Annotated in this window: 205 protein-coding genes and 3 tRNA genes (1 of these 208 running past the window's edge); 94 read left to right on the top strand and 114 right to left on the bottom strand. The window is 72.1% G+C overall.

Annotated elements, in window-relative coordinates; genetic code table 11:
• Window positions 1-119: 119 nt before the first annotated feature.
• Window positions 120-1418 carry an NAD(P)/FAD-dependent oxidoreductase gene (locus ASF17_RS03940; protein WP_055795405.1) on the top strand — a complete coding sequence of 433 codons (1299 nt, stop codon included), beginning with the start codon at window positions 120-122 and terminating at the stop codon, window positions 1416-1418.
• Window positions 1419-1511: 93 nt separating this feature from the next.
• Here the strand turns inward: ASF17_RS03940 and ASF17_RS03935 are convergent, their stop codons facing one another.
• The 5 genes from ASF17_RS03935 to ASF17_RS03915 all read right to left on the bottom strand — a co-directional run bounded on the left by ASF17_RS03935 (window position 1512) and on the right by ASF17_RS03915 (window position 7580).
• Entirely contained in the window at window positions 1512-3590 is a 2079-nt protein-coding gene (locus ASF17_RS03935; protein ID WP_055795403.1) for a PTS fructose transporter subunit IIABC, read from the bottom strand.
• 33 nt (window positions 3591-3623) lie between these two features.
• Window positions 3624-4592: a 1-phosphofructokinase family hexose kinase gene (locus ASF17_RS03930; protein ID WP_055795401.1), complete on the bottom strand. Its 969-nt coding sequence runs from the start codon at window positions 4590-4592 to the stop codon at window positions 3624-3626.
• A 29-nt stretch (window positions 4593-4621) separates the two neighbouring features.
• Window positions 4622-5410, bottom strand: a complete 789-nt coding sequence (locus ASF17_RS03925) for a DeoR/GlpR family DNA-binding transcription regulator (RefSeq protein WP_055795398.1) — start codon at window positions 5408-5410, stop codon at window positions 4622-4624.
• Window positions 5411-5561: 151 nt separating this feature from the next.
• Window positions 5562-6761 (bottom strand): Fic family protein, encoded by a 1200-nt coding sequence (locus tag ASF17_RS03920; protein WP_055795397.1) that lies wholly within the window; start codon window positions 6759-6761, stop codon window positions 5562-5564.
• 114 nt (window positions 6762-6875) lie between these two features.
• Window positions 6876-7580: an NADPH-dependent F420 reductase gene (locus ASF17_RS03915; protein WP_055795395.1), complete on the bottom strand. Its 705-nt coding sequence runs from the start codon at window positions 7578-7580 to the stop codon at window positions 6876-6878.
• 103 nt (window positions 7581-7683) lie between these two features.
• Between ASF17_RS03915 and ASF17_RS03910 the strand changes: the two genes are divergently transcribed.
• A complete protein-coding gene (locus ASF17_RS03910; protein WP_055795392.1) occupies window positions 7684-8457 on the top strand; it encodes an SDR family NAD(P)-dependent oxidoreductase in 774 nt (257 codons plus the stop codon).
• A 7-nt stretch (window positions 8458-8464) separates the two neighbouring features.
• Window positions 8465-10291 carry a hypothetical protein gene (locus tag ASF17_RS03905; protein WP_055795389.1) on the top strand — a complete coding sequence of 609 codons (1827 nt, stop codon included), beginning with the start codon at window positions 8465-8467 and terminating at the stop codon, window positions 10289-10291.
• Here ASF17_RS03905 and ASF17_RS03900 read toward each other — a convergent pair.
• The 7 genes from ASF17_RS03900 to ASF17_RS03870 form a co-directional block, all read right to left on the bottom strand.
• Entirely contained in the window at window positions 10270-10680 is a 411-nt protein-coding gene (locus ASF17_RS03900; protein ID WP_055795387.1) for a hypothetical protein, read from the bottom strand. The two genes, ASF17_RS03905 and ASF17_RS03900, sit on opposite strands and share 22 nt — an antisense overlap.
• Window positions 10680-11717: an Asp23/Gls24 family envelope stress response protein gene (locus tag ASF17_RS03895; RefSeq protein WP_055795385.1), complete on the bottom strand. Its 1038-nt coding sequence runs from the start codon at window positions 11715-11717 to the stop codon at window positions 10680-10682. The genes ASF17_RS03900 and ASF17_RS03895 overlap by 1 nt, the downstream gene beginning before the upstream one ends.
• Window positions 11718-11861: 144 nt before the next feature.
• Window positions 11862-12467 carry a hypothetical protein gene (locus tag ASF17_RS03890; protein WP_055795383.1) on the bottom strand — a complete coding sequence of 202 codons (606 nt, stop codon included), beginning with the start codon at window positions 12465-12467 and terminating at the stop codon, window positions 11862-11864.
• Window positions 12464-13042: a DUF6286 domain-containing protein gene (locus tag ASF17_RS03885; protein WP_055795381.1), complete on the bottom strand. Its 579-nt coding sequence runs from the start codon at window positions 13040-13042 to the stop codon at window positions 12464-12466. The genes ASF17_RS03890 and ASF17_RS03885 overlap by 4 nt, the downstream gene beginning before the upstream one ends.
• Window positions 13039-13392: a hypothetical protein gene (locus ASF17_RS03880; protein WP_055795379.1), complete on the bottom strand. Its 354-nt coding sequence runs from the start codon at window positions 13390-13392 to the stop codon at window positions 13039-13041. Before ASF17_RS03880 ends, ASF17_RS03885 begins: the two co-directional genes overlap by 4 nt.
• Window positions 13389-13577 (bottom strand): DUF2273 domain-containing protein, encoded by a 189-nt coding sequence (locus ASF17_RS03875; protein ID WP_055795377.1) that lies wholly within the window; start codon window positions 13575-13577, stop codon window positions 13389-13391. The genes ASF17_RS03880 and ASF17_RS03875 overlap by 4 nt, the downstream gene beginning before the upstream one ends.
• The gene (locus tag ASF17_RS03870; RefSeq protein ID WP_055795375.1) at window positions 13574-14014 is read right to left on the bottom strand and encodes an Asp23/Gls24 family envelope stress response protein; all 441 of its coding nucleotides are present in this window, start codon (window positions 14012-14014) and stop codon (window positions 13574-13576) included. Before ASF17_RS03870 ends, ASF17_RS03875 begins: the two co-directional genes overlap by 4 nt.
• A gap of 252 nt (window positions 14015-14266) precedes the next feature.
• On the opposite strand from ASF17_RS03870, the gene ASF17_RS03865 reads away from it, so the two are divergent.
• From ASF17_RS03865 to ASF17_RS03850, 4 genes are all read left to right on the top strand, one after another.
• A complete protein-coding gene (locus ASF17_RS03865) occupies window positions 14267-14857 on the top strand; it encodes an RNA polymerase sigma factor (RefSeq protein ID WP_326934020.1) in 591 nt (196 codons plus the stop codon).
• Window positions 14854-15447, top strand: coding sequence for an Asp23/Gls24 family envelope stress response protein (locus ASF17_RS03860; protein ID WP_156357278.1), 594 nt, complete (start codon window positions 14854-14856; stop codon window positions 15445-15447). The genes ASF17_RS03865 and ASF17_RS03860 overlap by 4 nt, the downstream gene beginning before the upstream one ends.
• A complete protein-coding gene (locus ASF17_RS03855) occupies window positions 15444-15791 on the top strand; it encodes a hypothetical protein (protein ID WP_055795369.1) in 348 nt (115 codons plus the stop codon). The genes ASF17_RS03860 and ASF17_RS03855 overlap by 4 nt, the downstream gene beginning before the upstream one ends.
• A 72-nt stretch (window positions 15792-15863) precedes the next feature.
• Complete coding sequence (locus ASF17_RS03850) at window positions 15864-16817, top strand: diacylglycerol/lipid kinase family protein (RefSeq protein ID WP_055795367.1); 954 nt, start codon at window positions 15864-15866, stop codon at window positions 16815-16817.
• Window positions 16818-16887: 70 nt separating this feature from the next.
• On the opposite strand, the gene ASF17_RS03845 is transcribed toward ASF17_RS03850, so the two are convergent.
• From ASF17_RS03845 to ASF17_RS03810, 8 genes are all read right to left on the bottom strand, one after another.
• Window positions 16888-17556, bottom strand: coding sequence for a GntR family transcriptional regulator (locus ASF17_RS03845; protein WP_055795365.1), 669 nt, complete (start codon window positions 17554-17556; stop codon window positions 16888-16890).
• A 90-nt stretch (window positions 17557-17646) separates the two neighbouring features.
• Window positions 17647-18690, bottom strand: coding sequence for a 4-hydroxythreonine-4-phosphate dehydrogenase PdxA (locus tag ASF17_RS03840; protein ID WP_082475018.1), 1044 nt, complete (start codon window positions 18688-18690; stop codon window positions 17647-17649).
• Window positions 18687-20429, bottom strand: coding sequence for a dihydroxyacetone kinase family protein (locus ASF17_RS03835; RefSeq protein WP_055795363.1), 1743 nt, complete (start codon window positions 20427-20429; stop codon window positions 18687-18689). The genes ASF17_RS03840 and ASF17_RS03835 overlap by 4 nt, the downstream gene beginning before the upstream one ends.
• Window positions 20426-21424, bottom strand: coding sequence for a sugar phosphate isomerase/epimerase family protein (locus ASF17_RS03830; protein ID WP_055795362.1), 999 nt, complete (start codon window positions 21422-21424; stop codon window positions 20426-20428). The genes ASF17_RS03835 and ASF17_RS03830 overlap by 4 nt, the downstream gene beginning before the upstream one ends.
• Window positions 21421-22959 carry a tripartite tricarboxylate transporter permease gene (locus ASF17_RS03825; RefSeq protein WP_055795361.1) on the bottom strand — a complete coding sequence of 513 codons (1539 nt, stop codon included), beginning with the start codon at window positions 22957-22959 and terminating at the stop codon, window positions 21421-21423. Before ASF17_RS03825 ends, ASF17_RS03830 begins: the two co-directional genes overlap by 4 nt.
• 8 nt (window positions 22960-22967) lie before the next feature.
• Window positions 22968-23585, bottom strand: a complete 618-nt coding sequence (locus tag ASF17_RS03820; protein ID WP_055795359.1) for a tripartite tricarboxylate transporter TctB family protein — start codon at window positions 23583-23585, stop codon at window positions 22968-22970.
• Entirely contained in the window at window positions 23582-24547 is a 966-nt protein-coding gene (locus tag ASF17_RS03815; RefSeq protein ID WP_055795357.1) for a tripartite tricarboxylate transporter substrate binding protein, read from the bottom strand. Before ASF17_RS03815 ends, ASF17_RS03820 begins: the two co-directional genes overlap by 4 nt.
• 167 nt (window positions 24548-24714) lie before the next feature.
• Complete coding sequence (locus ASF17_RS03810) at window positions 24715-25500, bottom strand: SDR family oxidoreductase (protein WP_055795355.1); 786 nt, start codon at window positions 25498-25500, stop codon at window positions 24715-24717.
• Between the two features lie 226 nt (window positions 25501-25726).
• Between ASF17_RS03810 and ASF17_RS03805 the strand changes: the two genes are divergently transcribed.
• Both ASF17_RS03805 and ASF17_RS03800 read left to right on the top strand, forming a co-directional pair.
• A complete protein-coding gene (locus ASF17_RS03805; RefSeq protein ID WP_055795353.1) occupies window positions 25727-26752 on the top strand; it encodes an SDR family NAD(P)-dependent oxidoreductase in 1026 nt (341 codons plus the stop codon).
• A gap of 117 nt (window positions 26753-26869) precedes the next feature.
• A complete protein-coding gene (locus ASF17_RS03800) occupies window positions 26870-27511 on the top strand; it encodes a TetR/AcrR family transcriptional regulator (protein WP_055795351.1) in 642 nt (213 codons plus the stop codon).
• Here ASF17_RS03800 and ASF17_RS03795 read toward each other — a convergent pair.
• Both ASF17_RS03795 and ASF17_RS03790 read right to left on the bottom strand, forming a co-directional pair.
• A complete protein-coding gene (locus tag ASF17_RS03795; RefSeq protein ID WP_055795349.1) occupies window positions 27491-28714 on the bottom strand; it encodes an FAD-binding domain-containing protein in 1224 nt (407 codons plus the stop codon). The two genes, ASF17_RS03800 and ASF17_RS03795, sit on opposite strands and share 21 nt — an antisense overlap.
• 83 nt (window positions 28715-28797) lie before the next feature.
• Window positions 28798-29193 carry a winged helix-turn-helix transcriptional regulator gene (locus tag ASF17_RS03790; RefSeq protein ID WP_055795347.1) on the bottom strand — a complete coding sequence of 132 codons (396 nt, stop codon included), beginning with the start codon at window positions 29191-29193 and terminating at the stop codon, window positions 28798-28800.
• Window positions 29194-29284: 91 nt separating this feature from the next.
• On the opposite strand from ASF17_RS03790, the gene ASF17_RS03785 reads away from it, so the two are divergent.
• Window positions 29285-29935 carry an NAD(P)-dependent oxidoreductase gene (locus ASF17_RS03785; protein WP_055795345.1) on the top strand — a complete coding sequence of 217 codons (651 nt, stop codon included), beginning with the start codon at window positions 29285-29287 and terminating at the stop codon, window positions 29933-29935.
• On the opposite strand, the gene ASF17_RS03780 is transcribed toward ASF17_RS03785, so the two are convergent.
• From ASF17_RS03780 to ASF17_RS03770, 3 genes are all read right to left on the bottom strand, one after another.
• The gene (locus ASF17_RS03780; protein ID WP_156357277.1) at window positions 29932-30516 is read right to left on the bottom strand and encodes a hypothetical protein; all 585 of its coding nucleotides are present in this window, start codon (window positions 30514-30516) and stop codon (window positions 29932-29934) included. The genes ASF17_RS03785 and ASF17_RS03780 overlap by 4 nt on opposite strands.
• A 130-nt stretch (window positions 30517-30646) precedes the next feature.
• Entirely contained in the window at window positions 30647-32089 is a 1443-nt protein-coding gene (locus ASF17_RS03775; RefSeq protein WP_055795340.1) for a sugar porter family MFS transporter, read from the bottom strand.
• 68 nt (window positions 32090-32157) lie between these two features.
• A complete protein-coding gene (locus ASF17_RS03770) occupies window positions 32158-33105 on the bottom strand; it encodes a GlxA family transcriptional regulator (RefSeq protein ID WP_055795338.1) in 948 nt (315 codons plus the stop codon).
• A 133-nt stretch (window positions 33106-33238) separates the two neighbouring features.
• On the opposite strand from ASF17_RS03770, the gene ASF17_RS03765 reads away from it, so the two are divergent.
• The 4 genes from ASF17_RS03765 (at window position 33239) to ASF17_RS03750 (ending at window position 37362) form a co-directional block, all read left to right on the top strand.
• On the top strand, window positions 33239-33877 hold the full coding sequence (locus ASF17_RS03765; RefSeq protein WP_055795336.1) for an isochorismatase family protein: 639 nt from the start codon (window positions 33239-33241) through the stop codon (window positions 33875-33877).
• Between the two features lie 106 nt (window positions 33878-33983).
• Window positions 33984-34871, top strand: coding sequence for a helix-turn-helix transcriptional regulator (locus ASF17_RS03760; protein WP_055795334.1), 888 nt, complete (start codon window positions 33984-33986; stop codon window positions 34869-34871).
• 74 nt (window positions 34872-34945) lie between these two features.
• Window positions 34946-36157, top strand: a complete 1212-nt coding sequence (locus ASF17_RS03755) for an MFS transporter (protein WP_055795332.1) — start codon at window positions 34946-34948, stop codon at window positions 36155-36157.
• Window positions 36158-36315: 158 nt separating this feature from the next.
• Window positions 36316-37362, top strand: a complete 1047-nt coding sequence (locus ASF17_RS03750; RefSeq protein ID WP_055795329.1) for an NAD(P)-dependent alcohol dehydrogenase — start codon at window positions 36316-36318, stop codon at window positions 37360-37362.
• Window positions 37363-37459: 97 nt separating this feature from the next.
• Here ASF17_RS03750 and ykgO read toward each other — a convergent pair whose 3' ends face one another.
• Entirely contained in the window at window positions 37460-37582 is a 123-nt protein-coding gene (ykgO, locus tag ASF17_RS03745; protein ID WP_055795327.1) for a type B 50S ribosomal protein L36, read from the bottom strand.
• Between the two features lie 61 nt (window positions 37583-37643).
• Here ykgO and ASF17_RS03740 point away from each other — a divergent pair, with 61 nt between their 5' ends.
• Entirely contained in the window at window positions 37644-38681 is a 1038-nt protein-coding gene (locus tag ASF17_RS03740) for a GTP-binding protein (protein WP_055795324.1), read from the top strand.
• A 165-nt stretch (window positions 38682-38846) separates the two neighbouring features.
• Window positions 38847-39554, top strand: coding sequence for a GAF and ANTAR domain-containing protein (locus ASF17_RS03735; protein ID WP_055795321.1), 708 nt, complete (start codon window positions 38847-38849; stop codon window positions 39552-39554).
• 76 nt (window positions 39555-39630) lie between these two features.
• Here the strand turns inward: ASF17_RS03735 and ASF17_RS03730 are convergent, their stop codons facing one another.
• Together ASF17_RS03730 and ASF17_RS03725 are read right to left on the bottom strand one after the other, a co-directional pair.
• Complete coding sequence (locus tag ASF17_RS03730; RefSeq protein ID WP_156357276.1) at window positions 39631-41343, bottom strand: ABC1 kinase family protein; 1713 nt, start codon at window positions 41341-41343, stop codon at window positions 39631-39633.
• A 5-nt stretch (window positions 41344-41348) separates the two neighbouring features.
• Complete coding sequence (locus tag ASF17_RS03725) at window positions 41349-41891, bottom strand: PadR family transcriptional regulator (RefSeq protein ID WP_055795320.1); 543 nt, start codon at window positions 41889-41891, stop codon at window positions 41349-41351.
• A 226-nt stretch (window positions 41892-42117) separates the two neighbouring features.
• Between ASF17_RS03725 and ASF17_RS03720 the strand changes: the two genes are divergently transcribed.
• The 6 genes from ASF17_RS03720 to ASF17_RS03695 all read left to right on the top strand — a co-directional run bounded on the left by ASF17_RS03720 (window position 42118) and on the right by ASF17_RS03695 (window position 47313).
• Window positions 42118-42405 (top strand): hypothetical protein, encoded by a 288-nt coding sequence (locus ASF17_RS03720; protein ID WP_055795317.1) that lies wholly within the window; start codon window positions 42118-42120, stop codon window positions 42403-42405.
• A gap of 86 nt (window positions 42406-42491) precedes the next feature.
• A complete protein-coding gene (locus tag ASF17_RS03715) occupies window positions 42492-43823 on the top strand; it encodes a cytochrome P450 (RefSeq protein ID WP_055795316.1) in 1332 nt (443 codons plus the stop codon).
• A gap of 328 nt (window positions 43824-44151) precedes the next feature.
• The gene (locus ASF17_RS03710; RefSeq protein ID WP_055795314.1) at window positions 44152-44433 is read left to right on the top strand and encodes a hypothetical protein; all 282 of its coding nucleotides are present in this window, start codon (window positions 44152-44154) and stop codon (window positions 44431-44433) included.
• 87 nt (window positions 44434-44520) lie between these two features.
• Window positions 44521-45237, top strand: a complete 717-nt coding sequence (locus tag ASF17_RS03705; protein WP_055795311.1) for a GAF and ANTAR domain-containing protein — start codon at window positions 44521-44523, stop codon at window positions 45235-45237.
• Window positions 45230-45943, top strand: coding sequence for a GAF and ANTAR domain-containing protein (locus tag ASF17_RS03700; RefSeq protein WP_055795310.1), 714 nt, complete (start codon window positions 45230-45232; stop codon window positions 45941-45943). Before ASF17_RS03705 ends, ASF17_RS03700 begins: the two co-directional genes overlap by 8 nt.
• A gap of 62 nt (window positions 45944-46005) precedes the next feature.
• Complete coding sequence (locus ASF17_RS03695; protein WP_055795308.1) at window positions 46006-47313, top strand: alpha-amylase family glycosyl hydrolase; 1308 nt, start codon at window positions 46006-46008, stop codon at window positions 47311-47313.
• 65 nt (window positions 47314-47378) lie between these two features.
• On the opposite strand, the gene ASF17_RS03690 is transcribed toward ASF17_RS03695, so the two are convergent.
• The 3 genes from ASF17_RS03690 to ASF17_RS03680 all read right to left on the bottom strand — a co-directional run bounded on the left by ASF17_RS03690 (window position 47379) and on the right by ASF17_RS03680 (window position 49002).
• Window positions 47379-48245 carry an SDR family oxidoreductase gene (locus ASF17_RS03690; RefSeq protein ID WP_055795306.1) on the bottom strand — a complete coding sequence of 289 codons (867 nt, stop codon included), beginning with the start codon at window positions 48243-48245 and terminating at the stop codon, window positions 47379-47381.
• 80 nt (window positions 48246-48325) lie between these two features.
• Complete coding sequence (locus tag ASF17_RS03685) at window positions 48326-48688, bottom strand: DMT family transporter (protein ID WP_055795304.1); 363 nt, start codon at window positions 48686-48688, stop codon at window positions 48326-48328.
• The gene (locus ASF17_RS03680) at window positions 48688-49002 is read right to left on the bottom strand and encodes a DMT family transporter (RefSeq protein ID WP_055795302.1); all 315 of its coding nucleotides are present in this window, start codon (window positions 49000-49002) and stop codon (window positions 48688-48690) included. The genes ASF17_RS03685 and ASF17_RS03680 overlap by 1 nt, the downstream gene beginning before the upstream one ends.
• Window positions 49003-49097: 95 nt before the next feature.
• Between ASF17_RS03680 and ASF17_RS03675 the strand changes: the two genes are divergently transcribed.
• The 3 genes from ASF17_RS03675 (at window position 49098) to ASF17_RS03665 (ending at window position 51586) form a co-directional block, all read left to right on the top strand.
• Complete coding sequence (locus tag ASF17_RS03675; protein ID WP_055795300.1) at window positions 49098-49667, top strand: TetR/AcrR family transcriptional regulator; 570 nt, start codon at window positions 49098-49100, stop codon at window positions 49665-49667.
• A 142-nt stretch (window positions 49668-49809) separates the two neighbouring features.
• Complete coding sequence (locus ASF17_RS03670) at window positions 49810-50850, top strand: permease (protein WP_082475016.1); 1041 nt, start codon at window positions 49810-49812, stop codon at window positions 50848-50850.
• Complete coding sequence (locus ASF17_RS03665) at window positions 50843-51586, top strand: TIGR03943 family putative permease subunit (protein ID WP_055795298.1); 744 nt, start codon at window positions 50843-50845, stop codon at window positions 51584-51586. The genes ASF17_RS03670 and ASF17_RS03665 overlap by 8 nt, the downstream gene beginning before the upstream one ends.
• A gap of 108 nt (window positions 51587-51694) precedes the next feature.
• Here ASF17_RS03665 and ASF17_RS03660 read toward each other — a convergent pair.
• Together ASF17_RS03660 and ASF17_RS03655 are read right to left on the bottom strand one after the other, a co-directional pair.
• Window positions 51695-51767: transfer RNA gene (locus tag ASF17_RS03660), tRNA-Arg, on the bottom strand.
• A 75-nt stretch (window positions 51768-51842) separates the two neighbouring features.
• On the bottom strand, window positions 51843-52127 hold the full coding sequence (locus ASF17_RS03655) for a hypothetical protein (protein ID WP_055795297.1): 285 nt from the start codon (window positions 52125-52127) through the stop codon (window positions 51843-51845).
• A 161-nt stretch (window positions 52128-52288) separates the two neighbouring features.
• Here ASF17_RS03655 and ASF17_RS03650 point away from each other — a divergent pair, with 161 nt between their 5' ends.
• The gene (locus ASF17_RS03650) at window positions 52289-53149 is read left to right on the top strand and encodes a phosphatase PAP2 family protein (RefSeq protein WP_055795294.1); all 861 of its coding nucleotides are present in this window, start codon (window positions 52289-52291) and stop codon (window positions 53147-53149) included.
• Window positions 53150-53286: 137 nt separating this feature from the next.
• Here ASF17_RS03650 and ASF17_RS03645 read toward each other — a convergent pair whose 3' ends face one another.
• Window positions 53287-54480 carry a VIT1/CCC1 transporter family protein gene (locus ASF17_RS03645; protein WP_055795292.1) on the bottom strand — a complete coding sequence of 398 codons (1194 nt, stop codon included), beginning with the start codon at window positions 54478-54480 and terminating at the stop codon, window positions 53287-53289.
• A 186-nt stretch (window positions 54481-54666) separates the two neighbouring features.
• On the opposite strand from ASF17_RS03645, the gene ASF17_RS03640 reads away from it, so the two are divergent.
• On the top strand, window positions 54667-55578 hold the full coding sequence (locus ASF17_RS03640) for a DUF429 domain-containing protein (RefSeq protein ID WP_200913419.1): 912 nt from the start codon (window positions 54667-54669) through the stop codon (window positions 55576-55578).
• On the opposite strand, the gene ASF17_RS03635 is transcribed toward ASF17_RS03640, so the two are convergent.
• Complete coding sequence (locus ASF17_RS03635; RefSeq protein WP_055795290.1) at window positions 55554-55940, bottom strand: YchJ family protein; 387 nt, start codon at window positions 55938-55940, stop codon at window positions 55554-55556. The genes ASF17_RS03640 and ASF17_RS03635 overlap by 25 nt on opposite strands.
• Before the next feature lie 43 nt (window positions 55941-55983).
• Entirely contained in the window at window positions 55984-56397 is a 414-nt protein-coding gene (locus ASF17_RS03630) for a VOC family protein (RefSeq protein WP_055795288.1), read from the bottom strand.
• A 183-nt stretch (window positions 56398-56580) separates the two neighbouring features.
• Here ASF17_RS03630 and ASF17_RS03625 point away from each other — a divergent pair, with 183 nt between their 5' ends.
• The 5 genes from ASF17_RS03625 (at window position 56581) to ASF17_RS03605 (ending at window position 60863) form a co-directional block, all read left to right on the top strand.
• The gene (locus ASF17_RS03625; RefSeq protein WP_055795286.1) at window positions 56581-56976 is read left to right on the top strand and encodes a hypothetical protein; all 396 of its coding nucleotides are present in this window, start codon (window positions 56581-56583) and stop codon (window positions 56974-56976) included.
• A gap of 14 nt (window positions 56977-56990) precedes the next feature.
• Window positions 56991-57866: a metallophosphoesterase gene (locus tag ASF17_RS03620; protein ID WP_055795284.1), complete on the top strand. Its 876-nt coding sequence runs from the start codon at window positions 56991-56993 to the stop codon at window positions 57864-57866.
• Window positions 57867-58142: 276 nt separating this feature from the next.
• On the top strand, window positions 58143-59159 hold the full coding sequence (locus tag ASF17_RS03615; protein WP_055795282.1) for an NAD-dependent epimerase/dehydratase family protein: 1017 nt from the start codon (window positions 58143-58145) through the stop codon (window positions 59157-59159).
• Between the two features lie 301 nt (window positions 59160-59460).
• Window positions 59461-60363: an aminotransferase class IV gene (locus ASF17_RS03610; RefSeq protein WP_235476330.1), complete on the top strand. Its 903-nt coding sequence runs from the start codon at window positions 59461-59463 to the stop codon at window positions 60361-60363.
• A 248-nt stretch (window positions 60364-60611) separates the two neighbouring features.
• Window positions 60612-60863, top strand: coding sequence for a hypothetical protein (locus ASF17_RS03605; RefSeq protein WP_055795277.1), 252 nt, complete (start codon window positions 60612-60614; stop codon window positions 60861-60863).
• Window positions 60864-61952: 1089 nt separating this feature from the next.
• Here ASF17_RS03605 and glgX read toward each other — a convergent pair.
• Together glgX and ASF17_RS03595 are read right to left on the bottom strand one after the other, a co-directional pair.
• Complete coding sequence (glgX, locus tag ASF17_RS03600; RefSeq protein WP_055795275.1) at window positions 61953-64001, bottom strand: glycogen debranching protein GlgX; 2049 nt, start codon at window positions 63999-64001, stop codon at window positions 61953-61955.
• A gap of 247 nt (window positions 64002-64248) precedes the next feature.
• Window positions 64249-66231 carry an APC family permease gene (locus tag ASF17_RS03595; RefSeq protein WP_055795273.1) on the bottom strand — a complete coding sequence of 661 codons (1983 nt, stop codon included), beginning with the start codon at window positions 66229-66231 and terminating at the stop codon, window positions 64249-64251.
• A gap of 251 nt (window positions 66232-66482) precedes the next feature.
• On the opposite strand from ASF17_RS03595, the gene ASF17_RS03590 reads away from it, so the two are divergent.
• On the top strand, window positions 66483-66938 hold the full coding sequence (locus tag ASF17_RS03590) for a hypothetical protein (RefSeq protein ID WP_055795271.1): 456 nt from the start codon (window positions 66483-66485) through the stop codon (window positions 66936-66938).
• Between the two features lie 38 nt (window positions 66939-66976).
• On the opposite strand, the gene ASF17_RS03585 is transcribed toward ASF17_RS03590, so the two are convergent.
• The 7 genes from ASF17_RS03585 to ASF17_RS03555 form a co-directional block, all read right to left on the bottom strand.
• Entirely contained in the window at window positions 66977-67702 is a 726-nt protein-coding gene (locus tag ASF17_RS03585) for a response regulator (RefSeq protein ID WP_055795269.1), read from the bottom strand.
• Complete coding sequence (locus tag ASF17_RS03580) at window positions 67699-70260, bottom strand: sensor histidine kinase (protein WP_055795267.1); 2562 nt, start codon at window positions 70258-70260, stop codon at window positions 67699-67701. Before ASF17_RS03580 ends, ASF17_RS03585 begins: the two co-directional genes overlap by 4 nt.
• Before the next feature lie 110 nt (window positions 70261-70370).
• Window positions 70371-70460: transfer RNA gene (locus ASF17_RS03575), tRNA-Ser, on the bottom strand.
• Between the two features lie 521 nt (window positions 70461-70981).
• Window positions 70982-72688, bottom strand: coding sequence for a glycoside hydrolase family 13 protein (locus ASF17_RS03570; RefSeq protein WP_055795266.1), 1707 nt, complete (start codon window positions 72686-72688; stop codon window positions 70982-70984).
• A gap of 65 nt (window positions 72689-72753) precedes the next feature.
• Window positions 72754-73680 (bottom strand): carbohydrate ABC transporter permease, encoded by a 927-nt coding sequence (locus tag ASF17_RS03565; protein WP_082475013.1) that lies wholly within the window; start codon window positions 73678-73680, stop codon window positions 72754-72756.
• On the bottom strand, window positions 73680-74573 hold the full coding sequence (locus ASF17_RS03560) for a carbohydrate ABC transporter permease (protein ID WP_055795264.1): 894 nt from the start codon (window positions 74571-74573) through the stop codon (window positions 73680-73682). The genes ASF17_RS03565 and ASF17_RS03560 overlap by 1 nt, the downstream gene beginning before the upstream one ends.
• Window positions 74570-75859 carry an ABC transporter substrate-binding protein gene (locus ASF17_RS03555; protein ID WP_200913417.1) on the bottom strand — a complete coding sequence of 430 codons (1290 nt, stop codon included), beginning with the start codon at window positions 75857-75859 and terminating at the stop codon, window positions 74570-74572. Before ASF17_RS03555 ends, ASF17_RS03560 begins: the two co-directional genes overlap by 4 nt.
• Before the next feature lie 140 nt (window positions 75860-75999).
• On the opposite strand from ASF17_RS03555, the gene ASF17_RS03550 reads away from it, so the two are divergent.
• Both ASF17_RS03550 and ASF17_RS03545 read left to right on the top strand, forming a co-directional pair.
• A complete protein-coding gene (locus ASF17_RS03550; RefSeq protein ID WP_055795260.1) occupies window positions 76000-77265 on the top strand; it encodes an ROK family protein in 1266 nt (421 codons plus the stop codon).
• A gap of 142 nt (window positions 77266-77407) precedes the next feature.
• A complete protein-coding gene (locus ASF17_RS03545) occupies window positions 77408-77665 on the top strand; it encodes a hypothetical protein (protein WP_156357274.1) in 258 nt (85 codons plus the stop codon).
• Here the strand turns inward: ASF17_RS03545 and ASF17_RS03540 are convergent.
• Window positions 77656-78849 carry a mannosyltransferase family protein gene (locus ASF17_RS03540; protein ID WP_055795256.1) on the bottom strand — a complete coding sequence of 398 codons (1194 nt, stop codon included), beginning with the start codon at window positions 78847-78849 and terminating at the stop codon, window positions 77656-77658. The two genes, ASF17_RS03545 and ASF17_RS03540, sit on opposite strands and share 10 nt — an antisense overlap.
• Window positions 78850-79087: 238 nt before the next feature.
• Window positions 79088-79651 carry a TetR/AcrR family transcriptional regulator gene (locus ASF17_RS03535; RefSeq protein ID WP_055795254.1) on the bottom strand — a complete coding sequence of 188 codons (564 nt, stop codon included), beginning with the start codon at window positions 79649-79651 and terminating at the stop codon, window positions 79088-79090.
• A gap of 102 nt (window positions 79652-79753) precedes the next feature.
• On the opposite strand from ASF17_RS03535, the gene ASF17_RS03530 reads away from it, so the two are divergent.
• Entirely contained in the window at window positions 79754-81217 is a 1464-nt protein-coding gene (locus ASF17_RS03530; RefSeq protein ID WP_082475012.1) for an MFS transporter, read from the top strand.
• 13 nt (window positions 81218-81230) lie between these two features.
• On the opposite strand, the gene aqpZ is transcribed toward ASF17_RS03530, so the two are convergent.
• The 3 genes from aqpZ to ASF17_RS03515 all read right to left on the bottom strand — a co-directional run bounded on the left by aqpZ (window position 81231) and on the right by ASF17_RS03515 (window position 83013).
• A complete protein-coding gene (aqpZ, locus tag ASF17_RS03525) occupies window positions 81231-82010 on the bottom strand; it encodes an aquaporin Z (RefSeq protein WP_082475011.1) in 780 nt (259 codons plus the stop codon).
• Window positions 82011-82066: 56 nt separating this feature from the next.
• Complete coding sequence (locus ASF17_RS03520) at window positions 82067-82456, bottom strand: phage holin family protein (RefSeq protein WP_055795252.1); 390 nt, start codon at window positions 82454-82456, stop codon at window positions 82067-82069.
• A 119-nt stretch (window positions 82457-82575) separates the two neighbouring features.
• Entirely contained in the window at window positions 82576-83013 is a 438-nt protein-coding gene (locus ASF17_RS03515) for an Asp23/Gls24 family envelope stress response protein (RefSeq protein WP_055795249.1), read from the bottom strand.
• A gap of 238 nt (window positions 83014-83251) precedes the next feature.
• Between ASF17_RS03515 and ASF17_RS03510 the strand changes: the two genes are divergently transcribed.
• Genes ASF17_RS03510 through ASF17_RS03500 form a run of 3 tightly spaced genes read left to right on the top strand, consistent with a single transcriptional unit; the run spans window position 83252 to window position 86194 of the window.
• Complete coding sequence (locus tag ASF17_RS03510) at window positions 83252-83788, top strand: RNA polymerase sigma factor (RefSeq protein ID WP_235476328.1); 537 nt, start codon at window positions 83252-83254, stop codon at window positions 83786-83788.
• Entirely contained in the window at window positions 83778-85073 is a 1296-nt protein-coding gene (locus tag ASF17_RS03505; protein ID WP_156357273.1) for a hypothetical protein, read from the top strand. The genes ASF17_RS03510 and ASF17_RS03505 overlap by 11 nt, the downstream gene beginning before the upstream one ends.
• Window positions 85070-86194, top strand: a complete 1125-nt coding sequence (locus ASF17_RS03500) for an NAD(P)-binding domain-containing protein (protein WP_055795244.1) — start codon at window positions 85070-85072, stop codon at window positions 86192-86194. Before ASF17_RS03505 ends, ASF17_RS03500 begins: the two co-directional genes overlap by 4 nt.
• Window positions 86195-86216: 22 nt before the next feature.
• Here ASF17_RS03500 and ASF17_RS03495 read toward each other — a convergent pair whose 3' ends face one another.
• Window positions 86217-87062: a nitroreductase family protein gene (locus ASF17_RS03495; protein WP_055795243.1), complete on the bottom strand. Its 846-nt coding sequence runs from the start codon at window positions 87060-87062 to the stop codon at window positions 86217-86219.
• Window positions 87062-87460, bottom strand: a complete 399-nt coding sequence (locus ASF17_RS03490) for a hypothetical protein (RefSeq protein WP_055795242.1) — start codon at window positions 87458-87460, stop codon at window positions 87062-87064. The genes ASF17_RS03495 and ASF17_RS03490 overlap by 1 nt, the downstream gene beginning before the upstream one ends.
• A gap of 159 nt (window positions 87461-87619) precedes the next feature.
• Here ASF17_RS03490 and ASF17_RS03485 point away from each other — a divergent pair, with 159 nt between their 5' ends.
• Window positions 87620-88030 (top strand): hypothetical protein, encoded by a 411-nt coding sequence (locus tag ASF17_RS03485; protein WP_055795240.1) that lies wholly within the window; start codon window positions 87620-87622, stop codon window positions 88028-88030.
• Window positions 88031-88085: 55 nt separating this feature from the next.
• On the opposite strand, the gene ASF17_RS03480 is transcribed toward ASF17_RS03485, so the two are convergent.
• Entirely contained in the window at window positions 88086-88961 is an 876-nt protein-coding gene (locus tag ASF17_RS03480; protein WP_055795238.1) for a Rieske 2Fe-2S domain-containing protein, read from the bottom strand.
• A gap of 373 nt (window positions 88962-89334) precedes the next feature.
• On the opposite strand from ASF17_RS03480, the gene ASF17_RS03475 reads away from it, so the two are divergent.
• Together ASF17_RS03475 and ASF17_RS03470 are read left to right on the top strand one after the other, a co-directional pair.
• On the top strand, window positions 89335-91029 hold the full coding sequence (locus ASF17_RS03475; RefSeq protein WP_055795237.1) for a ribonuclease J: 1695 nt from the start codon (window positions 89335-89337) through the stop codon (window positions 91027-91029).
• Between the two features lie 177 nt (window positions 91030-91206).
• Complete coding sequence (locus ASF17_RS03470; RefSeq protein ID WP_055795235.1) at window positions 91207-92088, top strand: manganese catalase family protein; 882 nt, start codon at window positions 91207-91209, stop codon at window positions 92086-92088.
• 208 nt (window positions 92089-92296) lie between these two features.
• Here ASF17_RS03470 and ASF17_RS03465 read toward each other — a convergent pair whose 3' ends face one another.
• From ASF17_RS03465 to ASF17_RS03455, 3 genes are read right to left on the bottom strand one after another with little or no spacing between them, the layout of a single operon-like run.
• Complete coding sequence (locus ASF17_RS03465; RefSeq protein WP_055795232.1) at window positions 92297-92926, bottom strand: DUF3618 domain-containing protein; 630 nt, start codon at window positions 92924-92926, stop codon at window positions 92297-92299.
• A complete protein-coding gene (locus tag ASF17_RS03460; RefSeq protein ID WP_082475010.1) occupies window positions 92923-93360 on the bottom strand; it encodes a phage holin family protein in 438 nt (145 codons plus the stop codon). The genes ASF17_RS03465 and ASF17_RS03460 overlap by 4 nt, the downstream gene beginning before the upstream one ends.
• The gene (locus ASF17_RS03455) at window positions 93357-94355 is read right to left on the bottom strand and encodes a hypothetical protein (protein ID WP_156357272.1); all 999 of its coding nucleotides are present in this window, start codon (window positions 94353-94355) and stop codon (window positions 93357-93359) included. Before ASF17_RS03455 ends, ASF17_RS03460 begins: the two co-directional genes overlap by 4 nt.
• 682 nt (window positions 94356-95037) lie before the next feature.
• On the opposite strand from ASF17_RS03455, the gene ASF17_RS03450 reads away from it, so the two are divergent.
• A complete protein-coding gene (locus ASF17_RS03450) occupies window positions 95038-95367 on the top strand; it encodes a DUF7882 family protein (protein ID WP_055795228.1) in 330 nt (109 codons plus the stop codon).
• Window positions 95368-95405: 38 nt separating this feature from the next.
• Here ASF17_RS03450 and ASF17_RS03445 read toward each other — a convergent pair whose 3' ends face one another.
• Window positions 95406-96107 (bottom strand): esterase/lipase family protein, encoded by a 702-nt coding sequence (locus ASF17_RS03445; RefSeq protein ID WP_200913416.1) that lies wholly within the window; start codon window positions 96105-96107, stop codon window positions 95406-95408.
• Complete coding sequence (locus ASF17_RS03440) at window positions 96104-97063, bottom strand: alpha/beta fold hydrolase (protein ID WP_055795226.1); 960 nt, start codon at window positions 97061-97063, stop codon at window positions 96104-96106. The genes ASF17_RS03445 and ASF17_RS03440 overlap by 4 nt, the downstream gene beginning before the upstream one ends.
• 147 nt (window positions 97064-97210) lie before the next feature.
• Here ASF17_RS03440 and ASF17_RS03435 point away from each other — a divergent pair, with 147 nt between their 5' ends.
• The 3 genes from ASF17_RS03435 to ASF17_RS03425 are packed head-to-tail and all read left to right on the top strand — an operon-like array spanning window position 97211 to window position 101468.
• The gene (locus ASF17_RS03435; RefSeq protein WP_055795224.1) at window positions 97211-99319 is read left to right on the top strand and encodes a serine hydrolase domain-containing protein; all 2109 of its coding nucleotides are present in this window, start codon (window positions 97211-97213) and stop codon (window positions 99317-99319) included.
• Window positions 99319-100752, top strand: coding sequence for a sensor histidine kinase (locus tag ASF17_RS03430; protein ID WP_235476325.1), 1434 nt, complete (start codon window positions 99319-99321; stop codon window positions 100750-100752). The genes ASF17_RS03435 and ASF17_RS03430 overlap by 1 nt, the downstream gene beginning before the upstream one ends.
• Window positions 100749-101468, top strand: a complete 720-nt coding sequence (locus ASF17_RS03425) for a response regulator (RefSeq protein ID WP_055795223.1) — start codon at window positions 100749-100751, stop codon at window positions 101466-101468. The genes ASF17_RS03430 and ASF17_RS03425 overlap by 4 nt, the downstream gene beginning before the upstream one ends.
• A 305-nt stretch (window positions 101469-101773) precedes the next feature.
• Here ASF17_RS03425 and ASF17_RS03420 read toward each other — a convergent pair whose 3' ends face one another.
• The 8 genes from ASF17_RS03420 to serS all read right to left on the bottom strand — a co-directional run bounded on the left by ASF17_RS03420 (window position 101774) and on the right by serS (window position 109007).
• Window positions 101774-102871: a phosphate ABC transporter substrate-binding protein PstS gene (locus ASF17_RS03420; RefSeq protein WP_055795221.1), complete on the bottom strand. Its 1098-nt coding sequence runs from the start codon at window positions 102869-102871 to the stop codon at window positions 101774-101776.
• Between the two features lie 240 nt (window positions 102872-103111).
• Complete coding sequence (locus ASF17_RS03415; RefSeq protein WP_082475007.1) at window positions 103112-104011, bottom strand: SCO1664 family protein; 900 nt, start codon at window positions 104009-104011, stop codon at window positions 103112-103114.
• The gene (locus ASF17_RS03410; protein WP_055795219.1) at window positions 104008-104670 is read right to left on the bottom strand and encodes a DUF3090 domain-containing protein; all 663 of its coding nucleotides are present in this window, start codon (window positions 104668-104670) and stop codon (window positions 104008-104010) included. The genes ASF17_RS03415 and ASF17_RS03410 overlap by 4 nt, the downstream gene beginning before the upstream one ends.
• Window positions 104671-104790: 120 nt before the next feature.
• Entirely contained in the window at window positions 104791-105477 is a 687-nt protein-coding gene (locus ASF17_RS03405; protein WP_200913415.1) for an MSMEG_4193 family putative phosphomutase, read from the bottom strand.
• Window positions 105478-105515: 38 nt separating this feature from the next.
• Window positions 105516-106535 (bottom strand): glycoside hydrolase family 6 protein, encoded by a 1020-nt coding sequence (locus ASF17_RS03400; protein WP_055795217.1) that lies wholly within the window; start codon window positions 106533-106535, stop codon window positions 105516-105518.
• 202 nt (window positions 106536-106737) lie between these two features.
• Window positions 106738-106822: transfer RNA gene (locus ASF17_RS03395), tRNA-Ser, on the bottom strand.
• An 80-nt stretch (window positions 106823-106902) separates the two neighbouring features.
• Complete coding sequence (locus tag ASF17_RS03390; RefSeq protein WP_055795215.1) at window positions 106903-107745, bottom strand: HAD family hydrolase; 843 nt, start codon at window positions 107743-107745, stop codon at window positions 106903-106905.
• A complete protein-coding gene (gene serS / locus ASF17_RS03385) occupies window positions 107742-109007 on the bottom strand; it encodes a serine--tRNA ligase (protein WP_055795210.1) in 1266 nt (421 codons plus the stop codon). Before serS ends, ASF17_RS03390 begins: the two co-directional genes overlap by 4 nt.
• Window positions 109008-109176: 169 nt before the next feature.
• Here serS and ASF17_RS03380 point away from each other — a divergent pair, with 169 nt between their 5' ends.
• On the top strand, window positions 109177-110229 hold the full coding sequence (locus ASF17_RS03380; protein ID WP_082475006.1) for a diacylglycerol/lipid kinase family protein: 1053 nt from the start codon (window positions 109177-109179) through the stop codon (window positions 110227-110229).
• On the opposite strand, the gene pheA is transcribed toward ASF17_RS03380, so the two are convergent.
• Window positions 110226-111185 (bottom strand): prephenate dehydratase, encoded by a 960-nt coding sequence (pheA, locus tag ASF17_RS03375; protein WP_055795208.1) that lies wholly within the window; start codon window positions 111183-111185, stop codon window positions 110226-110228. The two genes, ASF17_RS03380 and pheA, sit on opposite strands and share 4 nt — an antisense overlap.
• A 69-nt stretch (window positions 111186-111254) precedes the next feature.
• Between pheA and pgm the strand changes: the two genes are divergently transcribed.
• Window positions 111255-112874, top strand: coding sequence for a phosphoglucomutase (alpha-D-glucose-1,6-bisphosphate-dependent) (gene pgm, locus ASF17_RS03370; RefSeq protein ID WP_055795207.1), 1620 nt, complete (start codon window positions 111255-111257; stop codon window positions 112872-112874).
• 121 nt (window positions 112875-112995) lie between these two features.
• On the top strand, window positions 112996-114048 hold the full coding sequence (locus ASF17_RS03365; protein WP_055795204.1) for a matrixin family metalloprotease: 1053 nt from the start codon (window positions 112996-112998) through the stop codon (window positions 114046-114048).
• 72 nt (window positions 114049-114120) lie between these two features.
• Here the strand turns inward: ASF17_RS03365 and ASF17_RS03360 are convergent, their stop codons facing one another.
• Complete coding sequence (locus tag ASF17_RS03360) at window positions 114121-114639, bottom strand: hypothetical protein (RefSeq protein ID WP_055795203.1); 519 nt, start codon at window positions 114637-114639, stop codon at window positions 114121-114123.
• Between the two features lie 279 nt (window positions 114640-114918).
• Window positions 114919-115776 carry a M15 family metallopeptidase gene (locus tag ASF17_RS03355; protein WP_055795201.1) on the bottom strand — a complete coding sequence of 286 codons (858 nt, stop codon included), beginning with the start codon at window positions 115774-115776 and terminating at the stop codon, window positions 114919-114921.
• Between the two features lie 354 nt (window positions 115777-116130).
• On the opposite strand from ASF17_RS03355, the gene ASF17_RS03350 reads away from it, so the two are divergent.
• The 3 genes from ASF17_RS03350 (at window position 116131) to ASF17_RS16070 (ending at window position 117222) form a co-directional block, all read left to right on the top strand.
• Window positions 116131-116712, top strand: a complete 582-nt coding sequence (locus ASF17_RS03350; protein ID WP_055795199.1) for a MarR family winged helix-turn-helix transcriptional regulator — start codon at window positions 116131-116133, stop codon at window positions 116710-116712.
• Window positions 116713-116947: 235 nt separating this feature from the next.
• On the top strand, window positions 116948-117097 hold the full coding sequence (locus tag ASF17_RS15475; RefSeq protein ID WP_156357271.1) for a hypothetical protein: 150 nt from the start codon (window positions 116948-116950) through the stop codon (window positions 117095-117097).
• Window positions 117097-117222 (top strand): hypothetical protein, encoded by a 126-nt coding sequence (locus ASF17_RS16070; protein WP_268761053.1) that lies wholly within the window; start codon window positions 117097-117099, stop codon window positions 117220-117222. Before ASF17_RS15475 ends, ASF17_RS16070 begins: the two co-directional genes overlap by 1 nt.
• 29 nt (window positions 117223-117251) lie before the next feature.
• Here ASF17_RS16070 and ASF17_RS03345 read toward each other — a convergent pair whose 3' ends face one another.
• Window positions 117252-118205, bottom strand: coding sequence for a DNA-methyltransferase (locus tag ASF17_RS03345; RefSeq protein ID WP_082475005.1), 954 nt, complete (start codon window positions 118203-118205; stop codon window positions 117252-117254).
• Window positions 118206-118305: 100 nt separating this feature from the next.
• Between ASF17_RS03345 and ASF17_RS03340 the strand changes: the two genes are divergently transcribed.
• Window positions 118306-118590, top strand: coding sequence for a GNAT family N-acetyltransferase (locus tag ASF17_RS03340; protein WP_055795197.1), 285 nt, complete (start codon window positions 118306-118308; stop codon window positions 118588-118590).
• Between the two features lie 47 nt (window positions 118591-118637).
• Here ASF17_RS03340 and ASF17_RS03335 read toward each other — a convergent pair whose 3' ends face one another.
• The 13 genes from ASF17_RS03335 to ASF17_RS03275 form a co-directional block, all read right to left on the bottom strand.
• Window positions 118638-119687: a lipoate--protein ligase family protein gene (locus ASF17_RS03335; RefSeq protein WP_055795195.1), complete on the bottom strand. Its 1050-nt coding sequence runs from the start codon at window positions 119685-119687 to the stop codon at window positions 118638-118640.
• A gap of 10 nt (window positions 119688-119697) precedes the next feature.
• Complete coding sequence (locus ASF17_RS03330) at window positions 119698-120564, bottom strand: alpha/beta hydrolase (RefSeq protein WP_055795193.1); 867 nt, start codon at window positions 120562-120564, stop codon at window positions 119698-119700.
• Window positions 120565-120672: 108 nt separating this feature from the next.
• Window positions 120673-121299 (bottom strand): PepSY domain-containing protein, encoded by a 627-nt coding sequence (locus ASF17_RS03325; RefSeq protein ID WP_156357270.1) that lies wholly within the window; start codon window positions 121297-121299, stop codon window positions 120673-120675.
• A 178-nt stretch (window positions 121300-121477) separates the two neighbouring features.
• Complete coding sequence (locus ASF17_RS03320) at window positions 121478-123016, bottom strand: sensor histidine kinase (protein ID WP_055795189.1); 1539 nt, start codon at window positions 123014-123016, stop codon at window positions 121478-121480.
• Entirely contained in the window at window positions 123009-123686 is a 678-nt protein-coding gene (locus ASF17_RS03315) for a response regulator transcription factor (protein ID WP_055795187.1), read from the bottom strand. Before ASF17_RS03315 ends, ASF17_RS03320 begins: the two co-directional genes overlap by 8 nt.
• A gap of 162 nt (window positions 123687-123848) precedes the next feature.
• The gene (locus tag ASF17_RS03310; protein ID WP_055795185.1) at window positions 123849-124601 is read right to left on the bottom strand and encodes an SDR family NAD(P)-dependent oxidoreductase; all 753 of its coding nucleotides are present in this window, start codon (window positions 124599-124601) and stop codon (window positions 123849-123851) included.
• 778 nt (window positions 124602-125379) lie between these two features.
• A complete protein-coding gene (locus tag ASF17_RS03305) occupies window positions 125380-125952 on the bottom strand; it encodes a helix-turn-helix domain-containing protein (RefSeq protein ID WP_055795626.1) in 573 nt (190 codons plus the stop codon).
• 79 nt (window positions 125953-126031) lie between these two features.
• Window positions 126032-126487, bottom strand: coding sequence for a hypothetical protein (locus ASF17_RS03300; protein WP_055795183.1), 456 nt, complete (start codon window positions 126485-126487; stop codon window positions 126032-126034).
• Window positions 126488-126567: 80 nt separating this feature from the next.
• Window positions 126568-127260 (bottom strand): hypothetical protein, encoded by a 693-nt coding sequence (locus ASF17_RS03295; RefSeq protein WP_055795181.1) that lies wholly within the window; start codon window positions 127258-127260, stop codon window positions 126568-126570.
• 224 nt (window positions 127261-127484) lie between these two features.
• A complete protein-coding gene (locus ASF17_RS03290; RefSeq protein WP_055795178.1) occupies window positions 127485-128816 on the bottom strand; it encodes an ABC transporter substrate-binding protein in 1332 nt (443 codons plus the stop codon).
• 116 nt (window positions 128817-128932) lie between these two features.
• Window positions 128933-129766 (bottom strand): carbohydrate ABC transporter permease, encoded by an 834-nt coding sequence (locus ASF17_RS03285; protein WP_055795624.1) that lies wholly within the window; start codon window positions 129764-129766, stop codon window positions 128933-128935.
• Window positions 129767-129855: 89 nt separating this feature from the next.
• The gene (locus tag ASF17_RS03280; protein WP_082475004.1) at window positions 129856-130818 is read right to left on the bottom strand and encodes a carbohydrate ABC transporter permease; all 963 of its coding nucleotides are present in this window, start codon (window positions 130816-130818) and stop codon (window positions 129856-129858) included.
• The gene (locus ASF17_RS03275; protein WP_055795176.1) at window positions 130815-132857 is read right to left on the bottom strand and encodes a beta-galactosidase; all 2043 of its coding nucleotides are present in this window, start codon (window positions 132855-132857) and stop codon (window positions 130815-130817) included. The genes ASF17_RS03280 and ASF17_RS03275 overlap by 4 nt, the downstream gene beginning before the upstream one ends.
• A 231-nt stretch (window positions 132858-133088) precedes the next feature.
• Between ASF17_RS03275 and ASF17_RS03270 the strand changes: the two genes are divergently transcribed.
• Entirely contained in the window at window positions 133089-134108 is a 1020-nt protein-coding gene (locus tag ASF17_RS03270; protein ID WP_055795174.1) for a LacI family DNA-binding transcriptional regulator, read from the top strand.
• 169 nt (window positions 134109-134277) lie between these two features.
• Here ASF17_RS03270 and phoA read toward each other — a convergent pair whose 3' ends face one another.
• Window positions 134278-136257 carry an alkaline phosphatase gene (phoA, locus tag ASF17_RS03265; RefSeq protein WP_055795172.1) on the bottom strand — a complete coding sequence of 660 codons (1980 nt, stop codon included), beginning with the start codon at window positions 136255-136257 and terminating at the stop codon, window positions 134278-134280.
• 265 nt (window positions 136258-136522) lie between these two features.
• Between phoA and ASF17_RS03260 the strand changes: the two genes are divergently transcribed.
• Entirely contained in the window at window positions 136523-137926 is a 1404-nt protein-coding gene (locus ASF17_RS03260) for an MFS transporter (RefSeq protein WP_082475003.1), read from the top strand.
• Window positions 137927-138112: 186 nt separating this feature from the next.
• Complete coding sequence (locus ASF17_RS03255) at window positions 138113-139414, top strand: PP2C family protein-serine/threonine phosphatase (protein ID WP_082475002.1); 1302 nt, start codon at window positions 138113-138115, stop codon at window positions 139412-139414.
• 102 nt (window positions 139415-139516) lie between these two features.
• Here the strand turns inward: ASF17_RS03255 and ASF17_RS03250 are convergent, their stop codons facing one another.
• Window positions 139517-140383 (bottom strand): hypothetical protein, encoded by an 867-nt coding sequence (locus ASF17_RS03250; RefSeq protein WP_055795168.1) that lies wholly within the window; start codon window positions 140381-140383, stop codon window positions 139517-139519.
• A gap of 240 nt (window positions 140384-140623) precedes the next feature.
• Here ASF17_RS03250 and ASF17_RS03245 point away from each other — a divergent pair, with 240 nt between their 5' ends.
• The 3 genes from ASF17_RS03245 (at window position 140624) to ASF17_RS03235 (ending at window position 143250) form a co-directional block, all read left to right on the top strand.
• Window positions 140624-141289, top strand: coding sequence for a hypothetical protein (locus ASF17_RS03245; protein ID WP_055795164.1), 666 nt, complete (start codon window positions 140624-140626; stop codon window positions 141287-141289).
• A gap of 61 nt (window positions 141290-141350) precedes the next feature.
• Window positions 141351-142256, top strand: a complete 906-nt coding sequence (locus tag ASF17_RS03240) for an endo alpha-1,4 polygalactosaminidase (protein ID WP_082475001.1) — start codon at window positions 141351-141353, stop codon at window positions 142254-142256.
• 88 nt (window positions 142257-142344) lie between these two features.
• Window positions 142345-143250, top strand: a complete 906-nt coding sequence (locus ASF17_RS03235; protein ID WP_055795161.1) for a hypothetical protein — start codon at window positions 142345-142347, stop codon at window positions 143248-143250.
• Here ASF17_RS03235 and ASF17_RS03230 read toward each other — a convergent pair.
• The 3 genes from ASF17_RS03230 to ASF17_RS03220 are packed head-to-tail and all read right to left on the bottom strand — an operon-like array spanning window position 143234 to window position 146777.
• Window positions 143234-144079, bottom strand: a complete 846-nt coding sequence (locus ASF17_RS03230; protein WP_055795159.1) for a transglutaminase family protein — start codon at window positions 144077-144079, stop codon at window positions 143234-143236. The genes ASF17_RS03235 and ASF17_RS03230 overlap by 17 nt on opposite strands.
• Window positions 144076-145005 (bottom strand): alpha-E domain-containing protein, encoded by a 930-nt coding sequence (locus ASF17_RS03225; RefSeq protein WP_055795157.1) that lies wholly within the window; start codon window positions 145003-145005, stop codon window positions 144076-144078. The genes ASF17_RS03230 and ASF17_RS03225 overlap by 4 nt, the downstream gene beginning before the upstream one ends.
• The gene (locus tag ASF17_RS03220; protein ID WP_055795155.1) at window positions 144999-146777 is read right to left on the bottom strand and encodes a circularly permuted type 2 ATP-grasp protein; all 1779 of its coding nucleotides are present in this window, start codon (window positions 146775-146777) and stop codon (window positions 144999-145001) included. The genes ASF17_RS03225 and ASF17_RS03220 overlap by 7 nt, the downstream gene beginning before the upstream one ends.
• 282 nt (window positions 146778-147059) lie before the next feature.
• On the opposite strand from ASF17_RS03220, the gene ASF17_RS03215 reads away from it, so the two are divergent.
• A complete protein-coding gene (locus ASF17_RS03215) occupies window positions 147060-148583 on the top strand; it encodes an LPXTG cell wall anchor domain-containing protein (RefSeq protein WP_156357269.1) in 1524 nt (507 codons plus the stop codon).
• A gap of 97 nt (window positions 148584-148680) precedes the next feature.
• The gene (locus ASF17_RS03210) at window positions 148681-148893 is read left to right on the top strand and encodes a hypothetical protein (RefSeq protein ID WP_055795151.1); all 213 of its coding nucleotides are present in this window, start codon (window positions 148681-148683) and stop codon (window positions 148891-148893) included.
• 116 nt (window positions 148894-149009) lie between these two features.
• Here the strand turns inward: ASF17_RS03210 and ASF17_RS03205 are convergent, their stop codons facing one another.
• Together ASF17_RS03205 and ASF17_RS03200 are read right to left on the bottom strand one after the other, a co-directional pair.
• Window positions 149010-149771, bottom strand: a complete 762-nt coding sequence (locus ASF17_RS03205) for an MBL fold metallo-hydrolase (RefSeq protein WP_235476322.1) — start codon at window positions 149769-149771, stop codon at window positions 149010-149012.
• 3 nt (window positions 149772-149774) lie between these two features.
• Entirely contained in the window at window positions 149775-150116 is a 342-nt protein-coding gene (locus tag ASF17_RS03200) for a hypothetical protein (protein WP_055795149.1), read from the bottom strand.
• Between the two features lie 263 nt (window positions 150117-150379).
• On the opposite strand from ASF17_RS03200, the gene ASF17_RS03195 reads away from it, so the two are divergent.
• Window positions 150380-150703 (top strand): DUF7882 family protein, encoded by a 324-nt coding sequence (locus ASF17_RS03195; protein ID WP_055795147.1) that lies wholly within the window; start codon window positions 150380-150382, stop codon window positions 150701-150703.
• A 130-nt stretch (window positions 150704-150833) separates the two neighbouring features.
• Here the strand turns inward: ASF17_RS03195 and ASF17_RS03190 are convergent, their stop codons facing one another.
• The 6 genes from ASF17_RS03190 to ASF17_RS03165 all read right to left on the bottom strand — a co-directional run bounded on the left by ASF17_RS03190 (window position 150834) and on the right by ASF17_RS03165 (window position 156599).
• Window positions 150834-151121, bottom strand: coding sequence for a hypothetical protein (locus ASF17_RS03190; RefSeq protein WP_055795145.1), 288 nt, complete (start codon window positions 151119-151121; stop codon window positions 150834-150836).
• A 220-nt stretch (window positions 151122-151341) separates the two neighbouring features.
• Window positions 151342-152298 carry an SDR family NAD(P)-dependent oxidoreductase gene (locus ASF17_RS03185; protein ID WP_055795143.1) on the bottom strand — a complete coding sequence of 319 codons (957 nt, stop codon included), beginning with the start codon at window positions 152296-152298 and terminating at the stop codon, window positions 151342-151344.
• Between the two features lie 83 nt (window positions 152299-152381).
• The gene (locus ASF17_RS03180; protein WP_055795141.1) at window positions 152382-152993 is read right to left on the bottom strand and encodes a CDP-alcohol phosphatidyltransferase family protein; all 612 of its coding nucleotides are present in this window, start codon (window positions 152991-152993) and stop codon (window positions 152382-152384) included.
• 132 nt (window positions 152994-153125) lie between these two features.
• On the bottom strand, window positions 153126-154175 hold the full coding sequence (locus ASF17_RS03175) for a septum formation family protein (protein WP_055795139.1): 1050 nt from the start codon (window positions 154173-154175) through the stop codon (window positions 153126-153128).
• Window positions 154176-154410: 235 nt separating this feature from the next.
• Window positions 154411-155496, bottom strand: coding sequence for an alkene reductase (locus ASF17_RS03170; RefSeq protein WP_055795137.1), 1086 nt, complete (start codon window positions 155494-155496; stop codon window positions 154411-154413).
• 245 nt (window positions 155497-155741) lie between these two features.
• Window positions 155742-156599 (bottom strand): NAD(P)-dependent oxidoreductase, encoded by an 858-nt coding sequence (locus ASF17_RS03165; protein ID WP_055795135.1) that lies wholly within the window; start codon window positions 156597-156599, stop codon window positions 155742-155744.
• 601 nt (window positions 156600-157200) lie between these two features.
• Here ASF17_RS03165 and ASF17_RS03155 point away from each other — a divergent pair.
• Window positions 157201-157731: a hypothetical protein gene (locus tag ASF17_RS03155; protein WP_156357268.1), complete on the top strand. Its 531-nt coding sequence runs from the start codon at window positions 157201-157203 to the stop codon at window positions 157729-157731.
• Window positions 157732-157800: 69 nt separating this feature from the next.
• On the opposite strand, the gene recQ is transcribed toward ASF17_RS03155, so the two are convergent.
• The 3 genes from recQ to ASF17_RS03140 all read right to left on the bottom strand — a co-directional run bounded on the left by recQ (window position 157801) and on the right by ASF17_RS03140 (window position 163609).
• Window positions 157801-159957: a DNA helicase RecQ gene (gene recQ, locus ASF17_RS03150; protein WP_055795129.1), complete on the bottom strand. Its 2157-nt coding sequence runs from the start codon at window positions 159955-159957 to the stop codon at window positions 157801-157803.
• Window positions 159958-159966: 9 nt separating this feature from the next.
• Complete coding sequence (locus ASF17_RS03145) at window positions 159967-160932, bottom strand: CPBP family intramembrane glutamic endopeptidase (protein ID WP_055795127.1); 966 nt, start codon at window positions 160930-160932, stop codon at window positions 159967-159969.
• Between the two features lie 127 nt (window positions 160933-161059).
• Window positions 161060-163609: a 5'-nucleotidase C-terminal domain-containing protein gene (locus ASF17_RS03140; RefSeq protein ID WP_055795126.1), complete on the bottom strand. Its 2550-nt coding sequence runs from the start codon at window positions 163607-163609 to the stop codon at window positions 161060-161062.
• A 232-nt stretch (window positions 163610-163841) separates the two neighbouring features.
• Between ASF17_RS03140 and ASF17_RS03135 the strand changes: the two genes are divergently transcribed.
• The 10 genes from ASF17_RS03135 (at window position 163842) to yjfF (ending at window position 174504) form a co-directional block, all read left to right on the top strand.
• Window positions 163842-164813, top strand: coding sequence for a shikimate dehydrogenase (locus ASF17_RS03135; RefSeq protein ID WP_055795124.1), 972 nt, complete (start codon window positions 163842-163844; stop codon window positions 164811-164813).
• Entirely contained in the window at window positions 164810-165583 is a 774-nt protein-coding gene (aroD, locus tag ASF17_RS03130) for a type I 3-dehydroquinate dehydratase (RefSeq protein WP_055795122.1), read from the top strand. Before ASF17_RS03135 ends, aroD begins: the two co-directional genes overlap by 4 nt.
• A gap of 292 nt (window positions 165584-165875) precedes the next feature.
• Window positions 165876-166136: a DUF6458 family protein gene (locus ASF17_RS03125; RefSeq protein WP_055795120.1), complete on the top strand. Its 261-nt coding sequence runs from the start codon at window positions 165876-165878 to the stop codon at window positions 166134-166136.
• A 6-nt stretch (window positions 166137-166142) separates the two neighbouring features.
• On the top strand, window positions 166143-166958 hold the full coding sequence (locus ASF17_RS03120; protein WP_055795119.1) for a hypothetical protein: 816 nt from the start codon (window positions 166143-166145) through the stop codon (window positions 166956-166958).
• Between the two features lie 214 nt (window positions 166959-167172).
• On the top strand, window positions 167173-168657 hold the full coding sequence (locus tag ASF17_RS03115; protein ID WP_055795116.1) for a sugar ABC transporter ATP-binding protein: 1485 nt from the start codon (window positions 167173-167175) through the stop codon (window positions 168655-168657).
• 73 nt (window positions 168658-168730) lie between these two features.
• Complete coding sequence (locus tag ASF17_RS03110) at window positions 168731-169768, top strand: LacI family DNA-binding transcriptional regulator (RefSeq protein ID WP_055795114.1); 1038 nt, start codon at window positions 168731-168733, stop codon at window positions 169766-169768.
• A gap of 123 nt (window positions 169769-169891) precedes the next feature.
• A complete protein-coding gene (locus ASF17_RS03105) occupies window positions 169892-170875 on the top strand; it encodes an ABC transporter substrate-binding protein (RefSeq protein WP_055795112.1) in 984 nt (327 codons plus the stop codon).
• Between the two features lie 28 nt (window positions 170876-170903).
• The gene (locus ASF17_RS03100; protein ID WP_055795109.1) at window positions 170904-172430 is read left to right on the top strand and encodes a sugar ABC transporter ATP-binding protein; all 1527 of its coding nucleotides are present in this window, start codon (window positions 170904-170906) and stop codon (window positions 172428-172430) included.
• Window positions 172427-173452: an ABC transporter permease gene (locus ASF17_RS03095; protein ID WP_200913414.1), complete on the top strand. Its 1026-nt coding sequence runs from the start codon at window positions 172427-172429 to the stop codon at window positions 173450-173452. Before ASF17_RS03100 ends, ASF17_RS03095 begins: the two co-directional genes overlap by 4 nt.
• A complete protein-coding gene (gene yjfF, locus ASF17_RS03090; RefSeq protein ID WP_082474997.1) occupies window positions 173449-174504 on the top strand; it encodes a galactofuranose ABC transporter, permease protein YjfF in 1056 nt (351 codons plus the stop codon). Before ASF17_RS03095 ends, yjfF begins: the two co-directional genes overlap by 4 nt.
• Window positions 174505-174566: 62 nt before the next feature.
• Here yjfF and ASF17_RS03085 read toward each other — a convergent pair whose 3' ends face one another.
• From ASF17_RS03085 to ASF17_RS03075, 3 genes are all read right to left on the bottom strand, one after another.
• Window positions 174567-174896 carry a hypothetical protein gene (locus ASF17_RS03085; protein WP_156357266.1) on the bottom strand — a complete coding sequence of 110 codons (330 nt, stop codon included), beginning with the start codon at window positions 174894-174896 and terminating at the stop codon, window positions 174567-174569.
• Between the two features lie 73 nt (window positions 174897-174969).
• Complete coding sequence (locus ASF17_RS03080) at window positions 174970-178098, bottom strand: AAA family ATPase (RefSeq protein ID WP_055795105.1); 3129 nt, start codon at window positions 178096-178098, stop codon at window positions 174970-174972.
• On the bottom strand, window positions 178095-179261 hold the full coding sequence (locus ASF17_RS03075) for a metallophosphoesterase family protein (RefSeq protein WP_055795103.1): 1167 nt from the start codon (window positions 179259-179261) through the stop codon (window positions 178095-178097). Before ASF17_RS03075 ends, ASF17_RS03080 begins: the two co-directional genes overlap by 4 nt.
• Before the next feature lie 83 nt (window positions 179262-179344).
• Here ASF17_RS03075 and ASF17_RS03070 point away from each other — a divergent pair, with 83 nt between their 5' ends.
• Entirely contained in the window at window positions 179345-180508 is a 1164-nt protein-coding gene (locus tag ASF17_RS03070) for a M20/M25/M40 family metallo-hydrolase (protein WP_200913413.1), read from the top strand.
• 64 nt (window positions 180509-180572) lie between these two features.
• On the opposite strand, the gene ASF17_RS03065 is transcribed toward ASF17_RS03070, so the two are convergent.
• The 3 genes from ASF17_RS03065 to ASF17_RS03055 form a co-directional block, all read right to left on the bottom strand.
• The gene (locus ASF17_RS03065) at window positions 180573-181583 is read right to left on the bottom strand and encodes an acetamidase/formamidase family protein (RefSeq protein ID WP_235476321.1); all 1011 of its coding nucleotides are present in this window, start codon (window positions 181581-181583) and stop codon (window positions 180573-180575) included.
• A complete protein-coding gene (locus tag ASF17_RS03060; RefSeq protein ID WP_055795101.1) occupies window positions 181580-183043 on the bottom strand; it encodes an APC family permease in 1464 nt (487 codons plus the stop codon). Before ASF17_RS03060 ends, ASF17_RS03065 begins: the two co-directional genes overlap by 4 nt.
• Window positions 183044-183174: 131 nt before the next feature.
• Window positions 183175-184080, bottom strand: coding sequence for a proline iminopeptidase-family hydrolase (locus tag ASF17_RS03055; RefSeq protein ID WP_055795099.1), 906 nt, complete (start codon window positions 184078-184080; stop codon window positions 183175-183177).
• Between the two features lie 94 nt (window positions 184081-184174).
• Between ASF17_RS03055 and ASF17_RS03050 the strand changes: the two genes are divergently transcribed.
• Complete coding sequence (locus tag ASF17_RS03050) at window positions 184175-184981, top strand: FadR/GntR family transcriptional regulator (protein ID WP_055795097.1); 807 nt, start codon at window positions 184175-184177, stop codon at window positions 184979-184981.
• Between the two features lie 385 nt (window positions 184982-185366).
• On the opposite strand, the gene ASF17_RS03045 is transcribed toward ASF17_RS03050, so the two are convergent.
• The gene (locus ASF17_RS03045; protein WP_055795096.1) at window positions 185367-186515 is read right to left on the bottom strand and encodes an ROK family transcriptional regulator; all 1149 of its coding nucleotides are present in this window, start codon (window positions 186513-186515) and stop codon (window positions 185367-185369) included.
• Between the two features lie 110 nt (window positions 186516-186625).
• Here ASF17_RS03045 and ASF17_RS03040 point away from each other — a divergent pair, with 110 nt between their 5' ends.
• The 5 genes from ASF17_RS03040 to ASF17_RS03020 all read left to right on the top strand — a co-directional run bounded on the left by ASF17_RS03040 (window position 186626) and on the right by ASF17_RS03020 (window position 196505).
• Entirely contained in the window at window positions 186626-188785 is a 2160-nt protein-coding gene (locus tag ASF17_RS03040; protein ID WP_235476320.1) for an alpha-galactosidase, read from the top strand.
• A 192-nt stretch (window positions 188786-188977) separates the two neighbouring features.
• On the top strand, window positions 188978-190531 hold the full coding sequence (locus ASF17_RS03035; RefSeq protein WP_055795094.1) for a pyridoxal phosphate-dependent decarboxylase family protein: 1554 nt from the start codon (window positions 188978-188980) through the stop codon (window positions 190529-190531).
• Window positions 190528-191967, top strand: a complete 1440-nt coding sequence (locus tag ASF17_RS03030) for a lysine N(6)-hydroxylase/L-ornithine N(5)-oxygenase family protein (protein ID WP_156357265.1) — start codon at window positions 190528-190530, stop codon at window positions 191965-191967. Before ASF17_RS03035 ends, ASF17_RS03030 begins: the two co-directional genes overlap by 4 nt.
• Window positions 191964-194366: a GNAT family N-acetyltransferase gene (locus ASF17_RS03025; RefSeq protein WP_082474996.1), complete on the top strand. Its 2403-nt coding sequence runs from the start codon at window positions 191964-191966 to the stop codon at window positions 194364-194366. Before ASF17_RS03030 ends, ASF17_RS03025 begins: the two co-directional genes overlap by 4 nt.
• Window positions 194367-194444: 78 nt before the next feature.
• Window positions 194445-196505 (top strand): acyltransferase family protein, encoded by a 2061-nt coding sequence (locus tag ASF17_RS03020; protein WP_082474995.1) that lies wholly within the window; start codon window positions 194445-194447, stop codon window positions 196503-196505.
• A gap of 201 nt (window positions 196506-196706) precedes the next feature.
• Here ASF17_RS03020 and ASF17_RS03015 read toward each other — a convergent pair whose 3' ends face one another.
• The 3 genes from ASF17_RS03015 to ASF17_RS03005 form a co-directional block, all read right to left on the bottom strand.
• The gene (locus ASF17_RS03015; protein ID WP_055795090.1) at window positions 196707-197690 is read right to left on the bottom strand and encodes a magnesium and cobalt transport protein CorA; all 984 of its coding nucleotides are present in this window, start codon (window positions 197688-197690) and stop codon (window positions 196707-196709) included.
• A 141-nt stretch (window positions 197691-197831) separates the two neighbouring features.
• Window positions 197832-199370, bottom strand: a complete 1539-nt coding sequence (locus ASF17_RS03010) for a signal peptidase I (RefSeq protein ID WP_055795088.1) — start codon at window positions 199368-199370, stop codon at window positions 197832-197834.
• A gap of 408 nt (window positions 199371-199778) precedes the next feature.
• Window positions 199779-200378, bottom strand: coding sequence for a hypothetical protein (locus ASF17_RS03005; protein WP_055795086.1), 600 nt, complete (start codon window positions 200376-200378; stop codon window positions 199779-199781).
• A 255-nt stretch (window positions 200379-200633) separates the two neighbouring features.
• On the opposite strand from ASF17_RS03005, the gene ASF17_RS03000 reads away from it, so the two are divergent.
• Both ASF17_RS03000 and ASF17_RS02995 read left to right on the top strand, forming a co-directional pair.
• On the top strand, window positions 200634-201137 hold the full coding sequence (locus ASF17_RS03000; protein WP_055795082.1) for a MarR family winged helix-turn-helix transcriptional regulator: 504 nt from the start codon (window positions 200634-200636) through the stop codon (window positions 201135-201137).
• A 59-nt stretch (window positions 201138-201196) separates the two neighbouring features.
• Entirely contained in the window at window positions 201197-201703 is a 507-nt protein-coding gene (locus ASF17_RS02995; RefSeq protein WP_055795080.1) for a mycothiol transferase, read from the top strand.
• 179 nt (window positions 201704-201882) lie between these two features.
• Here the strand turns inward: ASF17_RS02995 and ASF17_RS02990 are convergent, their stop codons facing one another.
• The 3 genes from ASF17_RS02990 to yczR all read right to left on the bottom strand — a co-directional run bounded on the left by ASF17_RS02990 (window position 201883) and on the right by yczR (window position 209118).
• Window positions 201883-203976 carry a DEAD/DEAH box helicase gene (locus ASF17_RS02990; protein WP_055795078.1) on the bottom strand — a complete coding sequence of 698 codons (2094 nt, stop codon included), beginning with the start codon at window positions 203974-203976 and terminating at the stop codon, window positions 201883-201885.
• A 380-nt stretch (window positions 203977-204356) separates the two neighbouring features.
• Window positions 204357-207479: an efflux RND transporter permease subunit gene (locus ASF17_RS02985; protein ID WP_055795076.1), complete on the bottom strand. Its 3123-nt coding sequence runs from the start codon at window positions 207477-207479 to the stop codon at window positions 204357-204359.
• A 166-nt stretch (window positions 207480-207645) separates the two neighbouring features.
• Entirely contained in the window at window positions 207646-209118 is a 1473-nt protein-coding gene (gene yczR, locus ASF17_RS02980; protein ID WP_235476319.1) for a MocR-like transcription factor YczR, read from the bottom strand.
• A 62-nt stretch (window positions 209119-209180) separates the two neighbouring features.
• On the opposite strand from yczR, the gene yczE reads away from it, so the two are divergent.
• Both yczE and ASF17_RS02970 read left to right on the top strand, forming a co-directional pair.
• Window positions 209181-209807 carry a membrane protein YczE gene (yczE, locus tag ASF17_RS02975; protein WP_055795074.1) on the top strand — a complete coding sequence of 209 codons (627 nt, stop codon included), beginning with the start codon at window positions 209181-209183 and terminating at the stop codon, window positions 209805-209807.
• A 145-nt stretch (window positions 209808-209952) separates the two neighbouring features.
• On the top strand, window positions 209953-212214 hold the full coding sequence (locus ASF17_RS02970; protein WP_082474992.1) for an APC family permease: 2262 nt from the start codon (window positions 209953-209955) through the stop codon (window positions 212212-212214).
• A 19-nt stretch (window positions 212215-212233) separates the two neighbouring features.
• Here ASF17_RS02970 and ASF17_RS02965 read toward each other — a convergent pair whose 3' ends face one another.
• Entirely contained in the window at window positions 212234-213223 is a 990-nt protein-coding gene (locus ASF17_RS02965) for a LacI family DNA-binding transcriptional regulator (RefSeq protein WP_055795072.1), read from the bottom strand.
• Between the two features lie 328 nt (window positions 213224-213551).
• Between ASF17_RS02965 and ASF17_RS02960 the strand changes: the two genes are divergently transcribed.
• The 8 genes from ASF17_RS02960 (at window position 213552) to ASF17_RS02925 (ending at window position 226058) form a co-directional block, all read left to right on the top strand.
• Complete coding sequence (locus ASF17_RS02960) at window positions 213552-214814, top strand: sugar ABC transporter substrate-binding protein (protein ID WP_055795070.1); 1263 nt, start codon at window positions 213552-213554, stop codon at window positions 214812-214814.
• A gap of 7 nt (window positions 214815-214821) precedes the next feature.
• On the top strand, window positions 214822-215952 hold the full coding sequence (locus tag ASF17_RS02955) for a carbohydrate ABC transporter permease (protein WP_200913412.1): 1131 nt from the start codon (window positions 214822-214824) through the stop codon (window positions 215950-215952).
• Window positions 215949-216875 (top strand): carbohydrate ABC transporter permease, encoded by a 927-nt coding sequence (locus ASF17_RS02950; protein WP_055795068.1) that lies wholly within the window; start codon window positions 215949-215951, stop codon window positions 216873-216875. The genes ASF17_RS02955 and ASF17_RS02950 overlap by 4 nt, the downstream gene beginning before the upstream one ends.
• Before the next feature lie 61 nt (window positions 216876-216936).
• Complete coding sequence (locus ASF17_RS02945) at window positions 216937-218913, top strand: MGH1-like glycoside hydrolase domain-containing protein (protein ID WP_156357264.1); 1977 nt, start codon at window positions 216937-216939, stop codon at window positions 218911-218913.
• Window positions 218914-219042: 129 nt separating this feature from the next.
• A complete protein-coding gene (locus ASF17_RS02940; RefSeq protein ID WP_082474991.1) occupies window positions 219043-220104 on the top strand; it encodes an LCP family protein in 1062 nt (353 codons plus the stop codon).
• 243 nt (window positions 220105-220347) lie between these two features.
• Window positions 220348-221811 carry a sugar transferase gene (locus tag ASF17_RS02935; protein WP_055795066.1) on the top strand — a complete coding sequence of 488 codons (1464 nt, stop codon included), beginning with the start codon at window positions 220348-220350 and terminating at the stop codon, window positions 221809-221811.
• The gene (locus ASF17_RS02930) at window positions 221812-222951 is read left to right on the top strand and encodes a glycosyltransferase (protein ID WP_055795064.1); all 1140 of its coding nucleotides are present in this window, start codon (window positions 221812-221814) and stop codon (window positions 222949-222951) included.
• A gap of 149 nt (window positions 222952-223100) precedes the next feature.
• Window positions 223101-226058, top strand: coding sequence for a right-handed parallel beta-helix repeat-containing protein (locus tag ASF17_RS02925; RefSeq protein ID WP_082474989.1), 2958 nt, complete (start codon window positions 223101-223103; stop codon window positions 226056-226058).
• Between the two features lie 3 nt (window positions 226059-226061).
• Here ASF17_RS02925 and ASF17_RS02920 read toward each other — a convergent pair whose 3' ends face one another.
• Window positions 226062-226907, bottom strand: a complete 846-nt coding sequence (locus ASF17_RS02920) for a polysaccharide pyruvyl transferase family protein (protein WP_156357263.1) — start codon at window positions 226905-226907, stop codon at window positions 226062-226064.
• A gap of 225 nt (window positions 226908-227132) precedes the next feature.
• On the opposite strand from ASF17_RS02920, the gene ASF17_RS02915 reads away from it, so the two are divergent.
• Together ASF17_RS02915 and ASF17_RS02910 are read left to right on the top strand one after the other, a co-directional pair.
• Window positions 227133-228239, top strand: coding sequence for a glycosyltransferase family 4 protein (locus ASF17_RS02915; protein WP_055795059.1), 1107 nt, complete (start codon window positions 227133-227135; stop codon window positions 228237-228239).
• A protein-coding gene (locus ASF17_RS02910) for a glycosyltransferase family 4 protein (RefSeq protein WP_082474987.1) crosses the window boundary here: on the top strand, window positions 228236-228519 show its 5' end (the start). It continues 886 nt past the right edge of the window; the window shows 284 of its 1170 coding nt (coding positions 1-284); the start codon lies at window positions 228236-228238; its stop codon lies beyond the right edge, outside the window. Before ASF17_RS02915 ends, ASF17_RS02910 begins: the two co-directional genes overlap by 4 nt.

Raw genomic sequence — 228519 nt, 5'->3', positions numbered from 1 at the left:
GAAAGCCTGGGACTTCGGAGGCGCGCCGAGGCGAGTAAGCTCGCGCCTGGCCGCACCAGGGCCGTGAGATCAAGGGTCGATGGGGATCCGCACGCCATCGACACCCGCAGGAGCTCAGCATGAGCGAAGACCACCGCAAGCACGTCGTCATCGTCGGCGGAGGGTTCGCCGGCATCGCCGCCATGCGGGCCCTGCGCAAGGCCGACGTCCGGATCACCCTCATCGACCGGCACGTCTACAACATGTTCCAGCCGCTCATGTACCAGGTGGCGACCGGCGGTCTCAACGCCGGCGACGTCACGTACTTCCTGCGGAGCCTCCGCTCGAAGCAGTCGAACGCCGAGTTCCGTCACGGGCTGCTCACGACCGTCCGCGCCGACGAGCGCATCATCACGCTGCGCGACGGCGAGGAGATCGCCTACGACGCCCTCGTGCTCGCCAACGGCGTCAACACCAGCTACTTCGGCACCAAGGGCGCCTACGAGTACGCGTACTCGATGTACTCGCGATCGCAGGCGCTCCGCATCCGCGACGAGCTCTTCACGCAGCTCGAGAACGCCGCGGCGTCGCAGGGCAGCGGGGAGGTGCGGGTCGTCATCGTCGGCGGAGGCGCGACGGGCGTCGAGATGGCCGGGTCGCTGGCCGAGCTGCGCGATCAGGCCCTGAAGGACGCCTACCCCGAGATCGACGCCTCGAGCATCACGATCACCCTCGTGCACCGCAGCGGGGAGCTGCTCAAGCCGTTCGCCCCGCGCCTGCGTCGCTACGCCGCCAAGGTGCTGCGCAAGCGCGGCGTCGACCTGCGTCTCGACACGGGCGTCGAGGAGGTCCGGCCCGACGGCGTCGTCGCCGCCGACGGCGAGTTCATCCCCGCCGAGCTGGTCGTCTGGGCCACCGGGGTCGCCGCGCACGCCGAGGTCGCCGGCTGGGGCGTGCCCCAGACCCACGGCGGGCGCATCCAGGTCAACGACGATCTCACCGTCAAGGGCCTCGACCGCATCTTCGCCGCAGGCGACATCGCCGCCACCGACGACGCCCTCGCCCAGCTGGCCCAGCCGGCGATCCAGGGCGGCGAGCACATCGGCGAGCAGATCCAGCGCCTGTTCGCCGGCAAGCGGCTCGAGCGCTTCAAGTACCACGACAAGGGCACCATGGCGACGGTCGGGACGAACGCCGCCGTCGTGCAGCTGCCGAACGGCTTCACCATGACCGGCCCGGTCGCCTGGCTGCTGTGGGTCTTCGTGCACATCACGAGCCTGCTGGGCAACGGCAACCGCCTGTCGACCCTCACGCACTTCTTCGTGCGCTACCTCTGGGCCCTGCGGAAGCGGGCCATCCCGATCGTGGGCGACGTGCGCCCGGTGCGCCCGAACGGCGACCGTGCGCCCGAGAAGTGGCAGACGGAGAAGACCGAGTAGCGCCTCCTCGGCCTCCCCGCCACACGATCGACACCCCGCCACCGGATCCGGTGGCGGGGTGTCGACGTCGTGGCGGGTTTGCGGCGGCGGGGCCTACGCGACCACGGGGCTGCGCTGGCCGACGACCGAGCCGGCCTCGGCGGCCTCGGTCGAGGCGTCGACCTCGGCGGGGGTGCCGCGGCGGACGAAGCGCTTGAGCAGCACGAGCGTGAACGCGCTCACCACGGTGCCCGCGACGATCGCGAGAGCCCACATGCCGAGGTTGCCGATGGCGAAGAAGACGAAGAAACCACCGTGCGGGGCCTGCGAGGTGACTCCGGCGGCCATCGAGATGGCTCCGGTCACCGCGCCTCCCACCATGCTGGCCGGGATGACGCGCAGCGGGTCCGCCGCGGCGAACGGGATCGCGCCCTCGGAGATGAACGAGGCGCCCAGCAGCCAGGCCGCCGTGCCGTTCGACCGCTCGACCTGCGTGAAGCCCTTGCGGTACAGCACGGTCGAGGCGAGCGCCATGGCGAGCGGGGGCACCATGCCGGCGCCCATCACCGCGGCCATGATCATCAGCGGAGCGGGGTTGTCGCCGATCGACCCGGCCGAGAGCCCGGCGACGGCGAACGAGTAGGCGACCTTGTTGACCGGTCCGCCGAGGTCGATGCACATCATGAGACCGAGGATGATGCCGAGCACGATGGCCCCGCCGCCGCTCAGACCGTTGAGGAAGTCGGTCAGCGCGACCGTCAGCGCGGCGATGGGGCCGCCGAGCACGAGGACGAGCAGGCCGGACGCGAAGATCGACGCCAGCAGCGGGATGATCACCACGGGCATGAGACCGCGGAGCCAGCGCGGCACGGTGGGCCGGCCGATCCAGTAGGCGGCGAATCCGGCGAGCAGACCGCCGACCAGACCGCCGATGAAGCCGGCGCCCATGAAGACGGCGACGGCACCGGCGACGAAGCCGGGGGCGATGCCGGGTCGGTCGGCGATCGCGTAGGCGATGTACCCGGCCAGGGCGGCCACGAGGAAGCCCGTCGACAGGTTGCCGATCTGGAACGCCGCGGCTCCGAGGAAGTACTGCAGCCCCTCGGGCGGCAGGTTAGTCAGCGAGTAGTCGGTCAGGACGGTCGCGGCGTTGCCGGCGATCTCGTAACCCGACAGCAGGAACCCGAGGGCGAGCAGCAGACCGCCGCCGGCGACGAACGGGATCATGTACGAGACGCCGGTCAGCAGCCAGCGCTTCAGCGACGAGCCGAAGCTCTGCTTGCCCTGGGCCGAGGCCTCGCCCGCCGTCGCCGAGCCCGCGACGCGCGCGGCGTCCGGGTCGGTGGCGGCCGCCAGGGCCTCTCGCACCATCGCGTCGGGCGCGTCGACGCCGCGCTTGACCGGCCCGCGGACGACGGGCTTGCCGGCGAACCGCGACTGGTCGCGCACGTCGACGTCGACGGCGAAGATGACGGCGTCGGCCTCGGCGATGACCGCCGGGTCGAGCGGGGTGACCTTCGCCGAACCCTGCGTCTCGATCTGCAGGTCGGCGCCGAGGCGCTTCGCCGCGGCGACCAGCGCGTCGGCGGCCATGAAGGTGTGGGCGATGCCGGTGGGGCAGGCGGTGACGCCGACCAGCTTCGGGCGGCGGGCGCCGGCGGCTCCGGCGGCTCCGGCGGCCGACGAGGCGCTGGTCGCGCCGCTCGCGGACGTCCCGGTCGCGCCGCGCGTCTCGGCGACCTCGCCGCTGACCTCGTCGTCGACGAGCTTCACGATGTCGGCCGGGGTCTTCGCCGCGCGGAGGGCCGCGGTGAAGTCGTCGCGGATGAGCGCACGGGCGAGCGTCGAGAGCACCGTCATGTGGTCGCTGTCGGCGCCCTCGGGCACGGCGATCATGAAGACGATGTCGGCGTCGCCGTCGGGAGCCCCGAAGGGCACCGTGCGGGCGAGACGCGAGAACGCGAGCGTCGGCTCGGTGACGGACGCCGAGCGCGCATGCGGGATCGCGATGCCGCCGGGCACGCCCGTGCCGACGGAAGCCTCGCGCTTGATGGCGTCGTCGGCGAGCGTGTCGGCCGAGCCGGCGCGCCCCGAGGCCGCGACGCGCGCGGCGAGGGCGCGGATGACGTCGGTCGACGTGCCGCCCAGGTCTTCGTCGAGACCGACGAGGTCGGTGCTGATGAGGGATGACATGGTGTTCTGCTCCTTGGGTGTGGGCGACGCTGCTCAGAGGTGCCCGACGGCCGCGGGGGCCACCGGGACGACGTCGATGTCGTCAGGGAAGGTCTGGTCGAGGGAGGGGACGATGCTGCCGGGCAGGGCCGCCGCGGCGGCTCCCGACGCGACGGCCTGGGCGAGGCGGGCGGGCGCGGGGGCGCCGGCCGTCTCGGCGAGCAGGTAGCCGGACAGCGACGAGTCGCCGGCGCCCACCGTGCTCAGGGCGGTGATGACGGGGGCGGCGGCGAACCACGAGCCCTCGCCGTCGAGGAGGACGGCCCCGGCGCTGCCGAGGGTCAGCAGCACGGTCTCGACGCCGAGCGCGCGGAGCCTGCGGGCGCCCTCGACGGCGGAGGCGGGGTCGGCCTCGTACGCGAGGGGGTCGCCGCCGACGATCTCGGCGAGCTCGTCGGCGTTCGGCTTCACGAGGTCGACGCCGACTCCCGATGCGATGAGCGCCGCGAACGGCTCGCCCGACGAGTCGACCGCGATGCGCGGGGCGTCGTCGCCGTGCGCCGCGCGGACCGCGACGACGACGTCGGCGAGCCAGGTCGTCGGCAGACCGGGCGGCAGCGACCCGGCCAGCACGAGCCACGACGCGAGGGCCGCGTGCTGGACGATCAGGGCCGTCAGCTCGTCGGCGTGCTCGCTGAGGTCGGGGCCGAGCTCGTTGATCTTGGTCGTCGTGCCGCCGGGTTCGGTGACCGTGACGTTCGAGCGGAGTCGCGCGGCGATCGGCAGGTTGACCGTGGGCACGCCGCGCTCGCGCAGGGCGACCAGCACGGGGTCGTCGAGGGCGCCGGGCAGCACGGCGACGGTCTCGGCGCCCGACGCGGCGAGGGCGCGCGAGACGTTCACGCCCTTGCCGCCCGGCTCGTCGGTGGTGCCGGCGGAGCGCTGCACTCCCCCGCGCTGCAGAGGCGCCGCGAGCTCGATGGTGCGGTCGAGCGAGGGGTTGGCGGTGACGGTGAGGATCATGCGTGCTGCTCTCTCGGAGGGTGCGGCGGTCATGCGACGATCACCTCGACGTCGGCCCCGGCGAGCGCGTCGGCGAGGTCGGGCGCGGGGGCCGCGTCGGTGACCACGGTGTCGATCTCGGGGAGGCGCGCGAACCGGACCAGCGCCTCCTCGCCGTGCTTGGTGCGGTCGACCACGGCGACGACGCGGCGACCGGCCCGCACGTAGGCGGCCTTGACGGCGCCTTCGAACTCGTCGGGGGTCGAGAGGCCGAAGCCGGCGCTGACCCCGTTCGCCCCGACGAAGACGATGTCGGGGCGGAGGGCCTGGATCTGGTCGACGGTCGTCGTGCCCACGGCCGCACTGGTCAGCCCGCGGACGCGGCCGCCCAGCAGATGCAGGTCGATGTGCGGGCTGTGCTGCAGCAGCGCGGCGATCGGCACCGCGTTGGTGATGACGGTGAGCACGGTGCCGGGCTCGGCCGGGACCCACGCGGCGAGCCGGGCGGCGACGGCGGCCGTCGTCGTGCCGGCGTCGATGGCGATCGAACCCGTGAACGTCGCCGGGACGAGCCGGGCGGCCGCGGCGGCGACGGCGGTCTTCTCGGGCGAGTGCTGCCCCTCGCGCTCGCTGAGGCTGAGCTCGCGGATGCTGGAGCGCCCCGCGGCGACCGCCCCGCCGTGGACGCGCTGGAGCAGACCCGACTGCTCGAGCTGATCGAGGTCGCGACGGACGGTCTCGGGGGTGACGTCGAACCGGGCGGCGAGATCGGCGACCGAGACGCGGCCGACGGTGCGCAGATCGTCGGCGATCGACTCGTAGCGTTCCGTCGCGTACATCCGGTGACCTCTTCGTCGTCTGCGTGCTGCCTCGACGGGGCTCCCGTCGCGTTGACGAGACTCTACGTCGCGGAACCCACAGAAAACAAGATGAACGAAGAAATACGCAGAATCGACCAGGCGGCGGCTGGAGGGGAATCCGAGCGGGCGCTCAGGGCCGCCCCCTCTTCGCCCGGACGGCGAACGCGTCGAGCGCGACGAGCACGTCGGGCGCCTCGTACAGCCGACCCCGACGGGCGTCGCCGATCGGCTTAAGGATCCCGTCGCCGACGAGACGCTCGATGCCGGCCCGGGCGTTGTTCGTCGCGACCCCGAGCTCGCGGGCGACCGAGGGCACGTCGACCACGGGTTGACGTTGCAGGAGACCGAGCATGCGCCGGCCGACCGAGCCCTGCCGCGCACTCGTCACGTCGTCCCAGTCGAGACGGATCGTCGTGAGGTCCGCGACGAGAGCACGACCGTTGACGACGGCCGACATCGTCGCGTCGACGAAGGCGCGGACGATGGGCTCGACGTCACCCCGCCGATAGGCGCCGAGGGCCGCGAAGTACCCCGCGGTGTCGCGGAGGAGCCCCGCCGAGACGGGCACGGTGACCTGACGCGTGATCCGCAGCCGTCGCAGCATCGAGTGCACGATCGCGCGCCCCGTGCGCCCGTTGCCGTCGGGGAAGGGATGGATCGTCTCGAACTGCGCGTGCGTCAGCGCGACGTGGACCAGCGCGGGGAGATCGGTCCGCCCGGCGAACGCGACGAGATCGGTCATGGCGGCGGGGACGCGGTCGGCGTGCGGGGGGACGAAGTCCGCCGTGTGCGGGCTGCGACCCGTTCCGCCGATCCAGACCTGCTGATCGCGCCAGGAACCCGTGAGATGGGGCTGATCCTCGATCAGCAGGGCGGCGTGCATGCCGATCACGGCGCCCTCGTCGAGATCGTCGGCCAGGGTCAGCGCCGCCTCCATCGCATGCACGTTCGCGACGACCAGGCGGGCGTTCGCACCGGACCTGCGGCCGAGTGCGGCCAGCGCGATCCCTCGCGGCATCGCCGTGAGGTTCTCGATCTCCGAGCTCGAGGCGCTCTCGCTCCGCAGGAGGATCGATGCGAACGGGGCCGTGAACGCACCGACCTCGGCATCGAACCGCGACAGCTCGGCGACCGCGTCCTCCGCATCGACGATGAGATCGGCGGACAGCTGCGGGGGCGCGGTCGCCGAGATCGCGGGCGTCACCGCGGCGTCGTACGGGCCGCGGCTGCGCAGACGCGCTCGACGCGAAGCGGGCGCGTCATCGTCGGACTCCCACGGGCGCGACTCGAATCGCACCTCGGGCCACGACGACACTCGGACCTCGACCATGACCCCACCTTACCCATGGTCATGGTCGTAACCATGGCTAAGGACTCGTCGCCGACACGCTCGCACGCAGGTCGCCCCGGTGTGCGGGCACGGTCGCCGGGTGGGAGGCGCGGATCAGGCGGGCTCGGTCGCCGCGTCCCGGGCTCGGGCGCGGCCCACGGCCAGGCCGCGCTGCGACGACCAGAAGGAGCGGGCGGTCTCGACGAGCTCGGCGGCGCCGACGTTGGCTCCGAAGGCGAGGGAACCCGGCTCGAGGGAGATGCCGTCGGCGAGGCTGGGCAGGGCGACCGGGTCGAAGCCGATGGCGTCGACGAGGGCGGCCACCCGGGCGAGCGCCGCCTCGTCGTCCGCCGCCAGGGCGATGGCCTTGCGCTCGGGGTCGCCCGCCGGCAGCGCGCCCTCGTCGAGGTCGTGATACCCCATGTGGTTGAAGCCCTTCACGACGATCGAGCCCGGCAGGTGACCCTGGACGAGTTCGCTCGTCGACCGGCGGACGTCGGCGAGATCGTCGCGGATGCCGTCGGTCTCCCACCAGTAGTTCATGGCGTCGACGACGATCTTGCCGTCGAGGGCGGCGACGGGCACGGAATCCAGCTTGCCGAGCGGCAGGGCGAGCACGACGATGTCGGCCTCGCGGGCCGCCTCCTCCGACCAGACGGCGCGTGCGCCGGGCGCGATCACGTCGACGATGAGGCCGATGCGGGCGGGGTCGCCCGAGCCGGAGAGCAGCACGGGGTGCCCCGCGGCATGCAGGAGGCGGGCGAGCACGGTGCCGACCTTGCCGGCGCCGAGGATTCCGATGGTCGCGGGTGACGTCATGTGTCGTGCAACCGCGATGCGGCACGCGTCATTCCGGTCGCCTCACCTCGCGTCGCCGTTTCCGGCAGACTGACCGCGACCGTGTACAGAGAGGTGACGGACCATGACCGGACGACTGACAGGCAGGACGGCGCTCGTGACGGGCGCCGCGACCGGCATCGGGGAGTCGGTCGCCCGGCGCTTCGCGGCCGAGGGGGCGCGCGTCGTCTTCGCCGACCGCGACGGCGAGCGCGCCGAGACCGCCGCTCACGACGCCGCCGCGTCGGCGGGCGACGGCGCCGCCCGCAGCATCACCATGGACATCACCGACGAGGAGTCGGTGGGTCGCGCCTTCGCCGATCTCGCGGCGGACGGGTGGGCTCCCGACGTCGTGGTGGCCAACGCCGGCATCCAGCTCTTCGGGCAGGACGCGCCGGCCGCCGACCTCGACCTCGACGTCTGGCGTCGGACCATCGACACGAACCTGACCGGCACGTTCCTCACCGTCAAGCACGCGATCCGTTCGATGCTCGACCACGAGGGCGGCAGCCTGATCCTCACCGGCAGCCCCACGGGTCTCACCGGCGAGGGCGCCGAGTTCACCGCCTACAGCTCGTCGAAGGCCGGCATCCACGGTCTCGCGCGGACGGCCGCCGCGGCGTACGCCGATCGCGGCATCCGCGTCAACACCGTGGTGCCGGGCTACACCGAGACCGGGCTCGTCACGGCGATCAGCGACGACCCGGAGGCACGGGCCGGCATCGTCGGTCGCATCCCGCTGGGTCGTGCGGGCACCCCCGCCGACGTCGAGGGGATCATGGTGTTCCTGGCGAGCGACGACGCCGCGTTCGCGACGGGCAGCCTCTTCGCCGTCGACGGCGGCATGACGGCGCTGTGACCGCGTCGTGAGCGACTGGCGCGACGCGACCCGGCCCGCGCGTCTCGACGCTCACCGCGCCGACGACGCCGCCTGGGGCGAGTCGACGCCGGCGCCCGTCGAGCTGCGGTCGGGCCCGTGGGCGATCGAGCTGCGCGGCGATGAGCTGGCCGACATCCGCTTCGAGGGCGTGGTGGTGCTGCGCGGGGTCCGTGCCGTGGCGCGCGACGCGGACTGGGGCACGGCCCGCGTCGACGGCCCGCCGGTGCATCTCGACGACACGGACGGCGCCGCCCGGCTCGACCTGCGCTTCGCCGGCCGCGACATCGACCTGACCGGCACGCTCGCACTCGCGACCGGCAGCAGCACCGACACCGACACGCTGACGATCGACCTCGCCGCGACCGCGACCCGCGCCTGCCGGGCCAACCGGGTCGGTCTCGTCGTGCTGCACCCGCCGTCGTCCGCCGGCGCCGCGCTCGTCGTCCGTCACCCCGACGGCGGGACGACCTCGACGGCGTTCCCCGTCGACGTCGCCCCGCATCAGCCCGCCCGCGACATCCGCGCCCTGTCGTGGACCGTCGGCGGCCGGGGCGTCGACCTCGGCGTGGACCTCGGCGTCGACGGAGACGTCTTCGAGATGGAGGACCAGCGCAACTGGACCGACGCCTCCTTCAAGACATACAGCCGCCCGCTCAGCCGGCCGTTCCCCTTCGAGATCCCCGAGGGAGGCGCGGTGCGGCAGACCCTGACGCTCCGGGTCTCCCGACGCTCCGTCGCCTCACCCGCTCCCCCGGCCCGCACGTCGTCGATCCGCCTGGCGCCCACGGGTGCGGTGCTCCCCGAGGTGGGGACCTCCGCGGGCGCCGTCGGGACGTCCGCCGCGCCTCCGCCCGGTCCGACCCTCCTCGTCGAGATCGACACGACCGAGCCCGCGTGGCGAGCCGACCTCGCCCGCGCCGCGTCGGAGGCCGGGCCCGTCGCCCTCGACGTCCGCATCGTCGTCGCACCCGGCGACGGGACGGCGATCGGAGCCGTGACGGCGGCCCTGGCCGGGTGCCGGGTGGTGCGTGCGGGGGTCTTCGACTCGGTGACGCAGGTGACGACGCCGACGGCCGCGCGCCTCCTCGGCGACGGACTCGTCGCGGCCGGTCTCGACCCCGAGCGGGTCGGCGGGGCGCGCTCGCACTTCACCGAGCTCAACCGCGGTCGGGAGGGGCTGCCCGACGGGCTGGACTCGTGGACCTTCAGCATCACGCCGCAGATGCACGCGACCGACGTATTCCAGATCGGGGAGTCCGTCGCGATGCAGCGCCTGGTCGCCCGACAGGCCGTCGCGATGGCGCCGAGCGGACGGGTGCACGTCGGGCCGATCACGCTGCGTCCGCGGTTCAACGCCGTGGCGACGTCCGGATCGTCGGGGCGCGGCGGGCCCGAGACCGTCGACCACCGTCAGGGGTCGACGGCGACGGCCGCGTGGGTGGTCGCGAGCGCGGTGGCCCTGGCCGTTCCGGGGGTCGCGAGCCTGTCGTTCTTCGAATCCCTCGGGCCGCGGGGCCTGCGTGACGGGACGGGCGCGGCGACGCCGGCCGCCGAGGTCGTCCAGGCGCTGTCGCGACTCTCGGGAGGGGCGGTGCACGAGCCGACGGACGCCCTGCCCGAGGGCGTCCGTCTGGCCGGTGTCGCCACAGCGGCCGGTCTCCGGCTGATCGCGGCGAACCTCACGTCGTCGGAGGTGAGCCTCCGCGTCGCCGGGCCGGACGGCGACGGGGGCGCGGACCGCCGGGTCGTCGTGCCGGCGTGGGGCTCCGTCATCGACCGAGGAGGCGCGGGTCAGGCCCCGGGGACGTACTGACGGACGAGATCCTGGATGAACGGGACGACGTCCTGCACCTGGTCGACGCCGGCGATCGCCACCGCGACGAGCGGCCACAGCGACACGAGGAGCGTCGACACGACGGCCGCCACGCCGAGGACCCAGGCCAGCGGCCCGTTGCGGACCGTGACGATGAGCGCCAGGAGCACGAGCGCGAGGATGTAGCCGATCGCGATCGCGGCGACGATCCCGCCGACGGGGACGTCGAGCGCGCCGGCGGTGCCGCCGTCGGCCGCCCCGATGAGGGTCAGCACGGGGATGAGCACACCCACCACGATCACGAGGCAGACGATCGTCGACGTGATCAGCGCGGCCCAGACGGCCCGCGGGCGGGGCCGTCGCGCCCCGGCCGATCGACGGCCGAGCATCAGCGGTCCCGGCCGCCCGCGTCGGGGGCGGCGGCTGCGTCGGCCCGGTCGGCCGCGGCGGAGTCCGCCGCCTCACGGGCTGCGGTGGCCTCGTCGTCCGCGTCGTCGTCCGTGGCGAACCAGTCGTCGACGCGGTCCGTCGCGGAGGGGCCGTCCGCCGACGCGGAGTCGGCGGTGTCGTCGGCGGCCGCAGCGGCCGCCTCGGCCGCGTCGGCGGCCGCCTGAGCCGCGTCAGCGGCGGCCTGAGCGGCGTCCGCGGCGGCCTGCGCGGCCGAGGGTGCGACGGCGGCCGTCGTGGTCTCGGCGGCCGGGTCGTCCGTGCGCTCGACGGCGTCGTCGGCGGTGTCGGCCGTGCGCGCGGCTGCGGTGTCGGCGCCCGGGGTGCGCTCGGCGCCGCGGGAGTCGACCGCGTCCGCGATGCCGTCGAGGGCGTCGGCCGCCTTGCCCTTGGCGACGTCGAGAGCACCGGCGGCGGCGTCCTTGGCGTCGTCGAACGCGTCGGCGGCTCCGGTCCTCGCGCGGTCGGCCGTCTCGGTGGCCTCGGCCCCGACCGCCGCGGCGGCCTCCTTCGCCTGGGCCTTCCTCTCGGCGATGGCGCGCTTGCGCTCCTCCGCCTTCTCGGCGTCGGCGGCGGCCTTGGCGGCGTCGGCCTCGTCGAACGGGCCGTGCACGTCGGTCACGACGACGTCGATGGTGACCGGCTCGCCCTCGAGCTGGCCGACGGCGTGCCGCACCTGCGTGCGGATGGTGTCGGCCAGCTCGGTGACGTTGGTCGGGTACTCGGCGACGACGGAGACGTCGACCTTCAGCCCGGTGTCGGTCGTGGCGACCGTCACGCCGGCGGAGTCCGCCGAGCCGAGAGCGGTCCGGACGGCGCCGACGACGCGGGCCGCCCCGCTGCCCAGGCGGTGCACGCCCGTCACGCCGAGGACGGTGAAGGCGATGGTGCGCTCGAGGCGCTGCTCCGGCGTCTCCGGGGCGGACGGACCGGCCGAGTCGAGGTCGATGGGGGTGACGTGGTGGGTGGACTCGGTCATGAGGCCGTCCTTTCATCGTGATGCGGGGTGACGCGGTGTCGTGCGGGTCGGGAGACGGTGATGGCCCTCGTCCTCGGGGGGAGGTCGAGGGCCATCACCGGTGGTGCGGATGCTGCGGCGACCGGGCATCCGGTCGGGACCGGCTCAGTCGAGGCGGGTGGCGGAGGCCATCTGCGTGCGGAGCCCGCCGTTGATCTGGACGACCACGGGCGTCTCGGTGCCGAGCAGCGCATCCCAGCGGGAGACCGCCTGGTCGATGCTGCGACGGATCTCGACGGGCGAGGCGCCCTTGCGGGCGTTCGCCGTGATGCGGAGGACGTTCTCGCCCTTCACCCGGAACGCCGTGACGTCGATCGAGACGATGCCCGCCGTGTCGGCCAGCGCCTCCTCGAGGACCTGCTCGGCGACCTTGGCGTCGATGACGAGACGGCCACCGGTGGGCTCGTTCCGCGACGACCCCTCGTCCACCGTCAGCAGCTCGCCGGTCTGACCGTGCCCCTGACGGAACGCGAACCAGACGAGCAGCAGGATGAGCACCAGCGAGGCTGCGGCGACGACCCAGAGGATCCACACCTGGTCGCCCGAGAGGGCGTCCGAGACGGGACCGGAGGCGTCGGATGCGGCGCCCGAGACGGTGTCGCGGACGTCGGGCCAGAGGGCCCCGACGGCGACGGCGGCGCCGCCGGCGAGCAGCACGAGGCCGATCACGAAGACGAGGAGGCGGTTCAGGGCGCGATTGGTGTTGTTCATGCTCCGACCGTTCCTTTCTTGGACAGGCGCACGGTGTGCTTGAGCGCCGGGCTGAAGTCGTACGCGTCGAGCTCGTCGCGGACGGCCTCGTCGATGCTGCGCACGTCGGTGTTGCGACCGGAGGTGCGGGTCACCTCGATGAGGGCCTTCCGCTTGCCGACGCTGACGCTGACCTGCGAGGGGTCGACGTCGCCGGCGTAGCTGGCCGTGCGGGCGAGCGAACGGGCGATGACCCGGTCGTCGACGACGGCCGCGGTGCGTCCGATCCCTCCGGCACGGCGACCGCGGCGCCCGGGGGCGAGCGACACGATGATGAGGACGAGACCGATCAGGGCCACCACGGCGCCGATGGCCGTGAGCACTCCCACGGCCGCTCCGGCGGCGTCGAGGACCGCACCGGCGGCGTCGGCCGGCGCCACGAGCAGGGGCTGCTGACCGATGGCGGCGAGCACGGACTCCGTGCCGATCCAGGCGAGCACGACGATCAGGATCACCGCGAGGGTGATCGCGATGACGGCCCGCGACGAATGCGTCTCGCGGCGCACGATGCGCCGGTAGAGCGAGCTGCTGCTCATGAGACCCGCTTCCTCTCACGGAGTTCGGCGCCGGTGATCTGGAGGTCGACGCGGTCGATGGACGATCCGGTCAACTGCAGGACGCGGTCGCGGATGGTGCTCTGCGCCGAGGTGAGGCGCTCGAGCAGGGTGCCCGACGAACGGGTGGGGAGCCCCAGCGGAGTGATCCGGATGGGGGTCTTGGCGATCACGCTGAGCGCGCCGTCACGGTCGGCCAGTTCGACCGACACGTCGGACGCGGTGACCTCGAGGGCCTCCGCGGTGACGGCCGACACGACCCGGCGGACGGCACGCGACGTGATCTTGTTCCGGCCGTGGAGGGTCTGGTCGGCCGTCACCGCCGCGGTCACGACGACCGCCGCCCGCGGAGGGCGTCCGCGAGACCACGGACGTCGAGCTTGCCCTCGACGACACGTCCGACGCCGAAGCCGACGGCCATGGCGATCGCGACGAAGATGAAGGCCCAGAACCCGAAGGCCACTGCGGTCAGCGCGAGGACCGCGCCGACGAGCATGCCGGTGGTCGTGGCGGTCACTGGACGCGGCTGTCGTCGGCGTCGTCGTCGTTGTCGTCCGAGGGGATGTACACGTCGGAGACGGTGACGTTGATCTCGGCGACCTCCATGCCGACGACCTGCGAGATGGCCTCGGAGACCGACTTGCGGACCTCGTCGGCTACGCGCTGGAGCTCGACCGGGTACTCGGCGACGATCACGATGTCGGCCGCGACCTGCTTCTCGCCGACCTCGACGGAGACGCCCTGGCTGCGGTCCTGCTGGTTGATCGCGTTGCGGATCGCGCCGATGGCACGGGCCGCGCCGTTGCCGAGGTCGTGGACTCCACGGACCTCGCGGGCGGCGATGCCGGCGACCTTCGAGACGACGCCGTCGGCGATCGTGTTCTTGCCGGCGGTCGAGGCGCCCGAGGTCTTCGCGGCGGCGGAGCCGGTGGTGGCGGGGGTGACGGTGCTCATGGGACTGCTCCTTGATGTCGATGTCGCGGGGCCTGCTGGCAGGTCCTGCGGTGCCCGTGAAGCGGGACACATCATTCAGACGCATCGAGCCCGGCGGAGGTCACGGTCATTCAGACTCCTTTCAGACTCCGCGCTCCGGAGACTCGTTTTGCGGCCCGTCCGACACCCGCGGCCCGGCCCGACAGCCGTTACCGGCCAGCGCCGCGACCCGCCGGACGGCGAGGTGGTATCCACGGAGGGCGCGATCGACCGATCGCCCGATCGGATCGCTGCGAGGAGGACGTCATCACCGCCGACGATCCCCTCCCCGACGCCGGCGACGCGCTCCTCGCCGCTCGCGCACGCGACGGGGACGTCCACGCCTACGAGGTCCTGGCCCGTCGACACGGTCCGCTGATGCGCGTGTACGCCTCGCGCCTCCTCGGCTCCGACCTCGAGTCCGACGACGTCGTGCAGGACGCCTTCCTGACGGCGTGGCGCCGACTGGGCGATCTCGAGAACCCCGCGCAGATCCGCAACTGGATGATGCGCATCGTCAGCAACAAGAGCATCGACCGCCTCAGGGTCCGCCGCGACCACGACGACATCGACCAGCGCGACCCCGAGGCCCCCCGGTCGCAGTCCCCCGATCGCGTCGTCGAGACGCGGTTCCAGATGGACGCGATGTGGTCGGCTCTCGACAAGCTGCCCCTCGACCAGCGACGCTGTTGGCTGCTGCGCGAGACGGCCGAGTACTCGTACGCCGAGATCGCCGAGGCCCTGGGGATGTCGGTCTCGACCGTCCGCGGCTGCATAGCCCGGGCACGCACCTTCCTGATGACGGAGATGGAGGCATGGCGATGACGATCCCCGATGACGCCCTGCCCGATCAGACCGTCGACGGCTACTCCGTCGAACGCCTCAGCGACTACCTCGACAGCGGCCGCACGCCCCGCGACCCCGGCATCGAGGGCTCGGCGGCCTGCCGTCTCTATCTCATCTCGCTCGCCCAGGTGCACGACCTGTCACGCGCCTCCCTCGAGCACGAGGCGACCCGCGAGCCCGATCGCGACGGCCGGTGGATCAGCGGTCTGCTCGAGTCGATCCGACGCGAGGTCGTCGGCGGTCGGGAGATCCCCCTCGGGCACCCCGACGCCGGCATCGACCTGCGCATCACCGAGGCGGCCGCCCGGGGACTCGTCCGTCGGACCGGCGACGCCGACGGCGGGGTCGTGCTCGGAGCCACCACCTTCAGCGGCGACGTGACGACGCCCGGCGCGCCCGTCACCGTCGAGGTCACGGCGGCCGTCCGCTACGGCGACGACATCCGCGGCGTCGCGGACGACCTCCGTGCCCGCATCGTCGAGACCCTGACGCGCCACACCCACCTGACGATCGCCGCCGTCGACATCGTGATCGACGACGTCTTCCTCCCCCGGACGGACGACCCATGACCACCGACGACCGACTGTCGCAGACCCTGACCGACCTGCTGCGACGGGTCGAGGGCGTCATCGACGTCTTCGACGCCCACCCCGCGGTCGAGTCGACCGTGCGCGCCGTCGCCGCCGAGCTCGACTGGGCGGACTCGACGGGACTCGTGCTCGTCGACCGCAGCGAGGGACTCGTCGCCGTGACCGCCCACGTCGCCACCGACCTCGACGGGTCGACGCCCGAGATCCTCGGTCGGGCCGCCGAGGCGCTCCGCACCCGACTCGAGGCGGACGACGGCGGGCAGACGCTGGTGACCGTGACGGCGCATCTGGTCGACCGGCCCGACGCCGATCGCCCCGGCTGAGCCTTCGGGAGCGACCACCGGGCTCCGATCTGCGGTTTCATGGAGGCTCCGTCCCCTCGACAGAGAGTCGTCATGCGCGCAGCCGTGGTCTACAACCCCATCAAGATCGATCTCGACGCCGTCAAGGCGGTCGTCGATCGCGAGCAGACCGCGGCCGGGTGGGACGACACGCTGTGGTTCAGCACGTCGAAGGAGGACCCGGGCCGCGGTGCCGCGCTCGAGGCGCTGGAGGCGGGGGTCGACCTGGTGATCGCCGCCGGCGGCGACGGGACCGTGCGGATCGTGGCCGAGACGATCGCCGACCGCGACGTCGCGTTCGCCCTGCTGCCGTCGGGGACCGGCAACCTGCTCGCCCGCAACATGAACCTCACGCTCGACGACGTCGACAACTCGATCCACACGGCCTTCACCGGCCGGGATCGCGCCATCGACCTCGGGCGCATCGAGATCCGCGCCGCCGACGGGTCGATCCAGAAGCACGCGTTCCTCGTGATGGCGGGCGTCGGCATCGACGCGAAGATGCTCGCCGCGACCGACGAGGACCTCAAGGCCAAGATCGGCTGGCTCGCCTACGTCAAGGCCATCGTCGTCGCGCTGCGCGACGAGAACACCCTCAAGCTCCGGTACCGGTTCGACGACGGCCCGACGAAGCGGATGCACGCGAACACCGTCATCGTCGGCAACTGCGGCACGCTCACCGGCAACATCCTGCTGCTGCCCGACGCGGCCATCGACGACGGCGTCTTCGACGTGATGATGCTGCGCCCCGAGGGCATCGTCCACTGGCTGCAGATCATCGGCAAGGTGCTGATCGAGAACGGGCTGGTCCAGCGCACCCCGCTCAAGCGGATCGTCGGGTCGCGCGAGATCGCGGCCCTGAACTACGTCAAGGCGAAGCAGCTGACCGCGAAGCTGTCGGAGCCCGCGGAGATCGAGCTCGACGGCGACGGCTTCGGCACCGCCATCGGCTTCCGCACGACCGTCGACGCGGGTGCGCTGCGCGTGCGCGTCCCGCGCGAGGACTGACCGGGGCGTTCAGGAGGGGCGGTGCGGGACTCCCCCGCGCCGCGCCTCCTGAACGGGGCCCGCGGTCGGGTCAGTCGAGCGAGCGGATGCGCACGTTGACGACGTGGTCGAGCATCGCGGCCTCGGCGGCCTCGGGCCGACCCGAGGCCAGCGCCGTCCGGATCGCCCGGTGCTCGGCGATGGCGTACTCGGCGTCCGTGACGCCGAGCCCCCCGAACATGCGGAAGCGCTGGGCCTGACCGCCGAGCGACTCGAAGGCGCGGTAGAGGAAAGCGTTGTCGGCCTGCCGCGCGATGAGGTCGTGGAACTGCTCGTCGGCCTGCCAGTACGAGTGGTACTCGTGCACGGTGGGGCCGGTCGGCGAGGTCGCGAGCCGCTCGATCGACTCGTCGAGCCCCGCCAGGAACGCCTCCGTCGCGTGCGCCGCCGCGAGGGCCGCGTTGGCCGGCTCGACGACGGCACGGGCGTGCATCAGATCGCCGAGCTCCTTGGCGGTGAGCAACGGGGCCGCCCGGTAGCCGCGGAGGGCCGCCCGGGTGACGAGCCCCGTGGACTCGAGACGCGCGAGCGCCTCGCGGATGGGGGTCTGGGAGACCTCGAGATCACGAGCGAGCGCGTCGATGTTCATCCAGGTGCCGGGCGGGAGCGTGTTGTCGAACAGACGCGACAGCAGCTCGTCGTAGACGCCGTCGGCGAGAGACACCCGCCGGGGCCGACCGGTCGAGGGCGAGGCTGTCATCGGACCAGTCTGTCACGCAGGGGGTCGTCGGCGGGGGCGACGAGCAGGCGCCCGCCGCCCCGGCCGGGACCGCGCCGCGGGGCCCGGCTCTCAGCCCGCACGGGGGACGGCCCGACGCCCCGCGATCGCGATGGCCACGTCGAGGGCGTTCTGACTCGACGTCACGCTGGCGACCCCGGTGCCCGCGATGTCGAAGGCCGTGCCGTGCGCCGGCGTCGCGATGACGACCGGCAGCCCGCCCTGCACGGTCACGCCGCCGTCGAAGCCCATCAGCTTGATGGCGATCTGACCCTGGTCGTGGTACATCGTGACGATGCCGTCGTAGCGGTCGCGCGAGCCCACGAAGATCGTGTCCGACGGCCACGGCCCGTCGACGGTGATGCCCTCGGCCACGGCCGCCTCGACGCCGGGGCGGATCACGTCGATCTCCTCGCGACCGAAGATGCCGTTCTCGCCGTTGTGCGGGTTGAGCGCGCAGACGCCGAGTCGCGGCGCGGCGACGCCCGAGTCGCGCAGCAGCCCGTGCAGCAGTCGGATCGCGTCGACGACACCGGCGGTCGTCACCCGGGCGGCGACGTCCCGGATGCCGATGTGCGAGGTCACGCGGGCCGTCCACATGCCGGGGATGATGTTGATCTCGCTGGTCACGCCCTCGTAGTGCAGCTCCTTGGCGAACCAGCGCAGCTCGTCCTCCTCGTCCATGCCGCCGAGGTGCAGGCTCGTCTTGTTCAACGGCGTGAAGACGATCGCCCCGATGGCGCCGTCGTTGGCGAGCGCGATGGCCCGCCGCAGCTGGTGCAGCACCCGCTCGCCGGCCTCCCGGCTGACCTGCCGCGCGGGGATCGGCGTCGCGGGGGCCGAGGAGTCGTCGAGCAGGGTCGCGTACCCGGGCCGCGGTTCGTCGCTGAGCGGGATCTCGGCGCCGATGACGGCGGCGGCCGCGTCGAGCTCGCTGCGATCCGCGAGCACGTAGATCTCGGCACGCTCGAGGTTGCGGGGGTCGGCGAGCAGTCGGGCGGCGAGCTCGGGTCCGACCCCGGCGGGGTCGCCGAGGGTCAGCGCGATGCGCGGCCGGACGTCGGGGACGCCCCCGGGGGTCGCGGGCGTCGCGGTCGTGATCGTGGTGTCGGTCATGCTCGGTCCCTTTCAGCGGAACGGTCGTCGGAGGTCGGATCGGCGGCCGTCGCTCGTGCGACGACCCCGGTGATGCGGGCGAACGAGACGGCGCCGGCGTCGGGGTGCCCGACGCTCTTCTCGGCGAGCGGTCGGGCCCGGCCGAGGCGCGGCCGCATCTCGGCCGTCGAGCGGGCGGCGGCCTCGGCGACCTCGGCGGCGCCGGCCCAGGCATCGGCGAGCGGGAGACCCGCCGAGGAGGCGCGGTCCAGCTCGTCGACGGTCGGCGCGAACGCGTCGACGAGCGTCTTGTCGCCCACCTCCGCTCCGCCGAGACGCTGGATCGCGGCGAGCCCGGCGGACGCGGCCCGGGCCGAGGCCCCCGCCGACGACGGATCGCCTTCGGCGGCGAGACTCCCCCCGGCGGCGGTCAGGCAGACGCCCCACAGGGCGCCCGACGTGCCCCCGGCGTTCTCCGCCCAGCCCTCGCCGGCGTCGGCGAGCACCGTCCCGATGCCGGCCCCGCGATCGAGGGCGGCCCGCGCCGCGACGACGGCCGCAGTGATGCCCCGCGACATGCCGATCCCGTGGTCGCCGTCTCCGGCGACGGCGTCCAGGCGCCCGAACTCGTCCTCGGCGGCGAGCACGACGTCGCGCACCTGCTCGAGACCCCGCACGACGCGGGGCGACGCGGCCGCGTGACGCGGATCGTCGGCGGGCGCGGTCGACTCGACCCGCGCCTCCTCGGTCTCCGTGACGGCGTCCTCGACGGATCCGGTCCGGAAGGCGGGAGACGAGGCGGGCGCGGCCCAGAGCCCCTCGAGCTCGTCGTCGACCCAGAAGAGGGTCGCCGAGACGCCGGACATGTCGAGACTCGTGACCAGCTCGCCGACCTCGGGGCGGACGATCGTCAGCCCGGCATCGCCGATCAGGCGCGCGACATGGCCGTACAGCACGAAGAGCTCCTCGTACTTGAAGGTGCCGAGGCCGTTGAGCAGCACGACGACCCGGTCGCCCGCGCCCTCGGGCCGCTCGTCGAGGAGGCGGCCCACGAGCAGCTCGGCCAGCTCGGGGGAGGTCGGCAGATCGGCCTCCGAGATGCCGGGTTCGCCGTGGATGCCGAGGCCGATCGACATGCGCCCGGGCGGGACCTCGAACAGGGGCCGGTCGGCGCCGGGCAGCGTGCAGCCCGAGAAGGCGACGCCGAGCGAGCGGGTGCGGGCGTTCGCACGCCGGCCGAGCTCCTCGACCCGGTCGAGGTCGAACCCCGCCTCGGCCGCGGCGCCGATGATCTTGAAGACGGCCAGGTCGCCGGCGACGCCTCGCCGCTTGGACTCCTCGCCGACCGCGCCGCTGGCGATGTCGTCGGTGACCGCGATCACGCGGACGTCGACGCCCTCGGCCCGCAGCCTCTCGGCCGCCTGGCCGAAGTTCAGCACGTCGCCGGCGTAGTTTCCGAAGGCGAGCACCACTCCCCCGCCGCGCTCGGTGGCCCTCGCGACCCGGTGGACCTGACCGGCCGACGGCGAGGCGAAGATGTTGCCGTACGCTACACCCGCGGCGAGCCCCGTGCCGATCAGACCGGCGAAGGCGGGGTAGTGGCCCGAGCCCCCGCCGATGACGAGCGAGACGCACCCGTCGGCGAGGGGGGCGCGACGGACGATGCCGCCGTCGACCGCCCGCAGCTCGGAGTGGGCGGCGACGAAGCCGGCGAGCGCCTCGTCGGCGAAGGTGGTCGCGTCGTAGTCGAGCACGGTCACGAGACCATCTCCTCGGTGGCGGTGGCGGTGGCAGCCGAGGAGGCGCGGGTCGGCCTCTCGACGGGGGGCGCCTCGGCGGGCAGCACCCGCCGCAGGTAGTCGCGGTTCATCGCCGCGACCCCGAGCCCGTCGCCGCCGTAGTGCTCGCAGACGAAGGTGCCGCGGAACCCGTAGGCGACCGCGTCGCGGACGGCGTGGCGGTAGTTGATGACGCCCAGCTCGAGCGGCGTGGGGACGGCCGTGTAGAGACCGGTCGAGGGATCCTCGTCGCGGGCGTAGTTCTTCACGTGCCAGTAGTTGGCGTGGGGCAGCGTGGCGTGCAGGGTCTCGACCCAGTCGTCGATCGGGCGGTGCAGTCGGACGAGGTTGCCGACGTCGGGGTTGAGGCCGACGTTGTCGAGCCCGACCTCGGTCACGAGCCGCACCGAGCTCGCCGCGGTGCCGAGGTAGGTGTCCTCGTACATCTCGAGGGTCAGCTCGAGCCCGAGGTCGGCGGCGTGCCGGCCCAGCTCGCCGACGCGGTCGACGGCGCGCTGCCAGTTCTCGACGTCGTCGGGCTCGTCGATCTCGCCCTGCGCGGTCCAGAACCAGAGCCGTTCGCGCTGCTCCGCCGTCAGGGGGCGGTGGAAGCCGATGGACAGCACGTCGGCGCCGAGTCGGGCCGCGGCCTCGAGGGTGCGGTGGCTGTAGGCGAGGTTCGCGAGCCCGTCGACCGGGTCGATGATGCTCGAACGGACGACGCAGACGCTGCCGAGCACCACGCCGGCGGCTCGACCCGCGTCGGACAGCTCGTCGAGCCGGCCGGGCGGGAGGTCGCCCACCCGCAGCCAGTTGTCGTTGATCTCGACCCGGTCGAAGCCGGTCTCGCGGATCTGCGTGAAGGCGTCGCTCCAGGTCTCGCCCTCGGCGTCCTGCACGCGCTGCCCCGTTCGGGACACCGCGGGGAACTGCAGCATCGCCGCGGCGATCGGCCAGGTCTCTCGGGTGTGGCTCATGACACGTCCTCGTGCTGTCGGTCGGAAGGGGTGGAGTCGTGGGCGGCGACCGCGGCGGGTCGGCGACGGACGGCGAAGCGGGCGGCGATCTTCGGGCCGACCATGAGGGCGACGGCGAAGAGCAGGATCGTGACGCTGATCGGACTCTGCAGCACGATGCCGAAGCTGCCCTGGCCGAGGGCGGAGGTCTGCACGAGCGCCTTCTCGAACAGCGGGCCGAGCACGAGCCCGAGCACCAGCGGCGCCATGGGGAGGTCGAGCTCCTTCATCAGCCAGCCGACGACCCCGAAGACGAAGACGAGCACCACGCTGAACATGTTGTTGCTCACCGAGTAGGCGCCGACGAAGCTCGTCAGCAGGATGATCGGATAGAGGTAGCCGTAGGGGATCCGCAGCATCTGCGCGAACACCGGCGCGAGCGGCAGGTTGAGCACCAGCAGCATGACGTTGCCGATGAAGAACGAGACGAGCAGCCCCCAGATCAGCGTCGGCTGCGTCTCGAACAGTCGCGGCCCGGGCTGCAGCCCGTAGACCGTGAAGGCGCCGAGCAGCACGGCGGTGGTCCCGCCACCGGGGATGCCGAGGGCCAGCGTCGGCACGAAGTTCGCGTTGGCCGCCGCGTTGTTGGCGCTCTCGGGCGCGGCGACGCCCTCGATCGCGCCCTTGCCGAACAGGGCCTTGCGCGGCGAGACCCGCTTCTCGATGCCGTAGGCCATGAACGACGCGAGGGTCGAGCCGGCGCCGGGCAGGATGCCGAGCACGAAGCCGATCCCGCTGCCGCGGAGGATGGGGCCGGCGCTCTGCTTGAGCTCGCGACGGCTGATGACCATGTCGCGGAACCGCGTGCGGATCGGCGCGTCGGCGCCGAGGCGGATCTGGTGCAGCACCTCGCCCACGGCGAAGAGGCCGATCATGACCTCGACGAACGGGATGCCGCCGAGCAGGTTGACGCTGCCGAACGTGAAGCGCGCGTCGCTGAAGCCGGTGGCGACGCCGACGGTCGAGATGAGCAGGCCGGCGGCCGCCATCATGAGACCGCGCGACAGCGAGCCGCCCGCGAAGCTGACCACGATGATCAGGCCGAGGATCATGATCGCGAGATTCTCGACCGGGCCGAAGTTGAGCGCCAGATCGGCCAGCGGGGGCGCGAGCCACATGAGCAGCGCGAGCGAGATGATCGCCGCGACGAACGAGCCGATGGCGCTGATGGCGAGGGCCGAGCCGGCTTTGCCGTTCTTGGCCATCTGATAGCCGTCGAGCGTGGTGACCACGCTCGCGGCCTCTCCTGGCGTCGAGATCAGCACCGAGGTGATCGTGCCTCCGTACTGGGCGCCGTAGTAGATGCCCGCCAGCATGATGAGCGCCGTGACGGGTTCGAGCGTGAGGGTCAGGGGGATGAGGATGGCCACACCGGTGGTCGAGCCGAGACCGGGCATGAGCCCGATGATCGTGCCGAGCAGCACGCCGATGAAGCACCAGAGCAGGTTCTCGGGCGTGAACGCCGTCGAGAAGCCGAGTGCGAGATTGTCGAGCATGGTCGTCCTTAGATGAGGCCGAGCAGACCCTGCGGCAGCGGAACGCGCAGCAGGGCGACGAAGATGGCGTAGGTGACGCCGCCGGCCACGAGGGCCACGACGACGGACGGCACGAGCGAACGGCGTTCGACGAAGACGGCGATCACGACGAGCATGAGCACGAACGCGATGAGGAACCCGACGAGCTGCACGGCGAGCAGGGTCAGCACGACGATGCCCAGCACGATGCCGAGCATGCGGTTGCGCTGCGACTGCGTGCGGCCGAAGATGTCGACCTCGTCGCCCTCCGCCTCGCGGTGGATCGTCTGCGTGCTCGTCGAGACGGCGCCGGGGTCGGCCGCGTTCTGCTCGGCGAGGTACCCGGCGACGCCGGCGGGAGGCGCGTCGACCGTGTCGAGGATCAGCTCGGCCTGGCTCGGCAGCGCCCGTCGCGGACGGAGCCGCCCGACGATGTCGAGCACGGCGAAGACCGCGACGAGGCCGCCGGCGAGGACCGGCAGGAACCCCGGTCCGATCTCACCGCCCTCGACCGTGACGCCGTAGCCGAGACCGGCCGACACGGCCGAGCCCCCGATCACGGCGAGGACGATGCTCGCGATGAGGCCGCCCCGCTGGGCGCCGGTCATTCGGTGAACACCTTCTCGAGATCGGCCGTGTTGCCCGCCAGGTACTCGGTGAAGTCGTCGCCGTAGACGGCGTTGGCCTGCATGTAGTTGCTCTCGATGTACTGCGTGTAGTCGTCGGTCTCGGCGAAGGCCTCGGCGGCGTCGGTCCAGTACGCCTCGGTCTCGGCCGAGATGCCGCCGGGGGCGATGAAGCCGCGGAACTGCGCGAACGAGACGTCGATGCCCTGCTCGGCCGCCGTGGGGATGTCCGCGAGCTCGTCGTAGGTGTACCGCTCGTCGGCGAAGGCGCAGAGCGCCTTGAGGTCGCCGGCCTCGAGCTGCGCCACGACCTCGGACGGGTTGAGCGACGCGACGTCGACCTGCCCGCCGAGCAGGGCGGTGAGCACCTCGCTGCCGGACTCGAACGGCACCCGGTCGAGCTCGATGCCCTGGTCCTGCTCGACGAGGGTGAAGATGATCTCGTCGAGGCTCGTGGCCCCCGAGACGGCGGCGACGACGCGGTCGTCGTCCGCGGCGTCGATGACGTCGGTGCAGGTGTCGTACGGCGAGTCGGGGGCGACGACCATGAGCGTGAAGTCGTCGCCGAGCTTCATGATCGGCGTGAAGTCCTCGTACGAGAACTCGACGTCCTGAGTGAGCGGGAGGGCGAGCATGGCCGTCTCGGAGGCGAGCAGGGTGTCGGACTTGCCCTGCTGCGCCAGCAGGTACGAGTAGCCGACGGCGCCGGAGCCGCCCTCGCGGTTCTCGACGCTGATGTTCAGACCCGTCCCGGCTTCGAGCCCGGAGGCGATCGCGCGACCCGAGAGGTCGCTGCCGCCGCCGGCGCTGAACGGGACGATCATGCTGATGTTGCCCGACGGGGCGCCGTCGGCGCCCGAGCCCGCACCCGCGGAGCCGCAGGCGGTGAGGGCGAACAGGGCGGTTGCCGCGACCGCGGCAGCGAGGGGGGCTCTTGACTTCATCGTCTCAATCTCCAGTGATTGGTGTCGCCCGGGTGCAGCCACCCGACCGCCGTCAGTATCGCATATCCTATCGGATTCTGGGAAGAGGGAAGATGAGACCGCGGGAACCCGCTCGGACCCCGGCGCGCGCGCTGGGGTCCGAGCGGGTTCGCGGGGTCCGAGCCGCGTCAGTACTTCGCGGACTGCCCGCCGTCGATGGGGACGACGGCCGCGTTGACGTAGGTCGCGTCGTCCGAGAGCAGGAACGCGACGACCGAGGCGATCTCGGGAGCCTCGCCGTAGCGCTTCGTCGGGTTGCCCTGGATGAACTGCTCCGCGGCGCCCTTGGGGTCGTCCGCGTCGATCTGGCGCATGGAGGCCTCGACCATCGGGGTCCAGATGGCGCCGGGCGCGATGGCGTTCACCCGGATGCCGTACCGCCCGTACTCGACCGCCGAGTTGCGCGTCAGTCCGACGACGCCGTGCTTCGCGGCCGCGTAGCCGGACTGGTTGCCGACTCCGCGGATCCCGCCGACGCTGGCGGTGTTGACGACCGCGCCGCCGTCGCCCTGCGCGCGCAGGACTCCGAGCACCTTCTCGAGGCCGAGGAAGACCCCGCGCAGGTTGATCGAGACGACCTTGTCGAACTCGTCGGCCCCGAAGTCCTCGGTGAGGTTCTGCCGCCCCTCGATGCCGGCGTTGTTGAAGAACGCGTCGATGCGACCGAAGCGCTCGAGCGTCGCAGCGACGTAGGCGTCGACGTCGGCCTCGCTCGAGACGTCGGCGACGGCGGTCAGGACCTCCGCGCCGGGGACGGCCTCGAGCACCGCGGCCTCGGAGGCGGCGAGGCCCTTCTCCGAGATGTCGACGAGGGCGAGACGGGCGCCCTCCTGCGCGACGCGGACGGCGGCGGCACGGCCGAGGCCGGACCCTCCGCCGGTGATGAGGACGACCTTGTCGGTGAAACGTTCCATGGGCTCGACTCCGGTTCTCTCGATGACTCGTCGGACCCGACGAGCAGTCGGGCCCGTGGTGCGCCTCGCCGCGCACCGCAGTGCACGCTACACCTGTCGTTTATCGACCCTCAGGCTGGACGCGGAGGCGCTCGTGCGCCTACTGTCACTGAAACGAGACGATTCGTCTCGTAAATGCCCTGACCACGGCCCCTGGGCCGCCGGACCCCGCAGAGAAGAGACGCGCATGACCGAGACCCCCGCACCCCTCACCGGATCGAGCACGATCGCGACCTGGCTCGATCACCCCGAGGGCGGGCCCGCCCTGCGCGCGGCCCTCTCGCAGGGCGGCGCCTTCGACGAGAGCGCCCTGGCCCCCGTCCGCGACCTGCCGCTGCAGCAGCTCGTCTCGCTGAGCCGCGGAACGCTCCCCCAGGAGCTCGTCGACGGCCTCGTGCTGCAGGTCAACGGCGGCGTGATGCCCGACACCGAGGCCTCCGACGCCGGACCGTGGCGCGAGACGATCACGCCGGGCCGCTTCGCGGGCAGGACGGTCGTCGTGACCGGTGCCGCCGGCGGCATCGGCCGGGCCACGGCGTCGCGCGTCGCCCGCGAGGGCGGTCGGGTGATCGCCGTCGACATCACCGCCCCGGGGCTGGAGGCGCTGGTCGCCTCGCTGCCCGGCTCGTCCGTCGAGACCGTGGTCGGCGACATCACCAGCCAGGCCGACATCGACCGCATCGTCGAGGTCGCGGGCGACCGCATCGACGCGCTGGCCAACATCGCCGGCATCAACGACGACTTCTCGCCGCTGCACGAGACGAGCGACGCGATGTGGGAGCGCGTCATCGGCATCAACCTGACCGGCGGCTTCAAGCTGTCGCGGGCGGTCGTGCCGGTCATGCTCGCCGCCGGCCGCGGATCGATCGTCAACGTCGCCTCGGAGGCGGGGCTGCGCGGCAACGCGTCGGGCAACGCGTACACGGTGTCGAAGCACGGCGTGGTCGGGCTGACGAAGTCGGCGGCGTTCATGTACGCGAAGCAGGGCCTGCGCGTCAACGCCGTGGCCCCCGGCGGCGTCGCGACCGGCATCCCGTTCCCGGCGAACGTGTCGGAGGCGGGCTCGGCGCGGCTGCGGCCGTTCCAGGCGGCCATCCCGACGATCGCGACCGCCGAGGAGCTCGCGGCCTCGATCACGTTCCTGCTCAGCGACGACGCGGTCAACATCAACGGCGCGGTGCTCGCCTCCGACGGCGGCTGGTCGGTCCAGTAGCTCCGACGGGCGCTCGTCGGCCCGATGCCACGGGTCGACGGGCGGGGGCCGACGGGCGGGAGCTCGGGAGGCGCGGTGCGCGCGACGCGCGTCGGGTGCGTGCAGGAGGATGACAGCATGAAGACAGCACGCCCCGGTCGGGTCCGCAGCGAGGCCGCGCGCCTGGCGATCCTCGAGGCGACGCGCGACGAGCTCGCCGAGCGCGGCTACGACAGGCTCTCGCTCGACCGGATCGCCGCCGCGGCCGGCGTGGGCAAGGCGACCATCTACCGCTGGTACCCGGGCAAGGGCGCCCTCGTCGCCGAGGGCATGGTCTCGGGGCACCTCCTCCCCCGGGTCGTCGTGCCCGACACCGGCGACGTCCGGGGCGACGTGACGAGCTGGCTGCTCGCGACGGCCGAGTCGTTGACCGACGCCGCCACCGGCGGCCTGATCCGGGCGACGATCGCCGCGACCGCCGAGGACGCCGACGTGGCGCGGCACTACGACGACCACGTCACCTCGGTCGTGCGGGCCGAGCTCGTGACACGGCTCGAGTCGGCGCAGCGCGCCGGGCAGGTCGGCTCCGCGACGCCTCTCGAGGCGCTCGTCGAGACCCTGGTCGGCGTGGTGCTGCTCGGCGTCCTGACCCGCCGGGCCCCCGACGCCTCCGGCCTCGCCGCCACGGTCGCGCTGCTGTTCGAGGGCGCCGGGGTGCCGGGGCCTGGGCCGGCCGCCGACACCGCGCCTCCCCCCGTCTCAGACGGACGGACCGCCTGACGCGAGCCCGGATCGTCGGACGAGGGACGGGATGCTCTCGCGGAACGGGAAGAACCCCCGAGACGCGTGCGGCCACGCCTCGGAGTCCCACCCGCGGCGCACGGTCGCGAGACCGATCCCCTCGGACGCGAGGACGGGACGCAGAGCATCGAGCCGCTCGTGCACCGGGCCGATCGGCGCGTACGGGACGACGACGGTGTCGAGCCGCTCCGTCACCGCCCAGCTCGCGATGGTCGGAGGGCGTGCGTCGGACAGCAGTCGGGCCGCGCGTCCGTCGCCGTCGCGTGCGCGCCCGGCGGCGTCCTCGAGGGCGCCGACCGTGAACGCGGTCACGACCCCCGACGCGCCCCCGGGGGAACGCTCCTCGGCATCGCCCGCGACCGCGGCGGCCACCAGCCGCCCGGCGAGCCCCGGTCGCTCGGCGAGCAGGCTCTCGGGCTCGAGGTCCTCCTCGTGCAGGAGCAGCCCGACCCGTCCCTCGACGGCGCCCACGACGTCGTCCGTCTCGAACGGGGTCCGCGACGGCAGCGGCTCCTCGGTGAGCGCCCGCGCCGTCTCGGCGAGGCCGGTCGGCGAGAAGCGCCCCTCGGTGAACCGGGAGATGTTCTCGGCCGTCGCGAGATACGTCTTGCCCTTCGTCTGCAGACCCGCCACCCAGCGCCACGAGAGCGTGTTGGACGCCGCGTCGCCGTCGAGCAGGTGCCGGTGGAAGAGGTCCGCCCCGAGCTGCCAGGGCAGACCGAGGGTGAAGATCCAGATGCTGGCGAACCACATGCGCGTGTGGTTGTGGAGGTAGCCGGTGTCGATCAGCTCGTGCACCCACGCGTCCAGGGCGTCGATCCCCGTGCGGCCCGCGACGGCCTCCGCGTAGCCCGGAGGGAGGTCGCCGGCGGCGAGCTCGGCGACGTCGCGACGGTACCGGCGCCACACCTCGGCGTTCTGCTCGAGCCAGCCCTTCCAGTAGGTCCGCCAGAAGACCTCCTGCACGAACTTCTCGGCCGCGCCCTGGCTGTGCCGCGAGAGGACGGCGGCGACGACCTCCTGCTCGGTCACGAGGCGATGACGCAGATACGGCGACAGCCCCGAGACGTTGTCGCGGCGGGCACCGAGATCGTGGTTGCGGTCGCGGGCGTAGGCGCCGCCCGCGCGGGGGACGAAGTCGTCGAGCGCCTGGAGGCCGGCGGCTCTGGTCGGGATGATCACCCGCCCATCATGCGATCCGCAAGCGGTGCGCAGCCTGATCGTCCGCAGACGCCCGCGGGAGGGGCGTGGCCGGCCCGCGCCTCCTAGGCGGTCCGCTCGTCGTAGTCGACCCAGGCCTCGCGGACGTCGCCGAAGTGCGCGATCGACCACTCCTCGAGGGCCTTGAGGGGCGCGATGAGCGTGCGACCCGCTGCCGTCAGCTCGTACTCGACCCTCGGGGGCACCTCGGCGAAGACCGTGCGGGTCACGAGACCGTCGCGCTCGAGACCGCGGAGCGTCTGCGTCAGCATCTTCTGCGAGATGCCCGACACCCGCCGTCGGATGTCGGTGAAGCGATGCGGGCCGGAGTCGAGCGTGCCGACGATCAGCACCGTCCAGCGATCGCCGATGCGGTCGAGCACGCGCCGCGTCGGGCAGCCGTCGGCGTAGGGGTCGAGCGCGAGCGACGGATCGACCGGGAGCGAGGGGTCGGTTACCACGAAGTGCCTACTTCCCAATGGTGACTAATGGATCTAGCGTAGCCCTGCGACCCCGGACGGGGAAGCCCACCCGCACCAGAAGGAGAACACCATGAGCACCATCACCGTCGTCGGAGGGACCGGCTACGCCGGCAGCGCCATCGTCCGCGAGGCCGCGAAGCGCGGACACCAGGTCGTCTCGTTCAGCCGCAGCACCCCCGCCGAGGAGGCGCGGGTCGAGGGCGTCCGCTACGAGACCGGTTCGATGCTCGACGCCGAGGCCCGCCTCCGTGCGGTGACAGGCAGCGACGTCGTGGTCTCGTCGCTGTCGCCCCGCGGCGAGCTCGACGGCCGCATCGTCGAGGCCGACCTGGCCCTCGCCGACCTCGCAGCCGAGCACGGCGTGCGCTTCGGCGTCGTCGGCGGCTACAGCTCGCTGCGCCTCGAGGAGGGCGGCCCGCGCATGGCCGAGACCGACCAGCTGCCGCCCGAGTTCGCGAGCGAGGCCAAGCAGATGAACGAGGTGCTCGTGCGCCTCGGCGACGCCCCCGAGGCCCTCGACTGGTTCTTCGTGTCGCCCGCCATGAACTTCGGCGCCTACGCGCCCGGCGAGAGCCGCGGCGAGTACCGCACGGGCGGCGACCTGGCGTTCGCCGACGCCGAGGGCGTCTCGGCCGTCGGCGGGGCCGACTTCGCGCTCGCCATCGTCGACGAGATCGACACGCCGAAGCACCGCCGCGCGCACTTCAGCGTCGCGTACTAGGCCTCACGGCCGCGCGGGCGCGGCGCTGCGCGTGCGGGCTCGGCGGGCGCCGCGGGGGCGGCCGACGCCGCCGCCGGCGCCGCCGGCCCGGCGGCCGCGGGCCCGGGTGCGGGCACCGCGGGCGCGTCGCTCAGCGCACGCTCGGCGGACTCGGCCACGGCGGCGGCGAGCGCGGCGGAGTCCGCGCGCAGCAGCCGGGCCACGCGCGCCCGGGGCAGATCGAGCGCCTCGGCGATGGCGTCGGGGGCGTGACCCCGATCGTGTGCGAGACGCACGGCGCGTCGTCGCAGCGCCCGCGCCTCCTCGGCGGTCGTCTCGGGACGCGAGGCGCGCGCCCACAGGTCCCGCGCCTCCTCGGGGAGCTCGACCACGAGTCGCAGGTCGAGATCGTCGACCGCGACGCCCAGCCACTCGGCGGCGATGTCGCGCGTCTCGATCGTGAGCGGGGCGACACCCACGGAGCCGTGCGAGACCAGCGTGCCGACCACCCGGCCGTCGTCGACCGTCACGACGACCGTCCACGCCGACGGCGCGGAGCGTGTCGCGACGGCGTGCACGGCGCGTCTGCTCGGGGTGGTCATGTCGGGGCTCCTGTCGCGGACGCCGACCGGCTGTCGGACGACGCGCGCGGCCGATGCGTCCCGGTGCACGGCGACGTCGCGCCCTGGCTCCATCAAACGCCCTCCGACGCCCGCCCGCGCCCCGGCGGACTCACTCGGACCGGACCACGGGCACGGATCCGGTGCTGAAGTCCTCTTCGAGCTGCTCGAGCGAGCGCCCCTGCGTCTCGGGCACGCGGGTGATGGCGAAGACCAGGGAGGCGGCGTTCAGCCCGGCGAAGACGAAGAACGTGGTCGAGATGCCGACGGAGGCGACCACGATCGGGAACAGCAGACTGACGACGAAGTTCGTCGACCAGAGCACGAGCGCGGTCAGCCCCATGCCGACGCCGCGCAGCTTCAACGGGAAGATCTCGGAGAGCATCAGCCAGACCAGCGGCCCGATGGTGCCCTGCATGGTTCCCACGAAGCAGATCACGAAGATCAGCACGACGATCGCCCTGCCCAGCCCCTCGGGGATGAGCAGCGACGACAGCCCGATCAGCAGGTGGAACACCGCGACGCCGGCGAACCCGACCGTCAGCATGGCGCGGCGGCCGACCCGGTTGATGATGCGCAGCGCGACGAGCATGGCGACGACCGCGATGACGCCCGCGCCGACGTTGGCGATCAGCGCCCCGTTCTGCGAGAAGCCGGACTGCTGCAGCACCTGCGTGCCGTAGTACATGATCGAGTTGATGCCGGTGAGCTGCTGCGCGACGGCGAGGCCGATGCCGACGCCGAGGATCCGCCGCAGCCACGGCTCCGCCACCAGGTCGGCCAGACGGGCGCCGCGAGCCTCCTCCTCGTGATGGGCGAGGAGGCGCACCTCGTCGAGCTCGGCGACCGCGCGGTCGTCGGCGCGGATCTGCTTCAGCACCGCGAGAGCGTCGTCGTCGCGACCCTGCGCGATCAGCCACCGCGGGCTCTCGGGCACCCGCATCATCCCCAGGAAGAGGGCGATGGCGGGCAGGGCGGCGACCGCCAGCATGAAGCGCCAGACGTCGTCGTGCTCGCCCCAGACGCTGCCGATGACGGCGTTGATCGTGAAGGCCGCCAGCTGGCCGACCACGATCATCAGCTCGTTGCGGCTGACGAGCCCGCCGCGCTGCTCGGTGGGCGCGAGCTCGGCGAGGAACACCGGGACGGTCACCGACGCCCCGCCGACCGCGAGGCCGAGCACGAAGCGGGCGCCCGTGAGGAACTCCCACGACGGCGCCAGGACGCACGCGACGGCCGCGACGAAGAAGAGGACGGCGAGGGCCCTGATGGTCGGCCGCCGCCCGAGGGCATCGGAGACGCGCCCGGTGAAGAAGGCGCCGAGGGCCGCGCCGACGAGGATCGCGGACACCATGACCCCCTCGGTGGTCGGGGTCAGCCCGAGCCCCTCCTCCATCGAGTCGAGGGCGCCGTTGACCACGCCGGTGTCGTAGCCGAAGAGCAGACCGCCGAACGTCGCGATGACGGCGACGAGGCCGAGCCGTCGGGTGTGGGGGCCGGCGACGAGCGCGGGCAGCGGCACACGGGTGGGACTGTCGGGCGGGGTGGTGGGCACGGATCCTCCGTCGGATGGGCGACTCTCCAGTATCCCTGCACGGTGCGCAGCCTTCGCGCACCTCGGCCTCAGGGGCGTGCGTCGAACCGGCGCCGGTACCCCGACGGGGTGCTGCCGAAGGCGCTCGCGAAGTTCTGTCGCAGGGTCACGGGGTTCCCGAATCCGCACGACGCGGCGATCCGATCGATCGAGAGGTCCGACGTCTCGAGCAGGCGCCGGGCCTCGTCGAGGCGACGCGACCGCACCCAGGCGGCCGGGGTGGTGCCCGTCGCGGCCCGGAACGACCGGATGAACGTGCGGCGGCTCATCCGCGCCTGGGCCGCGAGGCGGTCGACTCCGAGCTCGTCGCCCAGGTGCTCGAGCGCCCAGGCCATGGCGACGGCGACGGGGTCGGTCGCGGCGCGCTGCGCCACCGGCCGCTCGATGAACTGCGCCTGGCCCCCTTCGCGATGCGGTGCGACGACGAGGCTCCGCGCGACCCGGTTCGCGGCCTCGGCCCCGAGTCGCGTCCGCACGACGTGCAGGCACGCGTCGATCCCGGAGGCGGTGCCCGCCGAGGTCAGCACGTCGCCGTGATCGAGGTACAGGACGTCGGCCTCGACGGTGATCCCCGGGTGGCGTTCGGCCATGCCCTCGACCGCGTGCCAGTGCGTGACCGCGCTCCGCCCCTCGAGGAGACCGAGATCGGCGACGGCGAGGGCCCCGAGGCAGAGCCCGGCGATGGTGGCCCCGCGCTCGTGGGCCTCGAGCAGCGCGAGGCGGAGCGAGGGTCCGGGCTCGCGCCCGTCGTCGACCCACGAGGGGACGACGACCAGGTCGGCGCCGGTCACTGCCTCGAGCCCGGCGATGCCGCCGAGCGAGTAGCCCTCCGCCGTCGTGACCGAGCCCGGCCGCTCGGAGAACAGGGTCGTCCGCCATGACCCGAGACCCTGACGGGTCACCTCGTCGAACACGATCTGGGGCACCGAGAGATGGAACATCGAGACGCCTTCGAAGGCGTGCACGGCGATCTGCATGGGGCTCCTCCCAGGTGGCCTGAAGTCATCGTATCGCCGCACACGTGCCACTCGTGCGACGGTGGCGCGCGGAGGAGGATCGTCCTCGTCGGCGATCCCGCCCCGACCGTCCGCCCTGAGTGAAGGAGCCCCCATGACCGCACCGAACCGCGCCCTCGTCGTCGTCGACGTCCAGCAGGAGTACTTCGACGGCCCGCTCGAGATCCAGCACCCACCGGTCGACGATTCGCTCGCCCAGGTCACCGCCGCGATCGACGCGGCGACGGCCGCTGGCACCCCCGTCGTCGTGTTCCAGCACACGGCCGGCGAGGGCGCACCCGTCTTCGACCCGACCACCGAGCGCTTCGCCCTGCACCCCGAGATCGAGAAGCGCCGCCAGGCCGGATGGACGTCGATCACGAAGCGCTACAGCTCCGTCTTCGCCGAGACCGGCCTGCTCGACTGGCTGCACGAGAACTCGATCGACACCGTGACCCTCGTCGGCTACATGACGAACAACTGCATCCTCGCCTCGGCCGCCGCAGCCGAGGCCGTCGGCATCACCGCCGAGGTGCTCTCCGACGCGACCGGCGCCATCAGCATCGGCAACGACGCCGGCTTCGTCGACGCCGAGACCGTGCACCGCACGCTCATGGCCCTCCTCGCCTCGAACTTCGCCGCCGTCGCGACGACCGCGGAATGGACGACGGCGCTCTCGACGGGCGCGCCCCTCGTATCGAGCAACCTGCCCGAGTCGGCGACGGCCGGCGCCGCGCGCTTCACCCGGGGCTGACGCGAGGCCGCTCGGGTCGGCTGCTGCACCGGGGGCGAGGTCCCTGCTCCAACAGGGTTCCGGCAGGGCCTGGCTGCGTCCGAGGGGCGACCGTAGGGTCGTGGTCATGGATGAACGAGCCGAGGTCCGCGAGTTCCTCGCGTCACGCCGGGCGCGGCTGTCGCCCGAGCAGGCCGGCGTCGTGAGCGCGGGCGGGCGCCGACGCGTCCCCGGTCTCCGCCGCAACGAGGTCGCCCGACTCGCCGGCGTCAGCGTCGACTACTACACGCGTCTCGAACGCGGCGATCTCGCGGGGGTGTCCGACAGCGTGCTCGACGCGATCTCGCGCGCCCTCGGTCTCGACCAGGCCGAGAACGACCACCTCCACGACCTCGCCCGGGCGTTCACCCCGCCCCGTCGACGCCCGCAGATCACCGGAGAGCCGCGCTTCGCGCAGTCCCCCGTGCAGCACATGCTCGACGCGATGACCGGGGCCGCCGCGATGGTGACGAACACGCGGATGGACCTCGTGGCCGCGAACGCGCTCGGCTTCGCGCTGTACAGCGACATGCACCGGGGCACCCTCCGCCCCGCCAACCACTCGCGGTACATCTTCCTCGACCCGGGCGCGCACGACTTCTACCCCGACTGGGAGCGCGCGGCGAACGTCAACGTCGCGATCCTCCGCCGGGACGCCGGGCGCCACCCGCACGACGCGGGCATCGCCGCCCTCGTCGGCGAGCTCTCGATCCACAGCGACGAGTTCCGCGCCCGCTGGGCCGCCCACGACGTCCGCCGCCACTACACGGGCGCCAAGGAGTTCCGGCACCCGAGCATCGGACTGCTCGAACTGGACTTCCAGGCGATGGAGCTCCAGGACACGCCCGGCCACTCGCTCACCGTCTACACGGCCCGACCGGGCTCGCCCTCCGACGAGGGTCTGCGACTGCTGGCCTCGTGGGCCGCCACCGAGGGCCTCCTCGAGCGCGCCCGCGCGGCCGACAGCTCGACCTGACCCGCGCCTCCCCCGTCATCCGAACCGCCGGGCACGCCCCGGAGGCGCGTCTCTGCGCCCGAAAGGACCTCACGATGGACACCGCGCCCGTCCCCACCCGCTCCCCCCGCGCCTCCTCCCCCGGCGGAGCCCCGGAGCGCCTGCCGGTCGTCTCGCTCGTCGTCCTGGCGACGATGGGTTTCATCCTCGTCGCCATGGAGACGATGCCGGCGGGGCTGCTGCCCGTCATCGCGAACGGCCTCGACACGAGCGAAGGGGCCGTCGGTCTGCTCATCAGCGCCTACGCCCTCGGGACCGTGCTGGCGACCGTTCCGGCCATCACGCTGACCCGTGGGATGCGACGCAAGCCGCTCCTCCTGATCGCGATCACCGGGCTGGTCGTGGCGAACACCGTGACGGCGCTCTCGCCGGTGATCGCGCTCGCCCTGGTGTCGCGGTTCGTCGCCGGCGCCTTCTCGGGCGTGATCTGGGGCATGCTCGCCGCCTACGGCCGCCGCATCAGCCCGCCGAGCCGCGCCGGTCTCTCGCTCGCCGTCGTCTCGGCCGGGGCACCCGTCGGCTTCGCGTTCGGCACGCCGCTCGGCTCGTGGCTCGGCACGACCCTCGACTGGCGCTGGTCGTTCGTCGGGTTGACGCTGCTCGGCGTCGTCGTGCTCTGCCTCGTGGCGATGATCGTGCCCGACGCCGCGCCTGCGCCCGAGGGGGCTCGCCTGTCGCTCGGGCGCGTGTTCCGCATCCCCGGCATCGCGGTGATCCTCGCGGTGATCGCCGCCTGGATGCTGGCGCACAACACGATCTACACCTACGTCTCGCCCTATCTGAGGGCCGGGGGCTCCGGGCTCGGCGTCGATCTCACCCTGCTGATCTACGGAGTGGCGTCGATCGGCGGGATCGTCATCACGGGGGCACTGCTCGACCGGCACCCGCGACCCCTGCTGCACGGCAGCGTCGCGCTCTTCGTGGTCGCCGGCGTGATCCTGCTCGTGGGTCACGAGTCGGTGGCGGCCGTCGTGGTCGCCTCCGTGCTCTGGGGTGTCACGTTCGGCGGCGCGTCGGCTCAGCTGCAGGCGGCTCTGACGACCGTCGGCGGAGACAACGCCGACGTCGCCAACGCGTTCCTGCCAGTGGCCTTCAACGTGGCGATCTTCTTCGCGGGGATCGTCGGCGCCGCCCTGCTGACCGTTGCCGACGGCCTCGTGCTGCCGGTGGTGATGATCGGCTTCGGGGTGGTGGCGTTCGCGCTCACCGTCCTCGGTCGCCGCACCGCGTTCCCTGCGACGCTCTGACCGCGCCTCCTGCAGGCCGTCGCCTCGGGGGGCCCTGTCAGGGCCACCCACGGTCGGCGCGAGAGCGTAACGTCGGAGACGGAGAGCCCGTCGTCGAGCACCGTGTTCCGACCCGCTCCTCATCCCCCGCGAACCGAACCCACCACCCCAGGAGAACCATGCGCACCGTCAACGCCTACGCGGCACCGTCCGCCACCGAGCCCCTCGTCAAGACGACCATCGAGCGCCGCGACGTCGGCCCGAAGGACGTCATGATCGACATCGCCTACGCCGGCATCTGCCACAGCGACATCCACACCGTCCGCGGCGAGTGGGGCGAGATCCAGTACCCGCAGGTCGTCGGCCACGAGATCGTCGGCACCGTCTCGGAGGTCGGCTCCGAGGTCACGAAGCACGAGGTCGGCGACCGGGTCGGCGTCGGCTGCATGGTGAACTCGTGCGGCGAGTGCGAGTACTGCCAGCGCGGCGACGAGCAGTACTGCGCGAAGGGCAACACCGGCACCTACGGCGCGGTCGACCCCGCCGACGGCACCATCACCCAGGGCGGCTACTCGCAGGCCGTCGTCGTCACCGAGGACTTCGTGCTTCGCGTTCCCGAGTCGCTCGACTACGACAAGGTCGCGCCGCTGCTCTGCGCCGGCATCACCCTGTACTCGCCCCTGCACCACTGGGGCGTGACCGAGGGCACCAAGGTCGCCATCGTCGGCATGGGCGGGCTGGGCCACATGGGCGTCAAGATCGCCGCCGCGCTCGGCGCCGAGGTCACCGTGCTGTCGCAGACCACCTCGAAGAAGGACGACTCGCTGCGCTTCGGCGCGAAGGCGCACTACGCGACCAGCGACGAGCAGACCTTCACCGACCTGGCGAACTCGTTCGACATCATCATCAACACCGTCTCGGCCAAGGTCGACATGGGCGCGTACCTCGGCCTGCTGGCCGTCGACGGCACGCTCATCAACGTCGGTGCTCCGTCCGAGCCGCTCGAGGTGCCCGCGTTCGCGCTGATCCCCGCACGTCGCAGCTGGGCCGGCTCCGCCATCGGCGGCATCCGCGAGACGCAGGAGATGCTCGACTTCTGCGCCGAGCACGGCATCGTCCCCGAGACCGAGCTGATCGGCGCCGACGGCATCAACGACGCCTACGAGCGCGTGCTGAAGTCGGACGTCCGCTACCGCTTCGTCATCGACGCGGCCACCTTCGCCTGACCCGTCGCCCGGTCCGGTGCTCCGGAGGCGCCCCTGCTCGTCCGAGCGGGGGCGCCTCCGGCGTTCCCCGGCAGGAGGCGCGGGCAGGGTGGGCGGGTCAGCCCTGGCGCGCCTTCCAGCGCGGGTCCTTCTTGTTGATGACGAAGACGCGGCCGCGGCGGCGGACCACCTGCGACCCGGGGATGGCCTTGAGCGCCTTGAGCGAGTTGCGGACCTTCATGCTGCCTCCAGGAGTCGGTGGGGAGTTGTTAGTGAGAACGGTTATCACTTAGCTTAGGGGCATGACCGACCCGACCCGCGCCTCCTCGTCCCTCCGACACCGGGGTGTCACCATCGTCGCCGGGCAGGGCGCCGGCCCCGTCGATCGCGCCGCCGACATCGTGGCGGGTCCGGCCAGCCTCCGCGTCGCGGTCGGACCCGACACCCACGAGGCCGCGGATTCCGTGCATCGACTGGTGCTCGACCGGGCTCGCGCTGGCGACCGCATCGACGTCGTCGCCACGCTCGAGCCCGGCACCCCGGTGCGACCGACGGCCCTGTTGCTCGGCGCGCTGCTCGACTCCGACCTCGGCCGCCCCAGCGGCGAGTCGCTGCTGCAGCACGTGGTCGCCGTGGTCAGCGCCGTCGACCTCGCCGAACTCGTGCTGGGCGGCGTCGACGACCGGTTCCTCGCCGCCGAGCACGTGATCGACCTCGTCGAGCACGCCACCGTCGTCGCCGTCGCCGACACGTCCGCCGTGCCCGCCGCGGATCTCCGGGTGCTCGAGCGCCTCCTCGCCCGCCTCGCACCCGAGACGCTCGTCGCGTCGACCGCGGCGCTGACGCACGCGTCGCTCTCCGGCCGAGGAGGCGCGGCTCGCCTGGGCGGCGCCGCGGGCTGGATGCAGGCCCTCTCGGATCACACCCCCGACCACCACCACGACGGCGCCATCACCACGTTCGTCTACCGCGACGAGCGCCCGTTCCACCCGGGGCGCCTCGGTCTCGCGCTCGAGCGGACCTTCGCCCCCGGCACCGTCGGCACGGTGCTGCGATCGCGCGGATTCACGCAGTTCGCCACCCGCAGCGACCGCGTCGGGTCGTGGTCGAGCGTCGGGCAGATGCTGAGCCTCGACCCGACCTCGGCGCCGTCCTGGCACCCCGACTCGCCGCACGGCCAGCAGATCGCGTTCTTCGGTCTCGACCTCGACGTGGTGACCATCCGTCGCGATCTCGACACGTGCCTCCTCACCGACGACGAGCTGCTCGGCGACCCCGCCGGGTGGCGCGACTTCGCCGACCCCTTCCCCGTCTGGTCCGAGGAGGGGCACCGGCACTGACGCCGCGGCCGCGCCCCGCACCGCAGCCGAGGAGGCGCCCCTCCGGTCGGCCACGCCCGTCACGACGGTCACGGGACCGGCGTCGTGACTAGGGTCGTTCGCAGGGGCGCCGACATCGGGCACGCACCGATCGCCCGATCACATCCCTCGACGGAGACGCAGACCGTGACCGACAATCCCGCTGACATCGCCCGCCTGTTCGTGGATCTCGTGGCGTCGCTCAGCGCGGAGGGCGGCCTCGTGGACGCCATGGACGTCATCGTCCGGGGGACGACCGAGCACACGCGGGCCGTCGAGGCGGCGGTGATCCTCGCCGCGGATCACGACACGTTCCGCCCCATCGCCTCGACGCGGGAGCGCACCCTCGACGTCGAGGAGGCGCAGATCGGCGCCAGCGGCGGGCCCTGCATCGACAGCATCCGAGACCTCCGGAGCATCGAGGTGCCCGATCTCCGCGAGGCGACCGAGCTCTGGCCGGAGTTCGTCGCCACCGCCGTGGACTCCGGTCTCGGGGCCGCCCTCGCCATGCCCCTGATCGTCGACGGCCGGGCGATCGGCGGACTCAACGTGTTCCTGCGGACCCCCGGCCGCCTCGACGACGACGAGAGGAGCTTCATCGAGGCCATGGCGCAGGTCCTGGCCATCAGCCTGCAGGAGCGCAACGCACTGCGTCGGCAGGAGGCCCTGACGACACAGCTTCAGGGCGCCCTCGACAGCCGGATCGTCATCGAGCAGGCGAAGGGCGCCCTCGCCCAGCGGCACAGCACCAGCGTCGGCCAGGCGTTCATGCTGCTCCGCGACGACGCCCGGACGAACAACCGCACTCTGCAGGAGACCGCGCAGCTCGTCGTCCGCCGCGAGATCCTGCTCTGATCCTGCCCCAGGCGACAGCGGGCCGCGGCACCCCCGGGGTGCGTCGGCCCGTCCGAGCCGGCTCCGGCACGGGTCGTCAGCCCGGCAGGCGTCCGGCAAGCAGGGCGTACAGCCCGGGCACGATCGAGGCGATCATGAGCACGGTGCCGAGTCCGTCGTCGTCCGCCCTCAGCACGGCACCGGCGATCAGCAAGCCGCCGAAGAGCACGGCGGCCAGCACGCGCCTCGCCGTCCGCTCGATCCGGCTCAGCTGACGTTCGATGCGCGGGCTGCCGACCTCGAGGGTGCCGTCCTCCAGCCGCGTGACGAGGTGGTCGAGCCGACCGGGCAGCCGCACCGTGACCTGGGCCGCGTCGAGCGCCCGACGCGCGACGTCCTGCACCGCGTTGCCCCTCTCGTCGCGCACGAGTCTCGCGGCGTAGGGCTCGACCGAGTCCCAGAGGTTGAAGGCCGGGTTTAGGGCGCTGGACACCCCGGAGGTGAGGGTCACCGACCGCAGGACGAGCAGGAAGTCGTCGGGCAGCTGGAACGGCAGCGACCTGATCAGCTCGCCGAACTGGCCGGCGAACTCGCGGTACTCGCGCGGGTCGACCTCTCGCAGCTCGGCGAAGCCCATGCCGCCGAACCGGGCGAAGGTCGCCGACACGGCCCGCTCGAGCTCGCGGGTGTCCGCACTCGGCAGCAGCACCCCGAGGTCGCGCATGGCGTTCACCATGCCGCTGCCGTCGCGCGAGGCGGCGGCGATCAGCAGCTGGCGGAGGCCGTTCCGGGTGCCCGTCGGCACCTCGCCCATCATGCCGAAGTCGATGAAGGTGAGCCGCCAGGGCCGTTCGCCGTCGGCCGCCTCGATCGGGGTGACGAAGATGTTGCCCGGGTGCGGATCGGCGTGGAAGAAGCCGTTCGAGAAGAGCTGGTCGAACATGACGGCCGCGAAGACGGGGGCGACCTCGTCGGGGTCGATGCCGGCGGCGCGGAGGCCCTCGATGTCGGTGATCTTGACGGCCGAGACGTCCTCGAGCACGAGGATCCGTCGGGTGCTGCGCTCCCAGACGACGTCGGGCACGCCGACCCGGTCGTCATCGGCGAAGTCCGCGGCGAACCGCGCCGAGTTGGCCGCCTCGTTGAGGTAGTCGATCTCCTCCAGGCTGGTGCGGGCGAACTCCTCGACGAGCGCGGGGGCGTCGACCCGGTCGGAGACGAGGCGCACGTGACTGAGCCAGCCGCCGACCCTCCGGAGCGCGGCCAGGTCGACGTCGACGATCCGGTCGATGCCCGGACGCTGCACCTTGAGCACGACGTCGACGAGGCCGGTGTCGGCCGAGTCGACGGGTCCGAGCGTGGCGCGATGCGCCTGACCGAGCGACGCGGCCGCGATCGGCTCGGCCGAGACGGACGCGAAGACGCGATCGAGCGGCATCCCCAGCTCGGCCTCGGCGAGCGCCTTGATCTCGGCGAAGGGCACGGGCGTGACCTCGTCCTGCAGACCCTCCAGCTCTTTCGTGATCTCGGGCGGCAGGACGTCGAGGCGCGACGACAGGTACTGCCCCACCTTGATCATCAGACCGCCGAGGTCGAGGGCGAGCACGTGGAAGCCCCGGGCGAAGCGCTGCATCCGACGCGGGCGCGTCCGGTCGGCGATCCAGCGCAGACCGAGGCGGGGCAGCACGAGCTCGAACCACCAGCTCACCGCCAGGTGGCGTGACGCGAACCGCAGGATTCGGCGGTAACGGGCGCGACCGGCACGGTCGTGCACCGGATGATCGGCCTCGTCGGGACGGGGCGACGCCACCCGCGTCAGTCTCGGGCGAGGATCGAGTAGATGCGACGGCGGGCCTCGTCGAGGACCGCCACCGCCTCGTCGACCTGAGCGGAGGTGCCGGTGCGACCGACCTGGGCGGTGGCACGGGCCAGTTCGACCCCGGCCCGGGGCAGCGCGGTGCGTCGGTCGCCCGTCGATCGCTGGGGAGCCCACGGGTCGGAGGCGTCCGCTCCGTCGACGCCGGCGGCGGCCCGCCCGGAGTCGGTCAGCGAGTAGACCTTGCGACCGTCGGTCTCCTCCGCGACGATCAGGCCCTCGTCGGCGAGGAGCTGCAGGGTCGGGTAGACCGAGCCGGCGCTGGGCTTCCAGTCGCCGCCGCTGCGCTCGTCGATCTCGTGGATGACCTGGTAGCCGTGCATCGGCCGCTCGGCGAGGAGGGCGAGGATGGCGGCGCGGACCTCGCCGCGGGGGGCGCGGGCGCCGTCACGGCGATCGAAGGTCGAGCGCAGCTGATCCATCGCCTGCCACATCCCGTCGAGGTCGACGCTGAACGAGCCGGGTGTACGCGAGGTGCTCATGATGATCTCCTGTCGAGGGTCGAGCGATACCCGAACGATATACCCGGGCTCCGAGACGGAGCAGAGCCGACGCCCAGGCTCCCGTTCCGCCCCTATAGGCCACGATCGCGGGGGCCGCAATCCCGTTCAAGAAAATCAAGCTCAGTCATAATCTCGAGGCACGCCCCCGGATGGGGGCCCGAGATCACCGCAGCAGCTCGCCCGCCGCCGACCGAGGGACCGCATCATGACCATCACCGCCAGCGCCATCCGCCCCGTCTCGTCTCTCGCCGACGGCGACATCCGTTTCGACGAGCTCGCCCGCGATCAGTGGCGGGTCGTCGACGCGCGACTCCCCCACGACGACGCCACCGCGGTGCTCGGCTTCGTCTGCGTGGTCGCCGGCCTGCTCGAGGTCACCACGCTCGCCCGCCCGCTCGAGATCGAGTTCTGCGCCGATGAGCGCGCCGCCCGCGCGGTGTTCCTCGACGCGCTCGAGAAGGCGCAGATCCCCTCGGCCCTGCGGGCCGTCTGACGTCACGACACCCGGCCCCTGCCCGTCGCCGGGCCGGATGTCAAGCGCCCTCCGGCGGCGGACCGCGGCTCCCCGTCGCTGGCACCATGACCCGCATGATCCTCCGTGCATTAACAGACGATTCGCTCTCGCTGATGACCCGCGGCTACGGCTTCGGTTCGCGGATCTGGGATCGGGTCGCACCCGACGCCCGGGCGGCGCCCCTCGGCCTGCTGGGCGATGACGCCCTCCTCGTGAGAGGAGCGGAGGCCGTCGAGCTCTTCTCCGACGGCGACGTCATCGCCCGCCACGGCGCGATGCCGGGGATCGTGCAGGGCACGTTGTTCGGCAAGGGCTCGGTGCACAGCCTCGACGGTGACGATCACCGTCATCGCAAGGCCACCTTCGTCGACGTCGCCTACGACGACGCGCAGGTCGCCCGCCTCACGCCCCTGTTCGCGCGGGAATGGCGCGCCGAGCTCGACGAGTGGCTCGCCGGCGGCGAGCGTTCGGCCTACGACGCGGCGGTCGGCGCCTTCGGTCGCGCGGGCATGCGCTGGGCCGGCCTGCCGGGCACCGCGGCCGCCAAGACCCGATGGTCGGCACGACTGGCGCAGATCGTCGACGGCTTCGGGGTGCCCTACTCGCCCGAGTACCTGCTCGCGGCCCTCCACCGGCGCTGGTCGGATCGTCACGCCGAGCGCCTGATCGAGTCGACCCGGGCCGGGCGCCTCACCCCCGACGCGGGCACGGCCCTGTTCGAGTGGACCTGGCATCGCGACCGCGAGGGCCGTCTGCTGCCGGCCCGGCTCGCGGGCATCGAGCTGCAGAACAGCATCCGCCCCCTGATCGCCGTCTCCCGCTTCGTCGCGTTCGCCGCGAAGGAGCTGCACGACCGCCCCGAATGGAGGAGGCGCATCGCCGCCGAGACCGCGGAGCGCGGCTCGCTCGTCGACGGCCCGCTCGCGGTCGCCTTCGCGCAGGAGATCCGACGCACGGCCCCGTTCGTGCCGATGCTGCCGGGGCTCACCCGACGCGACGTCGAATTCGACGGACTCACCGTGCCCGAGGGAGGGCGCCTCGTGCTCGACATCCTCGGCACGGACACCGACCGCGCCTCGTGGGAGCGCGCCGACGAGTTCGACCCCGAGCGCTTCGTCGGAGTCGACGACTACGAGGCCATCGCCGCGTTCATCCCGCACGGCGGTGCCGGGGTCGCCACCGGCCACCGCTGCCCCGGCGAGAAGCTCGCCATCGCGGGGCTGGCCGCCGCCGTGGCGACCCTGAGCGACCCGAGGGTCACCGTGCTCGACACGGGACTCGAGGTGAACCGGCGTCGCCTGCCGACGAAGCCCGCCTCCGGCGGGCGGGTGCGCGCGACCGGCGACGCTCCTCGCTGCCCGGTGCACCTCCCGCGGGGCCACTCCCCGCGCCGCTGAGGGAGAGCGGGCGCGATGTCAACCCCGTGCCCGCGGGCCGCGGCCAGGGCAGGATGGAGTCACTTCCTGATCGAGTCTTCACGGGCACCGCGACGGCCCTCAGGCCGGGCGCGGCAGGGAGTTCGGTGCGGCGCGGCTCGCCGCCGGGTCGCGGCCTCGGGCGTGGGGTCGCGGCCCGCCCCCGCACGCGTCACCCGTTCCGGCCCCGTCCGGGCCGGAAACCATCACCAGCTCTGCACATCCCTGCGGATTCGACCAGGCCCCTCCGTCTCCAGACCTCGGACGCGACGCCCCGAACGACCCACCGCGACCAGACGAACGAGGTCTCATGTCTCTCACCACCCTGCACACCGGCCAGCACAGCGTGGCCCTGGCCCCCACCAGCGATCTCCCCGAGATCAAGCGCCGGATCCTCGCGGCCTCCGAGGGCGAGACGGCCTTCGTCGAACTCGAGACGGCGACCGGCAGCCGGGTGTCCCTCCTCGTCACACCGCTCACCGAGGTCTGGCTCGAGGTCGTCGAGAACCTCGCGCAGGGGTTCGACGAGCCCGATGTCGCCTACCCCGACTTCGACGACCTCGACTGGTCGTTCGGAGGACCACCGAGCTGACCGACCCCCTCGACGCCGACCCCCTCCACGTCGCGGACGCCAGGGCGACGCGACCCGATAGGTTTGGTCTCGACGTGAGGGGGTGGGATGTCCAAGCTCGACGAGGCGGTCCGAGCGATCGCCCTTGCCCCGAACGCCGACGCTCTGTCCCGACCGTTCCTCGACCTCTTCCCCGTGACGGGCGTCTCGGTCGCGACGGTGGGCTCCGTGCTCGGCAACGAGACCCTCACGGCGACCGACGGCACCGCCGAACGGCTCGACGAGCTGCAGTTCGACCTCGGCGAGGGCCCCTGCTGGGACTCGATGCGCTCGGGCTCGCCCGTCATCCTCGCTGACGCCCGCGCGTCGACGCCGGCGGTCTGGCCCCTGTTCGGCGCGGCCCTCCAGAGCCTCGACGTACGGGCGATGTTCGTCTTCCCGGTCCGGGTGGGTCCTCTCGAGCTCGGCGCCATCGACATGTACTCCGACCGGGCGGAGTCACTGCCTGACGAGGCGGTCGACGATGCCCGCCTGCTGGCGCGGGCCGTCAGCCGCGCCGTGCTCAAGAACGGCATCGAGCGACAGGCGCACGATGCCGGAGTCGAGCCCGACCCCGTCGGGTCCCACTCGCGCCGCATCGTGCACCAGGCGACCGGCCGGGTCATCGTCCAGGCCGACGTCTCCGTCGACGACGCGTACCTGCTCATCCAAGGTCACGCGTACTCGACCGGCGCCCGAGTGACGGACGTCGCCGCAGAGATCCTCGACGGACGCCTCTCGTTCTCGGCCACAGAATTCGGAATCGAGGAACACCGCAATGACTAGCTCCGAACGGGAGACCCATCTGGTCGACCTCTTCACCACATTGGCCGACACGCTCGTCGCCGAGTACGACGTCGTCGATCTCCTCCAGACCGTCGTCGAGACGAGCGTCGCGCTCTTCGACGTCGCCGCGACCGGCATCCTCCTCGCCGACGACGACGGCGCCCTCGACATCGTCGCGTCGTCGAGCGAATCGCTCGATCTCGTCGAGGTGCTCGAGGTGGGCGCGCAAGCGGGCCCCTGCCTCGACTGCTACACGAGCGGCAAGCCGGTCATGGTCGCCGACCTCGTCGACGGTCCGCCCCGGTGGCACAGCTACGAATCGATCGCCACGCGACGCGGCTTCCGGTCGTCGTTCGCCATCCCCCTGCGCCTCCGCTCCGAGACGGTCGGCACGCTCACCCTGCTGCGCGACCGGCCGAGCGAGCTGGCTCCGCGCGACCTCCGCGCCGCTCAGGCCCTGGCCGACGTCGCTACGGTGGGCATCCTCCACGAGCGGACAGCCCGCCAGAGCGCTCTCGTCCAGCAGCAGCTGCAGAAGGCGCTGGGCAGTCGCGTCGTCATCGAGCAGGCCAAGGGGGTGCTCTCCGAGTCGCTGTCCGTCAGCACGGACGACGCCTTCGAATCCCTCCGCTCGTACGCCCGCCGTCACAATCTGAAGCTCGCCGACGTGGCCCGCGACGTGGTCTCCCGACGCATCGCGCTCTGATCCGGCCGTCGGTCGGGTGCGCGCCAGGCCGGCGTCCGCCCTCGACCCGTACGGTGTGAGAGGTGAACAGCTCGAAGCACACCATCTGGTGGCACGTCTATCCGCTCGGCTTCGTCGGGGCCGACACGACCGGGGCGGACCGCTCGCCGGCACCGCGCCTCCTCGATCTGGTCCCCTGGCTCGACCATCTGCTGGCGCTCGGCGCCAACGGCCTCGCCCTCGGGCCGGTGTTCGCCTCGTCGACGCACGGTTACGACACGATCGACTGGTTCGCCGTCGACCCGCGCCTCGGCACCGAGGCCGACCTCGTGACGCTCATCGACGCGGCGCACGCGAAGGGCGTCCAGATCATGCTCGACGGGGTCTTCAACCACGTCGGCCCCGAGTTCCCCGACCTGCTCGAGGCGCGACGCGACCCGTCGTCGCCGGCCGCCGCGCTGTTCCGTCGCGACGACGACGGCGGCCTCGCGACCTTCGAGGGCCACGGCGGCCTCATCGCGCTCGACCACGACTCGCCCGAGGTCGCCCGCCGCGTGACCGACGTGCTCACGTACTGGTGCGATCGCGGGGCGGACGCCTGGCGACTCGACGCCGCGTACTCGGTCCCCTCGGCGTTCTGGGCGACCGTGCTGCCGCCGCTGCGCGAACGCCACCCCGACGTGTACGTCGTCGGCGAGGTGCTGCACGGCGACTACGTCGCGGCCGTCGCCGACGGAGCACTCGACAGCGTCACCCAGTACGAGCTGTGGCAGGGGGTCTGGCATGCGCTGAACGACGTCAACCTGCACGAGCTCGAGTGGGCGCTGCAGCGCCACGACGGGTTCCTCGAGCACTTCGTGCCGCTCACGTTCGTCGGCAATCACGACGTGACCCGCATCGCCAGCCAGATCGACGACGACCGTCACCACGATCATGCGGTGGCGCTGCTGCTGACGCTCGGCGGCACGCCCACGATCTACTACGGCGACGAACTGGGGCTCCGGGCCCTGAAGGAGGAGCGGGTCGGCGGCGACGACGCCGTGCGCCCGCCGTTCCCCTCGGCGCCCGTCGACGAGCCGGGGCTCGGGGTGGACGGCGCCGTCCCCGAGGTCCTCGCGCTGCACCAGGAGCTCATCGGCGTGAGACGCCGTCACCCCTGGCTGCACACGGCGCGCAGTCGCACGATCGCGGTCTCGAACGAGACGCTCGTGCTCGAGATCACCGGGGACGGGCCGGACGAGGCGCTCGTCGTTGCGCTGAATCTGGGTGACGACGAGCTGCGCGTGCCCGAGCCGGCGCCGGGCGAGTGGCTCGCCGGGCGCGACGCGGGGCTCGACGGCGACGTGCTCTCGGTCGGGCCGCACGGCTGGGCCGTGGTCGCACGCCGCTGAGGCGCGTCCGGCCGCACCGCGTCCGGCCGCACCGCGAGCGGCGGGGCCGGCCGCACCGGCCCGCCTCAGAGCCCGAAGCCGCCGTCGGACGTCAGCACCTGGCCGACCACCCAGCTGCCGGCCGAGGTGACGAGCCAGCCGATCAGCTCGGCCGGGTCCTCCGGTCGTCCGACTCGGCCGAACGGCGTGCTCGCGAGCTGCTCGGCGAGGTCGTCGAGCGACCGGTCGGTCGTCTCCGGGTCCAGGTAGCCGGTATTCACGGGCCCCGGGTCGATCGTGTTCAGCACGATGCCGAGCTCGAGCAGCTCGGCGGCCACGGTGGGGGTGACCCCGGCGAGCGCCGCCTTGCTCGCGGCGTAGGCGACCTCGCCGCGCATCGCGCCGTGGATCTGCCCGGACGTCATCCAGATGACGTGACCCCGCGCCTCCTCGTAGGGGCCCGTCCCGACGATGCGGTCGCCGGGGCGGCGCGGGGTCTCGACCCGGGGTGCCCGCAGACGGGCGAACGCGGTGGTGAGCAGCAGCGTCGAGCGCGTGTCGACCTCCCAGAACGCGGTGAGGCGCTCGGGGGTCATGTCGAGGATGCTGCCGTCGTCGCCGCTCTTGGCGTGGTTGCAGACGAGCACGTCGAGCGACCCGGTCAGCTCGGTGGCGACGCTCATCACGCGGCCGATGCTCTCCGGGTCGGCGAGGTCGGCGGCGACGTCGGCGAACGAGGCCCCGGGGGTCAGGTGCGCGCGGATCCCGTCGCGGACCGCGTCGAGGTCGTCGCCGCCCCAGGGCAGCTCGAGGTCGTGCGGGCGGTGGTGCTGCACGACGACGCTCGCACCGAGCGCGGCGAGCTTAGTGGCGACGGCGAACCCGATGCCGCGGCGTCGTGAGACGCCGGTGACGAGGGCGGTCTTGCCGTGGAGGGGCAGGGCTGCGGACATGCTGAACCGATCGATCGAGCGCCGAGGAGGCGCGGGGCGGGTACTCGACGGAGGCTCAGCAGCACTGCATGGCCCACACCCTAGCGACCCGTCGGCTCGTCGACCACCTCCGCCGCCGCGGCGGGGCGGGGCCTCAGCAGCTTGAGGCCGACGACGCTGGCGACGATGCCGGCGAGGAACAGCACCCGCAGGGCCGTGACCGCCTCGCCGCCCGTCAGCATGCTGTACGTGACGGTGAACGCCGCGCCGAGTCCGGCCCAGATCGCGTAGGCGGTGCTGATCGGGATGTGGCGGGTGACGTAGGCGAGGGTGAGCATCGAGGCGGCGAGCGCGACGAAGAACACGATCGACGGCGTGAGGACGCTGAGCCCGTCGCTCCGGCCGAGGGCGGTCGCCCAGACGGCCTCGAGCACGGCGCTGACGACGAGCACGATCCACGGCATCAGCTGACCACCTTGAGGCCGATGACGCAGCCGATCAGCAGGGCCAGCAGGATGCCGCGGCCGATCGTGAGGACCTCCTGCTTGCGGACGACGCCGATGACGACCGTCAGCACCGCGCCGATGCCGACCCAGACGGCGTAGGCCGTCCCGACGGGGATGTCGTTCATGGCGAGGGCGAGGCCCACCATGCTCAGGGCGAGCGCGACGACGAACAGCGCCGTCGGCCCCCGCCTCGTGAAGTTCTTCGACGCCCCGAGGGCCGACGCCCAGACGGACTCGAGCACCCCCGAGACGATCAGCAGTGCCCAGGCCATGTGCCGCTCCGTTCGCAAGTGGATAGTCGCACGACCGTACGACCACGAGGCCCATTCTTAGCACGGATCTCGTACGGATGTGCCAAAATGCGGGGATGCCCCGGACGATGGATGTCGACGAACGACGACGAGTGGTGTCGGAGGCGGCCTGGCGGGTGCTCGTCCGCGACGGCCCGGCCGAGATGTCGGTGCGCCGGGTGGCGGCCGAGGCCGGCCTGCCCCCGTCGTCGCTGCGGTACACGTTCCCCACCCAGGCGAGCGTCCGGAGCGCGGCCGTGCACCTCCTGGTCGAACGCGTCCGGCAGCGGGTCGTGCGAGCGGCGGGCGCCGCGCGGGGCGTCGACAGCGCCCGCGCGATCCTGCTCGAGCTGCTGCCGCTGGACGCCGAGCGACGGGACGAGATGGAGGTCACCGTCTCGCTGATGGCCCTCGCCACGGCCGAACCCGCCCTCCGCGAGGCGCACGAGCTGAGTCACCGCGTCGTGCGCGACGTCTGCGCCGAGGCGCTCGCCCATCTCGGCGCCTCGCCGAGCGACGTCGACCTCGATCTGACGCACGCGGTCGTCGACGGCCTGGCGCTGCATCTGCTCGCCTACGATCTCGGGCAGGACGCGTCGTGGGCGATCGCGGCGCTCGACCGGCACCTCGGATCGCTGCGGACGTGAGCCTCGGAGGCGCGGTGCGGCGGTCCCGGCGAGCGCGCCCTCCCCGCCGGCCCCTCATCGACGGCCTGTACTGTCTGCGGAGGCCGACTCACGGGTCGCCGCCCGACAGACGACCCGACGACTCCTGCGAGACTGGGACGACATGACCGATCTCCTCACGAGGGACCGCCCGCGGGTGGCCCGACGCGCGCAGCGCACCGGCCTGCTCGTCGCCGCCGGGGTGCTGGCGCTCGTCTTCGTCGTCCGCGCCCTGACCGGCGACATCGCCCTCGTCGACCTGCCGAACGTCGGCCAGGACCTCGTCACCCTGACCACCAGCGTGCTCATCGAGTCGCTCGGATTCGTCATCCTCGGCCTGCTCATCTCGGTGCTCGTGCAGGTGTGGATCCCCGACCGGTGGATCGTGAAGGTCCTCCCCCGCAACGCGACCGCGCGGCGGATGGTCATCTCGGTCCTCGGGGTGCTGCTCCCGGTCTGCGAGTGCGGCAACGTGCCGCTCTCACGCGGGCTCATCGCCAAGGGGTTCTCGGTGCCCGAAGCGATGACGTTCCTCGTCGCCGCGCCGATCGTCAACCCCGTCACGATCCTCACGACCTTCCAGGTCTTCGGCTTCGACGACGGCATCCTCGTCTCGCGCGTCGTCGGCGGCTTCGTGATCGCGAACCTGATCGGATGGCTGTTCAGCCGGCACCCCGCACCGCAGAGGCTGCTCACCGAGTCGTTCGCCGCCGACTGCGCCGTCCCCGCGAGCGACGCCCACGACCACGACCACGACCACGGTTCGCGGTGGCAGGAGAGCCGCGACGTGATGGCCCGCGAGTCGGCTGCGGTCATGCCCGCGCTGGTGCTCGGGGCGTTCATCGCCGGCCTGGTGCAGGTCGCCGTCCCCCGCAGCGTCCTCGTGACCCTCGGCAGCAACCCCGTCTGGTCGGTCCTCGCCCTGATGGCCCTCGCGTTCGTCATCTCGATCTGCTCGAACATCGACGCGTTCTTCATCCTCCCGTTCGCCTCGACGTTCCTGCCCGGCGGCATCGTCGCCTTCCTGCTCTTCGGTCCCATCGTCGACATCAAGATGCTCGCCATGATGAAGACCACCTTCACGACCACGACGCTCGTCCAGCTCACGACGGTCGTCGCCCTCACGTGCGCCGCGATCGGATTGATGGTGAACTTCTATGCCTGACCTCAAGCGCTACCAGGGCCTCGCCCTCATCGGCGTCATGTCCGCCTCGACCCTGTGGCTGGCCGCCACCGATCAGCTCGAGCTGTACGTCGCCCCCAAGCACGCCGTCTTCGCCGTCATCATGTCGGCGCTCGGACTCGCCGGCGTGCTCTTCAGCGCCATGCGCGTGACGGTGCATCGTCACGGACCCGCCCCGCGCCTCCTCGGTCGGGCCCTGACGGGGGTCGGAGCCGCCGTCGCCGTCGTCGTCACCGGGGCCATGGTGCTGCTGCCGCCGGCGACGCTGACCTCGGCCACGGCCGCTCAGCGCGACGTCAACAGCACCGCCCCGCTGACGAGCAGCACGACCCTCGACGAGCAGTCGGCACCCGACGCCTCGACGGCGAACCTGTCGCTGCTCGACTGGGCTTCGCTGCTGCGGCAGACGAGCGACCCGGCGTTCTACGAGGGCAAGACGGTGCGCGCGACCGGCTTCATCACCCCCGACGCCGACGACCCCGACAACGTCTTCTACGTCTCGCGCTTCTACATCAGCCACTGCGCCATCGACGCCCAGGCCGTCGGGATCCCGGTGCACCTGCCCGACTGGACCAGCACCTACGAGCCCGACCAGTGGGTCGACCTCGAGGGCCGGTTCACGACGAACACCAGCGCGGCCAGCGACCAGCCGACGGCCGTGACCGCCGACTCGATCGAAGCCGTCGCGGAGCCGGACGACCCGTACATCTACCAGTAGGGCCGGCCGAGGCCTCAGGAGACGGGCGGCAGCCCCGCCCGGGGCCACCCCGGCCGAGCCCGCAGACGGAGAAAGGCCCCGCCGACGAGGGCGGGGCCTTTCAGAATGTGCGCCTGGAGGGACTCGAACCCCCAACCTTCTGATCCGTAGTCAGATGCTCTATCCGTTGAGCTACAGGCGCATTTCTCCGGCCGATTGGCCAGAGGAAACACTACACGAGGCAGGGCCTCCCCGCCAATCGGGACGGAGGCGCGGGTTACGGAGCGCGCGGACCCTCGGCGTCGTCGTGCCGCTCGCCGAGCAGTTCGTCGATGTCGTCGGCGTCGGCGGTGCCCGTCCGGTCGCGCATGTCGCCGGTCGCGTCGCGGCCGGTGACCTCCTCGCCGTCGGCCTTCTCCGCCGCGTCGGGCGACGTGCCGCCGTCGGGCGCCCCGCCGTTCTCCGACACCTCGACGGGCTTCTGGTCGTCGCGGTCTCCGAACGTGGAGTCCTCGTCGGTGACCCCGCCCTGCTGCGGCTCGTTGCTGTTCGTCGTGCTCATGGATCCTCCTCGATCGGGTGGTGACCAGTCTTCACCCGGCCGGCCCGCGCCTCCCAGGCTGATCGCAGCGAGCACCGTCGAACCTGGGAGTCCCTCGTCTTTCCGCGGATTCGGTGCCCGGTGGGAGCTTGCGCCCAGCAGTGGTGTTGTTTCATTATCCGGTGACCGCTTCTCCGACCCTCTCCGCGCCCACGGCCGTCCGCCGTTCGGGCGCCACGAGGTGGGTCGTCACGTCGGGCGTCTCGTTCGCCGCCCTCGTCGGCGTCTACTTCGCCGCGGTGCTCACCCCGGCCGGGCAGCAGATAGAAGACAGCATCCTCGCCTCGGTCGAGGGCGACACGCTGCTGCAGTCCGGGGTGGCCCTCGACGCGATCTCACCCACGGCCGTCCTCGCCGTCCTCGCCCTCACCGTCGGGGTCGCGCTGATCCGCCGACGCCCGGGCGCCGCGATCCAGTCGGCCGTGATCATCATCGGCGCGACGGTGACCGCGCAGGTTCTCAAGCAGGTCGTGCCCCGACCCGACCTGACCGGCGAGCTATACAGCAACAGCTTCCCGAGCGGTCACGCCACGATCGCCGTCGCCGGTCTCCTGGCCGTGATGACCGCCTTCGGCCGGCACCTGCGACCGCTCCTGTTCGTCATCGGCACCGCGTTCGCCGCGATCGTCGCCGAGCAGACCGTGGCCTACGGCTGGCACCGGTGCAGCGACGTCGTCGGCTCGTGCGCCGTCGCCCTGCTCTGGCTCGGCATCGTGCGGTTCGCCGCCACCCGCTGGTCGCGGCCCACCACGACCACCGACCAGGTGGGCGTCAAGTCGCACGCGGTGACCTCGAGCATCATCGGTCTCGCGGTGGTCGTCTGCCTGGCGACCTCGGGCGCGGTCTGGGGCATCGGCATCGGCAGCGACATGAGCCTCACCGGCACGACCGGCTACGGCGTGCTCGACGGCGCGCGCCTCGCCGCGGCCGGGGTCGTGCTCGTCACGGCGTGGATCGCCTGGAAGCTCGACCGCCGGGTCTGACCGCGGGGTGGGGTTCGCCGGGTCTGATCGCCGGGTGCGGCCGCTGCCGTCTGGAGGCGCGGGTCGCGACCGGGCAGGAGGCGCGGGTGGTCCCGGTCGCGCGGGTGCGGTCCGGGCGCTGCCGCTCGTTCGAGGGCTCAGGCCCCGCCCGTGCCGAAGAGCAGCCCCAGCGCGTACGTCACGGCGGCGGCTCCGAAGCCGATCGCGAGCTGCCGGAGGGCCCGGCGCAGCGGACTCGCGCCCGAGAGCAGCCCGACGACCGCACCCGTGCCGAGCAGCGCGATGCCGACGAGCACGGCGGCGACCACGACCGCGGTGAGGCCCTCGAGACCGAACAGGTAGGGCAGCACGGCGATGATCGCCCCGGAGGCGAAGAAGCAGAAGCTCGAGCCCGCCGCCCCGAACGCCGTGCCGAGGGACTCGTGGGCGTCGGAGGCCGGGGCCGCCGACGACGCGGCATCCCCCGGCGCCGCTCCCGCGGGCACGTCGCCCTCGGGCGCCGCAGCGTCGGCGGGCAGGGCGGGCGCACCGGTCGCCGGACCGCCGAAGGGCGCCTCGCCCCGGTCGGTCCCGCCGAGCACGGCGCGAGCGCGCGCATCGGCGTCGGCCGCCGTCATCCCCCGAGCGCGGAACACCAGCGCCAGCTCGTTGGCGTCGACGTCGAGGTCGGCGAGCACGCCGCGGGTGGCGGGGTCGGGCGTCGACGCATCGAGCAGTTCGCGCTGCGAGCGCACCGACACGTACTCGCCCGCGCCCATCGAGAGGGCCCCCGCGAGCAGCCCCGAGAGACCGGTCAGCAGCACGACGCGGTTCGGCACCCCGGTCGCGCTGATGCCGAGCACGAGGGCGAGGTTGCTGACGAGCCCGTCGTTGGCTCCGAACACCGCGGCTCGGAACGATCCGGACAGCCTGGTGCGGCCGCGTTCGGCCAGCGCGCGGACGACCTCGCCGTGGATCCGCTCGTCGGCGGCCATCGCCACGGTCGCATCGGCGTCGGTCGCGTACGGCGAGCGGGCCTCGGCGCTCTGCACGAGCGCGAGCACGAAGATCGAGCCGAAGCGGCGGGCGAGGAGACCGAGCACGCGGGTGCGGAGGTCGGTGCGCGCCGGCCGCCCCACCCGGTCTCCGAGCAGCGCGAGCCAGTGCTGGGCGTGACGAGCCTCGGCGTCGGCGAGCGCGAGCAGGATGTCCCGCTCCTCACCGGTGCGGCGGCGGGCGAGATAGCGGTAGGTCGACTCCTCGGCCCGCTCGTCGGCGAGGAACCGGCGCCACCGTCGCAGATCGGCGGGGGTGGGCGCGGCGGCCGCGGGGCCGGTCGGTGTGCTCGACATGCCCCCAGTATCGGTGCTCGCACGCACCCGGCGCAGCGCGAGGCACGGGCACGGGCACGCCGGCGCAGCGCGGAGGCACCGGCACGGGCACGCCGGCGCAACGCGGAGGCACCGGAGCGCCCGCATGCCGTCCGACGGCGGGGCTGCGGCGGGTCGCCGCCGACCCGCACGGGTACCGTCGGGCGTGTGACCTCACCCCGTTTCGTCGGCGTCGACCTCGCCTGGCGCGACTCGTCCCCCGGGCGCCCCGCGAACGAGACGGGCCTCGCCGTCCTCGATGCCGACGGCACGGTGCTCGACGCCGGCTGGGCGCGCGGCGTCGACGAGGTCGTCCGGTGGATCGACGCGTGGGCGACCCCTGGCTCGTCCATCGCGATCGACGCCCCGGTGCTCGTGCCGAACGCGACCGGCATGCGGCCGAGCGAGCGGGAGGTCGGTCGCGCCTACGGTCGCTGGCACGTCGCGGCCAACGCGAGCAGCGCCTCCTTGGCGTGGCTCGGCGGACGCACCCTCGGCGAGCGCCTCGAGACCGCCGGAATGGTCTACGACGACGGGGTCGCTGCCGTGCCGCCCGGCCGCTCGTCGTACTTCGAGTGCTACCCGTACACGACGCTGGTCGGCATGACCGAGCTCGGCTACGAGACCCGCCGGCCGCGCTACAAGAGGCCGGACACGACGCTCCCGCTCGCCGACCGCCGGGCCGCGCGGGCCGTCGTCTGCGACGATCTGATCGCCCGGCTGGCGGCTCTCGACGGGGCCGCCCCTCCGCTGCGCCTCTCGTCCCACCCGGTGTCGCGCCTCCTGATCGACGAGCCCTCGCCCCTCGTCGACCGGGCGTACAAGCACCGCGAGGACCTCCTCGACGCGCTCGTCTGCGCCTGGACGGCGGCGGTCAGGACCCTGACGCCGGAGCGCCTCCAGGTGCTCGGCGCCACGACCGAGCCCGACGAGCGAGGGAGGCGCGCGACGCTCCTCGCGCCGGCTCGCGACTCGCAGCGTCTGGCTCCCCCGCCCCGACCGCTCGTCGCCGCCGCCTCCGCACCGGGCCGCGACTCCGGCCCGTCGTCGTCCCTTCAGGAGACGAGGCCGTCCCGGTAGAGCCAGCGCCGGTCGCGGTCTCGCACGAACCGGCTCGCCTCGTGCTGCACGTGCACCTCGCCGTCCGTCGTCGACCGGGCCTCGAACTCGACGACGCCGGCGTCGTCGAAGGGGCCGCCCTTCTCGGTGCGCACGATGTCGAGCCGGAACCACCGCGTGCCGGGGTCGATGTCGAGATCGGCCGGTCGGGTCGAGGGATGCCAGGTCGCGGCCAGGTAGGCGACGTCGCGCAGCACGTAGGCGGAGTAGCGCGAACGCATCAGCCGCTCGGCGGTGGGTGCGGCGGCACCGGCGTGCAGGGGGCCGCAGCAGTCGCCGTAGACGTCTCCGCTCAGGCAGGGGCAGCGGCTCGCGTCGTCCATGTCGCCATTCTGGCCCGTCGGGCGGGTCCGGTCGACCGCGCGATCAGGCGGCCTCGCCGGAGATGTTGACCATCCAGTGGATGCCGTAGCGGTCGGTCACCATGCCGAAGCTGTCTCCCCACGGAGCCTTCTCGAGGGGGACGCCGACGGTGCCCCCGTCGGACAGCCCCGTGAAGTAGGCGGTCAGCTCGTCGGCGTCGTCGCCGGAGAGCGACAGCGAGATCGCGTTCTCGGACTCGAGCGGGATCTCGTCGGGCCGGTCGGAGGCCATGAGCAGCATGCCGCCCGCGGTCACCAGCTGCCCGTGCATGATGCGATCCCTCTCGGCCGGGCCCCCCATGCCGTACTCGCCGAAGGTGCTGACCGTGAACTCGCCCCCGAGCACGGAGCGGTAGAACTCGAGCGCCTCGCGGGCGGTGTCGCGGAAGGCCAGGTACGGGGTGAGCTGCGTGGGCACGATGTTCCTCCTCGGACGGGCGCCCGGCACGTCGTCGAGCCGGGCGGGGGCGGCGCCTGCGGCAGCCGTAGGGGCATCCTGGCACCGCAGGGTCGGCCGAGGGAAGAGGCGGCCGCCGCTCCCGTCCGGGGGCGACCCGAACTGGGCGTCGTCGGGGTCGGACGCAGGTGGCACAGTGTCACGATGAGCAGTCCGCCCGCTGACGGCTCGCACGCCGTCCACGACTTCGAGCTCGTGTTCGCGCACGTGCGAGCGGTCGTGGGCGACCGGGCCACGAGGCGCACGTCGCCGCGACTCTCGGCACGGATCACGGCCAGGGCCCTGCGCGCGGCCGGGTTCCACCACGTGACCGGCGAACCCCTCGTCGCCGCCGATCTGCGCCGCGACGGCACCCAGTTCTTCGACCGCAGCGAGACCGTGCTGATCGAGGTGCTCGCCCTGCCCCGCTGGTTCTACGGCCTCTACGTCGAGCCCAACACGCCGACGCCCGGGCAGTGGGCCGAGGTCACCGGGATGTTCGACCGGCTCGGCGGCGAACTCGACGCCCGGCTCGCCCCCGCCGACGGCTTCGCGCACTGACCTACGCTCGACCCATGCAGCCACTCGCGCCCGGCGCGCTCCGCCTCGTCCACCTCAGCGACGCCCACCTGACGGGCGACGCCACCCTGCACCAGGGGGTCGTCGACACCACCGCCGCCCTCGACCGGGTGCTGGCCGAGGCGGCGAGGGTCGAGGGGGTGCGGCTGCTGGTGGGCTCGGGCGACCTGTCGGACGACGGGAGCACCGCCTCCTACCGTCTGCTGCGATCCCGGCTCGGCGCCTGGGCGGGCGCCCGGCGTGCGGCCGTGGCGCTCGTGCCCGGCAACCACGATCGGCGCGAGGGCTTCGCCGAGGTGTTCGGCGGTGACCCCGAAGGACCCCTCGACCGCCTCGTCGAGGTCGACGGCTGGCGCATCGTCGGACTCGACACCTCCGTGCCCGGGGCCGGCTACGGCGACCTCCGCCCCGCGCAGCTCGAGATGCTGCGCGAGCTGCTCGCGACGCCCGCCGTGCGCGGCACCGTGCTCGTGCTGCACCACCCTCCGCTGCCCGCGCCGACCGTGCTGCACCGCGCTCTCGCCCTCCGAGCCCCGGAGGCGCTGGCCGAGGTGATCGACGGAACCGACGTCCGCGTCGTCCTCGCCGGGCACTACCACCACCACATCGTCGGCGGCCTCGCCGGCGTGCCCGTCGTCGTGGCCCCCGGAGTCGCCAACGACACCGACGTCTCCGCCGAGGAGGGCACCGAGCGCGCCGTCCGCGGGTCGGGGTTCGTCGTCGTCGACGTCTCGGCCGACGCCCGCGGGGCCGACGGAGTCCGCACCACGGTCGTCCGGGCGCACGACGCGCACGACGGCGACGAGGTCTTCTCGCTCGACCGCGACACGGTGGCGCGGATCGCCGCCGAGGCGGGCCCGCCCGCCGCGTGACGCGAGGTGCGCCCCGAGCGCCGGGCGCGCTGAGTGCTGGGCGCGGGGCGCGCTGGGCGCGGGGCGCGGGGCGCGTTGGGCGCAGGGCGGGCGCAGGGCGGGCGCAGGGCGCAGAGCGCATCGGGCACTCGGGGCGAAGGACCCATCGGGCAGGGCAGGGGCGGCGGCGCCGGGAAGCGGGGTACCCCGCGCGCCGGTCGCTCAGCGGTCGCGCGTACGCTCGCAGCACACGGGGTCGAGCCGCCGCCCCGTTCGGACAACACGGGAGGAACCCGCATGCGCGTGGTCGTCGTCGGAGCAACGGGCAACCTGGGCACGGCCCTCCTCACCCGCCTGCAGGCCGAACCGAGCGTGACGGAACTCGTGGGGATCGCCCGTCGCGGCCCGCGCTCCGCGTCGCCGCCCTACGGCGACGTCACCTGGTACGGCATCGACATCGGCGCGGACGCCGCCCCCGAGCAGCTCGCCGTGGCCTTCGCCGGGGCCGACGCGGTCGTCCACCTCGGCTGGGCACTGCAGCCCAGCCACGATCGCGACGCGATGTACCGGACGAACGTGACCGGCACCTCCCACGTCCTCGATGCGGTCGTGCGCGCCCGCGTGCCTCATGTGCTCGTCGCGAGCTCGGTGGGCGCCTACAGTCGCGGCCCCAAGGGGCGCCGTGTCGACGAGTCGTACAAGACCCGGGGCGTGCGCCGCTCGAGCTACTCGTCGTACAAGGCGACCAACGAGAGCGTGCTCGACCGCTTCTCTCGCCAGCACCCCGACGTCGTCGTCACCCGGATGCGACCGGGGCTCGTGCTCCAGGCGGCGGCCGCACGCGAGATCGTCGGGCTGTTCGCCGGGCGCTGGGTGCCGACGACCTGGCTCAGCCGGTTCCGCCCGCCGTTCCTTCCCCTGTCGCCCCGGTTCGTCGCCCAGATCGTCCACGCCGACGACGTCGCGGACGCCTTCTGGCGCGCAGTCGACCGTCGCGCCGGGGGCGCCTTCAACCTGGCCACGGAGGGTCTCGTCGACCCGTACGTCGTCGCACGTGTGCTCGGCAGCCGAGTCGTCCCGGTGCCGTACCGGGCACTTCGAGCCGTCGTGCTGCTGACCTGGCTGCTGCGGCTGCAGCCGACCGAGCCCGGCTGGCTCGACATCGCCGCGAAGATCCCGACCATGTCGACCGACAAGGCGAGGCGCGAGCTCGGATGGACGCCGACCCGGACCGCCGACGAGACCCTGGGCGAGTTCATCGGCGGACTCGCCACCGGCGCCGAGCACGAGGGGTCGCACCCGCTCAGCGGCTGAGGCCGGCTCGGGCGACCGGCACATGGGCGCTCGTGGTGACCCCCCGCAGACAGCGCCCCTGCGTGTGAAGCTCCGCGCCTGCGGGGTGCCACGAGCCCGTTCGAGCCGGGCGTGTTCCACGTTACGGTGCCAACCTGTGTGCCACCAGCATTCGGTGGCGTGAAAAGTCCAGATCAGAAGGGCTTTTACCTAGAAGCACTAACTAGACGGACTAGGAACGTCGACCGGAGGATCGCCGTGTCGGTGGTGTCGGGCATGCTGGTGTCGAGGGCGCGCTGTCGCCCAGCCGAGGAGACCCGTCGTGACCGCTCAGCCCCCTGCCACCGTCGCCGTAGTCGACCGGCCCATGCGGGGCATGCCCGTCCAGGGCCCGTCCGACGTCGGCTACCGGCTCGTCGACCCCGACCTCGTCACCATCCACGTCACCGACCTCGGCGTCACCCGCGGTGACGGCGTCTTCGAGGGCCTGGGCGTCGTCGACGGGGCGGTGCAGGCGCTCGAGCCGCACCTCCTGCGCCTCGCCCGGTCGGCGGCGATGCTCGACCTGCCCGAACTCGATCTCGACGTCTTCCGTGCCGCGTGCCTCGCGTCGGCGGCCGCGCACGAGCCGGCCCCGTTCCTGCTGCAGAAGCTCGTCGTGACCCGCGGGCTCGAGGGCGGCGACGGCACGCCGACCGCCTGGGTGCGCACCGCCGTGATGGACGACCCGGCGATCGAGCGTCGTGACGGCATCTCGGTGGTCTCACTCGACCGGGGTTACCGACACGACGTCGCCGAGACCTCCCCCTGGCTGCTGCAGGGGGCGAAGACCCTCTCGTACGCCGTGAACAAGAGCGTGCTGCGCGAGGCCGCGCGCCGCGGTGCCGACGACGTCCTCTTCGTCAGCAGTGACGGCTACGCGCTCGAGGGGCCCTCGGCCTCGCTGCTCGCCCGCTTCGGCGACCGCTACACGACCCCGCGCCTCGACCTGGGCATCCTGGCGGGCACCACCCAGGCGGCCGCCTTCGAGGCGCTCGAACGGCAGGGCGTCACGGTCGAGTACGCGCTGCTGACACTCGACCGGGTGCGCGAGGCGGATGCCCTCTGGCTCGTCTCGAGCGGTCGGCAGATCGCCCCCGTGACCACTCTCGACGGGGTCTCCGTGCCCGTCGACGGCGCCGAGACCGAGCGTCTGGGCGAGGCGCTCGTCGGGCGACGGCGCTGAAGACGAAGCGGTCGTGTCCGCAATGCGAACTCCTCTGGGCGGCGACTGGACGCCCCCATCCCCCGATGCGAGAGTGAAAGCGCACTGATTCACGGCAGTGCGACACCAGTTCCCCTCACGGTGACCACAGGGACACCAGAAATGAGATGAACAATGCTCTCTGCAACCGACTCCACCTCGCCGGCCGTTCTCGACCTCGCCGAGACCCAGCCGCTCGACCTCGCCGCCCTCTTCGCGGAAGACGCCGTATGAGCGCCGCGACACTCGCCCGCCTCTCGCACGAGTCGCTCGTCGCCCACATCCGCGCCCGCGTCGATGTGTCGAGCGACAGCTTCTACCGTCGCGAGCCCGGTGTCTCCGCCGTCCGCATCACCGCCTATCCGAAGCGCCGCCGCCTCACCGCCGGCCCGGTCGCCGCGGCCCCGATGACGACGACCGTCGTCGAGCCCACGTACGCCGATTTCCTCCGCGGGTCGCTCGGCCAGCTCGCCTCCGCCTGATCCGCTCCGCCGAGGGCCCGCTCCGCCGTTCGGCGCAGCGGGCCCTCGGCGTCTGCGCCGTCGGCGGCGTGTGCGGCATGTGCGGCCTCATCGGCATCTGCGGCGTCTGCGGCGTCGCCGGCATCCGCGGCGGCGCCAGCTGGCGTCGGCAACTCCTGCCTCATGCACCCGAGCGACGCGCAGCGGGCGCTGAACCAGCTGACCGACGCCCAGTGCAGGAGTTGCCGACACCCTCCCGCGCACGCGATGAGCGCCGACGCGGCGGGCCCACCCCTCCGCGGCGACGCCGGACCTTGCCGAACCGGCCCGGCCCGAGCCGGACTGCGCCGAGCCTTGCCGGGCCGAGCCGCGCCGGGCCGAGCCGTGTCGGGACGGGACGGGCCGTGTCGGCAACTCCTGCTTCCTGCACCCGACCGACGGCGAGCGAGGCCGGACCAGCGGAACCGACGCCGAAATGCAGGAGTTACCGACGCCCGCCCGCGCACACGACGCACCCCCGGGACGGGCCTGGCCTGGCCTGGCGGCAACTCCTGCCTCCTGCACCCGGCCGACGCTGAGCGAGGCCGAACCAGCGAAACCGACGCCGAAATGCAGGAGTTGCCGACGCCCGCCCGCGCACACGACGCACGCCGACGCGCGGACCCACCCCTCTCGGGGCGACGCCGGACCTTGCCGAGCCAACCGGGCCGGGCCGGAACGGGACGGGCCTGGCCTGGTGGCAACTCCTGACTCCTGCACCCAAGCGACGCTCAAGGGGCAGAACCAGCGGAACCGACGCCGATTCACAGGAGTTGGCGACACCCGCCTCAGGCCCACGTTGGGCGATGTCGGCGCATCGCCGCGACCGGCGACAACTCCTGACTCCTGCACCCGAGCGACGGTCCGCGTGGCCGCCCCGGCGGGACCGACGCCGAAGTTCAGGAGTTGCCGACGCCCGGCACGCGGCACTCGGCACTCGGCACTCGGCACTCGGCACTCGGCACGCAGCATGCGGGACGCAGCACGCAGCACGCGGCACGCGGCACGCGCATGGGCGCGCCTGCCCGGGCTCCCGACCGCAAGGGGCCGGGAGGCTCGGGTCGAGACCGCCTACGAGGCGCGGCTCCGCAGCAGCGTGAAGCTCGCGTCACGCACGAGCAGCGTGGTCACGGCGCCCTCGACCCGCTGGTCCGGGTCGCTCGAGACGGCGAGCTCCCACTCGCCGTGCGGTGCGTCGGGCACGTTGAACTCGACGACCGAGGTCGAGCCGTTGACGAGGTAGGCGAACGCGTCGGCGTCCTTGTGGGTGAGCACGAACGTGATCGCCTTGTTCTCGCCCTGCTGCCAGTCGCCCGTCGAGAACGAGTGGTCGTCGGCGCGACGCACCTGGACGTGGTCGTCGCTCTCGACCTCGGGCGCGTAGCGGAACCAGTCTGGGCGCAGCGCCGGGTTCTCACGGCGCAGGGTGATGAGCTCGGTCGTGAACGCGAGGAGTTCGCGGTCGGCTCCGGCCCAGTCGAACCACGAGATCTCGCTGTCCTGGCAGTAGGCGTTGTTGTTGCCGCCCTGCGTCCGGGCCATCTCGTCGCCGCCGAGGATCATCGGCACGCCCGCGCTGACGAGCAGCGTGCCGAGGAAGTTCCGGCGCTGGCGATCGCGGTACTCGTTCACGGCCGGGTCGTCGGTCGGGCCCTCGGCTCCGCCGTTGAACGACTTGTTGTCGCTCTCGCCGTCCTGGCTGTCCTCGCCGTTCTCCTCGTTGTGCTTCTCGGCGTAGCTCGTGAGGTCGGCCAGGGTGAAGCCGTCGTGGGCGGTGACGAAGTTGACGCTCGACAGAGGCGAGCGGCGGTCGGCCTCGTAGACGTCGGGGCTGCCGAGGACGCGGTCGGAGAAGGTCGACAGGACTCCGGGCTCGCCGTTCCAGAACTCGCGCACGTCGTCGCGGAACTTGCCGTTCCACTCCGACCAGTCGGCCGGGAACCCGCCGACCTGGTAGCCGGCGGTGTCCCACGGCTCGGCGATCATCTTGACGCTGCGCAGCACCGGGTCCTGGTGGATCAGCGTCAGGAACGCGCTGTGCTCGCTGGCCTCCCCGCCCTGGCGGGTGAGGGTCGTGGCGAGGTCGAAGCGGAAGCCGTCGACGTGCATCTCGGTCACCCAGTAGCGGAGGCTGTCCATGATGAGGGCGAGCGCCGCCGGGTGGCTGACGTTCAGGCTGTTGCCGGTGCCCGTGGTGTCGAAGTAGTTCGCCTCGTCGCCCTCGACCAGACGGTAGTAGGCGGCGTTGTCGATGCCCTTGAACGAGATGGTCGGGCCCATGTGGTTGCCCTCGGCGGTGTGGTTGTAGACGACGTCCATCCACACCTCGAGGCCTGCGGAGTGCAGGTTCTTGACCATCTGCTTGAACTCGGCGACCTGGCCGCCGCGGGTGCCGGCGGCCTTCGAGGCGTACTCGTCGTGCGGGGCGAAGAAGCCGATGGAGTTGTAGCCCCAGTAGTTGCGGAGCCCCTTCTCCTCGAGGTGGCTGTCCTGCACGAACTGGTGCGTGGGCAGCAGTTCGACCGCCGTGACGCCGAGGTCGGTGAAGTGCTTGATGGCGGCGGGGTGACCCATGCCGGCGTACGTGCCGCGGATCTCCTCGGGCACGTCGGGGTGCTGCTTCGTGAAGCCCTTGACGTGGACCTCGTAGACGACGGTGTCCTCGAGCGGGGTCAGCGGACGTCGGTCGTCGCCCCAGTCGAAGTCGCGGTCGGCGATGACGTTGCGCGGCATGGCGGCGGCGGAGTCGGAGTCGTCACGCGTCTCGGGCTCGTTCATGTCGTGGCCGAAGACGGCCTGACCCCAGTCGAAGACGCCGTCGAGGGCGGTCGCGTACGGGTCGAGCAGCAGCTTGCTCTCGTTGTGACGGAGGCCGTTGGCCGGGTCCCAGGGGCCTGCGACACGGAGGCCGTAGCGGGAGCCGACCCGCGCCTCCTCGACCACGGTGTGGAACACGTGCCCGGTGCGGGAGTCGAGCTCGAAGCGCGTCTCGGCGCCGTCGTCGTCGAAGAGGCAGAACCAGATGCGGTCGGCGGTCTCGGAGTACACGGCGACGTGCGCGCCGCCGTCGGGCAGCGGAGTGACGCCGAGGGGGTAGGGCATGGTGCGGGGATCGGTCATTTCTCTAGATGTACAGCAGCCGCGAGCGCGAGGGCCAAGCTGAGCGCGCCGGCGCCGGCGTACCCCGTCCGCGCCCCAGCCGAGGAGGCGCGGGTCAGGAGGTGCGACTCAGACGCGCAGGCCAGGAGGCGCGGGTCAGGACGCAGGACGCCCAGGCCAGAGGGCGCGGGTCAGGACGCGCGACCGAGGAGGCGCGGCGCAGGACGCAGGTCGCGCGGGTCAGGACTCGCGCCGCAGGACGCGCAGGTCAGCTGACGTGCACGTCCGGCCGGCGCGAGCGGTGCGGCTCGGCCTGGCGCAGCACCTCGCGGGTGACGGGGGCGACCTCGCCCGCCCCCGTCACGAGGAACCGGCCCATGTTCGACAGCGGGCTGCCCTCGGTCCACTCGAAGTAGATGTCGGGCACGACGCCGGTCTCGTCGCGGATCGCGAGCAGCACCGATGCGATCGTGTTCGGCACCGCGCCGCTCGTCACGCGCAGCACGCGGTAGCCGTGCACGACGCAGCCGGTGACGACGAGGTCCTCCTCGAAGTCGGACGAGTCGCCGGGGTGCACCTCCAGGAAGATGACGGGAGAGCGCTGCGGGATCCCGCTGTAGCGGCGTTCGGCGCTGAGCTTCTTCTTGTAGATCTCGGCGACCTCGCGCCCGGGCTCGTGGGCGATGACGCGGATCGAGCCGTACTCGTCGGCGTCCTCGCGCACGTACCCGAGCGAGGTGTCGTCGAACGAGATGGACGTGGCCCGCAGCTGGAACGACCGCCGCACCCGGGAGAACAGCGACACGGCCATGATCCCCACGATGAAGATCGCGGCGATCTTGACGCCGTCGGGGCGTTCGACGACGTTGACGACGGTCGTGTAGACGAAGACCAGGGCGATGGCGCCGAAGCCGATCGTGCGCTTGGGCTGCCGGGCCCGTCGGGCCGAGAGGGTGACCGCGACGGAGGCGCTGGTGATCAGCACGAGCACTCCCGTCGCGTAGGCCCCACCCTGGGCGTCGACGTCGGCGTCGAACACGATCGTGATGATGAACGCGACGACGGTGAAGACGAGCACGAGCGGCCTGACGGCGCGAGCCCACTGCGGCGCCATGCCGTAGCGCGGCAGGTAGCGGGGCACGAGGTTCAGCAGGCCGGCCATGGCCGACGCCCCGGCGAACCAGAGGATGCAGATCGTGCTGACGTCGTAGAGCGTGCCGAAGCCGTCGCCCAGGTACTCGTGCGCGAGGTAGGCCAGCGCGCGGCCGTTCGCCGAGCCTCCCGCCTGAAACTCCGCCTGCGGGATCAGCAGCGTCGTGACGAAGCTCGACAGGATGAGGAACGAGCTCATGATGATGGCGGCGGTCGTCAGCAGGCGGCGGGCGCCCCGGATGCGCCCCGTCGGCCGCTCGTCGGTGTCGGAGGCGTCGCCGGTGATCTGCGGCATGACCGCGACGCCGGTCTCGAAGCCCGACAGGCCGAGGGCGAGCTTCGGGAACACGATCAGGGCGATCCCGACCATGACGACCGGGTTGCCGTGCTGCACCGTGAGTGCCTGCCACCAGTTCCCGATCACGACCGTGTCTTCGGCGACGTGGAAGATCGAGACGGCGATGACGACGAGGTTCAGCGTCAGGAACACCCCGACGAGCACCACGGCGATACCGATCGCCTCTTTGAAGCCTCGGAGGAACACCGCTGCGAGCAGAGCCACGAGGAAGAGCGTGATGGGCACCTCCGCGCCGTGGAACCACGCGGGCGCGAACGGGTTCTCGACCGCGTGAGCCGTCGCGTCGGCCGCCGACAGGGTGATGGTGATCATGAAGTCCGTCGCGGCGAACCCGAGCAGCACGAGTACGAAGAGCTTGCCGCCCCACCATGGCAGCAGTCGCTCGAGCATGGCGATCGACCCCTCACCGCGCGGGCTCTCGCGGGCGACCCGGCGGTAGACGGGCAGGGCGCCGAGCAGGGTGAGCGCGATGAGCACGATGGTCGCCAGCGGCGACAGCAGGCCGGCGGCGACCGCGGCGATCGCCGGCTGGTAGCCGAGCGTCGAGAAGTAGTCGACGCCGGTCAGGCACATGACGCGCCACCACGAATGCGTCTTCTCGACCTTCTCGGCGTGGGGCCCCTGGTGGGCGCCCGAGTTCTCGGTCAGACCGTCGAGCAGCCAGTTCCGGAGGCGCGAGTCACCCGGTCGCGTCGGCTGCGGTTCGAGCGCATCGCCGTCGCGACCGCTTCTCTCAGACACTGTTGACACGGCGGACCTCTCGATCGCGCCCTCGGCGGACGCTCCGTCAGGCTATGCGGGCGAGCGACAGCGCCAGCCCCCAAAAGCGCGAGGAAACCGTAAGGATTCTCGCCCCAGGCCCGAACCTCCCGCTGACATGACACCCGATAGCATGACGCAAGCGCATCTGGAGTCGAGACCTCACCCGGTGGCCGAATTCGACCTTCGTGACGCACCAGCCCCGGCGCCGTCGTCTAGCGGTCGTTGTCGGCATGGCGGCGGCGCTGCCGTTCGCGGGGTGCTCCACCTCGGAGCCTCGCGCAGGGGCCGACTTCTGTCAGCCGTTCGCGGCCGCCTGGCACGACTACGTCGACCGCCGCGGTGGTGCGCGGCCGGCGGATCAGAGGCTCGACGCGTCCGAGGGACGGCACGACGCGCTCGCAGCCCGCGACGCCCTCCGCCAGGACTGGAACGACCTGGTCGGGGGACCGACACGACCGTCCGCCGCCGTCGTCGAGTCCATCCGGACTCTCGACCGCAACCTGGTGACGGCCTGGTCCGGCGGTGGGCTGGGTGTCCGAGCCCAGGCGGACGCCGTCGACTCGTTCAGAAACGGTCTGGATGCCGTGGCGGCGGCGTGTGCACGCGGCGGTGCGACCGTGCAGATCGAGACGATCGAGGTGCCGCTGACCGCTCCGACGACGCCATCGCCGCCTCCGGACGAGTGATGGGTCCTGACGGGGTGCCCAGGAGGGTCGGCGCGGTATCAGCCCTCGACCGCAGCCGGGTCGACCGGCCCGGCGGGCTCATCCGGCTCGAAGCGGTACCCCATGCCGAGCACGGTCACGAGGTACCGGGGCGAGGCCGGCACGGGTTCGAGCTTCTTGCGCAGCTGGGCGAAGTAGAGGCGGAGGTAGCCGGTGTCCTTCGCATGGAAGGGGCCCCAGACCTGGGTGAGGATCGTCTCGCGCGTGATCAGCTTGCCGGGGCTGTGCAGCAGCAGCTCGACGATCTTCCACTCCGTGGGAGTCAGCCGCACGGGCTCGCGCACGGCGCCCCGCTCGACCGTCTTCGCCGACAGGTCGACGCGCACGTCGCCGAACGTCGTCACGGGCTGCTCGTCGTCGGCTCCCGAGGGCAGACGGCGGGTCTGGGCGCGGATGCGCGCCAGCAGCTCCTCCATCGCGAACGGCTTGGTGACGTAGTCGTCGGCGCCGGCGTCGAGCGCCTCGACCTTGTCGGCCGCGTCGGTTCGGCCCGACACCACCAGGATGGGCACCGTCGACCAGCCGCGCAGCCCGGCGATGACCTCGACGCCGTCGAGTCGAGGCATCCCGAGGTCGAGCATCACGAGGTCGGGGTGCTCCGTGGCCGCCAGGTCGAGGGCGGTGCGACCGTCGCCGGCCGTCACGATCTCGTAGCCGCGCGCGCCGAGGGTGACCTTCAGCGCACGCAGGATCTGCGGGTCGTCGTCGGCGATCAGGATCTTCACGGTGCCTCCTCGCCGACCGTAGCCGACGCGACCGACTCGGCACGCGCCTCCGGCGTAGGGATTCCGTGAGGATCGCGATCGACCGCGGCGAGCGAGACGACCATCGTGAGACCGCCCCCGGGGGTGTCGTCGAGCGCGAGCGTGCCGCCCATCGCCTCGACGAACCCCTTGCTCAGCGCGAGTCCGAGACCGAGCCCGGTCGCGTTGTCGGTGTCGCCGAGCCGCTGGAACGCCACCATGATCTCGTCCCGTCGATCGGCGGGCACCCCGGGCCCCCGGTCGACCACGCGGATCTCGACGCGGCCTCCGAACACGCTCGACGAGATCCGCGCCCGCTCCCCCGTCGGCGAGTAGCGCAGGGCGTTGTCGAGCAGGTTCACCAGCACGCGCTGCAGCAGCACGGCGTCGGCCCGGACCGCCGGCACGGCCGTCCGCAGCGAGAGCTCGACGTCGTCGGGTCCGAGACCCAGCTCGTCGAGCGCCCCCATGACGACCTCGTCGACGTCGACGTCGGCGGGGGTGACGGCCAGGGCACCCGCCTGCACGCGGCTGACGTCGAGCAGGTTCGTGACGAGCGTCGAGAGCGAGTCGAGGCTCTCGTGCGCGGTCGACAGCAGCTCGTCGCGGTCGGCGTCGCTCCAGCGCACGTCGCTCTGACGCAGCCCGCTGACGGCCGCGGTCGCCGCCGCGAGGGGCCTACGCAGATCGTGTCCCACCGCGGCGAGCAGCGCGCTGCGCATCCGGTCGACCTCGGCCAGCGGCCCGACCTCGCCGGCCGTGCGGCTGAGGGCGGAGTGCTCGAGGGCGGCCTCGACCTGCGCGGCGACGACGCCGAGCAGACGACGGTCGGCCGCGGTGACGTCGCCCGTCACCTCGAGAGCGGTGCCGTCGCCCACCGGGAGGCGCGTGACCGGGCCGGCCACCGCCTCCTGCCCGGTGCTCTGCAGCTCGCGCTCCCCCGAGCCCGTGTCGGTCACGATGCGGACGCGGCTGAGCCCGAAGGCCTCGCGGGTGCGCGTGATGACGGCCTGCAGGGCTCCCTCGCCGCGGATGACGCTGCCCGCGATGGTCGCGAGCAGCTCGGTCTCGGCGAGCGCCCGGGCGGCGGCCCGCGACCGCCGTGCCGCCTGGTCGACCACCCAGCTGACCAGCGTCGCGTTGACGAGGTAGAGCACGAGTGCCAGCAGATGCAGCGGCTGGGCGATGGTGAGGCTGTAGATCGGGGCGATGAAGTAGACGTCGAGGATGATGCCCGACAGCAGCCCGGCGAACAGCGCCGGCCAGAGACCGCCGGTCACCGCGACGACGAGCACGAGCAGCTGCAGGAGGAGGACGTCGCCGGCGATGCCGTCCTCCGTCCGGTTGTTCGTCAGCAGCCAGGTGAGCAGCGGCCCGCCCGCGAGGGCGAGCACGAAGCCGGCGACGACGCGACGGGGCGAGAGGGCGCCGCCGAGACGAGGCAGGCGCGAACGACCGCCCGCCGCCGAGTGCGTGACGATGTGGACGTCGATGCGACCCGACTCGCGGATCACCGTCGCGCCGATGCCGGGGCCGCTGATGGCGGTGGCGAGCCGGCCGCGTCGGCTGACGCCGATCACGAGCTGCGAGGCGTTCGCGGCCCGAGCGAAGTCGACGAGCGCCCGGGGCACGTCCGAGCCGACGACCTGGTGGTACGTGCCACCGGCCTTCTCGACGAGTGCGCGCTGGGCCGCGAGGGCCCCGGGCTCGCCCTGCGCCAGCCCGTCGGGGCTGCTGACGTGGACGGCGATGAGCTCGCCGCCCGACGACCGGGCGGCGACGCGGGCCGCCCGGCGGATGAGCGTCTCGCCCTCGGGCCCCCCGGTGAGTCCGACGACGATGCGCTCGCGCGCCTCCCAGTGGCTGTCGATGCCGTGCTCGTCGCGGTAGGCCCTCAGGGCGCTGTCGACCTCGTCGGCGAGCCAGAGCAGCGCGAGCTCGCGGAGGGCCGTCAGGTTGCCCAGTCGGAAGTAGTTCGAGAGGGCGGCGTCGATGCGGTCGACGGGGTAGACGTCGCCGGCGGCGAGGCGGTCGCGGAGCGCCTGCGGCGCGAGGTCGACGACCTCCACCTGGTCGGCGTCCCGCAGCACGGCGTCGGGCACGGTCTCGCGCTGACGGGCGCCCGTGATCTCCTCCACGACGTCGCCGAGCGATTCGATGTGCTGCACGTTGACCGTCGACACGACGTCGATGCCCGCGTCGAGGAGCGCCTGCACGTCGTGCCAGCGCTTGGCGTTCGTCGAGCCGGGGGCGTTGGTGTGCGCGAGCTCGTCGACGAGGGCCAGCTGGGGGCGGCGCGCGAGCACGGCCTCGAGATCCATCTCGTCGAGCACGACCCCGCGGTGCGTGCGGATGCTGCGCGGCACGATCTCGAGGTCGCCGATCACGGCGGCGGTGGCCGCCCGCCCGTGCGTCTCGACGACGGCGACGACGACGTCCTTGCCCTCGGCCGCGAGCCGGGCGCCCTCTTCGAGCATCGTGTACGTCTTGCCCACCCCGGGCGCGGCCCCGAGCAGCACCCTCAACCGACCGTGCGTCATGCGGCCAGCATCGCACCTCGGCGCTCACCCCGCGGACGAGCCGACGATGCCTGTCAAAGCGAAGGACCCCGTGAACTGATCTGGCGAGATCACAACTCAACGGGGTCCAGCGGAGCCGGTGGGATTTGAACCCACGGTTCCCACAAAGGGAACTCCACCTTAGCAGGGTGGTGCACTAGGCCGAACTATGCGACGGCTCCATCACGCGTCGCAGAGCGAACGCGCTCGACAAGCATACCCGGAGTCGGGGGCGAAGCGAACCGCGCCTCCTCGGCCATCCCACAGCCCCGGAACGGCGCGGGTCTCACCCGCGACAGGCGGCAGGTTCACCCGACGACCCCCCGCTCGGGGGACACGATCGGGCTTGTCCCCCCATATGCGGACCCATAGAGTACCCCTTGACGCCGGCGACGGCCGAGGCACACCTGATCCGACAGCACGGATCGCGCTCCCCCCGGCGCATGGGTCTCGACCAGCGGACGTCGCCGTGCCCGGTCGCCCCCCGACCTGGGCGACGCCCCCGAAGACGTCGCTCTGCGGGCACTCTCGCCGTCATCGTGGACGGCGCACCGACGCCCTGCGGTGCCGCCCCTGATCCCGGCACCGCAGGGCACTCATACGTGCCGGTTCGGGCCGCCGTGTGGGACCCGGTCGTCCCGGTGAGCTGGTTACTCACCGGGACGGCCCTTGGCCCGAGCGACGCCGAGGAGGCGCGGTGCGACTACGCCCGCAGCCAGACCGCCGTCTCGCCCGGCAGCACCGAGTCGGAGCCGGCCTCGCCGAGCGGACCGCTCGCGACGAGCACCTCGCCGGCGGGCAGCGCCACCGGGGTCGGTCCGAAGTTGCAGACCACGTGCCAGCCGCCGGGGCGGGAGAAGTGCAGCACCTGCGGCTCGGCCCCGGCCACGGCGCCCGTGTCGGCCACCGCCTCCCAGGTCAGGGTCTCGTCGGTCTGCAGCTCGCGTCGCGCCGCGAGCGCCGCGCGATAGAGGGAGAGCGTCGAGGCCGGGTCGTCGTCTTCGGCCTCGACCGAGAAGTCGCCGAACCACGCCGGCTGCGGCAGGTGCGCCGGGCCGGGGCCGAAGCCGAACGACTCGCCCGAGCGCTCCCACGGCAGCGGCACGCGGCAGCCGTCACGACCGACGTCGACGCCCGGGTTGCGGAAGAACGCCGGGTCCTGGCGCTGCGCCTCGGGGATGTCGCCGACCTCGGGCAGCCCGAGCTCCTCGCCCTGGTAGATGTACGCCGAGCCCGGCAGGCCGAGCATGAAGAGCGACGCGGCGCGCGCGCGACGGAGTCCGCGCTCGGCGTCGACCTCGGACGCGTCGCCCCCGGCGAGCAGCCACTCGGCGCCCTGCTTGATCTCACGGCCCGCCAGCGGGGGCAGCCCGTAGCGGGTCGGGTGCCGCACCACGTCGTGGTTTGAGAAGACCCAGGTGGTCGACGACCCGGACTCCTCGGCGGCCTTGAGGTTGAACGTGATGATGTCGTGGAACGACTCGGCGTCGAAGTCCGCCTCGAGCAGGTCGAAGTTGAACGCCTGACCGAGACCCGACGCGCTGGCGTACTTCGCACGACGGGCGGGCTCGACCCAGGCCTCGGCCACGGCCGTGCGGGGCGGGTCGTACGAGTCGAAGACCTCGCGCCAGGTGGCGTAGATCTCGTGCACGGCGTCGCGGTCCCACAGGGGGTGGTCGCCGTCGGCCTTCGGCAGGGCGTCGAGCTCGGCCTTCGAGGGCAGCACCTCGGGCAGGCTCTTCGCGAGACCGTGCGCGACGTCCACGCGGAACCCGTCGACCCCGCGATCCGACCAGAACCGCAGCGTCGTCAGGAAGTCCTCGCGCACCTCGTCGTTGTCCCAGTCCCAGTCGGGCTGCTCGCTCGCGAACGAGTGCAGGTACCACTGACCATCGGCGACGCGCGTCCAGGCCGGGCCGCCGAAGATCGAGGTCCAGTCCGACGGCGGCAGCTCGCCGCTCTCGCCGAGACCGTCTCGGAAGATGTAGCGGGCGCGGGCCGGCGATCCGGCGGGCGCCGCCAGAGCCTCCTGGAACCAGACGTGCCGGTCGGAGGAGTGGTTCGGCACGAGGTCGACGATCACCTTGATGCCCGCGCCGTGCAGCGCCGTGATCATCTCGTCGAACTGGGCGAGCGTGCCGATCTTCGGGTCGACGTCGCGGTAGTCGTCGACGTCGTAGCCGCCGTCGGCGAGGGCCGACGGATAGAACGGGCTGAGCCAGACCGCGTCGACGCCGAGCGTCGTCAGGTACGGCACCTTGGCGGTGATGCCGGGCAGGTCGCCGATCCCGTCGCCGTTCGAGTCGGCGAAGCTGCGGGGGTAGATCTGGTAGACGGCCGCCTGGCGCCACCAGGTCGCGTCGTCGGTCAGCAGCTCGGTCGTGGGTGAGGTCTGGAGCGTGTCGGTCATCGAGGAGCGACGTCCTTTCGAGGGGTGGGGTGATCAGGAGGCGCGGGTCGGGGAACGGGGCGGGTCTACTTGATCGCGCCCTGCGTCACCCCGGCCATCACCCAGCGCTGGGTGACGAGGTAGACGACGATCGCCGGGGCCATCGCCATGAGGTACGAGGCGAAGGCGACGTTGTAGTCGTTGCTGAACTGGGTCTGGAAGATCTGCTGCAGCACCGGGAGCGTCTGCAGCGACGGGTCGGCGGTGATCAGGGACGGCATCGCGAAGTCGTTCCACGATGCCAGGAACGCGAAGATCCCGACCGTCGCGCTCATGGGGGCGAGCAGCGGGAAGACCAGCCGCCAGAAGACCTGCCAGGTGCTCGCGCCGTCGAGGCGCGCGCTCTCTTCGAGCTCTTCAGGCAGCGAGCGGAGGAACGCCGTGAACAGCAGCATCGAGAACGACAGCTGGAACATGATGTGCAGCACCGCGACGCCGCCGGGGTTGTCGAGCCCGACCAGCCCGGTGAGCTTGATCTGCGACAGCGCCACCACGGGGAACGGCAGGAACATCGCCGCGAGGAGGTAGAAGAACGAGTACCGGAAGAGCTTGCGATCCCAGTTGCGCGAGATCGCGTACGACGCCATCGACGCGAGCACCACGGTGCCGATCACCGTGGCCGCGGTCACGAGCGTCGAGATCGCGAACGCCCGCGGGAAGTCGGTCAGCCGCCACGCCGCCGCGAAGTTCGTGAGGTCGAGAGGAGCCGGCAGGCTGAACGCGTTGCCGTCGACCGCCTGCGCGCTCGTCTTGAGCGCCATCGTCACCGTCACGTAGATCGGCACGAGCACGGTGAGCGAGGCGAGGGCGAGCAGCACCGTGACGAGACGGTTGGGTCGCTCCTGACCGACCCGGCCACGACGGCGACGGGTGGGGGCGTCGGCGTCGCGACCCGCGCCTCCGGGGGTCGGCGCGTCGGACAGGGTCGGAGTGACGAGAGCAGTGTCAGCCATCAGACGGCCGCCTTTCCGCGGGTGATCCGGAGTTGCACGAGGGCGATCGCCACGGCGATCAGGAAGAAGATCGTCGCGTTGGCCATCTGGTACGCGTAGTCGCCGCCGGTGAAGCCCGAGAAGATCGTCATCGCGATGCTGCGGGTCGACGTGCCCGGCCCGCCGTTCGTGAGGCCGACGATGATGTCGTACGAGTTCAGGAAGTTCTTGAAGCCGATGATCGTGTTGATGACGATGTACCCGGCGACGAGCGGCAGGGTGATCGACTTCAGCTGCTTCCAGCCCGAGGCGCCGTCGAGAGCGCCGGCCTCGTAGACCTCGCCCGGGATGGCGAGCAGACCGGCGATGTAGATGAGCAGCGTGCTCGGGATCGCCTGCCACGCGGTCACGATGACGATGCCGATCCAGGCGGTGTCGGCGTTCGCCAGGATGCTGTCGCGCAGCGAGTCGATGCCCAGCGCCGCACCGAGGGCCGGCACCGAGTTCGAGAACAGGAAGTTGAAGACGAACGCGATGATGATGCCCGAGATGACCATCGGGATGACGAACACGGCCCGGAGGGCGTTCTTCGCCGAGATCCGCGAGGTCAGCCCGATCGCCAGCAGCAGCGCGATCACGTTGACGGCGAGCACGGTCACGAGGGCGAAGCCCATCGTGAAGCCGTACGAGCCGAGGATCGCCGGGTCGGTCGCCATGGCCACGTAGTTCGTGACCCCGACCATGTCGAAGTCGCCGAATCCGATCGAGTTCGTGAAGCTGAAGAACACGCCCATCGCGGCCGGCAGCGTGATGGCGAGGGTGAACATCGCCAGCGTCGGCAGCAGGAAGAGGTAGAAGACCGGGTCGGTCCGCCTGCCGCGGCGTCGCGGCACTGCCTTGTCGACGGCGCTCATGCGCGGAGCGCCAGACGACGCCAGTCGGCGTCCATCGTGCGGAGCGTGCCTTGGGCGCTCGCCCCCGTGACGATCCCCTGCACGTAGTTCTCGGCGGGGATGGTCAGCGGGATCGCCTTCGAGGCGCCCTGGTAGAAGCGGGCCTCGTCGTAGTAGGTCTGCATGCCGACGATCCGCTCGTCGGTGACCGGCGGCGCGGTGGTCGTCGTGCCGAAGGCGAGGAAGTCGCGGTTGTACGCGTCATGGATGTCGGGCTGCATGAGATAGCTCAGGAACTCTCTGGCCGCGCTCTTCTTGCTCGACGACTCGGGCACCCAGAGCGCGAGGTCGAGGTTGACGCGGACCTTGCGGTCGTCGGGGTCGGCGGTCATGGGCAGGGGGAAGGTGCCGATCCGGGCGTCGGGGTTCGACTTCGAGATCTCGCCGAGCGCCCAGGGACCCTGCATGAGCATCGCGGCCTGACCTTCGGCCATCGCGAGGTTGCCGTCGCCGTAGCCGCGGCTGTTGCGGTTCGGGTTCGAGAGACCCGCGAGCTGGATCATGCGGTCGACCGGCTCGGCGAAGTCCTTCTCGAACGACACCGAGCCCGTCCGTCCGACGGCCGTGCCCTCGGCGTTCATCCGCTCGTAGAAGTCGGCCACGTCGAGCATCCCGCCCGTCGTGTAGTCGAACAGGCCCTGCGCGACCGTCCACGGCTCTTTGAAGGTGCTGTAGATCGGCGTGACCCCGGCGCTCGTGAAGGTCTGGCAGGCCTCGAGGAACTCCTCCCACGTGGTGGGCACCTCGACGCCGCGGTCGGCGAACAGCCGCTGGTCGTAGATGACCGACGCGGCCGTGATCGAGTACGGCAGCACGCTCGTCCGGCCCGGGTAGGTCGCGTACTGGTCGACGAGCTGCTGCACCTCGGGGCGGATCGTCGCCGCCTCGGGCATGTCGCTCAGGTCGCTCAACGCCCCCCGCTCCATGAAGCGGGCCATCTCGAGGTTGTAGGTGAAGGCCGCGATGTCGGGCGGGTTGCCGCGGACGAAGCCGGCCGCGATGCCCGAGGTCGAGTCGTGCACCACGCGGATCGACGACTGCGACGCGTTGAAGCGGTCGACGAGGTCCGAGAAGTAGCCGATCGCCTCGGGCTTGGTCTGGTAGAAGGTGATCTCGGTCCGCCCGCCGGAGCGGACTCCCGAGGGGGCGCAGCCAGCCAGCAGCAGGGCCGCCCCGGCGGCGCCGATGCCGCCGAGGAGAGCGCGGCGGCTGAGGCCGGCTCCCGAGGGCAAGGGGGGTGTGGGCACGTCGTCGTCTCCCGGGTCGCGACCGGGCGTCGCTGCCGGGTCGAGTTGATCAGGTGTCTAGATTTAGACACTAGATCAATTCGGCGCGTGGCACCATGGGGTGTCCCGATCACGGGGCCACCGGAGCCGAGGAGGCGCGCATGACCCCCACGAGACGGGTCGCGTCGTCGAACGGGGTCGCCACCCCCAACGGGGTCACCTCGCCGAGCGTGCTGCGCCGGATGAACGCGACCGAGGTGCTCCGGCACGCCTGGAGCGCCGACGCGCTGACGGCGAGCGATCTCATCGCCTTGACCGGTCTGACGAGGTCGACGGTGATCGGGGTCTGCGACGAGCTCATCGACCGCGGCTGGCTGCGCGTGCTCGCCGACGCCCGCTCGACCGGCGACTACCGCACGGGTCGACCCGCGCGGCGTTACGCGCTCGACGTCCGCGCCGGTCACGTGGTCGGCGTGGACGCCGGTCAGCACCACATGACCGCGGTCGTCGCCGATCTGCGCGGGCACGTGGTCGGCCGCGTGGCGCGGCGGATCGACCCCGCGGGCTCGTCGGGCGACCGCCGACTGGCCGTGTCGCGCCTCGTCGACGACGTCCTGCTCGAGTCGGGCGTCGACCCGGTCGACGTGCTCGCGATCGCCCTCGGGGTGCCGGCCCCGGCGAACGCCGAGGGCCGATCGCCGAACGAGGTCGGCGCCGACTTCTGGACCCACATGAACCCTGACTTCGTCGGACTCTTCGCGGCGCGGGGGTGGATGGTCGTCGTCGAGAACGACGCGAACCTCGCCGCCGTGGCCGAGGCCGCCGCGTCGGCCCCCGCGGCGTCCGCCGGCGACGCGCGCGCCCTCTCGTTCGTGACCCTGCTGGCCGGCGAGCGGTTCGGCGCCGGGTTCGTGCTCGACGGGTCGCTCGTGCGGGGCAGCCGCGGGGCGGCGGGCGAGATGCGCCTCCTCGACCTGGTGCAGGGCGTCGAGTCGGCCGACGGGATCGGCGCCGTGCTGCGCGAGTCCGTGAGACTCGCGCGGTCGTTGCGCACCATCCCCGCAGGGTCGCCGCTGAACGGCCTCCCCGACGACGAGCTCGAGGCCCCCGCGGTGCTGGCGGCGGCCGACGCCGGCGACGCGACCGCCCTGCGACTCGTCGAGCGCGCCGCCGAGCGCCTCGGCCGCGTGTGCGCCGTGCTCAGCGGCATGCTCGACGTCGACCGGATCGTCGTCGCGGGCGCCCTCGCACCGTCGATCGGGCTGCTTCTCGAGCGGACCACCCCCTGGCTGAGCCACTTCACGCACCGCGATGCGCCCGAGGTCGTCGCATCGACCCTCGGCGACCAGGTGGTGACGCTCGGCGCGGTCGAGCGGGCCGTCGCGCACGTCCGCGAGCACGCCTTCGACGTGACCGTCGGCGGGTGACCCCGGCGCTGTCCGCGATGCGAGTGCGGCCGGTCCGATAGCCCCACGGCGTCGCGCGACGCGTCATCGACCGCCTAGCGTGGCCTGGCGCCGTGCCGGATCAGCCGGCGCCCGAGGCGAGAACCGACGAGACGAGCACCGCATGAGGACCACCACCCTGCACATCGACGGGCAGTCGTTCTTCCTCGACCCCGAACTCGACACCGCGAGCCTGCGGGCCGAGATCCTGGCCGGCAGCGAGAACCCGGCCTTCGTCGAGTTCTCCGCCCTCGGTCGCGGCGAGGTGTCGGTCCTCGTCTCGCCGCGGACGTCCGCGCGGTTCGAGATCGCGGACATCCAGCTGGACTTCGGCGACGACGACCCGGAGCACGGCGACGGCGGCGCCCCGGCTCAGGGGTAGCCGACGAACCAGAGCAGCACCACGGCGACGGGCTGCAGGGTGACGCCCGCGGCGAGCAGCGATCTCCGGAGGCGCGGTGACGCGGCGATCGCGGGGTGCCCGAGCAGCGGCGCGACCGGCATGAGCAGCCGCGGCAGACTCTGCTGCGGCAGGAACACCGCCACGAGGTAGAGCACGTACGCGGCCGAGTACGACCACACCTCGACGCCGAGCGCCCGGGTCGACCGCTTCGCGAAGAAGCGGACCGCGAGCGCCAGCACGGCGAGCACGAGCACCGCCCCCGCGACGCCGAGGAACGTCGTCGCCATGACGAACCACGGGGTGAGGGGCACGAAGTGCTGCCGCCCGACGAATCCGACCCACCACGACAGCTCGGTGTCGACGTAGGCCCCGGGGCGCCCGGTGACGGCGTCGGCGATGACCGGCCACGCGAGACCCGCCGCCGCGACGACGAGGCCCGTGACGACGAGTGCGGCCCTCTCGCGCCTCCGGAAGCCCTCCCTCTCGCGGACGAGTCGGACGATCCCGGTCACCGCGAGACCGAGGGCGAGGGCGAGCACCCCGGGGCGGGTGAAGGCGGCGACGACGGCGAACGGCAGCATCAGCAGGTACCGGCGGCGGATCATCATCAGCAGCGCCGCGAACACGAGCATCAGCATCAGGCTCTCGGCGTAGGCGACCTGAAGCACGAAGGCCGTCGGGCCGAAGCAGAAGAGGGCGACGGCCCACATCGCGTTCGGGGCGCCGACCGTCTCGGTGACGATGCGGTGCAGGAGGACGGCGGCACCGCCTCCGGCGATCGTGGCGACGACGAGTCCGATCGCGAAGAACGCGTTGCCCGCCAGGTCGACGCCCAGCACCGTCGCGACGAACCGCACCACGGCCGGGAACACCGGCAGGAACGCCCAGGGGTTGACGGCTACCTCGCCCTGCTCGTCGAGGGGCAGCTCGGTCGGGTAGCCCTGCTGGGCGATCGTCCGATAGAAGCTGGCGTCCCACGAGCCCGAGAACGACGCGAACGACGGGTCGCTCCGCCGACTCGCGAACTCCCACCCCTGCGAGGTCGCCAGGGCGAAGAGCCCCCCGAGCCAGGCGCTCGAGACGAGCCGCGACAGGGCGTAGAGCACCAGCACGACCACCACCGGCGGGGCCGACTTCACCCGGGTCGCGACGGTCTGCAGCACGCAGCGAGCCTAGGGCGTCGGCGCCGGGGTACAGCGGCCCTGAGAAGGTCGTGGGACGAACCGCGAGGCCCCCGGGCGGGGCGCAGGGCGAACGAGGCGGCGTTCGTCGCCCAGAAGGAGGCACCCGATGTCAGGCCCCATTCCCCGAGCCATCATGCAATCAGCCGCCGACATCGGCGCCGACCTCACCGGATGGCGGAAGGTCCTCGGACTGACGGCCGACTGAGCGGTCGCTCGACTACGCGGGGCCGAGGAGGCGCGCCACGACCTCGCGGACGATGGCGCGCTGAGCGTCGAGACCGGGCCCGTCGTGGCGGTCGTGCGGGAGCCCCGGCAGTTGCATCCAGGCCGTGGCGATCGACAGCACGAGAGCGAAGAGGTCGTCGGGCGACCAGTCGACCCGGTCGCCGACCAGACGGTCGAGATGACCGACGGAGGTGCGGCGCACCTCGTCGAGGACGGCGAACGACGACGCCCAGTCGTGCCGCTGCTCGAGCCGGGCCCAGCCGAGCAGCCGGTGGTTCTCGGGATGCGCCACGAGGTGGTCGAAGATCGCGACGGCGAAGTCGGGCGCGGTGGCGAACGGCGGGGCCGCGGCCTCGCCGAGTGCGGCGAACGAGTGGTTCAGCACCGCGGTGAACAGCGCCTCCTTGTCGCCGAAGTGGGCGTACAGGCGCTCTTTGCTGCAGCCGGCCGCGGTGGCGATGCGGTCGACCCGGGCCCCGGCGAGACCGTGCTCGGCGAACTCCGCCGTCGCCGCCGCGAGGATGCGGCGGCGCGTCTCGTCAGCGTCGTAGGCCATGAGATGACCGTAGCCGCTTACGAGCCAACCAACCAGTAGGTAGTATCGATCCGTCCACGACGGCCGCCGCCTCGTCGTGCGGCACCCCAGACCAGGAGAACAGTGACTACCTCACAAGCAACGCCCGCCACCGGCGCGAACCGCACCGCGCCTCCCTCGTCCCGCCGCTGGTGGGTGCTCGTCATCGTCGGGCTCGCCCAGCTCGTCGTCGTGCTCGACGGCACGATCGTCAACATCGCGCTGCCCCAGGCTCAGGCCGAGCTCGGCCTGAGCGACGAGAACCGCCAGTGGGTCGTCACGGCCTACGCCCTCGCCTTCGGCGCCCTGCTGCTGCTCGGCGGACGCATCGCCGACTTCTGGGGACGCAAGCGCACCTTCATCGTCGGCATGATCGGCTTCGGCGCGGCCTCGGCCTTCGGCGGACTCGTCTCGACCGGCGAGCTGCTCGTCACGGCCCGCGCCCTGCAGGGCGTCTTCGCCGCGCTGCTCGCACCGGCCGCCCTCGCCGTCCTCACCACCACCTTCGACCGCGGGCGCGAGCGCAACACCGCCTTCGCCGTCTTCGGCGCCATCTCGGGTGCCGGCGCGGCCGTCGGCCTCGTGCTCGGCGGCGTGCTGACCGAGTTCGTCAGCTGGCGCTGGTGCCTGCTCGTCAACGTGCCGATCGTGATCGTCGCGATCATCGCCGCCGCGCTCGTCGTGCGCGAGAGCAAGGCCGAGGGCGACAACCGCCTCGACGTCGCAGGAACCATCGTCGTCGCGCTCGGACTCGCCTCGCTCGTCTACGGCTTCACGCAGGCCGAAGACGGCTGGGGCTCGGCCGTGGTCATCGGCTTCATCGCACTGGGCGCCGGCCTGCTGGCTCTGTTCGTGCTGATCCAGAAGCGCAGCGACCACCCCCTCCTGCCGCTCGGCGTGCTGACGAACCGGGTGCGCGGCGGGGCGTTCCTCGTGCAGCTGATCGTCGGCAGCGTCATGATCGGCGCCCTCCTCTACCTGACGTTCCACCTGCAGATCGTGCTCGGCTTCGGGCCCCTCGAAGCCGGTCTCGCCACGCTGCCGATGACCCTCGTCATCATGGTGATGGCGCCGATCCTGACGAAGCTGCTGCCGGTCGTCGGCCCGCGCATCCTCATGATCGTCGGCCCGATCGTGGCCGCCGCCGGTCTCTTCTGGCTGTCGTTCATCACGGTCGACGGCGCCTACGCGACGCACGTGCTGCCCGCGCTGATCGTGATGGGCGTCGGCCTCGCCGGCATCTTCGTGCCGATGCAGAACCTCGCCCTCGCCGGCGTCGCCCCGCACGAGGCCGGAGCCGCGAGCGCGACCTCGAACGCGATGATGCAGATCGGCGGCTCGATCGGCCTCGCGGTCTACACGAACCTGTACGCCTCGGCCGTGGCCGGCAGCGACCTGCAGGGACTCGGCACCCTCGTCGACGGCTACCAGGCCGCGTTCGTCGGCGCCGCGATCGCCGCCCTCATCGCCGCTCCGATCAGCTTCTTCATGATCCGCGGCTCGAAGGAGGACCTGCTGCCCTCCGGCCCCGTCGTGCACATGGGCTGAGGCCCGCCCGCGCTCAGCGGCGGCGCAGCAGCAGCGTGGCCCCGCCCGCGATCACGGCGCCCGCGAGCGGCGCCACGATGAACACCCACAGCTGGCCGAGGGCGTCCGGCCCGGCGACGACGGCCGCCGCGATCGAGCGGGCCGGGTTCACCGACGTGTTGCTGACCGGGATGCTGATCAGGTGCACGAGCGTCAGCGTCAGGCCGATCGCGAGCGGGGCGATCGCCTTGTACTCGGACTTCGCGGTGACCGACAGGATGACCCCGACGAACACGGCGGTCAGCACGACCTCCGCGAGGAGCACCGCGCCCAGCCCGAACCCGCCGGGCGACGAGGCGCCGAAGCCGTTCGAGGCGAAGCCCGACTCGCGGGCGGTGTCGAGGTAGCCCGCCGGTCCGCCGGCCGCGACGGCGGCGACCACGCCCGCACCCGCGAGCCCGCCGACGATCTGGGCGATGACGTACCCGGGCACGTGCCTCCACTCGGTCCGGCCCGCGACGGCGAAGCCGAGGGTCACGGCGGGGTTGAAGTGGCCGCCCGAGATGTGGCCGACCGCGTAGATGCCGGCCATGACGCTGAGGCCGAAGGCCAGCGCGACGCCGACGAACCCGACGCCGAGGGTGTTCGCCTCGTCGGGGAAGGACGACGCGTAGACGGCCGTGCCGACGCCGCCGACGACGAGGAGGAACGCGCCGAAAGCCTCGGAGGCGTAGCGCGCGCCTCCCGAGTACGTCTCGGCGCTCCGGGTGCGCTGCTCGGTGGTGGATCGGCTGACGGGCTTTCTGTTCGACATGGGGCTGTGCTCTCGGGTTCGGTGGGGCGGGAGGGGACGAGGAGGCGCGGGTCGGCCTAGTCGCGTCGGGTGAGGTCGCGGACGGTGTCGCGGGGCACCGGCGGCACGCCGCGCTTGAGACCGCGGAGACCCCCCGCGAGCACCAGGGCGGTGACGACGGCGAAGACGGCGGACACGACGAGCGTCGCCGACCAGAGCGGCAGCACGAGCGCGAGGGCCACGACGCCGGCGGCGGCGATCAGGGTCGTGGTGACGAGCGCGAGGACGGCGCCCACGACGACGAGGACGATGCCGGTCCGTGCGTCACGAGCCCGCCCGGTGATCTCGTCGCGGGCCGCGCCGATCTCGGTGCGGACCGCCCGGATGACGGGGTCGATGGCCTTGCTGCCGATCTGGCCGCGGAGGCGGTCGGCGAAGGAGGTCTCGGGGGTGCTGTCGTCGGTCATGGTGGCTCCTGGTTCGAGGGTCTGAGGGGTCTGCGGGCACGCGGACGGCCCCCGCCCAGGGGTGGGCGGGGGCCGTCCGGAGGGTCACCGGCCGTTCGGCCGGAGGGTGTCGCGAGCGACTACTGGACGCGGCTGTCGTCGGCGTCGTCGGCGTCGTCCGAGGGGATGTGCACGTCGGAGATGGTCACGTTGACCTCGGCGACCTCCATGCCGACGACCTGCGTGATCGCCTGCGTGACGGCCTGGCGCACGTCGTCGGCGACCTTCTGCAGCTCGACGGGGTACTCGGCGACGATGACGATGTCGGCCGCGACCTGCTTCTCGCCGACCTCGACCGAGACGCCCTGGCCGCGGTCCTGCTGGTTGATCGCGTTGCGGATCGCGCCGATCGCACGGGCCGCGCCGTTGCCGAGGTCGTGGACCCCGGGCACCTCACGAGCAGCGATCCCCGCGACCTTCGACACGACGCCGTCGACGATGGTGTTCTTGCCGGCCGCGTCGGAGGCGGTGTGCTTGGCGGCGGCGGTCCCGGTGGTGGCGGGGGTGACGTTGCTCATGGTTTCTCCTTGTTTCGTTCCTGACGACTCCGGGGCGAGCGGCCCCGGCGTCGAGTCCGTGAAGCGGACACATCATTCAGACGCATCGAGCCCTGCCCACGTCATGGCCCTTCAGCGAGCTTCCAGACAGATGGCGCGGCGCACTCGTTTCGCGGCCAAACGGGCTCGGCAGGGGGAATTCCGGCCGATTCGGTCAGGATCGGCGTTTACGCGACACTCCTCTAGTGAGGGGGTGGACGTGGATCCGAACACGATGAGCGACGCTGAGTTGATCAAGCGCGCCGCGACCGGCAGCAGGCAGGCGCTGTCGGCGCTGTTCGACCGGTACGCCACGACGGTCACGCGGTACGCGTGGGCTCTGGCGCCGAGTCGCATGGATGTGGAGGAGATCGTGCAGGACACCTTCGTCACGCTCTGGAAGAAGAGCAACGGGATGACCCTGCCGACCGACTCGCTGCTGCCGTGGCTGCTGGTGGTCTGCCGCAACCACGCGGCGAATCAGCGCCGCAAGCTCGCCCTCGCGGCGGCGGATGCGCTGCCCGACGACCTCGTCGCGCCCGACGGAGCCGAGGCGCGCGAGATGCTGCGCTTCGTCCGCGAGGCCATCGACGCCCTCTCGCCCGACGACCGCGCGATCTGCGAGCTCTGTCTGATCGAGGGTCTCTCGTACCGCGAGGCCGCCGACCGTCTCGGCATGACCGTCGGGGCGGTCACCAAACGGGTCTCCCGAACACGCTCGCGACTGCGAAAGGCGGTGACGCACGATGAACACTGAGCCCCCCACCGGTGACGACCTCACCCGCATGCTCGTCTCGATGAAGAAGAACGTCCTCGAGCGGGCCACCGACACGACCCGTCGTCGACCCGGTCGGCGCTTCGGCATCGCCTTCGGACTCGTCGCCCTCATCGGCCTCGGCAGTGCCGGCGGCGCCGTCGCCATGGGCTTCGTGCCCTCGCCCTTCGAGGGCCTCGCGCAGCCCGAGCCGACGGCGGTCGTCTCGACTCCCCCGGCTCCGACGCCCACCGCGACCCCCACGCCCGAGCCGAGCGCGGCTCCGTCCACCCAGCCGGTCGGCGGCACGCCGGAGCCGTACCTGCCGATCGACTGCGCGACCCTCGCGACCGAGTCGTCGCTGACGTCGCTGCTGCGCGCGCCCAATCTGCTGACCGACGACCTCGAGGGGCCCTTCGCCCCGGTGATCGCCGCCGAGGACCAGTTCGGGCTCGACGACTGCAACTGGGACTCCACCAGCGAGACGGCGTACGCGTCGTTCGCCATCACCTCCGCGCCCCGCGATGCCCGGGCGAGCGAGGCCGTCGCCTCCGACCGCGCCGAAGGAGCCGTCGACATCGGGATCGGCGATCAGTCGACCCAGATCTGCACGGAGTATCTCGGCTGCCGCGGGACCGTCCTGGTCGGCGACTACTGGCTCGACTACTACTACGGGCAGTCCGTCGACTTCGGCGAGGACGCGCGGGCGCTTCTCCTGGCGCACCTGGAGCGCATCGCCGACGTGGTCGAGCCCCTCGATCCTCGGGCGCCGTGGGTCGCCACCGACGCCGCCGCCCGTTGGACGAGGACGGGCGACTGCTCGACGATCTCTCTGGCGACACCGCTCAGCGTCCTGTTCTCCGACCCGACGATCGCCGACGGTGCGAGGACGCCCGACTACGAACGGAACGGCCGGCTGCTGACGGCGGCCCGGGACTCGTCCTACTACTGCGAGTGGGCCGTCCCCGAGGCGACGCCTCCGACCGAGATGTCGGCCTCCCCTCCGGCCGTCACCGTGCAGATCGCAGCGGGGGCGCGGTGGGGCTTCGAAGCGCGCGAGGAGTACCTCGCCGGTGAGGCGGCATCCGCGCAGGGGGCCGATGTCACGCCGGTGACGGTCGTCGGAGCCGAGGACGCGACCATCTTCTGCCTCGAAGCGGGCGTGAGCTGCAGCCTCGACGTGCTCGTCGACGACTCCTGGATGCGGGTCTCGTACAACGGCCAGCGGACGATCGGCGAGAAGCCCGTGCTGATCGCCGTCGCCGAGAGCATCATCGCCGCGCGATGACCGCACGGCACGCGACCGTCGTCGTCGTGGGCGGTGGGCAGGCCGGTCTCTCGGCAGCCCACCACCTGCGGCGGCGCGGCTTCACCTCGGCGCTCGACGGCGACGCCGCCAGCAACGGCGGCGACGGCGGCGGCGGCGCCCGCACCCTCGTCGTGCTGGACGCCGAGCAGCACCCCGGAGGCGCGTGGCAGCACCGCTGGGAGTCGCTGCGGATGGCAACGGTGAACGGCATCTTCGACCTGCCCGGCATGCCGCTGCCCCCGGTCGATCCGGCCGAGCCCAGCCGCACGGCCGTGCCCCGCTACTTCGCCGCCTACGAGGCCGCCGACGATCTCGCGATCCTCCGACCGGTGCACGTCGACTCGGTGCGCGCCGTCGACGACGACCCCGACGGCCCGCTGCGTCTCGAGACGTCCGCCGGAGCCTGGGAGGCGCGGGTCGTCGTCAACGCCACCGGCACCTGGAACACGCCCCGCGTCCCCGACCTGCCGGGGCGCGACCTCTTCACCGGCACCCAGCTGCACACCCGCGACTACGTCGCGGCGGAGGCCTTCGTGGGGCAGCGGGTGGCGATCGTCGGCGGCGGGATCTCAGCCGTGCAGCTGCTCGACGAGATCAGCCGGGTCGCGACGACGCTCTGGTACACGCGGCGCGAACCGGTGTTCCTCGACCACGACTTCACGCAGAGCCTCGACGGCGTCGACGTCGAGCGCCGGGTGGCGGTCGACGCCGCGGCGGGCCGCGAGCCGGCGAGCATCGTCTCGTACACCGGTCTCGGCTGGACCTCGTCCGCCGTCGACGCCCGCCGGCGGGGCGTGCTCGTCCGTCGACCGATGTTCACCGCTCTCGGCCCACGACACGTGATCGAGTCCGACGGCTCGAGCACGAGCGTCGACGCCGTCGTGTGGGCGACCGGGTTCCGCGCCGATCTCGGCCACATCGACCCGCTCGGACTCCGCGGCCCCCTCGGCGGCGTGCCGCTCGACGGGACGGCCGCCCGGCTCGACCCCCGCGTGCACCTGATCGGCTACGGCCCGTCGCAGTCGACCGTCGGGGCCAACCGGGCCGGCCGGGCCGCGGTCGCCGCGCTCGTCCGGCGCCTCGACGCCGAACGCGGGTGAGGGGCGGAGGTGACGGGCGGGGTCAGTCGACCCGCGCCTCCTCGGCTCCCCCGCCCGGCGCGGCGACCGGCTGCGGCGGGGCGTCCCAGCCCTCCTGGGCTCGGGTGCAGTCCTCTCGGAAGACGTACTGCGAGATGACCTTGCGCTCGTCGCTGACCCAGTCGATCGCGGGCCGGACCTTCTCGGCGGGCACGTGGCCGATGCGGTAGACGGCCATCAGCTCGAGGTCGTCGGGCACCGCGAGCAGGCGCTCGATCTCGGCCCAGCGCTCGGGCAGCTCCATCGGGAACGAGATGAACTGGATGCCGAGCCCGAGGGGCACGGTCGCGAGCCACACGTTCTCCATCGCGGCCCCCATGCTGAACGTCGAGTAGAACGACGTCAGCGAGTCGGGCCGGAACGACGACCGGTCGAGCATCACGCCGAGCAGCAACGGGGCGCCCGCGACCAGCTTGCGGTTCTCGGCGCCGAGGGTCTGCGGCACGCGCAGCGCGTTCATGAGCAGACGCCCGCGCTTCGTGAAGACCTGGCGGGTGAATGGCCGGAGCGGCGCGGGCAGGCGGTCGAACAGCATGCCGTCGCGGTGCCGCTCCATCTCGGCCGGGCTGAACCGGAAGAAGGGCTTGTACCGGTCGAAGAACGCCCCGCGCGCCATCGACTCGGTCATGCTCTCGCCGCTGATGCGGGCGACGGCCTCGATCGTCTCGCGCGACTCGATCAGCACGAAGCGCCACGGCTGACTGTTCAGCTGACTGGGGGCTCGCCCGGCGAGCTCCATCAGGAGGCGCTGGTCGGCGGCGCTGACCGGCTCGTCGGTGAAATGGCTGTTCATGGTCCGTCGGCGGCGGACGACGTCGAAGAAGTCCATCAGCGCGCCCCCGCCCCGGCCCGCGCCGAGACGGCGTCGCGGTCGAGGACGAGCCACGCGGCGGCGTAGGCCGGTGCGGCCGCGAGCGCCACCCGGGCGTGGGGACCGGTGCGGGCCGAGACCCGGGTCAGGGCGACGAAGGGGACGGCCGAGGCGGCGAGCGCCAGGGCCGCACGACGGCGGCTCGTGGCGAGGGCGGCGACCGCGAGAGCCGTGGTGGCCGCCGTCGTCACGAAGAGGGCGTGGTGCACCCAGCGTGCGCGGTCCGTCCGCAGGAGCCCGCGGCGGACGGCCAGTCCGACGCCGCAGGTGAGCACGTAGGCCGCGGTCGCCGCCCGGAGCGCGAGCCCCGCTCGACGGACGGCCGGTTCGACGACGGGGCGGCGCTCGCTCTGCATGACCCCGATCCAAGCAGCGCCGGTCGAGGCGGACCCGACCGATCGGGGTACAGATCGCCTCAGTTCGCCGACACCTGCCGTCGCTACCGTCGACCGCACGTCGCGCTCGAGACGTCCCGTCGCCGGCAGTCCCGCCGAACCTCCAGGAGGAGCATCACCATGACGAAGTCCATCGCCCTCATGCTCGCCATGATCGTCGGCGGCCACGGCCTGATCGGGCTGTTCATCGAGGGCGAGCACATGCTCGGCATCTTCACCGTCGACATCGCGCTCGACGTCGTCTACCTCGGGTCGGCCGCTCTGCTGCTCGCGGCGGCGCTGCTGCCGGCGTCGGCGCTGACGATCCGCATCCTCGTCGCGATACCCGGTCTCTCGTTCCTCGTCCTGGGGCTCTCCGGCATGGCCGACCCGCACCTCTTCGGAGCGGCGCCGACCGGGCTCACGCTGATGGACGAGGTCGTCTTCTTCGCGCAGGCCGGCGCCTGCGCGGTCGCGGTCCTGCTGAAGAACCCTCACCTGACGCTGTGGCAGGACGACGCGACGGGTCGCGGGATGGTCCACTCGCAGTAGTCGCGGGTCCGTGACGACGTGCCCCGCACCTCCCGAGGAGGCGCGGGGCGCGTCGTCAGCCGGCGTTCGGCAGTCGCGCCTCGAGCACGCCGTCGACCACTCGGGTCGTGAAGGCGGGCTGCGGCGAGGTCGCCGGTCCGTGCACGACCTCGCCGGTCCGGAGCGAGAAGACGCTGTCGTGCCACGGGCAGGTGACGCACGCCTCGCCCCGCTCGGTCGTGAGGGCGCCCTCGGAGAGCGGGCCCGAGAGGTGGCTGCAGGTGTCGGAGAGCACATGCGCCCGATCGCCCCGACGGAGCACCACGACCGGCTGCCCGTCGACCTCGCGGCCGGTGAGCTCGCCGTCGGGCAGCTCGTCGAGAGGAGCGACCTCGTGCCAGCCGGGACTCACCAAGTGCGGGACGTCCTCGGCGTGGTTGGCCCCGACGGCCTGACGGTAGGCGAGGTGCCCGCCGATGAAGCCGCCGAGCCCGACGGCCCCGAGTCCCGTCCAGCCGAGGAGCTTCGCGCTCGTGCTCCGGCCGCGGAGGCGCTGCAGGTACGACGCGCCGTAGAGGGCCGTGGCGACGAGGTTCGCCGCGGAGTGCACGAGACCCACCCGCTTCTGCTGCTCGTGCGACGCCGCCCAGTCGGCGAACCCGGCGAGCGCCGAGGGCGCCACGGCGAGCAGCCCGACGCCGACGAGGGTGCGAGCGGCCCGCTCCTGGCCGGGCATCGCGTCGAGCACGGCGGCGCTGATCCACGAGCCGGTGGGGACGAGCACCAGCACGGGGTGCAGCGGGTGCCCGGCGGGAACCCCGTGCAGCAGGTCGCGCAGGGCCCGGGGGGCGAGCACGGCGTCGACCACGCGCTGCACCCGGGTGACGACGGGGTCGAGGGTCGAGGCGTCCTCGACGGCGGCCAGGGCCTTGACGATCGGCAGTTCTCGCATGTCGGTTCTCCGGTGACGTCGTGTGCGGTCATGATGCCCGGAGCCGGATGACGGCGGAGGGCCTGACGGCCCGACAGTAGGGCGCGGTCGCCGGGCCGGTCCGACCCCGTCGAGCGGGTTGACACCGACGCCCTGAAGGGCTATCCGCCCGCCCGGCCGTCGCGCGCGGTGCCGTCGAGGTCACCAGGCGTGCGAAACTGGTCTTCCGACCGATGACGGCGGCGACGAGGCACGAGCCCGCGACACAGACTTCCGCACCACCCCGAGATCTCTGGCAGCAACTCTCCGATCTCCCCGGCACCACCCGTACGACGACACGCACCTGGTCCAGAGGTGCGGCCAGCACACCCACCTCAGAGACAGAAGATCCTCTATGCAGACCACCAAGCACTCCCTCGACCTGAAGAAGCCGCAGCCGCTGAAGCGCGGGGCCCTGCGGGTCACGCCCCTCGGCGGACTCGGCGACGTCGGCCGCAACATGACCCTCTTCGAGCACAAGGGCAAGCTCGTCGTCGTCGACTGCGGCGTGCTCTTCCCCGAAGAGACCCAGCCCGGCATCGACGTGATCCTGCCCGACTTCACCCCGCTGCGCGACCGCCTGAAGGACGTCGAGGCCATCGTGCTGACGCACGGTCACGAGGACCACATCGGCGGAGTCCCCTACCTGCTCAAAGAGCGCCCCGACATCCCCCTGATCGGGTCGAAGCTCACCCTCGCCTTCATCACGGCGAAGCTGCAGGAGCACAAGATCACGCCGATCACCCACGAGGTCGCCGCCGGCGACCACCACCAGGCCGGCCCCTTCGACCTCGAGTTCGTGGCCGTGAACCACTCCATCCCCGACGGCCTCGCGGTCGCCCTGCGCACGAGCGCCGGGATCGTCCTCCACACGGGCGACTTCAAGATGGACCAGTTCCCGATGGACAAGCGGATCACCGACCTCAACCACTTCGCCCGCCTGGGCGACGAGGGCGTCGACCTCTTCATGACCGACTCCACCAACGCGGAGGTCCCCGGCTTCACGACCGCCGAGAAGGACCTCGGCGCCGCCATCGACCGCGTCTTCCGCGAGGCGCCCAAGCGCATCGTCGTGTCGAGCTTCGCCAGCCACGTCCACCGCATCCAGCAGGTGCTCGACACGGCGCACAAGCACGGCCGCAAGGTCGCCTTCGTGGGTCGCTCGATGGTGCGCAACATGGGCATCGCCTCCGACCTCGGCTACCTCACGATCCCCAAGGGCCTCGTGGTCGACCTCAAGCAGCTGAGCAAGATGGCCGACAACAAGATCGTGCTCATCTGCACCGGCTCGCAGGGCGAGCCGATGGCGGCGCTGTCGCGCATGGCGAACCGAGAGCACATCATCAAGGTCGGCGAGGGCGACACCATCCTCCTCGCCAGCTCGCTGATCCCCGGCAACGAGAACGCCATCTACGGCGTCATCAACGGCCTCATCCGCTGGGGCGCCACCGTCGTGCACAAGGGCAACGCCAAGGTGCACGTCTCGGGTCACGCCAGCGCCGGCGAGCTCACCTACTGCTACAACATCGTCAAGCCGAAGAACGTGCTGCCCGTCCACGGCGAATGGCGCCACCTCACCGCGAACGCCGACCTCGCGATCGCGACGGGCGTGCCGGAGGACCGCGTGCTCGTCGTCGAGGACGGCGTCGTCGTCGACCTCGACCGCGGCCGCGCCAGCATCGCCGGGCGCATCCCCGCCCCCTACGTCTTCGTCGACGGCGCCACGATCGGCATCGCCACCGAGGACGCCTTGAAGGACCGCCTCTCGCTCGCCGAAGAGGGGCACATCACCGTGCTCGGCATCTTCGACGAGGGCACGCAGAAGCTCATCGACCCCGTCGAGTTCATCCCCCGCGGCTTCGTCGAAGAGGCCGGCTGGATGTCGCAGGCCGAAGACGTGGCCACCAAGGCGCTGGCCGAGGCGACCAACCGCGGTCACGTCGACGGGGTCGGCGCCGAGAACGCCATCGCCGACGGCCTCAGCCGGTGGTTCCTGCGTCGGCACCGTCGCACCCCGGTCATCACGACCGTGGTCGTCGACGCCGACTGACCTCGCGCGACCCGCTCTGAGAACGGCCCCGGCTCACGCCGGGGCCGTTCGTCGTCGAGGCGCGGGATTGTCGTCACTGGCGGCTGCGGAGTCAACCCCGTGGGGGCCGATCCATCGTCTTCGGTCGCTCCCCGTGGGGCCGGCAGGAGGGTGGATGCTCTCGACGAAAGGGAAAGAATGTTCTTCCACAAGCAAGAGCTCCAGTACACGGCCACTCCGTCGAAGCCCGACGCCGTCCTGGCCCACAAGATGCAGGAGATCCTCGGCGGCCAGTACGGCGAGATCACGGTGGCGATGCAGTACGGCTTCCAGGCCTGGAACAGCCACCTGCCCGGCAAGTACCGCGACATGATCTTCGGCATCGGCGCCGAGGAGTTCGGCCATGTCGAGATGATCGCCACCATGATCAGCCAGCTCCTGGCCGACGCGCCGGTCGGCGCGACCGAGAAGGCCGTCCAGGACGACCCGGTCATCGCGGCCGTCGTCGGCGGCACGGACATCCAGCACGCCATCGTCGCGGGCGCCGGTGCGCGCCCGGTCGACTCGAACGGCAACCCGTGGTCGGGCAGCTACATCACGGCGTCGGGCAACCTGCTCGCCGACGTGATCGCCAACGCCAACGCCGAGATGCAGGGCCGTCTCCAGGTCGCGCGTCTGTACCACATGACCGAGGACAAGGGCGTCCGGGACATGCTCGGATTCCTTCTCGCACGCGACACCGCTCACCAGAACCAGTGGACCGCCGCCGCCCGCGAGCTCATGGCCGACGGCTACGAGGACCTGCCGGTGCCGAGCAACTTCCCGCAGTCGAACGAGATCCAGACCGAGTCGTACAAGTTCTACAACTTCTCGGACGGCGAGGCGGCGTCGGAGGGCACCTGGGCCAAGGGTCCGACCCCCGACGGCAAGGGCACCTTCACCTACGAGGAGGCACCTGCCGGCGGCCTGCCCTTCCCCGCGCCCACGAAGCCCGACGAGCGTCTCTACGGCACGACCCCCGTGCCGAACATCGTCGAGAAGACCGTCGGCACCGTCAAGGACAAGCTCTCGAAGAGCTGACCCCCACGGTCGACACGAGGCCCCGCCCGACATCCTCGGGCGGGGCCTCGTGTCGTGCTGGGGCCCCACGACGCCAGGAGATGGACACGACGCCGGGAGAACCCCTGGCGTCGTGTCCATCCCCTGGCGCTGTGGGGGGCTGTGTCGAGGACACGACGAGGCCCCGCACCGATCTCCCGGTGCGGGGCCTCGTCGTGTGGTTCGCCGGTCAGGCGCCCTGAACGTTCTCCTTCGACTGCTGAGCACTGTCCTTGACGTCGGCGGCGGCCGAGGTCGTGTCGTCCTTGACGGTCGAGGCGGCGTCCTGAGCGGTCTCCTTGACGGCGGCGAAGGCCTCCTGCGCGGGCTCGCGCAGGTGCTCGGCGGCGTCGTCCGCGGCCGACTTGACGACCGGCGCGGCCTTCTCCTTCGCCGACGAGACGAGCTCCCGCTCCTTGTCCGACGCGGGGATCAGCGACGAGACCAGCCACCCGGCGCCGAAGGCGATCAGGCCGACCGCGAGCGGGTTGCCCTTCGCCTTCTGCACGGCCTGCTGCGGGGCGCCGGTGACGCCGCCCGCGACCGAGCCGCCGGCTCCCCGCACGCTGTCGACGGCCGAGCCGCCGGCGTCGCGGACGCTGTCGACGCCCGAGTGGGCGACGCCCATGACGGACTCCTTGGCGCTCGTGAAGCGCCCCTTGACCTTCTCGGTCTGGCGGTGGGCGATGCTCGACGGGTTCACCTTGTCGGCGAGCGCGTCGACGTCGTAGCCGAGCCCGGCGCGGGTTCGCTCGATGTCGGCGCGGATCTCCTCGGGCGTGCGGGTCGATCCGCTCTCGTTGGTGTCTGCGGTGCTCATGCGTTGCCTCCTGGCTTGACGGTCTCAGGGATCTTCTTGAGGGAGTCGACCGTCGAGGGCGCTCCCGTGATGGTCTTCAGCTGCTTGCGCCCCCGGAGGAACAGCACCAGCGCGACCACGGCGTAGACGACGGCGATGATCAGCGACGACCAGCCGAGGCCGATCAGCGAGCCGAGCGCCCACATCGCGGCGAGCGACAGGAACAGCAGGGCGAACAGCGCCGTCAGACCGGCACCGCCGAACATGCCCGCTCCCTTGCCGGCCTTCTTGGCCGAGTCGGTGAGCTCGGCCTTGGCGAGCTCGACCTCCTGACGGAACAGCGTGGACAGGTCGCCGGTGACGCCGCTCAGCAGTTCGCCGAGCGACGTCGTGGCGGCGGTCTCCTCAGGGGCCGGACGCCCGGTCTCGGGGGCGCCGGCGGACGGGTCGCTCACAGGCGGGGCCCTGCGGCTCCGGGCCAGGTGCCCGGGGTGGCGCTCGGATTGCCGGGCGTCGCGATCACGTCGGGCAGCTCGCCCTCCTCGACGACGTCGTACTCGCCGGCCACGGGACCGGGGTCGCCGACGAGCGGCGTCTGGCCGCCGGTCGAGGCGACGGGCGCGGACGGCGTCGCCGCGCCTCCTGCGCTCCCCGAGGTCGGGGTGCCTGAGTCGGAGTCGCTCTGGTGCTGCTGCTTGGCCTCGGCGGTCAGCGACTTCACGACCCGACCGGCCAGCAGACCGGAGGCTGCGGCGATCGCGATGAAGGTGCCGGGCTTCCGGGCGGCGAACGACTTGACGTCGTCCAGCAGGGTGCCGGCGTCGCGCCCCTCGAGCCACTCGGCGACGCCGTGCGCGCGACCGGAGAGGTTGCGGACGAGCTCGCCCGCCACACCGCTCTCGCCGTTGTCGGCCATGGAGCCGAGGTGGTCGCCCATGGTGCGGAGACCGGCGGCCGCCTTCTCCTGCTGCGCACCGGCCTGCTCCTTGAGCTCGGAGGTCGCCTGGCCGAAGAGCTCCTTGGCCTGACCGGTCGCCTCGGAGGCGACCTTCGAGGCCTGCTCCTTGGCGCTGCCGACCACGTCGGAGGCGGCGCTCCTGGCGTCGCCCGCGACACCGGCCGCCTCCTCCTTGGCCGAGTCCGCCTTGGCCTGGGCCTTCTCCTTGACGCCGCCGTCGGAGCCGCCGTCGCCGGAGGAGCCGTCGCCGGAGCCGCCGACCCCGGCGGACGGCGCGACCACGGGTGCTGCGGTGGCCGAGAAGTCGGCCGCGGTGGCGTCGGGGTCGGTGATGTCGGCGTACGCGCCGACCTCGTCGCCGAGTCCGGTCACGGCGTCGTCGCGGCGGCCGCCGTCGTGCCCTGACGACGTGCCCGTCGGCGGCTGCCCTCCGGCGGTCTGGTCGAAGACGGGTGTGGACGAGTCGCTGTCGTAGCGCTTGTCATCGCTCATGCTGTGCCTCTCGGATCGTCGAGCGACCATCGGGACGACGGCCGCGATCGGGTTGAGATGCTGCAACACTGTCCGCGTCGCGCCCCGAAGGGCCGAACGGAAACGAGTACGCCTCAGGGGGTTGACACCGGCCCGAGCAGGTGCTTTCGACGTCGTCCCGCTCGTCGACGGGCTGCGTCACGAGACGGGCCTCGGCGATCCCCTCCTCAGGAGGCGCGCGCGGGTGAGGAGACCACGCTCGGTCACATCTGCACATCGATTCGCAGCCGGAACCGCGGAGGCGTAGGCGATTCCCCCCGGACCCTGTAGAAAAGGAGCACACCGAACCGACTGCTCTTCGGATGAGCACGGCCGACGGCCCTTCGGGGGGCCGAACGGTGAGGCGGGGTCGTTGCGTAGGGGTACGCACCCCCGCCTGATCCGGCCCTTCGGAGGCCAGCAGTTCGCATACCGGATGCTGTTCCGCGACCTCATCCCTCTCGCTTGCAGCACCGTCCCGCTGTCCCCTACCGTGGGGGCAAGGCCACCCCAGACCTCGGCAGCCGGTACATCACGAGCGTGCGCTCCCCCGGGTCCGCACACCCCGCATCGCGGGCTCGTCCACCACTCCTCGCCCCCACAGGCGAGACGACCGAGTCCCTGATCACCCGTAATCTCGGACCCCACCTCGAGGCGGATCAGCATGGGAACCCTGTTCTACGGAACCGACGGCTACGGCGTCGAGCTCGACGACCGTGCCCTCGCCCACCTGAAGGTCGCGCTGCTCACGCTCCTCCGCGCTCAACAGAGCGTGGCGCTGACGATCGCCCGACCGGTGAGCCAGGGCAGCGGCCGCGACACCATGTGGATCAACCCGACCAGCGATCTCCGGTTCCACTTCAGCGGCAACCGCCCGCCCCGGATCAACGAGTCCTGGGTCAGGGCGATCATCGCCACGGCCAACACTCCGTCGGGCATGCGACTGCCGGCCGAGGACGAGGCCGCGCAGCCGTCCCGCCTGCTGAACGCCTGACCCGACCCCCGACCGACCGGTCGGAGCGCCCCGCCGCCTCAGCCTCGACGGGGTGCCCGCCCGGCGACGGCCAGCACGGTCGCGATCGTGCGGGGCAGGGCCAGGATCCGGAAGTGCCCGCCCGCGGGAAGCCGGACGTTCTCGGCCCCCGGCAGCTCGCTGCCCTCGGGGATGTGCGGATCGAACTCGCCGTAGATCGACACGATCCGCGAGTTGACCTCCGCGTTGCGGGTGAGCAGCAGGGTCGTGGCATCCCGGGGCGAGAACGCCCGCAGGCTCGACAGGGGCAGCCATCGGGCGTAGCGCGATCCCGAGAAGGGCGCGCAGACGGCCACCATGCCGTCGACGCGGCTCTCGGGGTCGAGCATGGCCATCACGTACTTGCCGATCAGACCGCCCTTGCTGTGCGCGACGATCACGACGTCGCGCAGATCGTGCCGCTCGAGGTACTCGGCCACGTCGCGGGCGGCGGCCTCGACGGGTCGGCCGTTCCACCGCAGGGCCGACAGCACGTGCACGGGGTGCCCCTCGGCGTGCACCCGGGCGATCAGCGGGCGGAGGAACGCCCAGGTCTCCCAGATGCCGGGCACGACCAGCACCGCGCGCCCCTCCCCGTCCCGGTACTCCGCCTCGCCCCGCGGCGCGAGCACGGCGCGGACCTGCCAGTGCGCGGCGTAGGCGTAGTCGCGGACCCACCAGATCAGGAGGCGCGCGAGACGGAACGGCGACGGCACGGTCACGGGACCCGCGCCTCCGGGAGTCCTGCGGCGAACGCCGCGACGAGACGGCCGACCTCGTCGGGGTGGGAGTGGATGACGTTGTGCACGGCGCCGGGCACCTCGGCCGACCGGCCGTCGACGGCCTCGGCGAGTCCGCGCACCCAGTCGGCGGGGGCGATCGGGTCGTGCGCGCCCCGGACGACCAGCGTCGGTCGGGTGACCCCGCGGATGCGGTCGGCCGTCTGGTAGCGGAGCATCGAGGCGACCCCGGCGGCATACGAGAGCATCCCGCCGCGGGCGTAGTCGCGGGCCACCATCGCGCCGGTGAGCGGCGGCTCGCCGAGCATGTCGAGGGCCAGCCGTCGCCCCTGACCGGCCGCGCTCGAGGCCGCCGGGTCGACGACCGGGCCGATCAGCACGAGCCCGCGCACGAGCCCCGGACGGCGGAGGGCCACGTCGATGGCGACCTCGGAACCCAGCGAGTGGCCGATCACGACGAGCCGGGCCGCCCCTCCCGCAGCCGAGTCGAGCCGGGGCAGCAGGGCCTCCGCCATCTCGTCGACGCCCAGACGACGACGCGGCCCCGGCGTGCGGCCGAAGCCGGGCAGGTCGACGGCCAGCACCGTGCCGTGCTCGGCGAGCAGCGGCGCGAGACGGCTGAACGACCGGTGCGAGAGGCCGACGCCGTGCACCAGCACGAAGATCGGCGCCTCCGGGGCGGCGTGGGCCTCGGGGCCGGCGCGGAACCACCGGACGCGGGGAGGCGCCGTCGGGGCGGAGGCCACCGTGGGCGCAGCCGCGGGCGATGCGGGGACCGCGGGGTCGAACGCGGGGACGGCGGGGTCGACCGCGGGGTCGAGGGGGTCGACCGCGGGGTCGAGGGGCGGGTCGAGGGTGGGGATGGCGGGCCTCCGGGTCAGGGCGGCAGGGGACCGCGTCGACCCGGAGTGTAGGCGCGTCCGCGGGGACCGGGTCACCCGGCCGCGCCCGCCGCGCCCGGAGGCGCCCGCGGTGTCAGCCGACCCCGGCGGGGTCCTGAGGCCGGCCGCTTGCGACTCAGGTCGTAGACGAGGTCCCGACCTGCGCCTCCTGCGCCGTCGATCGGCACCCGCGAACGTGGAGGCATGACAACGACACCGACCCAGGGGGCGCCGCGCACCGGCCGACGCGCCCCGCGCCTCCTGCCCCGACTCGCCGCCGCGACCGCGGTCGTGGCCCTCGCCCTGCCGCTCGCCGCCTGCGGTTCCGCGAGCGCGGCGCCCACCGAGGCCGCGCCTCCCGCCCCTCCTCGCCAGCAGCCCGGAGGCCACTCCCTCACCGCCGACGACGTCGACACCTGGCTCGACGGCGCGATCGGCTCGGCTCTGCAGACCACGGGCATCCCCGGGGCCACCGTCTCCGTCGTCTCGGACGGCGAGCTGCTGACGGCGAAGGGCTACGGCCTCGCCGACACGGGGACCGAGGGCGGATCCGCCCGTCCCGTGGACCCCGACGACACGCTCTTCCGCATCGGCTCGATCTCGAAGGTCGTGTCGGCCACGGCGATCATGCAGCTCGTCGAGCGGGGCGATCTCGATCTCGACGCCGACGTGCAGCAGTACCTCGACTTCGACCTCGACACCCCGAAGGGCCCGATCACGCTGCGGCATCTGCTGACCCACACGGCCGGCTTCGAGGAGGTGATCGCCGGGCTGATCGGCACCGCCGGCAGCGAGGTGCCGTTGCGCGAGGCCGTCTCGGCCGCACCGCCCGAGCAGGTCTACGAGCCCGGCACCACGCCCGCGTACTCCAACTACGGCGCGACCCTCGCGGGCTACATCGCCGAGCGCGTGTCGGGCGAGCCGTTCGCGGAGCTGCTGCAGCAGAACGTGTTCGAGCCCGCCGGCATGTCGTCGTCGTCGTTCGAGCAGCCCCTGCCCGACGACCTCGACGCCCGCCTCGCGAAGGGCTACCCCGACGACTCGCAGCCCGCGTACCCGACCGAGGTCGTCAACGCCGCACCCGCCGGCGCGATGACCTCGAGCGCCACCGACATGGCCCGCTTCATGCTCGCGCACCTCGGCGACCTGCCGGGCGACGCCGCACTGCTCGGCGACGACGCGCTGGCCGAGATGCACCGCCCCGCGCTCGACGCCGACCAGCTCGGCACGCTCGCCGCCGGGCAGCGCATGGACCTCGGCTTCTTCGACGACAGCACCCCGGGCGTCCCGGCATTCGGGCACGACGGCGACACCCAGGTGTTCCATTCGGCGATGCGGCTGTTCCCCGACCATGACGCCGGCATCTTCGTCTCGCTGAACGGCAGCGGGCGCACGCCGACCGCGTCGCTCGACCTCCGCACGACGGTGCTGCAGGGCTTCGCCGACCGGTATCTGCGCGACGAGGCGGGCGCCCCGAGCCGAGGAGGCGCGGGTGCGGTCGCCTCCGACATGGACGCCTCGGACGCGGAAGCTCCGGACGGGCCCGCCGCCGCCGATCTGGCCGGCACGTACCTCTCGTCGCGGTCGCCCGTGACGAACCCGGGCGCCCTGCTCGCCCTCAGCGGTCAGACGGTCGTCGTGCCGCGGACCGACGGGACCGTCGCCGTCACCCCGAAGCCGCTCGGCGTCACCACCGGGGTCTACGAGAAGATCGAGCCGAACCTGTGGCGCGAGGTCGGCGGTGACGCGCTGCTGGCGACGCGCACCGACTCGGGCGGGGATGCGGACGACGCGACCGTTACCGCGATCTCGTGGGGCGCCTCCTTCACCCTGCTGCGGGCGCAGCCCTGGCAGACGGCGTCGGTCGTCGTGCCGGTCGCGCTCGGCTCGCTCGTCGTCCTGCTCGCGTCGATGATCGTCTGGCCGGCCACGGCCCTGGCGCGAGCCGGAGGCCGCTCGACCCGTCGCGACCCCTCGCGACCCGACGCCGCCCCGCGCCGGAAGGACCGGATGCTGCTGCTGTCGCGACTCGGACAGGCGTCGACCCTGCTCGCCCTCGTCGGCTGGGCGATCGTCGCCGTGCAGGCGATGTCGTTCGCCGAGGTCACGGCCACGACCCTGCGCGTGCTCCAGGTGCTGCAGGTGCTCGGCGTCCTGGCCCTCGTGCCGGCCGCCCTCGTCGCGTGGCGGGCCGTCCGCGACCGTCGAGGCTGGGCCGTCGTCACCGGACGCGTGCTCGTCGTCGCCGCTCTCGCGGCTCTCGCCACCGTGGCGTTCGTGTTCCGCCTCATCGCGCCGAGCGTGAGCTTCTGATGCGCGGGCTGAAGCGCTCCCCCGAGACCACCGGCACCTGGCATGCTCGGACGATGACCTCGCCCGCCTCCGACGCTGCCACCGCGGGCTCCGCCTCGGGGCCCGGTGCAGCAGCGACGCGTCGGATGCTCGCCCGTGTCGGCGTCCGTACGCCGCTCGGTCGCGACGTCGTGCTCGCCGCCGTCTGGGCGGTGGTCACGGTGGCTCTGCTCGGCGCCCTGCTGGCCACGGGCGAGCTCGGGACGGCGCCGTCCGCCTCCCTGGGCGCGTCGGCCCCGCAGCTCGTCGTGATGACCCTGCTGGCTGTCGTCCAGTACGTGCCGCTGGCCCTGCGTCGGGTCCGCCCGGTCGGCGTCCTGCTGGTGATCGCGGTCGTCCAGGCCGCTCTGCTGACGATCCTGCCCTCGGGTGTCGCGCTGTGGACGGCGGCTCCCGTCATCGCCGCCTACACCGTGGCCACCCTGCGACCCACCCGGGTCGCGGTCCGCGCCGTCCTCGCGGCCATCGGCGTCGCGACGATCGGCGCCGTCGTCGGTGCGACCGATCTGATCGTCGAGCGCCTCGACTGGGCGACGACGACCGTGACGCCGCGGGGCGATCTGTTCGGGGACGGCCCGTCGGGCGTCGTCGTCGAGACGCTCGCGCTCGTCTCCACCGCGGTGCTGGTCAACGGGGTCAGCGCGGCCGTGGGCTCGTGGGTGGCCCTCCGGCGCGTGCACGATCACGACGCCCGCGCCCGGGCCGCCGAGTCGGTCGAGCACCAGGCGACGCTCACGCGATCGGCCGTCGCCGCCGAGCGCACCCGCATGGCCCGCGAGCTGCACGACGTGGCCGCGCATCATCTGACCGGTCTCGTCGTCCAGGCCGGGGCGGCCGAACGGCTCGTCGACGGCGACCCCGAACGGGCGAAGGAGTCGCTGCGGAGCGTCCGAGCCCAGGGCCGCGAGACCCTCGACGCCCTGCGGTCGATCGTCGGGATCCTGCGCGAGACGGGTGACGACGCCAGCGGCACCGCACCCGTCCCCGGTCTCGCCGACGTGACCGATCTCGTCGACGCGGCCCGCGCCTCCGGGGCCGTCGTCGAGGTGCACCGGAGCGGCGCCCTGCCGTCTCTGCCCCCGCTCGCCGACGTGACGGCGTTCCGCACCGTGCAGGAGTCCCTCGTGAACGCGCGGAGGCACAGCCCGGGCGCCGTGGTCGAGCTGTCGATCGACGCGACGGTCGACCGGCTGACGGTGGTCGTCGAGAACGACCTGCCCTCGGGCGGTGGCGCCGCGCACACCCCGGGCTACGGCCTGGTCGGCATGCGGGAGCGCGCGGCGCTCGTCGGCGGCGAGCTCGAGGCGGGGGTCGCGCAGGCCGGCCGCTGGCGCGTCGCGCTGTCTCTGCCGGTCGAGGCGGACCCGTCGTCGCCCGCCGGGGGCGGGGCGTGATCCGGGTCGTGCTGGTCGACGACCAGTCGATCGTCCGCACCGGGTTCCGCGTCGTGCTCGAGACCGCCGGTGGGTTCGAGGTCGTCGGCGAGGCCGCTGGCGGGCGCGAGGCGGTCGAGCTGGTGCGTCGGGTGAGCCCGGACGTCGTCGTGATGGACGTCCGCATGCCCGGCGGTGACGGCATCGAGGCGACACGCGCCATCGTCGGGTCTGGGGCTGGGGCTGGGGCTGGGTTTGGGTCCGGTGCGGGCGCCGCGTCGTCTGCTCAGGAGGCGCGGGTCGGGTCCGCCGCGCCTCCCGCGGTCCTCGTCGCCACGACCTTCGACCTCGACGAGTACGTGTTCGGCGCGCTCGAGGCCGGTGCCAGCGGGTTCGTGCTGAAGGATGTCGAGCCCGACGAGTTCGTCGCCGCCGTCCGCAGCCTGGCTGCCGGTCAGGCCGCGATCGACGGTGCCACCACGCGCCGCGTCATCGCGGAGTTCACCCGCCGCCGCCGGTCCACCGCGGTCGAGCCGCCGCCCGGAGTTCTGACCGAGCGAGAGCAGCAGATCGTCCGGCTGCTCGGCGACGGTCTCTCGAACGACGAGATCGGCGCCCGCCTCGTGGTCGAGACGAGCACCGTCAAGTCGCATCTCACCCGCGTCATGACGAAGCTCGGCACCCGCGACCGGCTGCAGACCGTCGTCTGGGCGTTCCGCTCGGGCCTCCTCCCCTGACCCGGCGCCCCCGCCCCGCCGCTTCCCCCGCCACCCACGACGCCACACGCGAACCGCCATCGACTCGACACCCCGCCACCGGATCACGTGGCGGCATGTCGAATACGTGGCGGCGCAGCCGCCGGCCTCCCCCACCACCCGCCACGCACGACCCCACCCCCACCCACCACGCCAGGTCATGGACACGACGCCCGCTTCAACCCTGGCGTCGTGTCCACAACGTGGCGTCGTAGCGCCGCCATGGGCACACGCAGGCGAGGCCGCCGCCCCGGGTGGGGGCGACGGCCTCGTGGGTGCGGCGGGTGCTACTTGATGGTCTCGATGACTCCGGCGACCTCGGTCGACAGCTCGCTCGAGATGGGGGCCGAGCCGGCGGCGTCGGCGGCGACCTGCTGGCCGTCCTCGCTGGTGACGTAGCTGAGGTACGACTTCACGAGCTCGCCCTGGGCCTCGTCCTCGTAGGACTCGCAGGCGATGAGGTAGCTGATCAGCACGATCGGGTAGACGCCCTCGGCGTCGGAGGTGCGGTCGATCGCGATGGCGAGGTCGCCGGCGGTGCGGCCCTCCTCGCGCGGCGAGGCGTCGACGATCGCGGCGGCGGCGTCGGCCGAGTACTCGACGAACTCGTCGCCGACCTTGACCTTGGCGACACCGAGGTCACCGGCGCGCGAGGCGTCGGCGTAGCCGATGGTGCCGGTGCCGTTGGTGACGGCGTCGATCATGCCCGAGGTCAGGTTCGCACCCTCGCCCGAGTCGAGGGGCCAGACGTCGTCGGCCTCGTCGGTCCACACGTCGGGGGCCGTGGCGTGCAGGTAGTCGGTGAAGTTCTCTGTCGTGCCCGAGTCGTCCGAGCGGTGCACGGCGGTGATGGGGGTGCTCGGCAGGTCGGCGTCGGGGTTGTCGGCGACGATCTCGTCGGCGTCCCACGTGGTGATCGAGCCGTTGAAGATGCCGGCGATCGTGGCGGGGGCGAGGTTCAGCTCGTCGACGCCCTCGACGTTGAAGATGACCGCGATGGGCGACACGTAGGCGGGCAGCTCGACGATGTCGGTGTCGGGCGTGCAGCCCGCGAAGGTGCTCGACGAGATCTCGTCGGTCTTGAAGGCCCGGTCGGAGGCCGCGAAGTCGGCGGCGCCGGAGATGAAGCTCTCGCGTCCACCACCCGAGCCCTGGGGGTCGTAGTTGACGGTGACGCCCTCGTTGGCCGTCTGGAACGCGGCGACCCAGGCCTCCTGGGCCGACTGCTGCGACGAGGCGCCGATGCCGGAGATCGAGCCGGACAGGTCGGAGGATGCGCTCTCGGAGGGGCTGGTCGAGCCGCCTTCGTTCGAGGCGCAGGAGGCGAGGAGGACGGTGCCGACGGCGGCGATCGCCAGGACGGTACCAGTGCGCTTGAGTTTCATCGGGTTCCTTCGTGAGGTGCTGACAGCAGGGGAAGCGGGGTGCTCAGAGGAATCTGACCGCCTCTCGTGTCCTGCTCACGACCTCTCCGTGTCCTCCGGGTGAACGGGTGGTCTCGACACGGTCACGATCCCGCCGCGGCGACGGCCCTCACGAGGTGCACCGCATTCCGGGAGGCGCGCTGAAGCCCCGGAGACACCGCCCAGGAGGCGCGACCCGAGCCCCAGGAGGCGCGGCGTCCCTCAGAACAACGGCCAGGGCACCGCCGACGACGCACCCGAGGGCGCGGGGAACCGGCCCTCGCCGATCAGGTGCTCGATCCGCTCGATCGTGGCGACCCGCGCCTCCTCGGTCAGCAGCTCGACGAGCGAGTCGCCGAGGGTTCCGTCCAGGTCGGCGCGCAGCCGGTGCAGGCCGTCGAGCTCCGCGGCGTCGAGCTCGTCGCCGATCCACCCCCAGAGCACCGTGCGGAGCTTGTGCTCGACGTGGAAGGTGAGTCCGTGGTCGACCCCGAGTCGGCGGCCGTCGGGCAGGGCGAGCACGTGGTCGCCCTTGCGATCGGCGTTGTTGACCACGATGTCGAAGACCGCCATGCGGCGGAGCGCCGGGCTGTCCTCGTGGATGAGCGCGACGGGTCGGTCGTCCTCGTCGGAGCCCTCGAGCACCGTGCGCCACCCCGTCTCGGGCACCTCGTCGGTCGGCAGGAGGTCGACGGCGGGGTTCTCGGCGTCGATCTCGCACCAGAGCTGCACCATGCCCGGGCCGTGCGGCCCGTCGCGCAACCAGGTGCGCGGGACGACTCCCCACCCGAGCGCCTCGGAGACGAGGTGGGCGGCGGCCTCTCGCCGGGCCAGGTCGTTGTCGGGGAAGTCCCAGAGCGGTCGTTCGCCCTTCGCGGGCTTGTAGACCACCTCACGGTCGCCGATGAGCCCGACGAACGTCGCGTTCGACGCCGTCGTCAGTCGCGCCGTGAGCTCGAGCTCGCCCCGGTCGAGGTCGACGTCGAGGTCGGGGCCGGGGACGGGTTCCGAGTCGGCACCGAGGCCGCCGGCATCCGCACCGAGACCGACGTCGACGTGATCGCCGCTCTCGGCGCCGTCGTCGGCCCGGGTCTCGGACCCGCCCCCGACGCCGGTGGTCACCAGAGGTCGCCGGCGGGGCAGTCGTGACCCTCGGGGTCCATGGGGTTGCCGCAGCGCGGGCACAGGGGGCGACCGGCGCGGACGACGCCGAGGGTGCGGGTGGCGAAGGCCCGCGCGGTGCCGACGGGGATCCGCACGCGCAGCAGCTCGGCGGGTTCGACGACCTCGGCCAGCATCGCGGCCTCGCCGTCGCCGTCGCCGCGGCCGTCGCCGGGATTCGAGTCGAACGCGAAGCCGTCGAACCCGTCGAGACCCTCGAGGCCGTCGGGTGCGCCCGGGCCGTCGGCCGGATCGTCGTCCTCGATCAGGGGGAACGCCTCGATGACGACCTGCGCGGTCGAGGGATCCCAGCCGAGGCTGATGGCCCCGGTGCGGAACTCGGCGGTGACGGGCTGATCGAGCGGTTCGTCGTCGAGCAGCTCGGCGGGGGTCTCGGTGGGGATCGACACGGGGTTGCCGCGGCCCTCGGCGGCCTTCAGCTCGTCGAGCAGCTCGTCGACCTTCTCGGCGAGCACCGCGGCCTGCTGCTTCTCGATCGCGACGCTGACGACGCGGGCGCCGGCGCGCACCTGCAGGTAGAAGGCCCGTGCGCCGGGCTGACCGACGGTGCCGACGACGAAACGATCGGGCCAGTCGAATCCGTGCACGATGGTTGGCATGCGCTCATCCTACGAGCGCCGTGCTCCGAGCGGCCCCGGAGTCACGGGGCGCGACCCCCTGCAGGAGGCGCGTTGCCGGTCGGTCACGACCCGCCCCTCCTCGAGGAGGCGCGGTGCCGGTCAGGCGTGCCCCGCGCCTCCACCCACGGGTGCGTCGCCCGACGGGGCCGACGCCCGCAGCCACGACAGATCGCCGGAGTCGGTGTTGGTGGCGATGACGTCGGGGCGGTGGGTGCCGTAGCGGACGATCGAGATCGACGCCGGGCCGACCGCGATGCGCTGGAAGAGGTCGAGGTGCATGCCGAGGGCGTCGGCCAGCACCGACTTGATGATGTCGCCGTGGCTGACGGCGACCCAGACGGCGCCGGGCCCGTGCTCGGCCTCGATCTCGGCGTCGCGTCGGCGGATGGCGGCGACGGCGCGCGACTGCATCGTCGCCATGGGCTCGCCCCCGGGGAACACCACGGCCGAGGGCTGCGACTGGACGACCGACCAGAGGGGCTCACGGGCGAGGTCGGCGAGCGAGCGGCCCTGCCAGTCGCCGTAGTCGCACTCGGTGATGGCCTCGTCGAGCGGGCTGTCGAGCGGGCCCTGCTGGGCGTCGATGACGGCCGACGCCGTCTGGCGGCAGCGGTCGAGGGGGCTCGAGACCACGGCGACCACGGGCACGGCGGCGATGCGCTCGGCGGCGCGGAGGGCCTGCTGGCGACCCACCTCGTCGAGGTGGACGCCGGGGGTGCGCCCGGCGAGGAGCCCGCCGGCGTTGGCGGTGGTGCGGCCGTGCCGCACGAAGAGGACTGTGGCCATACCCGTGAGCCTACGGGCGGCCGCCGACGGTCGAGTCGCTACGGGCGGTTGGCCACCAGGGCGGTCGCGTACGACGGGAACCAGGCCCCGGCCGCCGGACCGCCGTTGCACGGACCGTCGCTGGCGCCCGGCGTCTTGATCCACAGCTGGGCGTCGAGCCGACCCGTGCCCTTCGTGCGGTGCGGGTTCACCCCGAGACCGGCGCCGGGCGCGTTGCACCAGGTGCCCTTCCAGCCGCGGCCGTTGCGCGAGACGTCGACGACGTAGCGCGCGCCTCCCACCTTCGACGACACCTTCTCGGCGTAGGCGACCTCGTCGGCCACGGGGTAGTAGTTCGAGACGTTCGTGGCGAAGCCGCGGGCGACTCCGACCCCGGCGGCGACCAGGCGCTTCGCCATGACGTCGGCGGGGACCCAGTTCGAGTTGCCGGCGTCGATGTACGATGGCACGCCCGCGGCGCTGAGGGCCGTGACGGCCTTCTTGATGGTGGCCTCGCGCCCGGCGGCGAGCTCGGGGCAGCTGCTGAGGTGGGCGAGGGCGTCGGGCTCGACGATCACGACGGCCTTGCGCCCTCGGAGGGTGTCGGCGATGCGCTGGTTCCACGTGAGGTACGCGGCCGACGACGCCGCGCCTCCTCCGGAGAACCCGCCGCAGTCGCGGTTGGGGATGTCGTACGTGACGAAGACGGGCGTGGTGCCGGCCTTCTCGGCCTCGGCCAGGTTGTAGCGGAGGACCTCGACGAGCTGCGCGTCGCTGTACCACGAGCCCAGCCAGATGGCGACGGACTGCCCGGCGATGGTGCGGGCGGCGGCGGCGTCACGCGTGCGGCCCTGCTTGGCGAGGGCGTCGGCGGCACGCGAGGCCTCGCTCGAACGCTGCACGTAGAGACCGCCGGCGTAGACGGTCGTGGTCGGCGCGGTCTTGATCGTGGCACGGGTCACCGTGGCGGAGCCTCCCGCGGCGGCCGAGGCCGACGAGGCCGGGGCGATCGCTGCGAGGCCGGCGCTCAACACGAGAGCGCCGACGGCGACGGCGCTCGCGAGGGCGAGACGGGTCATGGGACGGATCCTCAGAAGTGGCGGGCCTCGGGGTGCGAGCTCAGGTGCTCGACGGCCACGTCCAGTGCACCACGTCCGGCCGACCGGGGCAGCCCCTCGTTCTGGTCACGCCGCCGGACCGGGCGCAGCGGTGAGGGGCGCAACGGTGCGACGCGCTGCGGTCGGAGACGCTGCGGTCGGAGACACTGTCAGGCGCCTGATGCGGAGGGCGTGGGATTCGAACCCACGAGACATCTCTGCCCACTTGTTTTCAAGACAAGCTCCATCGGCCGCTCGGACAGCCCTCCCGGCCTGCGCGAGGCGTACCCCGGCGACCGCCGTCGAGTCTAGCGGACGACCCCGATCCGCCCCAGGGGCCTGCCCGGACCTACAGCGTCGCGAGCGCGGTGGCGAGCCCGTCGTCGAGGTCGGTCCCGGTCCGCTCGCTGGCGACCTCGACGACGTCCTCGGGCGCCTGGCCCATGGCGACGCCCCGACCCTCGGCTGAGGCCCAGCGCAGCATGTCGATGTCGTTGCGGCCGTCGCCGGCGGCGAGGACGCGGTCACGCGGCACGTCGAGCCACTCGCGGACCCGCTCGAGGGCCGTGGCCTTCGTCACGCCGTCGGGCGCGATGTCGAGCCAAGCCGTCCACCCGACGTTGTAGTTCACCTTCGAGAGGCCCATGCGCTCGACGACCTCGAGGAACTCCTCCGTGCCGTGATCCGGCGACACGACGACCACGCGGGTCGCGGGCCGTTCGCCCAGCTGCTCGAACTCGACCTTCTCGGCCTGACCGCTCGCCTCGATGACGGGGAAGGTGCCGCAGTAGCGCATGACCCCGTCGCGGTCCTCGACGGCGTACCCGCCCTCCGAGAGGTTCGACCGGATGGTCGTCAGGACATCGGTCGGGTCGAACTCCTCGACGAAGACCTGGCGGTAGCCGGTGGGCGCCGTCTCGTCGCGGCCGAGGGTGATCGCGCCGTTCGCGCACACGACGTACTCGGACACGAGGCCGAGACGCTCGAGCACGGGCAGCGTCATCGAGACCGAGCGACCGGTCGCGATCATCACGCGGTGCCCGTCGCCGGCGAGGCGGCGGATCTCGTCGGAGACGGCGTCGCTGATGGTGCCGGTCTCTTGCATGATCGTGCCGTCGATGTCGAGGCAGACGAGCCACTGCTCGTCTGCGGGCAGGGCCCCGGCGGCCGCGGCGGGCGAGGGGCTCGTCATGCGACGGGCTCGATCACGTCGAGGCCGCCGAGGTAGGGGCGCAGGGCCTCGGGCACGATGACCGACCCGTCGGCCTGCTGGTGGGTCTCGAGGATCGCCACCAGCCAGCGCGTCGTCGCGAGCGTGCCGTTCAGCGTCGCCACCGGGGCCGTCTTGCCGCTCTCGGTGCGGTAGCGGATGTCGAGGCGTCGCGCCTGGAACGTGGTGCAGTTCGACGTGCTGCTGAGCTCGCGGTAGGTGCCCTGCGTCGGAACCCACGCCTCGATGTCGTACTTGCGGGCCGCGCTCGAACCGAGGTCGCCCGCCGCGACGTCGATCACGCGGTAGTGCAGGCCGAGCGCCTGCATCATCTCCTCCTGGAAGGCGACGAGCGCGAGGTGCTCGGCCTCGGCCTGATCGGGGTGCACGTAGGTGAACATCTCGAGCTTGTTGAACTGGTGCACGCGGAGGATGCCCCGGTTGTCGCGACCCGCGGCGCCGGCCTCGCGGCGGTAGCAGGTCGACCAGCCGGCGTAGCGCACGGGACCAGCCTCGACGTCGAGGATCTCGTCGGCGTGGTACCCGGCGAGCGCGACCTCGCTCGTCCCCGTGAGGTAGAGGTCGTCGGCGGGCAGGTGGTAGACCTCGTCGGCGTGCGACCCCAGGAACCCGGTGCCGGCCATGATCTCGGGGCGCACCAGGGTGGGCGTGATCAGCGGGGTGAAGTCGTTCTTCAGGGCGAGGTCGAGGGCCATGTTCATCATGGCGAGCTCGAGACGTGCGCCGATGCCCCGCAGGAAGTAGAACCGCGAGCCCGAGACCTTGGTGCCGCGCTTGATGTCGATGGCACCGAGCCGCTCGCCGAGGTCGGCGTGGTCGAGCGGCTCGAAGTCGAACTCGCGTCGGGTGCCGACCTCGCGCAGCGTGACGAAGTTCTCTTCGCCACCGGCGGGCACCCCGTCGATGATCGGGTTGCCGATCGAGCGGATGGCCCGATCGAACGCGGCGTCGGCCTCGGTGGACTCCGCCTGCGCGGCCTTGACGCGCGCGGCGAGCTCCTGCGCCTGGGCGACGAGGGCCTTCTTCTCGTCTTTGGGCGCCTTCGCGACGGTCTTGCCGAAGGCGTTCTGCTCGGCGCGCAGCGCCTCGAACGCGGCGATGGCGGTGCGTCGGGCGGTGTCGGCGGCGACGGCGGCGTCGACGACCGACTCGGACTCACCCCGAGCACGCTGACTCGTCTTGATGAGGTCGGGGGCGTCGCGCAGCAGCTGGGGATCGATCACCCGCCCATCCTAAAGAAGAAACGCCGCGCCTCCTCGGCGTCCACAGGGGCCGTGACGGTCCACGGCGTCGGCCTGGCCGTCCCTCCCCCGAGGAGGCGCGGGTCGAGACCGTCCACAGCCGCGCGCCCGCCACATGGTCCGTTCGCCGGGCGTCACCTAGGTTTGCTGCATGACGACCTCCTCCTCCCCCGCCGAGAGGCCCTCGTCGACCGAGGCCTCGTCGGCCGCCTCCGATGGCGGGGCGGGTCTCGACGAGACCGCCGTGCGGACGGCCGCGGTCGTCTACAACCCCATCAAGGTCGATCTCAAGACGATCCGCGCGTCGGTGCTGCGGCACGAGCACGACGCCGGGTGGGGTCCGACGCGCTACTACGAGACGACCAAGGAGGATCCGGGCGGCGAGGTCACGGCGCGGGCCCTGGCCGAGGGCGCCTCGATGGTGATCGCGGCCGGCGGCGACGGCACGGTCCGTGCGGTGGCCGAGGCGCTGCGCGGCTCCGACACGTCGCTCGCCCTGCTGCCCTCCGGCACGGGCAACCTGCTCGCGCGCAACCTCTCGCTCACCCTCGATCGTCTCGACGACTCGATCGCGACCGCCTTCACGGGGCGCGACCGCGACATCGACCTCGGCGTCGTCGACATCGAGCGCGAGAACGGCGACCGCGAGACCAAGGTGTTCGTCGTCATGGCGGGTGTCGGGCTCGACGCCAAGATGCTCGCGAACACGAACGACGAGCTGAAGCGACGGGTCGGCTGGCTCGCCTACGTCGATGCCATCGCCCGAGCGCTGCGCGACGACAACAAGATCGACGTGCGGTACCAGCTCGACGGCGGCGAGACGAAGACGATGAGCGCGCACACGATCATCGTCGGCAACTGCGGCCTGCTGCCGGCGAACATCATGCTGCTGCCCGACGCCGCGGTCGACGACGGCATCTTCGACATCGTGGCGCTGCGACCCGAGGGCGTCATCGGCTGGGCGCAGATCTGGATCAAGATCGTGTGGGAGAACGGCGTGCTGCGGCGCAGCCACGTGGGGCGCCGCATCATGGCCGCGAACTCGAGAGAGGTCCGCACCCTGCGCTACAACAAGGGCAGGAAGCTCGTCGTGCGGCTCGACAGCCCGCAGGACTTCGAGATCGACGGCGACTCGGTCGGCAAGGCCGTCGCGCTGCGCGCGGTCGTCGACCCGGGCGCGCTGACGGTGAGGGTCCCGGCCTAGACCGGGTCCACGCCCGACACGAGCCCGCGCAGCCAGTCGCGGGCGTCGACGAAGGCGTCGTCGTCGTAGCGGGGCGACACCTCGACGGGCGTGCCGTCGGCTCGGGGGTACGAGCCCAGGAAGGTCACGTTCGGGCTGAAGCGCTTGAGACCGAGCAGCGCGTCGGCGACGCGCTCGTCGAGGACATGGCCCTCGAGGTCGATCACGAAGCGGTACCGGCCCAGGGCGTCGCCGATGGGGCGCGACTGGATGAGGCTCAGGTTGATGCCGCGCGTCGCGAACTGCTCGAGCATGTCGACGAGGGCACCCGCCCCGTCGACCGGCAGCTCGACGATGAGGCTGGTCTTGTCGGCGCCGGTGGCCGGCGGCACGGGCACGGTGCGGCTGACGAGCACGAAGCGCGTGACGGCGTTGGCGTTGTCGCCGATCCCGGTCGCGAGCACCGTCACGTCGTGGTGGTCGGTGATGCCCGGGGGCGCCACGGCGGCGTCCGCCTCGCCCGGCCCGCGATCCGCGCGGAGCAGGTCGGCGGCCGCCGCGACGTTCGAGCTGGCGGGGATGTGCCCGTGCCCCGGCAGGTTCGCCTCGAGCCAGAGGTGCGTCTGCGCGTAGGCGACCGGGTGCGCGTTGACGACCCGCACCTCCTCCAGCCGGGTGCCCGGACGGGCCACCAGCACGAAGTTCACGCGGACGAGGTACTCGCCCACGATGCGCAGACCCGGGACGGTGGCGAGGGCGTCCTGCGTGGCGCTGACGCCGCCCTCGACGCTGTTCTCGATGGCGATCATCGCGGCGGTGCTGCGCCCGGCGATGACGTCGGCGAGCGCCTCGCCCACGTTGTTCACGCTGCGCCAGACGGCGCCCGCGGCCTCGGGGACCTGCTTCAGCGCGGCCTCGGTGAAGGTGCCGGCCGGGCCCAGGTAGCTGTAGGTCGACGAGGAGGCGGTGGTCGGCATGTCCGAGAGCCTACTGAGGGCTGTGGAGACCCCGCGACGAAGGTCGGCGGCTGGTGCCAGGATGACCTCATGACAGACCGTGCCGGAACCCCCGCCGAAGCCAGCGACCTCATCGACCCCGAGAAGGTCTCGGCCGCGTACTACGAACTCGTGCCCGACGTGTCGGACCCCGAGCAGAAGGTCGTCTTCGGCACCTCGGGTCACCGCGGCTCGTCGCTCGACTCGGCGTTCACCGAGACCCACATCGCCGCGATCACGCAGGCGATCGTCGAGTACCGCGCGGGTCAGGGCATCACCGGCCCGCTGTTCATCGGTCGCGACACGCACATCCTCAGCGGGCCCGCCGAGCGCACCGCCGTCGAGGTGCTCGTGGGCAACGGCGTGCACGTTCTCGCCGACGCCGAGGGCGGCTACGTGCCGACCCCGGCCCTCAGCCACGCGATCCTCGTCTACAACTCCGACCCGGCGCACGCCGACAAGGCCGACGGCATCGTCGTGACCCCGAGTCACAACCCCCCGCGCGACGGCGGCTTCAAGTACAACCCGCCGCACGGCGGTCCCGCCGACAGCGAGGCCACCAACTGGATCGCGACCCGCGCCAACGAGATCATCGCGGCGGGCAACGTCGACGTCCTCCGCGCGGACGGCAGCCCCGGGCGCCACGACTTCCTCCGCGGCTACGTCGGCGACCTGGCGAACATCATCGACATCGAGGCCATCAAGAAGGCGGGCGTCCGCATCGGCGCCGACCCGCTGGGCGGCGCCAGCGTCGCGTACTGGGGTGCCATCCGCGACGTCTACGGCCTCGACCTGACGGTCACCAACCCGGGCGTCGACCCGACCTGGCGCTTCATGACCCTCGACTGGGACGGCAAGATCCGCATGGATCCCTCGAGCCCGTCGGCCATGGCCAGCGTCGTGCACCGCAAAGACGAGTTCGACGTGCTGACCGGCAACGACGCCGACGCCGACCGTCACGGCATCGTCACGCCCGACGGCGGTCTGATGAACCCCAACCACTACCTCGCGGTCGCGATCGACTACCTCTACACGCACCGTCCGCAGTGGCGGGACGACGCCGCGATCGGCAAGACGCTCGTCTCGTCGAGCATCATCGACAAGGTCGCCGAATCGCACGGGCGCCGCCTCTGGGAGGTCCCCGTCGGGTTCAAGTGGTTCGTGCCCGGGCTCGTCGACGGCTCGGTCGGCTTCGGCGGCGAAGAGAGCGCGGGCGCGTCGTTCCTCCGCACCGACGGCACCGTATGGACGACCGACAAAGACGGCATCCTGCTCGCCCTCCTCGCCAGCGAGATCATCGCCGTCACCGGCAAGACGCCCTCGCAGCTCTACGCCGAGCTCGTCGAGAGGTTCGGCGACCCCGTCTACCAGCGGGTCGATGCGGCCGCGTCGAAAGACCAGAAGGCCCGACTCGGCAAGCTCAGCGGCGACGACATCACGGCGACCGAGCTGGCGGGCGATCCGATCATCGCGAAGCTGACCGAGGCCCCCGGCAACGGCGCGTCGGTCGGCGGACTGAAGGTCGTCACCGAGAAGGCCTGGTTCGCGGCCCGCCCCTCGGGCACCGAAGACGTCTACAAGATCTACGCCGAGAGCTTCGACGGACCCGAGCACCTCGCGCGCGTCCAGGCCGAGGCCAAGCAGATCGTCGACGCCGCGCTCGGCGCCTGACCCGGAGGGGGGATAGGCATCGGCCGGACCGGTGCCTATCCTCGTCGCAGGGGGAGGCGCGCGAGCCGTGGCTCACCGCCGACGTCGCGAGGGACGCCCGTCGGATCTGACAGGAGACCCCGTGACGACCTCGACCGAGAACACCCGCACCGACCAGCCCGCGAGCCCGCGCCCCGGAGCCCGCCGGCTGGTGGCGGCCGCGGCCACCCTGCTGCTCGTCGCCACCGCCGGCGTCGTCGGCTCGCAGAGCGCGCAGGCCGCCGGGGCCGTCGCGTGCTCGACGACGGGCACCATCGACGCCAGCCGCACGACCGCCCTCCGGGCCGACTGCGCCTACGACGACCTCGCCGTCGCGGTCGGCCCGGGGCGGACCGTCCCCGTCCCCGCTCCGGGAACCACCCTGGCCATCGGCGTGGTCATGGCCGAGGGCGCCGCCGAACTGCCCGAGGTCACCATCACCCGCGACGCCGAAGGCCGGGTCGCCGTGGCGATCGGTGAGAAGGTCTACGGCGACGAGACCGCCGCCGAGAGCCTCACCGCCGAGACCGCCGAGACCACCACCCCCGCGACGCCGCGGGCCGCCGCAGGCTGCGGGTCGACCACTGCCTGGTCGCAGTCGAGCCCCACCTGGCCCGGCGCCTTCTCGTGGTACATCAACGGCACCTCGCAGCCGCACCCGACCGCTGCGACGTCGGCCGTCCAGTGGGGCGCCTACTCGATGGCGTCGAAGTACACGCGCTGCGGCTACCAGATCAAGACCCGGGCGACGTCGAAGTACGTCGGGACGACGCGGTACGCCGTCGGCGTCTCGACCGCCGGCGGATGCAGCACGAACTCCGACGGACGCAACACGGTCGGCTACAAGTCGCTGCCCTCGGGCGTGCTCGGGGTCACCTGCGTGCTCTACGCGCCGACTCGCGCCATCGAGGCCGACATCGCCTTCACGACCAAGGCGTCGTTCTACGTCTGGTCGGGCACCGGCGCCTGCAAGCCCGGACAGTTCGATCTGCGGACGACGGCCGCCCACGAGTTCGGTCACGCACTCGGTCTCGGCCACACGCAGGCCCGCTCGGCGCAGATCATGCAGCCCAGCGTCGGGTCGTGCGACTTCTCGACGCGCCTGAAGGGCGCCGGCGACGCCGCGGCGATCGCGAAGCTCTACCCGCTGAAGTAGCCGACCACCGACACGTGAGGCGCTGAGGCCCAGGTGTGACTAGCCGCCCGGACTATGCGCTCCCTTCTTGGCTCAGGCCCTGCTCTTCGTTGCATTTATCGTGGTCAGCGGCACCATGATCGGCTTTTCGATCCGAGAAGCCGAACAACTCCTCATGGTGATCGGGGCCTTGATGACGTTGTCTGGTTTCGTCGCCTCAGTGCAGCAGCAGCAGCACCACCGACGTCGCCGCTGAACTCCGGGCGAGGCCGTGCGCCGAGCTCCGTCGAGGTGCACTGGGGAGGGATGAGGGGGCGGAGCCCCTTCGCGTCGCAGCGGAGGGGGGATCCCGGCGCCGGGAACCGGAGGAGCGGGGAGGAGCCCGCTTCGATCAGGCCCTCCCCTCCCCCGGTTCCAGCTCTCGTCCGTGGCGGTCTCGTCGTAGTCGTCGCCCTCGGCGTCGAACGGGTCGAAGTCGCCGGTGTGCTGGGTGTCGTCAGCCGCGGTCCCCCGGATGCTCTCGGCCCGGGCCGCGTTCTGGGCGGCGTCGGCCTCGCCGCCGTCGACGACGATCTCCGCCCGCCTGCCCGGCTCCATGCTGACCCTCATCATCGGGTCAGCATGTCATTCGAGACCGCTGTCTCAAACGGGTGCCAGCGCTACCCGCCCGACCTGAATGTTCTCGAGCAAAGCAGCTGAGATCGGAAGCACTCGCGGCATGGTGCAACCGGTCACGGAAGGCGAATCAGGCCTGGTCTGCTCGCGAGATCGCGCGGTGAACCGCTCCCCCGAGGCTGAGAACGGTAGAACCGAGTCACGCAACCGTACGGTTGCGAGACGCGAACGGCCCTGCGATGAGTCGATCGGCTACGCGCGGGTCTCGACCCGAGGTCAGCCGGCGTAGTCGGGCGCGGCGGGCAGCCCGAAGAACTCCTCGAGGGTCGTCACGCCGGTCTCGTGCATCTCGGTCGCGAGCTCGGGGCCGATGTACCGGAAGTGCCACGGCTCGAACGTGAAGCCCGTCACCGCGACCTTGTCGGCCGGGTACCGCAGCAGGAACCCGAAGCGCCAGGCGTTCGCTGCCAGCCACTCGCCCTGAGGGGTGTCGCCGAAGCAGGCCTGCAGCGCGCAGCTCAGGGGCACGGGGCTGATGTCGAGGGCCAACCCGGTCTGGTGCTCGCTGAACCCCGGTCGGGCGCTCTGAGCGTCCGCCCTCACCTGACCGAGCTGCGCGACCCAGCCGTCGTAGACCTCCACCTGGGTCGCGTACGAGCGGTAGGCGCTCTGCACCTGGAACGCGCCTGCGCCCTCGGCTTCCCCCGCGGCGAACATCTCGACGACGGCGGCAGCCACCTCGGCTCGCAACGTGGGCGGGTTCTGGCTCGCCACGTCGGCGGTCACGAGGTCGCTCGACGCGTAGTCGACGGGGTCGAGGGGGCGCAGCTTGTCGCTGACCACCCAGAGACTCGACGGGTCGTCGATCGATCGGGCCGTCGCGTCGAAGGCGGGCGGCGTCGGGGAGGCGGGGGGCGCCTCCTCGGTCTCCGCCGGTGAGGACTCCGGCCCGGGCTCGGCGGACCCCGCCTGCGGTGACGGCGTCGGCCCGGCCGAGACGGGCGACTCCGACGGGGTGCGGGACGCCGAGGCGTCCGGCGACGCCGACGAGCACGACGCGAGCAGGGCCGCGGCGAGCACCGCCGCGAGGGGGACCACGAAGACGGAGCGGGACGAGGCGAGACGAGGTGACATCGGCCCGAGCCTAGTCATCGGCCCGCCGAGGCTCACCCGGGCCGACCGACCCGGCTCGCGGACGCGCTCGGCGAACGCTCGGCGAACCCCCGCCGGAGCCCGCCGGCAACCTGGTCGTCGCCTCCGTATTCGTCGTCGACGGTCGTGACCACCCTGGCAAGGGGGTAGCGTGTGTCCTGCTGGAGGTGCTAGCCACCTCCCCGGTCGTCTCGCCCCCGGCGTACCCTGCCCGTGAAGCTCACGCGGGAGGCGCGATGACCACACGGGCCGCGTCTCTCGAGAGGCGCGGCCCGTTCTCCGTCTCGGCGGGTTCGGGGTTCGTGCCTCCCACCCGGTGAAGCTAGTCTCTCTAGCATGGCGACGAACACCCCGGCGGCCCTGTACGACGCGACCGGCTACTGGTACACGAGCAGCAGCGAAGAGCGCGGTGTCGAGGTGCTGAACGCCCTCCGCCGCTACCGGGCCGCGGAGTCGGCCATGCGCAAGCGCACCCGCGACTCGATGGGCATGGGCGACACCGACCTGGCCGCGCTGAGATTCCTCGTGCGCGCGTCGCGCCGCGGCGAGGACGTCAACGCGAAGGACCTCGCCACCCACCTCGGCATCACGTCGGCCTCGACGTCGGTCCTGATCACCCGGCTCGTCGGCAGCGGGCACCTGCAGCGCAACCCGCACCCGACCGATCGGCGCGGGGTGCTGCTGACCGTGACGACCGATTCGCACGTCGAGGTGCGGTCGACCCTGTCGGCGATGCACCAGCGCATGATCACGACCGCCGAGGCGATGACGGCCGACGAGCAGGCCGCCGTGGCGTCGTTCCTCGACGCGATGTCCGAGGCGCTCTCGCTCGACGATCACGACGACGCCGACCCCGGTGCGGCGACGCAGGGCGACCCCGCCGAGGAGGCGCGGGTCACCCCCCAGCACGGCTCCTGATCCGGAAAACGCGACCCCCGCGAGACAGGTATCCGCAAGGCGAACCGACTCCCTGAATCGCTAGACAAGCTAAACACCCTCTGCCACGCTCGTGTCACGGCCCCGATTCACGGCGGGGCCACCGTCTCCGGTTCACGGCCGGAGGCGCACGGACCCTCCTCCGGGCGGGCCGTGACCGCATCACGCATCACGTCGGATCGGCAGGCATCGCAGGGATGCCAGAAACGAGCGGAACATGACTGCACTCACGACGACGCCGCAGGGGCGTCGGACCGACTCCCTCGACGCAGGGCACGACTCGACCGTCGCGGTCATCGTCGTCGCCTCGATCGGGATGATCATCAGCCTCGGCGCAGCCGTCGGCACGGCCCTGGGGATGGTCTGATGAACGCCCAGATGCTCCAGTCGCTGACGCACGAGCAGCTCGTCGCGGTCGTCCGAGGCACCGTCTCCGTCGGGGCTTTGCACAACGCAGACCACGCCCGCGAGCTCTCGCAGACCGCCGCCTGATCAGCCGGCCGCAGCAGCCCGCCGGCTGATCATCCGGCCGCCTCGGTGGCGGTCGTCTTCTTCGGGGTCGCGGCGGCCTTCGTCTTCGTCGCCGGGGCGACCCGTCGGCGCGCGGGTCGCGGCTTGACCACGGCGAAGTCCGCCTGCGGGAGGCGTCGGCGCATGACGGCCACCGCCTCCTCGTTGCTGTCGACGAGCACGAACCGGCGACCGAGGGCCTCGGCCACGGCGCCGGTCGTGCCGCTGCCGGCGAAGAAGTCGAGCACCCAGTCGCCCTCGCGACTCGACGCCTGCACCATGCGGCGCAGAACGCCCTCGGGCTTCTGGGTCGGATAGCCCGTCTTCTCGCGGCCCGTCGGCGAGACGATCGTGTGCCACCAGACGTCGGTCGGCAGCTTGCCGCGGGCGACCTTCTCGGGCGTCACCAGCCCGGGCGCCATGTACGGTTCGCGGTCGACCGTCTCGGAGTCGAAGTGGTACCGCGAGGGGTCCTTCACGTAGACGAGGATCGTGTCGTGCTTCGTGGGCCAGCGGTTGCGGCTCTTCGCGCCGTAGTCGTAGGCCCAGATGATCTCGTTGAGGAAGTTGTCGCGCCCGAACAGCACGTCGAGCAGCACCTTGGCGTAGTGGGCCTCACGATAGTCGAGGTGCAGGTACAGGGTGCCGTCGGGCGCCAGCAGACGCCAGGCCTCGGCCAGTCGCGGCTCGAGGAACGACCAGTAGTCGTCGAATCGGTCGTCGTAGCGCATGAGGTCGCCGCGGATGCGCTCGTACGCGACGCCCTTGAAACCGGTCACGGCGGTCACGGAGTCGTCGGCGCTGCGGATCGACGTGGTCGATCGACGCTGCTGCTGGCGACCCGTGTTGAACGGCGGATCGAGGTAGACGACGGTGAAGGCCTCGTCGGGCAGCTTCGCCGTGACGTCGAGGTTGTCGCCCTGGACCACGAGACTCGGGGAGGTGCTGGTCCAGTTCACGGGCATGCCCCCATTCTGTCGGGTGGCGACGGCCGATCGCGCAGGCGACGCCGCGCCTGCTCGCCGTGCCCGGAGCAGCACGGGCCCGCAGGCGTAGCGTGGCGGGATGAGCACCGTCGTCGAGAACCGCCCGGACCAGAACCAGTACGCCCTCGTCGAGGGCGATGCCACCGTCGGCTTCGCCGCCTACGAGATCGTCGGTGACGAGATCCGCTTCACCCACACCGAGATCGAGCCCAGCCGCCGCTCGACCGGGCTCGGCGCGCAGCTCGTGCAGGGAGCCCTCGACGACGTGCGCGAGGGCAGCGAGCGCCGCGTCGTGCCGCTCTGCCCGTTCGTCGCCGACTACATCGACGAGCACGTCGACTACCGCGAGCTCCTCACCCGCTGACCCGCGCATCCTCGGGGGTCAGGGGACGCGACGCAGCCACTCGGGCGTCAGGGGACGCGACGCAGCCACTCGGGCGTGGCGAACTTCGTCGTGACGAGCTGCTCGGCCTGAGCGAGCTCGTCGTCGGTCACGTGCCCGGTCGTCGCGCCGTAGAGCCCGGTGAACGTCTGCTTCAACCGCTCGATGATCTCGGTGCGGGGCAGCCCGGTCTGACTGCGCAGCGGGTCCACCCGCTTCGCGGCGCTCGTGGTGCCCTTGTCGCTCATCTTCTCGCGGCCGATGCGCAGCACCTGCACCATCTTCTCGCCGTCCATGTCGTACGACATCGTGGCGTGGTGCAGCAGGGCGCCGTTGCCGAGGCGCTTCTGCGCGGCACCGCCGATCTTGCCCTTGGCCGAGGTGATGTCGTTCAGCGGCTGGTAGAACGCGTCGATGCCGAGCGACTTGAGCGCCGTGATGACCCACTCGTCGAGGTAGGCGTACGAGTCGGCGAAGCTCATGCCCTGCACGAGCTCGCCCGGTGCGTAGAGCGAGTACGTGACGATCGACTCGGCGTCCATGAACATGGCTCCGCCGCCGCTGATCCGACGGACCACCTCGAAGCCGTGGAGCGCCGCGCTGTCGAGGTCGACCTCGTTCTTCAGCGACTGGAAGCTGCCGATGACGACCGCCGGCTGCTTCCACTCCCAGAACCGGAGGGTGGGGCCGCGGCGACCGGCGCCGACCTCTTCGGTGAGCACCTGGTCGAGGGCGAGGTGCATGTTGGGCGACACCGGCTCGTCGTGGATGATCTGCCACTCGTAGTCGCGCCAGTCGGTGGCCTTCGACAGGCTGCGCCGGACGGCCACCGCGATCGCCTCGGGGCTGAACCCGAGCAGCACGGCGTCGTCGGGCAGACCCCGGCGGATGGCCGCGGCGATCGTCGCGGCGTCCGACTCGACGGGCAGGCCGTTGACCGCCCGGTCAATCGCGTCGAGCGCGGTGTCCGGCTCGAGGAAGAAGTCGCCTGCCAGGCGGAACCCGGTGATGCGGCCGTCGCCGACCTCGAGATCGACGACCACGAGTTTTCCGCCTGGGACCTTGTACTCACCGTGCATGGGTCGCAGCCTAGGCCACTCGGTCGTCGAGCCACCGGACGAGATCGGCGACGACCTCGTCGCGGTTCGTCTCGGCGAATACCTCATGCCGGGCGCCCGTGTACACGATCAGCTCGACGTCGCTGAGGCGGCTGCGCCGCAGGTACGCCGTCGCGAGCCGACGGGCGCTGGCCTCGCCGCCGAGGGTGTCGTCGTCACCGACGAGGATCAGCACGGGCGGGTCGGAGTCGAGGGTGCGCGAGGGGCGCCCGAAGAGCCGCAGGGCGTCGCGGTAGCCGAACAGCTTCGCCACGGTCGCCACCGTCATCAGCGGGTCGGCGACGGCGCGCTCGACGACCGCCGGGTCGCGGCTGAGCCACTCGAACCCCGTGCCGCCCTCGTGCGCGTGCCGCTTGTTGAGGTCGCCGCCGTTCATGCTGCCCGGCATGCGGTACGCCGTGCCGCTGAGCACGACCGCGTCGAAGAGCGAGGCACGGCGGTCGATGATCTTCTGCATCATGAGCGACCCCCACGAGTGCCCGAGGCCGACCAGCGGCAGCCCCGGCTCGTCGGCCCGGATGATGCCCGTCAGCTGGGTGATCGCCTCGATCGTGCCCGCGAGGCCCGAGGGACCCAGCCGGCCGAGCTTCGTGTGATCGCCGCCCCACTGACCGAGACCCGTCTGCCCGTGGCCGAGATGGTCGTCGGCGTAGACGGTGTAGCCGGCGCGGACGAGGTCGTGGGCGAGCGCCTCGTAGCGCAGCGCGTGCTCGGCGACGCCGTGGGCGATCTGCACGACGCCCTTCGGCGAGGCCGCGCGCCACGCGTAGTAGTGGACGGTGACGCCGTGGGCGTCGACGAACGTGTGGTCGCCACGGGCGGGGGTGAACTGGGGCACGGGGTCATCCTGCCAGCAGCGTGCGACACCGCGGGCGAGGCGGGGACGACGGGAGGCGCGGGTCGGCCGGTGAGCCGATCCGCGCCTCCTGGGCTGCGTCGTCGTCGATCAGCTGCGGGGAGCGTCGACGTCGGTGCGGACGACGCCGAAGTCGGCGTCCAGGTCGACGTCGACCTCGGTGCCGTCGTCGAGGCGCACGTCGACCTCGTAGGCGACGCCGGCGTCGTCGCTGCGGTCGGCGTCGGTGACGACGCCGCCGCCGGCCTCCTCGATCGCGGCGGCCGAGGCGCGGTCGTAGTCGGCGCCGGTCAGGTCGGAGTCGTCGCGGTCGTCACCGGCGCTGGGCGCGGCCGTGCCCGTGCCGGACGCGTCGTCGCCCGAGCGGTCGTCGGCGTCGGCGTCGTCGCCACGGTCGTCGCGCCGGTCGGAGCCGTCGCGGTCGTCGCGGTCGTCGACCCGGCTCGAGACGACCTGGCGGTCGCCGTCGAGGAGCACGGTGACCTCGCGGCCGTCGTCGCGGGTGACGTCGACCTCGTAGCCCTCGAGGCCGTCGTCGAGCCGGTCGAGGTCGGTGACGACGCCGCCGCCGACCTCGTCGAGCGCGGCCTGCGAGACGGTCTCGCGGTCGGACGCCGAGACGCGGTCGTCCAGGTTCGAGGCGACGGCGATGCCGCCGCCGGCGAGGACGATGACGGCCGCGGCCGCTCCGGCGATGATCATGGTCTTCTTCTTCACGGTGTCTCCGATCGTGGGGCCCGTCGGGCCGGCTTCCGACGCGGCGGGGGCGCCGGTCGAGCTGATGACATCACTCTGGATCGGCGGCACTGAAGCGACCCTGAAGCCCGCTGAAGGAACCTTCAGGAGGCGCGGGTCGACCCCGGTCGCCGATCGCGCGTCGCGGAGCGGGACCGCGTCAGAGCAGCCCGGACGGGAGGTCGACGACGAAGCGCGCGCCTCCGAGCGGGGAGGAGTCGACGGTGACCGCGCCGCCGTGCACGCGGGCGATCTCGCGCACGATGGCGAGCCCCAGCCCGCTGCCGCCGGAGTCGCGGGCCCGGGCCTCGTCGAGTCGCACGAACCGGTCGAAGACCCTCTCGCGCTCGGCCTCGGGCACGCCCGCGCCGTCGTCGTCGACGGTGAGGACGGCTCGCCCCTGACGCTCGACGAGCCCCACCGAGACTCGGGTCGCCGCATGGCGCGAGGCGTTCGCGAGCAGGTTCCGGACGACCTGCCCGAGCAGGCCCTCGTCGCCTTCGACCCGGGCGGGGCCGACCCCGGTCGCGTCGATGGTCAGGGCGGGCGCCGTGCTCCGCAGGCGAGCGGTCTCGGCGACCACGAGGTCGTCGAGGTCGACGGGGCGACGGGTGACGCCGAGGGCCCCCTCGTCGGCCCGGGCGAGCACCAGCAGGCCCTGCACGAGCGCCGTGAGCCGCGCCTCCTCGGTCATGACCGTGCCGGCGAGCGCGACGCCGTCGATGCTCTCGGGGTGCAGCAGGGCGACCTCGGCGTGCTGGCGGATCGTCGCGAGCGGCGTCTTCAGCTCGTGCGACGCGTCGCCGACGAACCGTCGCTGCGCCGCGGCGGACGACTCGAGACGGGCGAGCATCACGTTCAGCGTGCGGGCCAGGCGCGCCACCTCGTCGGATCCGCCGGGGTCGGCCACGCGACGGTCGAGCTGGGCCGCGGTCACGGCGTCGACCTCGCGGCGCATCGCCTCGACGGGGCGCAGCGCCCGCCCGACGACGAGCCAGGTCGTCACGCCGAGCACCAGCAGGGCGACCGGGATCGCGACCCCGAGGGTCACGAGGCTGGCCGAGGAGGCGGCCCGCGCCTCCTCGAGGGATCGCACGGCGACGACGGTGACGGTCGCCGCCGGGTCCGCCGGCGTGCTCGCGGCGTCGTCGGCGTCCGCGTCGGTCTCGTCGTCGGAGTCGGCGTCGCCGGCGGAGTCGTCGCCGGAGCCCGTCGCCGAACCGCCGCGACCGCTGCTTCCGCTGCCGCTGCTGCCGCTGTCGTCGCTCGCGTCGGCGTCCGGCCGCACGGCCCGCTCCGTCTCGACCACGTACCGGTCGCCGTCGATGCGCGTCGTCGAGTCGAGCGACGCGGGGCCTCCGACGCTGCCGTCGGTGAGGTGCTCGAGCAGGTCGTCGTCGCCGCCGGCGGCGAGCAGCGCGCCGGTGCGGTCGACCACCAGCACGGCGCCGTCGTCGGTGTCGCCGGCCGCCGCGGTCACCGGCGACGTGCCCGCCTCGATCGCCGAGACGACCCGGTCGGCGTCGGCCGTCGCCGACGATCGCGGGACGTCGTCGAGCACGGCCCGCTGCACGAGGGCGAAGACGAGCGTGAAGACGCCCAGGGTGAGGGCCACGGCGAGCACGGCCGCGACGGTGATCCGCAGCCGGAGCGAGGCGCGGTGCCCGGCCCGGGGCGTCGCGCCGGCAGCCTCAGCCACCCTGCGCCTCGAGTCGGTAGCCGGCGCCGCGCATCGTCACGATCGATTCGCGGCCGAACGGGCGGTCGACCTTGTTGCGGAGATGCCGCACGTACACCTCGACGATGTTGGGGTCGCCCTCGAAGTCGTCGTTCCAGACGCCGTCGAGCACCTGCCGCTTGGTGACGACCTGCCCCACGTGCCGCATGAGGAACTCGAGCACGGCGAACTCCCGACTCGTCAGCTCGATCGCGGAGTCGCCCCGGTGGACGCTGCGGGACGCGGGGTCGACGCGCAGGTCGCCGGCCTCCAGCACGACCGGCCGCTCGCGCGCACCGCGTCGGACGAGCGCCCGGAGCCGCGCGAGCAGCACGACGAACGAGAAGGGCTTGGTCAGATAGTCGTCGGCGCCGGTGTCGAGGGCCTCAACCTGGTCCCAGTCGCCGTCTTTGGCCGTCAGCATGATGACGGGGGTCCAGTCGCCGCCCTCGCGCATGGCTCGGCAGACGGCGTAACCGCTCATGCCGGGCAGCATGATGTCGAGCACGACGGCGTCGTACGTGCCCTCGCGCGTGCGCCAGAGCCCGTCGGTGCCCGTGCCGGCCACGTCGACCGCGATGCCCTCGGCCTCGAGCCCCAGCCGCAGCCCCTCGGCGAGGGCGGCCTGGTCTTCGACGACGAGCACGCGCACGAGGGCCTCCTGACGACGCGCCGGGTGCGCGAGAAGCCCATTGTGGCGGGCGGGCGCTGAAGCGCGGCTGAAGCGGTCGCCGGACGTGTCCATGCCCGCCGACCCGCGCCTCCTGGGGAGCACGCGACGGGTCGGCGAGGCGACGGACCGAGGAGGCGCGCTCTAGTGAGCCGAGTAGCCGCCGTCGACGAGGTGGTAGCTGCCCGTGATGAACGACGCCTCGTCGCTCAGGAGGAACAGCACGAGCGCCGACACCTCTCTGTCGGTGCCGAGGCGGCCGGTCGCGTGCTGCGATTCGAGGTGCGCGAGGGCGTCCCCGTCGAGCGACGACCGGACGAGCGGGGTGTCGATGAAGCCGGGGCCGACGGCGTTGGTCCGCACCCCGCGGGCCGAGTACTCGAGCCCGGCGACCTTCGTGAGACCGACGAGGGCGTGCTTGCTGGCGACGTACGCGGCGTTCTGCGCGAGGCCGACCGAGCCGAGCACGGAGCTCATGTTGACGATCGCGCCTCCCCCGGCCTCGACCATGGCGGGCAGCTGGTACCGCAGGCCGTAGAAGACGCCGTCGAGGTCGACGCCGCGGACGCGATCCCAGGCGGCGACGTCGTAGTCGCCGATGTCGGCCGGAGCGGCGCCGATGCCGGCGTTGTTGACCGCGAGGTGCAGGGCGCCGTACGTGGTCTTCGCGAACTCGACCGCCGCCTCCGACTGCTCGGCCTTCGCGGTGTTCTGCTCGAACGCGGCCGCCGTGCCGCCCGCGGCGACGATCTGGTCGACGACGGCCTGCGCGGCGTCGAGCTCGATGTCCGTGACGACGACCGAGGCGCCCTCGGCCGCGAGCGCGCGCGAGATGGCGGCGCCGATGCCGCTTCCGCCGCCCGTGACGAGCGCCGTCCTGTTGTCGAATCGAGCCATGATGCGTACCTTCCGTCGTCGGGGGCCGGCCGTCGGGGCCGGTCGGGCTCGTCGGCGAGCCTGCACGTCGCACGGTACGCTGGCGGGCGCCACACGGCTACACGTGTCGCCCAGCCTCGCTCGTCTCGCCATCACGGCCGATATAGGGTCAGAGACATGCCCCGCTTTCCGGAGTCGCTCCTCATCATCGCCTCCTCGGTGGCGGCGGTCGGCTCCGTCGTCGCCCTGGCCGTCTTCCGAGCCGTCCCCCCCACCGCTCGCCGCCTACAGCTCGCTGGCCTGCGACGAAGACGGCGTCTGCGTCCCACCCGACGGGGCGATGCCCAGCGTCATCGTCGGATCCCTCGCGCCGATCGCCTTCGCGGCGGGGCTGCTCGGGCTCCTCGCGGCGCTCGTCCTGCGCGTCGCCGAGAGCAGGTGGCCGCCGCTCATGTCGACGGGGGCACCCGCTGAGGCCGGCCCCTCCCGAGATCTCGCAGCAGCGTCAGCAGCACCCCGCCGCGCCTCCTCGTCGGACCCGCTCGCCAGGTATCGACCACCGCGCGGCGACGGGTAGAGGGCGGGGCCGTCAGCCCACAGCTATCACGCATCCATGCGTAAGAGCTCGACGGAGAGCACGGCCCCCTCCACCTCCTGGCCTCCAGCAGAGGGCGGGCCCGCCAGCGGCTGATGCGCACCCATGCGTGATAGCCGATCCGAGTGAGCACTCCCCCGCTCAGCCGGCACGGCCGGGCGCACGCACGAGGCCCCGCGCCGCGCCGCAGACATCCGCCGCGCCTCAGGCGCCTCGATGCCCCGGCAGGTGCGCCCGCTCGCCGTCGTGGTCGAAGATCGTCAGCACCTCGACCGGACCCTCGTGCGCCTCGATCACGTGAGGCGTCATCGTCGAGAACTCCGCCGCCTGCCCCTGCCGCACGAGGATCTCGCGCTCACCGAGACGCAGCCGGACCGTGCCGCTCAGCACCGTGAACCACTCGTAGCCGGGGTGCACGCGGGCCTCGCCGACCTCCCGCTCCGAGGTGATGCGCATCTTCGCGATCGTCACGCCCCGACGGTCGCGCTCCCTCGACAGCAGCCAGACGGTCAGCCCGGCGCTCGCCTCGGGCTCGGGGCGGATGACGACGTCGTCGTCGCCCTCGGGCTCGACCAGCTGATCGAGCGTCGTCCCGAGCGCCTGCGCGATCGGCACCAGCTGATCGAGCGCGATGCGGCGATGCCCGGTCTCGATGCGGCTCAGCGTCGACGTCGAGAGGTAGCAGCGCGTCGACAGCGCCTCGAGGGTCCACCCGCGCGCCACCCGCAGCCCGCGGATCCGCTGCCGGACGACCTCGTCGATCATGTCTTGCGTCATGAGCAAGACCCTATGCCCGCGGCGCAGCCCCCGAGAGACGAAGCACCGGAAGCGGGGACCCGAGGAGGCGCGGTGCCGGTCAGTCGGTCGCCGCGCCTCCTCGGGTCGCCCGCGCGATCAGCTCGACGAGCTGCGCCGTCGAGCCGTCGTCGACCGCCGTGTAGGCGAAGGACGTGGCCCAGAGCGACCCCTCGTCGAGCGCCGCCGCATCTTGGAAGCCGACCGTGCTGTACCGCGTGCCGAACTTGCCGCCCGGCTGGAAGAACACGACGATCCTGCCGTCGGGCCCCGCGTACGACGGGAACCCGTACCAGGTCTTCGGCAGCAGATCCGGGGCCTGCTCGAGCACGATCGCGTGCAGGTTCTCGGCGAGCGCACGCTCCGATGGCGTCATGGCGGCGTGGGCGTCGAGCACGTTCTGCAGATCGGCGGCGGCCTTGTCGGCCGCCTTCTGCTGCTTGGCTTCAGCGCGGAGCTCGGCCGCCCGCTGCTTCATCGCCGCCTTCTCGGTCGCGCTGAATCCGTCGGTCGCCATGGTCGCTCCTCGCTCGTGGTGTGGCACACAGTATGCCAGCGAGCGTCTCAGGGGGAAGAGGGCGATCGGGTCGGCGGGGCTCAGCCGCAGAACTCGCTCGGCGGGACCGGGCCGTCGCCCACGCTGATGGTCGAGATCGTCCCGGCGTCCGCGCCCTCGACCGGCTTGCCCACGGTGAAGACGAGCCAGTCGTCGCCGCTCGGCGCCACGCCCCAGTACTCGACCGTGTTGTACTCGCCCGTCCTCTCGAGAGCGGGGTAGGCCGCCTGGGCCTCGGCCAGCGTCGAGTCGAGACCGATCCCCTCGGCCGTCGTGGGCGACGGGCGATCCGCCTCCAGCTGCGAGCCGATGCCGAGACGGACGCTCGTGATCACATCGGAGTCGAACGAGTCGGTGCCGAAGTACACGAACGGGACGGACGGGTCGTCGATGCCGACCACCGGGCATGCCTCCTCACGCGTCGCGACGGGGCCCCCCGCGGCGGCCAGCTCGTCGATCGTCGCCGTGGCGCTGCCGCCGAGCTGGATCGGCCCGAGCCCGGTCGACGACATGACCCACGACGCGGGGTCCGCGAGATCGACGGCCGGGGTCGGCTCGGGAGCCGGAGTCGTGGTCGCCGTCGCGCTCGGCGTCGTGCTCGGGGTCACCTCGACCGACGTCGCCGACGGCGTCGGCGTGACGGGTGTCGTCGTGGACTCGCCCGTGCAGCCGGCGAGGACGAATCCGCCCACGACGACGGTCGTCAGAGCGGTGAGCAGTCGAGAGGTGGTCATGTGCGAGAGGCCTCCTGAGCCTGGATGAGAGACACCTGTCGTCCCCCTGGTCAACACGCTAGACGTGCCGGTCCACCTCGGTCTCATCCCCGCGGATGATGATGCCGAGCGGCAGGATGACGACCCGCGCCTCCTCGGCTCCGGCTCAGGCCCCCGGGCGCACGACGGCGCCCGCGTCGGAGGAGGACTCCCCCGGCGCGGGCGCCGTGTGTGCTGGTGTCGTGCTACTTCGTGACCGCGATCGACTGCGCCTCGAGGGCGGCGATCGTCTTCTCCTGGCCGGACTCGAGAGCGTCGAGCAGGGTGCCGTCACCCGACGCGGCGGTGCCGAAGCCGTCCGAGATGTCGCTGTAGGTCTGCGTCATCGTGGGGCCCCAGGTGAAGGGCTGGATGTTCTCGGCGGCCGTGGCGAAGTCCTCGTAGATGGCCTGGTCGCCGTAGAACTCGACGCCCGAGGTCAGGGCGGGCAGGTCGGCGCCGGTGCTGGAGGCCGGGTACAGGTTGGCCTCCTTGTTGAGGGCCTCGAGCGACTCGGTCGAGGTGTTCAGCCAGACCAGGAACTTCGAGGCCTCGGCGGGGTGCTCGCTGTTCTTGAAGACGACGTTCGACGATCCGCCCCAGGCGGCCGATGCGGTCTCGCCCTCGGTCCACTGCGGCATGGGCGCGACGGCCCAGTCGCCGGCGGTGTCGGGTGCGCCGCTCGAGATGGTGTTGGCGCCCCAGACGGCCGAGACCCAGGTCCAGTCCTGATCGGTGTTGTAGGCGTTGTTCCACTCGTCGGTGAAGCTCGGCAGGGTGGTGACGAGGTCCTTCGAGATGAGGTCCTGCCAGTAGTCGGCGACCTTGGTCGATGCCTCGTCGGTCATGTCGACCGTCCAGGTGCCGTCGCTCGTGTCGAACCACTGGCCGCCGGCCTGCGAGACGAGACCGGCGAACTGGTTCACGTCGCCCTTGGCGAAGTTCGTGATGCTGCCGCCCATCTCCTTGATCTTCACGGCGTCCTCGGCGTACTGCTCCCACGTGGTGGGGACGTCGAGGCCGGCCTTCTCGAAGAGGTCCTTGCGGTAGTAGAGGGCCATGGGGCCCGAGTCCTGGGGGATCGCGTAGACGGAGTCGTCCTCGCCGAAGGTGACCTGGTTCCAGAGACCGTCGGAGTAGTCGGCCTCGGCGTCGGAGACGCCCTCGCACGACGCGATGTTCGCGAGGCCGTCCTGCACGCGGAACGCGGGGAGGGTGTCGTACTCGACCTGCCCGATGTCGGGCGCGTTGCCCGCCTTCAGCTGGTTGAAGAAGTTCTGGTAGGTGCCGCTGTTGCCGTTCGGCACGATCGAGACCTTGACCTGGATGTCGGGGTTCTCCTCGTTCCAGAGCGCCACGACCTTGTCCATGTTGGGGACCCAGGTGGTGAAGTTCAGGGTGACCTTGCCGTCGGAGGCGGCGCACGAGGCGGCGTCGCCGGAGCCGGACGCGCCGTCGCCTCCGGAGCTGCAGCCCGCGAGGGCGATGGTCGAGACGACGGCGGCCGCCGCGATCGTGAGGACACGGGATTTCTTCATGCGATTTCCAATCGAGGTGCGAGACCGGGCTGCCCGGTCTCGGGAGGGAACGACGTCGTTGCCTTGCGGAGTGGAGGTCGAGGAGGTGCGGGTCGGGTGACCCGGGGAGGGATGGCTCACTTGAGACCGCCGGACCCGAGACCGCTGCGCCAGAAGCGCTGCAGGCTGAGGAACGCGATCAGGAGGGGGATGATCGAGACGAACGCGCCGACGAGCACCAGGGTGCGGAGCTCGGGGTACTGGCTCACGTTGGAGTTCCACGTGTAGAGACCGAGGGTCACGGGGAACAGCTCCTGCGAACGCAGCATGACGAGCGGCAGGAAGAAGTTGTTCCAGATCGCGACGAACTGGAACAGGAACACCGTGACGAGCGCCGGCGACATGAGGCGGATCGCCACGGTGAAGAACGTGCGGAGCTCGCTCGACCCGTCGATGCGCGCGGCCTCGACGATCTCGTCGGGGACGCTCGAGGCGGCGTAGATGCGGCTGAGGTAGACGCCGAACGGGCTGACGATGCTCGGCAGGAACACCGCCCAGAACGTGTCGGTCAGCTGCACCTGGCTGAAGATCAGGAACAGCGGCAGCGCGAGGGCCGTCGCCGGGACGAGCACCCCGCCCAGGAAGATGTTGAACAGCGCCTCGCGGCCCCAGAAGCGGTACTTCGCCAGGGCGTAGCCGCACATCGCCGACAGGATGGTGCCGAGACCGCCGGCGACCGTGGCGTAGACGATGCTGTTGAGCATCCACCGCGGGAAGATCCCGTCGTTGTAGGTGAAGAGCTGCCCGATGTTGCCGACGAAGTCCTGCAGCGACGTGGCCGAGAACCAGAGCGCCGGCCCGCTGTTGAAGTTGTCGAGCGTCTTGGTCGACGAGACCAGCAGCCAGAAGATCGGGATCAGGAAGTAGAGCGTGAACGCGCCCATGATGATCATCGCGGCGGAGCGCGACATGACGCTCTCGCGGGGGCCGCGGCCGCGCTTGCGGGCCGGGGTGGTCTTGTCGTCGAACGACTGGGCGGGACGAATGGGCGCGTCGACGGTCACTGGTCGGCCTTCCGCTGGGTCAACCGGAGGAAGCCGATCGAGAGGATGAATGTCGCGACCGCGAGGACGACGCTGAACGCGGCGGCGAGGTTGAAGTTGGGCACCGACGACGTCGAGTAGACGAGCATGTTCGGCGTGAAGGTCGACGAGATGGTCGACGTGAACTGACGGAAGACCAGGGGCTCGGTGAGCAGCTGGAGGGTCCCGATCACCGAGAACACGGCGGTGAGGACGATCGCGGGGATGACCAGCGGGATCTTGATCGCCACGGCGATGCGCCACTGCGACGCCCCGTCGAGTCGGGCGGCCTCGTAGATCTCGGTCGGGATCGCCAGCAGCGACGAGTAGATGATCAGCATGTTGTAGCCGACGAAGACCCATGTCACGACGTTCGCGATGGCCCAGAGGACCGTGCCGCCGTCGAGGAGTCCGACGCTCGAGGTGACCGCCGAGAACGGCGAGAGGCTCGGCGAGTAGAGGTAGCCCCACATGATCGCGGCGATGACGCCGGGCACGGCGTACGGCGCGAAGAACGCGAGTCGGAAGAACCGCTTGCCGCGCAGCAGCGGCGAGTCGAGCAGCAGGGCGAACAAGAGGGCGAGGAACAGCATCACCGGCACCTGGACGACGCCGAACAGGAGCACCCGGAGGATCGACGCCCAGAACTCGCTGCTCTCGAAGACGAGCGCGTACTGCGTCAGACCGCCGAAGACCTGCGTGGGGGCGCCGAAGGTGCCCTCGCGCTCGATCTTCTGCAGCGACTGGTAGACGGCGTAGAGGATGGGCGTGAGGTAGAACGCGGCGAAGAGCAGGCCGAAGGGCACGATGAAGATCGCGATGGCCTTGCGGTAGCGGAAGCCCCGGCGTCGGGTCGGCGCCTCGCGGCGGGGCGAGGGGTCGGACGGGAGCGACGCATCGGTCGTTCGGCGGCCTCGCGGGCGGGCGGGGGTGACGGTCATGATGCCTTCCTGTCCTGGCGGATGATGTGCGAGCCGCCCGCGGCGAGCTCGATGCGCCCCGAGACGTGCTGCTCGGAGACCAGGTCGTAGCCGGCGAAGTCGTGGAGCACGACGTCGTCGGAGTGGTTGAGGACGAACACCCACTCGTGCTGCTCGCCCACGCGGCGCACGACCTCGACGCCGGGGCGACCGGCGACGTCGCTGCGCGCGGCCACCCCGGCCTCGTCGACGACCCGGGCGACGAGGTCGCCGAGCGCAGCCGTGTCGAGCACGGTGGAGACGTACCAGGCGAGCCCGCGACCGTGGGGGTGGCGCGTGACGGCGGGGCGACCGGCGAGGTGACCCGACGCGTAGTCGAGGACGGCCTCGGCGCCGACGAGCTCGACGGGCTCGGACCAGAGACTGCCCGTGGCGCCCGGCAGGCCGCCGGCGAGCTCGACGGTGCCGCCGACCGGCAGCGGGGCGAACTCGTCGACCCGGACGCCGAGCATGTCGCGGAACGCCCCGGGGTAGCCTCCGGCCCGGACGCCGTCGGTCTCGTCGACGATCCCGCTGAAGAAGGTCACGAGGGCCGAGCCGCCGTCGGCGACGAACGCGTCGATCACCGCGGCGTGCTCGTCGCGCACCAGGTAGAGGCTCGGCACGACGACGAGCGAGTGGCCGTCGAGCGGGGCGCCGGGGGCGACGACGTCGACCGTGACGCCGAGATCCCAGAGGGCGCCGTAGAGGCGGTGGACCTGCTCGATGTACGAGAAGTCGGCCGTGGGGTGCGCCTCGAGGTCCGCCGCCCACCAGTTCTCCCAGCTGAAGACCAGCGCGACGTCGGCGACGACGCGCGAGCCGCGCAGCTCGCCGAGGCGCGACGACAGGGCGCCGAGCCGGACCGAGTCCTCCCACATGCGCGACGAGGTGCCGGCGTGGGGCAGCAGGGCCGAGTGGAACTTCTCGGTGCCCTTGACGGAGGCGCGCCACTGGAAGAAGCAGACGCCGTCGGCGCCGCGGGCGACGTGGGAGGCGGTGTTCCGGAGCATCTCGCCCGGTGCCTTCGTGAGGTTGCGGGGCTGCCAGTTGACGGCCCCCGTCGAGTGCTCCATGAGGATCCACGGGGCGCCGCCGGCCAGTCCGCGGGTGGTGTCGGCGGCGAAGGCCAGCTCGACCTCGGGGCGCTCGAGGCGGTGGTCGAGGTAGTGGTCGTTCGCGATGACGGCCATGTCGCCCGCCCAGGTCCAGTAGTCCTGGTTCCTGATGTGCGCGGCGACCATGAAGTTGGTCGTGATCGGCACGGCGCTGAACCGCTCGATGACGCCGGCCTCGGCCCGGTAGTGCTCGAGCAGGGTGTCGGAGCTGAACCGGTGGAAGTCGATCGTCTGCGCCGGGTTGACGAACGACAGGGTCGCCCGCGGGGGCAGCACCTCGGCGAAGGCCGAGTAGCGCTGGCTCCAGAAGGCCGTGCCCCAGGCGGTGTTGAGCGCGTCGACGGTGCCGTAGCGCGCCTCCAGCCAGGCCCGGAACGCGAGGGCCGACTCGTCGCAGTAGCAGAGGGCGTTGTGGCAGCCGAGCTCGTTCGACACGTGCCAGAGGCGCACGGCGGGGTGGCGGCCGTAGCGCTCGGCGGTGGCGCGGACGAGCTCGAGGGCGCGCTCGCGGAATACGGGCGAGCTGGGGCAGTAGGCCTGACGGCCGCCCGGCCAGCGCGTGGTGCCGTCGGCTGCGACGGGCAGCACCTCGGGGTGACGCGTCGTCAGCCACGGGGGCGGCGACGACGTGCCGGTGCCGAGGTTGACCCCGATGCCCGCGGCGTGGAGCAGCTCGATGACGGTGTCGAGGTCGTCGAACCGGAACCGACCGGGCTCGGGCTCGACGTGCGACCAGCCGAAGATGTTGATGGCGACGAGGTTGACCCCGGCCTCGCGCATCAGGGCGACGTCGTCGACCCAGGTCTCGGGCGACCACTGCTCGGGGTTGTAGTCGCAGCCGAAGACGAGACCGTCGAGCCCGAGGTCGAGCGCGGTCTGCTGCGGGAGGGTCTGGGTGAGCACGGGGCCTCGGCTTCGTCGGCGGGCGATCCCCCAGCCGACTCGAGGCCGGAGCCCTTCGTCTGTGAAGGTTCACACATGATGTCTGTGATCGTTCCCACATTCGCCGCTCGGGAACCGCGGCGAGTTTTTCTGGGAAGGTTCACAGAGTAAAACCCAGGCTCTCGCGTTTGTCAACATCACGGCCGCGCGACGACCGCGCCGGGGCGTTCAGGCTCGGCTAAGGTGACTCCCATGTCCGGTCCGAGATCCCCGAGACGCCGGGCCACGATCCACGACGTCGCCGCCGAGGCGGGCATCTCGCGAGGCACCGTGTCCCGCGTGCTGAACAACGAGCCGTACGTCTCGGCGCAGGCGCGCGAGGCCGTCGAGGCGGCCGTGGCGAAGGTCGGCTACGTGCGCAACGCCGCGGCCCGCAACCTCGTCACGCAGCGCTCGCGTGCCATCGCGCTGATCGTCCACGAGCCGCACTCGGTCGTGCTCGACGACCCCAACATCGGCAACATCCTGATCGGCACGAACGCCGTGCTCTCGCAGGCCGACCATCAGCTCGTCACCCTGATGATCGACTCGCAGCGCGACAGCGACCGCGTCATCGAGTACCTCCGCGGCGGTTTCGTCGACGGCGCGATCATCCTCTCGGCCCGCACCGGCGACCCGATCTCCGAGGCCGTCGCCGAGCTGCGTCTTCCGGCGTCGTTCGTCGGCCATCCGCCCGACGCCCCCGACATCCCCTTCATCGGCATCGACAACCGCGCCGCGGCCGAGGCGATCGTCCGTCGGCTGGTCGGCACGGGGCGTCGCCGCATCGGCATGCTCGCCTCGGGGCTCGACCGCGACTCGGGCGAAGACCGACTCGCGGGCTTCCGCACGGCGCTCGGCGAGCTCTTCGACCCCGACCTCGTGGTCCGCAACCCGTTCTACAGCTACACGGCCGGCGTCGACGGCATGTCCGAGCTGCTGCGCCGCGACCCGACGGTCGACGGGGTCTTCGCCGCGTCCGACGCCGTCGCGGCCGGCGCGCTCGACGTGCTGCACCGTCGCGGCATCGACGTGCCCGGCCGGGTCGGGATCGTCGGCTTCGACGACAGCTCATGGGCGCTGCGCTGCACCCCCGCGCTCTCGACGGTGCGTCAGCCCGCGGAGGACCTCGGCCGCCGGGCCGCCCAGCAGGTGCTCGACCAGCTCGGCGGCACCGACCGCCCCGGCGGAGTCCTGCTGCCCACCGACATCATGTGGCGCGACAGCGCCTAGCGGGCACTGCGCGCGACAGCGCCTAGCGGGCACCGCGCGCGACAGCGCCTGGCGGGCACTGCGCGCGACAGCGCCTGGCGGGCACGGCGCGAGACAGCGCGAAGCGGAGGCGACACCGCCGTGTTCGACGGTGTCCCCTTCGCTTCGAGTCCTCGAGATCCGGAGCGGGCTACAGCTGCGGCCCCAGGTCCCCGTTCGCCGAGGCGAGCTGCTGCTGGCGACGACGGCGAGCCACGAGCACGGCGCCCGAGACGACGAGCATCAGGGCGAGCACCAGCGCCGGCAGCGCCTCCGACCCGGTGAAGGCCAGCGGGCCGGAGCCGGCCGTGCCCGCACCGCCGGCGCTGCCGTCGTCTCCGACCGGCACGACGCCGGCCGGGTCGGTGGGCGTCGCCGAGGGGTCGCCGGGCGCCGGGGTCGCCGTCGGAACCGGCGCGACCGCGCCGTCGACGACCGCCACGACCGCGCTCGCGGTGACTCCCGACTGCACGCCGGTCAGGGTGACCGTCGCGTTCCCCGCCTCGGCGGGAGCCGTCGCGGTGAGCGTCACGGTGCCGTCGACCACGTCGGACAGACCGAGGTCGACCGGGTCGGCGCCGTCACCGGCGTCGAGGACGGCCCGCACCTGGCGGTCGCCGTTCAGCCCCGCGCCCGAGACCGTGAAGGAGGTCTCGGGTGAGACCTCGCTCGGGGCCGAGACCGTCGCGGCGGCGCTCAGTCCGTCGAGGTCGCGGTCGAGCTCGAGGGCGTTGCTGATCGTGAAGAAGTTGTCCGTCTGGTCGATGAGGCCGACCACGTTGCCGGCGCCGGGGCCGTAGCCCGCGACCCGCAGCTGCGAACCGGTGTGCTGCTGCGATCCGCCGGCCGCGGCCGTGCCGTAGGCGATCTTCATCGTGGTGCCGTCGACCGTGGTCAGCGCGGTGCTGAGCGTCGCGGGCGGCGTGCTGTCGACGATCTGGCTGGTGTGCGCGTGGTCGGCGGTGACGATGACCATCGTGTCGCCGTCGGCGATGGCGAAGTCGAGCGCGGCCCGCACGGCCTCGTCGAGGTCGAGCACCTCGCCGATCTGGCCGCAGGCGTCGGCGCTGTGGTCGCGCTTGTCGATCGACGCCCCCTCGACCTGCAGGAAGAAGCCCTGGTCGCCGGTGTCGAGCAGATCGATCGACTTCTCGGTGAGCGAGCGCAGCGAGAGGTCGGTCGAGAGGCGCTCGGGGTTCGGCGTGCAGGTCTGCGGCGCGAGGTCGGCCCCGCCGACGGTCGCTGTCGTCGCGGCGAAGCGCGTCGGGAAGTTGCCGTCGGTGAAGGTGCCGAGCACCGGGGCCGCCTGGCCGGCCGCGGCCACGGCGTCGAGGCCCGCGGCGTCGCGGACGATCTGGTATCCGCGGTCGGCCGCCTGGTCGAACAGGGTCTCGCCCTGCCACTGACCGGCGCGGGCGGTCTGCGTGAACGACGCCGCGCCTCCTCCGAGGGTGACGTCGGCACGGGTGCCGATGATCTGCTCGCTGATCGAGCCGAGACCGCCCTGGTCGAGGGCGTCGGCGCCGCACTGGGTCACCGAGTCGGGGCCGTAGCAGCTCCGCGCGGCGACGTGGGCGGCCTGCACGGCCGGCGTCGCGTCCTGCAGCTCCGCCGTCGACACGTTGCCGGTCTTCTTGCCGTTCGCTTTCGCGATCTCGAGCAGGGTGTCCTGCGGGACGCCGTCGATGTCGACCGAGATCGCGTTGTCGTACGTCTTGGTGCCGGTGGCCCAGGCCGAGCCGGTCGCGGCGGAGTCGGGCACGTAGTCGGGCTCGCCCTTGTTCGCACCGTCGCGGTACAGCGAGTACGTCGTGTACTGGCCGGTCAGCGGCAGGGCGTCGATGCCGGGCAGCTGCCCGCCGGCGCCGTAGGCGTAGTTGCGCGCCGAGGTGATCTCGGAGTCGCCCATGCCGTCGCCGATCAGCAGGATGACGTTCTTCGCGGGGCCGGCCTTCACCGAGTCGAGCAGCACCTGCGTGCTGTCGTCGATGCTGCGGGCGGCGCCGCCGTTCTCGGCGACGTCGGACGGCGTCGCCGCGGACGCGACGGCGGGGGCGAGGGCCAGGGAGGCGCTGATCGCCACCGCCCCCGTGATGAGGGCCGCGCGGCGGCGGCGGGTCGTGGGGGTCACTTCGTGCTCCTGCTCCAGGTGATCGACGGTGCGGGTCCACCCCTGATCGGGGGACCCCGTCAGTCGACCGGTCCGTCGTCAACAGCGCGTGTCCGCCCGGTGTCCGACGGGTGTCGGGCCACGGAACGCACTGCGCGCGCCGCAGAGTCGCACGATCCGCACCGACCTCGGCGGCGACGCGGCGGAGCGATTATCGTGGTCACTCGATGACCGACACCGCGCCTCCTCGACCCGGGACGGCCGTCGTGCGTCCGCCGGTCGTGTCGTGAGCACGATGTTCCGCAGCCTGTCGCTGTTCAACTACCGGCTCTGGTTCGCCGGGGCCCTGGTGTCGAACATCGGCACCTGGATGCAGCGCACCGCCCAGGACTGGCTCGTCCTCACCGATCTGACCGACGACGATGCGACGGCGCTCGGCATCACGATGGCGCTGCAGTTCGCCCCGCCCATCCTGATGGTGCCCATCACGGGGCTGATCGCCGACCGGTTCGACCGGAGACGGCTGCTGATGGTGACGCAGCTGAGCATGGGCCTGCTCGGACTCGCCCTCGGTCTGCTCGTGCTGACCGACACGGTCGAGCTCTGGATGGTCTACGTCTTCGCGCTGCTGCTCGGCGTCGCCGCGGCCATCGATGCGCCCGTGCGGCAGAGCTTCGTCTCCGAGCTCGTCCCGCCCGGTCATCTCACCAACGCCGTCAGCCTCAACTCGGCCTCGTTCAACGGCGCCCGCCTGATCGGCCCGGCCGTCGCGGGGGTGCTCATCGCGACGATCGGCACGGGCTGGGTGTTCATCATCAACGCCGGCTCGTTCGCGGCGGTGCTGCTGTCGCTGCGGTTCCTCCGGGTGGCGCAGCTCGAGCTGAAACCGGTCGTCTCGCGCGCGAAGGGCCAGATCAGAGAGGGGTTCCGGTACGTCCGCGAACGCCCCGACCTCGTGGTCGTCTTCGTGATGGTGTTCGTGATCGGCACCTTCGGTCTCAACTTCGCCATCTTCACGTCGACGATGGCGAGCGTCGAGTTCGGCACCGACGCGAGCGGCTTCGGCCTGCTCTCGTCGTGCATCGCCGTCGGCTCGCTGGTCGGCGCCCTGCTCTCGGCACGACGCGAGCAGCCCCGATGGCGCGTGCTGATCGCAGCCGCGCTCGCCTTCGGCGTCACCTGCCTCGTCTCGGCCCTCATGCCGTCGTACTGGAGCTTCGCCGCCGTGCTCGTCACGGTCGGGCTGTCGTCGATCACCCTCATGACGACCGCGAACGCGACCGTGCAGCTGACGACGGCACCGAGGATGCGCGGCCGCGTCATGGCCCTCTACATGGCGGTCTTCACCGGCGGCACGCCGCTCGGCGCACCGGCCGTCGGCTGGATCGCGAACGTGGCCGGCCCCCGCTGGGCCATCGGCGTGGCCGCCGCCTCGGGCTTCGTCGCCGCCGCCGTGGCGATCGTGTGGCTCGTGCGGGGTCGGCATCTGCGCGTGCATCGGGTGCTGCCCGACGACCCGGCGGTGGCGACGGGCGCGCTTCCCGTGGTGGGTGCGGGGCGGTTCCACTACACGCTGCAGCACGACGGCGACGCGGCCGGGCAGACCGCCGCTCGCGAGCGCGCCGCGCGCGAGGAGGCGGCCCGCGATCTCGGCCTGGACGAGGGGACCGCGACGGGTCAGTCGACCTGACCCGCGCCTCCTCGGCCGACGGTTCTGTCGACCCGCGCACTGGGGGCCTGCCGGTCCACCGCTCCCCTCTAGGCTGACCGATGAGGATGTCCCAGCATCTAAACTGGACGGACCTTTCCACCTCTTCGTGCGACGGGTACCACAGGCACGAAACGGACGGTCACCGCCGCCCGCCATGGAGGACGCATGTCGGATCAGAGCACCACCGGGCCTCGATCACGAATTCTCACCAGGGCCATCGAGCGCGTGCCCGCGAAGCGCGTGCCGTTCGTCAAGCAGTCGTTCATCGCCCTGCTGATCGCGCTCTCGGCCGTCCTCAGCGTCACCACCCCCTGGCTGATGGTCACGGACGCCCCCGTGATGTGGGCCGGCGTCGTGCTGGCCGTCGCCGCGTTGGGCTTCGCCGAGCTGATCGCCCGAGGCCACGTGTCCCTGCGATGGGAGCTGCTCATCCCCGGGTCCGGCTTCGTCGCCGTCGGGATGCTCCGTCACGGCACCGGCGACAGCCGCTCGGTCTTCTTGAACATCGTGATCCTCGCCATCGTCTGGATGGCGTCGCGCCCCGGTCGAGGACACGTGGTCTTCGCGATGATCGGCTCGCTGGTCACGCTGCTGATGCCGTTCCTGTTCGACCCGTCGGGCCCGCCGTCGAGCGAGGTCGTGCGGTTGGCGCTGTCGCTGATGGTCTACGGCACCCTCGCGGTCGCCGTGAACGAGCTGGCCCGGCAGGCCGAACTGCGCCTCACCCTGTCGCAGGCCCGGCGTCGCGCCGTGCAGGGCGAGCTCGACCGAGCAGCCGTGGTGCAGCAGTCGCTGCTGCCGCCCGACGCGTCGACGCTGCCCGCCTCCTTCTCGGTGTACGGCGCCTGCGTGCCGGCCCGCACCGTCGGCGGTGACTTCTTCGACTGGTACCCCACCGACGACGGCATCGCCATCACGCTCGGCGACGTCATGGGCAAGGGCGTCGGCGCCGGCATGATCGCCGCCGCCGTGCGCTCGGTCATCCGCAGCTCGGCCGACGAGCCCGACCCCGCGGCCGCCCTGCGGCGCGCCTCGGCCGGAGTCGAGACCGGAGCCGACATCGAGACGCAGTTCACGACGTGCTTCCATGCCCGCATCGGCATGGACGGGGTCATCCACTGGGCCGACGCCGGGCACGGCCTCGCCGTGCTGCGTCGCGCCGACGGCCGGGTCGAGCGTCTGCGCTCGCTGAACCTGCCCATCGGCATCGGCTCCGAGTGGACCACGTTCACCACGCAGGCCCAGGCCGGCGACACGCTCATCTGCGTCAGCGACGGCGTGCTCGACCTCTACGACGACGAGCTGGAGGCGGTCAACCGCTTCGAGGACCTCGTCCGCCGGACGCCGGGCGCGGCCGAGATCGTGCAGTCGATCGCGAACACGGCCGGAGCCGAGGAGCGCCCCGACGACGTCACCGTCATGGCGGCGACGTTCGAGCCGGCGCGCACCAGCCAGCCTCGCGCCTAGCAGGCGGCGCCGGCGACCCGCGCCGCCCGCCGCGACGGACGACCGGCGTCACCCGCCGAGAGGGCGACGCGCGTCGGGGACCGCGGGGGCTCCGACGGAGCTCTACCGGTCGAAGAAGTCGCTGAGCCCGGGGATCTGGAAGTTCGAGCCGAACTCGCTCGCCTGCTCGCCGAGACCGCTGGCCTGCTCGCCCAAGCCGCTCGCCTGCTCGCCGAGGCCGCCGACGAACTCCTCGCCGCTCGCGGCCAGGCCGTCGAGGCCCTCGAATCCGCCGGCGAACTGCTCGAAGTCGACGCCGTTCGCGAGCGCGTCGCCGAGCATCGGCGCGGCCACGGCGCTGAGGGCGGCGCCACCGGCCACGGCGACGGCCAGCCCGCCCAGCGCGCCGATGCCGATGCCCGCTGCGGCGCCGGCGCCGACCTTGCCGCCCGTGCTGCCGAGCACGCGCCTCATGAGTCCAGGGCGGGCGACCTCGCCGCGTGTGGCCGACCGGGCGAGGTCGGCGGGGCTGCTCGAGGCGGGACGGTCCGCCGGCGACTCGGCCGTCAGACGGGCGAGCACCTGCTCGCGCTGCTCGGGCGTCAGGCGCTCGAACGCGTCGCGGTGCACCTGCTCGAGCTGCTGCGGAGGTGCCGTCTGCAGCAGGTAGTCGTACTTCGCGAGGGCCTGACGGTCGGCCGCCGACATCGACGACCCGCCGCGCGAGGGGTTCCCGCCCTGGACCGGGACCCGACGAGGGTCGCCCTGACCCGCCCCGTACTGCTGGCCCTGCCTGCCCTGCACGCCGTACTGACCCTGCTGCCCCTGCCTGCCGTCCCCGCGGTCGTCGCCGGTCACCTTGTCGGAGACCTTGCGCACCATGTCGCGCCAGTCGGTCGAGCCCGAGCCCGACCCCGAGCCGCCGCGGCCCTGGTTCGAGTTGCCGAGCGCGCGGGCGGCCGCGCCGATGAGTCGTGAGAAGTCAGCCATGAGGCGATCGTGTCGGCTCCAGATCGGTAAAGCCCACGCATCGACCGTGCAACCGCCCGGAACGTGCGGGGTGTGCACGAGTCGGCGCGTCACCCGTCGCCGCCCGATCGTTACGCGGCGATCCCGGCCGGGGACTACATTCGCACCAGGAGAGCACGCCTTCGCGCGCCTCCTGAACCGATCCGCGAACGGAGGTGCCCCATGAGTCGAGCGAGCGCTGCGGTCACCGCAGGACTCACCATGACCACCGCCGGCGTGCTGGTCTCGGTCGCCTCCACGTTCCGTCTCGCGCAGATGGGACTCTTCGGCGACGACTACCTCGCGTTCACCGACCTCGACTTCGAGGCGGTCGCGTTCGCGCTGCTCGGTGTCGGTCTCGTCGTCGCCGGTCTCGCCCTCGCGCTCGTCGGGGTCGTCGACCGGACTCTCGGGGCGCTGCCACCCGGCTCCGACGGCACGTTCGACGACGACCCTGCCGAGGAGGCGCGACCCGCCACCTCCGACGCCCCCGTCGCCCCCGCGGACGGCTCGCCCGTCGACGCACCCCCGTCGAGCGTGCTGAGCGGGCCGGGGTCGGCCGACCGCCTCCGGGCACGAGGCGCCGCCCTCGCAACCGGCGCGGCGCCGTTGGCCCGATCGTCGTGGGAGCGCGTGCGCAGCACCGGGCGCACCGCCGGAGACGGCGTGCGGCGCGCCTCCGCCGCCGCCGCCGGGCTCGCGCGAGAGAACTCGCGGGCCCTCGGCGCCGCACGCGAGAGCGCGCGGTCGAACCGGGAGCGTCAGGATCTCGAGCGCGAGCAGGCCTCCGCCGAGGCGCGGGCGAGGTTCCTCGTCGCGCGCGACGCTCCGACCGCGGCGCCGACGTCGACGACCGCCGAGACGCCCACTCGCACGCCTGCGGGCTGACGCGCCGACGCTCACGGCACCTCGACCCTCCGACGGCGAGACGCTGACCTAGGCTCTGACCGTGAAGCAGTCCCCCGTCGTACCCCCTCCCGTCCGATCCGGCCGTCGGCGTCTCGACGCCCGGGGCCGTCGCATCGGGGCGGCCGTGCTGGCGGCCACCGCGCTCGTGCTCGGCGCGACCGCCTGCTCGGCGGGGGCGGGCGACGCGTCGACCCGCGCCTCCTCGTCCGACGCCGCCGACATCGCCCTGCCACCCGCGGGAGCCCGCTTCGACTACCAGCTGGGAGGCGCGTCGCCCGTCCCCGACGGAGCCGCCGTCGTCGCCCGCGACAGCACCGAGGCGCCCGCCGCCGACGCGTACGGCGTCTGCTACGTCAACGGATTCCAGACGCAGCCGGGCGTCGACTGGCCGCGCGACCTGCTCGTCCGTCTGCCCGGCGGCGATCCCCTGGTCGACCCGGGCTGGCCCGACGAGCACCTGCTCGACATCGCGACCGACGTGAACCGCCAGGCCATCGCCGCACGCCAGGCCGAGACGATCACCGCCTGCGCCGATGCCGGCTACCAGGCCGTCGAGTTCGACAACCTCGACTCGTGGACCCGATCGGAGGGCGCCTTCGACGAAGAGGACGCCGTGGCGTTCGCCACCCTGCTCGTCGCCGAGGCGCACGACGCCGGGCTCGCCGCGGCGCAGAAGAACTCCACCGATCTCGCGGCCCGGGGGCGCGACGAGATCGGCTTCGACTTCGCGGTCACCGAGGAGTGCGATCTGTTCGACGAGTGCGAAGCCTTCACCGACGTCTACGGCGGACTCGTCTTCGACATCGAGTACACCGACGACCTGCGGGGCACGGCCGACGAGGTGTGCGCACGCGTCGACGCACTCGACACCGCGCCGTCGACCATCGTGCGGGACCGCGACCTCGTGCCGGCGGACGAGCCGGGCTACTCGTACACCGCCTGCTGACCCGGGCTCGGCGGCGGGATCGGCATCGCCCGCCCGGCGGCCAGGATGGCGGACGGGGGCCGGCACCGCGCCGCTCTAGACTCGCGGGATGAGGCGTCATCTCCGCTGGGTCGTGCCGCTCGCGGCCGGTGCCGCGGGTGTCATCGCGCTCCTCCTGCTCTCGTCAGCCGCCTCCGCCGCGACGGCCGACGGCACGGTCACCGCGATGTCGTTCGCGTCTCCGGCCCTCGCGCTGGCCATCCCCGCGGTCGCCGCCGTCGCGATCGTCCTCACGGTGCGGGGCGCGCTCCGCACCTTCCGGGACTGGCGCCATCGGACCGGCCGCCTCACCGCGGCCGAGCGCGGTGCCGAGCTCGCCCGGGTCGACCGGTGGACCGCGAGCGAGATCGCGTGGCGAGACGCACGGCACCTGCGCGGCAGCCTGCTCGAGCACCGCGTCCCGCCGACGATCGCCGTCTGGGAGGTCGTGCCGCAGCCCGGCGAGGTCTTCTTCCACGACCTCCCCGTCGAGTACGAGCGCTACTACGGGCAGAGCGTCGCGCCCGGCGGCGGTCCGCGCTTCTTCTTCGGCAGCCCCGCGGCGATGCTCGCCGGGCTCGCGGTCTCGACGGTGAGCAGCGCGTCGGCCCGACGGAGCGCCGAGGCGCAGGCCCGTGACCAGTGGCGCGAGCACCAGCACGGGCGACTCGTCGTCTCGAACCAGCGGCTCATCTGCCTGGCCGGCGGGCAGTGGCTGAGCTTCCCCTACTCGGCGATGACGGCCGTCCACCCCGAGATCGCCGACTGGGCCCTGGTGTGCGAGTTCGACGGCCTGAGCGCTCCCCTGCGCCTCCGCGGCGTCGCCGTGCCCCTCGCCGCGGTGATGACCCTGTTCGGCACGCACGGCCTCGACGGCGTGGCGAACCACCCCGGCCTCCGACAGCTCGACGCCGACCTGGCGACGACGGGCACCGGCACCGCCACCGGCGCCCCGCCCCTCACGCCTCCCGGGTGATCTCGACCGTCACGAACAGCGTCGAGTTCGACGACCCCGCGTACACGCCGCGCAACGGCGGCACGTCGCGGTAGTCGCGCCCCTGCCCGACGATGACGTGCCGCTCGCCGATGTCGATCAGGTTGGTCGGGTCGTAGCCGCGCCACGATCCGCAGTAGTACTCGACCCACGCGTGCGACTCGCCCGTGACGGTCTCGCGCAGCTCGGCGGCCGGCTTCGGGTGCAGGTAGCCGCTGACGTACCGTGCGGGGATGCCCACGGCGCGCAACGCGCCCACGGTGATGTGGGCGATGTCCTGGCAGACCCCGGCCCGCGCCTCCCAGGCTTCGGAGGCGGTCGTCTTCACGTTCGTCACCCCGGGCAGGTAGGCGACCGCGTCGCCGAGCTGCTCGCAGATCGCGAGCCCGGCGGCGCGGGGCGACGAGGCCTTCGCCGCGGTCTCGCGGGCCAGGGCGACGAGCTCGGCGGGCGGCCGGGTGAGCGGCGTCTGCTCGAGGTGCTCGACGAACTCGGTGGTCGCCCCCGCGACGGCGGCGAGCTCGGTCCAGTCCATCTCGGAGTCGGGGTGCTCGAGCGGGCGCACCTCGACGAGCGACGTCGCCGTCAGCGAGAGCTCGCGGTGCGGCAGCAGCACCTCGAACGACGACACCCGGGTGCCCCAGTAGTCGATGTACTCGTGCGTGGCCGCGACCGGCTCGATGCGCAGATGCGACGACAGCACGAACTGGCCCTCGGTGTGGGCCGGCAGCATGCGCGCCTCGTTGTAGCTCGCGACGGCCTCGCCCCGGTACGAGAAGCCGGTCCGGTGGCGGATCCGCAGGCGGCTCACGAGCGCTCACCGACCCAGGTGGGCGCCGCGCTGGTGGGGAAGTACCGCTGACGGATCGCCTCGGAGGCGGCGCTCGTCGCCTCCTGCACGACGTCCATCTGACCGGGCAGGTCGTCGAGGATCTGCCCGATGGGCTTGTACTCGAGCTCGCTGCGCATCTGACCGAGGATGCGCACCCCGCTGTCCGAGGCGGCCACCCGGTGGTTCGACGGCTCGACCTCGCGCAGGCAGGCCTCGGCGCGACTGATCGCGAACAGGACGCTGCGGGGGAACAGCCGGTCGAGCAGCAGGAACTCGGCGGCGTTGCGAGCGCTCGGCACCCCCTTGTAGGTGCGCAGGTACGCCTCGTAGGCGCCGCACGAGCGGAGGATGGTCGTCCACGACGGGCCGGACGCCTCGGTGAGCGTGCGCGTCGCCAGCAGCCGGGCGGTCATGTCGGCGCGCTCGATCGACCGGCCGAGGGTGAAGAACTGCCACACCTCGTCGCGGCTGGTGGCCGACTCGATGATGCCGACGGCGAGGGCGCTGCGCTCGCGCACCCACCCGAAGAACTCGTGCACCTTGTCGTCGGCGACCTTGCGCGGCATGCGGGCCCGGGTGGTGTTCAGGCACTCCCAGAGCTCGGTCGAGACGATCTCGCGGGCCCGCCTGGCGTTCTCGCGCGCGGCGCCGAGCGAGTACGCGATCGACGCCGGGTTGTGACGGTCGACGGCGAGCATCGAGAGCACGTCGCCCCGCGTCAGCTCGACGTCGGCGGGGGCCTCGCTGCCCATCACCGCGAGGAGGCTGCGGCAGGCGGTGTCCTCCTCGATCCACGGGTCCTCCAGCAGCAGCTGCAGGTGGACGTCGAGGATGCGCGCGGTGCCGTCCGACCGTTCGATGTACCGGCCGATCCAGAACAGGCTCTCGGCGATGCGGCTCAGCATGACGTTCCTTCCGACGTGGTGACCCCGGGGTCGGGGCGGGGGCCCGCAGGAGGCGCGGCGCGGCCTCGTGGGCCGACCCGCGCCTCCCGGGCCTGTTGCTGCTGCTCCTGGTGCTCCTGCTGCTGCTGCGCCTGCTGGTCGTTGCGCGGGTCGTCCTGAGGGGCGTGATCGGGGCTGTGGTCGCCGTGGTGCGCCGACGCGTCGACGATCGGGATCGACTGGGTCGGGGTCGTCTGCTCGGCGATCAGCGCGCTGACGTCGTGTCCGGCCCAGGCGTTGACGTCGCCGCCGACGATCCAGGTGTCCTTCGAGCCGCCGCCCTGACTGCTGTTGACGACCAGCTGGCCCTCGGGCAGGGCGACCCGGGTGAGCCCGCCGGGCAGCACCCAGACGTCGTCGCCGTCGTGCACGGCGAAGGGCCGCAGGTCGGCGTGCCGGGGGCGGAGTCCCTCGTCGACGAGGGTCGGGATGGTGCTCAGCTGCACGACCGGCTGCGCGATCCAGCCGCGCGGGTCGGCGAGCAGCTGCGACCGCAGCACGTCGAGCTCGCGACGGCTGGCGGCCGGCCCGACGACCAGCCCCTTGCCGCCCGAGCCGTCGACGGGCTTCACGACGAGCTCGTCGAGGCGGTCGAGCACCTCGTCGAGGGCGCCCGGGTCCTCGAGACGCCAGGTGCGGACGTTCGGGAGGAGCGCCTCCTCGCCGAGGTAGTAGCGGATCAGCTCGGGCAGGTACGTGTAGACGAGCTTGTCGTCGGCGACCCCGTTGCCGACCGCGTTCGCGATCGTCACGGTGCCGAGACGAGCCGCCATCAGGAGGCCCGGCGAACCGAGCACGGAGTCGGCCCGGAACTGCAGCGGGTCGAGGAACTCGTCGTCGACCCGGCGGTAGATGACGTCGACCCGCTCGGGGCCGCCGGTCGTCCGCATGAACACCCGGCCGCCCGAGCAGTAGAGATCGCGGCCCTCGACGAGCTCGACGCCCATCAGACGCGCCAGCAGGGTGTGCTCGTAGTACGCCGAGTTGAAGACCCCCGGGGTCAGCACGACGACGGTCGGCTCGTCGACGCCCGACGGCGCGCTCTTCTTCAGGGCCGACAGCAGACGGTTCGGGTAGTCGCCGACCGGGCGCACCCGCATCGAGACGAACAGCTCGGGCAGCGTCTGGGCCATGACGCGGCGGTTCGAGATGACGTAGCTGACGCCGCTCGGCACCCGCACGTTGTCTTCGAGCACGCACCAGGCGCCCGCCTCGTCGCGCACGAGATCGATGCCCGAGACCTGGATGCGCACGCCGTTGGCCGGCTCGATGCCCGCCGCCTGACGATGGAAGTGGCTCGACGAGGTCAGCAGGCTCGCGGGGATGACGCCGTCGGCGACCGCTCGCTGCGCGCCGTAGACGTCGGACAGGAACGCCTCGAGCGCCTTGACCCGCTGCGCGATGCCCGCCTCGACGCCCGACCACTCGTCGTGCTCGACGACCCGCGGCACGGCGTCGAGGGGGAACGGGCGCTCCTCGCCCGCGAAGTCGAACGTGACGCCCTGCGCGAGGTACGAGTCGGCGAGCGCCGCCGTCCGACCGCGCAGGTCGTCCTGCGTCATGCCCTCGAGGGTCGCGTGGATGTCGGCGTAGGCGCGGCGGGCCTGCCCGTCGGTGTCGAACATCTCGTCCCAGGCACGCGGCGCGACCCGCGCGCTCTCGACCACGCGCCTCCTTCTGCCCGTGCCGCCGCCGGTGGCCGTGGCCGCGTAACCGCTGAAGAGGTCGCCCATGGCATGACGGTAGCGAGGCGGTGTTGCGAGGGTGTTTCCGGTGGGCGGCGGGGGTGTTGCGCAGCCGCGCGTCCGTCGTGCGACACCTCTGGTGCGCCGCTCTGATGAGTCCCCCTCATCCGAGCGGACGACTTCGTGTAACGGAACCGCAACAGGTGGTTCGGTCGACGGAGGGACGACGTAGCGTCGAGCACGTCGGCGTCGGGATCACCGGGCCGGCGGTTCTCGCCCTCGGTGGATCCGGGCGGTTCGCAGGGGACGATCCACACGAAGGGCTTCATCATGAACACCACCTGGCAGAAGGCGCTCGCCATCCCGGCGACCGTGTCGATCGCTCTCGGGGGCGCGCTGATCTCGGTCGGCCCCGCTCTGGGCGCCGAGCCCGCCGCCGCACCGACCGCCGAGGCGTCGGAGGGCGCGACTCCCGAGGTCGGGGCTCCCGCCACGGACGCTCCTGTCGAGACGCCCGTCGCCGACGAGCCAGTCGCCGACGAGGCCGTCACCGACGACGCGCCGATCGGCGCCGCCGCCATCGCGGCCGCCCCGGTCGTCACGAGCCCCCGCTCCGGACAGACCGTCGGCGTGACCCCGGAGGACGGCGGCACCGCCACCACCGCGCCGCTCGCCTTCACCGGCACGGCGCAGCCGGGCTCCGTGGTCAAGCTCCGCCTCGACCCGGCCTCCTCGGTCTCGCCCGTCCGCTACGCCGAGGTCCCGGTCGCCGCCGACGGCGCGTGGTCGACGACGCTCACGCTCGCGAACACGACCTGGAAGCTCACCAGCCGTCAGTACGAAGCCGGTGCCGACGGCTCCCCCGTGGGCGCCGCCTCGCCCGAGACGGTGTTCTCGTTCACGCTCGAGACGGCGTTCCGGGCGACGCCCGCCGCCCCGGTCATGATCACGCCGGTCGACGGCGCGCAGATCGAGCCGACCGCGGTCGACGGGGCCGACGGCGACAGCGGGCCCGTCCGGATCGTCATCACCGGCGTCCCGGGGGCGAAGGCCGAGTTCTCGTACCGCGAGATCGGCGGCAACCGCTACCGCACCGCCGTTCCGGAGCCCACGATCCCGGCCTCGGGGACCCTCGTCTACGACGCCGTCATCCCCTCGGGCAAGTGGCGCATCAGCACCCGCCAGTACCTCGTGTCGCCCAGCGGCCTGCAGCTCAGCGAGAAATCGCCCGTCTCGGGCGGTCGGGCGATCGACCTGCGCCCGGTCACGCTGGCCGCGCCGACCATCACGACGCCCCGCGACGGCGGTCGCATCGTGGCGGACGTCGAGTACCCGCAGGACACCTTCCCCGTCCCCGAAGGGCACGTCGGGCTGTACGACCCCGCCGCCGCGTTCGACGTCCAGGGGACCGGCACGCCCGGCGGATGGGTCGAGCTGACCCTCGCCGACGGCCCGGTCATCTCGGCGCGGGTCGACCCCTCGGGCGCCTGGTCGGTGCACAGCGTCGAACGGCCCGGTGAGCTCCGCTACACGGCCCGCGCGGTCACCTACGCCGACGACTCGCGGCCGGTCGACGCCGAGGTGCGCCGCATCTCCCCCACCGTGTCGACCTCGTTCTCCGTCGTCACCGCCGACGGCGAGAGCGCCCCGGGCGTCGACCCCGCCGGCACCGGAGGGGCGCAGGGCACCCCGGCCGGCTCCGGCAGCGGGACCGCGACGGGCACCGGCGCCGGTGGCGACCTGGCCTACACCGGCACCGACGAGGGCACCGCGACGCTCGGCCTGATCGGCGGGCTGCTCGTCGCCCTCGGCCTCGGCGCGCTCGTCGTCGCCCGCCGTCGCCGCTCGGCCTGACCGCCGCCGTCGGCCGCCTCCGGCCCGGGTGGACACGCGCCCAGGCCGGAGGACTACCGTCGTATCGACACCAGATCGCCCACCGGGAGGACCCTCAATGCGTTTCCGTTACCTCGTCATCGCCGTCATCGCGTTCATCGCGTACACCTACGGAGCCAAGGCCGGAAAGGGTCGTTACAAGGAGATCTCGAACTACCTCGGCTCGTTCTGGAACGACCCCAAGGTCAAGAAGGCCCGCAAGGCCGCCAAGAAGGACGTGCTGAAGGCCCGCAAGGCCGCCGTCAAGAAGGCCCACAAGCTCGGCAGCTGACTCACGCCGACGACGAGACCCCCGTGTTCGCACGGGGGTCTCTCTCGTGGGGGCGCCGATCGGCGCCTGCGGCAGCGGCGACCGTCACGGCGGCAGCCGCAGCGCAGCGCAGCGACTCAGTGGGCTCCGCGACGGCGCGCGAGCTCGACCGCGCGGCCCACGCCCTCCCGCCACGGGGCGCCGTGCCCGGGCAGCACGACGCCGGCCCCGGTCGCGACGAGGGCGTCGAGCGAGGCCAGGGCCGCGTCGCTGTCGGCCGTCGCCGCCCCCGCGACGATCTGCGGACCCCGCTCGCCGGTGTAGGGATCGAGGGTCACGAGCGCGTCGCCGACGATGACGGCGTCGCGATCGGGCAGGTGCAGGGCGATGTGCCCGTCGGTGTGACCCGGGGTGGGGATGACGACGGCCCCTGTGGGCAGAGGGGTGTCCGATCCGAGGGGCCGCGTGTCGCGCACGCCGCGCACGGCGAGGGCCCCGGCGAGGGTCATCCGGGCGAGTGCCGGCAGGGCGGCCCTGTGCTCGACCGGGTACCGCCAGCGCGGCCTCTCGTGCCGGTACGCGTAGGGATGGGCCGCGAGACGCGCATCGGCGTCGTGCACCCAGACGGGCAGGCCCCAGCGACGCCGCACCTGCCGAGCGCAGCCGACGTGATCGAAGTGCGCATGCGTGAGCAGCACCCCGTCGACGTCGTCGCGTCCGTGACCGGTCTCGAAGAGGGCCTGCAGGAGGTACGGCCACGCGGCGGGGAGGCCCGCGTCGACGACGAGCACCCGGTCGTCGTGCTCGACGAGGTAGAGGTTCGTGTCGGCGACCTCGAGCCGGTGCACCCCGGCGACGACGTCGCGCTCGAGCACTGCGGAGGGGCGGAGGAGCACCACGGGTCAGCCCGGGAACTCGTCGTAGTCGTCGCGCAGCATCTCGTCGTCGTCGAGCGAGCCGCCGTGCGGGGGCCGGGCGAGTCGCCCGATGCGCTCGCGCATGTGCTCCTCGGCGGCGGTGTTGTCGGGCTCGGGCAGAGTGCTCGTCGTCGTCTCGCTCATGAGCGGGGCCCCCTCGCCGATCAGGAACGTGGCGTCGACCTCGTCGCCGTCGGAGCTGATGGCGCGGATCGAGATCGAGTCGCTCGTGCCGTCCGAGCCGAGCGCCGCGGCGTACTCGAGCAGGAGATCGGCCGTGGCATCGCCGAGGAGGAGGGACTTCTCGGCATACGTGATGTGCTTCATGCGCCCGACGGTAGGCGGAGGGGCGGTTTCGAGCCGACCCTTGACATCAGGGGCGGGGTCAGTCAGCGGGTGGAACGGATGGAGGCCGCGGGCGAGGCGGGCGGCAGATCGCATAGCCGAACCTCAGCCTGCTCCACAACCCCTCCGGGGCAGTTCTGTGCCGGACGGTATCCTTCTGGACGATGGATCCGCTCACGCGGAGGCCGTCGTACAGCGCCTGCCTCCGGGGCCGGCGGGTGCCGATCAGGGAGCGAGGCGATGTCGTGGGAAGCCTGACATACGACCATTCCCTGTCCGTCGAGTTCGACGATCGGGTTCTCGGGCACCTGCAGCTCGTGATCGGTGCGAAGCTGCGCCGCAACGAGTCGTTCTACTTCTCGTGGCGCGACGACCAGCGGGTCGGTGACGGGCGCACCACCATCTGGGTCCACCCCACCATCTCGCTGGTGTTCAAGTACTACGGCAGTCGGATGCCCGCGGTGAACCGGGACTGGCTCATCGCCCTCGAGCAGTCCGCGAACAGCAACGGCGGGCTCCAGATCCTGGAAGAGCCGAACTCGCCGGCCGGGCCGAGGGGCGACCGCTGAGCATGAAGCCGCATCACCCTGCGCTCCGGAGGCACGGACGAGGGGTCGGCCTCGCGGTCACCGGGATCGCCGATGACGGGAGCATCGACCGAGGCGGTCCGCTCGGCGTGGGGTCGAGCCGAGCACGGGCCTAGGCCGGACTGCCGCCGAACGCGTCGAAGTCGAGGTCGTAGTCGGTGCGCGGAGTCTCGTCCTCCCACTCCTGCAGCTCGTCCGACGTGTGCTCCTGCTCTTCGAAGCGCACCGGTGTGTGCGGAGTCATGAGCACGGACACCTTGCCGAGGCCGATGGGTGTGAAGACGATGAAGTCGGCGACCCCGCGGGCCGTCTCGAGGATCTGCTTCTTCAGCGCCTCGATGTCCTCGTCGGGTTCGAGGTAGAACATCTGGCTGTCGATGCGCAGCTTGTTGATCAGCATTGTGCCCTTTGTGGTCGCAGCTTCCGCGACCGACTCTCATCACCGGGGGCTGGAGTGACGAGTGCAGGGTTCACGTGCGACCTGATCAACACTAGGCCCCGTGAGCGCCGACGCGAGCGGCTTGACAACGACGCGGCGATGCGCAGTCCCTCGGCGGGCGGAGGCGCGGTGCGGGCGATCGAGACCCCTCCTCGTCCGCCTCTCCGGTCGGCGTGAGCGGTTAGGCGAGCAGCCCCTCGCTAAGATCCCACAGGCGGTCGGCCTGCTCGGGATCGAGCGCGTAGCCCTTCACGCCACGACCGGGGGCGTCGTCGCGGAACGGCTCCGCCTCGGCGACGTCCTCGAAGTAGCGAGCCCCCACGCCCTCGACGAGCGGGTGCACGGCGGCGAGGACCGAGGTCGCCGCGCCCTGCTCGGTCGTCTTGAACGCCGGGTTCGGGGTGCCGTCGGCGTCGATCCAGCCGCGGTCGATCATCTCCTGCTTCGGCAGGTGACGCTGCAGCGGGGTGATGATGCCGCCGGGGTGGACGGCGTTCGCGAGCACGCCGTCATCCGCCCAGCGAGCCGTGACCCCGACCGCGAAGAGCGAGTTCGCCGTCTTCGACTGCCCGTAAGCCGCCCACGGGTCGTACGCGCGTCGCTCGAACATGACGTCGTCGAACACCACGGGTGACATGTGGTGCCCCGTCGAGCTGAGCGACACGAGCCGTGACGGCGACCCCGAGGCCTCCGCACCCGCGACGAGTGCGCCACGAAGCGCGGTCGCGAGGGCGAAGTGCCCCAGGTGGTTGTTGCTGAACTGCAGCTCCCACCCCTCGGGCGTGCGCGTCTCGGGGGTCGCCATCACGCCGGCGTTGTCGATCAGCACGTCGAGCGGCCCCTGCCAGTCGTCGGCGAAGGCCCGCAGGGTGTCGCGCTTCTGCAGGTCGAGGTAGGCGACCCGGACCTCGCCGGAGTCGGTGGAGCCCGCGATGCCGGCCCGCACCTCCTCGGCCTGCTCCAGGTTGCGGGCGGCGATGGTGACGTCGGCTCCGGCCGAGACCAGGGCCCGGACGGTCTCGACGCCGATCCCCGACGACCCTCCGGTGACGACGACGCGGGTGCCGGTCAGGTCGAGGCCCTCGACGACCTCGCGTGCGGTGGTGCCGGCGGTGAACGGTGTCGTCATGCGAGTCATGGAGGGGACGCTACGCCGTCCCGTCGAGACGCCGGTGAGGGTCGGACGCCGGAGCGCAGGAGGCGCGGGCCGCGCCGACCCGGTCAGTCGCGGGCGCGCAGACGCCGGGTCAGCGCCACGGCGTAGACGACGGCGGCGACGTAGTGCCCGATCAGCCCGATGACGAGCAGGACTCCGGCGACGGTCTCGGTCGTCCGCCCGGCGGACTGCAGCCCGGCGACCCCGTCGACCCGGCCCTGATCCACCAGAGCGACCCCGACGAGCAGCAGCAGCAGACCCGTGAAGATGAACGCGGTGCGGACCTTGCCGATCCAGGTGACGGGGAACGACGCCCCGCCGAACGTGACCAGCGACACGATGCTCAGCAGCACGTCCGGCAGCAGGATCAGCACGAACACCGGCCAGCTGAGCAGCCCGCCGAGCGCGAACGCGGCGACGACCGCGATGACGGTGAGCCGATCGGCGACGGGGTCGAGCCATTTGCCGAGCTCGGAGATCGCGCCCGTCCGGCGAGCGACGAACCCGTCGACGAAGTCGGTCAGGAACACGATCGCGATGACGACCATCGACGACCAGTAGTGCTCGTCGACGATCAGGACGATGAAGACGGGGAGCAGCAGGAGGCGCACCAGGGTGATCGCGTTCGGCACCGTCCGCCACTCGTCCTGGCGGAACAGTCGATCGACGAGCGTCACGCGGCGTCCTCTCGCTCGGGCGTCGACCGGGTGGCGACGTGTTCGGTGAATCGATCCTACGGGGCCGAGCCGCGCCTCCTCGGGGCAGAGCCGCGCCTCCTCCGGGGCCGAGCCGCGCCTCCTCGGGGCGGGTCAGCCGCCGAAACCGCGCAGGCTGCTCGACACGAGGCGGCCCTCGACGTAGACGTAGCAGCTGATGACCCGGTCGCCCGCGCGCCACCCCTCCTCGGTCGGCTGGAGGAAGTCGTACTCGACGACCGAGCTCTCGTAGTCGAGCCCGACGAAGTCCGGGAAGGCCTCGAAGCAGAGCTGGTCGGACGTCTCGGTCAGAGCCTGCTCGCCGGGGAACTCCGTCGCGGCGGCCTCGCTCTCGAAGAACACCTCGTTGTCGTGCGGCACGGTGCACTCGACGCGCTCGACCTCGACGACCACTCCCCCGGTCGTGCCGCTGCCGAACGAGAAGCAGTCGCCGAGCCGGAGCTGGTCGACGGGCGTGCCCGATCCGCTGCCGCCCGCGCCTCCGTCACCCGCGCCTCCGTCCGGCCCGGCCGAGCCGCCGCGGAGACCGCTGCTCGACGCCGCCTCGACGACACCGCGCACCGCCTGGATGAGACCGACCGACGACAGCCCGAGCATGATGATGACGACCACGGCCGCCACGGCGACGAGCGGCCGGCGGCGACGCAACGGGCTCGGCGACCCCTCGGGCGACGGCTGCCAGAGCCCGTCGGGCCCGTACGCCTGATCGCGGGGGATGTACGGGGCGGGGGTCGGCGCGCCGAACGACGACGGCGAGGGGATCGCGGGAGGCGCGGGTCGGCGAGCGAGGACGGCCGGCGCATCCGCCTCATCCGGACCGACGGCCTCGACCCAGCGCCCCACGGAGGCGACGACCGCGTCGACGACCACGGCCTGATCGCTGTGCAGGGGCAGCCCGAGCCGCTCGACCGAGCGTTCGGCCACCGGCGTCACACCGGCCGCGTCGGCCGAGAGGCCGGCGACGAACCACTCGCGCCCGTCGTCGGCGAGGTCGAGGTAGAGCCGGTGCCCGAGCCGCAGCCGCAGGGCCGCGCCGCCGGGCAGGTAGTCGGAGGGGCGCCCGTCGATCTCGACACCGGGCAGAGCCCGCCGGAGCCGGGCCGCCAGCTGGTCGAAGAGCGGCGGCAGGTACGAGTTCGTCACGGTCTTCTCCTCGCGGCGGATGCGGTGCCGCCCGATGATCGTATCCGGCGGCGGTCGGGCGCCTCCGGGGAGCGCGCCCGCCCGAGGACGTCGGTCAGGAGATGCCCTCGCGCGCGAGGCGGAGGGCACTTTCCGACCACTCGATCGAGTGGTCGGAAGATGCCCTCGCACGCGAAGCGGAGAGCACCTTCCGACCAGTCGACCGAGCGGCGGGGGTGCGAGAGGCGCGTCGCGACTAGCGCGTCGCGGACTCGAGCGCGGGGTAGTCCGTGTAGCCCTCGGCGCCCTCGCCGTAGAACGTGGCCGGGTTCGGCTCGTTCAGCTCGGTGCCGCGCTCCCAGCGGGCGACGAGGTCGGGGTTGGCGATGGCGAGGCGTCCCACGGCGATGGCGTCGGCGAAGTCGCTCTCGACCAGATCACGGGCCTCGGCGAGGTCGGTGACCGTGCCGAAGCCGCTGTTGGTGATGACGTTGCCGTCGAACCGGCGGCGCAGGCGCTGCACGAGGTCGCCCCGCGGGTCGGCGTGCAGCACGCTCAGGTAGGCGAGCCCCAGGGGCGCGAGACCGTCGACGAGCGCGTCGTACGTCGCGGTCACGTCGTCGAGGTCGGTCTCGACGACGTCCTGGATGTTGTGCATCGGCGAGATGCGCATGCCGACGCGGCCGGCTCCGATGGCTTCGGCGACCGCGGTGGCGGTGTCGATGGCGATGCGGGCGCGGTTCTCGGGGGTGCCGCCGAACTCGTCGGTGCGGACGTTCGACACGGGCGACAGGAACTCGTGCAGCAGGTAGCCGTTTGCGCTGTGCAGCTCGACGCCGTCGAGACCGGCCTCGAGGACGGCGCGCTTCGAGGCGGTGACGATGTCGGCGATCGCCTGGTGCACCTCCTCGGTGGTGAGGGCGTGGGGCACGGGGAAGTCGCGCTTGCCCTCGGGGGTGCGGACGACGCCGTCGATGGCGACGGCGCTCGGAGCGACGATGCGCTCGGTGCCGGTCACCTCGGGGTGCGAGACGCGACCGCCGTGCATGACCTGCATGACGATGGTGCCGCCCTTGGCGTGCACGGCGTCGGCGATGCGCTTCCAGCCGGCGACCTGCTCGTCGGTGACGATGCCGGGCTGACCCGGGTAGGCCTTGCCCTCCTGCGTCGGCCAGGTCCCCTCGGTCACGATGAGACCCATCGTGGCGCGCTGCGCGTAGTGCTCGACCTGGAGGTCGCTCGGCACGCCGTCGGCGTTCGCGCGCACACGGGTGAGCGGGGCCATCGTGACGCGGTTCGCGAGCACGAGATCGCCGAAGGTGGCGGAGGAGAACAGGTCCACAGGGGAGTCCTTTCGAAGACGGATGTCGTTGCGCGCCGGAGCGCACCCCGAGACGAACCCCCGAGGAGGCGCGCTCATTCCGGCCGCGGACGTCACGTCGGCGTTCCGCAGCGGTCTCACAGGGAGGCGCGGCCCGGCTGGTGGGTGTCGTCGGCCCGGCGGGGCCTCAGCGAGGCGACACGGTCGGCCCGGCGACACCGTCGGCCAGGCGGCACGGCCGGTCGGGCGATACCCGGCGGGCGACCCTAGCTCGCGGTGAATCCTGCTCGGACCGCCGCGATGTCGTCCCCGCCGTGACCGCGTTCGGACGCCGCGGCGAAGACCTCGGCGAGCGCGTCGAGGAGGGTCGGGTCGAGCGACGCGCCGGGGGCTGCTGCCCGCATCAGGTCGACGTCCTTCCGCAGCCCGTCGAGGGCGAACTGCGCCGGGTAGTCGCCCGCGATCATCGACGCGCCCTTGACGTGCGCGTACGGGGTGTCGGACTGCCCGCCCGAGATGGCGTCGAGGAACAGCTGCGGGTCGAGCCCCAGCCCCTCGGCGAGTGCGATCGACTGCGCCGTGGCCGCCGTGACGCTCGCGATCCAGGCGTTCGCCGCGAGCTTGAGCGCGGTGCCCGCGCCCACGCGATCCCCTGCGGTGACGGTCTTCGCGCCCATCGCGTCGAGCACCGGAGCGACCCGTTCGACGAGAGCGGTCGGGCCGGCGGCCAGCATGACCAGCTTGCCGTCGGCGGCGGGCTTCTTCGTGCCGAGCATCATCGCCTCGACCAGGTCGACCCCGAGCTCGTCGGCCCGGGCCACCACCCGGGAGGTCGCCTCGAGACCGATCGTGCTCGCCTGCACCCAGACGGCGGAGGCGGGGCCGGCCTGCGCCGCAGCGTCGAGCACCTCGAGCACGGCGTCGCCGTCGAAGAGCACGAGCAGCACGACGTCGGCCTCCGCGACCGCCTCCTCGGCGGTGTCGACGACGGTGATGCCGTCGGCAGCCAGGGGCTCGGCGCGCTCGCGGGTGCGATTCCAGGCCGTGACCTCATGACCCTCGCGGTGCAGCGAGCGGGCGACTCCCTGACCCATGATCCCCGTGCCGAGTACTGCGACCCTCATCGTGACGTCCGTTCCGCTCGGGGCCGGAGCCCGCCTGATCGTCAGTCGAACCTACGCTCGGAGGGAGACCCGCGCCTCCTGGTGCTGTGGTCGCGCTGGTCGCGCGGGCCCTCCGGGTCGCGCGGGTCGCGCGGGTCGCGAGGGCCCTGCGGGTCGCGCGGGCCCTGCCGAGCGCGCTGGCCCTGCTCGTGGAGCCGACCCGGCTGAGCGTCCTGGCCGGCTGGTCGCCGGCGAGGGCCCGCGATCTGCGGGGCGGGGACGCGGGCGCCGACGCTCCGGGGACACTCGCCTCCCCGGCACGCGCCTCTGGCCGCTGAGTGCGGCTCGATGGGGCGAGCGGCGTCTCATGCGGGTGAGCCGGTCGGGTGATACCTGCGGGTATCAGCTGGGCGAGCGGGCGGGATGCGGGCGACACGGGCGGGTGTCCTCCGCGAGGAGCGTTGTCGCGGTGCACCGTGCCTCCTATGCTCGCCCCGTGGGGATGACACCGAAGAGACGGGCAGCGCGGGGGTCGCGACTGCTGATGGACGGCGCGAGAAGCCAGAGGGCTGAAGCGGGTCCGGGCGCGCCCGGGCACGAGCCGACGAGCCGAGGAGGCGTGGTGCGCGATTCACACGGCGGTCACGACCGGCACGGTGGTCGCGACACGCATGCGCGCTTCGACTCGCACGGACGCCACGACCCGCTCGGCGCACGGACGACGACGGCGGAGTCGCCGGACGCCGCCGTCCCGATGCGACCCGGCCCCGTCCGCCGGGCGGTGTATCTGCTGTCGCCGATCGTGCACGGCCTGTTCGGCGTGCTGGCCGTCGCCGGTGCCGCGGCGATGAGCGAGGCGGACCTCGGGCCGATGGCGGCGACGGTCGCGCGGCTCCTGTATCTGTCGTCGGCGCTGCTGTCGTTCTTCTTGACCGCGCTGATCGTGACCATGCGCCTGCGCGTGCGACGCGGAGGGGCTCTACCCGCCCTGACGATCCCGCTCGTCTACTCGACCAGCCCCTTCACCGGTGCTCTGATGCTGGCAGGGGCCTATGTCTCGCAGCTGAACGGCGGCGCCTTCGCAGGCGGCTGGGCGGCGATGCTGTTGACGACGCTCTCGCTCGTGCTGCTGTCGCGCCGGTCGCGCTCCTAGACCGCCCCGCGTCCGCGCCGCCCCGCGTCCGCGCCGGGCCCGGCCGCGCCGGCGCCGCGGCGGCTCGGCTCAGCGCCAGTCGTCGGGCGGGACGGTCTCGTCGTAGGGGTCGTACGGAGGCTCGTCGTCCGGCGGGACGTCGTCGACGGGGGGCTCGTCGAGCGGCGGCGTGGTCGCGAAACGCGGCGACGCCGCCGACCGCGCACCTCGGGCCGACCCCGTACGCGGAGCGGCCGCCGCTCCGGCGGGCCGCGATGACGCACGAGCCGCTCCCCCGGAGCCCCCGGCGTCACCGCCTCCGGCTTCGGCACCGGCGCCGGCCGCGGCCGCGGCCGCGTCCTCGGGCGTCGCGCCGCCGACGACGTCGAGCACCTGCTGCCCGTACGTGTCGAGCTTCTTCTGACCGACTCCGCTGATGGTCGCGAGCTGATCGAACGAGGTGGGGCGGGTCGACGCGATGCCCCGCAGGGTCGCGTCGCCGAACACCACGTAGGCGGGGACTCCCTGAGCCTTGGCGATGCCCGCCCGCCACTGTCGCAGGCTCTCGAAGAGCGGCTGGTCGGTCGCCGACAGATCGGCGGCGCCGGCCCCGGTGCGCGAGCCGCTCGAACCCCGGGCGCCCGTTCTCGACCGGGCGGCGCGGGGCGCCCGCTCGGGCTCCTTGCGCAACCGCACCGGTCGGCCGCCCGAGAGCACCTCGGCCGCCGCGTCGGTGATCAGCAGCGTGCCGTAGCCGTCGGGAGACACCGTGAGCACACCCTGGGCGAGCAGCTGCCGCACGACGCCCCGCCACTCGATCTCGGTGAGCTCCGAGCCGATGCCGAAGGTCGCGAGCTGCTCGTGTCGGTTCTGCGTGATGCGGGGCGTCGTCTTGCCGAGCAGGATGTCGATGATCTGACCCGCGCCGAACTGCTGGTCGCGCTCGCGCTTCAGGCGGACGATGGTCGAGAGCAGCTTCTGCGCGGGCACGGTGCCGTCGACGGCCTGCGGCGGGTTCAGGCACGTGTCGCAGTTCCGGCACGGAGTGCTGGCCTGACCGAAGTAGCCGAGCAGCTGCACCCGACGGCATTCGACGGTCTCGCAGAGCGCCAGCATGGCGTCGAGGTGGGCGCTGAGCTTCCGTCGGTGCTCGGCGTCGCCCTCGGACTGGTCGATCATGCGCCGCTGCTGCATGACGTCTTGGAGGCCGTAGGCGAGCCACGCGGTCGACGGCAGGCCGTCGCGGCCCGCGCGGCCGGTCTCTTGGTAGTACCCCTCGACCGACTTCGGCAGATCGAGATGCGCCACGAAACGGACGTCGGGCTTGTCGATGCCCATGCCGAAGGCGATGGTCGCGACCATGACGATGCCCTCTTCGCGGAGGAACCGCGACTGGTTGCGGGCCCGCGTGCCGGCGTCGAGACCAGCGTGGTAGGGAAGCGCCGCGATGCCCTGCTTGACGAGGAACTCGGCCGTGCTCTCGACCGACTTGCGCGACAGGCAGTAGACGATCCCGGCGTCGCCGTCGTGCTCGGCGCGGATGAACCGCAGCAGCTGCTGCTGGGGACCGTCTTTGGCCTCGATGCGGTACTGGATGTTCGGCCGGTCGAAGTCGGCGACGAAGTGCGCGGCGTCGTCGAGCTCGAGCCGCGACGAGATCTCGCGGTGGGTGACCTCGGTGGCGGTCGCCGTCAGGGCGATGCGCGGCACGTCGGGCCACCGCTGGTGCAGCACCGAGAGCTCGAGGTAGTCGGGCCGGAAGTCGTGCCCCCACTGCGCCACGCAGTGCGCCTCGTCGATCGCGAACAGTGACAGCCGGCCCCGGTCGAGGAGGTCTTTGGTCGAGTCGAGTCGCAGCCGCTCGGGTGCCAGGTAGAGCATGTCCAGCTCGCCCGCGACGAAGGCCCGCTCGACCTCGCGGCGGGTGTCGGGATCTTGGGTCGAGTTCAGGAACTCGGCCCGCACGCCCACCGCCTCGAGGGCGTCGACCTGGTCTTGCATGAGAGCGATCAACGGCGAGACCACGATGCCCGTGCCCTCGCGCACCAGCGCGGGGACCTGGTAGCACAGCGACTTGCCGCCGCCGGTCGGCATCAGCACGAGGGCGTCGCCCCCGCCGACGACCTGCTCGATGATGGCCGCCTGCTGCCCCCGGAACGCGTCGTACCCGAACACCCGGTGCAGGACCTCGAGCGGTGCGGATGACCCGGGCTGGGCTACGGCGGAGGTGGTGGGAGCGTTGGTCACCAGGCGAGTCTAGGAGGCGCGACCGACAGCCTCACCGGCCCCGCGCCTCCTGGGGAGAGCCGCCCCGGAGAGGCCGTCCGGGGAGGACCGGTCGACCCCCGACCGGCCGAACGCCCGCAGGACGAGCCACAGGTAGACCGGCGTCGTGATGAGCGTCACGATCAGCCCGACGGGGCTGCCGTCGCTCGACAGCGTGCCGGCGAACGGCGCCAGCAGCGCGAAGAGGACGACGTTGTTCAGCACGTGCGCGACGATCGCCGCCTCGAGGCCGCCCGTCCGCCAGGTCAGCCAGGCCGCGGCCACGCCGAAGACGGCCACGTCGGCGAGACCCCAGGGGTTGTACGCGTGGGCGGCCGCGAAGGCGATGGTCGGCACGACGATGGCGACGACGGGCCAGGCGATCCACGAGCCGAGGGCCTGCATGGCGAAGCCGCGGAACGCGAACTCCTCGGCCGTGGCCTGCAGCGGCACGAGCAGCACGATGATGATCAGCGACCAGACGAGCGCGGAGGGCGGTGTCGTCACCGGGCCGGACCCGAGCGACTCGCCGACGAGCAGGGGCGCGACGACGCTGCTCAGCAGCAGGGTCAGCGCCATGAAGACGACGGCGGGCACGATGCATCGGGCGAGCCAGCCCCAGCGCATCCGCCCGGCGACGCTCGACAGGCGACCCGCCCCGCCGAGCCCGGCGAGACGCGTCGCCAGCAGCACGGCGGGCAGCATCGTGGCGATCGATCCGAGGCTGAGCAGCATGACCACCGGCTCGGACGCGTCGAGCGGGTCGGCTCGCAGCGCGCCGAAGACGCGATCGGCCTCGGTCGGGCCCGCGACGGCCGTCAGCACCGCCGAGATGCCGAGCCCCACCGCACCCGAGAACACGAGGTAGAACACGACCGCCATCACCGCCGCGAGCACGGGCTTGTACCAGCGGTAGGTCGGCAGCGCGCGGAACATGCGGTGGTAGGCGACGGTCACGCGTCGAGGGTACGGCTCGCGTCTGACGATCCGGCGGGCGTCCGCGCAGCGGAACGGCCCGTGCCGACACCCCGGGAGGTGCGGCACGGGCCGTGAGGACCGGCGCGGACGCCGAGACCGGTACCCGCTAGAACAGGACGATCACCACGGAGAGACCGCCTGCCGAGCCGTCGAGGGCGGCGTCGCCGCTGTACTCGCTCGTCAGCAGGTGGACGCCGCGGCCGAGTCGGCCGAGGGGGACGGTGGCCCGGCCGTCGGACCCGACCGCGACGGTGCCGACGGTGCGGCCGTTGTCGCGCACGGCGACCGTGCCGGTGGGGGCGACGGCGCCGGTGACGGTGGCCGTGTAGCTCACCGACTGGCGAGACGTCGCGAAGAGCGACGAGGCCCCGCCGCGGATGCGCGACGACAGCTTGTCGACCGTGACCGACGTCGAGCTCGCCGCGGCCTCGGTGCGACCCTCGGCGGTCGCCGTCACGGTGACGGCGATCGAGCGACCGGCGTCGGCCGCCACGAGGCGGTACCGGTCGGAGGTCGCGCCGTCGATGGCCTGGCCGTCACGGGTCCACTGGTAGGCGCGGGTGACGTCGTCGACGTCCCACGCGCCTCCGTCGGTCCGGAGGGTGCGGCCGACGCGGGCGTCGCCCGAGATGCGGGGCGCCGTGACCGACTCGACGGGCAGCGCAGGAGGCGCGGCGATCTCGAGCGGGACGGACACGGTCGTCCCGGTGCCGTCGACTGTGAGCGTCAGCTGGCGGGTGCCGGGCTCGAGCCCCTCGGGCACGGTCACCGCGAGCGTGGCGCGACCCTGCTCGTCGGTCCCGGTGACGACGGTGCCGTCGATGGGGGCCGATCCGACCGTCGTGCCGTCGATCGAGGCCGTGACGGTGCCCGTGGTCGGACCGCCGTTGCTGAACAGGAGCGACGAGAGACCGAGCGACACGGTGTCACCGGCCGCGAAGCCGCCCTCGGGCGCGGCGGTCTTCGTCACGCCGACGGCGCGCTGGGCGAGATCGGGCGAGACGACCGGGTTCGCGGCGAAGTAGTCCACCTGGCTCTGCAGGTCGACCTTGCCGCTGTCGGCCTTCGACGAGGCGCCGTTCAGGGCCGTGAAGTTGTCGCCGCCCGAGGCGAGGAACGAGTTGACCGTGACCTTGTAGCTGGCCGCGGCGTCGAGGGGGCGACCCTCGAACAGGATCTGACCGATGCGCGATCCGGCGGCGGCCGTCGGGTCGTACGTGTAGCTGAGGCCCTTCGAGACGCCGAGCTTGAGGAACGGTCGCGACGAGCCCGCGGGCTGCCACTGCTGCTCGAGCGTCTGCCGGATCTGAGCACCCGTGAGGGTCGACACGACGAGGGTGTTGGCGAAGGGCTGCACGGCGGCGGCCTCCTGGAAGGTCACCCGTCCGTCGGGGTCGACGGCGGCGTCGCCGCTCGAGGCGTAGCGCAGGTCGGCGCGGAGACCACCCGGGTTCATGAACGCGATCTGCGCACCGTTCTCGACCGTCGCGGCGAGCTGGGCGTCCGCGACGAGGTTGCCGAGGGTCGACTCGCCGCCGCGGTTCTCGCTGCCGTCGAGCTGCTTGGCGCGGAGGACGTCGGCCGTGATCGTGCCGATGGGCTTGCGACCCTCGACCGCGGCGACGGCGACCGCGTCGGAGACGATCTTCGCGACGGCGGGGTCGGGTGTCGCCGACTGGTAGAGAGGCACGAGCGAGCCGGTGACCGACGCCTGGTCGGTGACGCTGTCGTAGGTGACCTCGAGGTGGCTGAGGTTCGCGCCGTAGCTGCCCGTCTGGATGATCGGGCGCGGGACGGTGCCGCCGGTGGGCACGATGTTCTCGAAGTCGTAGGTGGCGTGCGTGTGCGCCGAGAGGATGGCGTCGACCTCGGGCGAGACGTTCTTCGCGATGTCGGCGAAGTCGGAGTCGCCGGTCGCGTCGGCCTCGACGGCGGTCGCGTTGCCCTCGTGCACCAGCAGCACGAGCACGTCGGCCTCGCCGTTCTCGGCGTCGTCGACGCCGTCGGTCAGCTCGGCGGCCGCCAGGTTGACCGAGTCGACGATGTCGCCGAACTCGAGCCCCTCGATGCCGGCCGGGCTGACCAGCTCGGGCATCAGCTCGGTGATCGCCCCGATGAACCCGACCTTCACGCCGCCGACCTCTTCGACGTAGTAGGGGTCGTAGACCGGCTCGCCCGTGGCGCTGTCGAGGATGTTCGAGCTGACGTACGGGAAGTCGCTGGCCGGCACGACGCGGTCGTCGAAGTCGGCGCGGCCCTTGTCGAACTCGTGGTTGCCCGGCGTGCTGACGTCGAGGCCCATCGAGTTGAGGGCGTCGAGGGTCGGCTGGTCGTCCTGGATGAACGACGTGAAGGTCGAGGCGCCGATGTTGTCGCCCGACGACACGAAGAGCGTGTTCGGGTTGGCGGCGCGGAACTGGTTCACCTTGCCGGCCATGACCGCGGCCCCGGCCGTCGGGCTGGCCTCCTGCGCGAGACGCCCGTGGAAGTCGTTGATGCCGAGGATGTCGATCGTCGTGGTGGCCGCCTGGGCGGGCACCGCGACGAGCGTGCCGAGACCGAGTGCGGTGACGGTGGCGCCGACGAGGGCGAAGCGGCGGACGCGACGACCGCCTCCCTGGCTGGTGCTCGATGGGGACGGGGGGCTTGTGCGCATGGGCGGTTGTGCTCCTGGTACGTGCGGATCGGGGCCGGCGGCACCCCTGTAGGGGGGTCGTCCCGGCGAGCCTAGGTTTCCGCTGGGTGTTCGGCAAGGATCCGCTGACGAACGTCACGTGTTGTTCACGCGGGCGACCACTGTGAGGGGATCGACGCGGCACGGACTCAGGCCGTGTCGGAGGGTCGAGCTAGGCTGTGGGCGTCCGCCGACAGAGCCCGGAGGTGCCCGCGTGACCCTCGACCGCAGCCGCCTGGCCGTGCTCGGCTCGCCCATCGCGCACTCGCTGTCGCCCGTGCTGCATCGAGCCGCCTACGACGTGCTCGGTCTGCCCTTCTCCTACGACCGGGTCGAGGTCGCGGCGGGGTCGCTGTCATCGTTCGTCGACTCGCTCGACGGCGGTTGGCGCGGGCTCAGTCTCACGATGCCGCTCAAGCGCGAGGTGCTGCCCCTCCTCGACACCGTGTCGCCCCTCGCCCGTCGTCTGGGCGTGGCGAACACCCTCGTCGTCGACGCCGCGGGTCGGCGGCACGGCCACAACACCGACGTCGACGGCATCGTGCGCTCGGTCGCGCTGCTGAACCGGCCCCGGCCATCGACCGTCGTGGTGCTCGGCGGCGGTGCGACCGCGGCCTCCGCCCTCTTCGCCGCCCACCGTCTCGGAGCCCGCACGGCCGTCGTGCTCGTGCGAGACACCGCCCGGGCCGGCGACCTCGAACCGCTCGCAGCGGGGCTCGGCGTCGATCTCACGATCGCACCTCTGTCGTCGCTCGGCGGGCTCGGAGCTCTCGACTTCGTCGTCTCCACCCTCCCCGGAGGCGCGGCGGACGACCTCCCGCTGGTCCCGGCCGACGAGGCGTCCCTGCTGTTCGACGTCGCCTACGAGCCGTGGCCGACGCGGGCCGCGTCCCGCTGGTCCGACGCCGGCGGCACCGTGCTGAACGGGCTCGACATGCTCGTCGAGCAGGCGATCTCGCAGGTCGCGCTCTTCGCCGACGGGGGTGCGGGTGATGCCCGCGCGGGCCTGGACGGCGGCGCGGGGTCCGGCGGCCCCGACGCGGCCGGTGCCGGGCTCGGCGATCCGCTGGTCGACGAACCGGTCGAGGCGGCTCGGGTGCGGGGCGCGATGCGTCGGTCGGTGGGGCTCCCTTCCGAGCCGACCCGCGCCTCCTCGGCTCCCGCCCGGGAAGGCCGCCCGGCATGATCCCCACCCCGCGTCCCGTGACCCTGCGGTCGGTCGTGCTCGGCGACGGCCGGCCGGCCGTCTGCGTGCCGCTGACCGGTCGGACCGAGGAGGCGCTGGTCGCCACCGCCGCCGCCCTCCCCCGCGAGGCGTACGACGTCGTCGAGCTGCGGGTCGACTGGCTGACCGCCGTCGACGACATCGCCCAGGCCATGTCCGCCCTGGTCGCCGTCCGAGGCGCGCTCCCCGACGAGGTGCCCCTCATCGCGACCTTCCGCACGAAGCAGGAGGGCGGCGAGCGCGACATCACCCCCGACGACTACGGGCTGCTGCTGCGCGCCCTGATCGGCACCGGCGCCGCCGATGCCGTCGACGTCGAGATGTTCACCCAGCCCGACGTGCTCGAGTCCGTCGTCGACGCGGCCCGCGCCTCCGGCGTCGTCGTCGTCATGTCGTCGCACGACTTCTCGGCCACGCCGACACGCGACGAGATCGTCTCGCGACTGCTGCTGCAGCAGGAGCTCGGCGCCGACATCGTCAAGCTCGCCGCCATGCCCCGCACGGTCGACGACGTGCTGACGGTGCTCTCGGCCACGAGCGAGTTCCGGGCCGGGGCAGGGCTCGTACCCGCCGTGACCATGTCGATGGGGCCTCTCGGGGCCGTGTCGCGCGTGGTGGGCGAGACCTTCGGGTCGTGCCTGACGTTCGGCACCGTCGGCGACGCGAGCGCCCCCGGTCAGCTCGACGCGGCGGGGTTGCGGGCGGCGCTCGAGCTGCTGCACCGCGGCTGAGGGCGGGTCTCCGAGGGAGCCCGCCCGGGCCCTACCACCGGGAAGACGAGCGACGGTCGTCGCTCAACAAGGGCCGTCGGGAAGGGCTCACCTCGGAGTCAGACGAGGTTATCCCGTCGTGGGGGGTCTGGTCGAGCCCTCGCGCGGGCGTCGCTGAGAGGCGACCCGCCACCCCCAGCTCGGGGCTGCACGCACCACGGGGGCGTCGTCGTGCGTAGCCTGGGCCGGACTGCATCCGGTCGTCCGGGACATCCCCCGGTCGGACCCCCGGATGCGCGACGAAGGAGAACCCATGAGCATCGGCGGCGGAATCGCCTTGATCGTGATCGGCGCGATCCTCGCGTTCGCACTCGACGTGCAGGTGGCTGGCATCGACATCCAGCTGATCGGCTACATCCTCATCGCCGCCGGGGTCCTCGTGACCCTGCTCGGCATCGTGCTGCTGACCCGTCGTCGCCAGGTCACCTCGACCTCGCGCTCGGCGGTCGACCCCACCACGGGTGAGCGCGTGACGCGTCGCTCGACCGAGGACGGCGGCGGCCCGCTCGTCTGAGCGAGCATGCACCGGTCGACCGACGGCCCCGTCTCCCCGCCCTCGCGGCGGTGGAGCGGGGCCGTCGGCGTCGGCACCACCGGTGCCGGGAACTCCGTAGCCGGGACCCCCGGTGCCAGGAGGGGAGGCGGTGGCCTGGCCGTGCTGGCGCTCGCGTCGCTGCTGCTCGCGGGTTGCGCCGCCGAGACCGTCGACCCCTCGCTGGCCGAGCGGGTGCGGCCCGAGGCGATCGCGCGGGCGGACGACGCCCTGGCCTGGCCCGGCTCGGCCTCCGCGCCCCGCGTGACGCTCACCCGCGAGGACACCTGCACCTCCGCCGAGCCGTCCGGGTGGTTCACCGAGCCGAGCGGGACGCGGTGCTCTCAGCAGGGCCGGGTCGTCTACGCGCTGCTCGGCGCCACGACTCCGGACCAGGCGCTCACGGCGGCGGCGAGGGTTCTGCGTGATTCGAACGTGTCGCCCGTGAACCCGTTCGTCGAGGGGGACGCCCCCTCGTCTCTCGGCGATCCGTCGACCGGCGTCGTCACGACGCATCCGGCGTCGAAGGCGTACGGGTCGGACGAGACCACGATCACCCTGGCGACCGCCGAGGAGCTCTCGGACCGCGGATACCCGCGTGCGACGGACGTCGTCGTCGCGTCGACGCCCGGGCTGGAGGGGGACGACCTCACGACCGCGGTCCGCGCCACGGGAGCCGGCTACGTGCTCGAGATCCAGTACGCCGCCGAGTACTTCGACAGTCGGTTCCGCGGGTCGGATCAGGGCCCTCGTGACGGCCCGCGCCCCTGCTTCGGCACGAGCGGGGACTGCCCCGGCGGGTAGCACGCCACCCGCGTCAGGTCGTCGACGCGGACGCCGGCGGGCGAACACGGTTGTGAACGCTAACAACCACGATGCTCCGGTCAGCGGGTGCCACGGCGGTTCACGCTCGTCTCGTGCGGCCCGTGGACGGACCGCCGCTCGAGAGGCGCCGCACCTTCGGTGGTACCTTGTGCCCGATCGACACGAGAGTCCACTCGACGAGGAGGCAGGGACCATGACGTCACCCGTGCTCCAGGCGCGCGACATCCGTCTCTCCTACCCCGGCTCGCTGGCCGTGAAAGGCGTCGACATCAGCCTGCTTCCCGGGGAGGTCCACGCTCTCATCGGCGAGAACGGGGCGGGCAAGTCGACGGTCGCGGCGGTCCTCGGGGGTCTGATCCGCCCCGATTCGGGGGTGCTGCTCCTCGACGACGAGCCCGTCCGTTTCTCCGGTCCGGCCGATGCGCTGAGGGCCGGCATCGGGATGGTGCACCAGGATCCGGCCGTGCTCCCCAACCTGACGGTCGCCGAGAACATCTCGCTCACGACCGACCGGACCCCCTGGGTCAGCCGGCGTCGATCCCGAGCGGACGTCGACGCCGCGCTCGCCGCCATCTCGTGCGACCTCGACCCGGCGACGCTGGTCGAGCACCTGAGCCCGTCGCGACGGCAGCTCGTCGCGGTCGCGCGCGCCGTGCACGCCAGCGCCCGGGTGGTCATCCTCGACGAGCCGACGTCGAGCCTGGGCGCCGACGAGGTCACCGACTTGTTCGGCGCGATCCGCGCCCTCACCGATCGCGGGGTGGCGGTGCTCTTCGTGTCGCACTTCCTCGACCAGGTCTACGAGATCGCCGACCGCCTGACCGTCCTGCGGGACGGCCACCTCGTCGGCTGCTGGGAGACGAGCGACGTCCTCGCCGCCGGGGCCGTGGCGGACGTGATGGGCGCGGGGCACCCCGACTCCGCCTCGACGGATCCGACGCGCCCCGACCTCGACGACGTCGGACCCACCGTCCTCCACGCCCGGGGAGTGGTGTCCGACCGCCTCCCCGACGCTCTGACCCTCTCCGTGCACGCCGGCCAGGTGACCGGCCTGTCCGGGCTGAGGGGCAGCGGGCGCACGACCGCCGCGCGCCTCCTCGGGGGCGTCGACCCCGTCTCGGAGGGCTCCGTCACGACCTCGGGAGGCGCGCTGGTGCGGGCGCCGCGGGATGCGCTGGCCAACGGGGTCGTCTATCTGACGGAGGACCGCCGTCGCGACGGCATCGTCGGAGCCCTGACCGTCCAGGAGAACATCCTGATCAGCGTCCGCGCCGACCAGGGCTGGTGGCGCCGCATGTCCGCTGCGCGAGCCCGGGAGCTCGCGCTGAGCTGGATGGAGTCGCTCGACATCAAGCCGCTCGACCCCGATGCCCGAGCCGACACCCTGAGCGGCGGGAACCAGCAGAAGGTCATGCTCGCCCGCGCCCTGGCCACCGCGCCTCGGGTGCTCCTGCTCGACGAACCGACCCGGGGCGTCGACGTCGGCGGTCGGTTCACCATCCAGCAGATCGTGCGCGAACTGGCCGCGGACGGCATGAGCGTCGTCTACTCGTCCGCCGACATCGACGAGGTCCGGCGGGTCAGCGACCGGATACTCGTGTTCCGAGACCGGCGACTCGTCGGCGATCTGGCCGCCGAGCAGGTGACATCACGCACCCTCCTGACGCTCATGAGCTGACGCTAGCCTGGCGTGACGACAGCCGCGGTCCGACCGGGACGCCGCATCACGCTGGGAATCGGAGAGAGTCGCCGTGAGCGCGAAGAAGAAGAACGTGACGGAGCGCGACTACGCCCCGAACATCTTCGACGTCGCCCGGCTCGCCGGGGTCTCGCACCAGACCGTCTCGCGCGTCGTCAACGACCTCCCGAACGTCCGGGCGTCGACCAAGGACCGCGTCGAGAAGGCGATCGCCGAGCTGGGCTACCGACCGAGCGCCCTCGCACGCGCCCTCGTCACCAGGAGATCCCGCACGCTCGGCCTGCTCGCCGTCGGTCAACCCGACGAGGGCTCCGCCTACGTCACCCGGGACTTCACCGACGCCGCGCGGGCCGCGCAGTACCAGGTGACCGTCGAATCGCGGACGGAGCTCAGCGAGCAGTACCTCCTGGCCGCCTTCGAGCGCTTCCTGTCGCAGAACGTCGAGGCCATCGTCGTCATCAGCGGCGACCGCTCGGTCGCCGCGACGGCCGCGGGGCTCGACGTGAAGGTCCCGATCCTCGTCGTCGACGCCGACCCGCCGCCCGGCGTCGCGTCCGTCGCCCTCGACCAGTACGCCGGCGGCGTGCTCGCAACCCAGCACCTCATCGATCTCGGCCACACGCGGATAGCGCACCTCGCCGGCCCCGCGTGGGCCTCCGACGCCACCGAGAGACGTCGCGGCTTCACCGACACCATGACCCGGGCGGGCCTCGATCCCTCCCTGATCGTGCAGGCCGACTGGTCGGCGGCCGCCGGCTTCCGGACGGCGAGCCACCTGCTCGACACGGCCTCCTGGACGGGTCTCTTCTGCGCCAACGACCATCTCGCCCTCGGCGCGGTCGCGGCGCTCGAGACCCGGGGGATGGGCGTCCCCTGGAGCGTCAGCGTCGTCGGATTCGACGATCTCCCGGACGCCGAGTTCTACCGTCCGGCGCTCACCACGATCCGTCAGGACTTCGCCGCGCTCGGACGACGGGCGCTCGAGGACGCCCTCGTCCTCATCGACGGCGGAGAGCCCTCCGGGCACCGCCTGCCCGTCTCGCTGATCCGCCGCTCCTCGACGCGCGAGCGTCCCCCCGCCCCTCGCTGACGGGCGATCGGATCGGATCTCATTTCGATCACGCACTTGACGCAGCTAATTGTGAACGCTAACAATTAGCCACCGGCTCGGCCGGTCACACCATGGTGGTGTACCCGAACAAGGAGGTTCGACATGAAGAAATCCCTCGCAGCGCGCTCGATCGGAGCAATCGCGATCGTCACGGCCCTCACCGCCTCGCTGGCGGGATGCTCGGCCTCGGGGTCGGACGGCGGATCGACCGACGGTCTCACGCTGGGCTTCTCGCAGGTCGGAGCCGAGAGCGGCTGGCGGACGGCGAACACCGCCTCCGTGCAGGAGTCCGCCAAGACCGCCGGCATCGACCTCAAGTTCTCCGACGCGCAGCAGAAGCAGGAGAACCAGATCAAGGCCATCCGCTCGTTCATCCAGCAGAACGTCGACGTCATCGCCTTCTCGCCCGTCGTCGAGAGCGGTTGGGACACCGTGCTGAAGGAGGCCAAGGCCGCGGGCATCCCCGTCGTGCTGACCGACCGCGCCGTCGACTCGGCCGACGAGACGCTCTACGAGTCGTTCATCGGCTCGGACTTCGTCGAGGAGGGCGAGAAGGCCGGCGACTGGGTCGTCGACGAGTTCGCCGACGCCGACTCGGTGACGATCGCCGAGCTGCAGGGCACCACCGGCTCCGCTCCGGCGGTGGACCGGCAGGAGGGCTTCGCCGACGTGATCGGCGAGGACTCCAAGTTCGAGATCGTCGCCTCGCAGAGCGGTGACTTCACCCGCTCCGGCGGCAAGCAGGTCACCGAGGCGATCCTGAAGTCCAACCCCGACATCGACCTCATCTTCGCCCACAACGACGACATGGCCCTGGGCGCCATCGAGGCCCTGGAGGCGGCGGGCAAGAAGCCCGGGACCGACGTGAAGATCGTCTCGATCGACGCGGTGAAGGACGGCATGACCGCCCTGTCCGAAGGGCAGATCAACTTCATCGTCGAGTGCTCCCCGCTGCTGGGCGACCAGCTGATGGAGACGGTCGAGAAGGTCGCGGCCGGCGAGGAGGTCGAGAAGCGGATCGTGACCGAGGAGACGACGTTCGACCAGGAGCAGGCCACCGCCGCACTGCCCGACCGCAAGTACTGAGCACCCGGAAGAGGCGGAAGGACACCCCATGACGACGACGTCACCCCTGGTCGAGATGCGAGACATCGAGATCGGCTTCCCCGGCGTGAAGGCACTGGACGGTGTGTCCTTCCGCCTCTTCCCCGGCGAGATCCACTCCCTGATGGGAGAGAACGGCGCCGGGAAGTCGACGCTGATCAAGGCGCTCACCGGCGTCTACGGCATCGACGCCGGCACGATCACGGTGCTCGGCGAGCAGACCACCTTCACCGGGCCCGCCGACTCGCAGGCTGCGGGCATCAGCACCGTGTACCAGGAGGTCAACCTGGTCACGAATCTGAGCGTCGCCGAGAATCTGCTGCTCGGACACGAGCCCCGCAGCGGCGGCCGGATCGACTGGTCGGCGATGTCCTCGAAGGCTCGAGCGATCCTCATGGGCCTGAACCTCGACATCGACCCCCGGTCCACCCTCGGGACGCACTCGATCGCCGTCCAGCAGCTGGTCGCCATCGGCCGTGCCGTCGATCTCGACTGCCGCGTCCTCGTGCTCGACGAGCCCACCTCGAGCCTCGACGCCGACGAGGTCGAGGAGCTCTTCCGGGTCATGCGCGACCTCCGTGCGCAAGGCGTCGCGATCCTCTTCGTGTCGCACTTCCTCGACCAGGTCTACGAGGTCTCCGACCGGCTCACGGTCCTCCGGAACGGCGCCCTCGTGGGCGAGCACCTCGTGTCGGATCTTCCGAAGGGCGACCTGATCCGACTCATGATCGGCCGTGAACTCGACACCCTCGATGCGCTCGACGACGCCGTCGACGCGTCCGCGCCTCCTCGATCGACCACCGCCCAGCCGGTGCTGACCGTCGTCGGCGTCGGACGCAGGAACACCCTCGAGGAGACGGATCTCGAGCTGTTCGAGGGCGAGGTCGTCGGTCTCGCCGGGCTGCTCGGCAGCGGCCGCACAGAGCTCGCCCGACTCATGTACGGAGCCGACCGGTCGGACACGGGTGACGTCCGCGTCTCCCGCCAGGATCGGTCCGTCAGCCACCCGCGAGGCGCCCTCACGTCGAAGATCGCGTTCTCGTCCGAGGACCGCAAGCACGAGGGCATCATCGACGACCTCTCCGTCCGCGACAACATCGCCCTCGCCGTCCAGGCGGGCCGTGGCTGGATGCGCCCGATCCCCCGGGCCGAGCTCGACGCGCTGGCCGCGGACTACATCGAACGGCTCAACATCCGCCCGCCCGACCCCGACGCCCTCATCAGGAATCTCAGCGGCGGCAATCAGCAGAAGGTGCTGCTCGCCCGCTGGCTGGCGACATCGCCCGAGATCCTCATCCTCGACGAGCCCACCCGCGGCATCGACATCGGGGCCAAGACCGAGATCCAGAAGCTCGTGACGACGTTGGCGAACGACGGCATGTCCGTCGTCTTCATCTCGGCCGAGCTCGAAGAGGTCCTCCGCATCAGCCACCGAGTCGTGGTCATGAAAGACAGAAGGAAGATCGCCGAGATGCCCAACCGTGACCTGACCGTGGACGACGTCCTGGACGTCATCGCCGCCGGAGGCGTGTCGTGACCGGCCTCGTGCACCGCCGGCTCTTCTGGCCGACCGCCCTGCTGGTCGCCCTGCTCGCGCTGAACATCATCGCGGAACCCGGGTTCGCCTCCGTCCGCCTGCAGGACGGACACCTCTTCGGCAGCATCATCGACGTCCTGAGGAACGGCTCGCCGACCCTGCTCGTCGCCCTCGGGATGACCCTCGTCATCGCGACACGGGGCATCGACCTCTCCGTCGGGGCGGTCGTCGCCATCTCCGGATCGATCGCCTGCACGATCATCGCGGGCTCCCCCGATCCCGGCTCGATCGGAGTCGTCGCCGTCGCCATCCTCACCGCCGTCGCCGTCGCGCTCGTCCTCGGCGGTGTCAACGGGACCCTGGTGAGCATCGTGGGCGTTCAGCCCATCGTCGCCACGCTCATCCTCATGACCGCGGGCCGAGGAATCGCCATGCTGATCACCGAGGGTCAGATCATCAGCGTGTCGTCTCCGGCCTATCAGGTGATCGGCGGCGGGTTCTTCCTCCTGCTGCCGGTCTCGGTCCTCATCGCGGCGGTCATCTTCGCCGGCACCGCCCTCCTGACCCGCAAGACCGCCCTGGGGATGCTGATCGAGTCGGTCGGCATCAACCCCGAGGCCAGCCGCCTCGCCGGCGTCCGCTCCCGCAGCATCATGATGACGGTCTACGTCTTCAGCGCCGTCTGCGCCGCCGTCGCCGGTCTCATGATCAGCTCCAACGTGACGGCCGCCGACGCCAACAACGCCGGCCTCTTCATCGAGCTCGACGCCATCCTGGCCGTCGTGATCGGCGGCACGTCGCTGGCCGGCGGCCGCTTCTCCCTGATCGGGACGCTCCTCGGAGCCCTCGTCATCCAGATGCTGACCACGACGGTCTACAGCGTCGGGATCGCCCCCGAGCTGACGCTCATCTTCAAGGCCCTCGTGGTCGTGGCCGTGTGCCTCCTCCAGTCGCCGGCCCTGTCACGGCGTCTCGCACGCCCCCGCCGCCTCACCCCTCTCACGAAGGAGGTCGTCTCGTGACCGCCACCGTCCCGCACCTCGACTCCCCCGCCCGGCCTCCTCAGCGAGGAGGCGCGGGTCGCCCCGGCCGGACGAGCATCCTCACGAGCCCGTTCCTCGGCAAGTACGCCTCGGTGCTCATCACCGTGGCCCTGCTGGTCACGATGTTCTCCGTGGGGGCGGGCCGCTACGACAACTTCGCGTCGCCTCAGGTGGTGCTGAACCTGTTCGTCGACAACGCGTTCCTGATCGTCCTCGCGGTCGGGATGACCTTCGTCATCCTCACCGGCGGCATCGATCTGAGCGTCGGATCCGTCGTGGCGCTGTCCACGATGATCGCTGCGTCCCTGCTGCAGACGGGGTGGCCGGCCCCCGTCGTGATCGTGCTCGTCATCGCCGCCGCGACCGTCCTCGGCCTGCTCGTCGGGCTGATGATCCACTACTTCGACGTGCAGCCGTTCATCGCGACGCTCGCGGCGATGTTCCTGGCCCGCGGCCTCTGCTACCTCATCAGCCTCAAGTCGATCGCGATCACCGACCCGCTGTTCACCGAGCTGGCCCAGGCGCGCATCCAGCTGGCCCCCCGGATCTCGATCACCCCGGCGGCCCTGATCGCCGTCGCGATCGTCGTGCTCGCCGCGCTCGTCCTGAAGTACACCCGCTTCGGGCGCACCGTGTACGCGATCGGCGGCAACGAGCAGTCGGCGCGGCTCATGGGCCTCCCCGTCGTCCGCACCAAGGTGCTCGTCTACACGGTCAGCGGCCTGTGCAGCGGTATCGCGGGCATCCTGTTCAGCTTCTACACGCTCTCGGGCTACAGCCTGACCGGCATCGGCCTCGAGCTCGACGCCATCGCGGCCGTCGTCATCGGAGGCACGCTGCTGACGGGCGGGACGGGGTTCGTCCTCGGGTCGCTGCTCGGCGTGCTGGTCCTCGGTCTGATCCAGACCGTCATCAGCTTCGAAGGGACCCTCAGCTCGTGGTGGACGAAGATCGTCATCGGAGGACTCCTCCTGATCTTCATCCTCATCCAGCGCCTGCTGACCCGCCGCTCGCGGACCAGCAGCCGCTGAGGCGACCGGACCGACCGCCGCCCCGTTCCGGGCGACGGTCGGTCGGGTCTCGGGTCGGCGACTCAGCTCCGGGGTGTCTGGTCGACCTCAACGGCGACGGAGTAGTCGCCGCCCCCGTCGGCGCTGATCGTCGACACGGAGTCGTAGACCGTGTCGTCGCCTGCGGCCCCGATGTCGCAGTGCACCTCGTCGCCGTCCACGACGCCGATCGCCTCGTCACCGCAGTCGACGACGGGTCGCTGGCCCACGCTCTCCTCGAGCGCGTCCGCGACGACCGTGGCGAACGCGTCCGCCGACACCGTCGGCGTGGCCTCGGCGCTGCAGCCGGCGACACCGACGACCATCGCGGCCGCCGTGATGAAGACTGCGGTCGCGGTCGTGATCCTGCTCATGGTCTGACCCCCTCGGGCGCGACGATCGCCCCCGGCGTCGATCCTCCCACCGGTCGTCAGCCCGCGGCGGTCGTCAGCCCGCGGCCGTCGACCGGAGGGTCGACGATCCGTCGGGCAGGCGACGCACCTCGATGCGGTCGGCGATGCGCTGCTTCAGCTCGTCGACGTGGCTGACGATCCCGACGACGCGGCCCGAGGCCGAGAGCCGACCCAGCTCGGTCATGACGGCGTCGAGCGTGGTCGGGTCGAGCGAGCCGAACCCCTCGTCGACGAACAGCGTGCCGAGCTCGAGCCCGCCGGCCTCGGCCTGGACGACGTCGGCGAGGCCGAGGGCCAGGCTGAGCGACGCGTAGAACGTCTCGCCGCCCGAGAAGCTGCCGGGGTCGCGGGTCGTGTCGGTGGCGTGGTCGCGGATCGCGAGCGACAGGCCGGTCTTGCGCGACCGCGACGTCGCCTCGCGCTCGTCGGACGACTCGAGCTGGTAGCGCCCGCTCGACATCACCGACAGGCGCACGTTGGCCGCGGCGACGACGTCGTCGAAGCGCCGCAGCAGCACGTAGGTGCCGAGCGTGACGCCCTTGACGTTGACGGCCGAGGAGGCGCTGGCCAGGTCGGCCATCCGCACCACCGCCCGGGCCCGCTCCGCCGCCTCGTCGCCCACGGCGGAAGCCCGCGTCAGCGCGTCGAGCGCCGTCGCCGACCGCGTCGCACGTTCCCGAGCGCGCGCCGACCGATCGGCGACCTCGGCCGCCGTGGCCTCCGAGGCGGCGAGATCGGCCGTGGCGGAGGTCTCGCCCGCACGGGCGGCGTCGATCTCAGCGTCGGAGTCGACCTCGGCCACCGCCCCGCCGCCGTCGGTCGCCCCGACCGGCTCGAGCGATGCTGCCCCCAGGGCGACGATCTCGGGTTCCGCGAGCCCGGCGGCGACGACGGCGACCTCGCGCTCGTGCGCTGCGACGACGGCCGCGAGCCGGTCGACCTCGGCACCGGGCAGGGTGGCCGCCGCCACGGCCTCGACGTCGGCGAAGCCGGCCGCTGCGAGCGAGTCGTCGAGGTCGACCCGGCGGCGCTCCACCTCGGCGGAGGCCGGCCGGTGGGCGTCGAGCGCGTCGACGAGTCGCACCGCCGCGCCGTGACGGCGCCGCAGCGCGTCGACCAGCTCGGCCACGCTCGCGGCCCGCCCCGCGAGGTGCCGCTCGACGGCGGCCGCGTCGTCGTCGAGACGCCGACGGTCCGCCTCGGCGCGCTCCCGACCGGTCGCGGCGTCGACACGAGCCTGCGTCAGCTCGGCACGCCGGGCCTCCGTCGCGGTGTCGTGCTGCTCGAGCGCGAGAGCGGCGGCATCGCGCGCGTCGATCGCCCGCCGGGCGGCGTCGACACGGGCCCGGGCGTCGCGCAGCTCGGTCTCGACCCGGGCCCGGGTCACGCCCTCGAGCGCCGCGGCCCGCTCGTCTCGTCGGTCGATCGCCACGGACCGGCGTGCGGCCGCGTCGGCCAGGACGGTCTCGAGCCGGCTGCGCTCGTCGGCGGCCCGGTCGATCGCGTCGTCGTCGGGATGGTCGGCGGTGATGACCGCGGGCGCGGGGTGGTGCTCGGCCCCGCAGACGGGACACGGGTCGCCGTCGACGAGACCAGCGGCGAGCTCGCCCGCCATGCCCGCGATCTTGCGTCGGCGCAGGGCGTCTTCGATGGCGGCGGCGGCGAGTGCCGCGCGGGCCGCCGTGTGCACCTCGCTCGTCGCGTGCTCCGCCTCGGCGTCGAGGCGTTCGAGCTCGTCGAGACGCACGCCCCGGTCGACCGCGGCGAGCACGTCGGCCTCCGCCGGCCCCACGGCGACGACCGCCTCGGTCAGCGTCGTCAGAGCGATCTCGAGGTCGTGGCGGGCGGCCGGCCTCTCGGCCAGGGCGCTCTCGAGTCGGGCCAGGCGCTCGGTCTCGGCGGACACCGCCTCGTCGGCCTCGGCCAGGGCCGCGCGACGACCGGCGAGCGTCGCCTCGAGGCGCGCGGTCTCGGTCGACGATCCGAGCTCGGCGGTCAGGGCGTCGCGGCGGCCGGCCGCGCTCTCGCGATCATCCGACTCGACCAGGTCGGGGTCGAGGTCGTCCGCCCCCCGGGCCGCCCGCACCTGCTCGCCCGTCGCCGCGAGACGCTCGTCGGCCCGGCGCAGGCCCTCGAGGGCGATGGAGACCGAGGAGGCGCGGCGTGCCCGCTCGACGAGGGCCTGCGACGCCCGCACCCCGGTCTCGGCCTCGCGGACCGCTGCCTCGCGTCGCAGCAGGCCGGCACGCCGCTCGAGGGCGCGCACCCGTCGGCGCTGCTCGTCGAGCCGCGCCCGCGCGGTGTCGCGGGCGGCGACCGCTGCCGACCGCCGTCCCTCGAGGTCGTCGGCCTCGTCGGCCAGGGCCGAGACCAGCCCGGCCAGCCCGCCGGGCCCGGTCGGTCCGCCCGGCCGGGACGGCCCCTCCGACCCGCCCCGACCGCCGGCTCCCTCGGCGGCGAGCGCCTCGGCGAACACCTCGTCGTCCGCCCCCGTCGCCTCGCGCAGCCGCCCGAGCGCGAGCTCGACCTCGTGCTCGGCCGCGGCGATCGAGGCACGGGCCGCGACCCGGCGGTCGACGAGCTGGGCCGTGGTCCTCTCGTAGATCTCGGTGCCGAACAGCGACTGCAGCACCTCTTTGCGCTTCTCACCGGTCGACCGGAGGAACGCCGCGAACTCGCCCTGCGGCAGCACGACGGTCTGCACGAACTGCTGGCGGGTGAGGCCCAGGATGCGACCGATCTCGGCACCGGTCTCTTGCGCGCTCGTCGAGATCACGGTGCCCTCGACGGCGTCGGGCGAGGTCAGCAGCACCAGGGTCACGGTCTGGTTCTGAGGGGTCGTGCCCGTGCCCCGGGTCTTCGGTCGACGGTAGGCGGGAGTGCGCCGCACCCGGTGGATGCCCGCCGCCGTCTCGAACACGACCTCGACGAACGGCTCGACGGTGGGTGCGGCGTGGTGACTGCGCAGCCGGTCGGTGCTCGAGGTCGAGCCGGCGAGCCCGCCGTAGAGGGCGAACACCAGGGCGTCGATGATCGTCGACTTGCCCGACCCGGTCGGCCCCTCGAGCAGGAACACCCCCGACGCCCCGAGCGCGGCGAAGTCGATGCTGTGCTCGCCCGCGTACGGCCCGATGGCCCGCAGGGTGAGACGGTGGAGGATCATTCGCTGGACTCCGTCGCGCGGGCCGCCTCGTAGGCGGAGCGGACGATGTCGAGCTCGAGCTCGTCGGCCGGCGCGCCCGAGGCGAAGGCGACGAAGTCGGCGGCGACCTCGACGGGGTCGGTCTCGACCGTCACGGCCCGGAGCGCCGGCGCGTCGACGGCGCCGACGGGGACGTGGTGGATGGCGAGGGCGTGGGGGAACCGCTCGCGGACCCGGGCGTACAGCCGGTCGGGGTGCACGGGGTCGGTGGCCGTGATGCGCGACCACGCCCCGACGTGATCGTCGTACCGACCGTCGAGCAGCCGGTCGATCGTGTCATCGAACTCGACGAGCGGTCGCGGCACGGGGGTCGGCACGGTCTCGACGGTCACGCCGCCGTCGGCCGCGAGCGTCACGAGCGCCGACGACTTGACGTGCCCCCGCTCGCCGAACGAGAACGCGAGCGGCGACCCCGAGTAGCGGATGACGGGCCGGGCGTCGACCGCGCCGACCCGCTGGGCACCGTGCAGATGCCCGAGGGCGACGTAGTCGACGCCGTCGAGCACCCCCGCCGGCACGGAGTCGACCCCGCCGACCCGGATGTCCCTCTCGCTCTCGCTCGCCGCGCCTCCGGAGACGAAGGCGTGGGCGATCACCACCGCACGGGTGCCGGGGCGCCCGGCGAGGTCGGCCCGCACGCGGCGCATGGCCGCGGCCACGACGGCCTCGTGCGATCGCGCGAGCGGGCCGTCGGCGTCGGGCCCCGCGAGGGCGTGCCGCACGGTGTCGGGGTCGAGGTACGGCAGACCGTAGAACGCGACCGGCCCGTCGGGGTCGTCGACGACGACCGGCGTCGCGAGCTCGTCGACCCGGGCGCGGAGGTGCAGCCCCGGTCGCATCAGCTCGGCCGCGAAGCCGAGTCGCACCGCCGAATCGTGGTTGCCCGGTGTGACGACGACGGTCGCCAGCTCGCTCAGCCGCTGCAGGGCCGACCCGAGGAGGCGCACGCTGGGCACCGCGGGCACGGCCCGGTCGTACACGTCGCCGGCCACGACGACCACCTGCACGCCCCGGTCGCGGACGAGCTCGACGAGGTGATCGACGAACGCCGCCTGATGCTCGTGCAGATCGACACCGTGCAGCGTGCGGCCGAGATGCCAGTCGCTCGTGTGCAGGATCAGCACGGGTGTCCTCTCTGCGGTGCCGGTGGGTCGTCGTCACTGTAGCGTCGAGGTCCGACACCGCAGCGCCGGAGGAGAACCGCACCGTGAACCACGAGACCATCGACCCGACCGCCCTCCGCACCGAGGTCGAGGCGCGTCACGAGCGGATGATCGCGGACCTCGTCGCCTACGCGTCGCTCGAGACGCCCTCCGACGACGTCGAGCTGCTGGCGACCGGTCTCGCCTGGATCGAGTCGTGGCTGACGGCGACCGTCGGTCCGGCCGCGGTGCGCCGGGCCCACCTCGTCGAGGGCTACGGCGACTCGGTCACGCTCGAGTACCCGTCGCCGACCGGTTCGTCCGAGTGGGTCACGGCGCTCTGCCACTACGACACGGTGTGGTCCGAGGGCACCCTGGACGACTGGCCCGTCACCATCGACGGCGACGTCATGACCGGCCCCGGCGTCTTCGACATGAAGTCGGGGCTCGTGCAGCTGGGTCACGCCGTCGCGGCGTCCGACCTGCTGGGGCTGCCCCGCCCGGGCGTCCGCATCGTGCTGAACGGCGACGAGGAGGTCGGCAGCATCGCCTCGCGGCCCGTCATCGAGGCGGAGGTGAGCCGTGGAGGCGCGGTGCTGGTCTTCGAGTCCGCCGCCGAGGGGGCGGTCAAGACGGCCCGCAAGGGCGTCGGCATCTACGAGATCGAGACGTTCGGCGTCGAGGTCCACGCGGGTCTGCACCCCCGGTCGGGCGCGAGCGCGATCGACGAGATGGCCCGCATCATCCTGCACCTGCACGGCGCCGCCGACATCGACGCGGGCACCTCGCTGAACGTGGGCATCGTGCAGGGCGGCACCCGGACGAACGTCCGGGCCGGTCACGCCCGCGCCTCGGTCGACGTGCGGGTCACGTCGGCCGCCGAGGTCGCACGCATCGAGCGGGTGCTCGCCGACCTCGCCCCGCACGATCCGCTGGCGCGCGTGCAGGTGACCGGCGGCTGGAATCGTCCGCCGATGGAGCGCACACCGCCCACGGCCGCCCTCTACGAGCGTGCGGCCCGGGTGGCCTCGGGGCTCGGGTTCGAGCTCCGCGAGGTGTCGGTCGGCGGTGCGAGCGACGGCAACTTCGCGGCGGCTCTCGGCTGCGCCGTGCTCGACGGGGTGGGCGGCGTCGGCGGCGGCGCCCACGCCCGCCACGAGTGGATCAGCCTGGCGGGCATGGTCGAGCGCACCGAGTTCGTCGTCGCCCTGTTCGCCGACCTCGCCTGACGCCGCACCCGCGGTGACGGTCGCAGCCGGCGCCCACCGCGGCGCGCGGCGGGCGGCGGGCGCGCTACAGCACGCTCTTCGGCACGCGGTGCAGCGTCACGGCCCCGACCGCGTCGAAGGGGTGCAGCGGGTCGGGAGCACCCGACCCCGTCGGTCCGCCGAGCCGGGAGTGCCCGACGGCGCTGAGCACGGCGTAGGCGTCGCCCCGCGTCCACCCGTGGTCGTCCACCAGGAACGAGAAGGCGTCCTCGTAGCCTCGCCGGATGCTCTCCTGCACGGGGTCGCCGAGTCCGACGAAGATCCAGTCGTCGGCGGTCTCGATGCGCGGGGCGCGCAGCCCCATGCCCTTGACGAGGTCGATCGACACGACCGCCGTGCCCTCGGCCTCGATGGCGACGAACGACGACTCGCCCTCGGCCATGATCGCGTGCACGTCGCCGATCGAGAGGTACGCGCCCTCGACCATGACGGGCAGGTAGACGGTCGAGCCGACGCGGTTCTCGGTGACGTCCATGTTGCCGCCCTGCGCGTACGCGGGCATGATCGTCGAGTTCTCGCCGGTCGCCGGGGCGGTGCCCATGCAGCCGATCATCGGACGGGGCGCGAAGACGTGCCGGTCGGTCACGTGCACCCCCTCGTCGTCGATGGGCACGCGGCGGGTGAACATCTCGTCGCCCATGACGTGCTGCAGCGCGCCCGACCCGGGCAGCGCCACCGACCAGCCGTGCGCCACGAGCCGGATCTCGTGCACCGTCACGGCGAGCGCGTCGCCCGGCTGCGCGCCCTCGACGAACACGGGGCCGGTGACGGGGTTGATCGGCACCGAGAGCTGCGACAGGTCGCGGTGCTCGTGCAGCTCGGCGTAGACGGCGTCGCTGGTCTCGAAGCCGATGCGCTCCCCCGTGCCGGGCGTGATGCGGAGCGCGGGCTCGACGTCGGCGGTGAAGCCGGGTCTTCCGTGCTCCTTGCCCAGGAAGTGGTCCATGCCGTCCACCCGGGCGCCCTCCGAGGAGGCGCGGGTCGCCTCGCCCGCTCCCCCGCCGGAACCCGGGGCGGTCGCCTCCACCCCGCTCACGCGTCGCGGCGTTCGGAGTCGGCGGCCGGGGTGGCGGTGGTGGCGACCGCGGGGTCGTCGGCGCCCTGTCCGAGCGACGGCGCCGCGCCTCCTCGGCTCCGGTAGTAGAGGAACACGCCCGCGCCGAGCACGAGCCAGACGATTCCGCCGATCTTGGCCTCGGGTGCGGCGTTCACGAGCACGTAGCCGATGATGAGGAACCCGATCACGGGCACGACGAGGTGCAGCAGCCAGTTGCGCGACTTCTTCTTGACGATGTAGTGCACGACGACCGACACATGCAGCAGCATGAAGCCGAACAGGGCGCCGAAGTTGACCAGCGACGCGATGAGGTTGATCTGCCCGACGAAGAACAGCACGAGCACCGCCGACAGCGCCGAGACGAGCAGGATGGCGGCCTGCGGCACCTGGCGGCTGTTGATCGTCGACAGGAACTTCGGCAGCTGGCGGTCGCGGCTCATCGAGAAGAGCAGTCGCGACGTGGCGGCCTGAGCGGCCATCGCGTTGGCGATCCCGATGGCGAGCACGTTGACGACCAGGAACGCCGTCGACCAGCCGCTGCTCGACGCCGCCTCGACGAGCGAGAAGAACGCGTTGCCGACCTCGTTCTCGCCGAACGACTCGCGACCGGCCGCGAGGGCGCTGGCGAGCCAGGTCTGCACGACGAAGAGGGTCGCGACGATGACGAGGGCGATGATCATGGCCTTGCCGGCGCCGCCGCGCTTGCCGGTGCTCTCCTCGGACAGCGTCGAGATGCCGTCGAAGCCCAGGAAGCTCAGCACCGCGATCGACAGCGCCGAGGCAATCAGGGGCGCGGTCACCTTGCTGGAGTCCCAGATCGGGTCGGTGGTGAACTCGGCGCCGGGGATCGTGCCGTCGTTCAGCGCGATGACGGCGATGATGACGAAGATCACGACGAAGACGACCTCGATGGCGAGGAACACCCGGTTCATCAGCTTGATCGAGCTGATGCCGAGCAGGTTGATCGCGGTGTTGATCGCGACGAAGATCAGCGCCCACATCCAGCGGGCGCTCCCGGGGAAGATGCCGATCATCGATTCGGCGGCGAAGACGTAGAGCAGCGTCGGCACGAGCAGGTAGTCGAGCAGGATCGCCCAGCCAGCGAAGAACCCGGCGATCGGGTGGATGCCGCGACCGACGTACGAGAACACCGAACCGGCCAGCGGGATCGACTTCGCCATCTGCGCGTAGGCGAGCGCGGTGAAGATCATCGCGACGAGCCCGATCAGGTAGACGAGCGGCACCATGCCCGACGAGGCGTTGTACACCGAGCCGAAGATCGCCCAGGGCGCGATCGGCACCATGAAGATCAGGCCGTAGATGAGCAGGTCGACGGTCGTGACCGACCGCTTCAGCTCCTGCTTGTAGCCGTACTGCTCGAGCTGCTGCTGGTTGCTCAGCTCGCCGCCGGCGGTGCCGGTCGTCGTTCCAGTGGACATGGTGTGCTCTCTCGCTCGGGTGGGGCGGGGTGGGTGGAGCCGGGGAGGTGCGGGTCGGGTCGGTCAGGAGGCGCGGGTCGGGTGGCGCGGGTCGGGTGGCGCGGGTCGGGTGGCGCGGGTCGGTCGCGCGGTCAGGCCGCGTCGTGCGCGGCGAGGAACTCGGCGACGACGGCCCGGAACTCCTCGGGCTGCTCGAGGTGCGAGCAGTGGCTCGCCCCGGCGAAGACGTGCGAGCGCACGTCGGCGATGCCGTCGACGAACGGCTGCCAGGTGGCCGGCGTCGCCTCGTCGTGCTCTCCCGCGACGACGAGCGTCGGGGCGGCGACGCGGGGCAGCCGGTCGATGATGCTCCAGTCGCGCATCGTGCCGATGACGTGGAACTCGTTCGGTCCGTTCATCGTGTGGTAGACCGTCGGCTCGGCCTCCATCTGCTCCTCGCTGTCGACGAAGTCCTGCGGCATGGGGACGATCCGGCAGACGTGACGCTCGTAGAAGACCCGGGTCGCGGCGAGGTACTCGGGGTCCGTCGTGGTGCCGGCGCGCTCGTGACGGCTGAGCGCCTCCTCGGTCTCGGCGGGCAGCTGGGCGCGCAGCTCGGCGGCTCCCTCGACCCAGAGCTCCATCGACGCGGGCGAGTTGCAGATGGCGAGGCTCGCGAGACCGGCGGGCTGGCGGACGCCGATCTCGGCGCCGAGCATGCCGCCCCACGACTGACCGAGCACGTGGAACCGCTCGAGACCGAGGTGCGCGACGACGGCCTCGAACTCGGCGACGAAGAGCGCCGGGGTCCAGGTCTCGGTGGGGGCGTCGGGGCGGTGGCTGCTGCGTCCGCAGCCGAACTGGTCGTAGTGCACGACGGTGCGGCCGGTCTCGTCGGCGAGGGCGGCGAGGTTGCGGAGGTAGTCGTGGGCCATGCCCGGGCCGCCGTGGAGCACGACGAGGGGCAGCGCGCCGGGCGTCGGGTGGTCGGGGGTCGTGACCTGGTACCAGGTGACGCCGTCGCGGAACGGGAGGGTGGAGGAGGTGCTCGTCGACATGCGGGACAGTGTGCGACACGGAAAGGTCTCGCGCCTAGACCTTTGCCGATGACTTAACGTGGGTGTAACAAACGCCGCTCGGGAGGGTCGACGCATGACGCCACACGAGGCCGCCGACGCCGGGTCGGCCGGGGCGCCCGACGGCACCCCCTCCGCCCCCGCCGGAGCCCTCGCGGCGCCCGTCGAGTCGTCGAGCCGCGTCGACGATGTGACCGACCGGCTGGTGACCGCGATCGCGACCGGCGAGTACCTGCCCGGCCAGCGCCTCCCTCCCGAGCGGGACCTCGCCGCCTCGCTGCGGGCCGGGCGCATGACCGTCCGGGCCGCCCTCGCCCGCCTCGTCGAGCAGGGCATGATCGAGACCCAGCGCGGCCGCGGCGGCGGCTCGTTCGTCCGCGAGCAGCACACGACGTCGTCGGACGCGATCGTGCAGCGGACCCTCGGGGCGCGGTGGGCCGACCTCAGCGACACGAGCGACGCGATCGGCCGCCTGCACGGCACGATCGCCGAGGCCGCCGCCGAGAACCGCACGACCGCCGACGCCGAGGTGCTGCGCGAACGGCTCGAGGGCTACCGCCGGGCCGAGTCGGGGCGTGCGTCGCAGCGGGCCGACGAGCTGCTGCACGTCGCGATCGCCGATGCCGCGCACAACGCGACGCTGCGCGGGGTCCTCTTCGACCTGGAGGCGCGGGTCAGCATCGCAGCGCCGGCCCATCTCTGGGGCGGGCCCGACGGCATGCGCGAGATGGAGCTGCGGGCGCTCGGCGACCACGAGGCGCTCGTCGACGCGATCTGCGACGGCCGTTCGACCGAGGCGGCGCGCATCGCGCGCGAGCACGTCAAGATCGACCTCGAGCTGCTCGAACGGGTGCTGCGGAGCGGCGCCGCCGCAGCCGACTGAACGGGGTGCGCGGCGCCGTCGAACGGGTGGGTATGCCCTGCTCGACGGCGACCGCCACGGACGGCGAGGTCCGTCGATCCGGTGGTCACGACCTCGCGGGGGCTCGAGGTGCCGTGCAGATCGTCGGGTGGTCGCCACGCAGGGGGAGGACTCCCGGTTCGGGCCGGTCGTCCGCGTGACTCATTCGCCGTCGTCTGAGAAGGTAGCACTCGATACTCACGGGTATCGAGTCCCCCTTTGTGGGGACTCGCGCAGCGGCCTCGTCCTCGCGCCCATGCCAGCCGGAGGTCCAGGCGAGACCCCGGGAAGCCGCTCACACCCTGCCTCGCGCGCGGGGGTCTCGGCGACTTCCTGGGGCCTGACCCGCGGCGAGCGTGCCGACCGCTCAGCCCGCGAGCGCGCGGAAGCGCGCCTGCACGGCCACCGCGGCCGCGCCCCGCGCCCAGGCGCCGAAGTCGGCGCCTCCGACGAGCACGCGGACCTCGCCCGCCTCGGGGTCGCGGTCGTCGGCGAGCGCCTCGCGCATCCCGGCGGCGGCGAGCGGCACGTCCAGCAGGCCGACGCCCTCGCCCGAGAGCACGACGACGTCGATCATCGCGAAGTTCGCGACGATGGCGAGCAGCCGTCCGAGCGCCCGCCCCGCACCGGCGACGACGTCGGCGGCCACGGGGTCGCCCGCGGCCGCCAGCGCCAGCAGCTCGTCGTATCCGACGTCGCGGCCGAGCGCCTCGCCCGCCGCAGCGCAGAGGCTCGGTGCCGACAGCATCCCCGTCGCGCACCCTCGGTGCCCGTCGGGGCAGACCGGGCCGGTCGCGTCGAGGGGCGCGTGCGCACCCAGCCCGAGCCCGGCATCCGAGGTCACGACCTGCCTCCCGTTCCGGACGAGCCCGTAGCCGACGCCCGCGCCGATCGTCACGACGGCGAAGTCGTCGACGCCCCGGCCGAGGCCGAACCAGTGCTCGGCCTCGACGAGGGCCACGACGTCGTTCTCGACCACGACCGGCAGTCCGAGTCGCTCGCCGAGCAGCGCCCCGAGGTCGACGTCGCGCCACCCGAGGAACGGCGCCCGCGCGACCACGCTCGAACCGGCGACCCGACCCCCGACGGTGACGCCGACCGCCGCTGGCCGCGAGTCAGCGCGGACACCCGCCGAGAGCCGCGAGACGACGGCGACCACCGCCTCCAGCACCTGCTCGACGTCGTGGCCGGGCAGGTCGACGACGACCGAGGCGAGCGGGCGCGCCCGCAGATCGGTCAGCACCCCGAAGGCCTGGTCGCCGGTCAGCTTCACGCCGACGAATCGCTGCGAGTCGACGAGCACGTCGAGCGGCTTCGCGGGGCGTCCGACGACGCGGCCGGGCGTCTCGACGCCCTCGACGAGCAGCCCCCGGTCCAGCAGAGGCCGGCTGAGCCGGGTGAGGCTCGCCGGCGAGAGGCCCAGGCGACGACCGAGCTCGGCCCGCGAGATCGGGCCGTGCACGAGCACGAGCCGGGCGAGCTCCGACGCCGAGTCGAGGGGCGGGCCTGAGGTCATGAGCGCAGCCTAGCCACCGGGGCGAGGCGATCCGTCCCCCCGGCGACGCGCCTCCTCGATCGTCCGGCGGCGACTTGACACCCCCATTCGTTTCGCCGTAGAAATTAGTCATGCGACGACGCGACGACGAGATGACCCCCGCCCGCCACCTCCGCCTCGGCGGCACGAGCGTCGTGATCGACACTCCCGCGCAGGGCCTGCCCGGCATCGTGTACTGGGGGCCCGATCTGGGCGAGGTCTCCGAGGAGGCGCTGGCCGGCCTGGTCACGGCCTCCCGTCCGCAGAGGGTCTCGGGCGGCGTCGACGAGCCCACGCGTCTGACGCTCGTGCCCCTGCAGTCCGACGGCTGGCAGGGGACGCCCGGTCTCGTCGGCAGCCGCGCGGGCTCGGACTTCGCCCCCGCCTTCGAGGTCGACGAGCTCGCCGGCGCCGAAGACGTCGAAGGCGACGGCGCGACCCTCGTCGTCACCGCCGACGACGCCGAGGTCGGGCTGCGCCTCCGCATCGAGCTGCGCCTCGACGTGCACGGACTGCTGCACCAGACGCTCCGCCTCACGAACACCGGCGACGACGTCTACGACCTGCACGAGCTCGCCGCGACGTTCCCCCTGCCGCACACGGCCGGCGAGGTGCTCGACACCACCGGCCGCCACCTGCGCGAGCGCACCCCGCAGCGTCACGCGGTGACCGTCGGCCGATACGACCGCGAGAGCCGTCGGGGGCGTCCGGGGGCCGAGGCCACCCTCGTGCTCGCCGCCGGCACCCCCGGCTTCGGCTTCGAGCGCGGCCTCGTGCACGCCGTCCACCTCGCCTGGAGCGGCAACCACCGCGTCAGCGTCGAGCGGACCATCACGGGCAGCACCCTCACGCGCGCCGCCGAGCTGCTCGGAGCCGGCGAGGTCCGTCTCGCACCGGGCGAGAGCTACGACTCCCCCGCGGCGATCGGCTCGTGGGGCGACGGACTGACCGAGCTCTCGGGTCGGTACCACCGCCTCCTGCGCTCCCGCCCGCAGCACCCGGCGTCGCCTCGACCGGTCACCCTCAACACGTGGGAGGCCGTCTACTTCGACCACGACCTCGCTCGTCTCAGCGCCCTCGCCGAAGCGGGCGCGCGGGTCGGCGCCGAGCGCTTCGTGCTCGACGACGGCTGGTTCCGCGGTCGTCGCGACGACACGTCGGCCCTCGGCGACTGGTACGTCGACGACGAGGTCTGGCCCGACGGCCTCACCCCGATCATCGAGCACGTCACCGGACTCGGCCTGCAGTTCGGGCTGTGGGTCGAGCCCGAGATGGTCAGCCCCGACTCCGACCTGGCCCGCGCGCACCCGGAGTGGATCCTGCGACCCGGCTCGCGCCTCCCGGTCCCGGCGCGTCAGCAGCAGGTGCTCGACCTGTCGAACCCCGCCGTGACCGACTACCTGCTCGAACGACTCGACGCCCTGCTGACCGAGAACGACATCGCCTATCTCAAGTGGGATCACAACCGGGACCTGCTGGAGGCGGGGGCCGGGTCGCCCGCGCACCCGGCGGTCCACGAGAACGTCGTCGCGCTCTACGCCCTGCTCGACGAGCTGCGGCGGAGGCACCCGTCGGTCGAGATCGAGAGCTGCGCCTCGGGCGGCGCGCGCGTCGACCTCGGGATCCTCGACCGGACCGACCGCATCTGGGCCAGCGACTGCATCGACCCGATCGAGCGCCTGACCATCCAGAGGTACACGAACCTCCTCGTGCCCTACGAGCTGACCGGCGCCCACGTCAGCGGACCGCGGTCGCACTCGACCGGTCGGCGTCACGACCTTTCGCTGCGGGCCGGCGTCGCCCTGCCCGGGCACTTCGGCATCGAGTGGGACATCTCGTCGCTCGAGCCCGACGTCGAGGCCGAGCTGACGAGCTGGGTCGCCGCCCACAAGCGCCACCGCGACCTGCTGCACCGGGGCACCGCGGTCTTCGCGGACCTCCCCGACGCGTCGATGGACCTCCGGGGCGTCGTCTCCGCCGACCGGTCGCACGCCCTCTACACGTTCACCCAGGTGTCGGCGAGCGCGAGCTACCCGCCCGGGCCGATGACGTTCCCCGGCCTCGACGACGACCGGACGTACCGCGTCGCCCTGGCCGAGCCGACCGCCGTGCTCGGCGGACCGGGGCAGTCGCCGCTGCCCTGGGCCGTCGATGGGGTCGTCGCTCCGGGCCGCGCCCTCCGCCTCGGCGGGGTGCAGGCCCCGGTGCTGTTCCCGGAGAGCCTCGTGCTGCTCGAGGTCACCGCCCTGTAGGCCGCAGCACCGTGCGCACCCGCGTCGCCCTTTCGGAGGACACCACCTGAACCCCTGATCATGAGGCGTTTTCATCATCGCGCGACACGCCGGGCGACCCGCCCGACGCGCTTGACACTTAGGTGAGCCTTACCTAACCTGGGCGGCGCCGTCAGAGAGCCTGGCGGCGACCACGCACCACCCGGGAGCCCCGTGTCCGATCTGTTGAACGCCTCCACCGCGGAGTCCTACGCCGCCGAGACGACCGCGGTCGTCGATCGCCTCGCCGGCCGGTTCCGCACCACCGGCCAGCCCTTCTCGGGCGAGAGCCGCGCCGAGCTGCAGCGGCTCGTCGACGCCGTCGATCTCGACGCGCCCGGCACCGGGACGACCGACGCCCTCCGCGAGGTCGACGAGCTGTTCGCCGCGAACGCCGTCTGGTTCCACGACGCGGCCTACCAGTCGCACCTCAACTGCCCCGTCGCGCTGCCGGCCGTCGCCGCCGAGGCGGTGCTCGCCGCGATCAACCCGTCGGTCGACACCTACGACCAGTCGACCGTCGGCACGCTGATGGAGCGCCGCCTCGTCGACTGGACAGCCGGTCGCATCGGATTCGACCCCGCCACCCGCGACGGCGTCTTCACCTCGGGGGGCACGCAGTCGAATCTGCACGCCCTCCTGCTCGCCCGCGAGAGCGCCACGTCGAGGGCGCGCGACGAGGGCCGGGCCGAGGAGGCGCGGGTCCGCGACCAGGGCGACCCGGGTCGCCGCCCCCTCCCCCGTGCCACGTCGCTGCACGACCTGCTCGCCCGCATGGTCGTGGTCGCCACCGCCGAGAGCCACTTCAGCGTGCAGAAGGCGACGCGCCTGCTGGGTCTCGGCGACGACGCCGTCGTGACCGTGCCCACGGACGATGCGGGCCGGATGCGCGCCGACGCCCTCGAGGTCGCCCTCGACGCCCTCGTGCAGGCGGGGCATCTGCCGATCGCCGTCGTCGCGACGGCCGGAACCACCGACCGCGGCTGCATCGATCCCCTCGCGGCGATCGGCGCCGTCTGCGATCGCGCCGGCGTCTGGCTGCACGTCGACGCGGCCTACGGCGGCGGCCTGCTCGTCTCGCCGACCCGGCGGCACCTGCTCGACGGCATCGAGCGGGCGCGCTCGGTGACCGTCGACTTCCACAAGACGTTCTTCCAGCCGGTGTCGTCGAGCGCGATCATCGTGCGCGACGGCCGCGACCTCGACCCCGTCGCCTGGCACGCCGACTACCTGAACCCGCTCGCCGACCCCGAGCCGAACCAGGTCGCGAAGTCGCTGCAGACCACGCGCCGCTTCGACGCGCTGAAGCTCTGGGCGACCCTCCGCGCGCTCGGCGCCGACGAGATCGGTCGACTGGTCGACCGCGTCGTCGACCTCGCGGCCGAGGTGCACGCCGTCGTCCGCGACGACGACGACTTCGAGCTGCTCGCCGAGACCCAGCTCAGCACCGTGCTGTTCCGCTGGCAGCCCGGGCACGTCGACGATGCGACGGCCGACCGCCTCGTGCCGCTCGTCCGGCGGGTGCTCTTCGAATCGGGTCGCGCCGTGGTCGCGAAGACGGTCGTCGACGGTCGACCGTGCCTGAAGCTCACACTGCTGAACCCGGAGGCGGTGCTCGCCGACGTGACGGGCGTGCTCGAGCTGATCCGCGCCTCCTCGGCGGCCCTGCTCGAGAGCGACGACCTGGCCGGCGCCACCGCCCCGGCCGGCGAGGGGTCGACCCGATGAGCGCCGCACCCGCGTCCACCCCCGCGACCGCGTCCGCTCCGGCGTCCGCGTCCACCCCCGCACCGGCACCGGCACCGGCGCCCGCACCGGCACCCGACCGCGTCCACGACCTCGTCGGCATCGGGATCGGCCCGTTCGGCCTCGGACTCGCGGCCCTCACCGACCCGGTCGACGACCTCGACGCGGTCTTCGTCGACGCCGCCGACGGGTTCCACTGGCATCCGGGGATGATGATCGAGGGCGCGACGATCCAGGTGCCGTTCCTGGCCGATCTCGTGACGATGGCCGATCCGACGTCGCGCTTCTCGTTCCTGGCGTTCCTCAAGGCGACGGGGCGGCTCTACGCCTTCTACATCCGCGAGAGCTTCTTCCCGCTGCGGGCCGAGTACGACGCCTACTGCCGGTGGGTCGCCGAGCAGCTCGACACCCTGCGCTGGGGCCGACGCGTCACCTCCGTCTCGGAGCTCGGCGACGGCACCCTGCTGGTCGAGGCCGAGCGCACGACCACCGGCGAGCGCGAGGTCTGGCGCACCCGGCACGTCGTGCTCGGCATCGGCACCGAGCCGCACCGACCCGACGCCGTCCGCGACCTCGACGGGCCGGTCGTGCACAGCGCCGACTACCTCGGCGAGCGCGATCGCCTCCGCGGGCTCGACTCGGTCACGATCATCGGCAGCGGGCAGTCCGCCGCCGAGATCTACCGCGATCTGCTCGACACCGCCCGAGCGCGCGACGACCGCACCGGTCACCGCCTCGACTGGGTCACCCGCTCGCCCCGGTTCTTCCCGATGGAGTACACGAAGCTCACGCTCGAGCTGACGAGCCCCGAGTACACCGACCACTTCCATGCGCTGCCGATGGGCGAGCGCGACCGGCTGGGGCGCGAGCAGCGCAGTCTCTACAAGGGCATCAGCGGCGATCTGGTCGACGAGATCCACGAGACGCTCTACCGCCGCACCCTCGACGGGCCGCTCGACACGACCCTGCTGACCGGGACCGAGCTGGTCGGCGCCGTGTGGCGGCCGGACCGCGGGGTGTTCACGCTGACCCTGCGGCACGCGCAGCTCGGCACGGTCGTCGAGCGCGAGACGGCCGCGGTCGTGCTGGCGACCGGGTACTCGGCGCGGGTGCCCGCGTTCCTCGAGCCGCTCGGCGACGTGGTCGCGCGAGACGAGCGGGGCCGTCTCGCCGTGAACCGCGACTACTCGATCGAGCGCCCGCCCGGCGGCGATCCCGCGAGCGCCTCCCACCGCCCGCGCCTGTTCGTGATGAACGCCGAGGAGCACACCCACGGTCTGACCGCCCCCGATCTCGGCTTCGCCGCCTGGCGCGCCTCGAGCATCATCGCGTCGATCACCGGGCGCGAGGTCCATCCCGTCGAGCGCCGCACGGTGTTCCAGAGCTTCGGCCTGCCGGCCGAGGAGGTCGTCCGATGAGCATCCTCACCCCCGAGCCCGGCGTCGCCGAGCCCCGAACCGCCGAGGAGGCGCGGGTCGCGCCGTTCTCGCACCGCACCTCCTGCGGTCCGGTCACCCTCGAGCCCTTCGACCCGGAGCCGTACGCGGTGCCGCTGCGTCGCTGGCTCTCGCACCCGGCGTCGGCGGCGTGGGGCATGAGCGGCGTCAGCGGCGACGACGTGCGCGCCCACGCCGCGGGCATCGCGGCCGACCCGCACCAGAACGCGTGGCTCGGGCGGGTCGACGGCGAGCCGCTGTTCTACGTCGAGACCTACGACCCGGCGCACGTGCTGCTGACCGACGTGCACGACGCCGAACCGGGCGACGTCGGCATGCACCTGCTGGTCGCACCGGCGCCGCCGCCCGAGCAGCGGGTGCCGGGGCTGACCTCGGCGATCATGGCGTCCGTCGTGCGCTTCGTCGTCGAGCGACTCGGCGCCCGGCGTGTGGTGGTCGAACCCGACGTCGAGAACCGCCGCATCGCCGCGAAGAACGACGAGGTCGGGTTCCGCGCCGTCGGCGACGTCGACCTGCCCGACAAGCGGGCGCGGCTGTCGGTGCTGACGCGGCACGACGCCGCGGCCGCGCACCTGGCGCCCGGGCCGATGGGCTGGGCCCACCGGCACCTCGTCGCGAAGTCTCTGTCGGAGTTCTCGCACGAGCGGCTGATCGCCCCGCACGACGAGGGCGACGGGTGGTGGTCGCTGACCGTCGAGGGGGCGGGCGAGCCGCGCGAGGCGAGCCGCGCCTCCTCGGGCCCCGCCCGGTCGGGTCCGCCGACGGTGGTGGTGTACCGGTTCCTGGCCCGGGTGCACGAGCTCGAGCACTGGGTGGTCGACGAGCCGAGCGTCGCCCGCGAGATCGACGGCGCACCCGCCGAGCTCGACGCGCTCGACCTGATCGCCGAGCTGCAGGGCGCCCTCGGGCTGCCCGACGAGCTGATGGCCGTCTACCTCGAGGAGCTCTCGTCGACCCTGGCGAGCGCCGCGGCGAAGCGGCTGCAGGGCGGCCCGACGGCGGAGCGTCTGACGACGGCCGACTTCCAGAGCATCGAGGCGGCGATGACCGAGGGCCACCCGGCGTTCGTCGCCGCGAACGGGCGCATCGGCTTCGGGCTCGACGAGTTCCGCGCCTACGCCCCCGAGACGGCGGCGCCCATCCGGCTCGTCTGGCTCGCCGCCCGCCGTTCGGGCACGCATCTCGCGCTCGGCGACGGCCTCGACGAGCGGACGCTGCTCGACGCCGAGCTCGGCGAGCGCACCCTCGCCCGGTTCGCCGCGACCCTGGCCGCGAAGGGACTCGACCCGGCCGACCACCACTACCTGCCGGTGCATCCGTGGCAGTGGCAGCACCGCATCGCGATCACGTTCTCCGCCGACGTCGGGCGGCGCGACCTCGTGCTGCTCGGCGAGGGCGACGACGACTATCAGGCGCAGCAGTCGATCCGCACGCTGGCGAACCGGTCGCATCCCGAGCGGGCCTACGTGAAGACGGCGCTGGCGATCCAGAACATGGGGTTCCTCCGGGGGCTGTCGCCGGCGTACATGCGGCCGACGCCCGCGATCAACGACTGGGTGCACGAGCTCGTCACCACCGACCCGACCCTGCAGGAGGCGCGGTTCCGGATCCTGAGGGAGCGCGCCTCCGTCGGCTACACCGGCGACGCCTACCACCGCACCCCGACCCCGTCGCCGCAGCGGAAGATGATCGCCGCCCTCTGGCGCGAGAGCCCGGTGCCGCTGACCGCCCCAGGCGAGCGGCTCATGACGATGGCGGGCCTGCTGCACCGCGACGCGGCGGGCGATCTGCTGGCGTCGGCGCTCATCCGGGCGTCGGGGAGGCGCGCCGAGGACTGGGTGCGCTCGTATCTGCACGCGTACCTGCGGCCGGTGGTGCACTGCCTGCGCGCCCACGAGCTCGCGTTCATGCCGCACGGCGAGAACCTCATCCTCGTGCTCGAGGGGCACGTGCCGACGGCGGTGTTCATGAAGGACATCGGCGAGGAGGTCGTGCTGCTCGCACCCCGCGAGGTGCCGCCCCTGGTCGACCGGATCGTGCAGCCCGTCGACGACCGCGAGAAGGCCCTGGCCGTGTTCACCGACGTGTTCGACGGGGTGTTCCGGTACCTCGCGGCGGCGCTGGACGACGACGGCATGCTGCCCGCCCGGGAGTTCTGGCGCCTGGTCGGCGAGTGCGTCGACCGGCACGCCGACGAGCACCCGTCGCTCGCCGACGCGCTCGATCTGCGCGTCGACCGGTTCGACCACTCGTGCCTGAACCGTCTGCAGCTGCGCGACGCCCGGCAGATGGTCGACCTCGCGGCCCAGTCGTCGTCGCTGATCTACGCCGGGACGCTCGCGAACCCGATCGCGCGCTGAGGGGACGGCGCCGATCGGCTCCCTGCGGAGCGTTGCACCGCGGCGCTGATCCGCACCGACGTGCTCTACCCTGTCGTTATGCATATCGACCCGGATGCCTCAGGGGGTCGCCCAGGCGGGGGCGGCGCTCGCTCGACCCACCCTCGACGTGCGGACATCCAAGGGCTCCGGGGGATCGCCGTCACCGCGGTCGTCCTCTACCATGTCCGGGTCCCGGGTCTCTCGGGGGGTTACGTCGGGGTAGACGTCTTCTTCGTCGTGTCGGGGTTCCTGGTCGCGGGCAACCTCCTCCGCGAGCACGCGCGGGCGGGTCGGATCTCGCTGCCCCGGTTCTGGGCCCGGCGGGTGTCGCGGCTCGCCCCGCCGGCCCTGCTCGTCATCGCGGCGACGACGCTCGCGGTCGCGGTCTGGGCGCCTCCGCTGCTCTGGGTCCCCACCCTCCGAGACGCCGTCTCGTCGACGATCGGCGTGGCGAACATCGCGTTCGCCCGACGAGGGACGGACTACCTCAGCACCGACTCCCCCTCGGTCCTCCAGCACTTCTGGTCACTCGGCGTCGAAGAGCAGTTCTACGTGGCGCTCCCGATCGTCATGGTGGTGACGCTCGCGATCGCCGGGCGTCGACGACTGACCGCCGTCGTCGGGGTCGCGACCGCCGCCTCCTTCGTGCTCTGCCTGTGGCTCGTGACCGTGTCGCAGCCGTGGGCGTTCTTCACCCTGCCGAGCCGCGCGTGGGAGCTCGGGGTCGGCGCGCTCCTCGCCTGCCTCGGCACCCGCGCGGCCCTGCCGGCCGGGTGGGTCTCGCGGGCGGGCGGCTGGCTCGGCCTCGGCGGGATCCTCACGGCCGTCGCGTTGTTCGACGAGACGACCGTGTTCCCGGGCGCGGCCACCCTCGTGCCCGTCGTGGGGACCGCCCTGGTCCTCGCCGCCGGATCGCCGCGCGCGATCGCGCCGACCCCCGCCGCCGCGACCGGGCCGTCCGCGTCGACGGCCACCGCCCTCCTGGCACGGCGCCCGCTCACCGCGGTGGGCGACGCCTCGTACCCGCTCTACCTCTGGCACTGGCCGCTGCTGATCGTGTCCGCGGCGGCGCTCGGTCGCGACCTGCGCCCCCTCGAGCTCGTGGGGGCGTGCCTGCTGACCGTCGCCCTCTCGGTCGGCACCCATCTGACGCTCGAGCGTCGGGGCATCCCCCGCCTCGCCCGGTGGCGCCCGCGCACCTCCGTGCTCGGCGGCGTCGTCGCGTCCGCCGGCGTGGTCGCGCTCTCGGCGACCGTCCTCTCGGCCCCGGTCCTGAGCACCGATCGACCGGTGGGCGACCCCACCGTGGCCGAGGTGCTCGCCGGACCGGTCGCGACGCCGTTCGTCCCGCGCGACATGACGCCCACCCTGGCCGACGTCGACGGCTCGCTCCCGGCGCTCTACGACGGCGACTGCCACGTCGACTACGACGTCGACGTCTCGCCGGGCTGCACGTTCGGCGCACCCGGGGGCGCGACCACGGCGCTGGTCGGCGACTCGCACGCTGTGCAGTGGTTCTCTCCTCTCGCAGCACGGGCGACCCGCCTCGGCGACGAGCTCGTCACCCACACGAAGCGGAGCTGCCCGGTCGTCGACCTCGACGTGGAGCACCCGCTCGGCACGGGCGACTTCACCGACTGCCGCGAGTGGGGCGCCGACGTCCTGTCGCGCCTGCAGGCGGACCCCGTCGACACGGTCGTGATCTCGCATGCGGTGAGCGGCTACCGGGACCTCGTCGCCGAGACGGGCGACTTCGACGCCGACTGGGAGGCCGCCCTCGCCCGTTTCATCGACGCGCTGCCCGAGACGAGCCGGGTGATCGTGGTCGGCGACACTCCCCGGTGGCCCGATCCGCCCGCCGTGTGCGTCTCGGCGCACCTCGACGACGTGGGGGCCTGCGCCCTGCCGACGTCGGCCCTCGTCGACCCCGGCGCCGAGGACGCCGACCGTGCGGGCGCCCTCGCCGCCGGAGCCTCGTGGCAGGCGACGACCGACTGGATGTGCACCGACCTGTGCTCGCCCGTCGTCTGGAACCACCTCGCCTACCGCGACACCAACCACCTCACCGACGAGTTCGCGATGCGGCTCGCGCCGCGGCTGGACGCGCTGCTCGACTGACCGCCCCGCTCGACCCCGCCTCGCGTCGTGTCGCCTGGGCTCGCCTGACCTGACCTCGAGTGGTCAGAAGATGCACTCTTTCTCCACCTGGAGAGCATCTTCTGACCACTCGACCCAGCGGATGGGCGGCGAGCGGAGTCGAAGCGGGTGCTGGCGCTGGCGGGCGCCGTCGAGTGACGCGCGGCAGCGCGTCGGGCCCGCCTACAGCCAGCGCTTCCAGCGGAACGCGCCGAACAGCCCGCCGGCGATCGCGACCATCAGCCCCAGCGCGAACGGGTACCCCCACGCCCAGTGCAGCTCGGGCATCACGTCGAAGTTCATGCCGTAGACGGCGCCGACCAGGGTCGGAGCGAACAGGATGGCGGCCCAGGCCGAGATGCGCTTCGTCACCTCGTTGCTGTCCTGCGCGACGAGCGTCGCGTTCAGCGCCAGGGCGTTCTGCAGCACGGCGCGGAACGTGTCGGCCCGGTCGACGACGCGGATGACGTGGTCCTGCACGTCGCGGAGGCGGCGCTCGAGCTCGGTGCCGACCCGGTACTTCTCGCTGCCGCGCAGCAGGCCGTCCAGCATCGCGATGAGCGGGCGCGACGCCTTCTGGAAGTCGGCGACCTCGCCGAACAGCTCGTAGATGCGCCGCGAGACGCCGGGCTCGCCGGCGAACAGCTGCTGCTCGATCTCGTCGATGTCGTTCTCGAGCCCGTCGATCACCGGCTTGTACGCGTCGACGACCGCGTCGAGCAGGGCCCAGAGCATGGCCTGCGGCCCGGCGCCGAGCAGGTCCGGCTTCGAGCGGAGCCGGGCCACGCCCCGACTGACGTGCCGCGCGTCGATGTGCGCGACGTGATTGATGCCGACGAAGAAGTTCTCGCCGACGAACCCGTGGATCTCGCCGAACGCGACCGTCTCCTCGTCGTCGAGGTACACGGCCGGTCGCACGACCACGAAGAGCGTCGCTCCGTACCGCTCGAGCTTGGCGCGCTGGTGGCCCGACCCGGCGTCCTCGACGGCGAGCTCGTGCAGATCGAACTGGCGGGCGAGCGAGGCCAGCTCGTCGGCGTCGGGCTCGGCGAGCACCACCCAGGCCGTGCCGCCCGTGTCGGCGAGGGCCGCATAGGTGTCGTCGAGGGTCTCGGGCGACACGTGCAGGCGGCCGTCGACGTAGACGTCGTTGATCTGAAGGGGCATGGGTCGAGTCTCGCAGGACCGTCGGGGGCCTGCGGACGCCACCGCGTCGCCGACCGGGGAGGAGCGGCTCGAGGACGCGCCGACCAGGGAGGCGCGACTCGAGGAGGCGCGGATCGCCCCCGCGGACCCGCCGAGGCGGTGTCAGTGACCGGCGGTGAAGCGCGCCTGCACGGCGGTGGCGGTCTGGGCCGTGTTGTTGTAGATGGTGCTGTTGTCGACCTGGCCGGCGAGGAAGTTGCTGGTCGGGGTGCCGGTGAAGCCGGCGAGCGGGCCGTAGCCGATGCGCCAGTAGCCGGTCGCGGACTGGGCGGTGCGCGACGTCGAGTCGGTGATGACCGACTTGCCGTCGACGTAGACGACGGTGCCGGCGGTGCTCGACAGGGTGGCGACGACGTGGTGCCAGGCGCCGTCGTTGTACGCACCGGTCGTGGTGAGCGTCTTCACCGACGACGTGGTGGGGCGGACGCCGAAGGCGAGGCGGCCGGCGTTCGTCATGAAGAGGGCGCGGTCGGCGTTGGCGGTCGTGGTGCCGGTCGGCGTGGTCGTGAACGAGGCGAGCGCGCCTCCGCGGGCCGTGGTCGTCTTGAACCAGGTCTCGATGGTGAACGACGCCTGGCCGGTGAGGTTGACGGCGGTCGTGACCTGCCCGGTCGAGCCGTCGAGCTGCAGCGACGGGCTGTCGTTCACGGCGCACGACCCGCTGACGAACGAGGCGCCCGAGGTCAGCGTGCCGACGCGGGCGAAGCTGCTGCCGTCGGTCGTGGTCGTGCCCGAGAGCTCGTTGTACGGGAACCCGAACGAGGTCTCGTTGCTGTACGTCTCTTTGAGGCAGTCGTAGTTGGCGTCGGCGTTGTAGTTCGAGCCGGGGTTCGCCACCGGAGCCGAGTAGGCGGCGCCGGCGCCGCCGCCCACGACGAGCGTGAAGGCGAGACCCGAGGCGACGACCATCAGGCCGAGCACGCCGGCGGAGGCGCGGAGCCGGGCGAGACGACGCTCGCGACGGCGGAGGGCACGGCGGGTGCCCGCCGAGGAGGCGCGGGTCGCGATGCCGGAGGCGACCGACCGGAGCCCGGTGGTGCGGATCGAGCCGACCCGCGCCTCCTTGGCCTCACGGAGCAGGTCGCGGTCGAGACGCGACGCCCCGAGCAGCAGCAGGAGGACGCTGCCCGTGACGATCAGGTGGCCGTACTGGTGGCCGGCCGCCCAGACGAACGGCATGCCGAGGTAGGGCACGCGGAGGAACCCGACGCCCACGACCGCGCTGCGCTCGATCGGGGTGGAGTCGGCCTCGGGGTTGGCGTCGCCCTTCGTGACGATGGAGGTGCCGGTGCCGTTGTCGAGGTAGCGGTGCAGACGCAGGTGGTCGGCGTGGTCGGGATCGTCGAACAGCAGCACCTGGCCCTTGTGGATCGACGACTCGGCGACGGGCTTCGCGACGATGATGTCGCCGGGGCTGATGCGGGGCTCCATGCTGCCGGTCATGACCGTGGTGGGGGTCCAGCCGATGAGGGCGGGACCCGCCGACCAGAGCAGCAGACCGAGCAGCGTGCCGAGCACGGTGCGGGCGAGCGTCGCCAGCAGGAGGCGGACCCAGGGGCCCGACGAGCGAGAGGCGCCCCGCGGGACCGTGATCGACGCTGTCGCCGGCGAGGGCTGCAGCTTCAGGTCGATCGTGGTCACGGGGCGCCTCTTCGGTGTCGGTTCGGGTTGCGGTGGTGCGGGTGGAGCGGTGCGGGTAGCGGTGGTGCTGGAGCGGGTCGTTCCCGGTGGTGGTGCAGCAAGGCGGTTCGGGCCGCCGTGCGGGTGATGCAGCACGGCGGTTCGGGCCGCCGTGCGGGTGATGCAGCACGGCGGTTCGGGCCGCCGTGCGGGTGATGCAGCACGGCGGTTCGGGCCGCCGTGCGGGTGGTGCGGTTCTCCTGCGGCGGTTCGGGCCGCCGCGGAAGGGGTGGTCTCGGCGGTTCGGGCCGCCGTGACCGGTGTGTCGATCCGACTGGTTCGGGGTGTCGGATCGGTTCCCGCCGCCGGCCGGGAGGGGGCAGGGCGTCCGGCGGCGGGAGTCGAGAGGGCTGCGGGTCAGCCCGGAGATCAGCTGTTCTGGGCCTCCCACGTGAGGCCGAGGGCCGCGGTGCCGCCCTGCGTGGTGTTGGGGGCCGAAGGGCTGACCGTGTAGGTGACCTGGTAGGTGCGGGTCTCGGACGCGGTGCCGGTGGGGGCCCAGGTGCCGACGCCGGTGGCGAAGTTGGTCGAGGAGGTGCCGAAGGCGGCGAGCGAACCCGAGTAGAGCGACGCACCCTGGCCGAGGGCGGTGAAGCCGGAGCAGGTGCCGAAGCCGCCGCCCGTGCCCTGGACGACGCTCAGCGTGATGTTCGACGCGAGGTCCTTCGTGGTGGTGGCGTTGGTGCCGTAGAGCTTGACGGTGGAGGCGAGCGACCCGGTCGAGGTGACGGCGATGCAGTTGGTGCCCGTCGAGCCCGGCTTGAGGTTGGCGGCCGTGAAGAGCGCGGTGTTGTTGTCGTCGTCGGTGAGGGCGACGCTGCCGGCCGTCCAGTTGCTCGTGGGGTTGACCGTGGTCGACGAGAAGGCCGAGTACGAGGCCTGCGAGACGACGACGCCGCTGGCGACGAGGGCGGCGGGGATGGCGATCCAGGCGGCGAGGCGGGTCATGCGGGGGGTGGGACGGGACATGGTGTGCTCCAAGTGGTTAGCGGGGGCTGATCAAGACGGGGGTGGGGTACTCGGTGTCGAGTGATTCGCAATCCGAGTAGTTCGTTACCCGAGTTGTTCGTTTCCCAAGTGGTACGACAATCAAGATACTTGCGTATCGAATCGCTCGCAAGCGGAGAGAAGTCCCCAGTGAGGGGGGTATCTTGATGACCGAGATGCTTGTTGAATGAACGAGTGGCGCATGCCGCGACGTACTGCGAGGAGCAGCCTCCCCCGATGACCGATGTCTCGCCCCAGCCCGCCCGCGGTGCGGCTCCGCCCCTCGACCCGCACGGCGAGGTCGACGTGACGGCGGCGATCATCGCCTTCGGACGACTCGAGCAGAGCAACACGGCGGTGATCAAGATCGTCGCCTCGCAGCTCGGTCTCGGCGTCACCGACATCCGCGCCCTCGTGTTCCTGGCCGGTGCCGCCGACGTCACGCCCAAGATGGTGACCGAGCACATCGACCTGTCGACGGGTGCCACCACGAGCCTGATCGATCGTCTCGACGCCGCCGGGTACGTCCGCCGGTCCGACCACCCCACCGACCGGCGCAGCACCGTGCTCGAGCTCGCCCCGCGAGGCGAGAAGGCCATCGCCGACGTGGCGGCGGTGTACCGCGCGGCGTTCCGCGAGGCGGTCGACCCCCACTACCTCGAGTTCTTCGCCATCGCCCTGCACTCGCTCGCCGACTCCCTGCGGGTCCGCGCCGGGAGCGGGCTCGACGAGGTGCTCTGAGCCCACAGCCCGGCGCCGTCCCCCGGACGCCGCCGCGTCGTTCCTCGTAGCCTGGGTCGATGACTCCGTCCGACGTTCTCATCGAGGCCTTCGACCGCCTCCCCGCCATCGCCCGCGACGCCGTCTCCGGTCTGACGGTCGACGACCTGGCCTGGCGACCCGATCCCGAGGCGAACACGATCGCCTGGCTGGTCTGGCACACGGCCCGCGGGCAGGACGTCCAGATCGCCGATCTCGCCGCGAGCGAGCAGGTCTGGACGGCCGACGGCTGGGCCGAGACGTTCGCGCTGCCCTTCGCGCCCGGCGAGATGGGCTACGGGCAGAGCGCCGCCGAGGCCGGCGAGGTCCGGGTCGAGGCCGACCTGCTGATCGGCTACCTCGAGGCCGTGACGCTGCGGACCCGCGGCTACCTCGACGACCTCGACCCCGCGTCGTACGCCGACGTGGTCGACGAGCAGTGGGAGCCGCCGGTCACCGCAGGCGCCCGCCTCGTCAGCATCCTCGGCGACTGCAGCCAGCACATCGGCCAGGCGTCGTACGTGCGCGGCCTGCTCGACCGCCGCTGACCGAGCGTCCGGACGGTCGCTGACCGCGGTTCGGGGTGCTGCGGCGGGTGCCCGTCGTCGTCGGCGGGTCGGCGCCGACCCGCCGCGCATGACGGGAACCCGCCGTACCGGCCTGGGGAACGCAGAAGCCGAGGAGGTGCGGGTACCTGACCCGCGCCTCCTCGGCTCCTGTGCTCCGCCTACGCCTTGGCGGCGGCGAGCTGGTCGATCAGACGGTCGCCGGGGCGCGTCTCGATCATCTCGGCCTCGATCTCGGCGCGGTCGAGCAGCTCCTCCATGCGGCGGCGACGGGGGCGCGTGATCAGCGTCACGACGGTGCCCTGCTTGCCCGCACGACCGGTGCGACCCGAGCGGTGCATGTAGGTCTTGTACTCGTCGGGCATGTCGGCCTGCACGACGAGGGTGATGTCGTCGACGTGGATCCCACGGGCGGCGACGTCGGTCGCGACCAGCACGTTGACGCGACCGCTCGTGAGCATCTGCAGGTTGCGGGTGCGGCGGGCCTGGTTCAGGTCGCCGTGCAGGCTCGTCGACCGGATGCCCGCGTCTTCGAGCTGATCGGCCAGCTGCTCGGCGAATGCGCGGGTGCGGGCGAAGACGAGGGTCTTGCCCTCGCCCGAGGCGAGCTGCTCGATGACGGCCGTCTTGTCGCGCTGCTCGATGACGAGGACGCGGTGGTCGATGGTCGCGCTGGCCTGGTCCTCGCCGGCGACCTCGTGGACGGCCGGGTTCACGAGGAACTCGTCGACGAGCTTCGCGACGCCCTTGTCGAGGGTGGCGCTGAAGAGGAGCTTCTGGGCGCGCGAGCCGTCGCGCTTGACCGGAGCGGTCTCGCGGATGATGCGCTGCACGGGCTCGAGGAACCCGAGGTCGCACATGTGGTCGGCCTCGTCGAGCACCGTGATGACGACCTCGCTGAGGTCGAGTCGACCCTGGTCGATGAGGTCCTCGATGCGGCCGGGGGTGCCGATGATGATGTCGACGCCGCGGTTGATCGCACCGACCTGGCGAGCCTGGGGCACGCCGCCGTAGACCTGCGTGGTGAAGAGGCCGACCGAGCGGGCGATGGGCTGCACGGTGCGGTCGATCTGCATGGCGAGCTCACGCGTCGGGGCGAGGATCAGCGCGCGGGGCTTGCGACCCGGCTTGCGGCCCTTGGCGCCGTTGTTCTCCATGAGCTTCTCGACGAGCGGGGCGCCGAACGCGATGGTCTTGCCCGAGCCCGTGCGGCCGCGGCCGAGCACGTCGCGGCCCTTCAGCACGTCGGGGATCGTCGCCGCCTGGATCGCGAAGGGCGCCTCGGCACCCATCGAGGCGAGCTGACGCTCGATGTTGTCGCCGAGACCCAGGTCGCCGAAGCTGACGCCCTCGACGTCGGCCGCCGTGACGACCTCGGCCTTGAGCTTCTCGAGCTTGACGTCGTCTTCGGGCGAGTAGCCGGCGCCGGCGCGCTTCGGGTAGAAGTCGCTCGGACGCTCGGTGCGCGAGTCGCGATCGGCGCGGTCGAACGAGCGCGGGGCGCGATCGGTGCGGGCCGGGCGGTCGGCGCGGTCGTTGCGGTCGTACGAGCGCGGGGCGCGATCGGTGCGGTCGTCGCGGCCGTACGAGCGCGGGGCGCGATCGTCGCGGTCGAACGAGCGCGGTGCGCGATCGCGGTCGTCACGAGCCGGACGGTCGCTCCGCGTCGGGCGGTCGTACGAACGGGGGGCGCGGTCGTCGCCACGGGCCGGACGGTCGTCGCGGCCGTACGACCGAGGCGCGCGGTCGTCGCGTGCCGGACGGTCGGTGCGCGTCGGGCGGTCGTACGAACGGGGGGCGCGGTCGTCGCCGCGGGGCGGACGGTCGTCGCGGTCGTACGAACGAGGCGCGCGATCGCGGTCGTCGCGGGCCGGGCGGTCGGTGCGGTCGTAGCCGCGCGACGGACGGCCGTCGCGGCCGGCGCGAGCAGCTTCCTTGCCGCCGTCGCGACCCCAGCCGCGGGCGGCGTCGCGTCCGCCGTCACGGCCGCGCTCGCCGTTGCGGGCGTCGTGGTCGCGGGGGGCGAAGCGGCTGTTGCCGGTCTTCTCGCGGGGCTCCCAGTTGGGGCGGCCGGCGCCGGCGCGCGGGGCGTCGCCGCGGCGTTCGGCGCGCGAGTCGGAGTTCCAGCGCTGCTTGCGCTCGGGGGCGCCGGCTTCTTCGGCGCGGTGGCCGCGGTGCTTGGGGCTCTTGGAGCCGTTGCCGCGGGCTCCGCCGGTGCTGCTGGCGCGCGAGGGCGTCTTGTCGTAAGGAGGCATGAGTTTCTTTCCGGGCTTGCGGATGACGCGAAGAAATACCCGGGCAGCCGTTGACCAGGACCGTTCACAATCGTGAATTCATCCCGCCGAGATCCGACGGGAATCCGGCCCACAAGACTTACAAACCCTCATGCGCACCCCCGTCGTGACGAGCGGGCGGTGCAGTCGCGCCACAGGCGCGGTGTCTTGAGCCGACCAGACGACGATACCCGACCCGCGCCTCCGGCAAAAGCCCCCATACACCGCCTCACTCCCGCCCGGCCCGGCCCCGCCCGGCCCGCCAGGCGAAATGCGCCGAGAGGGACGAAACGCGCTGCGGCCGCGAAGCGCTTCGTCCCTTCTCGGCCAGAACCTGCCCCGGCGCCCCGGCCGCGCGCCGCCTACGCGGCGGCGCGCCGCTCCGCACGGCGCTCGCGCGCACCCTCGACCAGGTAGTACAGCACCGGCAGCACGACCAGCGTCAGCACCGTCGACGACACGAGCCCGCCGATGACGACGATCGCGAGCGGCTGCGAGATGAACCCGCCGTGGCCGGTGATGCCGAGCGCCATCGGCAGCAGCGCGAAGATCGTCGCGGTCGCCGTCATGAGGATCGGCCGCAACCGCCGCGACGCGCCCTCGAGCAGGGCCTCGCGCACGCGGAGACCGCGGGTGCGGTACTGGTTCACCAGGTCGATGAGCACGATCGCGTTCGTCACCACGATGCCCACGAGCATCAGCACGCCGATCAGCGAGGCGACGCCGAGCGGGACGCCCGAGGCGATCTGCAGCAGGATCGCACCGGTCGCCGCGAACGGGATCGACACCAGCAGGAGGAACGGCTGCAGCAGGCTGCGGAACGTCGCCACCATGACGATGTACACGATCAGGATCGCGATCAGCACGGCCAGGCCGAGCTGCGAGAACGCGTTCGCCTGGTCGGCCGTGACCCCGCCGATCTCGGTGTCGGCGCCGGCGGGCAGGTCGAGACCGGCGAGCGCGTCGGTCACCTCCGTGCTGGCGGTCGACAGGTCGTCGCCCGACGGGGTGACGGTGACGGTCGCCGTGCGGACGGCGTCGGCGGTCGTGACCGAGGTGGGCCCCGTGGTCTCGTCGATCGTCGCGATCGAGTCGAGGCGAACCGGCCCGGTGGGGCCGGGCACCTCGACGGCGCGGAGCTCGTCGAGGTTCGCCGGGGGCGTCGGAGCGACGGTGTAGACGTCGATCGAGCTGTCGTCGATCTCGATCGAGCCGACCTGCAGCGGCTGCACGGCCTGTGACACGATGGCGCCGACCGCGACCTCGCTGAGGCCGAGCGCCGCCGCGTCGTCGCGGTCGATCTGCACGCCGATGATCGGCTGGGCCGACGCGAGGTTCGAGTTCGCCTCGGCCGTGCCGGGCAGATCGCGCACGGTCGAGAGCACCGTGTCGGTCGCCGACTGCAGCGTCTCGGGGTCGGGCGCCGAGACGTCGATCGAGATGTCGTTGCTCGTGCCGAATCCGCTCGAGGCCGTGACCTCGATGTCGCCCACGTCGCCCAGCCCGTCGAGCCGGTCGCGCACGTCGGCCTGGAGGGCGTCCTGATCGGCGCTCTCGTCGGTGGTGATCGAGTAGGTGACGGTGCTGTCGCCCGTCCCGCCGAAGAAGCTGGCGATCGAGGTGCCGCTCGACCCGATGGTCAGCTGCACGGTCTCGATGCCGTCGACTCCGTCGAGGGCCTCCTCGACCTGGGTGGCCGCGTCGGACTGCGCGTCGAGGCTCGTCGCCGGGGCGAGCGTCTGGGTGACGCTGAACGTGTTCTGCCCGCTCGCGCCCAGGAAGTTCGTCTTCATGAAGGGCACGGCCGCGGCCGTCCCGCCGAGGATCAGCACGGCGACGACGATCGTGACGACGGGCCGACGCAGGGTGCCGCGCAGCACCGGCACGTAGACCCGGCGCAGACGGTCGAGGGGCGCCCCGGCGGAGGGGTCGGAGGCGCGGGTCGTCAGCACCTCGACCGCCTCGGCCCCGGAGGAGGAGCCCGCACCCGCGGCACCCGCGTGCTTGTGCGTCTTCGGCGCCCGCAGGAACCAGTACGCCAGCACGGGCACGATCGTCAGGGCGACGAACAGCGAGGCGACGAGGGCGATGGTGACCGTCAGGGCGAACGGTCGGAACAGCTCGCCGGTGATGTTGCCGACGAACGCGAGCGGCAGGAACACCACGACGGTGGTGACGGTCGAGGCGGTGATGGCGCCGGCGACCTCGCGGACGCCGACGGTGATGGCCTGCAGCCGGTCGGCGCCCGAGGTCAGGTGCCGCTTGATGTTCTCGATGACGACGATGCTGTCGTCGACGACGCGGCCGATCGCGATCGTGAGGGCGCCGAGGGTGAGGATGTTGAGCGTGTAGTCGGCCGCCTGCAGCCCGATGAACGTGATGAGCACGCTGGTGGGGATGCTGATGGCCGTGACGATCGTCGATCGGATCGACAGCAGGAACACCAGGATGACGATCACGGCGAAGACGAGGCCGAGCAGCCCCTCGGTCGCGAGGCTGTCGATCGACTGCTGGATGAACGGCGCCTGGTCGAAGACGACGGTCAGGTCGACGCCGTCGCCGAGGTCGGTGGCGAGGGCGGGGATCGCGTCGCGCACCGTCTCGGAGACGTCGACCGTGTTGGCGTCGAGCGTCTTCGTGACCGCGACCGTGAGGGCGGGCTCGCCGTTGACGCGGCTGATCGAGGTGACCGGCGCCGAGGTCAGCGCCACGTCGGCGACGTCGTCGACGGTGACGGCGGAGCTGCCGCCGAGCAGCGGCAGGGCGGCGACCTGATCGGCGCTCGTGATGCGCTGACCGGCCTGGATCGACAGCGTCTGTCCGTCTTGGGTGATGGTGCCGCCGGGGATCAGCTGCCCGTTGGCGTCGAGGGCGTCCTGGAACGCCTGCGTCGTCAGACCGGCGGCGGCGAGCGCATCGCGGTCGGGGGTGATGGTGACGCGCTGCCCGGCGTCGCCGTAGATGGATGCCTCGCGCACCCCGTCGAGCTTCTGCAGGTCGGGCACGGTCGTGTTCGTCAGCCGGTCGACGAGCTGCTGGGCGTCGGAGTCGTCGTACCCGGTGACGGCGATCTGGATGATCGGCAGGTCGTCGAGGCTGCCGGTGACGACCTGGGTGTCGACGGCGTCGGGCAGGGTCAGCCGGTTGATCGCCGACTGGATCTTCTGCTCGGCGTTATCGAGGTCCGTGCCGTAGGTGAACTCCGCCGAGACGGTGCTGGTCGAGGTGCTCGACGTCGCGGTGGTGCCCTCCAGCCCCGGGATGATCTGCACCGCCTGCTCGATCGGCGTCGAGACGTCGTCGTTGACGACCTCGGGCGTGGCCCCCGGGTACGAGCTGACGATGGCGATCTGCGGGAACTGGACGTTGGGCGCCAGCTCCTGCTTCAGCGACGTGAGAGCGACCCCGCCGAAGACGGCGACGACGATCGTGACGAGGGCGATCAGTGCGCGGTTGCGGAGACTGAAGACGGACAGCAGATGCACGGGACTCCGGTGGTCAAGAGGAGAGAGAGGGAGGCGCGGTGCACGACGTCCACCGCGCCTCCCATTGTCACCACTCTCTCTGGGAACTGGCGGCCCCCTCATACCCGCCTGTGGACGGGATCGACCGAAGCCGAGGAGGTGCGGGGCGGCTCCGACCAGGCGACCCTCAGACCACCTCGGCCAGCAGCGGCGAGGCCGGCGCCTGCACGCCGTCGATGCCGTCCCACGCCGAGCGCAGGGCCGCGAGCGCGCGGTCCGTCTCGGTCTCGCCGTACGAGAACGGCACGCGGAGGAACCGCTCGAACGCGCCGTCGACGCCGAACACGGGCCCGGCCGCGAGCAGCAGGCCCTCGCGGCGCGCGGCGAGGGTCAGCTGCGAGCTGACGGGCGCGCCGAGTCCGACCCAGGTGCTGAGCCCGCCCGCGGGCGACGGGACGTCCCACGAGGGGAACGCGCTGCGGAGGCCGGCGACGACGCGGTCGCGACCTCGTCTCAGGTGCGCGGCCCGCGCCTCCAGCACGGTGTCGAGGTCGGCGAGCAGCTCGGCGACGACGAGCTGCTCGAGCACGGGGGTGCCGAGGTCGCCGGCCGAGCGTGCGCGGACGAGGCGGTCGACGAGCGGCCGGTCGGCGCGGATCCAGCCGATGCGCAGCCCGCCCCAGAGCGACTTGCCGACCGACCCGATCGATACGGCCCGCCCGTACGCCGCCATCGGCAAGGGCCGCCCGGCACCAGCGCCGGCACCAGCACCAGCACCGGCACCGACCCCGTCGATCGCCAGTTCCGCCATCGTCTCGTCGACCACGACGATCGTCCCCTCGGCCGCCGCCGCCTCGAGCACGCGCGCCCGCTGCTCGGCGGGCATCGTGGCGCCGGTCGGGTTGTGGAAGTCGGGCATGAGGTACGCGACCGGCGGGCTCGTGCGGCGGAGCGTCTGCATCAGCGCCGGCTCGTCCCACCCGCCGTCGACGGTGACGCTGACGGGGACGAGTCGCGCCCCGGCGACCCGCAGCGCCTCGAACGCGTGGGGGTAGCCGGGCGCCTCGACGACGGCCCGGTCGCCGCGGCCGACCAGCACGCGGGCGAGCAGGGCGATGGCGTGCTGCGCCCCGAGCGTGACGACGATCTGGTCGGCGCTCGTCTCGAGCCCGCGCCTGCGGTACCGCTCGGCGATGGCCTCGCGCAGCACGGGCCTGCCGATCTGGTCGTAGCCCGAGTCGCCGAGGTACGCGCCGAGCCGGCCGGCCGCGCGCTGGGCCGCCTCGGCGATGCCCTCGGCGGCGGGCAGGGCGGCCTTGGTGAGGTCGAGCAGCCCCTCGGTCGAGGTCGGTCGCGGCAGGGCGATGCGGGTCGGCAGCCGGACGACGCTGCCGCTCCCCCGCACGCTGTCGATGTGACCGCCGTCGCGCAGGGCGGCGTAGGCGGCGGCGACCGTGGTGCGGCTGACGCCGAGGTGCGCGCTGAGGTCGCGTTCGGACGGCAGGCGCGTGCCGACCGGCAGGCGCCCGTCGAGCACGAGGAGCCGGATGCGGTCGGCGAGCGCCAGATACCCGGGAGCCGAGGAGGCGCGCCACGAGTCCAGCAGCACCCCCAGAGCGCGGGCGGAGACGGAGGCGGCACCGGGGTCGATGTGGGTCACGGTGCCACCCTAGGTCGATTGGACTCTTGCCACCAGGCCACATCGACGATTGGATCGCTGTCATGCCCCTGATCCACCGCCTCCTCCGTCTCGCCGTCGGCCTCTTCGCCTACGGCTTCGCCATCGCGCTGATGGTGCGTGCCGGCGTCGGGGTCGCGCCGTGGGACGTCCTGACGCAGGGGCTCTCGAAGCACACGGGGCTCAGCTTCGGGCTCGTGACGTTCCTGACGAGCCTCGTCGTGCTGGTGCTCTGGATCCCGCTCAGGCAGCGGCCGCGCTTCGGCACGGTCGCCAACACGCTGTCGATCGGCCCGGTGGCCGACTTCGGGCTGCACGTCCTGCCGCAGCAGAGCGTCTGGTGGGCGCAGGGGCTGACCTTCGCGGGCGGACTGCTGCTGCTGGCCGTCGCGAGCGGCCTCTACATCGGGGCCGACTTCGGCCCGGGGCCCCGCGACGGCCTCATGCTCGGTCTGCACCGGCGCCTCGGGTGGCGAGTCGGGGTGGCCCGCACGGCGATCGAGGTCACGGTCCTGGCCGCGGGCTGGCTGCTCGGCGGGCAGGTCGGCATCGGCACGGCCGCCGAGGCCCTCCTGATCGGCCCTCTGGTCGCGATCACCCTGCCGCTCTTCGCACGTCGGCGGGCGGCGGCGGCGACGACGGGATCGACGCCGGTGGCCGTCGCGACCTGACCCGCGCCTCCTCGGCTCGGGCCCGCCTCGCTGGCCGTTGCGCGCAGACAGAACGGGACGGTTCGGTGAACCGGCGCGTGACCGGGGAATATCCCGGCCGTCGCCGTGGTTGACAGGCCCTCGGCACGGAGTAGAGTCGCCGCTCGTGACCAACGACACCCGGTCGCCGAAGCGGTGGCTGATCGGCGAACCGCTGCCCTCCGAGAAGCTCGACGGGCAGCTCCTCCCCAAGCACCTCGCCCTGCCGATCTTCGCCAGCGACCCGCTCAGCTCGGTGGCGTACGCCCCGCAGGAGCTGCTGATGATCCTGCTGATCGGCGGTCTCGGGTTCCTGACCCTCGCGCCGTGGGTCGCGGTGGCGGTCGTCGTGCTGCTGCTCGTCGTGGTCGCGTCGTACCGGCAGCTGATCAAGGCCTACCCCTCGGGAGGCGGCGATTACGAGGTCGCGCACCGCAACCTCGGCGAGAAGGCCGGCCTGGTCGTCGCGTCGGCGCTGCTGGTCGACTACGTCATGACCGTGGCCGTCTCGGTCGCGTCGGGCGTCGACAACATCATCTCGGCGGTGCCCGAGCTGGCGCCGATCCGGGTCGAGCTCGCCATCTTCTTCGTCATCGCCCTCGCGGCGGTCAACCTGCGGGGCGTCCGCGAGTCGAGCAAGGCGTTCGCCGTGCCGACCTACCTGTTCGTGTCGAGCGTCTTCGTGATGATCGTCATCGCGCTGGTGCGGACCGCCCTCGGCGACCCGCCCGTGGCCGAGAGCGCCGAGTACACGGTGCAGGCCGATCAGCTGACGCAGGCGGCGTTCATCCTGCTGCTGCTGCGCGCGTTCTCGAGCGGCTGCTCGGCTCTGACCGGCGTCGAGGCGATCGCCAACGGCGTGCCCGCGTTCCGCCGCCCCAAGGTGCAGAACGCCCAGAAGACGCTCGTGCTGATGGGCGGCATCGCGATCGTGCTGTTCGCCGGTCTCGTCGCGGTGGCCCTGATCGCGAAGGTGCACTACGCGGAGGACGCCTGCGATCTGCAGGGCTTCGTCGACTGCGAGGGCACGCCGCAGCGCAGCCTCATCGCGCAGATCGCCGCGTCGGTGTTCGGCGGCGCGTTCTTCGGCATACCCTTCTACGTCATCCAGGCCTGCACGGCGGCGGTGCTGCTGCTCGCGGCGAACACGGCGTTCAACGGGTTCCCGCTGCTCGGGTCGATCCTCGCCCGCGACCAGTACGCGCCCAAGGCGCTGAACACCCGCGGCGACCGGCTGATCTACTCGAACGGCGTGATCGTGCTGGCGCTGGTCGCGTGCGCGATCCTGCTCGTGTACCAGGCGAGCGTGACCGGGCTGATCCAGCTGTACATCATCGGGGTGTTCGTGTCGTTCACGCTCGGGCAGACGGGCATGGTCGTGCACTGGACGCGCATGCTGCGCGAGGGCTGCGCCGACCGCGGCGCCGTGTACCGCGCCCGGGGCATCAACGCGTTCGGCGCGCTGCTGACCGCGTCGGTGCTGATCGTGGTGACGGTGACGAAGTTCACGCACGGCGCCTGGCTGGTGTTCGTCATCATGCCGATCCTGTTCACGCTGATGCTCGGCGTGAACCGCTACTACCGCGACGTGCTGGTCGAGATCGAGCCCGACGCGACGACGCAGTTCGGCTCGCACGGCGACCACGCCATCGTGCTGGTCGGCACGATGCAGAAGCCGGTGCTGAAGGCGCTCGACTACGCCATCGCGGCACGGCACGAGTCGCTCGAGGCGATCCACGTCAGCATCGACGACACCGCCACGGCGCTGCTGCAGCGGCAGTGGGCCGAGCAGAACATCGAGGTGCCGCTGCGCATCGTGCCCTCGCCCTATCGCGACATCAGCATGCCGTTGATCAAGTACATCAAGGCGCATCGCGACGAGCACGGCAGCGAGGTCGTCACCGTCTACACGCCCATCTACATCGTCGGCCACTGGTGGGAGGCGGCGCTGCACAACCACAAGAGCCGTCGCATCCGCCAGCGTCTGATGCTCGTGCACGGGGTGACGATCTCGCTCGTGCCGTGGCTGCTCGACTCGTCGGAGGTGCTCTACGGACGCCGGTCGCGCCCCGTCCCCGGGCAGGACCGCCGTGGCGAGCCCATCCGCCCCGCGGTGCAGCGTCGTCCGCTCGAGCCGGCCGGTCGCCGCTCGGAGTCCGCCGGCGGCGCGCTCGGCGCCGACGCCGGCCCGTCGGGCCGCTCGGGAGCGGCGATCGAAGGAGGCGCGGTGCAGCGCGGCCTGGACGCCCAGCCCGCGAAGCCCGGCCCGAAGCAGACCCCCCGCGCCCCGGGTTCGGCGAAGGGCAACCACGGGGGCGGCGCCGCCGCCCGCAAGGCCCGTTCGGCCGCCCGCAACTCGACCGGCGCGACCCCCCGCAAGAAGAAGTAGAGCGCCCGCGCTCCGGCGCTCAGCGCCAGACCGGCCGCGGCCGGAGCAGCCGGTGCAGCGACTCGTCGCCGGCCCCCGCGTCGCCGTCGAGCAGCAGCTGCAGGGCGGCGGCGGCGACCTCGTCGAGGGGCTGCTCGACGCTCGACAGGCCGAGGGCGGCGGCGACCGGGGTGTCGTCGTAGCCGATCACCGGCACCGATCCGCCGAGCACCGTCGTCGCGCCGAGGGCGAGCGTGTCGCTTGCGCACACCACCGCGTCGATCTCGACGCCCGAGGCCAGCAGCGCCCTGATGGCGTCGGCGCCGAGCGACACCGAGTCCTCGACGCTGAGCGAGAGCGCGTCGATGCGGTCGGCGGACAGCGCGCCCGCGGCGTCGAGGGTCTCGCGCCAGCCGCGCCTCCGGTCGTTGCCGGCGCCGGACTCGGGCGGCCAGCCCAGGAAGGCGACGCGTGACGCCCCGCGGCCGAGCAGCTCGCTGGTCGCCGCGGCGACGCCGTGCCGTCCGTCGACGTCGACCCAGCGGTGGCGGGGGTCGCCCCGGTCGTCGAGCCCCCAGGGTCGCCCGAAGGTGACGAACTCGGCGCCCGCGGCGATGAGCCACTCGGTGCGCGGGTCGTCGAAGAAGGTCGAGGTGAGGATGAACCCGTCGACGTCGGCGCCGTCGAGCAGGCGCTCGAACTGGGCGATCTCGTCGTCCGGCCCTGCCGCCGTGTAGAGCAGGATGCGGTAGCCGCGCGCGTCGGCCTGCTCGGTCACGGCGTGGAGGAACCGGTCGAGCACCGCACCCGAGATCCCGTTCTGCACGGGGTCGAGGCGGATGCCGATGGTCGAGCTCTTGCGGGTCCGCAGCCGACGGGCCGAGGCGTGGGGCCGGTAGCCCAGCTCGGCGATCGCGCGCTCGACCCGTTCGCGCGTGCCGGGCCGCACGACGGCGGGCGAGTTGAGCACGTTCGAGACCGTCTGCCGCGAGACCCCGGCCGACGAGGCCACGTCGCTGACGGTCGGCATCCGGGTCGTCGCCGACCGGGAGCCGAGGAGGCGCGGCGCAGCACCCGGGGCGTCACCCGCACCAGCCACGACGCCTCCCGTCCGGCCCGCCCGACGACCGGCCTGCGGTCACGTTACCTCAGGCCCCGCGCCTCCTCGGCGGTGTCCGGAGTGCGCAGGCGCGCGCCTCCGGTCTTGACACCCGGCGGAGTGCCTGCCTACTGTGACGACACTGATTTGATCGATCAAATTACTGATCGGCAGCACGGCGCGGCGCGAGCCGCACCCGCGGCACCAGCACCACCCGCAGCACCACCCGACCCCGCAACGACGCGACGAGAGGCCCATCATGCGACGACGCACGACCCGACTGGCAGCCACGGCGGCCCTGACCACCATCACCGTCCTCGGGCTCACGGCCTGCGGCGGCTCCGGCTTCAGCGACACCTCGACCGGCGGAGGCGAGGCCGGGGGCGAGCTCACTTCGAGCGACGACGGCCTCAGCGTGCTGATCGCGGCGAGCGGCGACGCCGAGGCGACCTCGGTCACCGACGCCGTCGCCGCGTGGTCGTCCGACTCGGGCACCGACGCCGAGGTCAGCGTGGCCTCCGATCTGCCGCAGCAACTGAGCCAGGGCTTCGCGTCCGGCGAGCCCGCCGACGTCTTCTACCTGTCGACCGAGGCGCTGGCCGGTTTCGCGAGCAACGGCAGCCTGCTGCCCTACGGCGACCGTCTGACGAACCGCGACGACTTCTACCCGGCGCTCGTCGACAACTTCACCGTCGACGACCAGTTCTACTGCGCCCCGAAGGACTTCTCGACCCTCGGCCTCATCATCAACACCGACATGTGGGCCGACGCCGGGCTGACCGACGCCGACGTGCCCACCGACTGGGACTCGCTCGCCGACGTGGCCGCGCAGCTGACCACCGACGACCACGTCGGTCTCGCCTTCAGCCCCGAGTACGCCCGCATCGGCGCGTTCATGGCGCAGGCCGGCGGCACGGTGACGAACGCCGACGGCACCGAGGCGACGCTCGACTCCCCCGAGAACATCGAGGCGCTGACCTACGTCCAGAGCCTGCTGACCAGCGGCGACGCGGCGCTCACGAGCGACCTCGGCGCCGGATGGGGCGGCGAGGCCTTCGGCACCGGTCAGGCCGCGATGACCATCGAGGGCAACTGGATCGGCGGAGCCCTGTCGACCGACTACCCCGACGTCGCATACCAGGTCGCCGAACTCCCGGCGGGCCCCGGCGGGCAGGGCACGCTGCAGTTCACCAACTGCTGGGGCATCGCCGCCGACAGCCCCAACCAGGAGGCGGCGGTCGCGCTGGTCGAGCAGCTCACGAGCACAGACCAGCAGCTGGCCTTCGCCGACGACTTCGGCGTGATGCCGTCGATCGAGTCGGCCGCCGAGCAGTGGAAGACCGACAACCCCGACCAGGCGGCGTTCCTCGACTCGGTCGAGTTCGCGCAGGGGGTTCCGAACCAGGACGGCTCGGCCGCCGTCATCACCGATCTCAACTCGCAGCTGTCGGGCCTGAAGACCGGCGACCCGGCGGCGATCCTCGAGTCCGCGCAGGCGAACTTCGACGCGATCCTCAAGTAGGCCCCTCGTGACCGTCATCGCCACCAGGCCCCCGCGTCGTCGCAGCGCCGCGACGCGGGGCGAGAGCCTCTCGGGCTGGTTGTTCGTCTCGCCGATCCTGATCATCCTGGGTCTGTTCCTGGCCGTCCCGGTCGGGATGGCCCTCTGGGTCAGCGTCTCGGACTGGACGGGTCGCGGGTCGCCCTTCGCGTCGGGCGTCGGCTTCGTCGGTCTCGACAACTACCGCGAGCTGCTCGGCGGCGGCGGTCTCGCCGAGCGCGACTTCGGGCTCAGCCTCCGCAACAACGCCTGGTACGTGCTGCTGGTCGTCCCGATCCAGACCGCGGTGTCGCTGCTGCTGGCCGTGCTGGTGAACCGTCAGGTGCTGCGCGGGCGCGGGTTCTTCCGCACCGCGTTCTACTTCCCGTCGGTGACGAGCTCGGTCGCGATCACGGTGCTGTGGCTGTTCCTCTTCTCGCAGAGCGGCGCGGTCAACAAGCTGCTGTCGTTCGTCGGCATCACCGGCCCGGCGTGGTTCAACGACGCCAGCGGCGTGCTGCACAACCTGCTCGCCCTGGTCGGGGTGCGCGAGGCGCCGGCCGTGCTGGCCGACAACACCGCTCTCGGCATCCCCCTCTGGGAGTGGCTCGCGGGCCCGTCCGTGGCGATGAGCGCGTTCATCCTGATGGCCGTCTTCACGACGAGCGGCACGTTCATGCTGCTGTTCCTGGCGGCGCTGCAGAACCTCGGCGGCGACGTGCAGGAGGCCGCGATGATGGACGGCGCGACCGGCTGGCAGCGCTTCTGGCGCATCACGCTGCCGCAGCTGCGCCCGACGCTGTTCACCGTGCTGACGCTCGGGCTGATCGGCACCTGGCAGGTCTTCGACCAGATCTACACGGGCACGCAGGGCGGCCCGCAGAAGACCACGCTGACCCCGGCCTATCTGTCGTACACCTCGGCCTTCGGCGACCAGGAGTGGGGTCGCGGCGCGGCCATCGCGTTCGTCCTCTTCGTGATCATCGTGGTGCTGACGATCCTGCAGCGCATCGTGCTCCGCGACCGCGCCGTGTCGAAGCGCCGCCTCGCGCTGTACGCCCCGGCGGCCGCGACCGCCGACTCGACCACCGGGACGACCGGGACGGAGGCCCGCCGATGACCACCACGGCACCCCTCTCGGGAGGCGCGGTGACCGCGTCCCCTCTCGCCGCGCCTCCTGCAGGGCCTCGCCCCGCGGGCCGACCCCGGCGCAGCACGGGTCGCGTGGCCGGCACGTCGATCCTCTACGCGGTGCTGATCGTCATCGCGGCGATCTACATCCTGCCGTTCCTCATCAACGTCGCGACGTCGTTCAAGACCGACCCCGAGGCGGCGGCCGACCCGTTGTCGCTGATCCCCGCGACGGCGACGACGGCCGCGTACCGGCAGCTGTTCCTCAACAGCGACTTCCCGACCTGGTTCGCGAACTCGACGATCGTGACGGTGTTCGTCACCGCCGGTCGCGTGTTCTTCAACTCGCTCGCCGGCTACGCGCTGGCGCGGCTCGAGTTCCGGGGGCGCGGGGTCATCTTCGTGCTGCTGATCGGCGTCATGGCGGTGCCGACGGTCGTGCTGCTGATCCCGAAGTTCCTGGTGATCAACCAGCTCGGCATGTACGACTCGTACTCGGGCATGATCGTGCCGCTGCTGACCGACGCCGCGGGCGTGTTCATCATGAAGAACTTCTTCGAGTCGATCCCCCGCAGCGTCGAGGAGCAGGCGCGCATCGACGGCGCGGGAACGTTCCGCGTGTTCTGGTCGATCGTGCTGCCGATGGCGCGACCGGCGCTCGTGACGATCATCATCCTGTCGTTCCAGGGGTCGTGGAACGAGCTCTCGCACTTCATCGTGTCGACGCAGTCGCCCGAGCTGACGACCCTGACGAAGGGCGTGGCGAGTCTCGCATCGGGTCAGCTGAGCCAGGGCTCGCAGTATCCGATCAAGCTCGCGGCGGCGGCGATCATGACGGTTCCCGTCGCGATCGTGTTCTTCGTGTTCCAGCGCCGCATCATGAACGCCAGCGACGGCGCGGTCAAGGAGTGACCCGCCCGCCGCTCGCGGCGCCCAGCCCCCTCGCCCCCTCCCCGATCCCCCGGAGCACCGCATGACCGACACGACCGCCCGGCACCCGGCCGACACCGCCCCCGAGCGCCCGGCCGACGCCGCGCCCGCCGCCACCCCGCACCTCCAGCCCCTGCTCGGGCGCGAGATCGTCGTGCTGCGAGCGCCGGCGCAGGCCTGGTCGGCCGACGACGGCTCGATGACAGCCGGGGTGCACGGCTTCTACCTCGGCGATGTGCGGCTCGTCGCCGAGTCGTCGACGACCGTCGACGGGCTGCGCGCCGAGCACATCGCGACGGTCCCGGTCGACGCCTCGACCGTGCGGTTCGAGTCGCTGCTGCGCGCCGTCGACGACCGCGGCGCCGACCCCGGGGTGCGGATGACCGTCGTCCGCACCGTGTCGTCGGGCGGCGCCGCCGAACAAGTCACCGTGACCTCGCGGCTCGACCGCCCCCTCTCGCTCGTGCTCGAGATCGCGCTGCGGCCCGACGCCTCGGCGCTCGAGCTGGTCAAGTCGGGGCGCGAGGGCGACCGGCCCGAGGGCGTGACGGTCGCCGACGACGCGACCGGCGCCTCCTGGGTGGCCGGCGGCGTCTCGGTCGATCTCGTGTCGACGGGCCGAGGAGGCGCGGTGCGGCGGAGCGACGAGAACGTCGTCCTCCGGTGGCCGCTCGAGATCGCGCCGCGGTCGGCGGTCGAGGTCGGCTTCGACCTGCGAGCCGTCGATCCGGCGGCCGTGGTGGCGGGGGTGCCCGGCGAGGCGGTGTGGGCGCCGTTCGACCCGGCGCCCCGCGACGATCGTCTGGCGCGCTGGCTCGACCGGGCTCGGTCCGATCTCTCGGCGCTGCGGTTGACGACGCCCGACTCGCCCGACGACGTCTTCTACGCCGCCGGGGCGCCCTGGTTCTTCACGCTCTTCGGGCGCGACTCGCTGTGGGCGGCGCGGTTCACGCTGCCCGTCGACCTCGGCATCGCGGCGGGCACGCTGCGGGTGCTCGCGCGACTGCAGGGCACGGAGTCGGTGCCCGACACGGCCGAGCAGCCCGGAAAGATCATGCACGAGCTGCGGCAGCAGACCCTCACCATCCCCGACGAGGGCGTCAGCCTGCCGCCCCTCTACTACGGGACGGTCGACGCGACGCCGCTGTGGGTCTGCCTGCTGCACGACGCGTGGCGCCGGGGTCTCGACGAGGCGGAGGTCGAGGCCCTGCTGCCGAATCTCGAGGCGGCGCTGGCCTGGATGCGCGACTTCGGCGACAGCGACGGCGACGGGCTGCTCGAGTACGTCGACGAGACCGGTCACGGCCTGGCCAACCAGGGCTGGAAGGACTCGGGCGACAGCGTGCAGTGGCGCGACGGCTCGTTGGCCGAGGGGCCGATCGCGCTCTGCGAGGTGCAGGCCTACGCGTACGAGGCGGCGGTGCACGGCGCGGATCTGCTCGACCGCTTCGGCCGGGGCGGGGGTGACGGGTGGCGCCGGTGGGCGGCTGCTCTGCGCGAGCGGTTCCGCACCTCCTTCTGGGTGTCCGACGTCGACGGGGACTTCCCGGCGATCGCGCTCGACGCGGCCAAGCGGCCGGTCGACACGGTCACGAGCAACCTCGGTCATCTGCTCGGCACCGGTCTGCTCGATGAAGCCGAGGAGGCGCGGGTCGCCGCCCGGCTCGTCTCACCCGAGCTGGCGAGCGGCTTCGGCCTCCGCACCCTGTCGAGCGACAGCGACGGCTTCTGGCCCCTGAGCTATCACGGGGGCAGCGTCTGGACCCACGACACCGCCATCGCGGTCTCGGGTCTGGCCCGCGCGGGGTTCGCCGCGGAGGCGCAGCAGCTGGCCGACGGACTGCTCGCCGCGGCGCCGGCGTTCGACTACCGGATGCCCGAGCTGCACTCGGGCGACTCGGCCCGCGACGTGCCCGCGCCGGTGCCGTACCCGGCGTCGTGCCGGCCGCAGGCGTGGTCGGCGGCGGCCGCGGTGGCGGTGTGGGCGGCGACGCACGGGGTCGTGGCGCCGGGCTCGTGAGGCTCGCGGGCCCCTCTCGCAACCTGAACGGGGGTCGGAGTCGCCCCGGGTCGTGCACCTGGTGCAGTTAGGCTCATCGGACGCCAACACCGGGCGGCCCACCGAACGCCGCCCACGGGAGCCCCTCACATGACCGACATCTTCGACTTCGGCCCGGACGAGCAGAACAAGCGCGACGACGACCAGCCCACCCGGCGCGGCCGCAAGAAGCGCCTGTCGCGCCCGGTGAAGACGCTCATGGTCGTGGCGTCGGTGCTGGTCGGGATCCTCGTGATCGTCGGCGTCGCCGGTGGCCTCTATGCGATGAACCTCGCGCGCACGTTCGACGACCGCACCACGACGCTGCCCGAGGCGTTCCCCGAGGAATCGACGCGCCCCACGGCGTCGGCGACCGGCGCGATGAACATCCTGCTGATGGGCTCCGACTCGCGGGGCGACGAGACCGACCTCGACGACGCCTCGTCGAGCGACCAGCGGACCGACACGATGATGCTCATGCACATCGATGCGGACCGCAAGAACGTCTACGTCATGTCGATCATGCGCGACCTGTGGGTGCCGATCCCCGGCCGGGGTGACAACAAGATCAACGCGGCGTTCGCCTACGGCGGGTCGCCGCTGACCGTCCAGACGATCGAGCAGCTGACCGGCGCGCGCATCGATCACGTGGCGATCATCGACTTCGAGGGCTTCGCCGGCATGACCACGGCGATCGGTGGCGTCGACGTCGTGAGCGACAAGGCCTTCACCGCCCGCGGCACGCAGATCCAGGTCGGCACCAACCACCTCGAGGGCCAGGACGCCCTGAACTTCGTGCGCGAGCGGTACTCGTTCACCGACGGCGACTACACCCGGGTCGAGAACCAGCAGCGGTTCCTCCAGGCCGTCGCCGACAAGCTGATCTCGCGCGACACCCTGACGGACCCGGGCGCGATCACGAACTTCGTCGGCTCGGTCTCGGACTACCTGACCGTCGACGACACGCTCGACTCGGGTGCCATCGCCTCGCTCGGAGTGAGCCTGCGCGACGTCAAGAACGAGAACATCAAGTTCTTCACGATCCCGACGGCGGGCACCGGGATGATCGGCGGGCAGTCGGTCGTCCTGCAGGCCGAGGGGCAGATGCCGGGGCTGCGCGACGCACTCGCGAAGGACACCCTCGGCGACTACCTGCCGACGCTGCAGGGGTGAGCGGCAGCTCGATGTCCAGCCGAGCCAGTCCCCTCCGAGGCGACCGAAACTGATACCCGTGAGTATCGATGCGTCTAAGCGACGGTTGATCATTACTATGATCTATCTGGGGTGTCTGACCCGGCCGTCGTGAGCCCGTGACGAGCGACAGGACCTCAGCCCAGCGACCCGAACCATGGGTACTCATCCAAAGACTGCCCGAGGGGGACAGGACTGTTGACGACTGGTGCCTCAGAATCGACCTTGCGCCATGGCCTCGTCGGTGATGCGCCGGCACCCTGGGCCCGGAACTACGCCAGACGACTGACGCTGACCGACACCCTCGTCGTCTTCATCGCGGTAGCCGTCGGCGAGCTCACCTGGTACGCCATCAACATGGGGTCGTTGGCCGATCGCCTCTCGTGGGGCGAGATCGCCACCCGGCACACCGTCGTGAGCATCCTCCTGCTCGGCGCGTGGCTGCTTGTGCTGACTGCCTACGGCACCCGTGACTCCCGCATCATCGGGCAAGGGCCACTCGAGTACAAACGAGTGCTCGAGTCGTCGCTGATGCTCTTCGGGGTCTTCGCCATCGTGGCGATCGTCCTCCGGCTCGATCTCGGGCGCAGCTTCGTGCTGACCTCGTTCCCCGTCGCGGCGATCGGACTCGTGCTGTCTCGGTGGGGCTGGCGCCAATGGCTGGTCGCGCACCGCCGAGTCGGCCAGTACTCGGCGCGGGCGCTCCTCGTCGGGTCACGGCACTCCGTCGAGCACCTGGCGAATCACCTGTCGGGCCAGCCCTCGGCCGGCTACCGCCCGGTCCTGGCCTGCCTGCCTCACGGGACGTCGGGCAGCACGATCGGCACGGCGTCCGTGCCCGTCGCCGGCGGACTGAACGACGTCACCGCCGTCCTCGCCCGCCATCACGTCGACTGCGTCATCGTCACGAGCAGTGACGAGCTGTCACCTCTCGCCGTCCGTCAGCTCGGCTGGTCGCTCGAGGAGTCGGGCACCCAGCTCATCGTGGCCCCGGCCCTGACCGACATCGCGGGCCCGCGGATGCACACGCGGCCCGTCGCCGGCCTCCCCCTGATCCACGTCGAGTCGCCGGTCTTCGCCGGACGCAAGGCCTGGACGAAGACGGTCATCGACCGGGCCGCAGCGGGGCTGGGCATCCTGCTGCTCTCTCCCGTGCTGCTGGCGATCACCATCGCCGTGGCCGCGACCTCGAGCGGGCCGATCATCTTCCGGCAGCAGCGGGTGGGCCTCGGCGGCGAGACGTTCACCATGTTCAAGTTCCGCTCCATGCGGGTCGACGCGGAGGCGCAGCTGGCGCACCTGCAGGCCGAGCAGCGCGATGCCGGCAACCAGGTGCTCTTCAAGATGAAGAACGATCCGCGGGTCACGCGCGTCGGGGCGTTCCTCCGTCGCTACAGCCTCGACGAGCTGCCGCAGCTGTTCAACGTGCTGAACGGCACGATGTCGCTCGTCGGGCCCCGCCCTCCTCTCGATGCCGAGACGAAGGCCTACGAGAAGCACAACTTCCGCCGATTCCTGGTCCGCCCCGGCATCACCGGGCTGTGGCAGGTCAGCGGCCGGAGCGACCTGTCATGGGAGGACTCGGTCCGCCTCGATCTCTACTACGTCGAGAACTGGTCCGTCCTCAACGATCTGATCCTGCTCGGACGCACGGCACGCGCCGTCTTCCGTGGAAGTGGTGCCTACTAAATGACCTCCCGAAAATCCGCTCGTCCGTCCGTCGCCATCATCGGAACCCGCGGCTACCCGAGCTACTACGGGGGGTTCGAGACCGCCGTGCGCAAGCTCGCCCCCTACCTCGTCGAGGAAGGGTGGGACGTCACGGTCTACGGACGTCCGGGGTCGACCCGCGAGGACGATCCCGACATCGATGCACGTGTCACCACGCGCGTGACACGCGGTCTCGAGACGAAGAGCCTCAGCACGCTGACCTATGGCTTGTCGTCCATTCTCGACGCCGCCCGCCGCAAACCCGATGTCGCGCTCATCATGAATGTCGCCAACGGGTTCTGGCTCCCACTGCTCAGGCTGCGGGGTATCCCCACGCTGGTCAACGTCGACGGCATCGAGTGGGAACGAGCCAAGTGGGGCCGTCTCGCCAAGGCGGTGTTCAAGGGGGGAGCCAAGACGACAGCCTGGTGGGCCACCCGTCTCGTCTTCGACGCTCACGAGATCGGCCGTCGCTGGAAGAAGGACTTCGGACGTGACGGCGTCTTCATCCCCTATGGCGGGGACGAGCTGGCCGATCTGCCCGTCGAGCCAGGTTTGACGCACCGTGGCTACGCCCTGGTGGTTGCCCGGTTCGTTCCCGAGAACACGATCAACGAGTTCGTCGAAGCCGCGGCTCGCATCAGCGAGCGGTACGACGTCGTCATCGTGGGCTCCAGCGGCTACGGCGGCGAGATCGACGAGCGCGTCGAGCGGCTCGCTGCCTCCAACGACCGTGTGCGCTGGTTGGGTCATGTCAGTGACGACAACCGCCTCTTCTCGCTCTGGCAGCACGCAGGAGCGTACTTCCACGGCCACAGTGTCGGAGGCACGAATCCGGCGCTCGTGCAGGCCATGATGCTCGGGGCTCCCCTCGTGGCTCGGGACACCGTGTACAACCGAGAGGTAGTCGGCGAGGACGCACGCCTGGTCGCCCCCGACGCAGATGCGATCGCCGAGAGCGTGACGCAACTCCTTTCAAGCCCGCGAGAGCAGGACGACCGGTCGGCTGCCGCTTCCGCGCGGGCACGAGCCGACTATTCCTGGGCTGGGGTGCTCAGGAACTACGCGAGCGCCCTGCGCGACCTCGCTCGCCTTCCGTCCGGTCCCTCACAGGACTGACGAGGAGTCTGCAGCTCGCATTCGGTCACCCCCAGTGTGGGCCAGCCCCTCGCCACGCCGACTTCTAGTGTTTAGATTTAAACCACACATGCCGGGATCACCTGATTCGTTCTGAATCTGTCGGCTTGTGGTCGAGGAAATCGAGGGGCATGTTGTCGAAGAAGTGGATCAGATCAGGCGCCGTCTTTCTCGCAGCAGGGCTGCTGGCAGCCCTGGTGGCCCCGATGGGTGTCACCGCCGCCTCCGCGTCGACCACGTTGACTCAGGGGTCCTACGAGGAGGCTTCGCCCGGGGTGACCTTCGCCGGGTCATGGAAGCCGATGACGAACGCTGCGGATTCGGGCGGCCGCAGCACCTATGCCAACGGGACCGCCTCGTTCTCGTTCACCTTCGTGGGCACCGGCGTCAGCTGGATCGCGAGGACCTCTCCTTCGTCAGGGATCTCGACAGTCGCGATCGACGGCCAGCTCGCAGGGACCGTGGATCGCTACTCTGCCACCACCAAGTTCCAACAGACCGTCTTCTCGAGCAGCACGCTCGGAGCCGGCACGCACACCATGACGGTGCAATTCGACGGCTCGAAGAACGCCGCCGCGACCGGTGCGAGCGCACATCTCGATTCTCTGCGGGTCGAGGAGACGAGTTCAGCGGTCGGCCTGGGCACCATCGAGCAAGATGATCCCGCCGTCTCGTACACGGGCACCTGGTCGACGTCCACCAACGCTCTGGATTCCGGCGGAGACAGTGTCAGCGCATCGACCGCAGCCACCGCGTCCTTGACCTTCAGGGGGACCGACATCACGTGGCTGGGGCGCCGGTCCTCAGCGGCAGGCATCGCGCAGGTCACGATCGACGGTGTCCGGCAGCCGGACGTCGATCGCTACTCCTCGACGAACGACTATCAGCAGGAGCTGTTCCGCAAGTCGGATCTCTCCGATCAGGTGCACACGATCACCATCACGTGGACGAAGACGATGAACTCGGCGTCGCGTGGGACGTCGACTCACCTGGACGCTTTCGTGGTCCGAGGCGAGGAGACCCCGGTGGTCCCGGGCATCTACGAGGAGAAGTCCTCGGCCGTATCGTTCACCGGGCCCTGGTCGACGAGTCCGAGCAGCGGTGATTCAGGGGGGCAGAGCGCCTATTCGAGTTCGAAGTCCTCGGTCAGCTTGACATTCGATGCGACATCGATCGCCTGGATCGGCCGAAGCTCCGCCAGTTCGGGCATCGCTGCCGTCTTCATCGATGGAACGCAGGTCGCTACGGTCGATCGGTACGCGCCGACGATCTCCTATCGGAAGACTCTCTACTCGACCGAGGGGCTGAGCGCTGGGCCGCACACCATCAGAGTCGAATGGTCCGGCAAGCAGAACGCGTCGGCGTCGTCGTCAGCCATGCACTTCGACGCCTTCAGCGTCTCAGACGCCGCGAATGCGTTCGTAGCCCCGCCAGGTGTCGTGGGCGACAACTCGACGGCGATCGTCTACGAGGGCCCGTGGACGACCTCGAACAACTCGGGCGAGCAGGGGGGTCAGAGCCGTTATGCGATGACCGATGCGAAGGCGACTCTCACCTTCTCCGGGACGGGTATCGCGTGGATCGGCCGCAAGAGCCCGGGTTCCGGCATCGCCAAGGTCACCCTCGACGGTGTCGAGCAGACGCCCGTCGATCGTTACTCGGCCGGTACGAGCTATCAGCAGACCCTCTTCCTCAAGCAGGGACTGCCGGCAGGGACCCACAAGATCCAGATCCAGTGGACGGGCAAGAAGAACGCGGCTGCGACTTCCGCTTCCATTCACCTCGATGCCTTCGTCGTCTCGGACCTCTCAGCCACGAAACCCGGCTCTGTCACCCTCGTCCCCGGCGTCGGCACGGCTCCGGCCCTCGGCTCGAAGATCACCTGGGTCAAGCCCGCCACGAAGAGCTCCGACGCCCTGACCTACCGGCTCAACAGGACGGACGCCGCGGGGGTGTCGACCCAGATCGACCTCCCTACCTCCACCACCTACGTGGACAGCGCGCTGGCCGAGACGACAGCATTCGCGTACCGGTTGGCGGCCCGTGATCGATGGGGCTTCACGTCGCAGGCGAGCACGGCCGTGTCCCGCACGACGGGTTCGCTCGGAGTCAACAAGACCCTTGGCACGTCTCGCTGCGCCAGCCCGACGAAGACGGTCACGAACGGTGACCAACTCCAGACAGCCATCAATGCCGCGAAGCCCGGCGACACGATCAAGCTGGCACCGGGAACCTATCGAGGCAAGGTGCGCGCCGCCGGCCTCTACACAGGTTTCACCTTCTCGGGTATCCACGGCACGCAGTCGGCTCCGATCAGCATCTGCGGCGCATCGGACGCGAAGATCGATCTCGGAGACTCGGGCGCCGACTACGCCAGCTTGAACAGCGGTTTCCTCCTCCGGGACTCGAGCTGGATCCGTCTCGAGCGCCTCAACATCGAGCAGGTGCACGCTGGTGTGGAGATGCTGGGCAGCACTCGCGTCGTCATGGACTACCTCAAGGTGAGCGACACCGCCCAAGCCGGCATCTACCTGAGCAAGAACTCGTCCGACAACGTGATCGCGCACACGACGATCACCGCCACCGGGAAGAAGGACCCCCGCTTCGGAGAGGGCATCTACATCGGGAGTTCACTCGGCAACGACACCTGCGAACCCGCTTGCGCTGCCGACCGGAGCGATCGCAACGTGATCGCCTACAACACGATCAGCGGCACGACGGGCGAGGCGATCGAGGCGAAAGAGCAGACGGTCGACGGGACCATCTACAAGAACACTGTGGGAGCGACGCAGGGCACGAACGACATCACGGGCTCGAGCCTTCAGATCAAGGGCAGCCGCTACGTGCTGTACCAGAACTCGATCGCGTCATCGCTGGAGCAGGGAGTCCGTGTCCTGGCCGGGAAATACTCCGACGGTGCGACCTGGGGCGAGAACAACATCGTGACACGCAACAGCATCTCGTTCACGCGGACGACGGCTTCGTCTCTGGCTGTCTACGGATTCGGGTCGAACGGGACGGTCATCAAGTGCTCGAACAATGTCACCCCGACGTCCGTGAAACTCTCACCGGCAGCCTGCCTCAAGTAGGGATCACCTCGCATCGCTTTCCCCGCCCGCCTGCTTCGTCCACAGGTCGGCGGGGAACGCAGCCATGAGGGGCTGCGCATCCCAGGCCTGAAGCGGTGCATAGCTATCGACATCGACTTTCTCGACGTGCGCTAGAGCCGAGTCGAACGAGTCGAACGTCTCGGCATCGAAACGCCCCGTGCCCTCGAAGTAGTCGGCGTATTTGAACGGTGATTCGACCGAAGATCGTACGAGGGCGCACGGAACTCCCATGGCCTCTGCCAGAACGATCGCATGGAGCGAGGAGCCCACGACGCGATCGCTGCTCGCGATGGCCGAGACCACCTCTCGCACCGACCTGCGAGGACTGACGAAGTCAGGATGCGACTTGTACTTACTGGCCTCGTTCATGTTCGGAATGACGCTCAGCGAGCGTCGCTTCTGGACACCAGCCTCCCCGAGGGAAGGAATGAGACGAGGCAGGAGCAGTGCTGGATCGCCGTAGACGGCGGGCACATCGATTCCGAGGGCGTTCTCCAGCCATGCGCGGGTCCGTGGGCCACGGACCGCACGGACGTCCAACCTGCCGAAGAGGTGTTCATCAGGGCGGACCTTTCCGTTGACCCCCGTGCCCCATACCGTGTCGCCGTCTTGAGCGAAGTGCATCACCGAGCCGACGGTCATCAGTTTGTGTCCGGGCGATCGGGCGGGGTTCGCAGCCGAATCGAGCCGACCCAGCCGTGTGATCATCTCTCGGACGACGACGGGCCCGAGGAGATCTCCGAAGTTGTTGTGTCGGGGCCTCAGGTAAGGGAGACGCTTCCTCCGCGGGTTCCATTGGAACGATTCGACCCCAGCGACCTTGACCACGTGTCCTCCAAAGACTGCTCAGCTTTCGCTTGACCATTGAGGCTATCGCTAACGCATTTCGCCTTGTCGCGCCCGCGCCAAGTGATATGTCATCAGAGGTATTCCATCGTCACATAGGGTCACGGCCCGGGCAAGTATAATTATGACGACCAGCAACTAAACGTGGGCCGACATGGTGGCCGCACCACAGATGCACTGTCGATCGGACACCCGGGGGAATCCAACATGAAAGTCCTGTTCGACGCCTTCTGGTTCGTCGCCGGCCCTCCTTCGCAACGACACGTCCTGCGGGACATGATCTCCGCCTGGTCGATCACGTTCCCGCACGACGAGATAGCGCTCCTCGTTCGCTCGAAGCATGAGGCCGCTGCTCGGGCTGAATTGTCAGACGAGGTCCGCGTCTTCGCGACGAAGGCGTACCCTCAGGCCCTCCTCGCATCCCGCAGCCTGGCCCGCGTGGGCACCACCTGGGGCGCTGACGTGGTCGTGGCGCACAATTATGCGCCGCGCTACCGGCGGGGCGTGAGCGCACTCTTTCTCCATGATGTTCTCTTCCTCGAGAATCCCGAGTGGTTCACGGCCGTCGAGCGGGGGTATTTCGGAATCATGCCTCGTCTGGCGCCGCGGGCCGATGTCGTGTTCACCTCGAGCTCGACCGAAGCCGACCGTATCCGACGGCTGACGCGCTCTCGCGAGGTCGTGCCGGTAGGCATAGGTCTCAGCGCGGAGCTGACCGAAGTGCCCCCGGTCCGACCCGAGACGGGTCCGTTGCGAGCCCTGACGGCACACGGTTACGTACTCGCCGTCGGAAGACTCAACATTCGGAAGAACCTGGCGCGGGTCATCGCAGCGTGCCTTGATGGGGATCTGGTCGATGTGGACAACCCACTCGTCATCGTCGGCAGCGGGGACGGAAAAGCCGACGACTTCACGTCGGACGTCTCCCGGGCCGTCGAGGCAGGCATCGTGGTGTTCGCCGGGTTCGTCCAAGACCGTGAGCTGCGCTGGCTCTACGAGAACAGTGCTTGCCTGGTCTTCGCCTCTCTCGGTGAGGGCTTCGGCATGCCCCCCGTCGAGGCTGCTCACTTCGGAACGCCGGTCGTCGTGAGCGATCTGCCTGTGTTCCGGGAGACGGTCGGCGACGTCGCCTTCTTCGTCGATCCCCATTCGGAGTCGAGCATCGCAGCTGGCATCATCGAGGCGATCTCCAGCCGGGAGGGCTCGGGCCGGAAGGACGCGGCGGGAGTGACTCGATATGACTGGACCTCATCCGTGACGCGCATGCGATCAGCCATCGAGAACCGCATACAAGCCCGAAACGAGTCGTCATGACCACTGCACCGGCACCACGACCACCCCTGCGGGTGACGATGGTCGATCACTCAGCCGACCCCGGGGGCGGTCAGCTCGGCTTGCTCCGCTATTTGGAAGACACGCGGGACCTCGACGTCAGCCTCATCCTCTTGACGGGCGGGCCGCTCGTGGATGCGTATCGAGCAACCGGCCACAAGGTGACCGTCCTCGACGAGGCCGGCGCCTTCAGCTTCGCCCGCGCCCCGCTGTTCAGCCGTCGATTCTCATCAGCCGTCCGCGAGCACTCCCCCGACGTGAT

This window comes from Frigoribacterium sp. Leaf263, from assembly GCF_001422285.1.
Classification (GTDB): domain Bacteria; phylum Actinomycetota; class Actinomycetes; order Actinomycetales; family Microbacteriaceae; genus Frigoribacterium.
This window is presented reverse-complemented; position numbering and strand designations above follow the sequence as displayed.

Bases quoted from the DNA above. Each gene is read 5' to 3' on its own strand.
- ASF17_RS03915 (WP_055795395.1), bottom strand. From the start codon at position 7,580: ATGACGTCACCCGCGACCATCGGAATCCTCGGCGCCGGCAAGGTCGGC.
- ASF17_RS03465 (WP_055795232.1), bottom strand. From the start codon at position 92,926: ATGAGCACCGCAGACACCAACGAGAGCGGATCGACCCGCACGCCCGAG.
- ASF17_RS03705 (WP_055795311.1), top strand. From the start codon at position 44,521: ATGTCCAAGCTCGACGAGGCGGTCCGAGCGATCGCCCTTGCCCCGAAC.
- ASF17_RS03615 (WP_055795282.1), top strand. From the start codon at position 58,143: ATGCGCGTGGTCGTCGTCGGAGCAACGGGCAACCTGGGCACGGCCCTC.
- ASF17_RS02915 (WP_055795059.1), top strand. From the start codon at position 227,133: ATGAAAGTCCTGTTCGACGCCTTCTGGTTCGTCGCCGGCCCTCCTTCG.
- ASF17_RS03430 (WP_235476325.1), top strand. From the start codon at position 99,319: ATGCGCGGGCTGAAGCGCTCCCCCGAGACCACCGGCACCTGGCATGCT.
- ASF17_RS03930 (WP_055795401.1), bottom strand. From the start codon at position 4,592: ATGATCCTCACCGTCACCGCCAACCCCTCGCTCGACCGCACCATCGAG.
- ASF17_RS02925 (WP_082474989.1), top strand. From the start codon at position 223,101: ATGTTGTCGAAGAAGTGGATCAGATCAGGCGCCGTCTTTCTCGCAGCA.
- ASF17_RS03935 (WP_055795403.1), bottom strand. From the start codon at position 3,590: ATGTCATCCCTCATCAGCACCGACCTCGTCGGTCTCGACGAAGACCTG.
- ASF17_RS03565 (WP_082475013.1), bottom strand. From the start codon at position 73,680: ATGGCTGACACTGCTCTCGTCACTCCGACCCTGTCCGACGCGCCGACC.
- ASF17_RS03335 (WP_055795195.1), bottom strand. From the start codon at position 119,687: ATGCACGGTGAGTACAAGGTCCCAGGCGGAAAACTCGTGGTCGTCGAT.
- ASF17_RS03720 (WP_055795317.1), top strand. From the start codon at position 42,118: ATGACCATCACCGCCAGCGCCATCCGCCCCGTCTCGTCTCTCGCCGAC.
- ASF17_RS03820 (WP_055795359.1), bottom strand. From the start codon at position 23,585: ATGACCGGCGCCCAGCGGGGCGGCCTCATCGCGAGCATCGTCCTCGCC.
- ASF17_RS03480 (WP_055795238.1), bottom strand. From the start codon at position 88,961: ATGCGAGAACTGCCGATCGTCAAGGCCCTGGCCGCCGTCGAGGACGCC.
- ASF17_RS03025 (WP_082474996.1), top strand. From the start codon at position 191,964: ATGAGCATCCTCACCCCCGAGCCCGGCGTCGCCGAGCCCCGAACCGCC.
- ASF17_RS02995 (WP_055795080.1), top strand. From the start codon at position 201,197: ATGACTCCGTCCGACGTTCTCATCGAGGCCTTCGACCGCCTCCCCGCC.
- ASF17_RS03420 (WP_055795221.1), bottom strand. From the start codon at position 102,871: ATGAAACTCAAGCGCACTGGTACCGTCCTGGCGATCGCCGCCGTCGGC.
- ASF17_RS03355 (WP_055795201.1), bottom strand. From the start codon at position 115,776: ATGTCACCTCGTCTCGCCTCGTCCCGCTCCGTCTTCGTGGTCCCCCTC.
- ASF17_RS03350 (WP_055795199.1), top strand. From the start codon at position 116,131: ATGGCGACGAACACCCCGGCGGCCCTGTACGACGCGACCGGCTACTGG.
- ASF17_RS03360 (WP_055795203.1), bottom strand. From the start codon at position 114,639: ATGATGAGGGTCAGCATGGAGCCGGGCAGGCGGGCGGAGATCGTCGTC.
- ASF17_RS03710 (WP_055795314.1), top strand. From the start codon at position 44,152: ATGTCTCTCACCACCCTGCACACCGGCCAGCACAGCGTGGCCCTGGCC.
- ASF17_RS03515 (WP_055795249.1), bottom strand. From the start codon at position 83,013: ATGAGCAACGTCACCCCCGCCACCACCGGGACCGCCGCCGCCAAGCAC.
- ASF17_RS03225 (WP_055795157.1), bottom strand. From the start codon at position 145,005: ATGCTGAGCCGCATCGCCGAGAGCCTGTTCTGGATCGGCCGGTACATC.
- ASF17_RS03765 (WP_055795336.1), top strand. From the start codon at position 33,239: ATGACCGCACCGAACCGCGCCCTCGTCGTCGTCGACGTCCAGCAGGAG.
- ASF17_RS03920 (WP_055795397.1), bottom strand. From the start codon at position 6,761: ATGGTCGAGGTCCGAGTGTCGTCGTGGCCCGAGGTGCGATTCGAGTCG.
- ASF17_RS03100 (WP_055795109.1), top strand. From the start codon at position 170,904: ATGACGACGACGTCACCCCTGGTCGAGATGCGAGACATCGAGATCGGC.
- ASF17_RS03805 (WP_055795353.1), top strand. From the start codon at position 25,727: ATGACCGAGACCCCCGCACCCCTCACCGGATCGAGCACGATCGCGACC.
- ASF17_RS03005 (WP_055795086.1), bottom strand. From the start codon at position 200,378: ATGTCCCGTCCCACCCCCCGCATGACCCGCCTCGCCGCCTGGATCGCC.
- ASF17_RS03140 (WP_055795126.1), bottom strand. From the start codon at position 163,609: ATGCGCACAAGCCCCCCGTCCCCATCGAGCACCAGCCAGGGAGGCGGT.
- ASF17_RS03165 (WP_055795135.1), bottom strand. From the start codon at position 156,599: ATGAGGGTCGCAGTACTCGGCACGGGGATCATGGGTCAGGGAGTCGCC.
- ASF17_RS03655 (WP_055795297.1), bottom strand. From the start codon at position 52,127: ATGAGCACGACGAACAGCAACGAGCCGCAGCAGGGCGGGGTCACCGAC.
- ASF17_RS03605 (WP_055795277.1), top strand. From the start codon at position 60,612: ATGAGCGCCGCGACACTCGCCCGCCTCTCGCACGAGTCGCTCGTCGCC.
- ASF17_RS02950 (WP_055795068.1), top strand. From the start codon at position 215,949: ATGACCACCACGGCACCCCTCTCGGGAGGCGCGGTGACCGCGTCCCCT.
- ASF17_RS02940 (WP_082474991.1), top strand. From the start codon at position 219,043: ATGACCGACATCTTCGACTTCGGCCCGGACGAGCAGAACAAGCGCGAC.
- ASF17_RS02930 (WP_055795064.1), top strand. From the start codon at position 221,812: ATGACCTCCCGAAAATCCGCTCGTCCGTCCGTCGCCATCATCGGAACC.
- ASF17_RS03015 (WP_055795090.1), bottom strand. From the start codon at position 197,690: ATGCCCCTTCAGATCAACGACGTCTACGTCGACGGCCGCCTGCACGTG.
- ASF17_RS03410 (WP_055795219.1), bottom strand. From the start codon at position 104,670: ATGCCAACCATCGTGCACGGATTCGACTGGCCCGATCGTTTCGTCGTC.
- ASF17_RS03725 (WP_055795320.1), bottom strand. From the start codon at position 41,891: ATGAGCACCTCGCGTACACCCGGCTCGTTCAGCGTCGACCTCGACGGG.
- ASF17_RS03050 (WP_055795097.1), top strand. From the start codon at position 184,175: ATGACGCCACACGAGGCCGCCGACGCCGGGTCGGCCGGGGCGCCCGAC.
- ASF17_RS03215 (WP_156357269.1), top strand. From the start codon at position 147,060: ATGAACACCACCTGGCAGAAGGCGCTCGCCATCCCGGCGACCGTGTCG.
- ASF17_RS03270 (WP_055795174.1), top strand. From the start codon at position 133,089: ATGTCCGGTCCGAGATCCCCGAGACGCCGGGCCACGATCCACGACGTC.
- ASF17_RS02990 (WP_055795078.1), bottom strand. From the start codon at position 203,976: ATGCCTCCTTACGACAAGACGCCCTCGCGCGCCAGCAGCACCGGCGGA.
- ASF17_RS03570 (WP_055795266.1), bottom strand. From the start codon at position 72,688: ATGACCGACACGCTCCAGACCTCACCCACGACCGAGCTGCTGACCGAC.
- ASF17_RS03060 (WP_055795101.1), bottom strand. From the start codon at position 183,043: ATGTCCACTGGAACGACGACCGGCACCGCCGGCGGCGAGCTGAGCAAC.
- ASF17_RS03850 (WP_055795367.1), top strand. From the start codon at position 15,864: ATGCGCGCAGCCGTGGTCTACAACCCCATCAAGATCGATCTCGACGCC.
- ASF17_RS03860 (WP_156357278.1), top strand. From the start codon at position 14,854: ATGACGATCCCCGATGACGCCCTGCCCGATCAGACCGTCGACGGCTAC.
- ASF17_RS03620 (WP_055795284.1), top strand. From the start codon at position 56,991: ATGCAGCCACTCGCGCCCGGCGCGCTCCGCCTCGTCCACCTCAGCGAC.
- ASF17_RS03085 (WP_156357266.1), bottom strand. From the start codon at position 174,896: ATGAGCAGGATCACGACCGCGACCGCAGTCTTCATCACGGCGGCCGCG.
- ASF17_RS03700 (WP_055795310.1), top strand. From the start codon at position 45,230: ATGACTAGCTCCGAACGGGAGACCCATCTGGTCGACCTCTTCACCACA.
- ASF17_RS03125 (WP_055795120.1), top strand. From the start codon at position 165,876: ATGAGCATCGGCGGCGGAATCGCCTTGATCGTGATCGGCGCGATCCTC.
- aqpZ (WP_082475011.1), bottom strand. From the start codon at position 82,010: ATGTCGAACAGAAAGCCCGTCAGCCGATCCACCACCGAGCAGCGCACC.
- ASF17_RS03495 (WP_055795243.1), bottom strand. From the start codon at position 87,062: ATGGACTTCTTCGACGTCGTCCGCCGCCGACGGACCATGAACAGCCAT.
- ASF17_RS03635 (WP_055795290.1), bottom strand. From the start codon at position 55,940: ATGGACGACGCGAGCCGCTGCCCCTGCCTGAGCGGAGACGTCTACGGC.
- ASF17_RS03485 (WP_055795240.1), top strand. From the start codon at position 87,620: ATGACGAAGTCCATCGCCCTCATGCTCGCCATGATCGTCGGCGGCCAC.
- ASF17_RS03840 (WP_082475018.1), bottom strand. From the start codon at position 18,690: ATGACCGACACCACGATCACGACCGCGACGCCCGCGACCCCCGGGGGC.
- ASF17_RS03400 (WP_055795217.1), bottom strand. From the start codon at position 106,535: ATGACCCGTCTCGCCCTCGCGAGCGCCGTCGCCGTCGGCGCTCTCGTG.
- ASF17_RS03280 (WP_082475004.1), bottom strand. From the start codon at position 130,818: ATGACCGTCACCCCCGCCCGCCCGCGAGGCCGCCGAACGACCGATGCG.
- ASF17_RS02960 (WP_055795070.1), top strand. From the start codon at position 213,552: ATGCGACGACGCACGACCCGACTGGCAGCCACGGCGGCCCTGACCACC.
- ASF17_RS03250 (WP_055795168.1), bottom strand. From the start codon at position 140,383: ATGGCTGACTTCTCACGACTCATCGGCGCGGCCGCCCGCGCGCTCGGC.
- ASF17_RS03890 (WP_055795383.1), bottom strand. From the start codon at position 12,467: ATGAACAACACCAATCGCGCCCTGAACCGCCTCCTCGTCTTCGTGATC.
- ASF17_RS03490 (WP_055795242.1), bottom strand. From the start codon at position 87,460: ATGCAGAGCGAGCGCCGCCCCGTCGTCGAACCGGCCGTCCGTCGAGCG.
- ASF17_RS03455 (WP_156357272.1), bottom strand. From the start codon at position 94,355: ATGAGCGATGACAAGCGCTACGACAGCGACTCGTCCACACCCGTCTTC.
- ASF17_RS03895 (WP_055795385.1), bottom strand. From the start codon at position 11,717: ATGACCGAGTCCACCCACCACGTCACCCCCATCGACCTCGACTCGGCC.
- ASF17_RS03120 (WP_055795119.1), top strand. From the start codon at position 166,143: ATGCACCGGTCGACCGACGGCCCCGTCTCCCCGCCCTCGCGGCGGTGG.
- ASF17_RS03255 (WP_082475002.1), top strand. From the start codon at position 138,113: ATGTCGGATCAGAGCACCACCGGGCCTCGATCACGAATTCTCACCAGG.
- ASF17_RS03780 (WP_156357277.1), bottom strand. From the start codon at position 30,516: ATGACCACCCCGAGCAGACGCGCCGTGCACGCCGTCGCGACACGCTCC.
- ASF17_RS03305 (WP_055795626.1), bottom strand. From the start codon at position 125,952: ATGACGCAAGACATGATCGACGAGGTCGTCCGGCAGCGGATCCGCGGG.
- ASF17_RS03185 (WP_055795143.1), bottom strand. From the start codon at position 152,298: ATGACTCGCATGACGACACCGTTCACCGCCGGCACCACCGCACGCGAG.
- ASF17_RS03770 (WP_055795338.1), bottom strand. From the start codon at position 33,105: ATGCAGATCGCCGTGCACGCCTTCGAAGGCGTCTCGATGTTCCATCTC.
- ASF17_RS03040 (WP_235476320.1), top strand. From the start codon at position 186,626: ATGCGACGACGCGACGACGAGATGACCCCCGCCCGCCACCTCCGCCTC.
- pgm (WP_055795207.1), top strand. From the start codon at position 111,255: ATGACAGACCGTGCCGGAACCCCCGCCGAAGCCAGCGACCTCATCGAC.
- ASF17_RS03760 (WP_055795334.1), top strand. From the start codon at position 33,984: ATGGATGAACGAGCCGAGGTCCGCGAGTTCCTCGCGTCACGCCGGGCG.
- ASF17_RS03390 (WP_055795215.1), bottom strand. From the start codon at position 107,745: ATGACGAGCCCCTCGCCCGCCGCGGCCGCCGGGGCCCTGCCCGCAGAC.
- ASF17_RS03580 (WP_055795267.1), bottom strand. From the start codon at position 70,260: ATGACGCACGGTCGGTTGAGGGTGCTGCTCGGGGCCGCGCCCGGGGTG.
- ASF17_RS03845 (WP_055795365.1), bottom strand. From the start codon at position 17,556: ATGACAGCCTCGCCCTCGACCGGTCGGCCCCGGCGGGTGTCTCTCGCC.
- ASF17_RS03870 (WP_055795375.1), bottom strand. From the start codon at position 14,014: ATGAGCACCGTCACCCCCGCCACCACCGGCTCCGCCGCCGCGAAGACC.
- ykgO (WP_055795327.1), bottom strand. From the start codon at position 37,582: ATGAAGGTCCGCAACTCGCTCAAGGCGCTCAAGGCCATCCCCGGGTCG.
- ASF17_RS03740 (WP_055795324.1), top strand. From the start codon at position 37,644: ATGACCGACCCGACCCGCGCCTCCTCGTCCCTCCGACACCGGGGTGTC.
- aroD (WP_055795122.1), top strand. From the start codon at position 164,810: ATGATCCCCACCCCGCGTCCCGTGACCCTGCGGTCGGTCGTGCTCGGC.
- ASF17_RS03715 (WP_055795316.1), top strand. From the start codon at position 42,492: ATGACCCGCATGATCCTCCGTGCATTAACAGACGATTCGCTCTCGCTG.
- glgX (WP_055795275.1), bottom strand. From the start codon at position 64,001: ATGACCGATCCCCGCACCATGCCCTACCCCCTCGGCGTCACTCCGCTG.
- ASF17_RS03285 (WP_055795624.1), bottom strand. From the start codon at position 129,766: ATGTCGCGCTCCGCCGCGATGATCATCATGGGCGCGTTCACGCTCTAC.
- ASF17_RS03220 (WP_055795155.1), bottom strand. From the start codon at position 146,777: ATGGGCGACCTCTTCAGCGGTTACGCGGCCACGGCCACCGGCGGCGGC.
- ASF17_RS03210 (WP_055795151.1), top strand. From the start codon at position 148,681: ATGCGTTTCCGTTACCTCGTCATCGCCGTCATCGCGTTCATCGCGTAC.
- ASF17_RS03115 (WP_055795116.1), top strand. From the start codon at position 167,173: ATGACGTCACCCGTGCTCCAGGCGCGCGACATCCGTCTCTCCTACCCC.
- ASF17_RS03645 (WP_055795292.1), bottom strand. From the start codon at position 54,480: ATGTCGAGCACACCGACCGGCCCCGCGGCCGCCGCGCCCACCCCCGCC.
- ASF17_RS03080 (WP_055795105.1), bottom strand. From the start codon at position 178,098: ATGATCCTCCACCGTCTCACCCTGCGGGCCATCGGGCCGTACGCGGGC.
- ASF17_RS03675 (WP_055795300.1), top strand. From the start codon at position 49,098: ATGCCCCGGACGATGGATGTCGACGAACGACGACGAGTGGTGTCGGAG.
- ASF17_RS03550 (WP_055795260.1), top strand. From the start codon at position 76,000: ATGACCCCCACGAGACGGGTCGCGTCGTCGAACGGGGTCGCCACCCCC.
- ASF17_RS03900 (WP_055795387.1), bottom strand. From the start codon at position 10,680: ATGCTCGGCCGTCGATCGGCCGGGGCGCGACGGCCCCGCCCGCGGGCC.
- ASF17_RS03435 (WP_055795224.1), top strand. From the start codon at position 97,211: ATGACAACGACACCGACCCAGGGGGCGCCGCGCACCGGCCGACGCGCC.
- ASF17_RS03810 (WP_055795355.1), bottom strand. From the start codon at position 25,500: ATGGAACGTTTCACCGACAAGGTCGTCCTCATCACCGGCGGAGGGTCC.
- ASF17_RS03815 (WP_055795357.1), bottom strand. From the start codon at position 24,547: ATGAAGTCAAGAGCCCCCCTCGCTGCCGCGGTCGCGGCAACCGCCCTG.
- ASF17_RS03200 (WP_055795149.1), bottom strand. From the start codon at position 150,116: ATGAAGCACATCACGTATGCCGAGAAGTCCCTCCTCCTCGGCGATGCC.
- ASF17_RS03000 (WP_055795082.1), top strand. From the start codon at position 200,634: ATGACCGATGTCTCGCCCCAGCCCGCCCGCGGTGCGGCTCCGCCCCTC.
- ASF17_RS03825 (WP_055795361.1), bottom strand. From the start codon at position 22,959: ATGCTCGACAATCTCGCACTCGGCTTCTCGACGGCGTTCACGCCCGAG.
- ASF17_RS03405 (WP_200913415.1), bottom strand. From the start codon at position 105,477: ATGGCCACAGTCCTCTTCGTGCGGCACGGCCGCACCACCGCCAACGCC.
- ASF17_RS03855 (WP_055795369.1), top strand. From the start codon at position 15,444: ATGACCACCGACGACCGACTGTCGCAGACCCTGACCGACCTGCTGCGA.
- ASF17_RS03340 (WP_055795197.1), top strand. From the start codon at position 118,306: ATGAGCACCGTCGTCGAGAACCGCCCGGACCAGAACCAGTACGCCCTC.
- ASF17_RS03560 (WP_055795264.1), bottom strand. From the start codon at position 74,573: ATGAGCGCCGTCGACAAGGCAGTGCCGCGACGCCGCGGCAGGCGGACC.
- ASF17_RS16070 (WP_268761053.1), top strand. From the start codon at position 117,097: ATGAACGCCCAGATGCTCCAGTCGCTGACGCACGAGCAGCTCGTCGCG.
- ASF17_RS03345 (WP_082475005.1), bottom strand. From the start codon at position 118,205: ATGCCCGTGAACTGGACCAGCACCTCCCCGAGTCTCGTGGTCCAGGGC.
- ASF17_RS03300 (WP_055795183.1), bottom strand. From the start codon at position 126,487: ATGGCGACCGACGGATTCAGCGCGACCGAGAAGGCGGCGATGAAGCAG.
- ASF17_RS03295 (WP_055795181.1), bottom strand. From the start codon at position 127,260: ATGACCACCTCTCGACTGCTCACCGCTCTGACGACCGTCGTCGTGGGC.
- ASF17_RS02965 (WP_055795072.1), bottom strand. From the start codon at position 213,223: ATGCCGACCGTCAGCGACGTGGCCTCGTCGGCCGGGGTCTCGCGGCAG.
- yczE (WP_055795074.1), top strand. From the start codon at position 209,181: ATGCCCCTGATCCACCGCCTCCTCCGTCTCGCCGTCGGCCTCTTCGCC.
- ASF17_RS03685 (WP_055795304.1), bottom strand. From the start codon at position 48,688: ATGCCGTGGATCGTGCTCGTCGTCAGCGCCGTGCTCGAGGCCGTCTGG.
- ASF17_RS03055 (WP_055795099.1), bottom strand. From the start codon at position 184,080: ATGTCGACGAGCACCTCCTCCACCCTCCCGTTCCGCGACGGCGTCACC.
- ASF17_RS03020 (WP_082474995.1), top strand. From the start codon at position 194,445: ATGCATATCGACCCGGATGCCTCAGGGGGTCGCCCAGGCGGGGGCGGC.
- ASF17_RS03785 (WP_055795345.1), top strand. From the start codon at position 29,285: ATGAGCACCATCACCGTCGTCGGAGGGACCGGCTACGCCGGCAGCGCC.
- ASF17_RS03505 (WP_156357273.1), top strand. From the start codon at position 83,778: ATGAACACTGAGCCCCCCACCGGTGACGACCTCACCCGCATGCTCGTC.
- ASF17_RS03475 (WP_055795237.1), top strand. From the start codon at position 89,335: ATGCAGACCACCAAGCACTCCCTCGACCTGAAGAAGCCGCAGCCGCTG.
- ASF17_RS02945 (WP_156357264.1), top strand. From the start codon at position 216,937: ATGACCGACACGACCGCCCGGCACCCGGCCGACACCGCCCCCGAGCGC.
- ASF17_RS03290 (WP_055795178.1), bottom strand. From the start codon at position 128,816: ATGAAGAAATCCCGTGTCCTCACGATCGCGGCGGCCGCCGTCGTCTCG.
- ASF17_RS03625 (WP_055795286.1), top strand. From the start codon at position 56,581: ATGAGCAGTCCGCCCGCTGACGGCTCGCACGCCGTCCACGACTTCGAG.
- ASF17_RS03750 (WP_055795329.1), top strand. From the start codon at position 36,316: ATGCGCACCGTCAACGCCTACGCGGCACCGTCCGCCACCGAGCCCCTC.
- ASF17_RS03030 (WP_156357265.1), top strand. From the start codon at position 190,528: ATGAGCGCCGCACCCGCGTCCACCCCCGCGACCGCGTCCGCTCCGGCG.
- pheA (WP_055795208.1), bottom strand. From the start codon at position 111,185: ATGCCGACCACCGCCTCCTCGTCGACCTACAGCTACCTGGGCCCGGCC.
- ASF17_RS03470 (WP_055795235.1), top strand. From the start codon at position 91,207: ATGTTCTTCCACAAGCAAGAGCTCCAGTACACGGCCACTCCGTCGAAG.
- ASF17_RS03830 (WP_055795362.1), bottom strand. From the start codon at position 21,424: ATGAGCCACACCCGAGAGACCTGGCCGATCGCCGCGGCGATGCTGCAG.
- ASF17_RS03690 (WP_055795306.1), bottom strand. From the start codon at position 48,245: ATGTCCGCAGCCCTGCCCCTCCACGGCAAGACCGCCCTCGTCACCGGC.
- ASF17_RS03925 (WP_055795398.1), bottom strand. From the start codon at position 5,410: ATGTACGCGACGGAACGCTACGAGTCGATCGCCGACGATCTGCGCACC.
- ASF17_RS03500 (WP_055795244.1), top strand. From the start codon at position 85,070: ATGACCGCACGGCACGCGACCGTCGTCGTCGTGGGCGGTGGGCAGGCC.
- ASF17_RS15475 (WP_156357271.1), top strand. From the start codon at position 116,948: ATGACTGCACTCACGACGACGCCGCAGGGGCGTCGGACCGACTCCCTC.
- ASF17_RS03755 (WP_055795332.1), top strand. From the start codon at position 34,946: ATGGACACCGCGCCCGTCCCCACCCGCTCCCCCCGCGCCTCCTCCCCC.
- ASF17_RS03590 (WP_055795271.1), top strand. From the start codon at position 66,483: ATGGCGGCGGCGCTGCCGTTCGCGGGGTGCTCCACCTCGGAGCCTCGC.
- ASF17_RS03680 (WP_055795302.1), bottom strand. From the start codon at position 49,002: ATGGCCTGGGCACTGCTGATCGTCTCGGGGGTGCTCGAGTCCGTCTGG.
- ASF17_RS03670 (WP_082475016.1), top strand. From the start codon at position 49,810: ATGACCGATCTCCTCACGAGGGACCGCCCGCGGGTGGCCCGACGCGCG.
- ASF17_RS03105 (WP_055795112.1), top strand. From the start codon at position 169,892: ATGAAGAAATCCCTCGCAGCGCGCTCGATCGGAGCAATCGCGATCGTC.
- ASF17_RS03310 (WP_055795185.1), bottom strand. From the start codon at position 124,601: ATGGCTCGATTCGACAACAGGACGGCGCTCGTCACGGGCGGCGGAAGC.
- ASF17_RS03545 (WP_156357274.1), top strand. From the start codon at position 77,408: ATGAGGACCACCACCCTGCACATCGACGGGCAGTCGTTCTTCCTCGAC.
- ASF17_RS03535 (WP_055795254.1), bottom strand. From the start codon at position 79,651: ATGGCCTACGACGCTGACGAGACGCGCCGCCGCATCCTCGCGGCGGCG.
- ASF17_RS03245 (WP_055795164.1), top strand. From the start codon at position 140,624: ATGACCACCGCCGGCGTGCTGGTCTCGGTCGCCTCCACGTTCCGTCTC.
- ASF17_RS03800 (WP_055795351.1), top strand. From the start codon at position 26,870: ATGAAGACAGCACGCCCCGGTCGGGTCCGCAGCGAGGCCGCGCGCCTG.
- ASF17_RS03450 (WP_055795228.1), top strand. From the start codon at position 95,038: ATGGGAACCCTGTTCTACGGAACCGACGGCTACGGCGTCGAGCTCGAC.
- ASF17_RS03380 (WP_082475006.1), top strand. From the start codon at position 109,177: ATGACGACCTCCTCCTCCCCCGCCGAGAGGCCCTCGTCGACCGAGGCC.
- ASF17_RS03940 (WP_055795405.1), top strand. From the start codon at position 120: ATGAGCGAAGACCACCGCAAGCACGTCGTCATCGTCGGCGGAGGGTTC.
- ASF17_RS03910 (WP_055795392.1), top strand. From the start codon at position 7,684: ATGACCGGACGACTGACAGGCAGGACGGCGCTCGTGACGGGCGCCGCG.
- ASF17_RS03520 (WP_055795252.1), bottom strand. From the start codon at position 82,456: ATGACCGACGACAGCACCCCCGAGACCTCCTTCGCCGACCGCCTCCGC.
- ASF17_RS03190 (WP_055795145.1), bottom strand. From the start codon at position 151,121: ATGCTGATCAACAAGCTGCGCATCGACAGCCAGATGTTCTACCTCGAA.
- ASF17_RS03665 (WP_055795298.1), top strand. From the start codon at position 50,843: ATGCCTGACCTCAAGCGCTACCAGGGCCTCGCCCTCATCGGCGTCATG.
- ASF17_RS03045 (WP_055795096.1), bottom strand. From the start codon at position 186,515: ATGACCTCAGGCCCGCCCCTCGACTCGGCGTCGGAGCTCGCCCGGCTC.
- ASF17_RS03235 (WP_055795161.1), top strand. From the start codon at position 142,345: ATGAGGCGTCATCTCCGCTGGGTCGTGCCGCTCGCGGCCGGTGCCGCG.
- ASF17_RS03885 (WP_055795381.1), bottom strand. From the start codon at position 13,042: ATGAGCAGCAGCTCGCTCTACCGGCGCATCGTGCGCCGCGAGACGCAT.